Raw genomic sequence first — 183,835 nt, forward strand, 5'->3', positions numbered from 1 at the left:
CCGCTCCGCCGACGCCCCCCCGGCCGACGCCGCGCAGGAGCTCGACAGCGAGCTCCACGGCGCCTCCGCCGGCTGAGGCGGCGGATCGCGACGACAGGCCCGGTCTTGGCGACTCGCGACATATTCGGCGGCGACGGCGCGCAGAAGGGCGCTCGCCCAGTGCTCGGGCGGCAGGCGGCGGGCCTTGCCTTTCGAGCCTCACGCCCCAGATGTCTCGAGAGAGCGGCGCCCCCCGCGCCTGCGCAGCGGAGCCTATCGGCGCTTTGCCCATGACGAGCGACACGCGCGACATCGCCCTCGTCACAGGCGCGAGCGGTTTCATCGGAGGGGCCGTCGCGGGCCTGCTGCATGAGCAGGGGTTTTGCGTGCGCGCTTTCGTGCGGCCGACGAGCCCGCGCGCCAATCTCCGCCCTCACTTTGAGATTTTCGAAGGCGATGTCACCGACCGTGAGAGCCTGCGCGCTGCGCTCTCCGGCGCGCGCTATCTCTTCCATGTCGCCGCCGACTATCGTCTCTGGGCACCCGATCCCCGCATCGTGATGCGCACCAATCTGGAGGGGACCCGCATCGTCATGGAGGAGGCGTTGCGCGCCGGCGTCGAGCGCATCGTCCATACGAGCAGCGTCGCGACGCTCGCGCCCGACGCCTCCGGTCTCTGCGACGAGACGCGGCGGCTCGAGGTCTGCGACCGGCTCGGCGCCTATAAGCGCAGCAAGCTTCTCTCCGAGCGTCTGGTCGAGGAGATGATCGAGCGCCATGCTCTGCCGGCGGTCATCGTCAATCCTTCCGCGCCGCTCGGCCCCGGCGACGTGCGGCCGACGCCGACCGGACGCATCATTCTCGAGGCGATGCGCGGCAATATGCCGGCCTATGTGGACACCGGCCTCGCCGTCGTCCATGTGGCCGACGTCGCCGCCGGCCATCTCGCCGCTCTGCGCCAAGGGCGCATCGGCGAACGCTATATTCTCGGCGGCGAGAATGTCGAGCTCTCGCAATTGCTCGCCGAGGTCGCGCGCCTCAGCGGCCGCCGTCCGCCGCTCGTGAAGCTGCCGCGCTGGCCGCTCTGGCCGATGGCCCATGTCAACGAGGCCTTGGCGCGCGTCACCGGCCGCGAGCCTTTCCTCAATGTCGAGAGCCTTCGCCTGTCGGCGACGACCATGTTCTTCGACGACTCCAAGGCGCGTCGCGAGCTCGGCTATCGCTCGCGCCCCTATCGTCACGCGCTCGTCGACGCGATCGAATGGTTCGGCGCGCGCGCCGTCGACAAGCATCGCGCGCCGCGGGACGCGCGCCGCGCGCCGAGCGGCGCGCCCGGCGAGTAGCGCCGCGCTCCCGCTCTTGCGCGCCGGCCCGCAACAAGGCAATCCTTCGCGCAGCTTCTTCTCTCGACGAGCGTCGGATGATCATCGATCGGCGTCCGCGCGGGGCTCGTGGGCGCGCGCTGTTTCGTCTCGGCATTCTCGCCGCGACGGCGGCGGCGGGCGCCGCTTTTCCCGCGCCGGCTTTCTCGCAGGCCTCCGCGGGCTTCACGCTCTGCGTGCAGCCGGGACAGCCGGCTTGCGTCTTCACGCCGGGCCGGCCGACCGAGGCCTGCGGACGCGACGTCGAGGCCTATATCGCCTCGGTGTTCCGCTATCGCGAATGTCTCGCCAAGGAGGGCGAGCGGGCGATTCGCGAATCGAACGACGTCATCGACCATTGGCGATGCCGCGAGCGAGGCGAGCGGTGTCGCAAATGACCGCCGGCGCCGGGGGCCTGTCGCGGCCGATCGTCTATGACGTCACGCGTCTCGTGACGCGCGCGCTCAATCCGACGCCCAATGGCATCGATCGCGTCGATTTCGCCCTGGCGCGCCATTTTCTCACCATGGGCGGAGAGGGGAGCGTCGCGCTCGCCTGCGCGGCGCTCGGGCCGCGGCTGGCCTCGGCGCAAGAGGCGCTGCGCACGCTCGCCGATATAGAGACCTATTGGAACGAATTCCTCGACCCGCGCGAGGACGCCGTGTTCGAGACTCTCGTCGCCGCGCTCGCGGAGGCGCCCGCGCGCGGCGGCGCGGCGCGGGTGCGCAGGAGGGGATGGGGCGCGATTCCCGAGAATTGGCGCGCCATGCGGCGTTGGGCCTTTCGCATCGGAAGGCCGACCTCGACGGCGCCGAAGGGCGCGATCTATGTCAACGCCAGCCAGTTTCCCCTCGACAAGGATTGGCATTCGCGCTGGCTCGACGCGCGGCCCGATGTGAAGCCCGTCTTCTTCGTCCATGATCTGCTGCCGCTCGAGGCGCCGGAGTTCTTTCGCCCGGCCGAACGGGACAAGCATCGCGCCGCCATGCGCAATATCACGCGCCGCGCCGCGGGAGTCGTCGTGGGCTCACGCGCGGTCGCGCGCCGCGTCGCGGATTTTTCTCGGGAGCAGGGCAGGGCCGATCTGCCCCTCCGCCTCGCCGGCCTGCCGGTCGCGCCCGTCTTCGAGACGGCCGCCGCCATCGATCCGCGCCTCGCCGACAAAACCTATTTCGTGCTCTGCGGGACCATCGAGCCGCGCAAGAATCATCTGCTGCTGCTCAATGTCTGGCGCGAGCTCGCCGAGCGGGAGGGGCGGGCGACGCCCAAGCTCGTCCTCGTCGGCAAGCGCGGCTGGCACAATGAGAATGTGCTCGACATGCTGGAGCGCTGCGAGGCGCTGCGGCCGCATGTCGTCGAAGTCTCCGGCCTGTCGACGCCGGCGCTGCGCGCGTTGCTCGCCGGCGCGCGGGCCGCGCTCGCGCCTTCCTTCGCGGAAGGATTCGGCCTGCCGGTCGCCGAGGCGGCGGCCTGCGGCGCGCCGGTCATCGCCTCCGACATAGAGACTTTTCGCGAGATCGCCGGCGAGGCGCTCGATTATGTCGATCCGCTCGACGGGCCGGGCTGGCGCGACGCCGTTCTCGCCTATCGCGACGCCGATTCGCCGCGCCGTCTCGCGGCCTTGCGTCGTCTCGCGCAGTTTCCGCGCCGCGACGCGCCGTCCTTCTTTCGCGCGATCGACGAATTCGTCGGCGGCCTCTGACCGCTCGCGCGAGCGGCGCGCGCTCGAGCCTCGGAGCCTGTAGTCGGAGCCTGTAGTCTTGCCCAGGCGGCGGCGGTTTCCTATTAAGGTCGAACCAAGGTCGACCAGCCAGAGAAAGGCGCCGATGACGGATCCGTCGAACCCGCCGAAATGGAAGAGGGTCGTCGTCAAGCTCTCGGGCGAGGCGCTGATGGGCGACGCGCCGCATGGCCTGCACGCGCCGACATTGGAGCGGATCGCCAAAGATCTCGCTTCCTCGGCCGAGCTCGGCGCGCAGATCGCCGTCGTCGTCGGCGGCGGCAATTTCTTTCGCGGCATTCAGGGCGCCGACAAAGGCATAGAGCGCGCGCGCGCCGATTCGATCGGCATGCTCGCGACCGTGATGAACGGCCTCGCGCTCGAGCAGGCGATCGAGGCGCAGGGCCGTCAGGCGCGGGCGCTGTCGGCGGTCCCCATGCCCTCGCTCTGCGAATCCTATTCGCGCCGCGCGGCGCTGCATCATCTCGCCAAGGGCCGCGTCGTCATCGCGGCCGGCGGCACGGGCCTGCCCTTCTTCACCACCGACACCCCCGCCGTCGTGCGCGCCGCCGAGCTCTCGGCCGATGCGGTGCTGAAGGCGACCCAGGTGGACGGCGTCTATACGGCCGACCCCAAGCGCGATCCTTCCGCGCGGCGCTACGAGCAGCTCACCCATGACGAGGCGATCGCCAGGAGCCTCGCCGTGATGGACACCGCCGCCTTTGCTCTTGCTCGCGAGAACAAGATTCCCATAATCGTCTTTTCCATCGCCGAGGAGGGCGCGATCCGCGCAGTGCTGGAAGGACGAGGACGGGCCACCCATGTCGTTCCCTGAAGAGGGGCGACGTTTCGCATCGTTCCCTGAAAAGGACGACGCCTCGATGGCGCGCGGATTTCCGCCTCGGCCGATTATGTTCTATGAGACTTGGACCCCGAGCCGGCGCGGCCCGCTCGCTCGAACCGACAGACTTCACGAATAGGCAAAGTTTCCTATGGCCCAGACTTTCGATCTGCCCGAACTGAAGCGCCGCATGCAGGGCGCGCTGGCGACGCTCAAGCACGAGCTCGGCGGGCTTCGCACCGGGCGCGCCTCGGCGAGCCTGCTGGAGCCGATTCACGTCGAGGCCTATGGACAGGCGACGCCGCTCAACCAGGTCGCGACGATCAGCGTGCCGGAGCCGCGCATGCTCGCGGTGCAAGTATGGGACAAGGGCCTCGTCTCCGCCGTCGACAAGGCGATTCGCGATTCGAATCTCGGCCTCTCGCCGACGGTCGAGGGCCAGGTGCTGCGCATTCGCACGCCGGAGCTCAATGAGCAGCGCCGCAAGGAGCTGGTGAAGGTCGCGCATAAATACGCCGAGGACGCGCGCGTCTCCGTGCGCCATGTGCGGCGCGACGGGCTCGACACATTGAAGAAGCTGCTCAAGGATCACGCTCTGCCGGAGGACGACGCCAAGCGGCACGAGAGCGAGGTCCAGAAGGCCACCGACGAGGCGGTGCGCGAGGTCGACGCCGCGCTCACGCAAAAAGAAAAAGAGATCATGCAGGTTTGATTTTTCAATCGATTTGTCGCGAAGAGCCGGTTGGTCCGGTTCGAGCCTCGAGGATCGCGGAAAAAAAACATGGGAGATGGTGGAATATTGGAGTTGGGAGCGCCGGCCCTGGCGCCGCGATCTTCCGCGCCGCGTCATGTCGCTTTGATCATGGACGGCAATGGCCGCTGGGCGGCGGCGCGGGGGTTGCCGCGGTTCGAGGGCCACAGACGCGGCGTCGACGCCTTGCGCAAGACGGTGCGCGCGGCGATCGAATTCGGGATCGATTATCTGACCGTCTATTCCTTTTCCGTGGAGAACTGGTCGCGTCCGCCCGAGGAGGTGCAGAGCCTGCTCGCGCTGCTGCATCGCTTCATCCGCAACGATTTGGCGGAGCTGCAGGCCAATAATGTGCGCGTGAAGGTGATCGGCGAGCGCGAGGGTCTCGCCCCCGAGATCTCCGCGCTGCTGCTGGAGGCCGAGCAGACGACCGAGGCCAACACCGGCCTCACGCTCGTCGTCGCCTTCAATTACGGCGCGCGTCAGGAGATAACGGCGGCGGCCCGCGCTCTCGCCGAGGAGGTCGCGGCCGGCCGGCTGCGTCCGCAGGACATAGACACGGAGGCGATTGCCCGGCGGCTCGACACGGCGGATATCCCGGACCCGGACCTCATCATCCGCACGAGCGGCGAACAGAGGCTGTCCAATTTCATGCTGTGGCAGGCCGCCTATGCGGAATTGCTGTTCGTGCCGGTTCATTGGCCGGATTTCAGCCGGGCCGACTTCGAGGCGGCGATCGACGACTACGCGCAGCGGGATCGGCGCTTCGGCGGCTTGGCGCCCGGCGACTGCAGGGCGAAGACCGCCTCATGAGAGAACCTTCACGGCCGGGCGGCGCCATCGCCGGCGACAAGGGCGCGCGATTCGGGGATCTCGGTCCGCGCATCGGCTCGGCGGCGACGCTGATCGCCACCGCCCTCGTCGCGCTCTATGTCGGCGGCGACGCTTTCGCGCTGTTCTGGCTGCTCGCCGGCTTCGCCGTGTCCTGGGAATGGCAGAGCATCGTCGGCGGCGAATTGGCGCTCGCCCGATTCGCCCTGGGCGGCGCCTCGCTGGCCGCGGCGACAGCCTTCGCCGCCCATGGCGGCGGCCCGCTCGCGCTGGCGTCGCTCGGCTTCTTCTCGATCATTCTCGCGATCCTGGCGGGGCCCGGACGCAGGCTCTGGGCGCCGGCCGGGCTGCTCTACGCCGGCTCGCTGATCGTCTCCACCAACATGCTGCGCCATTCGCCCGGCTATGGCGCGATCTCCATCGCCTGGCTGTTCGCCGTCGTCTGGGGAACCGATGTGATGGCCTATTTCGGCGGGCGGCTCATCGGCGGACCGAAGCTCTGGCCGCGCGTCTCGCCGGGCAAGACCTGGTCGGGAACGCTCGTCGGGGTCGCCAGCGGCGCGCTCGCGGGCGTCGCCGTGGTCCATTTCAGTCGCTGGAGCGCCGCGGCCACCCTGTCGCTGTTCGGCGTCGGACTGGTCGCGGCGGCGCTGGCGCAGGCGGGCGATCTCTTCGAATCCTGGATCAAGCGGCGTTTCGGCGTCAAGGATTCGAGCCATTTGATTCCCGGCCACGGCGGCGTGATGGATCGCGTCGACGGCTTCATCTTTGCGAGCGCCTTTGCGGCGATGCTCGGCGGATTGCGCGGTCAGGAGTCCCTGGCCGCCGGAATTTTCATCTGGTAGGCGGCATATGGCGACAGGGGCGGGATCGGAGCAGTTTGTCACTCGGGCGCGCGGCGCGCGGCCGAAGCGCATCGTTCTGCTCGGGGCGACGGGATCGATCGGCCGCTCGACGGTCGATCTTTTGACGCGCGACCCGGAAGGGTTTTCCGTCGCGGCGATCGCGGGCGGGCGCGACCATGCGGCTCTCGCCCGCACGGCGATCGCGGTGAAGGCGGAATTCGTCGCCATCCGTGACGAAGAGGGCTATGCGGCGCTGAAGGAGGCGCTATCCGGCACGAACATCCAGGTCGCGGCCGGGCGCGAGGCGGTGATCGAGGCTGCGACTCGCGAGGCCGATCTCGTGGTTTCGGCCATTGTCGGCGCCGCCGGCGTCGAGCCGACCCACGCCGCTCTTGCGCTCGGGCGCGACGTCGCTCTCGCCAATAAGGAGTGTCTCGTCTGCGCCGGCGCGCCGTTCATGCGCACGGCGCATGAGAGGAGCGCCCGTCTGCTGCCGATCGACAGCGAGCATAATGCGATCTTCCAGGCGCTCGGCGGCGAGGACGTCTCGAAAATCGAGAAAATGACCATCACCGCCTCGGGCGGGCCGTTCCGCACCTGGACCAGAGAGGCGATCGAGGCGGCGACGGTGGAGCAGGCGCTCAACCATCCCAATTGGGCGATGGGCCCGAAGAACACGATCGACTCGGCCACATTGATGAACAAAGGGCTCGAGCTCATCGAGGCGCATCATATTTTCGGCGTGCCGGCGGAAAAGCTCGACGTGATCGTGCATCCGCAATCCATCGTCCACGGGCTCGTGAGCTTTTCCGACGGCTCGGTCACGGCGGGGCTCGCCCGTCCCGACATGCGCGTGCCGATCGCCCATTGCCTCGCCTATCCCGAGCGGGTCGAGACCCCGGCGCCGCGGCTCGATCTCGTCGCCATCGGCGCGCTCACTTTCGAGAAGCCGGATCTCGAGCGCTTTCCGGCGCTCGGCCTCGCGCTCGAGGCGATGCGGGCGGGCGGGGGGCTTCCGACCGTCCTCAACGCCGCCAATGAGATCGCGGTCGAGGCTTTCCTCGCCGGCCGCATCGGTTTCAGCGGCATCGCCCGCCATGTCGCGGATGCGCTGGAAGCCGCGCTCGAGGATGGCACGGCGCGCGAGCCGGGGAGCGTTGAGGACGCCCTCGACATTGACCATATTGTCAGAGAAAGATCGCGCGGCGCCTTGGCGATGAACCGGGCTTCGGGCATGTTAACGCTTCAGTAACCAAGAGAGCAGGGCCGAAAGGCGGACTCTCGGGGAGCAGCGTTTGCCGGGAGTATCGCTTTGCTGGACTTGCTCATGACGATCCTCATCTACGTCGTCCCATTCGTCTTCGTGCTGACGATGGTGGTGTTCTTCCACGAGCTCGGCCATTTCCTCGTCGGCCGTTGGTGCGGCGTGAAGATCGACGCTTTTTCCATCGGTTTCGGCCCGGAGCTCTGGGGCTTTGACGACCGCTACGGCACGCGCTGGCGCCTCGCGGCCATTCCGCTCGGCGGCTATGTGAAATTCCATGGCGACGCCAATGGCGCGAGCGTGCCCGATCCCGAGCGCATAGAGGCGATGCCGGAGGAGGAGCGCAAGCTCACCTTCTTCGGCCAGTCGGTGTGGAAGCGGGCGGCGATCGTGGTGGCGGGGCCGCTCGCCAATTTCGTGCTGGCGATCGTCATTTTCACCATTCTCTACGCCTCCTTGGGGCGCAATATTCTTTTGCCGAAGGTCGCCTCGGTCCAGCCGGGCGGCGCGGCCGAACTGGCGGGCTTCAAGCCCGGCGATCTTGTCCTCACCATAGACGGCGAGCCGATCGACAGTTTCGGCAAGATGCAGGAGATCGTCTCCTCCTCCACCGGCAGGGCGCTCGCCATAGTGGTGCGCCGCGGCGGCGAGGATGTGAGCCTGCTGGCCACCCCCCAGTTGCGGGAGATCGAGACGGCGCTCGGCAAGGCCAAGATCGGCATGATCGGCCTGCAGGCGAGCTCCGATCCGGCCGACCAGCGCGAGGAGCGCTATAATGTCGGCCAGTCCTTCGTCCTCGCCGTCGACGAGACATGGACGATCGTCGAGCGGACCGCCTCCTATCTCGGCGGCCTCGTCGTCGGCCGCGAGGCGTCGGACCAATTGTCCGGTCCGATCGGCATCGCGCAAGTCTCGGGCCAGATGGCGAAGGCGATCGACAAGGTGGGCGTCGGCCCGCTCTTCAATCTCATCGCCATATTGTCGATCTCGATCGGCCTGCTCAATCTCGCGCCGGTGCCGCTGCTCGATGGCGGCCATCTGCTCTTCTACGTGATCGAGGCGGCGCGCGGCCGCGCGCTCGCCGAACGTACGCAAGAATACGCGTTCCGCGTCGGGCTCGCCATGGTGTGCACGCTGATGGTGTTTTCCACATACAATGATCTCGCGCGGCTCTTGCGTCGGCTGACGGGCGCGGGCGTCGACTGAACGCTCATCCGTGTCTCTTCCCACGGAAATCCGAAGGGAATTCGTTCGGCCTGGCGTTTTGGACCGCTTTTCGCCATCATTCTGGGGAGGATCGCTCATCGGCGACTCGCGGCTTTCCGTCGCGGGTTTTCATCGTTAACGCGACGCTGACCATAAAACGTGGCTTCGCGGCAACGAGCCGGGCAAAACGAGGAAACTCGTCGCCTTCGGCATTTGCAGTAAACCGTAAACCTTGTAGAAGGTGAACATCGGATCGGACGGCGTACGGTAGCGTGCGTGCGTTGTCCCAGTTCGTGAGCCCAGCCGCCTTCGGGCGGGCGACGGCGCGACGAGGACGTAGGATTGACAATGCGGTCCATCGAGGCTTTTCGGAATCGTTCCTATCTCATGGCAGCCGTCGTATCGGCGGTCCTCGGTTTCTCTCTTCCATCTCTCGCGCAGGACATCGTCGTCGTCGGCAACGCCCGCGGCGACACCGACGTGATCCGCTCCTATTTCTCCGGCACGAGCCCGGAGGAGGTCGAGAAGGGCGTGGAAGCGCTGCGCAACAGCGGCCGATTCGCCAGTGTGAGCGCCAGCCGCGAGAAGGGGCGTGTGGTCATTCGCGTCTCCGAGAGCAATCTCATCAATCGCGTCGTCTTCGAGGGCAACAGCAAGGTCAAGACGGAGACGCTGACCTCCGAGGTGCGCACGCGCGCGCACGGCTCGTTCAATCAGACGGTGATCCAGCAGGATATCGCTCGCCTGCTCGAGATCTACAAGCGCTCCGGCCGCGCCGCGGCCAAGGTCGCCTATCGCACGGTCGAGCTGCCCAATGGGCGCATCGACGTCGTCTTCACCGTGGAGGAGGGCGACAAGACCGGCGTCAAGGAGATCAAATTCGTCGGCAACAACGTTTTTTCGACGGGGCGTCTCGTCGATCTGATGGAGACGACGGAGATGAATCTCCTGTCCTTCATCAAGACGAGCGACGTCTATGATCCGGACCGCATCGCCTCCGACCTCGAATTGGTGCGGCGATTCTATCTGAAGAACGGTTACGCGGATTTCCACGTCGTCAGCTCCGACGCGGTGTTCGACCCGGCCAAGGGCGGTTATGTCGTCACCGTCGTCGTGGAGGAGGGGCCGCAATATCGCGTCTCCGCCGTGGATGTGGAATCGCATCTGCCCGACATCGATCCCGCTTCTCTGCAGCCCTATCTGCGTCTTGCCCCCGGCGACGTCTATAATGGCGACGCGGTGGAGAAGACGGTCGAGTCGCTGACGCGCGAGATCGCCAGGAAGGGATACGCCTTCTCCCAAGCGCGCCCGCGCGGCGAGCGCAATCCCGCCGCTCAGACGGTGGCGATCCGCTTCGTCGTGGACGAGGGGCCGCGCGTCTATGTCGAGCGCATCAACATCCGCGGCAACACGCGCACGCGCGACTATGTGATCCGCCGCGAGTTCGACATCGGCGAGGGCGACGCCTACAATCGCGTGCTGGTCGACCGCGCAGAGCGTCGCCTCAACGGCCTCGGCTTCTTCAAGAAGGTCCGCGTCACCAACGAGCCGGGCTCGGCGCCCGATCGCGTCGTCATCAATGTCGACGTCGAGGATCAGGCGACCGGCAATTTCGGCGTGTCGGGCGGCTATTCGACGACGGAGGGCTTCATCGGCGAAGTCTCCGTGTCGGAGAGCAACTTCCTCGGCCGCGGCCAGGCGACGCGCCTGTCGGTGCAGGCCGGCCAGCGCGCCCGCGGCGTGTCCTTCAGCTTCACCGAGCCTTATTTCCTCGACCAGCGCTTCTCGGCGGGCTTCGATCTTTTCGCGAAAAAGTCGGACGCCTATTATTACTCGTACTACTCGACCACCTCGATCGGCGGCACGCTGCGCTTCGGCGTGCCGATCACCGAGGAAATCAGCTTCTCGCCGCGCTATTCGCTCTACAACACGACGATCTCCATCCCCAACGACAGCAGGCGGCCCTACAACGACTGTCAGACGCCGCTGCCGGGATATACGCCGGGCTTCGGCTATGTCTTCGCGCCGACGCCGGCTGATCTCAACGTTCTCTACAATTGCCAGTCGAATGGCGAAGCGTCGCTGGCCATCAAGGAATCGCAGGGTTCGCGCCTCACCTCGCTCATCGGCTATTCGCTGGCGTATAATTCGCTCGACAATTTCCGTAATCCGAAGAACGGCATCCATGCGCAGCTGTCGCAGGACATCGCCGGTCTCGGCGGAAACAGCCGCTATGTGCGCACGACCGGCGACCTGCGCTACTTCCACGAGATTCCCTTCGTGGACGATGTCGTCGGCATCGCCCGCGTGCAGGGCGGCAATATGTTCGCGCTCGGCGACTATCAGTTCCGGGTGATGGACAATTTCAACCTCGGTCCGACCTTGGTGCGCGGCTTCGCGCCGGGCGGCCTCGGCCCGCGCGACATTTCCAATTGGACCAGCTGGCGCGGCAACTCGCTCGGCGGCACCAACTACATCGGCGGCTCGCTCGAGGTGCAGTTCCCGATCTGGGGCCTGCCGAAGGATATCGGCCTGCGCGGCGCGCTCTTTGCCGACGCCGGCACCCTGTGGGGCTACAAGGGACAGACCAACTTCAGCAAGTCGCTGTTCGGCATACCGAACCTGCCTTGCGTCTATCCCTATGCGGCCCCGACCTTCGGCCAGGGCACCTGTATCGTCGTCTCGGGCGATGCGGCGCAGCTCCGCTCCTCGGTCGGCGCTTCGGCGCTGTGGCAATCGCCGCTCGGGCCGATCCGCTTCGACTATGCGGTGGTGCTGTCCAAGGCCTATGGCGACGTGACGCAGCGCTTCCGCTTCTCCGGCGGAACGAATTTCTGACCGCGCGCCGCTGGCGCGCCGACGACGCAGCGACTAGAATCTTTCCATGCTTCATTGAAACATGGAAAGATTCTCGGCTTTCGTTTTGACGCGTTTCCATCGCCGAACCGGCGTCCACTTCGGCTGGAAACGCTCTGGAATTTGCGATCCCCGAGCGGCGAGACCCGCTGCTCGGGGATTGTTTTGTCGAGAGCGCCCCGATGTTCCCAGGCGGGCGGCGGCCGTTCTCTTCCGCCTGTTTCGCGCCCGCGGCGACGGAGCGCGACGATTGGGGAGGTGCGCGGCATGAGCGCCGCTGGTTTTTTCCGGCTCGACCGGCCGCTGACGCCGCGCGAGGCCGCCGAGATCGCGGGCGCGCGCATTCACGCCACCGGCTCGGGCGAGGCGGAGGTCATCATCGGCGTGGCCCCGCTCGATCTGGCGCGGCCGGGCGAGCTCGCCTTCTATGACAAGAGACGCTACGCTGCGGCGCTGAGGCTCTGCCGCGCGACCGCCTGTCTCCTGCGCGAGCGCGATCTCGACGCTCTGCCGAGCGGCGTCATTGGTCTCGTGACCTCCGAGCCGCACAGAGCGATGGCCAAAGTGATGGCGCGGCTCTTTCCCGACTCCCTCAGACCGCAGTCGCTGTTCGCGGCGAGCGGCGTCTCGCCGGGCGCGATTATTCATCCGACGGCGCGGCTCGAGCCGGGCGTGACCGTCGACCCGGGCGCCGTCGTCGGTCCAGGCGCGGAAATCGGCTCGGGCAGCGTCATCGGCTCGCACGCCGTGATCGGCCCGGACGTGCGCATCGGCCGCGACTGCTCGGTGGGCGCCAATGCGAGCATTCTCTGCGCGCTCGTCGGCGACCGGGTGATCATCCATCCCGGCGCGCGGCTCGGGCAGGACGGCTTCGGCTTCGCCCTGTCTCGGCAAGGCCATGTGAAAGCGCCGCAGCTCGGCCGCGTCATCGTGCAGGATGACGTCGAGATCGGCGCCAATACGACGATCGACCGTGGCGCGACGCGCGACACCATCGTCGGCGAGGGGACAAAGATCGACAATCTGGTCCAGATCGGCCACAACGTCGTCATCGGGCGCGGCTGCGTCATCGTCGCGCAATCGGGTCTCGCCGGCTCCTGCGAGCTCGGCGATTTCGTGGCGCTGGGCGGCCAGTCCGCCATCGGCGGCCATCTCGGCATCGGCGAAGGCGCGCAGATCGCCGCCAAATCCGGAGTGACGCGCGATGTGCCGGCCGGCGCCCGCTGGAGCGGCGCTCCGGCGCGTCCGGCGCGTCGCCATTTGCGCGGCGAGCTGTGGCTCGACCGCAAGGCGCGACGCGAGAAAAACGAAAGCGGCGCGTGACGCCGCGACCAATGAGAGACGGCCCGGCGAAAGAGACGAACGGGCCCGCAGGGGAGGAAAGAAGATGAACGAAGAAACCTCGGCGCAAGCGCCGGAATCCCTTGGCGTTCACCAGATTTTGGAGCTGCTGCCGCACCGCTATCCGTTGCTTCTCGTCGATCGCGTCGTCGATATTCGCGGCGACGAGAGCGGCGTCGGAATCAAGAACGTCACTTTCAACGAGCCGCAGTTTCAGGGCCATTTTCCGGAGAATCCGGTGTTTCCGGGCGTGCTGCTGGTGGAGGCGATGGCGCAGACGGCAGGCGTCATCGCCGCGCGTTCGCAGCCCCGCGGCTCGACGCGCAAAGTGTTCTTCACCACGATCGACAAAGCGAAGTTCCGCCGCCCGGTGACGCCCGGAGACCGCGTCGAGCTGCACATGACCAAAAAGGCGCGCAAGCGCGACATTTATTGGTATGCCGGCCGGGCGCTGGTCGACGGGACGCTCGTCTGCGAGGCGGAGCTCAGCGTGATGATCGGCGGCTGAGAGCCGCCGCCACGCCCGGACGGGCCTCATGACCTCGAGCGCGCGCATCCATCCATCGGCCGTCGTCGAGGACGGCGCGCGCCTCGGCGAGGGCGTCGTCGTCGGCCCCTTCTGCCACATAGGGATGGAGGTCGAGCTCGGCGATCGGGCGCGCCTCGTCTCGCATGTCGTCCTTTCGGGGCGCACGCGCATCGGCGCGGATGCGGAAATCCATCCTTTCGCCTCGCTGGGCGCGCCGGCGCAGGATCTGAAGTCGAGGGAGCAGACGGGCGCGCTCGTCATCGGCTGCCGCTGTCTGGTGCGCGAGGGCGTCACCATCAACGCCGGGACTTTGGCCGACGGCGGCGAGACGCGCATCGGCGACGATTGCGCCTTCCTCGCCTATTCCCATGTCGGCCATGACTGCCGCATCGGCGATGGCGTGGTGCTTTCCAACAATGTGCTGCTCGGCGGCCATGTGCGCATCGGCGATCACGCGGCGATCGGCGGCGCGACAGTGGCGCATCAGCGCGTCCGCATCGGCGCGCAGGCTTTCGTCGCCGGGCTCTCGGGGCTCGAGGGCGATCTCGTTCCCTTCGGCCTCGCGGGCGGCAATCGCGCGCATCTGTTCGGGCTCAATCTCGTCGGCCTGCGCCGGCGCGGCTTCGCCGATACGCGCCTCGCCGTGCTGCGCGAGGCGTTCCGGAGGCTGTTTCCGCCGCAGGCCGGCTCGCAAGTGCTGGCGCAGCGGATCGAGGCGGTCGCGCGGGATTTCGCTGGCGTCGAGGATGTCGAGGCCGTGCTCGACTTTCTGCGCGCCGAGCGGGCGCGTCCGCTCTGCGCGCCACGTCCAGGGCGGGGGTAGGCCGGTGGAGAAGCCGCCCCATGTCTTTCTCGTCGCCGGGGAAGCCTCGGGCGATCTGCTGGGCGTGCTGCTGATGCGCGCGCTGCGCGCCGAGCGGCCCGACATGCGCTTTTCCGGCGTCGGCGGCGAGGCGATGGCGCGCGAAGGGCTGGCGAGCCTGTTTCCGCTCGCCGATATCGCCGTCATGGGTCTCGTCCCGGTGCTGCGCCGTCTGCCGCTCTTGCTGGAGCGCATCGAGCGAACGGCGCGGGCGGCGCTCGCGGCGGAGGCCGATTGCCTCGTGCTGATCGACGCGCCGGATTTCACCCATCGCGTCGCGCGTCGGGTGCGTCGCGCGCGGCCGGCTCTGCCGATCGTCGATTATGTGAGCCCGACCGTCTGGGCCTGGCGGCCCGGCCGGGCGCGGGCGATGCGCCGCTATGTCGACGAGGTGCTGGCGCTGCTGCCCTTCGAGCCGGCGGCGCATGAGCGGCTCGGCGGCCCCGCCTGTTCCTATGTCGGCCATCCGCTGCTCGACTGTCTCGACAGTCTCACGCCGTCCTCCGCCGATCTGGCGGCGCGCGAGGCGGAGCCGCCGCTCGTCCTCGTCCTCCCCGGCTCGCGCCGCGCCGAGGTCGCGCGGCTGACGCCGGTCTTCGGCGAGGCGCTCGCGCTTCTGCGCGAACGATGCCCTCCTTTCGATCTCGCTTTGCCGGTCGTGCCGCATGTCGCCGAGGAGATCGAGCGAAATCTGGGGGCATGGGCGGCTCCTCCGCGACTGCTGACGCAAGAGGAGAAGCCGGCCGCGTTTCGCCGGGCGCGCGCGGCGCTCGTCGCATCGGGCGCGGCGACGCTGGAGCTGGCGCTCGCCGGCGTTCCCATGGCGGTCGCCTATAAGGTCGCGGCCGTCGAATGGCCGCTGCGCGCGCTGGTGAGCGTGGACAGCATCGTGCTGCCCAATCTCGTCCTCGGCGAAAGGCTGGTTCCCGAGTTCCTGCAAGGGCGGGCGACGCCGCAGGGGCTGGCTCTGGCGCTGGAGCCGCTCATCCGTGGCGGCGCGGCGCGCGCGGCGCAGACGGCCGGCCTCGCCCGCGTCCGCGCGCTCATGCTGGCGGAAGGCCGCAGCCCGAGCGCCCGCGCCGCCGAACGCGTGCTCGCCCGTATGGCGGCGAGACGCGCGGATCGCGGGTTGTAGCGCAATTCTTGCAATCTATGCGGCGACGCGAGTTTTAGAGTTTCGGGAGGCCGGATGGCGCAGGGCGATGACGGAGGCGACGCATTCCTCGCGGCTGTGGAAGCGATCTACGGCGCCGCGGTCGAATTTTCGAATTGGCCGCAAGCTCTCCAAGCCGTGGCGGAGGTGTTCGGAGACGTCGGCGCCAATCTGCTGTGGGTGCGCGACGACGGCGGCTTCGGCACGGTTCTCTCCCCCGGGCTCGCGCCTATGGCCCAAGACTACGAGAAGTGGCAGCACCTCGACATTCGTGCGCGCTGTGCCGCCGAAAACAGCATGCTGGCGCAATTGGACGTCGTGACGGATCGGCACCTCGTTTCGCCTCGCGAGATCGAGGAGCATCCCTTCTACACGCAATTTCTCGCCTCCAACGGCCTTCGCTGGCTCGCTTCCGCCAAGCTCTCGCCAGATCCGCAAATACTGGTCTGGGTCAGCATTCAACGCGCGCGAACGAAAGACCCCTTCGCCGATGCGGAGCTCGAGACGCTCGCGCGCCTCGCCCGACACGTCGAGCAGGCGCTGCGTCTCAGCGTGAAATTATTCGACGCGGAGCTTTCCAAGCTCGGCCTCGTCGATGCGCTCGCTCGTGTCGGCGTCGGCGTGTTCGCGCTCGATTCCGTCGGCCGCATCGTCTTCACCAATCCCGCGGCCTCCTTGCTGCTGGGCGATGGGCTCGTGCTGGCGAACGGCCGTCTCTCGGCCAGCGCGGCGGAAGACCGGCGCGCGCTCGACAGCGCCATTCGACGGATGGTCCGCGGAGCGCCGGAGGATGTGGGCTCCGCGCCGAAACCATTGATGATCGGCCGTGAGCGTTCGGCGCGTCCGCTCGCCGTCTATCTGCTGCCGATCGCCGAGAACGGCGCCGAACTGAGGAATTTGGCCCCTTTCCTCATGCGAACGCGCGCCATCGCGCTCGTCATCGATCCGCATTCGGGGGCGATGGCCGATCCGGCGCTCTTGCGAGACATGCTGGGATTGACGCTGGGCGAAGCGCGCCTGGCCGCGCTCATCGGGACGGGCCTCCCACCGAAAGGCGCGGCCGAAAAGCTGGGCATAGCCGAAAGCACGGCGCGCGCCGTGTTGAAGAGCGTTTTCGCCAAGACCGGCGTGTCCCGCCAGAGCGAGCTCACGGCATTGCTGGCGAGGCTGGTCCTGCGCTGAGAAGGCGGCTCGGGCTTCGGCAATAAAAAAGAGGGGAGGCCGAAGCTCGACGCCGCGACCTCCCCTCGCTAAGAACAAATCGAGCAACACTTGGTGAATAACCGAGCTCTGACCTACAGGCATCCCCCAAATGGGGGATGTGGTTGCGGCGAATCGCGATAGACGAGTAGAGCGGCGAGGTCGCTCTTGAAACATGGTTGACAGTATTTTCCCGATCGTTGGAATAATTTCATATTTCATCGAGATATGAAAAAAACTCCGGGCTAGTCCTGGCGCTTGCCGCCGCTGTCGGCGAGCTCATTCGAGAAATATTCTCCCGTCGTCTTGAACATATGGCAGGCGCCTTCGTCGAGACGGAAGGTGAAGGCGACGCAGGCCTCCTCCTCGCGGCAGGCGGTCTCGCAGGCTTCGGGCCCCTCCGCCGTCGTCGTCTTGTAGCCAGAGCCCGGAAAGGCCTTGGACGGGTAGCGCTCCATGGAGAGCGCGCCGGAGGGCGCGCGCGGAATGCGTGTGACGTCGCGCAATCCGCTCGTCATGCGCGGATTGAGCCTGAAGGCGCCGATATTCGTCTTCAAGCGGCAGATGCGATTCCATCGGTCGAAGGAATAGCCGGCGCAATCGGCGCGGCTGCGGCAGGCGGCGACGCAGGCGGGCTGATCGAGCTTGCGCAGAGTGGCGAGGGCGGCCCCTGTGATGTCGCGATTGTCGAAGCTTCGAAAGGCCGCGGGCTTCGCGCCGATGATGGCGGGGGGAAGCCGCTCGGCTTCCTCTTGCGGCGCGGGCGTCGGCGGCGTTTCGAGCGCCGCGGCCTCGGGTAGGGCGGAGATCGTCGGCGCCGGTGGCTCCGGCGGCGGCGTCGTTACGGGCTCATTTTGCCTCGGCGCGATCGCCTCGATCTTGGCGCGGGCGAGTTGCGGATCGGCGGCGACCGCTCGCGCGATCACATGCTCCTTATTCTCGGCGAGAAGCGTTTCGAGCGCGTCCTCGCGGGCGTGGCTCGCCGCGAGCCGGCCGAGCGCCGCGCGCGCGCGCGTTTCCGCCTCGGCCGCGAAACCGTCGAGCCGCGCCAGCGCCGCGCGCAATTCTGGAGGCGTCGCCTCCGAATGTCGCGCCCATTGCGCCGCTCCGAACAGCGCTGCGAGAATGACGAGCGTCGCGAAAAGGCCCGCGCCGCGGCGCGGGCGTCGCGCCGCCGGCGCCGCCGCAGCGAGCGCGGGCGATGCGGCGGCGAGCGGGGTCGTTGTCTCCGTCGCGCGGCGTCCTTCGCGGCTCTCGGCGTCGGCGAGGCGGCGCTCCAATTCCTGAATGCGCCGGCTCTCCTCGTCGAGCCGCTGCTGCAGCGCGAGCGCCTGCGCTTCGGCCGCAGCCTCCTGCCGCAGGCTCGTTTCCGGCGACGCGCCCTGGGAGTCGAAACGGCGCGCGCCACGCTCCAGCCAGATCTCGAACAACGTGGCGAGGCTCGGCTTGGGGGAGGAGATACCGCGGCTCTCGCGATCGAGCCAGGCGTCGAAATCGCGCTCGAAGACGGCGAGCACATTTTCGATCGTCGTCTGCTCGCGCGCCGCGCGCTGCGCGAAGTGACGACGCGCGTCGCGCAGCATCGTCGCGCATTCCTCGCGATATCGCGCTTCGACCTCGTCCCATGAATGCCGAGCGTCGGGGGCGCTCGCCTCGTTCCGGGGCGAATCGTTCCGCAGCAAGTCGTTCACTGCCCCCATCGTTTTCCCCCGCTTCGTCTCGTCTGCCGCTTCGTGATCTTGTGATCGCGTTCGGCTTCTAATACGAATTTGCGGCGCTCGTCCAAATCGCGCGCCGTCACCGCGGCGGCGATGACGGAGTTCACAGGCGGCGCCTGGGGGCGCGGGGGATTGGGCCGCTGGCGGGGCGGAGGCGTCTCGCTCATGACGATGATCCGATCAAACGCGAATCGCCAGAGACGCGACGCTGCGATTCGCTCGGGGCTAAAAAAATCGGCGAATGAAACGCGGGCGACGAAAACGCTCGGGGTCGATGAAAAAGCAGCTCGAATCGAGAAGCGAACGTCGGCATTGGCGGCGACGAACATGTCTTTTTCGAGTCGGGCTCGCTCGCGCTTCCGACGTTCGGAGCCCTGGCGTTCAGTCGCGCAGGACCGAGCGGCCGGCGCGAATCGCCGTGAGAATGCGGACGACGACCTTTGGCCCGGCGCCGCGTCGCGCGTCGAGCAACTCCGCCGCCGCCTCGGGCGTCAGAATGTCCAGATAAGAGTTCACCGGGCGTAGCTTCTCGCTCATCGTCGGATCGACATAGCCGAGCGCGAAGGAATGCGTGGGCGCGCGTCCGGCGACGACGGTCGCATGATCGTCCGTCACCAAATGGCTGGCGTAGAGCGAGCCGCCGATCTCGCAGCGGCCGGCGCTCGAATTATTGAAGACGGGGCCTTCCGCGCGCATATCGCCGCGCACGACGACCTCCGCGCCGCCGAGCGTCACGGCGCGCGCGCGAAGATTGCCGCGCGCGAGCACGAAAGCGGCCGCGCCGTCGAAGGAATCGTCCATGAGATCGCCGTGGATCGACATGTCGCCGTCGACGACGAGGCCGGCGATTTTGTCGCGCCACATCCATTGGTGGAGCTCCATGTCGCCGATATGGACGAAATCGCGCGCGCAATAGGCGATGCGGAAAGAGGAGAGATCGACGAGGCCGAGGCTGATCTCGCGATCGAAGCGCAGCCTGCCGAGCGCCTCCTCGAATGAGAGCAATTCATAGGACCCCGTCTCGATCATCTCCGCCTCCCTGCCGTTCATGCGCGGAGAATGACGGGAGCGGGGCTGGAACGCTGTGCGTTCGCGCACAATGATTTTCGGCCGTCGCTTCGACGCGACGGCCGCTGAGGATAGGATCATACGATTTCCGCATGAATGCTTCGCATTCCGCAAGGTCGTCATTGCGAGGAGCGGAGCGACGAAGCAATCTAGAGCCGCCCCATGGCTCTCGATTGCTTCGCTTCGCTCGCAATGACGGCCGGGGCGTCAAGCGAAGCCGATCATACGGAAACGGTTGTCAGCGCTTCGACATGGGCAGGTAGTCGCGCTGCTTCTCGCCCGTGTAGAGCTGGCGCGGACGGCCGATCTTGGAGCCCGGATCCTCGATCATCTCCTTCCATTGCGCGATCCAGCCGACCGTGCGCGCCACCGCGAAGAGCACGGTGAACATGGTCGTCGGCAGGCCCATCGCCTTCAGCGTGATGCCGGAATAGAAGTCGATATTGGGATAGAGCTTCTTCTCGATGAAATATTCGTCGTGCAGCGCGATGCGCTCGAGCTCGATCGCCACATCGAGCAGATCGTCCTTGACGCCGAGCTCGGCCAAGACCTCGCGCGTCGTGCGCTGCATGATCTTCGCGCGCGGATCGTAGTTCTTGTAGACGCGATGGCCGAAGCCCATGAGGCGGAACGGATCGTTCTTGTCCTTGGCCTTGGCGACATAGATCGGAATGCGCTCCGGCGTCCCGATCTCGGCGAGCATCTTCAGCACCGCCTCATTGGCGCCGCCATGCGCCGGGCCCCACAGCGAGGCGATGCCCGCCGCGACGCAGGCGAAGGGATTGGCGCCCGAGGAGCCGGCGAGACGCACGGTGGAGGTGGAGGCGTTCTGCTCGTGGTCGGCGTGCAGGATGAAGAAGCGGTCGAGCGCGCGCGACATCACCGGATTGACCTTATATTCCTCGCAAGGCACGGCGAAGCACATGCGCAGGAAATTCGACGTATAGTCGAGGTCGTTCTTCGGATAGACGAAGGGCTGGCCGATCGAATATTTATAGGCCATGGCCGCGAGCGTCGGAATCTTCGCGATCATGCGCGTCGAGGCGACCATGCGCTCGACCGGATCGGCGATATTGGTCGAGTCGTGATAGAAGGCCGAGAGCGCGCCGACCGACGCCACCATCACCGCCATCGGATGCGCGTCGCGGCGGAAGCCCTGGAAGAAGCGCGCCATCTGCTCATGCACCATGGTGTGGCGCGTGATGCGATAGTCGAAATCGGCCTTTTGTGTCGCCGTCGGCAATTCGCCATAGAGCAGCAGATAGCAGGTCTCGAGAAAGTCGCCGTGCTCGGCGAGCTGGTCGATCGGATAGCCGCGATAGAGCAGCACGCCCTCGTCGCCGTCGATATAGGTGATCTTCGACTCGCAGCTCGCCGTCGAGGTGAAGCCCGGGTCATAGGTGAACATGCCCGTGTCGTTGTAGAGCTTGCGAATGTCGGCGACGCTGGGGCCGATCGTGCCCTCCATGATCGGAAGGCTCACGGATTTGTCGCCGGCCTGAAAGGACGCTTCGTTTTTCGTCATGGCCCCACCTTCTCGCGTTATCCGCGCAATTCGCGGCTTCCGGCGAAACGCCGCAGCATATTTTGCGCCGCGCCCGAGCCGCGTTTCGATTAGCCCGGATGCGGAAACGACTTTCGTTCGAACGCTCGGCGCTCACGCGCCGACGGACCGAGGGGCCTCTCGATCGAACGAAACCCGCTCGAGAAATTCAAAATCTTCCTGCGCTGGCCGGCGGAAAGGCGCCGGTCGACGCGCCGCGTCGGGGTTCGCGCGAGACGACGCGCGGGTGGTGCGGCGCAAATGGTCGAGCAGAAGACCCGTTTGTGCATTGCACAAACTATAGCATCCCACGCAGGCCGTTCAAGCGGGTCGCGCCTGATCGCGCAGACGGGCGAGGCTCTCGTCGCGGCCGAGGATCGCCAGCACGTCGAAAATGCCGGGCGAGGTCGTGCGCCCGGTGAGCGCGGCGCGCAGAGGCTGCGCGAGATCGCCGAGCTTCACGCCCAGCGCGGCCGCGGTCTCGCGCACGACATTCTCCGTCGCCGCGGCGCTCCACTCCTCGAGCGCGGCGAGCTTTTCGGTCAGCGAGGAAAGATGCGCGCGCGCGGCCGGCGACAACAGCGCCGCGGCCTTGGCGTCGAGCGCGAGCGGCCGCTCGGAGAAGAGAAAGCCCGCGCCGTCGACGAGCTCGTTGAGCGTCTTGGCGCGCGCCTTGAGGCCGGGCATGGCGGCGGCGAGCTGCGCCTTGCGCGTCTCGTCGAGCTTGGCGGCGAGCGCCGCGCCGCCCTCGAGATAGGGCAGCGTCGCGACGAGCCCGTCGAGCAATTCGGCGTCGTCGCTGCTGCGCAGATAATGACCGTTCATATTCTCGAGCTTCACGAAGTCGAAGCGCGCCGGCGAGCGATGAATGCTCTCGAGATCGAAAGCCTCGATCATCTCTCGCGTGGAAAAGAACTCGCGGTCGCCCTGGCTCCAGCCCAGTCGCAGCAGATAATTGCGCAGCGCCGCCGGCAGATAGCCCATGGCGCGATAGGCGTCGACGCCGAGCGCGCCATGGCGCTTGGAAAGCTTGGCGCCGTCCGGCCCGTGAATGAGCGGAATATGGGCGAGCTTGGGCGGCTCCCAGCCGAGCGCGTCATAAATGTGCTTTTGCCGCGCCGCGTTGGTGAGGTGGTCGTCGCCGCGGATGATCTGCGTCACGCCCATATCGTGATCGTCGACGACGACGGCGAGCATATAGGTGGGCGCGCCATCCGAGCGCAGCAGCACGAAATCGTCGATATCCTTATTCGGAAAGACGACGCGGCCCTGCACCGCGTCCTCGATAACCGTCTCGCCTTCTTGCGGGGTCTTCAGCCGAATGACCGGCGCGACGCCCGCCGGCGCCTCGGACGGATCGCGGTCGCGCCAGCGCCCGTCATAGCGGGGCGGGCGGCCCGCGGCGCGCGCGGTCTCGCGCATCTCCTCCAGCTCCTGCGCGCTGGCGTAGCAGCGATAGGCCTTGCCTCTGGCGAGCAGCTCCTCGGCGATCTCGCGATGGCGCGGCGCGCGCGCGAATTGATAGGTGACGTCGCCGTCCCAATCGAGGCCGAGCCAGCGCATTCCGTCGAGAATGGCGTCGATCGCCGCCTCGGTGGATCGCTCGCGGTCGGTGTCTTCTATGCGCAACAGGAAGCGCCCGCCGTGGCGCTTGGCGTAGAGCCAGTTGAACAGCGCCGTGCGCGCGCCGCCGATATGGAGGAAGCCGGTGGGAGAGGGGGCGAAGCGCGTGACGACTTGAGACATGAGCGCGGCGGATGGTCCTGGGGAATCTTAAGAGGAGGCCCGTCTAGCACGCTGCGGGCCAGGGGGGAACTGCGGGGGAGGGGCCGGGACTCGGCAGGCGCTTTTCTCATTCTGCGGAGCCGTCGCAGCGTGAGGGCGTGGCGAGCGGCCGTTACGATTGCTTTGCGCTCTCGCGCTTCAGCGATCGATCGCCGCCCGTAACATAGGGCGGCTCGCGCGCGTAGAGGTGAACGACGGCGGGCGATTTCCGTTCCGCCGCCGCTTGCTCCCCGTGGAGCCGATCGAAGAGGATTTCACCCATGTCGCTACGCTTCGCCGCCGCGCTTTTTTCCGCCGCGCTCATCGCAACGCCCCTTTTCGCCGCCGAGAAACACGCTTTCACGCCACAGGCCTTCGCGGCGGCGCAGGCCGCCGGAAAGCCGATCCTCGTCGAGATTCACGCGCCCTGGTGCCCCACCTGCAAGGCGCAGCAGCCGATCCTCGAGAAGCTCGAGAGCGACGGCAAGTTCGGGGCGCTGCAGGTGTTCCATGTCGATTTCGACAGCCAGAAGGACGCCGTGCGCAATTTCCACGCGACCACGCAGAGCACGCTCATCGTCTTCAAGGGCAAGAACGAGACCGGCCGTTCGACCGGCGACACCAATGCGGCCTCGATCGCCGCTCTGCTCGACAAGGCGTTGTGATGGCGGCGGATTTCGCCGGAGCGGGGCTCGCCTTTCTGGCGGGCCTCTTCTCCATTCTCTCGCCCTGCGTGCTGCCGCTGCTGCCGATCATCCTCGGCGCCGCGGCCTCCGAGCACAAAATGGGGCCGGCGGCGCTCGCCGTCGGCGTCGCCTCCTCCTTCGTCGCCATCGGCCTGTTCCTGGCGTTGATCGGCTTCGGAGCGGGGATCGACGGCGACGCGCTGCGCTTTGGCGCGGCGCTGCTGATGATCGCGCTCGGCGTGCTGCTCGCGACGCCGGCGCTGCAAGTGCGGCTCGCCGCCGCGGGCGGCCCCGTGGCCGATTGGATCGAGCGGCGCTTTTCCGGCTTCTCGACGCATGGGCTGCGCGGCCAGTTCGGCCTCGGCCTGCTGCTCGGCGCGGTGTGGAGCCCCTGCGCCGGCCCGACGCTGGGCGCCGCCTCGCTGCTCGCCGCGCAGGGGCGGAATTTCGGAGAGGTCGGGTTGGTGATGGCGTTCTTCGGTCTCGGCGCCGGCCTGCCGCTCGTCGCGCTCGGCGCGGCCTCGCGCAGCCTTTCGATGCGGCTGCGTCATTCGCTGCTCGTCGGCGGCAAATGGGGCAAGGGCGCGCTCGGCGCGGCGCTCGCCTCCATCGGGCTGCTGATCGCGACCGGGCTCGACAAGCCGCTCGAGGCGGCGCTCGTCGCCGCTTCGCCGCAATGGCTGACCGAGCTGACGACGCGTTTTTGACGTTGCGGCGCTCGCGCGGGCGCCGGTTTCGGATATAGCATGGGCTCGACTTCATTCGAGCTGTTCGATCCGAGGCCCTTTTGAGTTGGAGCGCGAAAGCCGTCGTCGGCGCGGCCGATCGGGCGAGGGGCGTCTTCCGCCCCGCCTTTTCGGCCCTATTCGCGTCTCTCGCCGCAGCCGCCCGCGCGGCGCTCGAAGAAGAGATCGCGCTCCGGCGTCCCTTTCTGTGGCTGCCGGTCGCGGCGGGCGCGGGCGTCCTTCTCTATTTCGCCGCCGATCGCGAACCGTCCTTCGCCTTTTCGGCCGGCGGCTTCGCCATTTTCGCGGCTCTCGCTTTCGCCGCGCGATCGCATCGCCGCGCGCAGGCGCTGTTTCTCGTGCTCGCCTGCGTCGCCGGCGGGTTTTTCTCCGCCGTCTGGCGCGCCGCGCGCGTCGACGCGCCGATCGTCTCGCGCGCGGGCGTCGGATTTTTGACCGGCTTCGTGGAGGAGGTCGATCCGCGCCCCAATGGCGCGCGCTTCATCCTGCGCGTCGCGAGCGCCGAAGGATTGCCCGCGGATGTCGTTCCGCGCCGCGTCCGGCTGACGACGCGCGGCGACGCGAAATTCGCGGCCGGCGATTTCATCGGCCTCAAGGCGCGCGTGCTGCCGCCGGCGCACGCCGCTCTGCCGGGCGGCTATGATTTTTCGCGCGACGCTTTTTTCGCCGGGCTCGGCGGGGTGGGCAATGCGCTCGGCCGCATCGAGATCATGCCGCCGCCCGATCCCGCGCCCTGGTCGCTGCGCTTCTTCGCCGCCGTCGATCGGCTGCGCAACGATCTCGCCGCGCGGGTCTATCGCGCGCTCGGCGGCGACACGGGCGCCATCGCCGCCGCAATGGTGACGGGAAAACGCGATTTTCTGAGCGAGGAGGCCAAAGAGCTCATCCGCCGCGCCGGCATATTCCATATCATCACCATATCGGGCGTGCAGATGACGCTCGTCGCCGGCATTTTCTTCGTCGGATTGCGGCGGCTGCTCGCGCTCTCGCGCACGCTGGCGCTGAATTATCCGATCAAGAAATGGGCGGCGGCGCTCGCCATTGTCGGCGCCGTCCTCTACGACATCGGCGCCGGCTCGCGCGTCGGCACGGAGCGCGCGCTGGTCATGACGACGATCATGCTCGTCGCCGTCCTGTTCGACCGGCCGTCGCTGTCGATGCGCAATCTCGCGCTCGCCGCCGTCTTCATCGTCGCCTTCCAGCCGGAGGCGCTGCTGGGCGCGAGCTTCCAGCTCTCCTTCGCCGCGGTGGCGGCGCTCGTCGCCGTCTATGAGGCGCGCGGCGCATCGATCGAGCGGCGCCGCGAGCCGCAGGCTTTCGGCAGGACGCCCTCCCGTTTCGACAGATGGCGCGAGAGCGCCGCCGAGCTGCTGCTGCGCGGGCCGGCGGCGCCGATTTTCGCGACGCTCTGCGCCACTTCCGCGACGGCCTCCTTCATGGCCGGCGATTTCCACGAATTGAGCCCCTATGTGCTGATCGGCAATCCGCTGACGCTCGCCATCATCGAATTCTTCGCCGTGCCGGGCGCGCTCGTCGGCGCCTTCCTCTATCCTTTCGGCCTCGACGGCCCGGTCTGGCGCTATGTCGGCTTCGGCATCGACCTCGTGACGGCGATCGCGCGGCTGATCGCCGCCGCGCCGGGAGCGAGCCTGCCGGTCAAGAGCTTCGCGCCTCTCGCGATCGTCTTTCTGGCGCTCGCGGTCCTGTCGCTCGTTCTGTGGCGGACCTGGCTCTTTCGGGCGATGGCCGTTCCCTTTGCGGCGCTCGGCCTCTTTGGCGCGGCCAATGGCGAGGGATTCGATCTCGCCGTCGCCCCCGGCGGCGACGCCGCGGCGCTGCGGCTCGCTTCGGGCGAGCTCGCTCTGCTCGGCCGCGGGCGGCTCTCCTTCGTCGGCGAGCAATGGCTGCGCGCCGACGCCGATGCGCGCGCGCCGGCCGACGCGCGCGGCGGCGTCGCCTGCGACGAGCTCGGCTGCGTGGCGAGAGCGGTCGACGGCCGCGCCGTCGCATTGGTGACGGATCGCCAGGCGCTGATCGAGGATTGCGCCCGCGCGGCCATCGTCATCGCGCCCTTCTATGCGCCCGAGGGCTGCGGCGCCCCGATCCTCATCGACCGCCGCAAGCTCGCCGAAACCGGCGCGGTGACCTTGCGCTTTACCGGCGAGACGGTGGAATGGCGCATGGCGCGCGGCCCGAACGAGGACCGCCCGTGGTCGCGGCAGCCCAAACGGCGGAGCAAGCGAGCGGCGGCCGGCGTGGAGAAGGAGGCGGAGGAGGAGCGGCCAGACTGACCGAGAGTCTTTCCGTGTTTCCGACGCCGAACCGGCGTCCACTTCGGCTGGAAACGCTCTCGCGCCTCACTCGCGCCCGCGAGTCTGGCTGCGATGCTCGTCGAGCGGCCGCGCGGCGCGACGTTCCGCGGCCCCGCGTCCATGCTTGCTGGCGCGCTCCAATGCGGCGAGGCGGCGACGGATCGGCTCGTCGAGGTCCGGGGAGCGGGCGAGCGGACGGAAGTCGCTCTTCGCATAGGGATAGCGGCTGGCGCCGTGGAAGATTTCGACGCCGTGGGCCGTCATCACGGCGTCGCCGCGTCTCAGAGTCGGATCGAGAAAGATGGCCTCGATCGCGCTCTCATGGACCCGGCCCGAATGGCACGAGCAGTCCTTGTCCTTCTCTCCATCGCCCTTGCGCTGGAGCGAGGCCATGAGCCGCGCATAGGCGCCGCCGCCGCGCGCCGCCACCGCATCCTCGATCTTGTCGGAGCCGCCGCGCATCACATAGAGCGTCGTCCGCGCGCCGGGGCAGAGGCGCCCGCAGGCGCGCTGATGGCTCGCCGTGTCGCTCGAGCTGGAATAGAGGCCGACAGGGAAGAAATAGCCGTCGCATTCGCGCACGCAGTAGGAGCGTCCGCCGCTCCCGGTCTCGGCGTAGACCGAGCGTTCCGGCTCGCCGCCGGTTCCGCCGGCTCTGTGGCGCGAGCTCGGTTGCGGCTCCGCTCGCCGCTCCCGCGCGGTGTAGGAATGGCCCGGCGAACGAGCGCGCGCATGGCGGCGATGGCTCGGGTAATAGCCGCCGCCGTAGTCGGAATAGCCGCCGCCGCCTCCGCCGAACAATTGCTGAAAAAAATCCTGGGCCGAGGCTGAAGAGATGTCGAAAGCGGAGGAGAGAGCGGCGGCCAGAACCATGCCGCCGAGGGCGGCCTGGCGACGTCGGGGCGGTTTTCCCCGAACGCCGCTTTTACGCGAGGACATGACGCGGCACCCGTTTTTGACGCAACTCCCCCTTACATGGAGCGTGATCGCGAGAGACAAGCCGCCCCTGCTTCAGGCCTCTCGAGCGGCGCGGCGGGCGGCGGCGGCGAGCGCGTCGATCAGCGCCTCGGCGTGGAACGGCTTTTCGACGATCGGCCTCGCCGAATGCGCCCGCGGCAGGGCGGCGCGGCCGTAGCCGGTCGCGAAGACGAAAGGAAGGCCGATGGCGTCGAGGCGATCGGCGACCGGCTCCACGCTCTCGGCGCCGATGCGAAGGTCGAGCAGCGCGACGTCGAACCGCGTATCGGCGATGTGTCGCAATGCGGCGGCGACGGTCTGGGCCCAGGCGACGACGGCGAAGCCATGCTCGGCGAGCGTCTCCTCGAGCGCGAGCGCGATCAGCGGCTCGTCCTCGACGACGAGCACACGCCGACCGGCCGGCGCCTCCGCGCGCCAATGTTTCTTCGCCTTCGACATGAAACGCGATGGTGGGAGCGATTCCAGCGCCTGTCGAGACCGGGATAGTCTCCTCTCTCGCCGGGGCGGCGAAGCTGCTATCGGCCGCGCAGGGCCGCGAGCGCCCAGACGCCCAAGGCGAGCCAGCTCGCGATGGTCAGCGAGCCGCCGATCGGCGCCGCATAGGGAAACAGCCGGACGCCGGCAAAGGTCCGAAAGGCGAGGTCGGCGGAAAACAGCGCGACGCCGGCGACGAGCGCAAAGCTCACGCCCGCGAGCCAGCGCGACAGCGGCGGCTCGGCCGCGAGCAGAGCGGCGAGCCCGAGCGCGGCCGCGGCGTGAATCATGAGGAAGCGGCTCGCCGTGTCGAGATCGGCGGCGCTCGAAATATGCGCCGCCGCGGCGGCGAGCGCGACGCCGGCGGCGCCTTGGAGCGCGCCGAGAGCGACGATGAGAAGAGTCGAGCGTTTCATTAGAAACTCTATGCAAACATAAGCAGAATATGATTAATTCTGTTCATGTTGATGTTCTGGACGAAGTCGCGAGCGGCAGCGTTCCGGAGCCGAATCCGAGCTCGTTGGCGTAAGCCAGGATAGGCCTGGGCGCGGGATGGATCAAACGAGACGATTTCCGGTCGATCTGTTCGCGCGTCGCGAGGAGCGGAGCGACGAAGCGATCCAGGAGCCGCCCCATGGCTCTGGATTGCTTCGCCTTCGGCTCGCGATGACGCCCCTGTTTGTGAAGTAACCAGCCGAAAATCGTATGATCGGGCTCGCGGTGGGCAGGCGAGCCTGAAGGCTCGCGGTCCGACGCGCGCCCTGGACCGCGAGCCTTCGGGCTCGCATAGCGAGGAGCGGCGGCCAAGGAGGGCGGAAGCCTCGCCGTCGCGAGGCGCCCCCGCGTCAATAGGCGTTCTCGGTCTTCAGCAGAGCGATCGGCGTGAGCGCGAGAATGTAGATGTCGAGCATGATCGACCAATTCTCGATGTAGTAGAGGTCGCATTCGACGCGCTTCTGGATCTTCTCCGGCGTGTCGGTCTCGCCGCGCCAACCATTGACCTGCGCCCAGCCGGTGAGGCCAGGCTTCACGCGATGGCGGGCGAAATAGCCGTCGACGACCTCGTCGTAGAGATGCTCGGCCGCTCTGGCGTGCATGGCGTGCGGGCGGGGGCCGACCAGCGACAGATTGCCCTTGAACACGACATTGAAGAGCTGCGGCAGCTCGTCGAGCGAGGTCTTGCGGATGAAACGACCGAAGCGGGTCACGCGCGGATCGCCCTTGGTGACGAGCTTGGCCGCGGCCGGATCGAGCTTGTCCGCATACATGGAGCGGAACTTGTAGACCTCGATCCGCTCATTGTTGAAGCCGTAGCGCGTCTGGCGGAACAGCACCGGGCCGCGCGAGTCGAGCTTGATCGCGAGCGCCACCGCCGCCATTACCGGCGCGAAGAGGAGGAGGCAGATCGCGCCGACGATTCTGTCGAAGGCGGCTTTGATCAGCACGTCCCAATCGGCGATGGGCTTGTCGAAGACGTCCAGCACCGGAACATTGCCGATGTAGGAATAGGAGCGCGGGCGGAAACGCAGCTTATTGGTGTGAGCGGCGAGGCGGATATCGATCGGCAACACCCAGAGCTTGCGCAGCATCTGCAAAAGGCGCGTCTCCGCCGAGATCGGCAGGGTGAAAATGACGAGATCGAGGCGCGTGTGGCGCGCGAATTCGACGAGGTCGTCGATCGTGCCGAGCTTGGGATAGCCGGCGACGACGTCCGGCGAGCGGTCGTCGCGGCGATCGTCGAATATTCCCAGAATGCGCAGATCGCTGTCCTGCTGGGCGGCGGCGAGATCGCGCAGCACCGGCTCGGCCGCGGGGCCGCCGCCGACGATCACGGTGCGGCGATCGAGCTTGCCCTGCTGCGTCAGCGCGCGCACGATCGCGGCGACGGCGAAGCGCTCCGCCGCCAATACGCCGAGCCCGCCCGCGTACCAGCCGAGCAGCCAGACGCGCGACAGGGCGTTGTCGAGCTTCAAAAAGAAGATCGCCGCGAGGGCGCCGAGAAAGACCAGCGTCCATCCGCCGGCGAGCTTCAGCCCATGGCCGACCGGCGAGCGGAAGGCTGCGGGCGTGTAGAGGTCGAGCGCCTGCCAGGCGAGGATGGCGAGCAGCGCCATGCCGGGGATGACGATGAAATATTCGATCGCATAGCCATAGGCGGGCGCGACATGCAGCCGATGCACGGCGAAGCCCGACGCCGCGATCAGCAGAAATTCGAGAATGCGGACGAGGCCGGCGAGGACGATCGGCGAATAGGCGGGCGTCGGCCGCGCGTCGGTGGACACTTCCGCGAGCCTCGAGGCGGCGCCACTGTCGTCATCGGCGGGGGCGGCCGCTTTGATGTCGCGTAGGGCGAATGCACACATGACGTCACTCCACTCGTCAGGCTCGCTGCGGCAGCACGGTCTCCGCGGCGCGGCGACGTCCGGCGACCTCCAGCGCCTCGCGATATCCGCGCAGCACCGCCTCCTCCATCGCCGCCAAAGAGAAATTTTCTGCTACGCGTTCGGCGAGCGCGTCGCTGGCGCGGCGGCGCGAGGCCGCGTCCATGCGGCCGGCGGCGATCATCGCGCGGGCGAGCGCGGCGGCATCGTCGCTCGCGATGAGCCGATCCGCATATTCGCCGAAGATTTCGGGGATGCCGCCGACATTGGTGGCGATGAGCGGCGTGCGCGCGGCGATCGCCTCGAGCACGATATAGGGCAGCGACTCGGCGCGACTCGGCACGACCAATATGCGCCCCAGTCGCAGCGCCTCGCGCGCCGGCATGGGTGGAGCGAAAGAGAGCCTGTCGCTGACGCCGCGCCGCTCGGCGAGCGCGCGCAAGGCCGCTTCGTCCGGCCCGGAGCCGACGAGCGCCAGTCGCGGCGCCTCGCCTTTCTCCTCGCGGATCAGCGCCAGCGCCTCGATCAGCGTGTCGACGCCTTTGAAGCGGCGCCACTCGCCGACATAGAGGAAATCGGCGGCGTCAGTGATCGGCGCGACGGGCTCGAACTCCCCGGGCCGTAGCCCGTTGGGCACGACGCGCGACGCCGAGCTCGAAAAGCCGATCGACTTGGCGAAACGCGCTTGGGCATAGGCGCTCTCGAAAGGGATGAAGTCGGTCACGCGCTCGAGCGCCCTCTCGACCGTCAGATACACACGGTTGACGAGGGCGTCCGGGTCGAAATGGAGGCTGCCGCCATGCGGCGTGTAGACGCGAATATGCGGATGCGGCGGCGACGGGAGGAAGGGGAGCAGCGCCGGCAGGCGCGCATAGAGCCCGCCTTTCGCGCCATGTCCATGCACGACGTCGGGCGCAAGACGCTTCAGCGCCGCCGCGATGCGAAAGGCGACGATCGGATCGCTCCAGCTCGGCAGGCGGCGCATGCGAAGACGCGTGACGCCGAGCTCCAGCGAAGGCTCGAGCATTCGCAGCGCGGCCTCCGCGCGCTCGCCGCCGGTCGAGGAATCGGCGATGAGTCCGACCGCATGTCCGCGCTCGGCCTGCGCGCCGGCGAGATCGACGACATGGCGAAAGAGGCCGCCGATCGGGGCGCGCATGACATGCACGATGCGCAGCCGTCCGGGGGCTTTCTCGTCACTCGCCTCGCTCTGCCGCTCGTCTCGCATCTCGATTCTTAAAAAATCCGCTCGCGAACCGTGATCGTGTCTCCCGGCCGGACCGCCTGCAGCAGCGGCACCCGGCCGATGACCTGGACGCCGCCGAAGTCGCGCGTCAGATCGACCTCTCCCTGATAGCCGCGCGGGCTGAATCCGCCGGCGATGGCGATCGCCTTCTGTACGGTGAGACCCTCGACGAACGGAAATTGTCCGGCGTTGACCACTTCGCCGAGCACGAAGAAGGGCCGATACGCCTCGACTTCCACCGAGACGCGAGGATCGCGGATGAATCCGTTGCGCAAACGTGCGGCGATTTCATGTTGCAGCGCCTGGGTGGTGAGCCCGGCCGCCGGAACGAGGCCGATGAGCGGCATGGAGATATGGCCGGAGCCGTCGACCGTATAGCTGTTGGAGATCGCGTCCTGCCCGAACACGATGACGCGCAGCCGATCGCCGGCGGCGAGCGTGTAGGGCTCCTCCGTCGAGGTCGCCAGCAGTTCCGGTCTATAGGCGCCGGGCAGGGCGCAGCCCGACAAAGTCGCGCACATAATCAGCCAGAAAAGGAGAAAGCCATATCTCGGCATTTAGAATCTCGAGCTCTAGGAACAGCTAACGAACGGCGTTCCGGGGGAATTTTTTAAGCACTCATGGTTAACAAAAGCCTCATGCTCCGATTAGCCATGGTCGACCGGAAAAGGGCGGCCGCCCGCGGTTAACCCCGCGGAAACCATAATCTCGGTACCATAATCTCGGTACATGGTCTGCGCGCCAGACGGAGTTCGAAAGATGAGTTTCGGCCATACGCACGATGACGCGAGCGCACAGGGGGAGATGGACCTGGGGCAGATCGCCGGCGCTCTGTCGCGCCGTCGCCGCATCGTGATCGGCGCGACGCTTTCGGCCTTTCTCGGCGCGCTGGTTTTCGTCAATGTCGTCAAGCCGCGCTACACGGCCGAGGCGCGCGTGCTGCTCGAGAATCAGGAGAGCTATCTGACGCGCGCCGATAAGGAGCGCGATCCCGCCGCCGCGCCCGACGCCGAGGCGGTGCAGAGTCAGATTCAGATGCTCACCTCGCGCGATCTCGCGCGCCGCGTGTTGAAATCGCTCGATCTCCAGGGAAATGCGGAATTCGATCCGCTCGCCGACGGCATGGGGCTCGGCGCGAAGATCGGCGTGATGCTGGGCCTCGCGCGCGATCCTACCAAGCTCGCGCCCGAAGAGCGCATGTTGGAGGCCTATTTCGACAAGCTGCTCGTGCTCTCGCCGACCAAGACGCGCGTGCTCCAGATCGAGTTCTCCGCCCGCGATCCCGATCTCGCGGCGCGGGCGGCCAACGCCATCGCCGCTTTCTATATCGACATACAGCGCGAGGCGAAGCGCGAGAATGCGCGCGACGCGGCCCAGTCGCTGAGCCCGCTGCTCGCCGATCTGCGCGAGCGGCTGGCCAAGGCCGAGGCCAAGGTCGAGGCGTTCCGCTCGCGCTCGGGCCTCTTCTCCGGAGCCAATAATGTTTCGATCGCCACGCAGCAGCTCGGCGATCTCTCCAATCAGCTCTCCATTTCGCGCACCGCGCAGGCGGACGCCGAGGCCAAGGCCAAGCTGGTGCGCGACATGCTCCGGCAAAATCGCGTCGGCGAGATTCCCGACGTCGCCAATAATGAGATGATCCGCCGCATCGGCGAGCAGCGCGTGTCGCTGCGCGCTCAGCTCGCGCTCGAATCGCGCACGCTGCTGCCCGGCCATCCCCGCATAAAGGAGCTGCAGGCGCAGCTCGCCGATCTCGAAGCGGATTGGCGCCGCGCGGCCGAGCGCACCGCGCGCACGCTGGAGAACGAGGCCCGTATCGCCTCGGCGCGCGTCGAGAATCTGACAAGCGCGATGGAGGAGCAGAAGCGCGTCGCCGGAGTGGCGGGCGCCGACGAGGTGCAGCTGCGCGAGCTCGAGCGCGCCGCCCGCGTGCTCAAGGACCAGCTCGAGGCGGATTCGGCCAAATATCAGGAGGCGCTCGCGCGCGAGGGGCCGAAGTCCTCGCCCGCCGACGCGCGCGTGATTCAGCGCGCCGTGGCGCCGCCGACGCCCTCCTTCCCCAAGAAGGTCCCGATCACCGCCTTCGCGACGATCGCCGCTTTCGTTCTCACGACCGGCTCGATCGTCGCCATGGAGCTCCTCTCCGGCCGCGCCCGCGTCGCCGGCCCTTCGCCGCTCGCGGCGCCGCCCGAGGAGGAGGCGCTCGAAGCGCCGCCGCAGGTTCGCCTCGCGGCGGAGCGGCGCGAGCTTGCTTTCGCCGAGCTCGAGGAAGAGCCGCGGACGACGGCAATCGCCGCTTCGTCCGATCGGCGCACGCCCGAGCTCGAGGATCGGTCGGCGCGCGCGCCGCATTCGAGCGTCGTCGGCAGGATCGACGCCGCCCGCATGGCCGCGCTCTCGGTAAAGGTGCTGATGGTCGGCTGCGCCGACGCCGAGCATAGCTTCGAAAGCGCCGTGACTCTGTCGCGCTCTCTGGCGCGGCGGGGCCTCGCCATTCTGGTCGCGGCCGACGCCGAGGCGGAAGGCGAGCTCTATGACCGGCTCGTGCCGGACGTCGATCGCGCCCGACCGCTCGGACTCGCCGATCTTACGAGCGGCGCCGCCACCTTCGCCGAGGCCATTCACCGCGATCTCGACTCGCGCCTGCATGTAATGCCGGGCGGACGCGCCGCGGCGGAATATGATCAGGAGGCCGAGCCCGTGCTCGAGGCGCTGGCGCAGACCTATGATTTCATCGTCTTCGTCACGCGCGATTATGACCGCGCGATGTTCCTCGCGCCGTCCTTCGACATCGTGCTGGTGAGCGGCGGCGAAGGCGCGGCGGAGGCGATCATCGACGAACTGGCTCGGGCCGGAGTCAGCGACGCCTTCCTGCTCGAGGAGGAGGCTTCGGCCGGCGCATCCGCCGCCTAGAGAGTCTTTCCGTGTTTCATTGAAACACGGAAAGACTCTCGGCTTTTGTTTCGACGCGTTTCCGACGCAACCGGCGTCCACTTCGGCTGGAAACGCTCTAGAGACTCAACGCGCGAGGCGGCGCAGGCGCGCGAGCGCGGCGAAGAGGCGCGGGTTCTGCTTGATGGCGCGCTTGGCGCGCGTGAGCGCGGCGAGAATGGGCGCGGCGAGCGCGCCGAGGGCCGTCGCCGGAACGACGACGTCGACGAGCGCGATCGTCTCGTCGCAGACGGCGTTCTTATAGCGCGCTTCGCCGACGCCGAGATCGAAGCGGGCGACGCCGCGCGCGACGAGATCGCGCAGCAGCGAATGCAGCAGAAGATCGCCGGGCGAGGAGCGCGCGATCTCTTCGTCCGCCACGAAGGAGTTGAGCATTGCGGAAAAACGTCCGCGATGGACGAAGCCGGCGTAGGCGGCGATGATGCGTCCGTCGAGCGTCAGCGCATGGGCCTCGAGCGCGCCGCCGCAGCGTCCGAGGACGAAGTCGCGCATGGCGCCGCGCGCGAAACTGGGATCCCGCAATCGCTCGGCCTTTTGCGCGAGCAGCGCCTCGAGGATTTCGCGCGCGCGCTCGCCCGTCGCGCGATGCTCGAAGGCGAGCGCGCCCATTTTCTCGAGCCGCGCCTGCTTCTTGCGCAGCTTTTTCCGGGCGTCGCTCGAAAGCCGCGCGTCGAGCTCGCCCGCCGTCTCCGGCAGGCTCGTTCCATAGGCGAAGCTGGGGCTCGGCGCAGCGCCTGGCAGAGCGAGCGGATTGACGAAGCCATCGAAAACCAGCGGCTGATTGCCGAGACGATAAAGATCGACGCCCGCAGCGCGCGCCGCGCGGCGCAGCAGCAAGCGCATGGCCGCGGCGTCGAGGCGCGCGTCCGTGGCGACGAGGCCGAGATTGAAATTGCTCTCCTTGCCGCCGAGGAATTGCGCGATGCCGAGTGGGCCGAGGCGGGACGTCGCGAGCGCGAGGAGAGCGAGCGGACGCGCGCCTTTCGTATGGCGCGCGACGACGATCATCGGGCGCATGCCGCGGCCGCGGCCGAAAGTCTCGAACCAATCCCGCGCGAAGCCGAAGGATTGATAGGCGCTCGCCGGCGCGCCGGCGAACAGCCGCTCCCAATCTTCGCGCGCCGCCTCGAGTGAGGCGAAGACGTCGAGCTCGAGATCGTCGGCGGCCGCTTCGAACCGCGAAAGCTCCATGAGGTCTTCTGCTCTTGCGTTAACCATATCGTGGCCGCATTGCGGATGTTTGCGCTTTCGGCGACACTAGCAAGGAAAGGTCAACGAGACCTCGAGATTGTGTCGTGAGAGCGTTTCCAGCCGAAGTGGAGGCCGGTTCGGCGTCGGAAACGCGTCGAAACAAAGGCCTCGAGTCTTTCGATACATGAAAGACTCGAGGACACGAATTGCGCGAGGAGGCGCGGCCGTGACGAAATGGCGTCGATTGGCGATCGAGGCGGGGATGGAGTTCTTCCGCGCGAGCGGCGCCCATCGTCTGGCCGAGCCCTATACGCGCGGGCTCGGCGCGATATTGATGTTCCATCGCGTGCGGCCGCGGCTCGAGCAGGCCTTCGAGCCCAATCAGCCGCTGGAGATCACGCCGGAGTTCCTGAATGCGCTGATCCTGCGGCTGCGCCAGCGCGGCGTCGAGATTTTGCCGCTCGAGGCGGCGCTCTCGCGGCTGCGGGAAGGGGCGCCCGGCGCGCCTTTCGCCGTGCTCACCTTCGACGACGGCTATCGCGATTTCGTCGAGCACGCGCTTCCCGTGCTGGAGCGCCATCACGCGCCTTTCTCCCTCTATCTCACCGCCGGATACGCCGACGCCTCCGCGCGGCTGTGGTGGGTCGAGCTCGAGGAGGCGATCCGGCGTCTCGATCGCCTCGATGTGATCGCCGGCGGCCGGCGCATTCTCTGCGAAGCCGCGACGGCGGCTCAAAAGCAAAGCGCCTTCGCGGAGGTCTATGCGCAATTGCGGGCGGGCGATGAGGCGGAGCTGTTGCGCGTCGTCACCGCTCTCTCCGCCGAGGCGCGGCTCGAGCCTTACGCGCTGACGCGGCGACTGTGTCTCGGATGGAGCGAGCTGCGCGCGCTCGCGCGTCACGAGCTCGCGACGATCGGCGCGCATTCGATGACCCATGCGCGCTTGGCCAAAGTGAATTGCGAGAGCGCGATCTTCGAAATGACCGAATGCCGGTTGCGGCTCGAGGCCGAGCTCGCGCGGCCGGTCCCGCATTTTTGCTATCCGGTCGGCGATCCGACATCGGCCGGACGCAGAGAATTCGAGCTCGCGGCGCGGCTCGGCTTCGCGAGCGCCGTGACGACGCGTCCGGGAACGATCTTTCCCGAGCACCGCGATCATCTCCTGGCGTTGCCTCGGCTCTCGGTGAACGGGCGGCACCAATCGCTCGCCGCGCTGGACATTCTTTTGTCCGGCGCGCCCTTCGCGTTGATGAACGCCGGACGCCGCGTGATGGCGGCGTAGCACAGCGCGCTCAGAGCGCGTTCGGACACGTCACGCCCGACTGCGCTCTAGAGAGGTTCGAATTTGCATGTTCTCTTCCGAAAACCGCTTCGCGCTTTTCGGGAACATGATCTATGCGCCGCGCTCCGATCAAATCACGCGAGGCCGAAGCGCCGTGTGAAGCTACGCCAGAGCTCGCCGAATGTCTTCTTCGCGGCGACCGAGCGCGTGCGCGCGGCGACGGCGGCGGGCGTGATCGCGCCGGAATAGTTGCAATCGCAGAAAATGTGATGCGCCTCGCGCATGGACAGCTGGAAGAAGTCGACCGCGTCGCCGAGGCGGTCGCCGGCGAGACCCTGCTCGCGGAAGAGAGCGTCGCGATGAGCGATCGACAGCGGCGACTCGTCCTGCCGCAGTTTCACGCGCTCCTTGAGCGGGACATATTCCATCATCGAGAAGAGGCGAATGCGTCCGACATGCGCTTCGATCAATGTGGCGAGCCGCTCGAGACGCTGACGACGCAGCGAGATCTCGTCTCGTCGCGCTTCGACGGGCTCGACTCCTGCAAGTTTAGTGATTTCTTCGAGAGTTCTGTATTTCATCACGCCCTCCGTCGCCAATGGGGCCATCCGCCCGGCAAAACAAATCCTCGATTCCACTGAACACGTTCGGCGGTGATTGGTTCCTGCGGTTTCGACGCGAGGGGGATCGGCGACGCTCCGCTCGAGCTGTGGTCTCTTGCCGGCTCGGACCGCGCAACTAGATGGAGCGCGGGGTTGCAGGACGGGCTGCAGGAATGGAGAGTCCTCATGTCCATGACCTTCCGAGAGGCGACAGCGCAAGAAAACGCCGCAGTCTATGGCGGCCTCGTCGATGCGGTGGGAGGCATCGCAACGATTGTTCTCGCCGTTTGCGGGCTCGCCGGCGTCAATCCGCCGCTCATGGCCGGCATCGCGACGGTCGTGTTCGGCGTCGCGCTGCTCATTCAAGGCGGCGCCATGCTGTCAGAATATGCGCAGATCATTTTCCCCGCAGGCGGCAAAGCCGCGAATTTCGAGCATTTCGGAGGCGGCAGCCTCTCAGCCGTCTTCCTCGTCGGAGCGGCGGGAATTGTGCTCGGCGTTCTCTCGCTGCTCGGCATCAACTCCGGGGTTTTGACGCCGATCGCGACGATCGCTTTCGGAACGGCGCTCGTGCTGAGCAGCAATGCGGTGTGGCATCTCTACACGCTGCGTCACGCGCAGGCGAGAAGCGAAGCCGCGCAGTCGCAGAGCGTCGCCGGCGAGTTTCTGGCGAGCGAGATGGCGTCCGGCTCCGCGGGCATTCAGGCGCTCGCCGGATTGGCGGCGATCGTGCTCGGCGTGCTCGCCGTCGCGGGAAGCACCAATGATCTCGTCCTCAATCTCGTCGCTCTGCTCGCGCTCGGCGCCACGGTCGTCCTGACCGGCAGCACGCTGAGCGCCACGGTGTTGAGCTTCATGCGTCCCTGGCCGTCGTCGCAGTCTTGACTCGACTCTTGCCGGCCGCCCGTCTCTCGGAGCCGTCGCGAAAGACGACTCCGGGGGTCGTCCTCTAGAGTCTTTTCATGTTTCATTGAAACATGAAAAGACTCTCGGCTTTCGTTTCGAGACGTTTCCAACGCCGAACCGGCGTCCACGTCGGATGGAAACGAGGCTGCGTCGCGCCCGAAGAGATGCGCAGGGCGCGAAGCGGCCTCCCCGCGGCGCGCAAAGACGACGACAGCAACGTGAGCGAAGCGGCGAGCGTGGCTTGCCACATCGACGCGGCGCCGCCTCGCCCGGCGCATCACTCGTTGTGGGATTCGGTCTCGAAGAGACGCAGAAAGGCGCTTTTTTCGGCGCGCAGCTTGCGCAGATGCACGAAAGCGAGATGCGCCAATCGGCGGTCGCCGAGCGTCGTCAAGACGACGAGCGAGCGGCGCCGATCGAGAGGATCGTTCTTGCGTTTGACGAGCTTGGCGTGCTCGAGGCGCGATACGAGCTCGGCCGCGCTGTGATCGCGGATCAGCAATTGCTCGGCGAGCTCGCCGACGCTTATATGCGCCCCTGCGCGAAACGTCTTGATGGCGAGCAGCGCCTGATAGCGCTGCATGGTGAGGCCGACATCGGCCGCCGCCTGCTCGCTGAAGGCGAGGAATTGCCGCAGCGCATAGCGGAAATTCGCCAGCGCGCGTAGCTCCTCCTCCGAGGGGCGGCTTTCTTCCTCGGCCTCCCGAGGGCGGCTCTCGAGCGCCGTCGTCATTTTTTTTTGCTCCCCTCGGATTCGCTGCGGCGATCTTGGGCCAGACGCCAATGATGGCCTCGGCCCTGCGCCCGGTCAAGGCCGGCGCGGCACGGCGCGCAGGCGGGCGGCCTCTTTGCGGGAAGCCGCGGCTTGCACGTATATCGGCATACGATATATAATTATCGTATACCGATATATATGGTTCGAATGGCGGCGGCGCTCGGAAAAATGCGCGCGAAACCGGGAGGAGTTGAATGACCGTCCGATTTCTCGTCGCCGCGATTTTCGCCAGCATCGGCTCGGGGTCGCAAGCGCAGGCGCATGGCGGCGTCGGCATCGAGGGCCAGCGCGAGATGAAGGCCGGGTCCGATCAGATGAGTTTCATGGGCTATCAACGACGCCGTGCGGGACGAGCCGCGCGACATGAATCTGGAAATCCACATTCTGCGTGACGTCGGCCAGTCCAGCGATGACGAAAATCTCGAGCGCGACACCGAGACCTATGCGCCGCCGAAGAGATATCGCGCCAGCGCGCTCGTCTTCGAATATGACTTCGAGAGCAAAGGCGCGTTCATCGGACTGGCGAAGGCGCGAAGCGACGACGGGACGAAGGAATATGTCTCGCGCTACCGAGAGCCGCGACATCACGGTCATGACATTTTTTGCGGCGCTGGGGCTGGTCGGATTCGGACTCTGGCACAAGAATTCGTTCAAAGCGAAAACGCCGCGAGCGTGATCGGGGCGGCGCTTTCGTTCGTCACGAGCGGCGCCGCGACCCATGCGGCCCGTCGGAGAGGAGGCGGGCATGTCTATCGATCGACGACGCGTGCTGTTGCTGAGCGGAGGCGCCGCGCTCGCGGCGAGCGGTTTCGGCCTCGCGAGCGAGCATGAATATGAAAAAGGCGGAATCAAGGTCGAGCATCCTTGGCTGCGCACGCCGCGCGACGGCGAGAGCGACGCCAATTTCTTCATGGTCGTCTATAATCGCGCCGACGCGCCCGATCGTCTGATCGCGGTGAAATCGCCCGACATCGGCGGCTTCGAGCTGCATGTCGCGCCTCATTTCGCCGTCACCGAGGATGCGATCTTCTTTCCTGTCGGCTCGAAAGTGACTCTCGCGCCCGGCGGCTCCTACATCCGTCTCTCCGGCATCGAGAAGATCAATCCGGTCGGTCGGGGCTTCGAGCTCACGCTCGTGTTCGAAAAGGCCGGGGAATTGCGGATCGAGGCGGCGATCGACGCGCCGGACGCCGCTCATGCGCATGACGCGGAGGCCATGGAGCGATGGGAGAAGGCGCATCGTCGCGGCGCCGACGCTCAGGGCGAAGAGCATCGCTCCGGTCATGAGGAAATGAAGGGCAAAGGCGAGGCGCAGCCGGGCGCGGGCGAGCCGCAGCGAGCGCAGTGACGCGTTTTTCCCGTCGCCTCCCGAAAATTTAACTTGCGCGCGACGAAATATGTCGCCATTCGATAGATCAAGCTGCGACGTCTCGACGCCTCTGCACGCAGCCAAGCCAAAAAAACGAGCGGCGGCGTCTAAAGGAGAAGAGTATGGCTCTGCAGACTTCCGGGAAGGACATCGTCAAGTCCGTGGCGTGGTTCGTCGGCGCGATCGCGCTGATCCTCACCCTCATCCACTATGCGCCGATCATTTCTCACGGGGCGTTCTGAGAAGAACGTTTTCGTTTCGGCGACGCCGGCCATGATCGCTGGATCATGGCCGGCGTTTTGCATTCGATGCTCGCTTCGTCGCTCGACGGTTTGGATTTGCGCGCGCGCGCCGCTATTGTTCGCGACAATCGGAGAGAGGTCGCGAACATATGGTCGAAACGACGACGGGCGGAGGCCGGATCGAGGCCTTTCTGCTGAAGGAGATGAAAGCGGAGATCGACGAGCTCGCGCGCGAGGAGGTCGACGACTACACGAAATTCCTCTATGCGAGGGCCCGCGAATTCTATTGGACGGTGACGCGCCTGCTCGGGCTCGGCCGTCTGCATGACGGCTTGTGGCGCAAGCCGAGCGCCGAGAAAGCGAGCGCCTGGCGCATCGCACTCACGGGCGATATTGCGTCGCCAGCGACGAGCGGACGGCTGCTCGTCGATATGACGTCGACGCATCGGACCATCGGCCGTACCGGCATTCAGCGCGTCGTGCGCGAGATCGCGCGCGCGATGGTCGAGAGCGGCGCCGGAATCCCCGTCTTCATGGAGGAGGGACGCCTCTTCTCCCATTTCACGCATGAGAAGCTGCCGGACGAGGTGACGCCTGCGGCCGGCGACAAATTTCTTCTGCTCGACGCCGGCTGGCATCTCACCGCGGAATATTCGCATATGATCGACGCCGTGGCGGATGCCGGCGGCGAGACGATCGGCTGCCTGTACGATCTCATTCCGATCCTCTATCCGTCGGTGGTGACGGATTCTGCGCAGAGCGCCTTTGTGGAATGGTTCGATCTGCTCGTTCGAAAGAGCGACGCGATCGTCGGCATCTCCAAGGCCGTCATCGATGATTTCGATGCCTATGCGCGGGCGCGTCGCCTGCCGTGCAAGCCGGGCCTGCGTCTCGGCTGGTGGCCGCTCGGCGCCGATTTTCAGGCGCCGAGCGATGCGGCTCCATCGGCGCGCGCGATGCAGGCCGCCGCGGGGCCCGCGCCGCTCTTCCTCAGCGTCGGCACGCTCGAGCCGCGCAAAGGCCATGCGATCGCGCTCGACGCCTTCGATCGCTGGTGGCGGGAAGGCGCCGACGTCCGCTATGTCATCGTCGGCTCGAAAGGCTGGAATGTGCGCGCATTGCAGCGGCGCATCCTCACGCATCCTGAATTCGGACGGCGCCTGTTCTGGCTGCAGGGCGTGAGCGACGCCGATCTTCGCCATCTCTACCAGAGCACGCGGGCGCTGGTGTTTCCGTCCATCGCGGAAGGCTTCGGCCTGCCGCTCGTCGAGGCGGCGCATTTCGGCGCGCGGGCGATCGCGAGCGACATTCGCGTGTTTCGGGAGGTCGGCGGCGATTGGGCGTCCTATTTCGATCCGGCCGACAGCGACGCGCTGCTCGCGCGCATGAAGGAGGCGATGGCCGCGCCGGTCTCGGCGCCGCCGCGCGAGATCATCTCCTGGCGCCGATCGGCGGAGGAACTGGCGCGCATCCTGCGCGAGGGCGCCTATCCCTCGCGGCTCGAAGACGCGCGCTGAAGAGGGCGCGTCACAACGGGTGATATTGAAAGAGCCAGTTTTCCGACAGCACTTCGTCCTTGTGCTTGAGGAAGAGGCGCATTTCCACCGGCTCGCGTCCGTCGACGGCGAGGTCGAATTGCGCCCGCCAATGGCCCGGCACGCCGTCGAACACGGCCTCGGTGTAGATGTAGGAGAAGGTCCCGCGCGAGGACCACAGCACCGGCTCGGGCTTCACGCCGAAGGGCAGGCGCTCGAGCGGCCCGCCCAGGAACTCCACCATGAATTTGCGCACGCCCTTCGGCCGCGGCTTGCCGGGCTGGCCGCCATTGCCGAGCCGCGTCGCCACGCAGCGCGCGAGCGGAGTGGGGGCGGGCTCGTCGGCGAGCCAATGGAGGCGATAGGAGAAATCGAAGGAGGAGCCGGGAACGGCCGGCTTCTCCGGAACCCACATGGCGACGATATTGTCGTGGATCTCGTCGTCGGTCGGAATTTCGATGAGCTGAACCGCTCCCTTGCCCCAGTCGCCCTTGGGCTCGATCCACACGCTCGGGCGGCGGTCGTAGAACACGCCGTCGAGATAATGATCGAAATTGCGGTCGCGCTGCAGCAGGCCGAAACCCTTCGGATTCTCGTCCGAGAAGGCCGAGGCCATCACGCGCTCGGGATTATTGAGCGGCCGCCACAGCCGCTCGCCGCGGCCGGTCCACATTGCGAGCCCGTCGGAATCGTGCACCTCCGGCCGCCAGTCGACGGCGGTCGGCTTCTTGGTCTCCGAGAACCAATACATGGAGGTGAGCGGCGCTATGCCGAAGCGCTCGAAGTTGCCGCGCAGATGCAGCGAGCAGTCGATGTCCATCGTCACGCCCTTGTCGCGCTTTGCGAGAATGCGAAAGGCGCCGACGATGGAGGGGCCTTCGAGCAGGAGGTGCAGCGTCAGCCCGTCCGCTGTCTCCGGGCCGATATAGACATTGGTGAAGTCCGGAAACTCCTCCGGCTTTCCGGAGACCCAGGTGTCGAGCGCGACGCCGCGGGCGGAGAGCCCATATTGGCGCAATTCGCCTATGGCGCGGAAATAGGAGGCGCCGAGAAAGGCGACCCAGTCGTTCTTGCGCCAGTCGAGCGGGCCATCCTTCGGCTCCTGAATGCGCAAGCCCGCGAAACCCGCGCCCGGCGGCAGAAGGCGGGCGATCGAATCCTCCGGCATGTCGAAATATTTCGGGCTGTAGAGCACCTCGCGCGCCTGGCCGCCATCGACCGCATACATGCGGACGGCCTTTTTGAAGAACATGCCGAGGTGGAAGAATTCGACCGGGAAGCGGCCGGCGCCGGTCGTCAGAGCGTAATCCGTGTCGTAGCTGATCTTGCCCCAGGCCTCATAGTCGATCTTCGAGGTGATCTCGGGATCGGGCTGGCTCGGCGGCCGATAGGGCTCTTTGACGCGGCGACGCGCCGTCTCCTTCAGCCGCTCGAAGGTGAAGGGCTCCGGCGGTCCGAGATCGAGGCGGCCGGAGCCGGCCTCGGCCTCGGCGGGGTGAACCGCGACGAGCGCGCTCGTCGCCGCCGCGGCCTTGAGAAAGGAGCGGCGATCCGTGTCGTCGTTCATGCAGGGAACCTCGCGGCGCGGGGAAGCGCCCGTCGTCGGCCGAAGGCGCGTGAAATCAGCGGATCGGCTCGTTGCGGACGGCGGTGCGCATGAAGAAATAAAGGCCGACGAAACCCGCCAGCGCGAAGATGATTTCGAAAATGCGGCTCACGGCCGGATCGAGCTGAAACAGGCCGCCGAGCGCCCAGCCGGCCGCCCAGGAGGCGCCGACGAGCTCCGTGCCGACCAGGATCGCCACTGCGGCCAAAGTCGACAAATGCACCAGGTTCAAGGGCTTCTTGCTCATTGGGCGAAGGACTCCAGGCTCATCGTCCAGCGCGACCGTGCTATACGATCGGCCCGCCCGGCGCAAGTCGAACGCCGCCTTGGCCGGCGAACTCCTCTTGCGAGGCGGCTCTCGCCCTTGGTATTGTGTAAATCATGGCGGCAAAAGGCGCATTTTTTCTTTTTTTCCGGCGCCGAAACCAAGTCGCGGATTTTTCAGGGGCGGGGTCATGGGCGGAGTCGTCGAGCGCGTCGTCATTCGGCATTTGTCGGGGTCGAAGGCAAATCAGATCGAGCAGATTCCGATCGGCGATCTCCAGGAGATCACCATCGGCCGCGATCCGACCTCGAAAATCGCATTCGACCCCACCATCGATGGGGTGGTCAGCCGCCAACATGCGGCGATCCGCATCGAGGGCGAAGGCGACGATCTGAAATTCAAGCTCTTCGACCTGAACAGCAGCAACGGCACTTTCCTCAACGGGCAGCGCATTTCTCAGGAGGCCGAGCTGCTTCCCGAGGACAAGATCGAGCTCGGCGGCGCCAAGGGGCCGAAATTCACCTTCGATCTGCAGCCGCGGCCGGCGAGCTTCGCCGCCCGCACGCGCGTCATCGGCGTCGACGATTCGGCCGCGACGCGGCTGATCGAGACGGCGCAGACGGCGGCCTCGACCGCCGTCGCCGAGGTGACGGCGTCGGCGCCGCCGCCGCCGCAAAAGGTCGGCGTCGGCCAGGAGACGGTGCAGCGGCTGATCGTCGAGGAGCGCCGCTCCACGAGCCGCATCTGGGGCGCGGTGGCGGCCGGACTGCTCGCTTTCATCGCGCTCGGCGGCGGGGCCGTCTATTGGAAGCAACTCAAGGACGACGAGCGCCACCAGGCCGAGCTCGCCGACGTGAAGGCCGACGCCAAGCACGCCGATCAGCGCAGCGCTTCCCTGCAGAGCGAGGTGAAGACCAATCTCATCGGCATGACGCCGCTCGACATCTACAACAAATACGCCAACGCCACGGCGCGCATCGATCTTCGCTGGCGTCTGTTCGACACGCAGACCGGCAAGCCGATCTTCCACCAGACCTTCAAGATCGGCAAGGACACGCTGCCGGCCTATGTGCGCCTGCCCAATGGCAAGGTGGTGCGCTGGCTGACGCTCGAGGACGACCTTCGCTCCAATCAGCAGATCGCCGGCTCGGGGCGCGGTTCCGGCTTCGTCATCAGCGAGCAGGGCTATCTGCTCACCAACAAGCATGTCGCCGCCGGCTGGAAAGTGACCTATGAGTCGCCGCGCTTCGGCTATCTCTTCGATCTCGGCGGCGGCCCGGGCGCGAAGAACGCCAAATTGCGCAAATACGGGATCATCGATCTCGAGTCCGACGACTACGCCGATTTGAACATGTGGGTTCCGGAGGCCGGCGGCGTCATTTTCCCGTCGACTGTCGCGATCCCGATCGGCCGCAACAATATTCCGGACATGACGCGCAATGAGCAGCGCACTTTCGAAGGCCGCAACGAGCAGCTCGAAGTGCGCTTCCCCGGCGCGCGGCTCGGCGTCAACGCCGCTCTGGTGCGCGCTTCGGCGGATTCCGACGCCGCGCTCATCAAGATCGACTCGCCGCAGCTCCTGGACAAGGTCGAGCTCGCCGACGACGATCAGGTGACGATCGGCGAGAAGGTCGTCGTGCTCGGCTATCCGGGCGTCTCGGTGGAGAATGTGCAGCGGCAGGTCACGGTGGAGAACGGCCTGACGCGCGTTCAGAACGAGGTCATTCCGGAGGCGACGGTGACGGACGGCATCGTCTCGAAGCTCTCCACCGGCTATAAGGAAAAGGACGGCGTGACGCTGACCAGCGCCGGCGAGCGCATTCAGCTCTCGGTGCTGGCGACCGGCGCCGGCAATAGCGGCGGGCCGGTGTTCAACGCCAATGGCAAGGTCATCGGCCTGTTCACCTACAGCCGCAGCCGCGGCGACGCGCGGGTGACGCTGGCCGTGCCGATCAAATTCGGGCGGGATTTGCTGCGCGCGCAGCGCAACTGATCTAAAGGTTGCGAGACATGGCCACGGAGCTCGGGGCCGCTGGCGGCGCTTTCCGCGTCGTCGGCGCGATGCAGACCGATGTCGGCCGCGTGCGCTCCTCCAATGAGGACAGCGTCGCCTTCGTCGCGCCGGCGCCGGGCGCGCCCGAGGCGAAGCATGGCTATCTCGCCATTGTCGCCGACGGCATGGGCGGCCACGCCGCCGGCGAAGTGGCGAGCGCGCTCGCCACCGAAGTGGTGCGCCGCGTGTTCTATTCGCTGGAGGTGGAGCCGCCGCGCGCGCTGAAGGCGGCCTTCGAGGCCGCCAATCGCGCCATCTTCGAGCAGAGCGCGCGCGAGCCCGACTGCAAGGGCATGGGCACGACCTGCACCGCCATCGTCATTCGCGACGGAAGCCTGTGGCTCGCCCATGTCGGCGACAGCCGCGCTTATCTTATCCGGAGCGGGGAGGTCTCGCAGCTCTCCGACGATCAGACTCTCCATGCGCAACTGGTGCGCGAGGGCGTGATGACGAAGGAGGAAGCCGAGCGCAGCCCCGGCGGCAATGTCATTCTGCAGGCGGTGGGGACACGCAACGAGATCGCGCCGACGATCTGGTCCGAGGGTCTGCCGCTGCGCGTCGGCGACGCGATCGTGCTGTGTTCCGACGGCCTCTCCAATCTCGTCGGCGAGGCGGAGCTCGCCGCGATCATTCCCGATCGCGCGCCGCAGGAGTCCTGCCGGCTGCTGGTGGACGCCGCCCTCGCGGCGGGCGGGCACGACAATATTTCCGTCGGCGTGTTTCGGATCGTCGCCCCGCCGCAGAGCGGGCGGGCCGATCAGGCGGCGACGCAGAAAATTGCGGTCGTCGCGGACGATGGGCGAGCCGGCGGTCCGCCGACGCGCGTCGTCGCCATTCGATAGAGGCAGAGAGTCATGAGCGACCAACGAATGATCGGGCATTACCGGATCGTCGAGCTGCTCGGCTCCGGCGCAATGGGCAAGGTGTACGCCGCCGCCGACACTTTTATCGACGGACGCGAGGTGGCGATCAAATCCCTGCGCGCGGAGCTGACGCAGGATCCGGAATTCGTCGGGCGGTTCAAGGCGGAGGCGCAGAGCCTCGCGCGTTTGAATCATCCCAACATCACCATGCTCCACTCGCTCCTGCGGGAAGGCGGCGAGTTCTTCATGGTGATGGAGCTGGTGCGCGGCCGCGCGCTGGACGATGTGCTGCGCGAGCGTGGCGGACCGCTCGGCGTCAAGGAGAGCCTCGCCATCGTTGCGCAGGCCGCCGACGGCGTCGCCTATGCGCATCAGATGGGCGTGATCCATCGCGACATAAAGCCGTCGAATCTGATGATCGGCAATGACGGGCGCGTGAAGATCATGGATTTCGGCATCGCCCGCGTGCAAGGCGGCGTGCGCATGACGCGCGCCGGCACGGCGATCGGCACGCCGCTCTATATGGCGCCGGAGCAGCGTCGCGGCAGCGAGGGCGACGAGCGCAGCGACCTCTATTCGCTCGCCGTCGTGCTCTATGAGATCCTCTCCGGCGCGCCGCCCTTCGCCGGGCTGGACGAGGTGGAGCTGCTGCAGGCGCAGATCGGCAAAAATCCGCCGCCGCTGGCGCCGCGCGTCGCCGGCGTGACGCCGGAGCTCGAGGCGGCGATCATGAAAGCGCTCGCCAAGCGGCCGGAGCAGCGTTATCCGTCGATCCGCGCTTTCAGCGACGCGATCGGCGCGACGGCGTTGCGCGTCGACGCGACGGCGATCGTCGAGAGCCCCGCCCATCTGCTCGACAGAACGACGCAGACCGCGAGCGCCGGCTCCGCCGGCTCCGCCTCCGCCGCCTTCTCCTCCTTGCCCTCGGCGGCTCTGGCGGTCGCCAAGAGCCGCTCGACCTCGCTGGTTCGGCGCTTCAAATCGCTTCACCCGGCGCTGCAGGGCGTGTCGGTGGCGATCCTCGCCTTCGCGGCCGTCGCGCCCTTGCTGTTCGGCGGCGGCGATTCCGACGGCGGGACGAAGAAGCGGGAGATCGACCGTATCGAGCGAGACCGCCGCGCGACGACGGAGCTCGACGGCGACCGTCGCCAGACGACGAAGACGCTGGATTACGGCCAGATCGCCGAGATCAAGCCGGCGCGGGGCGAGATCGACCGCCCGGCTCTGTCGGCGAACGATACGCCGGCGGCCAAGCCCAAATGCAATGACGGATTCAGCATTGCGGATTGCCAGCCATCCACCGTGCCCGGCCAGAAGACCGCCGCCGTCGAAAAGGCTGCGCTCGGGTCGTCGCCGACGATCGCGGATTTGCGCCGAGCGGTGAAGGACAAGGAGTTCGATCGCGCTTCGTCGATCGGCGAGCCTCTCGCCGAGGCGGGCGACCGAGAGGCGCAATACATCATCGGCATGATTTCGTTGAAAGGGCAGGGACGTCCCCAGCATCTTCCCACGGCCTTCAAATGGATCAGGAAGGCGGCGGAGAAGGAATTTCCCGAAGCGCAGGCCTTGCTCGGCAATATGTTTCAGAACGGCGACGCCGACGGGGGCGAGAATGTCACGGAGGCGGTGCGCTGGTATATGAAAGCGGCCGAGCAGAACAATCCGCGCGGCCAGTTCTGGCTGGGCAGGGCCTATGAGAAGGGTGTGCCCAATGTGCTGAAGAGGGACGCGAAGAAGGCGGGCGATCTCTACCGCCTCGCCAAGGCGCAGGATTTTCCCGGCGCCGCTGAGGCTCTGGAGGCGCTCCGCAAATCCGGCAAATATTGACGGGGCCGCAGGCGGATCAGTAATCCGCCTTGCCGAGCCCGGTCGCGCTGCTGGCGGCGCCGCCGCCATTGTCGCCGCCCCCACCGCCATGACGGCCGCGCCCCGAGGCGTGGCGCGAGCCGCCGCCGCTATGGCGGCGGACGACCGGACGCGGGCGACGGGCGCGATAGCCGCCGCCATATCCGCCGTTCGGGCCGAGATGCAGCCGGAAGGGGCCGAAGCCGATATATTGCGCCTCGGCGGGGCCGGCGCCGAGCGCGGCGATCGGCAGCGCGAAAAGTCCCGTCAGCACCGAGCGGCGAGAGAGTTTCGGCGAAGTCTCGGAATTGGGTTCGCCATGAAATTCACTGTCGAGCTCATCGATCATCTTCGCCAGCCTGAAAAATTCCCCGCTTGAACTATCAGGCGCGGCCTCGACATTGTCAAATGGGCCTTGCGTTCGCGCGGCGCTCGAAACCTTCGCGCCGCGCTCGCCTGACGCCGGCTTACCAGCCCCAGCCCCAGCCGCCGAAGCTCGCTCCGATGAGGCCTGCGCCATAGCCGTATGGGTAGGCGTACCCATATGAATAGGCGGGGTAGGCGACCACCGGCGTCGCAACGATCGCAGGCCGGGAGACATAGACGGTCCTGCGCTCGACGATGCGGCGCACATAGCTCGTCCTGTGCTCGCATGTCGGCGGCTCGTACGCGCTTCTCTCTTCGCACACTTGCCGACATATTTGTTTCGCGACGGCGGCGTCGACGCTGAACAGGCCGATAACGAGCGCCGAGACGCCGATCGCCGACAATCTCACGACTGTGCTCATGGGTGCGATCCTCCTTCATCTTCGCTGCGAACCAATCTGCGCGGTCGCTGCGACTCCTACCAACGAGGGAGAAAACTATGTCGGCAATTCGAATCGACGAGTGGAGGGTTCATTCAGTTTTTTTGCGGCGCATTCGTCGCCGTGACGCGTTCCTATTCGACGAAAATCGACATGGTTCGCGCCGCCGCTGCGGTCGTTTGACGCTGCGGCTATGCGCCCGCTCGTCGCGCATCGAGCCGAAGGCTTAATCTTTCACGCAAGCCTGGCGTCGCCAATTTACGCGCAGGCGACTGGAGGAACCGGCAATGTCGAATTACGGCGCCAATGATCCGATCGTCTTCACCCTGCTCGCGGAGGCCGTCGTGATCGCCGTCGTCTCCGTGTCGATCGTCGGCTATCTGCTTTGCAAGGCCGGCTTTCGCGCATTGAGCAAGCCGCAGGGGCATTAGAGCGCATTCGGATAAATCATGTCCGAAAGCGCGCTCGAGCTATTCGAACGCGCATGTGCTTTTCGAAGAGCCGCTCCGCGCTTTTCGGAAACGCGCTTCGAGCGCGCGGCGACGGATCGTCCGAGAAATTCATGCGAATGAATGACGCCGACCCCGCGCTTTCGACGGGGTCGGCGCATGTGCTCAGAAATGATAATTGACGCCACCGCGGATCGTCGACGTATCGATGTTCGTCTGCAGCGCATTGGTCGAGAAATCGAAATAGCGGTCGCCGCCGACAGAGGTGAAGAGATATTCCGCCTTGACGGAGAGATTGGGCGCGACGCCGAATTCTATGCCGGCGCCGAGCGCCCAGCCGGCGAGGAATTTCGACTGCTGTCCGTAGAAGCCTTGGAAAGCGTTGTTCACGCTCGCGGTGGTGTTGCTGCCGGCGAAGCCGCCGGTGACGAACAATAGGGCGCGATCGATGGTGACGCCGCCGCGCGCGCGGATGGTCAGTGTATTGTCGACGGAGCCGCTGCCCGAGAGACCGGCGATGGGCGAGCGGCCGTCCTTCGAGCTGTTGAAATCGAAATCCGCTTCGACGCCGACGAGGAAGTTCGGGGCGAAAGTGTAGTTGTAGCCGGCCGTGCCGCCGATGACCCAGCCGTTCGGCTCGCCGAGCAGACGATTGCTGCCGTTCTGGAACGCGCTCAACGCATAGCCGCCGTTTATGCCGATGTAGAGGCCCTGCCAGCTGAAGGCGGGCGGCGGGCTGTAATAGTCGGCGACGGGCGCGCCGCGTCGCGGCAGATCGGCGGCGAGGGCGGAGGCGCCGGCGCAGAGCAGGGCGGGCGCCAGCAGCGCGGGAAACAGCATAGGTCTCATCGAACTCGACTCCACATTCGCGCGCCTTCGAGGCCCTCGGGCTCGCGGTCACAAAACTGAGGCGCAGGCGAGGGGCGAGGCCCAGCCAGAGCTCGGTCGAATTAAAAACGTTCACGTTAATGGATTCTTGCCGCGCCCGAGCCCGCGCTCGTCTCGAAGCAAAACCTGCGGGCTCCACAATGTATTGATTGTGTCGAAACCATGATATATTTAGAATTAACCGAGTTTATCCCGACACGATTGGCGCGATCTGAGATTATCATGGCGCATCCGTGTCGTCAGATTGCTTAATAATGCGTAAAAATGCCTGCGGTTACGTCCGGGTCGCGCATTGACCTCGGCGCCGTGGCGTGAGAATTGCCTTGCTCGCGAGCAAGATGGGGAAGCGGGCGATGAGCGCGGGCGGCGCAGGCAGGTCGGGGCCGGTTCTGGTGACGGGCGCGGCGCGGCGGATCGGATTGGCGATCGCCGCGCGTCTGGCGCAATCGGGCCGCCCCGTGGTGCTGCACGCCTCGCGCCGCTCCATGGAGGAGGCGGAGCTCGCCGCCGCGGCGATTTGCGCCAAGGGCGGCCGCGCCGCCGTGGTCGGCGCCGATCTCTCCGACGCGCGCGAGACCGAGGCTCTGATGGGCTTCGCCGCGCGCCAATTCGGGCCCGTGACGCTGCTCGTCAACAACGCCTCGGTGTTCGAGCTCGACGCCGCCCATGACTTCTCGGTCGAGGTGTTCGACCGGCAATTCGCCGTCGATCTGCGCGCGCCGCTGCTGCTCGCGCGCGACATGGCCGCGCAATTGCCGCAAGACGCGGAAGGGGCGATCGTCAATATCGTCGATCAGCGCGTGTTCCGGCTGACGCCGCGCTATTTCACCTATACGCTGGCCAAATCGGCGCTATGGACGGCGACGCGCACCATGGCGCAGGCCTTCGCGCCGCGCATCCGCGTCAACGCCGTGGGGCCGGGGCCGGTGTTTCCCAACGCCGTGCATGGGCAGAAGGGTTTCGAGACGGAGGCACGCGGCGTGCCGCTGCGTCGTGCGGCGGATGTCTCGGGGGTGGTCGACGCCGTCGTCTATCTCGCGGAAGCGCGTAGCGTCACCGGCCAGATGATCGCCGTCGACGGCGGCCAGCATCTCGCCTGGGAGACGCCGGACGTGCTGCCCGATTAGCGCGCCGCCGAACATGACAAAGCGCCGCCGATAGGAGAAAAGGCGCGGCATGCGTCCTTCGATCCTCGATCCGCTGTTCGGCCGCGCCGCCTCGCTTCCGGGGATCGGCCCGAAGACCGCCAAGCACTTCGACCGGCTGCTTGCCAGGCCGGGCAAGGAGACGCGCCTTATCGACGTGCTGTTTCATCTGCCGATCAATCTCGTCGACCGCAGCCTGCGCCCGACCATCGCCGAGGCGCCTCACGATCGCGTCGTCGTGCTGAAGGTGCGCGTCGCCGAGCATCGCAAGCCGCAGGGGCGCTATTCCAAGGCGCCGTTCAAGGTGCTCGTCGAGGACGACACCGGCGATGCGGAGCTGGTCTTTTTCCTCTCCAACGCCGATTGGATCGAGCGCAGCCTGCCCATAGGCGCGACGCGCTGGGTGTCGGGCAAGATCGAGCTCTATGACGGGCGCCGGCAGATCGTGCATCCCGATCGCGTGCTCGACGAGGAGGGGCTCGCCCGCCTGCCGCCGGCCGAGGCGGTGCATGGCCTCACGGAAGGGCTGCAGGAGCGTTTTGTTCAGCGCGCGGTCGCGGGGGCGCTGGAGCGGTTGCCGAAGCTGCCGGAATGGCAGGACGCCTCCGTGCTGGCGGCCAATGGACTCCCGGATTTCGTGACGGCGCTCGCCGAGGCGCATCACCCGAGGTCGCCGGCCGACATAGAGCCCATGAGCAAGGCGCGCCAGCGCCTCGCGCTCGACGAGCTCTTGTCGCAGCAGCTCGCGCTGCGGCTCATCCGTTCGAAGATGCGCCGCGAGCCGGGCCGCGAGAACGCCGGCGACGGACGCATCGCGCGCGCCATAGAGGCGGCGCTGCCTTATGCGCTCACCGGCGCGCAGCAGCGCGCGCTCGCCGAGATACGCGACGATCTCGCCTCCTCGCGGCGCATGTTGCGGCTGCTGCAGGGCGACGTCGGCGCCGGCAAGACGATCGTCGCGCTGCTCGCCATGGCGAGCGTCGTCGAATGCGGGCGACAGGCGGCGCTGATGGCGCCGACGGAAATCCTCGCGCGCCAGCATTACGAGCGCCTGCTGCCGCTCGCCGAAGGCGCCGGGCTGCGCCTCGCTCTGCTCACCGGCCGCGCCAAGCCGTCCGAGCGCGCGCGCCTCTACGAGACGATCGCGGCGGGCGGCGTCGACATCGTCATCGGCACCCACGCGCTGGTGCAGAGCGATCTCGCTTTCGCCGATCTCGGCCTCGCCGTCGTCGACGAACAGCATCGTTTCGGCGTGCAGCAGCGTCTGGCGCTCGGCGCCAAGGGCGCGAACGCCGATGTTCTGGTGATGACGGCGACGCCCATTCCGCGCTCGCTGGCGCTCACTTATTTCGGCGATATGGACAGCTCCATCCTCGACGAGAAGCCGCCCGGCCGCTCGCCCATCGACACGCGCGCGCTGCCCGTCTCGCGCATCGGCGATGTCGTGGAGGGCGTGCGCCGCGCATTGGCCGCGGGCGCGCGCGTCTATTGGGTCTGCCCGCTCGTCGAGGAGAATGAGGATCTCGACCTCGCCGCCGCGCAGGATCGCCATGAGGATCTGACGCGCATATTCGGCGAGATCGTCGGCCTCGTCCACGGCCGCATGAAGGCCGCCGAGCGCGACGCCGCCATGGAGGCGTTCAAGGAGGGCGCGACGCGCATTCTCGTCGCGACGACGGTGATCGAGGTCGGCGTGGACGTGCCCGAGGCGACGGTCATGGTGATCGAGCACGCCGAGCGCTTCGGCCTCGCGCAATTGCATCAGCTGCGCGGGCGCGTCGGCCGCGGCGCGGGCAAATCCTCCTGCCTGCTGCTCTACAAGGGCCCGCTCGGGGAGACGGCCAAGGCGCGGCTCGTCATGCTGCGCCAGACCGAGGACGGCTTCCGCATAGCGGAGGAGGATTTGCGCCTGCGCGGGGAGGGGGAGATCCTCGGCGCGCGGCAATCGGGCCTGCCGGGCTTCCGCCTCGCCGATCTCTCGGCCCATGCGCGGCTGCTGGCGACGGCGCGCGACGACGCCGAGCTGATCCTGCGCCGCGATCCCGAGCTTGCGAGCCCGCGCGGCGAGGCGCTGAGGGCGCTGCTCTATCTCTTCGAGCGCGACGAGGCGGTGAAGCTTCTGCGGGCGGGATGAGCGCGCCGGGCCTTTATCGAAAGCGCCGTTGCGCGTAAATTCCGGATCGACGCCGCTGCGGCGGCGACAAACGAGAAAAAGCGGGCGGCGAGCGCCCGCAAAGGGAGAGCGAAGTGTCCTTTGTGCAGACGATCTGGACGCATTTGTCGTGGAGCGACAAATGGGTCCTCGCCATCAATGTCTTTCTCGCCGTCATCTTCTTCGTGTCTTGGCGCAACAAGAAGCGGCGCCTCGCGCAAGAGGCCAAAAAACGGGGCGAGTGAGCGCGCTCAGCCGGCGCCGCCGACGCTCGCCGCCGTCTGGCCGAAGAGGATTTTTCGTTCCTCCTCCGTGAATCCGTCGCGCGGGCGGGAGACGGCCTCGCCCTTCGCATAGGCGCGCTCGACCGCCGGCCGCGCGCGGATCGCCTCGAACCAACGCTTCAGATTGGGAAAATCATCGAGGTTCTGCCCCTGTCGCTCATAAGGAACGACCCAGGGATAAGAGGCCATGTCGGCGATGGAGTAATCGTCCGCGAGGAAGTCGCGCCCCGCGAGCCGCCGATCCAGCACGCCATAGAGGCGATTGGTCTCGTTCACATAGCGATCGATCGCGTAAGGGATTTTCTCCGGCGCGTAATTGCGGAAATGATGGTTCTGCCCGGCCATGGGCCCGAGCCCGCCGACCTGCCAGAACAGCCATTCCAGAACGCGCGCGCGGCCGCGCAGATCGGATGGCAGGAAGCGCCCCGTCTTCTCGGCGAGATAGACGAGGATCGCGCCGGATTCGAACACCGAGACCGCCGCGCCGCCGTCGGCCGGCGCATGGTCGACGATCGCCGGCATACGATTATTCGGCGAGATGGCGAGAAAAGACGGAGAGAATTGCTCGCCTTTCGAAATGTCCACCGGGACGATCCGATAGGCGAGCCCCGCCTCCTCGAGAAAGATCGTGATCTTGTGGCCATTGGGCGTCGGCCAATAATGGAGGTCGATCATCATCGTGTTCTCCGTGCGAATGGGCAGTCGGCGTTAGGCGTTAGGCAGGAGGAGGGCGATCGTCTACCGCCTACTCCCTACTGCCCACTCCCCATGGCCTGATCCAGCGGAATCGCGACATAGAAAGTCGAGCCCTGTCCCGGCTGCGACGTCACCGAGAGCCGCCAACCATGGCGATCGGCGATGGATTTGCAGATCGCGAGCCCGATGCCGGTGCCGGGATATTTGCCTTTTGAATGCAGGCGCTTGAACGGCTCGAAGACGACCCGATCATATTTGCTCTCGAAGCCGATGCCATTGTCGGCGAAAGCGATGACGATCTCGCGCCCGTTCTGCGTCGCCCTGATGACGATCTCCGGCGCGTGATCGGGCTTGCGATATTTCAGCGCGTTGGAGACGATATTATGCGCGAGCCGCGCGAATTGCGAGCGGTCCGCGCGAATTGTGACATGCGGCGCGTCTATGTGCAGCCGTGCGCCGGTCTCTGCGATCGTCTCGGAGAGATCGTCGACCGCGAGCTCTATCTCCTCGCGCAGATCGAGCTCCTGGAGATGCTGAGCGTCATTGATGGCGCGCGAATAGGTCAAGAGATCGTCGACGAGCTCGCGCGCGCGCAGCGCGGAGGAGCGCATCACGCTGTTGGCGTAGACCATGTCGGTCTGATTGGCCGAGGAGATCGCCTGCTCGAGAATATCGGAGAAGGCGGCGATCTTGCGCAGCGGCTCCTGCAGATCATGCGAGGCGACATAGGCGAATTGGGCGAGCCGCTCATTGGCGCGCTCGAGCTCCGCCGCGCGCTGCGACAGCGCGTTCTCGGCCTCGCGCCGCGCGGTGATGTCGAGCACGGTCGCGAGCACGATAGGGCCGCTCTCGCTCTCGATCGGCGTGAGCCCGATCTCGACCGCGAATTCGCTGCCGTCGCGGCGCGTCGCCTTCAAATCTCGGCCGACGCCCATCGGCCGCTTGCTCGGGCGGGCGAAGAAGCTCTGGCGCAAGGAGGAGTGCGTCGCCCGCAATCGCGCCGGCACGAGAATATCGATGGACTTGCCGACCAGTTCGTCGCTACGATAACCGAACATATGCTCGGTCTCCGCGTTGACGAATTGGATGAGGCCATCGGCGCCGCTGACGATCATGGCGGCCGGCGCCGATTCCACCGCCAGGCGAAACTGGTCCTCGCCTATGCTGTCGAAGCTCATCCTCGCATCCCTCGTCGCGCGCGCCGGACGCGCTCGTTAGCTGCGCGCGGGGCGGCCGCATCCTATCTTAGAGGAAACAGCGTCGGAGAAACGAGCGCGATCGAGAAGATGGGGATTCCCATGTCGGCTGTCGAGACGAAGAACCGGGCTTGCCGCGTATTAATCATCGAAGACGATCAAGACGACGTCTTCTTGTTCAAGCGGGCCCTCGATTCCGTGCGCTCCATGCTGGAGCGCGACATAGAATGCGAGCAGGTGGACAATGGGCTGGACGCGATTTTCCTCGTCTCGCGCGAGGAGATCACGGACAAGCTTCCGGATGTGCTGGTGCTCGACCTCAATATGCCGCGCCTCGACGGCGTGAAGTTCCTGAAGTCGCTGCGCCGTTCGCTGCTGCTGAAGGATCTGCCGGTATTCGTGCTGACGACCTCCACCGCGCCCTCGATCCATGAGGAGGCGATGCGCGCCGGCGCCGACAAGGTCTTCGTGAAGCCGAACGACGCTGAGGCTCTGCTCGCCATCGCGCTCGAGATCGTGAATTCGGCGCTCGAGCGCCGGCGCGACGGGGAAGCAGCTCCGCCGACGCTTCAGTAATACCAGAGGCCGTTGTGCAGCCCGCGCGGAGATGGCGGGGGCGCGGGACGAGGCGGCGCATCGTAATCGCCGAAATAGTCGCCACCGTAATTGTAACCGCCATAGCCGCCATAGCCGCCATAACCGCCGTAATTATAGCCGTTCGCGGCGCCATACGCGTCGTAACCGTAAGGCGCTTGGTCCGGGTAGCCGGGCGAGGGAGCCTGTGTCGTGGGCGCGTGGCGCCGGCGATGGCGTCGCTCGGCGTGGCGGTCGTCGCCTCCTTCCCGGAGGTCGTGGCGCGGCTCCGCCTCGGCGCGCGGCGAAGGTTCGAGGCTCCCCTCGCGGGAGCGCCCGGCGCCGAAGGGCTCGGCGAGCGCCGAGGTCGCGAGGGAGAGGCCTGCGACGGCCGTCGCGACGAGCAGGGCTTTCGACATGGAGGCCTCCTTTCCGAATCGAGGCCTAGGGAAGACCCTAGGCTTTTGTTTTGACGCGTTTCCGATGCCGAACCGGTGTCCACTTCGGCTGGAAACGCTCTAGTCTAGACCATGGCGCGCAGAATGCTCGGCGCTCGGACGGATGTGGTTAAGCTTCCCTGTAGCGCCTTTGCGCGACGCAAGACTTTTTTCAGTCTTTGCTGAAAGTCTTCGGCGATCTCCGTCCCCAGAGGCGGGCCCTTTTCGCAATGTGGTGCGGAAATCTTCTTAGGGAGCGGCGCCATGACGACGCTTGGTCCGACCGGCGACAAAGCCGGCGTCGAGAGCCGATTCGAATTTGCGAGCCTGCCGCCGGCGACGACGCGCTGGGTGGTGCGCCGAAAAGCCGAGGTGGTCGCGGCGGTGCGCAGCGGCGCGATCTCGCTCGACGAGGTCTGCCGGCGCTATAGCCTCACGAGAGACGAATTCGAGGCCTGGCAGACCTTCATCGACCGCCATGGCGTCGACGGCCTGCGCGCCACGCGCCTGCAATATTATCGTCGCCGCGCGGCGCCGCTCGCCGTCGGGAAGGGCTGACCGTTTCAGCCTTTCGGCTTGTGCTCGATCTGCAGCGTCTCGCCGGCGCGTTGCGCCAGAGCGGCTTGGATCGGACCCGCCAGCGCGGCGAAAATCCATGGCAGCCAGACCTCTATGCGCAGCGCATCGGCCAACACGTCGATACGCGCCTGCATCGCGTGGCCGAAGGCGACGATCTTCAATGCGGCGGTGTTGTCGGTCCAGGCGACCTCGGAATGGGCGAGCCTGTCCACATAGTCCCGCCGCAGTTGCTCGAGGCCGGCGGCGACGCGGGCCCGGGCGGTCTCGACCCCGAGATCGTGCGAGACGGTGACGACGATGGATTTCTGCATGGGCGGGCCTCCGGCTCCCGCAATCTAGGCGCTATCGGAGGATTTGCACAGGTCGGGCGCCGCGCCCTGCCTCATGCCGCGTCGAGCGGCTCGATCGCCGCCAGCTCGTCTTTCATTTCTCGCGACAGCCGCCAGACGTCATGCGCCTGCTGCATGCGCAACCAGGGCCCCGGCCCGTCGCCGAAGAGCTTGCCGAGACGCAGCGCGAGCGCCGGCGTCACGGCCTGCTTGCCGGACAGCACGTCATAGAGCGTCTGGCGCGAGACGCCGAGCGCCTCGGCGACGGCCGTCTTCGAGAGGCCGGTCGCGGGAATGACGATCTCGCGCAAGAGCTCGCCCGGCGTCGCCGGCTCGAGGTCCTCATGGACGTCGATCGCATCCTCGCCGTCCCATGCGAAAGTGATTCGGCGTCTTGTTCCGCCATTCGGGCTTGATCCCCTTCGCCTCGCCGCGCTCCCAATATTTCGCGAGAGCCTTACTGCGAAAGGATCGGATCATGGCTGTAAGGTATTGCCTTACATGGCGGTCGTCGATATCGGCGCGGCTCCGCTTCCGCGTCCAGCGCGGCGTCGATCCGACCTTCGCCGCTATCCCGACTGTCTGATTTTGCTGGCTCCCCGAGCAGGACTCGAACCTGCGACCCAGCGATTAACAGTCGCTTGCTCTACCGGCTGAGCTATCGGGGAACGGTGGCGGGCATATAGCAAGCTCTACGCACTCTTGCCAAGCCCCGTTCGCCGCCTTTCTCGATTTCCTTCGCGGCTTCCCACAAGCCTTTCAATCGGCAGGGGGAAAAAGCGCGAGTGTCGCTACGATGTCATTCTGCGAGGGCAGGCCGGCCTCATTGCCGAGATGCTGAATCTTGTAGGCCGAGGCCGCCCGCGCGAAGCGGAAATGCTCGCGCCAGGGCGCTTCCGGCCGCTCGAGATAGGAGGCCATATAGGCGCCGTGGAACACGTCGCCGGCTCCCGAAGTGTCCAAAATCCGCTCCGCCGGCACGGGAAGCGAGGCGAGGCGCTGCACCTCGCCGCTCTCGTCGTACCACAACATGCCCCTCTCGCCATTGGTGACGCCGCCGATGCGGCACCCTTTGCTCTTGAGAAAGGCCAGCATGTCGGCTTCGGGCAGCGCCATTTGCTCGCAGAGCCGCTCGGCGACGATGGCGACGTCGATGAACTCCAGCAGATCGGTGATTCCCGGGCGCAGCGCGCCGCCGTCGAGCGAGGTCAGCGCGCCGATCTCGCGGCAGGCGCGGGCGTAATGGAGCGCCGCGTCGGCGATATGCCCGTCGCAATGCAGGGCGCGCAGGCCAATCGTGTCGAGACGCGGGAAGTCCTCGAGGAAATCGCCGTCGCGGGCGCGCAATATCGCCCGCTTGCCGTCCTGCGGCAGGACGAAGGAGAGCGAGGAGCGGCGCACGCGGCGCGGATGCACGCGAATGCCATAGGTCGCCGCCATATCCATGAACATATGGCCGAGCCAGTCGGGCGCGAGCTGCGTCAACAGATCGACGCCTTCCCCGACGAGCTTGGCGCAGGCGAAGGCGGCGGTCACCGCATTGCCGCCGAAGGAGACGGCGTAATCTTCCGCCACATCCTTCTCGTCGCCCTTGGGCATGACATGCGTGCGCATGGTCACGTCGACATAAGAATGGCCGATGAACAGAGTTTGCAAGCGAGGACTCCGATGGGAGAGCGCGACGAGCGGGAGGCGCTCAGACCGAGAAGCTCGAGCCGCAGCCGCAGGAGGCGGTCGCGTTGGGATTCTCGACGCGGAACGACTGGCCCATCAGATCCTCGACATAATCGATGCGGGCGCCGGCGATATAGGCCGAGGAGACGGGATCGACGACGAGCTTCGCGCCGTCGCGCTCGACGACGATGTCGTCCGCCTTGGGCTCGGCCTCGACCGTATAGGCGTATTGCAGGCCGGAGCAGCCGCCGCCGTCGACCGCGAGGCGCAGCGCCGCGCCCGCGGCCTCGCCGGCGAGAATGGCGAGGATGCGCTTGGCGGCCCGCTCGCTCATCTCCATCTTCGCAATCGTCCCGGTGTCGCTCATTTCGGCTCGCCTTCCTCTTTCCCGCCTCGCGCCGCGCCGGCCGCGCCCTTGCGCGGCGCCGCGCGGCCGGGCTATGCGAAGCGAAAATATGGCCGCCCGCGTGACCTTGCAATGACAGGAGCTGCCGATTGGCGATCCCCGATTCCGGCGCCCGCGGCCGCGCCCCTTACGCCAGCGATCCCGCCGCCTCGCGCGGCCGGCTGTTCCCGGAGTCGGCCTCGCCGACCCGCAGCGAGTTTCAGCGCGATCGCGACCGCATCATCCATTCGACGGCCTTTCGCCGCCTCGCGCATAAGACGCAGGTCTTCGTGCCGCTCGACGGCGACCACTTCCGCACGCGTCTCACCCATACGATCGAGGTGGGGCAGATCGCGCGGGCGCTCGCCCGGGCGCTCGCTCTCGACGAGGATCTCGCCGAGGCGGTGGCGCTCGCCCACGATCTCGGCCACACGCCCTTCGGCCATGCCGGCGAACATGCGCTGCAGCGCTGCATGGAGGCCTATGGCGGCTTCGACCACAACGCCCAGGCGCTACGCGTCGTCACGCTGCTCGAGCGCCGCTACGCCCGTTACGACGGGCTGGACCTCACCTTCGAGACGCTGGAGGGCCTCGTCAAGCATAATGGCCCCTTGCGGGGGCCGCGCGCCGAACGCGCGCTCGCGCCTTATGTGGCGGAATTCGACGCGCTGTTTCCGCTGGAGCTCGACACATTCGCCGCCGCCGAGGCGCAGGCGGCGGCGCTCGCCGACGACATCGCCTATGACGCCCATGACATAGACGACGGGTTGCGCGCCGGCCTGTTCTCGCTCGACGACATCGCCGCCGTGCCCTTCATCGGCGTGCTGCTGGACGAGATCAAAGCCGTTTATGGCGATCTCGAGCGGACGCGGGTCATTCACGAGCTCGGCCGGCGCGTCATCACCCGTTTCGTCGAGGACGCCATCATCCAGTCCGAGAAGCGGCTGCGGCTGGTCGGGGCGAAGAGCGTCGAGGATGTGCGCCGCGCCGGCGTGGCGACCATCGCCTTTTCGCCGCCCATGGCCGAGGCCGACCGCTCGATCAAGGCCTTTCTCTTCCCGAGAATGTATCGGCACGAGAAAGTGGTGGGCGTCTGGGACCGCGCCGAGCAGGTGATCTCGCGGCTGTTTCCGGTCTATTTCGTCGATCCGGCGCAAATGCCGCCCGAATGGGCCGAGCTCGCCCGCGCCGAGCAGGGCGCCGCGCGGGCGCGCCATGTCGCCGACTATATCGCCGGCATGACCGACCGCTATGCGCTCGGCGAATATCGAAAGCTGTTCGGGGAGAAGATGTCCTTGGGCTGAGGGCGGACCGCAACCGCCTTGACGGCGGCCCTTGCGCGCCCGACCTCCTGTTTCTGACCGGGAGGCTCCCATGCTCGTCATCGAATTCGTCGGCGCCGCTCCAGAAGGAGCGAGCGCGCAGGTCATCGACCGGATGAAGACGGACATCAGCGACGTGCGCAAGGCTATTGCGCACGCCAAGTCGCTGTTTTCGAATGTGATCGTTCAGCGCACCCATAAGCCGCTGCCGCATGGCTTCCGCATATTGGACAGCGACGGCAGGGAGGTCGCGAGCTGGAGCATAGACGAGTGATCGGCGATAAAACGCCAGGCCGGCGCTTCAATTTCCAGGCGGAAGATAGCGGATCGCGGCGAGAATGACGCCGACGGCGACAACCATGACCGAGCCGAACCATATCTGCAGGTCACGCTTGGCGATCTCTATGTCGGATCGAACCGAAGCAATATCCGTTTTCGTCGAGAGTTCCTGACTCGTCGCCTCCGCGAAGGCCTCGGCCGCGGCCTTCGCCTGCGCATGAGTGAACCCGCCCGATTCGAGCTTCTCGACGAACTTCAGTGTGTCGAACGGAACGGAATTGCTCATTCGGTATCCCTGGCGGTCGAATAAATGTTAGAGAACGGTTCACGGTCAAGATAGCAGGAAACGCGTCGGGCCACGAGGGCCGCTCGGCGCGACGAGGGGGCGTCAAAGGCAGGTCGCCGTGGCGGAAATGCGAAAAGATGCGTTCCGCCCCCCATTCTGCTAAACCGCCGGCCGCAATCGCTTCGGCCCGGACCTTCGATGAACATTTTCTCCGCCTTCCACGCCGCCATCGCCGCCATCCTCGATTCCATCGCGGCCTCCGGCCGCCTGCCGGAGACGCTGGATTATTCGCGCTTCGTCGTGGAGCCGCCCAAGGACGCCGCCCATGGCGATCTCGCCACCAATGCGGCCATGGTCTTCGCCAAGGAGGCCAAGGCCAATTTCGCCAATCCGCGCCAGCTCGCGGTCGAGATCGCGGCGGCGCTGGCCGATCTTCCCGATGTGGCCGAGGCCGAGGTGGCGGGGCCGGGCTTCATCAACATCCGCCTGAAACCGTCCGTCTATGCGGATGTCCTGCGCGCCGTGCTGAACGACTGCGAAGCCTATGGAAGGCCGCAGGGCAGGGGGGCGCTCGCGGGCAGGATCAATGTCGAATATGTCTCGGCCAATCCGACCGGGCCCATGCATGTCGGCCATGGCCGTGGCGCGGTCTTCGGCGACGCGCTCGCCAATCTGCTGGCCTTCGCGGGCGCCGAGGTCACGCGTGAATATTACATCAATGACGCCGGCGCGCAGGTCGATGTTCTCGCCCGCTCGGCCTTCCTGCGCTATCGCGAGGCGCTCGGCGAGACGATCGCCATTCCAGAGGGCCTCTATCCGGGCGACTATCTGAAGGCCGCCGGCGAAGCCATCGCGAAACAATACGGCCGCGGCCTTTTGGACAAGAGCGAGAGCGAATGGCTGGAGCCGGTCAAGCGCGCCGCCATCGACGCCATGATGGCGATGATCCGCGACGATCTCGCCGCGCTCGACATCGCCCATGAGGTGTTCTTCTCCGAGCGCACGCTGCATGAGAAGATCAACGGCCTCTCGCAGATCGACAAGGAGATCAACGAGCTGCGCGCGCGCGGCCTCGTCTATGACGGCCGCCTGCCGCCGCCCAAGGGGCAATTGCCGGATGATTGGGAGGATCGCGAGCAGACCTTGTTCCGCTCCACCGATTTCGGCGACGACGTCGACCGGCCGCTGAAGAAATCCGACGGCTCCAATACCTACTTTGCCGCCGATATCGCCTATCACAAATCGAAGATCGACCGCGGCTACACGACCTTGGTCGATATCTGGGGAGCCGATCACGGCGGCTATGTGAAGCGCATGTCCGCGGCCGTCGCCGCGCTCTCCGACAATAAGGTCGCGCTCGATGTGAAGCTCTGCCAGCTCGTCAAGCTGATGCGGGGTGGCGAGCCGGTGAAAATGTCGAAGCGCGCCGGCGATTTTGTCACTCTGCGCGAAGTGGTCGACGAGGTCGGCGTCGACGCGGTGCGTTTCATGATGCTCTATCGCAAGAATGACGCGCCGCTCGAATTCGATCTCGCCAAGGTCATCGAGCAGTCGAAGGACAACGCCGTCTTCTATGTGCAATACGCCCATGCGCGGGCGAAATCGGCGGTGCGGCAGGCGCTCGCCGCCTTTCCGGATCTCGATCTGACGCCGCAAGCGCTCGCCGGCGCGCCGCTCGAGCTCTTGCAGGACGAAGGCGAGATCGCGCTCGCCAAGGCCATCGCCCAATATCCGCGGCTCATCGAATCGGCGGCGGCGGCGCATGAGCCGCATCGAATCGCCTTCTATCTCTACGACCTCGCCAGCGTCTTCCACTCCCATTGGAACAAAGGCAAAGATCGGCCACAATTACGCTTTGTTAATTCCGATGATAGAAATTCGACCTCGGCGCGAATGGCGTTGGTCGTATCTTTGACTTGCGTCCTGGCGTCGGGTTCGAGACTCCTCGGCGTGAGCGCCCCCGACGAGATGCGGTGATCGCGGCCGGCGCCTATGCGCGGCGCGCGCTCGCATTCGGGAACGACGAGCAGCGTCCGTCGGGTAGTGAGCAGGAAGGTGCATCATGCGCGAGGCGACGGCCCGAGGGCCTTCCATCGACATCAGCGAGTTCGAGCGACGCCTGCGCGGCGGCGAGCAGGAGGAGACGCCTGCCAAGAACAATTCGGCGAAGAGCGATCCGCTGGCCGAGCTGGCGCGGCTGCTGCACGGCGACGAGGCTGCGGCGGCGGCCGACCCTTATGGGAAAGTTTTCGCCGAACCGCAGAGCCGGGAGTCGTCCGTGGGGCATAGAGACAAAGACGTCTTCGACACGGCCGAGCTGCGCGGGGCGCTGCCGCCGGCGTCGCCGGCCGCGCAGCGGCAATCGCAGGCGGACGATTATTACGCCGTGCGCGCGCCCGAGACGGATTGGGCGCATCATGAGCATCAGGACTATCTCGATTATGGAGTCGAGATGGACGAGGCCTATGACGAGCCGCCCGCGCGCAAGGGCTTTTTCGCCTCGCTGCGCGATCGGCTGCGGCCATGGCACGCCGTCGTCGCTCTGGCTTCCATCGGCGCGGTGAGCGTCGGCCTGGCCCTGGGCCATCGCGGCGGCGTCGTCGCGCCGCGTGAGCTCGCCACCATCAAGGCGCCGGAGGGGCCGGCCAAGGTGCAGCCTTCCACGATCGCCGAGGCGACGGCTCCCCAGCGCGGCGCCGCCGTGCTCGACCGCAATCAGAACGCGCCGGTCAAGAAGGTCGTCTCCAAGCAGGAGCAGCCGGTCGATCCGGCGGCGGCCATGCGCGTCGTCAAGCTCGGCGACGGGCCGGTGGACGCGCCGCACGAGCCGGCTCCGGCGGCGGCCAATAATCCCTACGGTTCGGAGCCGCGGCGGGTGAAGACCGTGTCGGTGCGGCCGGATGGCACCGTCATCGACAATGACGCGCCGACGCCGGCGATCGCCCGTCCCGCGCCGGCCAATGTCGCGCCCCCGGCGCGGCCGCTGTCGCTCGCCGCCAAGCCGGGCGCGGTCGACCCCGACGCCGAGCCTCCGACTGTGACGCCCAAGAGCCCGGCCAAGGCCGTGACGACGCCCAAACCCGCCCAGCCGCCACGCCCCGCGCCGGCTGCCGCCCCGACGGCGGCCGCTCCCGAGCAGACAGCGGCGATCGAGCCCGCCGCGCAGGAGGCCGTTCCGGCCGGCAATGGCGGTTTCGCGGTGCAGTTCGGCGCCGCCGGCTCGGAGGACGAGGCGCGCCGGCTGATTCAGACGGTGAACTCGAAATATGGTTCGCAGCTCGGCGGCCGGCGGCTCGGCTTCCGCCTCGCCAAGGTCGGCGAGAAATCCGTCTATCGCGTGCGCGCGGCCGGCATGAGCCGCGAGGCGGCGGTCGGCGTCTGCGAGAAGGTCAAGGCGTCCGGCGGCTCCTGCTTCGTCGCCGCCAATTGAGGATCGGCGCAGCGTGACAGGAGCCTTCATCTGCGGCTGCTCGGGCCTCGCCCTCACGGCGGAGGAGAAATCCTTCCTGCGCGAGGCGCGGCCCTGGGGCGCGATCCTGTTCAAGCGCAATGTCGCCTCGCGCGAGCAGCTCGTCGTCCTCGCCGCGGAAATCCGCGAGGCGCTCGGCGATGACGCCCCCATCCTCGTCGATCAGGAGGGCGGGCGCGTCCAGCGGCTCGGCCCGCCGGTCTGGCGCGCCTATCCGGCCGCCGCCGCCTTCGAGAAGCTGCGCCTTCTCCCCGAGGAAACCGCCCGTCTGGCGCGTCTCGGCGCCCGGCTCATCGCTCATGATCTGCGCGAGGTCGGCATTACCGTCGACTGCCTGCCGGTTCTCGACGTTCCGGTCGAAGGCTCGCACAATGTCATCGGCGACCGCGCCTATAGCCGCGACCCGGCCGAAATCGCCCGCCTCGGCCGGGCGGCGGCGGAGGGCCTCATGGACGGCGGCGTGCTGCCGGTCATCAAACATATTCCCGGCCATGGCCGGGCGCGGGCGGACAGCCACCTCGAGCTTCCGATCGTCGACGCGCCGCGCGCGGCGCTGGAGGCGCAGGATTTCATTCCCTTCCGCGCCGACGCCGATCTGCCGCTCGGCATGACCGCCCATGTCGTCTATACGGCGATCGATCCCGAGCGGCCGGGAACGCTGTCCAGAGCCGTGATCGACGGAATCGTGCGCGGCGTCATCGGCTTCGACGGCCTGCTGATGACCGACGATATCTCCATGAAGGCGCTTTCGGGGAGTTTGCGGGAGCGCAGCGAGGCGGCCATCGCCGCCGGCTGCGACCTGGCGCTCCACTGCAACGGCGATCTCGCCGAGGCCCGCGCGGTCGCCGAAGGGGCGGGGGCTCTCGCCGGCAGGGCCGGGGAGCGCGCCCGCGCCGCGCTCGCGCGAATCGTCCAGCCGAAGGATTTCGATCCTGTGGACGGCGCCCGGCGGCTCGACGCGGCTCTTGCGGCCGGCGTCTGATCGGCCCAATCTCTCCTCACCCCCGCGGGGCGTGGAGGCGTGAGAGGACGCCGTGAGGCGAGATGGCGCAGGATTTGGCTTTCGACATCGCCGGCGAACATGAGCGCGCCGAGGCGGAGCCCGCCTTTCTCGTCGATGTGGACGGTTTCGAGGGCCCGCTCGACCTGCTGCTGGAGCTCGCTCGCCGCCAGAAGGTCGATCTGGCGCGTATTTCCATTCTGGCGCTGGCCGAGCAATATCTCGCTTTCGTCGAGGAGGCGCGGCGCGTTCGCCTCGAGCTCGCCGCCGATTATCTGGTGATGGCCGCCTGGCTCGCCTATCTGAAGTCGCGCCTGCTGCTGCCGGAGCAGCCCAAGACCGGCGAGGAGCCGTCCGCCGCCGATCTCGCCGCCGCTCTGGCCGAGCGTCTGCGCCGGCTCGAGGCGATCCGCGCCGCCTCCGACAGGCTGCAGGAGCGGGCGCGGCTCGGCCGCGACATGTTCCTGCGCGGCGGTCCCGAGGGCGTCGAGACGACGACGGCCGCGACCTATACGGCGAGCCTCTATGATCTGCTTTCGGCCTACGCCCGCCAGCGGCAGAAGCAGGCGGCGTCCAGAGTGACTTTGCGCCAGCGCAATGTCTGGTCGCTGGCGGAGGCGCGCGAGGCCTTGGAGCGGCTCGCCGGAATCGCCGCCCAATGGACCGCGCTCGACGATTATCTCCTGGCTTTTTGTGTGGATATTCAAACGGCGCGCACCGTCCGCGCCTCGTCTTTCTCGGCCTCGCTCGAAATGGTGAGGGAAGGGCGTTTCGACATTCGGCAGGACCGCGCCTTCGCGCCGATCTGGCTGCGGCGGCGCGAGGGGCGAGAGCAATTGGACCGCGAGCCTTCAGGCTCGCCGGGCGAAAGCTGAAAGCGAGGCGAGCCCGAAGGCTCGCGGACCGTAGGGCAAGGAGGGATCATTTGGCGCAGGCCTTGCGACCCATCGAACTATTCGACGACGAGGCGGCGCTCGCCCGCGAGGAGGCGGCGCTGCGCGAGGCGGCTCGCGTCGCCGAGGCGCTGCTCTTTGCGGCGGCCGAGCCGCTGGAAGAGAGCGAAATCGCCCGCCGGCTGCCCGACGGAACCAATGTCGCGGCCGTGCTGGCCCGGCTGAAGGACGATTACGCCGGCCGCGGCGTGCATCTGACGCGCGCCGGCCGCAAATGGTTCTTCCGCACGGCGGCCGATCTCGGCTGGGTGCTGGCCCGCGAGCAGGTGGAGCAGAAGAAGCTCTCCCGCGCGGCGCTGGAGACGCTCGCCATCGTCGCCTATCACCAGCCCGTCACCCGCGCGGAGATCGAGGAGATCAGGGGCGTCGCCGTCGCCAAGGGCACGCTGGACGTGCTGCTGGAGACGGGCTGGATACGCCTGCGCGGGCGCCGCCGCGCCCCGGGCCGGCCGCTCACCTATGGCACGACCGACAGTTTCCTCATGCAATTCGGCCTCGAGCAGATCGGCGATCTGCCGGGCCTCGAGGAGCTGAAGGGCGCGGGCCTCTTCGACGGCCGCCTGCCCAAGGGCTTCGACGTGCCGCAGCCGACCGACGACGCGACGCTCAAGGAGGACGAGGATCCTCTGGACGGCGACGCCGAGGCGGCGCTCGATCTGGATTTTCTGGAGGCGCCCGAGGCGCCGGAGGAGCCCGACGCGCCGGAGGAATAAGGCTGAGGCGCCGACCGCTTCCTTCTCCCCGCCTGCGACCGCCGGCGGGGAGGGCGAAATCCTATCGGCGCACTGGGAGAATTCGACGCGGGGCCCGCGATCCGCCTTGTTTTTGCGCGTCCGGCGTCCTAGGTTCCGGACAGTTTCGGCCGGCCGCGCCGGCCCACGAAAGACGAGTGGAGGTTCGCGCCATGGGCGGTCTGTCGATCTGGCATTGGATTATCGTCGGCGCGGTGGCTTTCATCCTGTTCGGCGGACGATTCAAGATTTCCGATGTCATGGGCGACGTCGCCAAGGGCATCAAGGCCTTCAAGAAAGGCCTCGCCGAGGACGACAGCGAGGCCAAGGCCGAGGAGCCGGCGAAGACGCTCGAGCATCAGCCGGTCGCGAGCCAGTCTCACGATCTTCATCACGCCGACAAGCCGGTCGACGCGAAAAAGGCCTGACGCCCAACCTTCACCTTCTGCCGCAGGCAGGCTCTCGAGAAGACCATGTTCGATCTCGATCCCGGAAAGCTGATCGTCATCGGCATAGTCGCGCTCATCGCGATTCCCTCCAAGGATCTGCCGCGCGTGCTGCGGCAGATCGGCCAAATGACCGGCCGTATGCGGCGCATGGCGGCCGAGTTCCAAGGCCAGTTCATGGATGCGATGCGCGAGGCCGAGCTCGCCGATCTCAATAAGAATTTGAAGAGCGAGGTCGATTCGGCCTTCTCCGGCGTCGGCCGCGACGTCGCCTTCGATCCGCTCAAAGAGGCGCGCGAGCAGATCGTCGGCGCGATCGAGGGCCCGCCCGCCGCGCCGCCGGCCGGCGCGCATGAGAGCAAGATCGAGCTTCCGAGCGAGACGGAGCAGGGGACGGCCGCAGAATCCGCGCCTGCGCCGGCGAGCGCGGCCGGGACGCCCTCGGAGAGTCAGGCGCGATGACCGACGCCGACATCGACGCCACCAAGGCGCCGCTCATCGAGCATCTGATGGAGCTGCGCGAGCGGCTCATTCGCGCGCTGCTGGCGTTCTTGGGGGCCTTCGTCCTCTCCTTCTTCTTCGCCAAGGATATCTATAATCTCCTGGTCGTGCCCTATACGATCGCGGCGGGGCCGGAGGCCAAGCTCATCTATACGGCGCCGCAGGAATATTTCTTCACCCAGATCAAAGTGGCGATGTTCATGGCGGCCTTCGTCTCCTGTCCGATCGTCATCGGGCAGATCTACGCCTTCGTCGCGCCGGGCCTCTATCGCCACGAGCGCGCGGCGTTCCGGCCCTATCTCATTGCGACGCCGGTCTTCTTCGCGTTCGGCGCGATCGTGGTCTATTTTCTGGTGATGCCCAATCTGCTGCATTTCTTCATCTCCATGCAGCAGGCCAATGAGCCGGGGAAAGCGCAGATCGAGCTTTTGCCGCGCGTGTCGGAATATCTCTCGCTCATCATGACTTTGGTGCTCGCCTTCGGCGTCGTCTTCCAGCTGCCGGTGGCGCTGACGCTGCTCGGACAGATCGGCGTCGTCTCATCGAAATTTCTGGCCGAGAAGCGCCGTTATGCGATCGTGCTCGTCTTCATCGTGGCGGCGATACTGACGCCGCCCGACGTGTTCAGCCAGCTCGCGCTCGCCGTGCCGGGGCTGCTGCTCTACGAGGCGTCGATCATTTCCGTGCGCTGGATCGAGAAGAAGCGGGAACACGAGCAGTCGACGACGACGGCTTGACCGCTTCTCGCGCCTGCGGGAGAAGGACCCTCATCCGACCCCGCTTCGCGGGGCCACCTTCTCCCGCAGGCGGGAGAAGGGAGCGGCCGACGTTTCGCGTAAACGTGGTGAGCGAATCCTTCTCCCACTCGTGGGAGAAGGTGGCCCGGCGAAGCCGGGTCGGATGAGGGCGCGCACGAGCGGCGGATAGTTTCTCATGTATGACATCAAATGGATTCGCGATAACGCCGACCTCTTCGACGAAGGCCGCCGCCGTCGTAACCTCGAGCCGAAAGCGCAGGAACTGCTCGCCCTCGACGACGAGCGACGCACGGCGATCGCGGCGCTGCAGGCCGCTCAGGAGCGGCGCAACGCGGCGTCGAAAGAGATCGGCCTCGCCATGCGCGACAAGGACGCCGCCCGCGCCGAGGCGCTGAAGGCGGAAGTCGCGAAGCTGAAAGAGGATTTCCCGCAGCTCGAGCAGAAGGAGCGCGAGGCGAGCGCGGCGCTCGACAAGGCGCTGTCGGAAATTCCCAATACGCCGCTGGAGCAAGTGCCCGAAGGCAAGGACGAGCACGACAATGTCGAGGTTCTGCTCTGGGGCGAGCCGCGCAAATTCGACTTTCCGCCCAAAGAGCATTTCGACATAGGCGAGGGCCTGAAGCTCATGGATTTCGAGAGCGCGGCGAAGATTTCCGGCGCGCGTTTCGTCGTGAACAAGGGCGCCATCGCGCGATTGGAGCGCGCGATCGCGCAATTCATGCTCGATCTGCATACCGATCAGCACGGCTATACGGAGGTGGCGCCGCCGCTCTTGGTGCGCGACGACGCCATGTTCGGCACGGCGCAATTGCCGAAGTTCAGGGACGATCAGTTTTCGGTGACGGCAGGTCGGCAGATCGGCAATGGGCAGTCGGATTCGAACACTGCCGACTATTGGCTCATCCCCACCGCCGAAGTTCCGCTCACGAACCTCGTCCGCGAATCCATCCTCGACGAATCACAGCTTCCGCTGCGCTTCACCGCCGGCACCTATTGCTTCCGCGCCGAGGCAGGCGCGGCGGGGCGCGACACGCGCGGCATGATCCGCCAGCATCAGTTCTACAAGGTCGAGCTCGTTTCCATCGTGACGCCCGAGCAGTCGCTCGAGGAGCATGAGCGCATGACCGGCTGCGCCGAGAAAGTGCTGCAAATGCTCGAGCTGCCCTATCGCAAGGTGACGCTCTGCACCGGCGACATGGGCTTCGCCTCGCAGAAGACTTACGACCTCGAGGTGTGGCTGCCGGGGCAGGGGAAATATCGCGAGATTTCCTCCTGCTCGGTCTGCGGCGATTTCCAGGCGCGGCGCATGAATGCGCGCTTCCGTCCCGCCGAGGGCAAGGCGACGCGCTTCGTGCATACGCTCAACGGCTCTGGCGTCGCCGTCGGCCGTGCGCTCGTCGCCGTGCTGGAGAATTATCAGGAGGCCGACGGCTCCGTCACAGTGCCGAAGGTCCTGCGCCCCTATATGGGCGGGCTGGAGCGAATCGCCGCGGCGAGGTAGCCCTTACCGCAATCTACGTGCGCGCTTCCTTCTCCCGCCCGCGGGAGAAGGTGGCCCCGCGAAGCGGGGTCGGATGAGGGCGTTCGTGTTCTTTGTGTCTTCGTGGTGAGTTCAACCACAAAGACACAAAGGACACGAAGAGGACGCGAGCTCGACGAGCCCTCATCCGACCCTCGCTGACGCGAGGGCCACCTTCTCCCACGAGTGGGAGAAGGAGCGCCAACGATCAGCCTTTGTGAGACGATGCGCATCCTCATCACCAATGACGACGGCATTCACGCCGCGGGCCTCGCGCTCGCCGAGCGCGTCGCGCGCGCGATCAGCGACGATGTCTTCGTCGTCGCGCCGGAGAGCGAGCAGTCGGGCGTCGCCCATTCGCTCTCCATCAACGATCCGCTTCGCTTACGCGAAATCTCCTCGCGCCATTTCGCGGTGAAGGGCACGCCGACCGATTGCGTCATCATGGCCGTGCGCAAGCTGCTCGCCGACAAGCCGCCGGATCTCATCCTCTCCGGCGTCAACTCCGGCCAGAATCTCGCCGAGGACGTCAGCTATTCCGGCACCATCGCCGGCGCCATAGAGGGCACGCTGCTCGGCATTCCCTCCATCGCCCTCTCGCAGGTCTATGATTTCTTCGCCGGCCGCCAACACATCCACTGGGCCTGCGCCGAGACTCACGCGGCCGATGTGATTCGCAGGCTGGTCGCGGCGGGCGTTCCGCCGGGCGTGCTGATGAATGTCAATTTCCCCAATTGCCGGCCGGAGGAGGTGAAGGGCGTCGCCGTTACCATGCAGGGCCAGCGCAGCAACGATCTGATGCACATAGAGGACCGCAAGGACGGTCGCGGCATTCCCTATTATTGGATATCCTTCCGCCGCGGCAATTTCACGCCGGGGCCGGGCACCGACCTCGAGGCGGTGGAGGCCAATAAGATTTCGGTGACGCCCCTGCGCCTCGACTTCACCGACCATCCGACGCTGACGCGGCTCTCGGCCGTTTTCGAATAGGGATGAAATGGAGGAGCGCGCCGTCGAAGAACAGTCGATCGAGGCTCGCGCGGCGCTTCTCCTGCAATTGCGGCGGGCCGGCGTGCGCGACCTCGCCGTCATGCGCGCCTTCGAGACGACGCCGCGCGAGCTGTTCGCGCCGCATCGCTTCCGCGATCTCGCCGCCCGCGACATGGCGCTGCCGATCGGCTGCGGCCAGACCATGCCGGCGGCGGCCGATCTCGCGCGCCGGCTCGAGGCGCTCGGCGTCGAGCCGCATCACCGCGTGTTGGAAGTGGGAACGGGCTCGGGCTTCGGCGCGGCGGTGCTGTCGCGCCTCGCCCGCGAGGTGGTGTCGATCGAGCGTTACGAGACTTTGGCGATCGAGGCGCGGCGGCGTCTCGCCGAGCTCGAGATCGCCAATGTCGAAACGCTGTTCGGCGATGGCCTCGCGGCGGAGGAGACGCAGGGCTGTTTCGACCGCATCGTGCTGCATATGTCTTTCCACGAGCCGCCGCAGGCGGCGCTGGCCGCGCTCGCGCCGGGCGGCGTGGCGGTGTTCGGCCGTTTCGAGCCCCCTTCCGAGCCGGACGCTCGTCAGGCGGAGCGGCTGCGTCTCGCCCGGCGTCAGTCGGACGCTCTGTGGAGCGAGGCCGACCTCGGCTCCTGCCGGCTCGGCGCGGCGCTCGTCGGGCGCGCCAAAGCTCTGTGAATGCGCGCATTTACCTAAAATCATCGAGCCGCGCGTGAACCCGCATTCATCTTAAACGCTCCCTTAACCGGCCTGTGGCTAGATGAGCGCAACGGGGTCGCGTTTCGAGTGTGGGTCGCGTCATGGCAATTGAGCGTCGTGTTATTCTGTCGCGGGTCGCTAAGCGGCTCATGTTCGCAGCCGGCGCCGCCGGTCTGCTCGCCGGCTGTTCGGACGCGTCTCGCTTCGCCGATCCTTTCACCAATCCGTTCCACGATTCCGCGCCGGCGAGCCGCGTCGATCACGCGCCGACGGGCACGACTCCCGCGCGCCGCAGCGTCGTCGAGCAGCGCCCGCTCGCTCCGCCGCAGCCGGCGAGCCAGAGCGCGCCCGTAGCCGCTGCGCCTGCTCCCGCCCCGACGGCGGGCGCCTATAATCACTGGAGCGCGGAGGGCGGCACGCCCATCGTCATCGCCGAGGGCGAATCGGCCGGCGTGATCGCGACCCGCTATGGCGTGCCAGTCGACGCGCTGGTGCGCGTCAATGGCTATGGCAAGGCCGCGGAGGTGCGTCCCGGCTCCCGGCTGGTGATTCCGATCTATCGCGCCTCCGCCGCCGCTCCCGCGGCGGCGGCTCCCGCCCCCGCGAGGGTTGCGGCTCAGCCCGGGCCGCAGCCGCAGCCCGCCGCGACGACGGCGGATGTGCGCGACCGCAAGACCGAGAAGAAAGCCGCCGAGGCCCGGAAAAAGACCTCGGCTGTCGAGCCGGAGCCCGCGCCGGCCAAGCCGGTCGTGGCCGAGCGCCCGCATCCCGCGCCCGTGAAGCAGGCGGAGGCGAAGCCTGCGCCGCGCCAGGCCGAGGCGCAGCCGGTGAAGTCCGCGCCCAAGCAGATCGCGCAGGCGCAGCCCGCCAAGGCCGCTCCGGCGCTCAAGGCCGCTCCGGCGCTCAAGCCCGCTCCGGCGCAAATCCAGGCCGAGAGCCGTCCGGCCCGCGCGCAGCTCGCGCAGCGGACGAAGGAGGCGGAGCCGGTCAAGGCGAAGCCGGCCGAGCCGCAGCGCAAGCTCGCCCAGGCGGAGCTCCGCAAGCCGGAGCCCGAGAAGACGGCCAAGAAGAAGCCCGAGCCGGTTCCGGCGAAGGAAATCGCCCGCGCCGCGCCGCAGGTCGAGAAGCCGCAGCGCGTCGCAGAAGCCGCTCCGGCTCCGCAGCGCAATGTCGACAAGACCCCGACCGCCTCGATCCCGCCGCAGCAGGCGGAGGAGAAGCTCGCGGCGGCAGCCTCCGCGCCGGCCGCCGCCGACGCGCGTCCGGAGTTCCGCTGGCCGGCGCGCGGCCGCATCATCCAGGGCTTCGCCTCGGGCGGCAATGACGGCATCAACATCGCCGTGCCGGAGGGCACGCAGGTGAAGGCGGCGGAGGGCGGCGTCGTCGCCTATGCCGGCAGCGAGCTCAAGGGCTATGGCAATCTGGTGCTGATCCGCCACCCCAACGGCTTCGTCTCCGCCTACGCCCATAATGGCGAGCTCGACGTGAAGCGCGGCGACCAGGTCAAGCGCGGCCAGACCATCGCCAAATCCGGCCAGTCGGGCAATGTCGGCTCGCCGCAGCTGCATTTCGAGCTGCGCAAGGGCTCGACGCCGGTCGATCCCACCAGTTACCTCGCGGGGCTCTGACCGCGCTCCGCGAGAGGAATCTCGGGCGTTCGCGAGACACTTGCGCCAGAGTGGGGCGACGGGCCGCGCGATGCGCCCGTCGCCCGTTTTCTTTTCGCGCCGGAGCCTCTATAGGGACGGCCTGGTTGGGCGATCCTCGAGGAAAATTCGGCAGTGAAACGACTCGTGACTCTCGTGGCGGCTCTCTTCCTGGCGACGCCGGCGCTCGCCGTCGATCCGACCGGCATTCCGGTCTGCGACAGACTGCTCGAGCGCTATGAGAAATGCACGATCGAGCTGCCGCCGGCGCGCGTCCACGCCGCGCAGAAAGAGCTGCTCGAAGGCGCGATGAGCCTGCGCGCCAACGCCGCCAATCCCGAGCTGCGCCCGAGCCTCGAAAGTTTCTGCGCCGACACTTTCGAGGCGATGAAGGCCTCGAGCGATATCAAGGCCTGCATGTCGAGATGAACGAGTCGGCCGGTCCGCGCCCGCTCGATCTTTCGCGGGTTCCGGATCGCCGGTAGAGTCGCCGACGCTTTCGCGGGCTCGTTTTGAAGCGTTTCCAACGCCGAAAGTCCGCTTCGGCTGGAACGCTCTAGCGCCGAGCCCCCGACGCGCCACATATGATGCTCATGCGCTCCCTCTGTCTGCGATGGCTGCCGAATTTCATCACCATCGGGCGTCTCGTGCTGACGCCCGCGGCGATCGACATGATCGTCGCGGAGAATTGGCGCGCCGCATTCGCGATTTTCGTCATAGCCGGGGCGTCGGACGCGCTGGACGGCTGGCTGGCCAAGACTTTCGATCTGCGAACCGAGCTCGGCGCCGTGCTCGATCCCGTCGCCGACAAGGCGCTCATCGTCTCGATCTATGCGACGCTGGCGATCAAAGGCGTCTTGCCCGCCTGGCTCGCGCTGCTGGTGATCTCGCGGGACGTGATGATCGTCGGGGCGGTGTTCGTCACCTGGCTGCTGCGGCGACCCATGGACCTTCGCCCATTGCCGGTCTCCAAGGCGACGACGGCGACGCAGCTCCTGCTCGCCGCGATCACGCTGGCCGGCGAGGCCTTCGCCACTCCGCTCGCCGGAGTGACGACGCTGGTCGTGGGCGTCGTCGCGGCATTGACCGTCGCTTCGGCCGCCGTCTATCTCTTGCGCTGGGTCAAGCTCATGGGGCCGGACGATGTCGGAGGATGAGATCGCGGGGGCGCAGGCGCGCGACGGGCTCGGGCTCGAGCGGCTGCTGGCGCTATGGGCCGCGGCGATCCTTCTCCTCTTCGCGCTCTTCTACTTTCTGAGCTCGGTCCTCGCGCCTTTCCTCGCCGGAATCGCTCTCGGCTATCTGCTCGATCCGGTGGCCGACCGGCTGCAAAATCTGGGGCTCTCGCGCCTCGGCGCCTCTTTCGCGATATTGACGGTGTTCGTCCTGCTGGCGGCGGCGGTCGTGCTGCTCCTCGCGCCTGTGCTCACCCGGCAATTGACGGATTTCATCGAGAGCCTGCCGGGCTATCTCACCACTCTGCAGGGGCTGCTCGCGCGCGTGAGCCGCGAGACGACCGGCGATTTCGTGCGCAGCGTCTATGAGAAGCTCGGGCTGCCGATCTCGGACGCCTCGCTCGACACGCAGAAATATGTGAACGATCTGGCGAGCGAAGCGGCGCATATGGGCGGCGCGTTCTTGAAGTCGCTGGTCTCGGGCGGCGCTGCGCTCGTCAACATGGCCTCGCTCGTGGTGATCACGCCGGTCGTCGCCTTCTACATTCTGCTCGACTGGGACGCTATGGTCGCGACGCTCGACTCGCTGGTGCCGCCGCGCCGCCGCGAGGATGTGCGCGCCATCGCCCGCGACATCGACCGGGCGCTCGCCGGCTTCCTGCGCGGGCAGGCGCTGGTCTGCCTGTTCCTGGGGCTCTGGTACAGCATCGGCCTGTCGCTCATCGGCTTGAATTTCGGCTTCCTGATCGGCGTCAGCGCGGGCGTGCTGAGCTTCGTGCCCTATGTCGGCTCGATCACCGCCTTCGTGCTGTCGATCATCGTCGCCACGGTTCAGGGCTGGCCGGACTGGCGACTGCCGGCCATGGCGGTGGCGGTCGTCTCCACGGGCCTGTTCCTCGACGGCAATGTTCTGTCGCCGCGGCTCGTCGGCGGCTCCATCGGCGTGCATCCGGTCTGGCTGATGTTCGCTCTGCTCGCCGCCGGATCGCTGTTCGGCTTCACCGGCCTGCTGCTGGCGGCGCCGGTCGCGGCGGCGCTCGGCGTGATCCTGCGTTTCGCGGTGCGGCGCTATCGCGAGAGCGCGCTGTTTCTCGGACCCGCCGCGCCGGGGGAGAGCTGAGCTCATGCCCGGCGCAGGCGACGCTCGCAGCGGCCCCGCCCAGCTCGTCCTCGATCTGGCGGGCGAGCCGCGCTATGGCGAAGCGGATTTCCTGATTTCGGACGCCAATCGCGCCGCCTTCGAGATGATCGGGCGCTGGCCAAACTGGCCGGACAGCGCTTTGCTGCTCGTCGGCCCTCCGGGATCGGGCAAGACCCATCTCGGCGCGATCTTCGCGCGCCGCAATGGCGCCATCGTCGCGCCGGCGACCGAGCTTCCCGAGCCCGGCCGTCTCGCCGGCGCCGCCGTCCTGCTCGACGGGCTGGAGGCGGTAACGGATGAGACCGGCTTGTTTCATTTGATGAATTATATTCGCGAGAGCGGCGGATCGCTGCTGATCTCTTCGCAGCGGCCGCCTTCGGCGCTGCAAATCGCGCTTCCCGACTTATTGTCGCGGTTACGTCGCGCGCCGGTCGTAGAAATCGGCGCGCCGGACGATGCGCTGATTCGCGCCGTTCTGGAGAAGCTCTTCCGCGACCGCCAATTGGCGGTCGAGACGACGCTCGTCGATTTTGTCGCGCTTCGCCTCGAGCGTTCGCTCGAGGCGGCCCGCGCCTTTGTGCGCCTGCTCGACGAGGAGGCGCTCTCGCGCGGACGTCCGGTCACGCGCGCGCTCGCCGGCGAGCTGCTGCAGCTTCTCGACGCCTAGAGGGCCGTTTGAGGGGCTTACGCGCGGCGTGAAATCTGTCAGAATCGCGCCGGCGCGCGAGAGGTGGAAGAAGCATGACGAAGCATATTCAGGACAATCTCGACGCCGAACGCACCGGCGCGGACATTCCCGTCATGGAGGCGCCCGGCGATCTGCTGGAGCGTCCGGACGAGCTCGCCGCTCTGCCGCAGCGTTTCATCAATCGCGAATTGTCCTGGCTCGAGTTCAATCGCCGCGTGCTCGAGGAAGCCTCCAATCGCAATCATCCGCTGCTCGAGCAGCTGCGCTTCCTCTCCATCTCCGCCAACAACCTCGATGAATTCTTCATGGTGCGCGTCGCGGGCCTGCGCGGCCAGGTGCGCACCGGCGTCGCGACGCTGTCGCAGGACGGGCTGACGCCGGCTGAGCAGCTCGTCAAGATCAACGAGCGCGTCAACCTGCTCACCACGGCGCAGACGCGGCGCTGGCGCGAGTTGCGCCGCGAGATTGAGGATGTCGGCATCGTCATCGTCGAGCCCGGCAATCTCTCCAAGGCCGATCGCGAGTGGCTCGAAGACCATTTCATGTCGCGCGTCTTCCCGGTTCTGACGCCGCTCGCCATCGATCCGGCGCATCCTTTCCCCTTCATTCCAAATCTTGGCTTCACTCTGGCGCTGGAGCTGGTGCGCCCGGGCGACCGCAAGACTCTCCACGCTCTGGTGCGCCTGCCGTCCAAGATCGAACGCTTCGTGCGCCTGCCGAGCGCGCAAGGGGCGGGGCAGGGGCGCGAGCGCTTCATGCTGCTGGAGACGCTGATCGCCATCAACGCGCTGAAGCTCTTCCCCGGCTATCAGCTGAGAGGTCAGGGCATTTTCCGCCTCATTCGCGACAGCGACCTCGAAGTGGAGGAGGAGGCGGAAGATCTCGTGCGTCTGTTCGAGACGGCGCTGAAGCGCCGCCGCCGCGGTTCGGTCATCCGTCTCGAGGTCGCCTCCGACATGCCGGAATCGCTGCGCGCGCTCGTCGCCGAGGAGCTCGACGTCGGCGAGGACGAGATTTTCGTGCTCGACGGAATGCTGGCGCTGAACGACCTCTCCGAGCTCGTCGCGCTCGATCGGCCCGATCTCAAATTCAAGCCCTATACGCCGCGCTTCCCCGAGCGCGTGCGCGACAATGGCGGCGATTGCTTCCTCGCCATCAAGCAGAAGGACCTCGCGGTCCATCACCCTTACGAATCCTTCGACGTCGTCGTGCAGTTCCTGCAGCAGGCGGCGCGCGACCCCAATGTGGTCGCGATCAAGCAGACGCTCTATCGCACCTCCTCCAACAGCCCCATCGTGCGCGCGCTGGTCGAGGCGGCGGAGGCCGGCAAATCGGTGACGGCGCTCGTCGAGCTCAAGGCGCGATTCGACGAGGAGGCCAATATCCGCTGGGCGCGCGACCTCGAGCGCGCCGGCGCGCAGGTCGTGTTCGGCTTCATCGAGCTCAAGACGCATGGCAAGCTGTCGATGGTGGTGCGGCGCGAGGGCGGCGGCATCGTCACCTACTGCCATGTCGGCACCGGCAACTATCATCCGGTGACGGCGCGCATCTATACGGACATCTCGCTCTTCACCGCCGATCCGGCCATCGGCCGCGACGTGTCGCGCATCTTCAATTTCATCACCGGCTATGCCGAGCCGGCCGGGCTCGAGCGCATGGCGGTCTCGCCCATCTCGCTCAAGACGCGGCTGCTCGAGCATATCGAGCAGGAGATCGCCTTCGCCAAGGCCGGCAAGCCGGCGACGATCTGGGGCAAATGCAACGCTCTCGTCGATCCGGAGATCATCGACGCGCTCTATCACGCCTCGCAAGCGGGCGTGTCGATCGAATTCGTCGTGCGCGGCATCTGCTGCCTGCGACCCGGCGTTCCCGGCCTCTCGGACAATATTCGCGTGAAATCGATCGTCGGGCGCTTCCTCGAGCACGCCCGCGTCTATTGCTTCGGCGGCGGCCACACGCTGCCGCACGCCAAAGCTCACGTCTATATTTCCTCGGCCGATCTGATGCCGCGCAACCTCGACCGCCGCGTCGAGGTGCTGATGCCGATCACCAATCCCACCGTCCATCAGCAGATATTGGACCAGATCATGCTGGCCAATCTCATCGACAACGAGCAGAGCTATCGAGTCTTGCCGGACGGCTCGTCCTTACGCATAACACCTCCCGAGGGCGAAGAGCGGTTCAACGCCCACAAATACTTCATGACCAACCCGAGTCTCTCCGGCCGTGGCAAGTCTCTCAAGGAATGGCGTCCGCGTTCTCTCCTCAAGCCGCGCGAAGACGGCTGACGGGCCCGTGGCGGAGACGGCCGCCGCGCAGCGGCCGGTAGCCATCGTCGACATCGGCTCCAACTCCGTCCGCCTCGTCGCCTATTCCGGGCTCGAGCGGGCGCTGACGCCGATCTTCAACGAAAAGGCCATGTGCGGGCTCGGGCGCGGCGTCGTCACCACCGGCCGTCTGCCGGAGGATGCGATCCGCAAGGCGCTCGCCGCGCTGCGCCGCTTTCGCGCGCTCTGCGAGATCATGGAGATCGCCGACATCGAGGTGATCGCGACCGCGGCCGCGCGCGACGCGGTCAACGGCGCCGCCTTCCTCGCCGCGGCGCGCGAGGCGATCGGGCGCGAGATTTCGCTGCTCTCCGGCCGCCGCGAGGCGGAGCTCTCGGCGCTCGGCGTGATCTCCGCTATACACGAGCCCGATGGCGTCGTCGGCGATCTCGGCGGCGGCTCGCTCGAGCTCATCGATCTCCATGCCGGCAAAATGGGGGAGGGGGTGACGCTGCCGCTCGGCGGCCTCGCGCTCATGGACGCCGCGAGCCGTTCGACGCGCCAGGCGGCGCGCATCGCCCGCAAGGCGATCGATGACGCCGCCCCGCTGCACCGGCTCAAGGGCCGCGCCTTCTACGCCGTGGGCGGCACCTGGCGCGCGCTGGCGCGGCTGCATATGCGCCAGCGCAACTATCCGCTCGACATGATGCACAATTACCGCATTCCGACGAGCGACGCCGCCGAATTCGCGAGCCTGCTCGAACGCGTCGACAGCGAGGCGCTCGCCGACATCGCCGCCGTCTCGGCGGCGCGCCGCCCGCTGCTCGCCTATGGGGCGATCGTGCTCGACGAGGTGATTCGCAAGGCGCGGCCGAAGGAGATCGTCATCTCCGCCGCGGGCGTGCGCGAGGGGCTGCTCTACGAGCGCCTGTCGCCGGCCGAGCGCGCGGCCGATCCGCTCGTCGCCGCGGCGCGCGAGCTCGAGCGCGCCATGGCGCGCGCGCCGGGCTATGGCGACGATCTCATCGCCTGGACCGACGCGCTCGTCGCCTCATCCGGCTTCCAGGAGAGCGAGGAGGAGGCGCGGCTGCGTCATACCGCCTGTTTTCTCTCGGATGTGAGCTGGCGCGCCCATCCGGACTATCGCGCCAATCAGGCGATGAACGTCATCGCCAATTCCGCCTTCGTGGCGGTCGATCACCCCGGCCGCGCCTTTCTCGCGCTGGTCGCGGTGCTGCGCCACGCAGGTCCCGACAGCGAAGGCGCGCTGCCGGTGCGCGGGCTCATGTCGCCGCGCCTGCTGGAGCGCGCCCGCGTGCTCTCGGCGGCGCTTCGCGTCGCCTATCTGCTGACCGCGGCCATGCCTGGACTTCTGCCGCGCACGCCGCTCGTCGTGAAGGAGGGCTGTCTCGTCCTCTCGCTGCCGGAGGAGCTCGCCGATCTCGCGAGCGAGCGGCTGGCGAGCCGTTCGAAGGCGCTCGGCCGGCTCATCGGCGCCGAGGCCGTCATAGAGACCGCCGCCCCCGTCGGCTGACGGAGGCGGCGCTTTCATCAGTAAGCGGCGCCGGAAGGGACGCGCTCGCTCGCGGTCACCGTCATCGCGGTTGCGTCGGGCGCGCAGGCGAAATGCAGCGTCCTGGCCACGGCCGTATCGAGATTGGCGGATTTGCCGCTCGAGATCGGCACGATGAACCGCGTCGTCGCCGTCGCCGGGCTCGTCTCCACGGGCGAGGCGGCGTCGAAGACGATCACCGTCAGCCGGCAAGCGCCGTCGGCGCCGACGAAATAGCTCAGCACATGTTTCCGCCCCACCTCGAAGCTGGCCGCGGCGAGCGGCTTCAGCGTCACCGGCGCAGTCACCCGCCCATGGGGCTCGGCGCGCAGGGCCACGCCCGCCGAGAGGCTCAGCGCGGCGGCGAGGGCCAGAGCGAAGATGCGTTTTCCTGCTGTCGTCATGATGCTCGTCCTCTCTTCAGCGGGCGCCGGGAAGCGCCCCCGCGACCGCAACGCTTCGACGCGCCGAAGCTGCCGAGGTCACGTTGCGTCGCAACATGAGCGTATGTTGCATCGCAATAGCAGGATTGCAAGGCGCGCTTTGTCGCAGGGTAGGCCCTATCAAACAATATGTATTTCCAATGAATTGAGATCGAATTATGAGTTGTGCGCTGCAAGAATGGATAGGCGCGCACGCGCGGCCGGGTCGGCGCGCAGCCGCCCTCGCCTACCCTAGAGGATAGTATCAGGCATAGCAAAAGGGGTGAGGAACGGGCCTATCTGGAGGTCAGGGTCAGGCTCAGCGCGACGCGGACTCGTCGGTCTCCTGCCAGTCGAGCGTGACGACCTTGCCCTTTTCGACCGCCAGCGCCAGCCGGCCGGCTTTGAGCTGCAGCGCCTTATCGCCGAAGATCGCCCGCCGCCAGCCGGAGAGGGCGGGGACATCCGCCTCATCGTCGGCGGCGATCGCCTCGAGGTCCTCTACGGTGGCGATCATCTTGGTGGCGACGCCCGTCTCTTCGGCGACCTGCCGCAGCAGAACCTTGAGCAATTCGACCGTGGCGCCGCTGGAGCCGCCGCGCTTCTCGCGCTCTATTCGCGGCAAAGTGGCGGGGTCGCGGGCGAGCGCGCGCTCTACCGCCGCGACGATATCGGCGCCCGAGCGCGAGCGTTCGAGGCCGCGCGGAAAGGCGCGCAGATTGCCGAGCGCCTCCTGCGTGCGGGGAGCGGCGAGCGCGATCTCGATCAGCATATCGTCCTTGAGCACGCGCGAGCGCGGCACGTCGCGGCCCTGCGCCTCCGCCTCGCGCCAGGCGGCGAGCTCCATCAGCACGGCGAGGTCGCGCGGCTTGCGAACGCGATGGCGCAGCCGCTCCCAGGCGTTCTCCGGGCTCTGCTCATAGGTTTCGGGCGAGGTGAGCGTGCGCATCTCGTCGGCGAGCCAGTCGAGCCGGTTGGAGCGCTCGAGCCTTGCGCGCAGATGAATGTAGATCTGGCGCAGATGGGTGACGTCGGCGATCGCGTAGTCGATCTGCGCCGCCGACAGCGGGCGCTTCGACCAATCGGTGAAGCGCGAGGATTTGTCGAGGCTCTGCTTGGCGATGGCCTTCGCCAGCTCGACATAGGATGCCTGATCGCCGAAGCCGCAGACCATTGCGGCGACCTGCGTGTCGAACAGCGGCGCGGGGATGAGGCGGGCGAGCCGCCAGATGATCTCGAGGTCCTGGCGCGCCGCGTGGAAGACTTTGACGACCCGCTCGTCGGCCATCAGCTCGAAGAAGGGGGAGAGATCGAGACCTTCGGCCAGAGTGTCGACGGCGAAGGCCTCCTCGGGCGAGGCCAGCTGAATGACGCAGACCTTGGGCCAGAAAGTCGTTTCCCTCAAAAATTCCGTATCGACGGTGACGAAGGGATGACTGGCGAGGCGGCCGCAGGCGGCGGCGAGATCGTCGGTAGAGGTCAAGAGGCTCATCGACATGCAGTCTTAGAGTACTTTTTTCTGGTCCTGAAGTGTCTTCGCGCATCTTTTGGGAGTCTTGGCATATGTTTTCGACCGATTTTCCGGCTCGCAGACGTCTAACCGCGCTCGAAGCTCCGGCGTCGCGGCGTCCCGACGCCGAAGCCGTCGCCAAAGCGCGCGCCGCGGACGGGGCGAATCAGCCTCGGCGGCGGGAAATCGCCTCGGCCGCGGCCGCGACCATTTGCGCGAGTCGGAGCATGGCGCAGGCTGCGCAGTTTTTCCGATTGCCCTCGAAGCGGCGAAATGAAATCATAGTGAAATAGTCGACTAGAGCGTTTCCAGCCGAAGCGGACGCCGGTTCGGCGTTCGGAAACGCGACAAAACTTAGGGTCTTTCCGTGTTTCAATGAAACACGGAAAGACCCCTAAAGGAGCCCTCGGCCACATGGCGCGCCTTGCTTTCTTCTCCCGGTTTCATTCGCCGCTCCGCCTCGCGCTGGCGACGGCTTTTTCCCTCGGTTGCGCCGCGGCAGACGCCAAGGGCGACGAGGCCTGGGTCGGCTGCCGCGCCGCCGATCCCGATAAGCGCATCGTGAGCTGCGGCGAGGTGATCGCCCGCGGCGACAAGGAGACGAAGCAAAATCGCGTCGCGGCCCATGTCAATCGCGGCGGCGCCTATCACGCCAAGGGCGATTTCGACCGCGCGCTCGCCGATTTCGACAAGGCGCTGGAGATCGATCCGAATTCGGCGGCCGCGCTCGCCGACCGCGCCGCGGCCTATCGCGCCAAGGGCGACCTCGACCGCGCCATCGCCGATTACGACCGCGCGATAGCCGCTCAGCCGAAATCGGCCGCCGCCTATCTCGGCCGCGGCGGCGTCTTCCAGGGCAAGGGCGATCTCGACAAGGCCGTCGCCGACTATGACAAGGCGCTGGAGCTCGACAAGAAATCCGTCGCCGCGCTGACCAATCGCGGCCGCGCCTTCCGCGCCAAGGGCGATCTCGATCGCGCGCTCGCCGATTTCAACAAGGCGCTCGCGCTCGAGCCCAAATCCGCGCAGGCCTATCTCAATCGCGCCGCGCTCTATCAGGCGAAGGGCGATCTCGATCATGCGCTCGCCGATTACGACAAGGCGATCGCGCAGGACGGCAGGCTCGCCATCGCCTACAACAACCGCGGCCTGACGCTGCACGCCAAAAGCGATTTCGACCGCGCCGTGGCGGACTTCGACAAGGCGGTCGCGATCGATCCGAGATATGCGCGCGCCTTCCTCAACCGCGCCAACGCTTATCGCGGCAAGCGCGAGCTCGACCATGCGAAGCCAGATCTCGAACAGGCGCTGACGCTCGATCCCAATCTCGCCGCGGCGAGGAAGGCCCTCGACGAGGTGACGAAGCAGCTCGCCGCCCGCGCCGCGGCGCCGGCGCAATAGAGTTTTTCCGTGTTTCATTGAAACACGGAAAGACCCTAAGCTTTTGTTTTGACGCGTTTCCAACGCCGAACCGGCGTCCACTTCGGCTGGAAACGCTCTAGCGGCGCATCGACGCGCGCGCCGACCAGGGGAAGAGGCTGAAAACGCTACTTCCCCTTCGCGGCGGCCAGAACCTCGGCCGCGTGGCCCGGGACCTTCACCTTGCGCCAGACTTTCTCGATCCGCCCGTCGGGGCCGATCAGAAATGTCGATCGCTCCACGCCCATATATTTGCGGCCGTACATGCTCTTTTCGACCCATACGCCAAAGGCGCAGAGCATGTTCTTCGTTTCGTCCGAGGCGAGCGGGAATTTCAGCTCGTATTTGTCGCGGAACTTGTCATGCTTGGCCGGCGAATCCGGCGAGACGCCGACCACCGCGGTCCCCGCCTTCGCGAAATCGGCGCGCAAGGCGTTGAACTCGATGGCTTCCTTGGTGCAGCCCGAGGTGTCGTCCTTGGGATAGAAGTAGAGCGCGAGCTTCTTGCCGGCGAAGCCCGAAAGAGAGATGGTCTCGCCGCCGGCGCCGGGAAGCTCGAAAGAGGGGGCCGCGTCGCCTTCGCGCAAGCCTGTGGATTTCTTCGCCTCGGTCACTGCGCCTTCCTTTCGTCTCATCCGCCGTTACAATCGGCAGCTTGCAGAGGACGGCGCGCTTCGCAAGGGTTTGCAGTGACAATCCCCAGTTGCGCGCCGTGCGGGATATGATCTTCTCGACGCCGTGCAGATTCGGCGCCGGCGCGCCCGGCTGACGGGCGCGGTCGAACCGAAGGGCGGGCGTTTGACGCGAAGGACAGACGAAGGCCCGGCGGTCGAAGCGCGGGTCCCGCGCTTTTTTTTAGGATTTGCGCGACGCGGCTCCACCTCGCGCCGGCTACGCGGCTTTTGCGTCGCGCGTTGCGTTTCGGTCGTGGCCGTGTCGGCGCTGCTCGTGGTCGTGCTGGCGATCGGCGCATTTTTCGCGGCGCTCGCCCGCGGCCCCATCGCCTCCGACTGGCTCGCCCCCAAGATCGTCGAAGCGCTCGACGATCTCTACATTCATCGTTACCAATTCGCGCTGAGCTCGGCGGCGATCGCCAGCACGGATCACGGCCTCACGCTCACGGTGAACGGCCTTTCCGTGAAGAGCGGCGAGCGCACCATTCTCGCCGCGCCGCGCGCGCAATTGTCGGTGGACCCGCGCGCGTTGCTCATCGGCCGATTGACGCCTCGGCGGCTCGACGTGCTCGACCTCGAGCTCAGGCTCGAAGTGCTGCCGGACGGCGTGCTCGCGATCTCCGCGCCGGGCGCCGATCCGGTCGCCATTCCCCTCGAGGCGCCGCCGCCCGCGGAGCCCGCCGCCGCCGTCCCCGCGGGACCGCCGGTCCCGTCGTTGCGGCAGGCGGCCGGCGCCTTGCGCGCGGTGATGGATTTCATCGTCGATCCCGAAAGCCCGATCGCCGCGATCGACAAGATCGGCGTCTCCAACGCCCGGCTCGTCATCGACGACCGCACGCTGGACAGGACGATCGTCTATGACGATCTGGCGCTGAGCTTCGACAAGGCCGCCGGCGCGCGGCGGCTTCGCCTCGGCGCGACAGGCTCCTCCGGCCATGTCGGGGCGGAGGTGGAGGCCAAGGGCGCAATGGGCGAGCGGCGCACGCTCGACGCCCGTTTGCGCAGCCTCTCCATGGAGGAGATCGCGCTCGCCGCCAGCGCGCGCACGCTGCCCTTCGACACGGACGCGCCCTTGTCGCTCGATCTGCACTTCGCCCTCGCCGGCGACGGCCGCGTCACCGAGGCGAGCGGGAAATTCGCCGCCGGCGAGGGCTTCTTCCGCCTCGAGGAGCCCGACGCCGAACCGTTTTTGCTCCAGGAGCTCTCCGTTTCCGGCCGCTGGGACATGGAGCGCCGTCTCCTCGTCATCGAGCCGGTGGAAATCCGCACCAGCGTCGCCCGGCTGAGCTTTACGGGCGTGCTGACGCCGCCAGCGGAGGCGACGGGGGCTTTCGCGCTCTCTTTCGATCTCGCGCGGCCGGGCGCTTTTCTGCCGGAGCGTCATGGAGAGGCGGCGCTCGTCGTCGAAAACGCCGGCCTTTCGGCGAGGCTCGATCTCGCGGCGAAGAAATATACGGTCGAGCGGATCTTCCTCGAGGGGCCGGAGTTGCACGCCACGGCTTCGATGGCCGTCGACGGCGCGCAGCCGGACGGGACGCATGTCAAATATGCGATCGGCGCGACGCAGACGCCGCTCCGCTCGGTGCTGCGCATCTGGCCGACTCATGTCGCCGCGCCGACGCGCGCCTGGATGGATCAGCATATTCCGTCGGGGATGTTGCGCGCCGGCGCGCTCTCCGCCGATCTCGATCAGCAGGCGATCATCGCCGGCCGCTATGAGCGACCGCCGCCGGACGCCGCGCTGCGCGGCGATTTCGAGCTCGAGAATGCGACGCTCGTCGACGCCGTCCCGGGCCTATGGCCGATCAATGGGATGAATGGCCATATCGCGCTCACCGGGCGCACTGCTTCTTTCGTCGCCTCGTCCGGCGTCATGGAGAGCGCGCCGGGCCGCAAGCTCGCGATCACGGAGGGCGTCTTCCGCGCGCCCGCGCTCGGCCTCGACCCGGCGCCCGCCTGGATCGAGCTGAAGCTCGCCGGCGGCGTGGAGGCGGTCGCCGATATTCTCTCGCTCGAGAGCGTCGCCCCGGCGGCGAGCCTGCCCATGGACGCCAATGCGCTGAAAGGGCAGATCGACGGCAAGCTGCGCATCGATTTCGAGCTCGGCCTCGCGGCGAAGGAGGAGCACACGCGAATCGCCGTCGACGCGGAGGCGACCAATCTCTCCATGGAGCGCTTCATCGGCAAGGAGCGGCTGGAGGGGGCCGCTCTGCGGCTCGTCTCGGATCGCGAGGGGCTGCGCGTCGCGGGAACGGGCCATGTGTTCGGCGCGCCGATCTCGCTCGATCTGCGCCGCGCCGCCGGCGAGAAGGGGCAGGCGCAGGCGCAACTGGCGCTTTCGCTCGACGACGCCGCGCGCGTCCGCGCCGGCTACGGATTTGCCGGCGTCTCCGGCGTCGTCGGCGTGCAGGTGCAGACGAAGCTCCCGATCGAGGATTCCGAATCGCTGATCGAGATCGATCTCTCGAAAGCCGCGCTCGACCATCCTTTGCCCGGCGTCACCAAGGCGATGGGCAAACCGGGACGCGCGAGCTTCACTCTGGTGAGGCGGCCGGAGGGGTCGGCGCTCGAGCAATTGCAGGCCGAGGCGGGCCCGCAGCAATTTTCCGGCGTCGTCGAGCTCGGACGCGACGGCGCCCTGCGCTCGGCGAAACTGACGCAGCTGAAGCTCTCGCCCGGCGACGACATGCGGCTCGAGGCGACGCGCGGCGGCGACGCGCTGAAGCTCGTCGTCCGCGGCGCGAATATCGACGCGCGTCCGCTGCTGCGCTATCTCTCGCAGCAGTCTGCGGAGCAGGGCGTCGCCGCCCCGGCTGCGGGCAAGCCGCCGGCGACCGACGATTTCGATCTCGACCTCAAATCGCCGATCGTCACCGGCCACGGCAAGCAGATCCTCTCCAATGTCGATTTGAGATTCGAACGTCGCGCGGGCAAGCCGCGGCAATTGTCGCTGACCGGCAATTTCGGGCGCGAGCCTTTCGCCGCAATGCTGACGCGCCATCCGAGCGGCGCGCCGCAGATCGACCTTTCGACCAGCGACGGCGGCGCGCTGCTGTCCTTCCTCGATCTCTATCATCGCATGGAGAGCGGCGCGCTTACCGCGACCATATTGCTCAATCAGGGCCGCTCCGACGGCACGATGCGCATCAGTGATTTCTATTTGCAGAACGAGCCGGCCATTCGCCAGCTCGTGCTGCAGGGCGCGGCGCGCATAGACGACAAGGGCGCGTCGCGTTTCGATCCGGATTCGGTGAAATTCGCGCGCGTCCAATCCGCCTTCACCTGGGCGAACGGCCGCCTCGCCATGCGCGACGCGGTCATGTCGGGCACGGAAATCGGCCTCACCGTGGACGGCTACATCGATCTGGCGCGCGACCGCATCGACGTGTCCGGCTCGTTCATTCCCGCCTATGGGCTCAATAGTCTCGTATCGAATATTCCAGTCATCGGACTGATGCTCGCCGGCGGCCAGCACGAGGGCGTCTTCGCGGTGAGCTTTCGCGTGAGCGGCGCCTTCAGCGCGCCCGTGCTGACCGTCAATCCTCTGTCGGTCATCGCGCCGGGCCTGCTGCGCAAAGTGTTCGGCGTCATAGACGGGACCGGCACGGGCCGCCTGCCGGAGAGCGCCGCGCCATCGCGTTAGACCCGACTTTGATCCTTCGGAGCGAATTCGGAGCGCCGCGTTCCGTCGCGAGAGGCGCAGGCGCGTCCTCGCGCTCAGTGATGATGTCCGCCGCTTCCGCCGCCCGAGACCTCGACTTCGTCGTCTGTCGACAATTGTCCGACGCGCCTCAGAAACGCCGCGTGCTGTTCCGGCGTATGGTGAGCGTGGACGCCGCCGAGCTTTTTATAATCCTCGTTGGCGGCGACGGCGGACTTGGGCGAATTCGTCGAATTGCAGGCGGCGAGCGCGAGCGCGCCGCCGATAACGACGATCGAGAGTGACGCCTTCATCGTTTCCTTGCTCCGGTAATCGTTTCGAGGTCTCGCATGTTTTCCTGCCGATCGCTTCGCGCGGCATTCGCCGCTCCTTCTCCCCGCGAGCGGGGAGAAGGAGAACGCGCCGAACCGATCAGCCGGAAACCGCATCAGAATGTGATCGAGGAGGTGACGCCGAACGTCCGCGGCCCCTGCGTCGATATGCCGACATTGGTCGGCGCGGTCGCCGACCCGAATGAGATGCTCCTCCAGGGACGGTTGTCGAAGAGATTCTTGCTCCAGAGCGTCAGGCTGTATTTGCTGTCGCTCGTCTTGAGGCCGAGCCCGGCGTCGAGCATCACATAGTCCGGCTGCCAATATTGTCTGATCGAACGGGGATGGGTGAGCTGCGACTTGTCGAACCAGGCGGCGTTCAGATAGGTGAAGGCCGTTATCGGCTGGTTCCCGAGATCCCCCAGGCCCGCGAAGACATTTCCGATCGATCGCTCATAGCTATAGCCGCCGTTGATCTGCCATTTCGGCAGCTGGGTGATGCGCGTGTTGCTGAGCGACATTGTCGCGGGGCCTCCCGAGAAGGCCCAATCCTCGGGCGTGGGCGCCTGCGCATAGTTCACGAAGCGGGCTTCCGTGTAGGCGCCCGAGAGGTTGAGCGTCAGCCCGTCGAACGGGCGCCATTGCTCGACGAATTCGACTCCGCGCAGCCGGACGTGCGGCGCATTGCCGAGATAGGCGATGGTGACCGTGGCGCCGTCCGCGAGCGTCTGAACCTGCTGCTGGCCGATCTGGAAATCATAAAGATCGTTCCAATAGAGATTGACGTTGGAGATGAGCGCGCCGTCGAACCAGTTGGTCTTCGCGCCGATCTCATAGTCCCAGGACGTCTCCGCCTTGTTGAAGGCCGGCTTCCATCCGAGAGGCGTCACCGAGAGCGTCGCCGAATTGCGCCGGTAATTGGGCGTGTTCTGCGTGTTCACCGCCGGCTGCTTGTCGCCCCGGCCGATCAAGGCGTAGACCTGCACATTCTCGGTGATCTGATATTTCGGATTGATGATGCCGATGACCGCATTGTGGCCCTTGGTCGCGCCGCCCGTGTCGGACCAGCCGTAGTTCAGATGATAGGCGAGGGCGCGGTCCTGCTCGGCGATGGAGACGGGAACCCAATAATTGTAGGTCGGGCGAAACTTGTTCGACGAATATCTCAGATCCCAGCTGTCGCGCAGGCCGAAGGTGAGATCGAATTGCTCGGTCGCATGCCATGTCGCCTGCCCGAAGGCGGCCTGCTGAATATCCCCCGCCTTGTTCAGCCACCAGGAAATATTGCCGGGTATCGCCGCCGGGTCTTTGAACCATTTCGGCGCGTCATAGCCGAATGTCGCATGATGCATGCGGTCCTGGAGGAACTCCCAATAAGTGAATGTGCCGACCGTCCATTCGAGCTCCTGCTCCTTGGGCGACGACAGCCTGAACTCCTGAGAAACCTGCCACCCCATGGTGTCCATGTCGTTGCTGCCGATATCGAGCAGCTGATCGTCCTGAGACGCGTAGTTCTTGAACGAGCCGAAGCCGCCGGCGGTGATCAACGTCAATATATAGTCGCCGACGGCGACGTTGAGCTCGTTGGAGACCATGCCGACATGGGTCGGATTGCGGCCCATGGCCACTCTATAGGGCGTATTGGGGTCGATCGTCCAAATCGGCTTGCCGAGCCGCTGCTGGACTCGCTGAAAATAGGTCTGGGCGGGACGGGTCCCATTCGCATAGGCGAGGGAGGTGTCGCCGATCGCCGCGGTGAGATAGCCGTTCTGCTCGTTGGAGCCGTTGTAGATCGCGCTCAGCCGATCGCTCCAGCCGTCGCCGACGCCGAAGAGCTGGAAGTGAAGGCCGAGGCGGTTGGTGTCGAGATAGGTCGCGCCCGACCTCGCGTCCCGAATCCAGCCGTCGCCCTTGTCGAGGTAGAAGGCCAGCCGATAGGCGAGCGCGTCGTCGATCAGCGGCCCGGTCGTATTGATGGTCTGCCTGATGTGGTTGTAATTGCCGTAGCTCGTTCGAAGCGTGGTCTTCGGGACGAATGACGGCAATTGCGTGTGCATGATGATGGAGCCGACATTGGTGTTCTTCGTTCCCGCCGTCCCCGTCGGCCCGTAGAGCACTTCGACGGAGGAGAGATCGACGAACTCGCCCCATTGAAAGCCGGCGAAGCTCCAATAGACATTGTCGACGACATATCCCGTGTCCGAGGGCGAGCCCGTTCCCGCCGAGGCCGCCGCTATGCCGGCGCCGCGGATCGTCATGCGCGACTGTCGCGGCTGGACGAGGTTCGGACGATAGCCCGGAACCCTTCGGGAAATGTCCGTCACCGTCTCGATCTGCTGCTCCTCGATCACCTTGTCGGTGACGATGGTTCCCGATCGCGGCGTTTTCGTCAGCACCTGCTCCTGAAGCTTCTGGGCGGCGGCCTCGGCTCCCGTGACCTTGACGTCCTGAATTTGGGCGGACAGGCTCGCTCCATCTCCTTGGCCGGGCGCAGCCGCCTGCTGCACAGCCGCCGCGGGCTCTTGCGCGAGCGCTTCCCGGACCGGGACGCTCGCGGAAATCCCCACCAGAATGGACGCCAGCGACACGCTCGACGTCAGGCGTCCGCGCACAAACGCTCCCCGAAAACACATTGCCATTGGGCTCATCCCCCTAGCGTTTCGACGAGGATCGAGCTTTCCCGAGCGCGATCCGCCTTCGCGCGCTGCGTTCGAGGGCCTTTTCTCAGGGCCATCGGGCGCTTCGTACGATATCTTACCTAGTAAGGGGATATGCAGATTATGTCTATAAAGTTTATATAATTATGTGACGAAATCCGGAACGCGCGACATCGGCGCTCCGCTTATTTTCAACTATTACAGCATGTTATGGAATTGCACCGCGTGCCCGGCCGCGGACAGTTATCTATCTTATAGATAGATTTATCCGAAGGGCGGGCGGGAAGGGACGATCTACTCCGATACCTGCTCCAAGAGCACATGCTTCTTCTTGCCGAGCGACAATTTCGCGACGCCCTCGGCGAAATCCGTCTCGCCGAGGATCGCCTTCTCGTCGGTCACGGCGGCGTCGTTGACGCGCAATCCGCCGGCCTTGATCTGCCGCCGCGCTTCTCCGGTGGAGGCGACGAGCCCCGCTTTCACAAAGGCGGTGAGCACGCCGATCCCCGCCACGACCTCGCTCGCCGGCACGGCCACCTTGGGCAGAGTGAGGGAGAGCGCGCCTTCCTCGAAGGTGCGGCGCGCCGTCTCGGCGGCGCGCTCGGCCGCCTCGCGCCCATGGAGCAGCGCGGTGGCTTCGGTGGCGAGAATCTTCTTCGCCTCGTTGATCTCCGCGCCGCCGAGCGCGGCGAGCTTCGCGATCTCGCCGAGCGGCAGGAAGGTGAACAGCTTCAGGAAGCGGACGACGTCGGCGTCCTCGCTGTTGCGCCAATATTGCCAATACTCGTAAGGCGCGAGCATCGACCCGTCGAGCCAGATGGCGCCGGCCGCGGTCTTGCCCATCTTGGCGCCAGACGATGTGGTGAGCAGCGGCGAGGTCAGCGCATAGAGCTGCGGCGTCCCGAGGCGGCGGCCGAGATCGACGCCCATGACGATATTGCCCCATTGATCGGAGCCGCCCATCTGCAGGCTCGCGCCATAACGCTTGGCGATCTCGACGAAATCATAGGACTGCAGGCACATATAGTTGAATTCGATGAAGGAGAGCTCCTGCTCGCGCTCGAGGCGGAGCTTCACCGAATCCATGGACAACATGCGATTGACCGAGAAATGCCGGCCGACGTCGCGCAAGAAGTCGATGTAGTTGAGCTTGGTCAGCCATTCGGCGTTGTCGAGCATGACCGCGTCGGTCTTGCCATCGCCGAAGGAGAGGAACTTCTCGAAGACGGTCTTGATGGAGGCTTTATTGGCCTCGATCGTCTCGATCGACAGGAGCTTGCGGCTCTCGTCCTTGCCGGAAGGATCGCCGACGCGCGTGGTGCCGCCGCCGAGCAGGGGCAAAGGCTTGCCGCCGGTGCGCTGGAGCCAGGCGAGGAGGGTGATCGGCAGCAGCGAGCCGATATGGAGCGAGGGCGCGGTGCAGTCGAAGCCGACATAGGCGACGAGCTCGCCGGAGCGGGCCTTTTCGTCGAGCCCCTCGAAATCGGAGCATTGATGCACGAAGCCGCGCTCGATGAGCGTCGCGAGAAAGTCGGATTTGGGGCGGAATGCGTCGGACATGGGGCCAGCGTGTTACGGGGAATGGGGGCGGGGCGCAAGGGCGAGGCGGGACAGGGCGAGGCGGGACGCCATTTCGGCGGGAGCGGTCGATGAAGTCGAGCGACATTATTTTCGTCCACGGGCTCATGGGTTGGGGGCCGAACGATCTCGGCGGGCTTCCCTATTGGGGCGACGCGCCGGCGCAATTCTCGCCGCGCTTTCGCACCCATCTCGCCAAATGCGGTCCGCTCAACTCGGTCCATGATTGCGCCTGCGAGCTTTTCGCGCAGATCATCGGCGCGCGCATCGACTATGGCGAGAGCCATAGCGCGCAAGCCGGTCACGCCCGCTTCTCCCGCGATTATTCCGGCCGCGGCTTCGTCGAGGGCTGGTCGGCCGAAAACCCGGTCGTTCTGATCGGCCACAGCGCCGGCGCTCAGACCTGCCGGATGCTGCAAAATCTTCTGGCGCAGGATTTCTGGGGCCTCGGCTCCAACGCCGATTGGGTGGAGGCGATCGTCGCCATCTCCGGCCCGCTCAACGGCTCGACTCTCGCCTACCGGTTTTGCGATGAAGAGCAGGGCAAGCCCAAGATGCTGCCGAGCGCGCTGGTCGCTGGCGCGCTCGCCGTCGTTTCGGCGCTGTCGCGGGTCGGCGCCGCGCGCCTTTACGATCTGCATCTCGAGCATTGGGCGCGGGAGGAGGGGAGCGGCGAGGCTTTCGCGCCGCGGCTCGACGCCACCCGCTTCATCGAGAGCTGCGACAATCTCGGCTTCGACGTCACTCTGCAAGGCGCCGCGCGCCTCAACCAGTCGATGGAGACTTTCGAGAACTGTCTCTATCTCTCGCTGGTCGCCAGCGCGACGCGCGAGGCAAGCTTTCTGGGGCTTCCATTTTTGCGCAAGACGCATCGGCCGGATCGATCCATGGATCTGACGATACGGGACTCCGCCTCCTATATCGCGACCCGGCCCGAATTCTCTGTCGCCCCGACGCCGGATTGGGGAAGCGGCGAGCTGAGGATGGAGCTCTGGCGCGAGAATGACGGCGTGGTGAACACGATTTCGCAGCGCTATCCTTTCATCGGCCGCGCGCACCCCCTCGGCGGCGAGGGAATTTTCGGCTTCGAGGATCGTCTCGAAACCGGAAAATGGCGCTATCAGCGCCTCGAAGAAATTTTCGGCAGAGCCTTCGACCATAATGACGCGACGCATGGCGCGCGCATGAAGCGTTTCGAAAAAGGCCGACGCGAAGTTCAGCGGGAGATATATCGCAAGCTCGCGCATCTCCTCGAGACATTCGATGCGGGTCGCGATCGGCCCGCGACGATGAACGCGATCGAAGCACGCTCGAGCCTTCGCCTCGAAGACCGATCGCGAACGAGCGACGCCCTCGTCACTTGACCGAGACGAGCGCCTGCTACAGCCTCCTTGCTTTCAACCATAGGGAGGGCCGCTCACATGGCGATGACCCGAACCGATCCGCTCGTCTTTTTCGAAGCGCCGCGGGCCTTTGTCGAGCCTGCGCTCCGCGTCTTGCGGATGGGCAATACGGCGCTCGACAGCCTCTTCTACGATGTGAATGTGTTCTGGACGGAATTGTTCTGGCGCGGGACCGCCGTGGTGACGTCGGACGCGGGCGCATCGCATTCGACGCAGGCCTTCGCCATGCTGAATCTCGGCGCCCTCACCAATCCCGAGGGCTCCATTCTCGTCGTCGACGCCGGCCGCGCGCCTTATGTGCGCCGTTTCGACGATGTGCCCGGGTTCTTGCAATACGCCAATGGCGAGGGCGCCGAGCTGAGGACCATCTCGGTGACGGGCGTCGGCAGCTCGGCGCTCGGATCGGCCTCCTTCGCCTGGAACCTCTCGGTCGCGCTGGCCGAGCCGGTCGCCGCCATCGTGCCCGGCTACGGCGTCGCCGACGTCGTCCAGCAGGCGCTCGGCGGGTGGTTCGGCTTTGGTCTCACCAATTGGATCAAGAAGGCGACGCAGGAGGCCCTCGCCGATGTGGCGCCCGAAACCTCCAAGATCGGCCGCGGACTGATGATGACGGCTCCCGGCCATGTCTCCGCCGAGACGACCGGCGCCCCGGTGTTCCGGCGCGGCAGCGGCTCCTCGGACGTGCTGCACGCCGTCCTTGTGGAATCGCGCTTCATCGAGCGCGTGTTCGGCCACAGCAAGGGGGCGCTCGTCATCGACAACGCCATTCGCGATCTGCCCGCGCCGACGAGCGATCGGCTGAAGATCGTCACCTTCGGCTGCCCGGTGGCCAAGGATGTGGACGACGCCGATTATCGGCAGTTCCTCGGCCTGCTCGATGGGCTCGGCCTCCTCAACTCCTGGGGCAACCATCCGGATTCGCGGCCGCTCGCGCATCACAGCACCAATACGGCAATCCCCTTCTGCATGCCCGTTTCGCTGCTGGCGCGATTGGCGGAAGCGGACATCTCGGCATGGCGGCCAGTCGCGCCGGCGCTATTGGCGGGACCGGAGCGGATTGCTGCGCCCGTCGGCGAGAAGGAGGCGGAACTCCAACCGCACGCGCGCTGATTCGCGCGGCCGGAGTCACGCAGGTCGCGATATCGCGTAACAGGACCACCCTTCTAGAAAGGGCCAGAAAGCAGCTCTCGTCCTTGCCGGAAGGGTCAACAACGCGCGCAGCGCCGTGCCCCGCCGAGGAGGGGCAGGGGCTTGCCGCCCGTGCACTGGAACCAGGCAGCGTGTTACGGGGAAGGGGGCTGGGCGCAAGGGCGAGGCGGGCGAGCGAACTTCCTCGCGGCACACGGGAGACGAAGTTCGACCGTCGGCTCAGAAGCGATTCCGATGTCGATTACATTATCAAGACGTCCTCGGGTATCGAGCATATACCGCGTATTTGAAATTTTCTGTGACCAGACCTAGGATTACCGCCATTGGACAAGCAGCTCGGGGGCCATCTTGCTGACGATCATTGCATTCGGTGATTTCCTATCTGCGATAATTACACAATGGATAGTGATACTGGGTGGAGGGACTTTGATCGTCCTGTTCGGGCTGTATGAACGATTCTATCTGAAGGGACAGGCTCATATCAAATTGTATTCTGGCGTTGTTGCAATAGCCTTGTTTTTAGCGTGTTTTAATGCGTGGAGGGAGCTGAACGATAAGGTAATCGATTTGCTAAAATCTCAGGTTCCTTTTAGTCTGCTTACCCGCAAAATGGCCGACGACTTAAGTGTCAGAATCAAGGTCGAGGGCAACGAATTCCGAGAACTCGTAAACAGCGGACACATTACGCTGGCCTTCACGTGCGACAGCGTTGCAAGATCGTTTGTTGATGATTTATTGCAGTTATTGCAGTCTGCAAAGCTATATGCAGATCGCCTTGTTGCTTGCTCAGATAGAATAGCAGAGAGACGTAGCGGTTTATATATGGTCGTTCCGGACGTAGGCCATCTAAAAGAGGAGCAGAAGAAGCTTCTAAAACTCATGTTGGATAGCTCAATCCCGATTTATCCTACGCCAATTTATGAGCAATCTCTTGAGTATGAACATACAGCGACTTGGCTGCTGTATGTCGGAAAATAATCTCATGTTGCCTCTGTCTGAAAAACTGCTGGTCTTAACACAGTAAGGATGTGTCGGCGCGCCAGAGGCGCGCCGCTCGTGAACTCTACCCGGCAGCCGTAGCCGATCACACGTCGAAGCCGCCGTCGCCGCCGCTGTCGTCGAAGCCGCCGGCATCGGTGTCGTAATCGGCGCTCTGCACATCGGGGCCGGCAGGGCCGTCATAGCCGGCGGCCGGATAGGACGGGTCATGGCCGCCCTGGTCGCCGTAATAATTGTTGATGATCGTATCGCCGCCGCCGCTCGCATGATCAAAGCCCGAGCCGATGCCGAGATTGTTGCCCGCGCCGCCGGCGCCGCCATGGAACAGGCCGCGGATCGAATCGGCCAGCAGCACGCCGCCGGCGACGCCCGCCGCCGTGCCCAGCGCGCCCTTCAGAAAGCCGCCGCCGGCGGCCGCCTGCTGCGGCGGAGCATAGCCCGGAGGAGGAGCGTAGCCGGGAGGCGGCGCATAGCCGGGAGCGCCGCCAGGGGCCGCGCCCCAAGGACCGCCCTGCTGCTGCGGATAGGCCGGCTGCTGGCCATAGCCCGGAGGCGGGGCAGGACGCGGCGGGGGCGGGGCCTGGCGCTGGGCGCCGCCGAACAACCCGCCCAGAAATCCGCCGGACTGCTGCGGGCGGCTCTCGAGCTCCCTCACGCGGCTCTCGAGCTCCTGCAGGCGTTGATTGGCCGCCTGCAGCGCCTGATCCTGCACCAGAACCGTCTGCGCCAGCAGATAGGGCGCGGCGGGCTGCGACTTCAGCTGCTCGGCGATGAAACTCTCCGCCTCCTGATCGCGCTGGGCGCCGGCGGCGCTGCGCGTACGCTCGAACAGACCGGCGAGCAGTTGGCGTTCTTCGGGTGACATAGGTCTCTCCCAGTTGGAACCAGCCCTCTTCGCGGGCGTGGCGCCCGAAATATGGGAGCGCTTTTTGGCTCTGCCAAGAGCCGCGGCTGCGGTCGAGCCCAGTTTCGAGGCGTCAGTCGCCGGCGAGCGCCATATCGTCGCGGTGGATGATCTCGTCCGGTCCTTTGAAGCCCAGAAACCCTTCGATGTCGCGCGAGGAGCGGCCGATGATGCGGGCGGCGTCCAATGCGTCATAGGTCACGAGCCCGCGACCGATTTCGCCGCCCGAAGGATTGCGGATGACGACGCAATCGCCGCGCGCGAAGCCCCCCTCGAGCGCGGTGACGCCGGCCGGCAGCAGGCTCTTGCCGGAAAACAGCGCGCGCGCCGCGCCTTCGTCCACATGCACGACTCCCTTGGGCTCGAGCGAGCCCGCGATCCATTTTTTTCGCGCGGTGACCGGGGTCGAGGGCGTCAAGAACCAGGTGCAGGGCCCGCCTTCGGCGATGCGGCTGAGCGGAGCCTCCACGCGGCCGTCGGCGATGACCATATGGGCGCCGCCGGTGGTCGCGATCTTGGCCGCCTCGATCTTGGTGCGCATTCCCCCGCGCGAGAATTGCGAGGCCGCGCCGCCCGCCATGGCCTCGACCTCCGCCGTCACGCGGGGAACGATATCTATGCGCCGCGCATCTGGGTCGCTCGCCGGCGGGGCGGTGTAGAGGCCGTCGACGTCCGAGAGCAGCACCAGGAGGTCGGCGCTGGCCATTGTCGCGACGCGGGCGGCGAGCCGGTCATTATCGCCATAGCGAATCTCGGAGGTCGCGACAGTGTCGTTCTCATTGATGACCGGCACGGCTCGGAGCGCCAGGAGCCGAGTCAGGCATTCGCGGGCGTAGAGATAGCGGCGGCGCTCCTCCGTATCGCCGAAGGTGACGAGAATCTGCCCCGCCGTCATGCCGAGGTCGCCCAAGGTCTCGGCCCAGATGCGGGCGAGGGCGATCTGGCCGACGGCGGCCGCGGCCTGGCTGTCCTCGAGCGGCAGCGCTCCCGAGGGCAGGCCCAGCACGCTGCGGCCGAGCGCCACCGCGCCCGAGGAGACGACGAGCACATCCGCGCCCCGCCTGTGCGCCGCCGCGAGATCGCCGGCGAGAAGCGCCAGCCAGTCGCGCTTCACCTTCGCCTCGCGCGGATCGACGAGCAGCGAGGAGCCGACCTTGACGACGATGCGGCGGAAGGAGTCGAGCTTGGGGCGTTTCACGGGAGAGCGGTTCTTTCGGAGAGAGGCCGAGCAGGCGACTTATAGCCCTTCCGCCACGAAAGCCCACCCCACGTCGGGCCGGAGGCCGCCGACGAAACGCGACGCGGCCTCATGGCGCGTCATCGGGCCGTCGGCGCGCCGCGATTGCGCAAAAACACGACATAGCCGAGAAAATTCGGCCGCTTCGCCAGAGCGGCCGGCGGCGACCATTGCGCCCCTTCGGCGAGGCCGAGGCGGAAGGGAGTGCGCAGCCGCCCGAGCCGCGCCAGATAGGCGTCGATGTTCTCGACCGTCTCGGCGCCGCGATAGGTCTGAAAGACGAGCTCGTCGACGCTGCCCCAAAGCGCGTCCATATCCTCCGGCGCGGCTTGCGACGCCCAATCCATGAGGCCCGTCGCGCCGAGCGCGCAATCCTTCGGCAGCGCGTTGCGCAATCCGCGCAGGAAGGCGGCGTAATTCTGCAAGCCGCGCGTCGAAGCGTCGAAATCGATCTGCACGCCGGCGACGCGGCCCGGATGCGCCCGCCAGGCGTCCAGCCGGCGGATGATGTGCGCGATGATCTCGGGCGGCCAATCGAGGCTGCGCACGCGATAGACGAGCCAGAGCGTCGCCCGATGCGGGCCGGGCTCGGCGCCGCCTTGCGCCTTCATGCGGACGAAGCCGTTGCGATCCGGCCCGATCTCGCCCGAGTGCAGATAGATCGTCTTCGCTTCGGCGAGCTCCGGGCGGCCTTTGACGCCCGCCCACAGCCAGAAGGCGTCGTAATCCGCCGCCCGCACGGTTGGCCCGGCTGCGGCGCCAAAGGCGCAGAGCAGGGCGCAGAGCGCGAGGAGGAGGCGCCGCGATCTCACCAGTAATATTGCAGGTTGCGCGCCCATTGCGTCGCGCCGTAGCGCGACTTCAACATTTGAAACCAGGCTTTCCGCTGCGCCTTTTCGACATCCTTGCCGCCGCAGGCGTTGCCGCCCGCGGGCGCATAGCAACTGATCGCGCGATAGAGCGCATAGACCCTGTCGTCGTCCTTCGTCTTCGGATCGGCGATCAGCCGTTGATAGACTTCGCCTCGCGCGAATGGCTCGCCGGGGAAGATCGCTTTGGCGCCGCCCAATTCGTCCGCTGCGGGACGCCAGGCGTCGAAACGGGCGAAGTCGGAGCGGCGGACGAAATCGCCGAGGCAGAGCAGCCCATGCGCGGAGCGCGGATCGGCGGCGAGCTCGGCGACCACAGCCCTCAGCGCCGGGCATTTATAGGGCTCGTTCACAGCCGGCGACAGAAAGATCGCCGATTCGGGGAGATCGGAGATTTGCGGCGCCTCGGCGTCGTCCTTCGCGAGGCCTTCGGGCGAGAAATCGCGCAGGAAATTCGCATATTGGCCGCGCGTCGCCTCCTTGTAGAGCAGCAGGAAGCGCGCGAGCCGCCGCTCGGCCGGGCTCCCTCGAGGATCGGCGACGGCCATGCGCAGCAGGATCGGCCCCGCGGTGTGGCGCAGGAGGATCGCGCGAATGCGGGGCGAGGACAGGCGCGTTTCGGCCAAGAAGACCTTATTCGCCATGCCGGCGCGCTCATAGCTCATGGCGAGGCCGAGCTCGACCGCCTCTTTCCACAAGGGATTGGAGACGGTCCCGCGCAGCTTCGTCCAATGCTCGATCGCCGCCGGAAGCTCGCCCGAGGCCATCAGCGCTTGGCCGCGCAAAGTCTCGCGGCTGAAGGCGAGATAGTTGCTCGGCCCAGGGACGGGAGGTCCGAGCCATTGCAGCGTCGCCGCGAAATCGGCGTCGGCGTAATAGGCGCGCGCGGCTTTCAGAAAGCCGAAGAGCTCCTCGCGGCCGGCGAAGGCCGGCGCCTGAGCGTCGAGCTCGGCTGCGGAAAAGCGCGTCTCGGCTCCGTCGGAGCGCAATCTCATCAGAATCTGCGTCGCCAGCAGGATCGGCTCCCGGCTCTTGTGGTCTTTGGCGGCGGTCAGATATTTGGAGTCGATCTCCTGCGCCAGATCGACGCTGTCGAGACTCGTCTTCGCGCCGCTCCCTTGCGCGATCCGCCGCCCATATTCGGCGGCGAGACTATCCTCATCCGCCGCGAGCCAATAGACGCGCCGCAATAGGCCCTGCGCCGAGGCCGCGTAGCGCCCCGTCGGATAGGCGTTCAGATAGGTTTGAAAGGCGGTTTGCGCCGCGGTCAGCGTGGCGCGATCGGTCACATTGGGTTCGGCGGTCCCGTCGAAATTGGCGAAGGCGCCGATCTGCGCCTTGTTGAGCAGGGCGCGGGCGATCATGTAGCGCGCCGCTTCGCGCAGCCATGCGTTGCGCACGGTCGCGAGCTTATCGAAGCGCTCCAGCGCGCGGTCGAGATCGCCCTCATAGAAGGCGTCGGCGCCGGAGAGATAGGACGCGAATTCCTGCGCCGCGGCCGCGGAAGGCGCAATTCCCGTGAGCGAAGCGGGCAAGGCCGCGGCGTCGGCCTTGTCGCCGCGGCAGGAGGGCGCGATCTTGTCCCGCGCCGCCGTCAGCAGCCGCCGCTCCTCGGCGGAAAGGGCGGGCTCGGCCTCGACCGCGGCCGCGAAAGCGCGGCGCCCGGAGTCCATCGAGACGCAGCGCGTTCCCTCGCCGTCGGCGAAGGCGCCGACGGTCTCGTCCTTCCCGTCGCGCGCCGTCGCGGCGGATCGGCAAGCGTCGGTGAAATCGGGCCTGGAAAACAGCACGGAAGAATAGAAGTCGATCTTCTCGTCGCCCTTCGACACGGCGTCGTCCTTCGGCCGCAGCTTCGGATCGGCGTCCATCATCAGGAAGAGGAGATTGAGACGTGTGTCATTGCCGGGGCTGAGGAAGGGCATGCCGCTCTGTTCGGCATAGCTCTTCTGATCGAGCGCCCAGCGTCCGGGAGTGGGATAGCCGCCGCCGCATGCGCGAGCAGTCCCGGCGGAAAGCAGAAGGAGGAGAGAAACGACGCCTGCGAGAGAGAAGCGCATGGAGACGATCCGAATTGAGATAGGCGCGCGCCGCGACAGTCTCGGAAATATGGCGCAATTCATTGATATTTATATGGAGATTTCGCAGGCTGGCAGGAGTGGAGGGACTCGAACCCCCAACCCCCGGTTTTGGAGACCGGTGCTCTAGCCGATTGAGCTACACTCCTGCGGTGACGGCGCGCCGTCGGGCCTCTCCATGCCGCATCATGGGCGCGGATGCAAGCGCCGGGTCGGCTCCCGGCGCATTTCGGCGTCAGGAATTGCCGCCCGAGAGAACTGTGACGGCGCGGCGGTTCTGCGACCAGCAGGAAATATCGTCGCAGACGGCGACCGGCCGCTCCTTGCCATAGCTGATCGTGCGGATGCGGGCCGCCGAGAGGCCGCGCGAGGCGAGATAATTCTTCACCACCTCGGCGCGGCGGGCGCCCAGAGCGAAATTATATTCGCGCGTGCCGCGCTCGTCGGCGTGGCCTTCCACGGTGAAGGAATAGCGGCCGTAGCGCTGCAGCCAATCGGACTGCTTGTCGAGCGTCGCCTGCGCGGTGGACGTCAGCTCGCTCGAATCGGTCTCGAAATAAACACGGTCGCCGACATTGATGACGAAATCCTGCGGGCTTCCGGGCGCCGCATAGCCGCCGCGGCCATTGGCGCCGGCGAGCGCGGCGTTTTCGTCCTCGGCGTTCTTCGCGCAGGCGGCGAGAGAGGCCGCCGCCAGCAAAGCGGCGGCGAAGCGCAGGGCGCGCGCGGCGGAAACGAATCCCATATCCTCGAAACTCCTCTGACGACGGCTCGACCGTCGCCAGTCCTAGCTGCGCAGGGGTTAAGCGAAGGTTCCATCAACCTTGACGAAAGCTTGTCGCGCCCTGCCGCCGCGCGTTCGATGTCGGTAAGGTTAACGTGAGCTTGATCGTCGATGCGGTCGATGGCGCGAGTGAGGCGAAAAAGCGGCGCGAAAAGCGTCGCTTCCGTCGCCGAGGCGAGCGCGGACGGGAAGCTCGGGGGGCTGGACCGCCGCGCCGATCATTGTTAGCAATTCGTTCATCATAAGGCGGAGGGAATCGGGACGACGATGCGCGATCTGAAACGCTTCGCCGGCAAATTTGCCGCGCCATTCTGCGCGCTTTTCTCCGCTGTGACGCTCGCCGGCTGCGTCGACACGGCGGTCGAGATCGGCCATCCGCGTCCCGAGCAGCTCGCCCAGCGGCAACGTTCGACGCCGCGCTCCGGCGTCAGTCCGCGCGGCGCGCCGGTCGCGCTCACCAGCCTCGAAGGCGCGCCGGAGGATGCGCTGGCGCGGTTTCGCCCCGCGTTCGCGCGCGCCGCCGAGAGCCGCGATATCGTCTCGGCCGGCGAGCCCGAGGCGGCCTATCGTTTGCGCTTCTATCTCACCGCCTATGCGAGCGCCGAAGGGGCGACGCGCTTCGCCTATGTCTTCGATGTGTTCGATCGCAATGGAAGACGGGCCCGCCGTCTGACCGACGAAATCGCGGTGAAGGGCGCAGGCGATCCCTGGACGCTGCTCGACGACAGAACGCTCGCCGAGGTCGCGGCGCGCGGCGCCGAGGAGCTCGCGGCCTTTCTCTCCGATACGCCCGAGGCGATCGCGGCGGCGGCGGGCGGCGAGTCGGGCGTGACGATCGCCGCCGCCGCGCGAACCGAGCCGGCGCAGAGCGCCGTCAAGCCATTGGGTTTCGCCGAAGCGAAGTGAGGGCTCGGCCCAAGGAGTGATCGCGGCCGCGCCCGAGGCGCCCCGCGGCCCGGCCTGCTGGAAGCTAATCGGTCCGAGACGCCCTCGACGGCGCGACCGGCCGGCGGGCGCATTGACGTCGCAGGCGCCTTTCGGTATCGAATTAGCTACAAAAGGCCGCGATGGCAAAGCCGTCGCGCCAGGGGATGGGGTGCCCCCTATAACCGCCGTAGAGGCTGATGACTCCTGCATGAATCGGCGGTCCTCCCGGTCGCAGACCGGGGGCGCTCGCGCGCAAAACGCAGGAGGAAACAAGATGAATCAGGATCTCTCGGTTTTCATTACCCCCTTCGCTCTCATCATCGGCTGCGCGCTGATCGCGGCGGGCGGTCTCTATTTCATCGACATCAAATTTCTGAAGTCGCGCTTCCAGGCGGTCGCGGCGCTTGCCGCGGGGTTTATCGTCCTTGGCGCGTTGGAGGTCGTGCTCGCCGGCAGCAGCGTCTCCTTCTTCAAGGCGCAACAGGTGCAGACCTCCGCATGCGAGCTCAAGGGCGAATCGGCGCATCCGGAGGCGCGTCTCGGCGGCGACGCCGGCATCATTCACAAGCATATCCTCGCCTGCATGGAAATGGCCGGCTATGAATGGTCGCCCGAGCACCGCAACTGCAAGGACGCGCCGCTCGCCACCAATCCCTATTGCTATCTGCCGCTCGGCGGCTTCGACCGCACGATCACCGCGTTTCAACTGAGATTCGAATAGCCGGAGCGCAATGGCGCGGCTAAGCTCGCTCTCCGCCCGCGCGGGGCGCTTGCCGTCCGGAGGACTTGCTCCATTTGAACGTGAGACTCCGGGGATGGCGGCGCCCTGTCGGGAACTGACGGGAGACGTGCCGATGAACGAGGATATCGCCGCCTTCGTGGCACCGCTGACGCTGATGCTCGGCGGCGGCCTTTTGGCCTTGGGCGCGCTGTCCTTTATCGGGATCGATTATTTCGGCACCAAGTTCAAGGCGCGCGTCGCATTCGCGATCGGCCTCGCCTTCATCGTCGCCACCGAGCTCGTCTTCGTGACGGGCAGCAGCAGCGGGCGCTATTTCTCAGGGTTGAAGACCGACGTCACCGACTGCGAGCTGGACGGAGAGACCAGGCTGCCCGAGGAGCGGCACAAGAACAGCAGAGTGCTCCACGACTATATCGTCGGCTGCATGGAGCGGCTCGGCTACGATTGGAACGCCGAGCACGAGCACTGCAAAGAAGCGCGGATCGCCACCAATTCCTTCTGCTATCTGCCGAAGCGGGCGGTGGCGCGGGCGATCGTGCGCTTCCAGACCGCCTTCGAATAGCGCCGTCTCCCGCTCCAGACCTATTTGAATTCGCATGTTTTTTTTCCGAAAACTGCTTCGCGCTTTTCGGGAACATGCTCTAAAGCGCCGCGCTCACGCGCTCTCCACCGCCTCGCCTGGGACGAAAGCGTCGAAAGCCGCCCAGAACTGCTCGCGCAATTCGTCGCGCTCCATCAGCAATTCATGGCGGGCGCCGGGAACCTCGACGAGGCTCGCGACCGCTAGACGCTGCGCGAATCGCTCGATCGCGCGCGACGACACGATACGATCGCGCCCGCAGAGAAAGGCCATCACCGGCGTGCGCACGGCGCGGGCGTATTCGGGCGCGGCGAATTGCTTCATCAAGCGGAAGGCCGCGTTGGCCCAGCCGACCGTCGGATCGCCGACCGCCAGTTGCGGCGCGGCGTGCAGAACGTCGGCGTTGCGCGCGAAGCGGGCGGCGTCGGAGGTCAGCCGATTGCCCTCGAAGGGCAGCTCATTGAGCGCTTGCGGACCGCCGCCCGGCACATACATCGCGCCGAGCCCGAACATGTCGAGCGTGTCCGCGAGGGCGCGCGCGCCGATCGGAAAGCGCAAGCCCTCGAAATCGATCATCGGCGCCGCGACGATGACGCGATCGAAGGGCGAGCGCGCCGAATGGGCGCGGTCGAGCAGAATGGCGCCGCCCATGGAATGGGCCAGCGCATACCAGGGAGAAGGGCAGGCGAGCGCCAGCACATCGGTGATGAAGGCGTCGAGATCGCGCTGATAGAGCGCGAAATCGTCGACATGGCCCTTGCGCGGATCGGCGAGATCGCGCTCCGAGCCGCCCTGTCCGCGCCAATCCAGCGTCACCACATGGAAGTCGCGCGCCAGCAGCTCGTTGATCGTCTCGAAATATTTTTCGATGAATTCCGCACGGCCCTGGAACAGCGCGACCGTGCCGATCGCCCCGCGCGCGGGCGAAAAGCTCGCGGCGCGCAACATGCGTCCGTCCGCCGTGCGAATGGCGAAGACCGACGCATTGGGCGGCGTGGGATTGTTAGGCGTCGCGATGAGCTGCGGTTCGGTGAGCGGCATGTCGGGCGTCCAGCTGCGGCCGGGAGAAAGTCGCTGATCGCTACTCTCTCCCGATCTATCGCATGGCTCGCGCGACGGCGCAAAAATTCCGAGGTCGGAACTTCGCCGGATCGATATGCGAGCCGGATCGATATGCGAAAATGTCAGAGCGTCACATTCGTCGCGACGTAGAAAGTGCGGCCCATTCCGGGGACTGCGACGCCCCAGCGCGGCGCGACAGGCAGAGGGCCGGACATGGTCGCGGCCTGGCCGAGATAAGCCCCGCCCAACGGCAAGTAGTACAACGTGTCGAAGATATTCTCGACGCCGAAGTCGAGGCGAATATTCCGCCACTCATAGCTGCCGCGCAGGTTGAACAAGGCGTATGCGCTCGTCTTCACCTCGTTTCTGACTTGCGACACCTTGTCCTTGGCGCCGACGAATTGCCCCTCGACGGAGGCGCGCCAACCGCCGAGTCTCTGCTCCAGCGACAAGCGTCCATTGACCGGCATGATATTGTAGAGATTGTCTTCGGTCGTCGTGTTCTGGCCGTTGACGTAGCTGAGGACGCCTTTCAGCGTGAAATCGCCCAAGGCCGTGTCCTTCGCCAGGAGCGCGCGCCCAGAAGCGTCGACGCCGAAGAGGCGCGCGTCCTGATTGACGAACTGGAGGGAGGCAAATCCCGCCCTTCCGAACTGATTGTGCATCCACGACGCGCCGCAGACGTACGTCGGACAACGTTGAACGTCGATGTAGTTGGAGATGTAGGTGAAGTACGGCGTCACCCGCAGGCCGATTTCGCCGGAAGGGTCACGCCAGTCGGCGGTCAGGCTGATCGTGTGAGAGACTTCGGGTTTCAGGCTCAGATTGCCGATATAGAAGTTCCCGTCGCCAAACCAGCCGATCATTTCCATGGGCATGATCGCGTTCGACCAGGCATAGCGCTCATAGAGATTTGGAGAACGGGTCTTCAGCGAATAGCCGAACGAATAGGTCTGCGTGGCGCTCGGCGTGTAGGTCGTCTGCGCGGTCACATTCCAATTCTGATCGGTGCGGGCGCGATCCGCGAGGTTGAATTTCGTGGCCGGATAGAGCAGCGCCGCATCGTACATAATAGCGTTGTAGCCCTTCACCGGACCCGTGCTCATCGCCACCGTATCGCTGCGGACGCCGAGCTGGGTCGTCCATTCGGAGTTCCAGCGCGACTCCAATTCGGCGAAGACGTCGTAGCGGTCTCTCTGGCCGCCATTGACGTTGAGGAACGTGTCGGGCGCCATTCCGCCCATGGTCTTGCCGGCGGGGAGAATGGCGGGAGACGGCGGCCACCATTCGAAGTAACGGTATTGCTGGTATTCGCCTCCGACCCTGAGAAGGCGCCCATCCGTCAGCTTGATGTCGGCGTTGATCTTCGCTCCGGTATTGTGCGCCTTGGTGTCCATGGGCATGCCCGGCGCGAGAATGGTCGCGAAGCTTCCATAGTAGTATTGCTTGTCTTCGCCGAAATCCATGATGTGCCGAACGGTCTGATGATAGACCTGAGCTTCGAGCGTTCCCCAATCATACCGTCCCGTATAATGGAGCTTGCCCTGAATGGCCCGGTTCTCCGTCATGTCCATGCGTTGATTGGGATATAACTGATAAGGAATGTGCTGGAAGCCGAGATTGAACTCGAGCAGATGATTTTCGCGCCGCAGCGCGATGGCGATGTCATGGTTCTGCGCCTGATAGGCGGTCGAGCCGACCACGTCGCCCCTCAGCCATGGCGTCAGAGAGCCGAACCTCGTGAATGGGATCGTGTTGCCGGTCCAGAGATAGGCTGGGCCGGGGAGCTTGAAATTCCCGCCGGCCTTGTAGTCTTCGGAGCGCGAATAGGACCCCCTGTAGGTGATGCTGAAGTCTTCCGTCGCCGCGGTCGCCGACAGGTTGCCGCCATAGGCGCTCCCGTTGCTGCGGAAGAAGGAGCCGACCTCGCCTTTCGCGAGAACGCCCTGTCCGGGTTGCGCGAACAAAGGCGCGGGCGATTTCACCAGGATCGCGCCGCCGACGCTGTCCCCGCCGACGCTCACCGGGACGACGCCGGAATAGACGTGGATGCTCCCGACCTGAGAGGGAGCGACATAGGACAGCGGCGGGTTCATGTGATTCGCGCAAGCGGACACGAAGGGGACGCCGCCCACCTCTATGTGCAGACGGTCGTCCGCCAAGCCGTCCAGCACCGGAAGGCCGGAGACGCCCCCCGCGGTCTGAAGGGAGACGCCGGGCGCGTCGCGCAGAAGGCCGGCCGTGTCGCTGGTCGTCGCCCGCTCGGCGACGGGATTGTCGACGACGGCCGAGACGCCGGCGGGCTGGGCGAGGCTCCCTTCGGGCCGCGCGGCCGGCGAGCGGCCGGCGGCGTTGATCTCGATAGGCGGCAGCTTCTCTTGCGCGAGAGCGGCGTAGGGCGAAGACAATGCGAAAGTGAGCGCGCAGGCGGAAGCGCCGCGCAGCAAGGCGTTGCGGAACATTATGAATCTCCTGGAAGCCGCGAGGCGCGGCGTGCGTCGAAGCGGCCGTCGGGCCGCGAGCGTTCGGCGACGTCAGGAGAAAGAAGGCGGTCCTCTGGCGAATGTTGCGCGTTCGCGCGCTAGCCGCGGCGGAGGCGCGTCGTCGGGCCGAGGTTCGGCGACGGAGACGAGCGTCGGCGCCTCGATGGCGATCGCGCGATATTCGATAGCTACGAAGCCATGACACCATGGCAGGCACGAGGAACAGCCATGGGCATGGCTGGTCTGGACGGGCGTATTCCCGGCGACGCCGGAGTTTTGGCTCGGACAGGTCGAAACGCCCGAAGCGGCGGCGCCGTCCGTCTCGACATGCGCGGGGCGGGGCAAAACCGTCGCGAGGGCGAACCAAGCCAGCGCGAGGACGAGAAGCCTCCTCGTCCAGCCTGTCCTTCGTCCCATTCCATGCGCTTCGGTGGCCATCCGTGAATGGTTAAGAATACGGCGCTTGCTGCTCAAGCGCCAAAATGTCGCAGCATGAGCTTCGCGTGCAACACCGCCGCGACGCGTGAGCCGGCCGATTCGGACTCGCAGGCCTTGCGCGCCGCAAAACGCGTTCCCACATGGATTTCAGCGCGGGCCATAGCGGACGCGCTTCATCCCCGGCGCGAGCGGGGACGAGATCCCGATCGCGCTTCCACTGTCGCTTCTTGGAGGACAATGTCATGCGTCACTTCGATCTTTCGCCCCTGTATCGCTCCACCGTCGGCTTCGATCGCCTGTTCTCCCTGCTCGATCAGGGCGTGGGCGCCGATGCGGCGCCGACCTATCCGCCCTACAACATCGAGCGCACGGGCGAGAACGACTATCGCGTGACCCTGGCGGTGGCCGGCTTCGCGCGCGAGGACCTCTCCATCGAGACGCGCGAGAACACGCTGACCATCAAGGGCGCGAAAGAGGCGCAGCCCGAGACCGGCGTCAAACGCGAGATCCTGCATCAAGGCATTGCGGCGCGCGCCTTCGAGCGACGCTTCCAGCTCGCCGATCATGTCGTCGTGACCGGGGCGAGCCTCGCCAACGGCCTGTTGCATGTCGATTTGGTTCGCCAGATTCCCGAGGCGCAGAAGCCGCGCCGCATCGAGATCGGCGGCGGCGCTCCGGCGCAGACGATCGACGCCAAGGCTGCGTGAGCGGGCCGCCTGATCGGCCTTCCGAGGCGCAAAAAACCGAGGCGTCCCCGCGGGGGCGCCTCTTTTTTTCGGTCAGCCCCCTGGCGCAGGCTTCGGCGGCTCGCCCGACGGCGGCGCCTTCGACTGTTCCGCCGAGACGGGATTGGCCGACGCGGCCGCTGGGGGAGGCGAGGGCGCCGGCGGCGTAGCCGGGACGATCGTCTGAGGCGCCGGGGCCGCTTGCTGATGGCCGACGGCGGCGGGTTCGGGGACGGGCGTCGCGTGCGGCGCCTTCGACTCGGTCGGCGGAGCCGGGGCGGGCGCGGCGGCCGGGGACGGAGTCGCGCCGGACTGCTGCGGGGCGGGGGCCTCGCGATCGGCGGGCGTCACGGCCGCGGGTTTCGGCGCCGCCGGCCTTTCGGATCCGTGCGGAGCGGCCGATCGCGTCGGCGTCGGCCGCGCCGGCGGCTTCGTCGCCTGGGAGGGCGGGACGTGAGGAGTGCGCTGCGTCTCGGCGCCCTGGGGCCTGGCGGCGGCGTGGGGCCGGCGCGGCTCGTCGACCCGACGGTTCGGGTCGGCGGATCGTGGGGCGGGACGGCGCGGCTCGGCGCCGAGGCCCGGCACGACCAGCGGGTCCTCCGCCGCGCCCGTCCGCGAGGCGTCATAGGGCTCGGGTCCCGGCGGAGCGCCATAGGCGGTTGGCGGCGCGTCGAAAGCGCCGGGCGCCTCGCGGATGATTTCCGGCCCGATGCGCCACGACCGCAAAATCTCGCGCTCATAGGGATCGATGAGGAAACGCCTGTAGCGCCCCCGGTAGTCGACGCCGGTCGCCACCAGCTGATCGCCGCGGCGGCCGAGCGCCCCGACGAGGCGAAATCCCTCTTCCTCCAGAATTCCGGCGATCACTCGCGGCGAGACATGCGGCGCCGGCTCCGGGATCGGCTGATGAAAGGCATAGCCGAACGGACGAAAGAAGAAATCGGCCGCGGCCGGCGTCGCATAGGTCGCCGCGAAAGGCGCCAAGCTCGCGACAGCGAGCAATATCCTCGGCCGCAGCCTCGATAGCGTCATGAACCGCTCCACATCTTCATTGGCCCTGTTCATTGGCCCTGTCTCGACGGCGGAGCTTCTGCGACCATTGCGGCGAGCTTTGGACGCGAAAAGCGGGCGGGCCAGCTGGAATGCGCCGGGATTTCGGTTTTATGACGGCAGATTGCTTGTGCGCCGAGCCCAAATCTGGCAACAATATTCCCCGCTGATATGTCAGCCTTGCTGACCATTCTCCTCCGACGGCCCATCAGCGGGGCTTCGGAGCAAATCGATGAATTCGACGACAGGGGACGGGGACCCAAGGCGCGGCGATCGGGCCGGGCGGCCTCCGCACTCGCCCGGGAGACGCCGCTATGACCGCGATCGACGCCAGAGACCCCCTCCTGCCGAAGGCTCAGGGCCTCTACGATCCGTCCAAGGAGCACGATTCCTGCGGCGTCGGCTTCGTCGCCGATCTGCGCGATCGCAAGACCCATGAGATCGTCGAGATGGGTCTGCAGATCCTGCTCAATCTCGATCATCGCGGCGCCGTGGGCGCGGATCCGAAGCTCGGCGACGGCTGCGGCATTCTCGTGCAGATTCCGCATGAGTTCTTCGAGGAGGAATGCGCGAAGCTCGGCTTCGCGCTGCCGGAGCCCGGCCATTACGCCATCGGCCAGTTCTTCCTCTCCCGCGACGAGAGCGAGCGCGCCAATGCGAAGGCGTGCATAGAGGCGGCCACGGCCGGCCAGGGGCTCGTCGTGCTCGGCTGGCGCGACACGCCGGTCGATTCGAGCGATCTCGGCGAGGCGGTGAAGGCAGTCGAGCCGGTTCATGGGCAGGTGTTCATCGGCCGTGGGCCGACCGTCGCCGACGAGGTCGATTTCGAGCGGCGCCTCTATCTCGCGCGCAAGACGGCCTCCAACGAAATCTACGCTCGGGGGCCCGCCGCCCGCGAGCATTACTCGGTCTCGGTCTCCTCGCGCACCATCGTCTATAAGGGCATGGTGCTGGTCTCGCAGCTCGGCGACTATTTCCTCGATCTCAAGGACGAGCGTTTCGTCAGCGCCATCGCGCTGGTGCATCAGCGCTTCGCGACCAACACTTTCCCGTCCTGGCGCCTCGCGCATCCCTATCGCTTCGTCGCGCATAATGGCGAGATCAACACGCTGCGCGGCAATCTGAATTGGATGGCGGCGCGGCAGGCGTCCGTCGCCTCGCCGCTGTTCGGTAATGACATCGAAAAGCTCTGGCCGATCTCCTATGAGGGGCAGTCGGACACGGCTTGTTTCGACAATGCGCTCGAATTTCTCGTGCAGGGCGGCTATTCGCTCGCCCATGCGGTGATGATGCTGATCCCCGAGGCCTGGTCCGGCAATCCGCTGATGGATGGCGACCGCAAGGCTTTCTACGAATATCACGCCGCGCTGATGGAGCCCTGGGACGGCCCCGCCGCCATGGCCTTCACCGACGGCCGCCAGATCGGCGCGACGCTCGACCGCAACGGCCTGCGTCCGGCGCGCTATCTCGTGACCGAGGACGGGCTCGTCGTCATGGCCTCGGAGATGGGCGTGCTGCCGATCCCGCAGGACAAGATCGTGCAGAAATGGCGCCTGCAGCCGGGCAAGATGCTGCTCGTCGATCTCGAGCAGGGGCGCATCGTCTCCGACGACGAGATCAAGAAGGAGCTCGCCTCCTCGCATCCTTACAAGCAATGGCTCGAGCGCACGCAGATCGTGCTCGAGGATCTGAAGCCCGTCGAGCCGCGCGCGTCCCGCGCCGACGTTTCGCTGCTCGATCGGCAGCAGGCCTTCGGCTATTCGCAGGAGGAGCTCGATCTCCTGCTCTTCCCCATGGCCGTCACCGGCCAGGAGGCGGTCGGCTCCATGGGCACGGACACGCCGATCTCGGCGCTCTCCGACAAGCCGAAGCTTCTCTACACCTACTTCAAGCAGAATTTCGCGCAGGTCACCAATCCGCCGATCGATCCGATCCGCGAAGAATTGGTGATGAGCCTCGTCTCCTTCATCGGTCCGCGCCCCAATATTCTCGATCACGAGGGCTCGTCGAAGAAGAAGCGCCTCGAAGTGCGCCAGCCGATCCTCACCAATGAGGATCTCGAGAAAATCCGCTGCATCGGCCATGTCGAGGACAGCTTCGACACCAAGACGCTCGACATCACCTATGACGCCGCGACCGGCGCCGCGGGTCTGCGCGAGGCGCTGAACCGGCTCGGCGAGCGCGCCGAAAAGGCGGTGAACGGCGGCTATAACATCATCATCCTCTCCGACCGCATGGTCGGGCCGGATCGCATTCCGATCCCGGCGCTGCTCGCCACGGCGGCGGTGCATCATCATCTCATTCGCCGTGGCCTGCGCACCTCGGTCGGCCTCGTCGTCGAGACCGGCGAAGCGCGCGAGGTGCATCATTTCGCGCTGCTCGCCGGCTTCGGCGCGGAGGCGATCAATCCCTATCTCGCCTTCGAGACGCTCGAGGCCTCGACCGAGGAATTCCCCTCCGACGTCGATGGCCATACAGCGATCAAGCGCTTCATCAAGGCGGTCGACAAGGGCCTTTTGAAGGTCATGTCGAAGATGGGCATCTCGACCTATCAGTCCTATTGCGGCGCGCAGATTTTCGACGCTGTCGGCCTCGCGCAGAGCTTCGTCGATGAATTCTTTCGCGGCACGACGACGCGCGTCGAGGGCGTCGGCTTGGGCGAGATCGCGGTGGAGACGGTGCGCCGTCACAAGGACGCTTTCGGCGATGCGGCGATCTATCGCGACGCGCTGGACGTCGGCGGCGATTACGCTTTCCGTATCCGCGGCGAGGCGCATAGCTGGACTCCGCATACGGTGTCGCTGCTGCAGCACGCCGTGCGCGCCAATGCGCAGGACAAATATCGCGCCTTCGCCAAGCATTTGAACGAGCAGGATGAGAAGCTGCTCAATCTGCGCGGCCTGTTCCGTGTCAAGACGGCGGAGGAGGATGGGCGCGCGAGCGTTCCGCTCGATGAGGTCGAGCCGGCGAGCGAGATCGTCAAGCGCTTCTCGACCGGGGCGATGTCCTTCGGCTCCATCTCGCGCGAGGCGCATACGACCCTCGCCGTGGCGATGAACCGCATCGGCGGCAAGTCGAACACGGGCGAGGGCGGCGAGGAGCCGGATCGCTTCAAGTCCAAGCCCAATGGCGACAGCGAGCGCAGCGCGATCAAGCAGGTGGCCTCGGGCCGCTTCGGCGTGACGACGGAATATCTCGTCAACGCCGACATGATCCAGATCAAGATGGCGCAGGGCGCGAAGCCCGGCGAAGGCGGCCAATTGCCCGGCGACAAGGTCGATGCGGTCATCGCCAAGGTTCGCCATTCGACGCCGGGCGTCGGCCTCATCTCGCCGCCGCCGCATCACGACATCTATTCGATCGAGGATTTGGCGCAGCTGATCTTCGATCTCAAAAACGCCAATCCGCGCGCGGCGGTGTCGGTGAAGCTCGTCTCCGAGGTCGGCGTCGGCACGGTCGCGGCCGGCGTCTCCAAGGGCCGCGCCGATCATGTGACCATCTCGGGCTATGACGGCGGCACGGGCGCTTCGCCTTTGACCTCCATCAAGCATGCCGGCAGCCCGTGGGAGATCGGCCTCGCCGAGACGCATCAGACGCTGGTGCTGAACAATCTGCGCTCGCGCATCGCCGTGCAGGTGGACGGCGGATTGCGCACCGGCCGCGACGTCATCGTCGGCGCGCTGCTCGGCGCCGATGAATTCGGCTTCGCGACGGCGCCGCTCATCGCTGCGGGCTGCGTGATGATGCGCAAATGCCATCTCAACACCTGCCCCGTCGGCGTCGCCACGCAGGACCCCGTGCTGCGCAAGCGCTTCGTCGGCCAGCCCGAGCATGTCATCAATTTCTTCTTCTTCGTCGCCGGAGAGGTGCGCGAGCTGATGGCGCAAATGGGCTATCGCCGCTTCGACGAGCTCATCGGCCAGATGCAGATGCTCGACAAGGAGAAGGCGCTCGCCCATTGGAAGGCGAAGGGTCTCGACTTCTCGAAGCTCTTCCACAAGCCCGCGGGCGAGGGCGGCGCGATCCGCCATAGCCTCACGCAGGATCACGGGCTCGACAAGGTCCTCGACAATCGACTCATCGAGGCGGCGCGCGCCTCGATCGACCGCGGCGCGAAGAGCTCGATCGAGACGGCGATCCGCAATGTCGATCGCTCGACCGGCGCGATGCTGTCGGGCGAGGTCGCGCGCCTCTATGGCCACGCCGGCCTGCCCGAGGACACGATCGACATTCGCGCGACGGGCACGGCGGGACAGAGCTTCGGCGCCTTTCTCGCGCGCGGCGTGACGCTGCGGCTCGAGGGCGAGGCGAACGACTATGTCGGCAAGGGCCTCTCGGGCGGCAAGGTGATCGTCTATCCCTCGCGCGAGGCCAAGCAGATCGTTCCGGAGAAGTCGATCATCGTCGGCAATACGGTGCTCTATGGCGCCATTGCGGGCGAGGCCTATTTCCGCGGCGTGGCCGGCGAGCGCTTCGCCGTGCGCAATTCGGGCGCCTTCGCCGTCGTCGAAGGCGTCGGCGATCATGGCTGCGAATATATGACGGGCGGCGTCGTCGTCGTGCTCGGGCCGACGGGCCGCAATTTCGCGGCCGGCATGTCGGGCGGCGTCGCCTATGTGCTCGATGAAGACGGCGGCTTCTCCGAACGCTGCAATCTCGCCATGGTCGATCTCGAGCCGGTGCGCGACGAGGAGACCGCGATGACGCAGGCCTATCATCAGAGCGGCGATCTCGAGCAGCATGGCCGCGTCGATGTGATGAAGGATATGACGCGCTTCGACGCCGAGCGTTTGAAGCAGCTCGTCTCCAATCATCTGCGCTACACGGGCTCGACGCGCGCGCGCGCGATCCTCGACGATTGGGAGAATTACAAGCCGAAGTTCCGCAAGGTGATGCCGGTCGAATATCGCCGCGCCCTCAGCGAGATGCTGGCGCGCAGCCAGTCCGGCGAGAAGCTGAAGGCGGCCGGCGAGTGATACGTCGTCGCGAGCGCAGCGAAGCAACCCCGGGGCCGCGCCACGGCTCTGGATTTGCTTCGTCGCGACGCTCCTCGCAATGACAGTGGGCTTCCGGCGCCGCGCCGAAGCGTATCGGCAGCGACGTGCATCCCAATCCTCGGAGACGACGAGATGCTTCTCGTCGTCGACGCTATGCGCCTCATCGCGCCACGGGGAAGGGGCCTTCGTCGAGATAATAGCCGTAGACCGGCGCCGGCTTCGACGGAATCGGATCGGCGGCCGTATAGGCCCCCGGCCGATAGCTGCGGTCGTAAGGATTGCTCTCATACGGATGAGAGGAAGGCTGCGGCCAGAGCGACGCCTGCTCCGTCGGCGCATGGAATCGCCGCGGCTCGACGAAGGCGGCGCGGACATAGGTCGGCTCCGGCTCGCGCCAACGGCGCGCCGGATCGACGGGGCGAATCGGGCGGAAGCGCGCAAAAGCCCGCGGCGTGAAATCATCGGGGCCGAGCCCGCGAATGACGACGGGTCCTAGCGCGCCGGCGAAGGATGGAGCGGGAAGGCCGGCGAGCGCGGCCAAAAGGGCCGCGAACAGAAACGCACGGATACGCATGATCGACGCCTTTCGTCTCGAAGCGGAGCGCGGCAGGACGAAAACGCGCGCCGATGTGTCAAATCGGCGCGGCTTTCCGCCGCACGCTTGCCCCGAGCAAGGCGTGTTCCGAATGCGTCGACCAAGAGTCTTCCGTGTTTCCTAGGCTTTTGTTTTGACGCGCTTCCAACGCCGAACCGGCGTCCACTTCGGCTGGAAGCGCTCCGAGCTGTTTCGTCAGCCCAGCTTGGCCTTCAAGGCGTGGCCCGCGAGCGTCTTGCCGAGCGACCAGACCGCGCCCGGCGCGTGATGCGCGTCGGCGATGACCTTGTCGAAAGCGCGCTCGATCCAGTCGCAATCGAAATCATCGAGGGTGAGCGGCGGCAGCAGCTTGATCGTATGATTGCCGTGTCCGGCGACTTGCGTCAGCACCTTGTGCTGCTCGAACAGCGGAATGCTGATGAGCTGGCAGAACAGGCCCGAATTGACCGTCTCGAGCAGGTTCCATGCGGCTTTGAGCTTCAGCGAGCGCGGCTCGCCGAATTCGATTCCGATCATCAACCCTTTGCCGCGAATGTCGGCGACGAGCTCGTAGCGCTCGGCCATGGCGCGGAACGAGGCGAGAAGACGCTCGCCCCTGGCGGCGGAATTCTCGACGAGTCTCTCGCTCGCGATGACTTCGAGAGTCGCGAGGCCCGCGGCCATTGCGAGATCATTCTTGCCGAATGTGGAGCCATGCACGACCGCGCGATCCATGCGGTCGAACATTTTGTCGAAGATCCATTTGCGCGTGAGCACGGCGCCGACGGGGACATGGCCGCCCGATAGCGCCTTGGCGACGAGCACGAGATCTGGCTCGACGCCATAATGCTCGACGGCGAAGAATTTGCCGGTGCGGCCGAGGCCGGTCTGAATCTCGTCGGCGACAAACAGCGTCCCATATTTGCGGCACAGCGCCGCGGCCTGCGCGAGATAGTCCTGCGCGGGCATGTTCACGCCCTTGCCTTGAATGGGCTCGACGAAGAAGGCGGCGACATCGCGATGGCGCAGCGCCTCCTCGAGCGCCGCGAGATCATCGAAGGGAATCTCGCGCGTCGCGGGGAGCAGCGGGCCGAAGCCCTTCTTGAAGATGTCGTCGCCATTGAGCGACAGCGCGCCATAGGTGAGGCCGTGGAAGGAATGCGCGCAATGGACGATTCCGGCGCGGCCCGTCGCGGCGCGCGCGAATTTGATCGCGGCTTCGACGGCTTCCGTTCCCGAATTGGCGAAGAAGACTTTGTCGAGCCAGGGCGCGAAGCCGAGCAGCCGCTCGGCCAGCAATCCCGCCGGAACCGACACGTCGAGCTGAACCAGATTGGGGAGCTCGGCGCCGAGCACGCTCATCAGCGCCGCGCGCAGCGCCGGATGATTGCGTCCGACGGCGAACACGCCCCAGCCGCTCAAGAGATCGAGATAGCGCGCGCCCTTGCGGTCATAGAGATATTGGCCCGAGCCGCGCACGAAGCCGACGTCATAGCCGATCGTTTTCAGAACGCGCACCCACATCTCGTTGAGATGCTGCGAGTGCAGCGCGAAGCGTTCGCTCTCGCGCTCCGAATAGAGGGAAGCGAGATCGTAGATCGGGGCGGCCCCGTCCTGCGCCGACTCGTCCTGCGCCAAATCGCGATCGTCCCGGGGCGTGATGAAGGTCATGCGTTCGGCGTCCGTGTCCTTTATGGGGCGGCGCGCGATCTTCTCGCGGGAATTGCGGCCGGTCAACCGCGCCGCCATCTGCGTCGGGCGGCGCAATATGTCGCAGCTTCGCATCGACCGCAACGCTCGGGCGAGCATATTGCTTCGCGCGGCTCTGTCCAGCGCGATCGCCGATCCATGCGGGATAAAAAGGCGCGCGCCGCCTCGTCGAACGCTGCTCTGGCGCCGAAAGGCGCCGCTTTCATGGCGAGGATTCGAACGACGAGAGCGCGCGCGACGCGGCGATTCGTCTCTGAAAGGCGCTCGTACGGTATTTCGCGTAACTCGCGCCGAGTCCCTGGAACGCCAAGCATTTTCGGGCTTTGTATCCACAGCGAAAGCGCGCGGGACAAAAAAGTCGGTTGGAGGAAAGCGCGTCGATGATATCTTAACCACAGTGATTCACGGGCGAGCGTCGCGATTCGAGTCTTCGAGGGCGAGCGGAGCGCAATCGTTCCGGATCGGCAGGGGGAGTTGGTCTGTTGGGCGCAAAAATTTCATTCCAGAATGAGTTGAGCGCGTCGACCATCAATGTCGAAAATGGCGAAGCCGGGCTCGATCTCGTCGAAGTGTCTGGAACCATCAAGTGGTTCGACGTTTCGAAGGGATATGGTTTCGTCGTTCCGGACGATGGCGGCGCGGATATTCTACTGCACGTCACCATTCTGCGGCGTTCTGGATTCCAATCGGCTTACGAAGGCGCGCGCGTCGTCTGTGAGGCGCAGAAGCGCGTCAAAGGAATGCAGGTGTTCCGCGTCATCGGAATGGACGAGTCGACGGCCGTTCATCCCTCGCAGAACGGCGCGCCGCGCACCCATGTCCAAGTGACGCCGTCGAGCGGCTATGAGATCGCCATCGTCAAATGGTTCAACCGGGTGAAAGGCTTCGGCTTCCTGACCCGCGGCGAGGGCACCGACGATATTTTTCTGCATATGGAGACGGTGCGGCGCTACGGGCTCGCCGAGCTGAAGCCCGGCGACAGCGTGCTGGTGCGCTATGGCGATGGCCCCAAGGGACTCATGGCCACCGAAGTGCGGCCGCTCGAATCCGCTCTGCCGGCCTCTCATTAGAGCCGCGCGAGAGGCCGCTTCCGGGCCGCTTTGTATTTCCCGATCGCAATGGCAGAATGGCCGTCGAATGCGAGCGCTTCGACGATATCGCGATGCGCGCGCGAATCGGGTGCGGCGAGGGTGAGCATGTCGGGTGGTTCGTCTCGGACAGCTTCGCGCGTCTTCATGGCGCTTCTCGTCCTGTGCGCGTGCGCGTCGGCCCTCCTCGTCCGCGCGCAGGCCGCGGGCGCCTCGCCATCGGCGGTCAAAATGGCCGTGGAGCCGCTCGAGATCGTCACCACGACAGGCGCGCATCGGCTGCGCGTCGAGGTGGCGCGAACGCCGGACCAGCGCGAGAGAGGCTTGATGTTCCGCACGTCGCTCGCCGCGGACGGCGGCATGTTGTTCGATTTTCACGACGAGCGGCCGGTCTCCATGTGGATGAAGAACACGCCGCTCTCGCTCGACATGATCTTCGTGTCGCGCGCCGGCCGCGTCGTCTCCATCGCGCTCGGCGCGGAGCCCTATTCGGAGCGTGTCATCTCGTCCGGCGGCCCGGCGCTCGCCGTCATCGAGCTTGCCGCCGGCTCGGCGCGGCGCCTGTCGATCGCCGTCGGCGACGTCGTCAGACATCCGATTTTCGAGAGATAGCCGGTCCATTCTCGCGCTTGTGAGCGGCGCGGCCTCGTGCTAGCGAGGCGATCGGCGGAATTGGCTCCGCGGCCTATTCGCGAGACGGGGTATGGCGCAGCCTGGTAGCGCGGAAGTTTTGGGTACTTCAGGTCGCAGGTTCGAATCCTGCTGCCCCGACCACGGGCGCGGCGCCCCCGCCACAGCGCCGCTGATCAGTTTCGAATGGCGTTGAGCCAAGTTCTTGCCGAGGCCGATATGACCGCACGCATTCACCGACCGTCTCCCAGCGCCACGCAATCCGGTCCTGGACCGGCCAAGCCCTGGGTGCTCGAATTCGAGAACGAAACACCACGCGAGCTCGATCCGCTGATGGGATGGACGGGCACGTCCGACGCCAAGGCGCAGATCAGGCTGCGCTTCGCCACCAAGGAGGAGGCGATCGCCTATGCCGAGCGCGCCGCCCTCGTCTATCGCGTGGAGGAGCCCAAGCCCGGCTCGCCGTCGCGCCGCATCATCTCCTACGCCGATAATTTCAAGACGCAGCGCGTCGGTCAGTGGACGCATTAGGGTCTTTCCGTGTTTCATTGAAACATGGAATGACCCTAAGCTTTTGTTTCGACGCGTTTCCGTACGCCGAACCGGCGTCCGCTTCGGCTGGAAACGCAGTAGCGCATGTTCCCGAAAAGTGCGAAGCGGTTTTCGGGAACATGCGAATTCAAAGACGCGACGCCGCCGTCACGGCCCCGTAGCTCAGCCGGATAGAGCAACCGCCTTCTAAGCGGTAGGTCGCAGGTTCGAATCCTGCCGGGGTCGCCACGCGAAACAAGCGCGCGACGCGCGTGCGCGCCCCGCTGAATATGCTAGATTGCCGAGCGCCGACTCCGTAGCTCAGCTGGATAGAGCAACTGCCTTCGAAGCAGTAGGTCGTAGGTTCGAATCCTACCGGGGTCGCCATAAAATCAGCAACTTAGAACGAGCTTGAGGGTAATGGCGCCGCCCGCTTCGGCTTGGGGTAGCTCTGAGGGTAACGGCACAAGGGAAAATTTTCGGAAAAGCGGTTCCTGATTCCGGGGTGGCGCGGTTCCGGCCAGGGGATTCGCACTTGCCGCATAGCGCGGCGAGCAGGGCTCTACAAATCTGTGGATAATTGGAATACAAAAACGCCCCGCCTGTTCATCCGAGGTCGGGGCGTTTCGCTGTTGCGTCCGGTTCCGGGAAACCTTCGGCTTGCTCATAGATTAGGCGGGGCTGGTCTGTGATGCAAGAGCGGGCGCCGCAGCTCGTAAACGCCATCGTCCCGCCGACAGAACTCTATCGCTCCAATAGTCGGCCGCGGGCCGGCGAATGCGAGCGACGATCTTCGCCTCGATTGGCGTCATGAGGTCATTCTCCCGAGCGCGAGACGCCAGCGGGCGACTTTCAGCCTGACGAGCGCGGCGGCAAGCGTCCAGGTCGAGGGCCTGCGCTCGGGTGGCTCCACGTAGTCCTGCCGAATCCACGGCGCGATCCACTCGGCGAGCCCGGCGAAGAGACGAGCGCCCCGCAGGGCGAGGCGGGCCAGCGCCGTGCGCAGGATGGTCGGCTCGGCCAGGGCGACCTTCGCTCGCCAGGACGGGCGAGCCATAGCAGGGCGCGGGCAGCGAGGATGCGGGGGAGAGAGGGGCGCGAGGTCATGAGCGCGGCTCCTTGTCCGGGACATTGGCCAACGCCTCGGCGATCTCCACGCGATCGGCCTCGGCTTGCGCCAACTCGCCGAGAACGTTCGATATCGCGCGAATCTCCTCCGCCGCGTCGGAGAGCAGCACATAAAAGCCGAGTCTCGGAGCGTCGCCGAGTTCGTCCTCGCTCGACGCCACAAAGGCCGCGAGGCTTATTTTTGCGGCGATGGCGTCGAGGCGTTCCGGGAGGGTTTGCGATTTCATGCCCGTCCCTCCCGCTCGAGGACAGCGACGGCCGCGCGGATCGCGTCGGGGGCGAGTTCGCGAGCATCGTCGATCAGTTCCTCGAAGCAGTCGGCGATGAACCGCAGCAAGGCGGCGGCTCCGGCTTGCGTCGTCGGCTCGGCCGTCATGATGGCGACCTCGGCCGCGTTCACCGCGTCGAGCCATTTTTCGTCCGCCGCTTCGGCTTCTCTCTCTTCGCGCAAGGCAGCTTCGAGGGGCTGGCCACGCTCGACGAGAGCGGCGCGTGCAGCTTCATATTCGTGATCCGGCTCGGCCAGCGCGGCGCGCTTGGCGGCATTGTTCCTGCGAAGATCGGCGATCGTCCGCTCGAGGTCTTCATCGCTGAACCCCCTCGGCTCCATGCTGCGAAGCCTTTCGAGTTGGCGCAGATTGAGAACTTCCTCTCCCTTGTAGGTGATGTGGCCGAGCGCTTCCTGCGCCGCTTCGACCTTGTCGGACAAGGCCGAAGTCCGGGCGTATGCGGCGTCGAGAACCGCACGGGCGCGGCCATGGTCGCCGAGGGCGACGAGAACCGGATCGGCGCCCGGAAGCGCCTGGGCGAGGGCAGGAAGCCCGGCGACGGGCGCGGCGGCGAGGCCGGCGAGGATCGCGCGGCGGGTGGTGGTGGTCATGGTCTTTCCCTTCATCAAGCGATCGTCAAATGACCGAAAATCATCACGCGGATTTCGGCGCTCGGGCCCGCTTCTCGGAAGCGCTGCGCATGATGTTCAAGCTCCTCTTCGGTCGGGAAGGTGCGCGGAATCTTCACATCGATGTCGGGAAAGAGATCGTGGAGCGCCGCTCCCACGCCGTCGAGATGGCGCTTCAGCCGATCTGCGGCGTCGCGGCGCGCGCGGGCGGCCATTTCGCGGGCTTCGGCCGCGGCCGCGATGGCGTCGCGCTGTTCCTGCGTCAAAGAGGCGAGCGCGGCGTCCTGCGTCCTCTTGATGATGTCGTCGTCGATCATTCTCTTTCTCTCCTTCAGGCAAGCCGGGAGCGTTCGCCGAGACGGGGATGTCCGGCGTGGTTGCGCTCAAAGCTGTCGAAAAACGACGGATTAGATGCTAATCGACGATTTAGGATACATCAAGCACTTTTCAACGGTTCTGGCGTTTTTCGATGCTTCATGATAAAGAGTCAGCATGAATCCTGCTCAGTGCCGGGCCGCACGCGCCCTTCTCGATTGGTCACAGCAACAGCTCGCCGAAGCCGCGAGGGTCGGCGTCGTGACCGTGAGGCAATTCGAAGCGAGCGCGTCTCAGCCGAGAAATGCGACGTTGGACGTGCTTCAGCGCGCCCTCGAGGCGGCTGGCGTGATCTTCGTCGAGGAGAATGGCGAGGGGCCGGGCGTGAGGCTGCGGAAGGGGCGAGCTACCGGATAGCTTGCTCGGCCACGGCGCGAGAGAGTATACCGATGCGACGAGGAATTTCTCATGATCGCGCGGGTTTTGTTCGTCTCTCTCATCGCTCTATTTGCGTTCTACGCGCACGCCGAAGAGACAAAAACTGTCCGGTGTTACCCAACCGTCGCAGGGGCGATAAAAGAGGTCGATGTAATCGTTTCTGACCACATTGTCGAAGTTGCGCACACGGGAGCAAACGGGAAAATTTACGAGCGAACGTCGCAATATCATTTCTACGAAACCACTTCAGACGAAGGCTATTCATGGGAAGGTATTCATTTTAAAAAGAACAATATCAAAATGGTTGGCCGTCTGGAGGTTGCCGGCGCCGATGGAAGCGCAGTCTACACAGAACTATTGTATGACGCGAGCAAAGGTTTTGTTGGAAAGACAGAAGCACTCTGTCCGGCTCCTCCAGTTTATGATGCGAAGGAGGCCCGTGCACCAAGCACGCCGACATCATCCCAAGAATACCAGCTCGCGCAGGAAACTACGGCTACCGTCGACAAGCTAGCGGGCAGCGTGAGTCACCCGGCGGAGGCGTCATCCGAAGAGCATGCGAAAGAGCAGACCGGAATTCAACAAAATGAGGATGGCCGCCCCGTTTCTTCTGCTCAGCAAAACAAGGACGAAGCGTCATTTGGAGTGATCATTCTTTTCGTCGCGCTAATTGCGCTGTCAATATATTTTCTACCGACAACAATTGCATCATCACGACAGCATCGGGCCATAGGCTCTATATTTGTTATCAATCTATTTCTCGGCTGGACTTTTCTGTTTTGGGTGCTGTGCCTCGCGTGGGCTTTCGGCCCGAATGTCAAAGGCGTTTCGCCGCCAACATCAATTTGAGGCGGCACGCGTCACCGTTTGCGAATGACATAGGTGATGCTCTTCAAATACCCACCGGTGTCGAGCAAGGGCTGCTCGCCATCGCGCGGCGCTTCCTTGCGATGCTTCCTGTGGTAGAGCGTCGACGGCGCCAGGGGCGGCGACAGCGTGTCGACGATCATCTTGCGAACAGAATTGACGGCGATCAGCCCGACCGCGTTCTGCGCCTTGTCGATTTGCGCGAGGTCGCCCCGAAAGGCGTGCTGCACGGCCGTCTTCAGCCGCTTGGCGATTTCTTTCTCAACGGCTCGCACGCCCGGCACGAGGTGCGGACGCGGCGGGATATTGCGCTCGGGCAATCCCCTCTCATTGATGTAGCCGATGGCGGCATTGGAAATCGGCTGTTTCTCTCCCGGCTCTTCGCGCGCTGCGTTCTCCGCCGGCACGCCGACATAGACGTCGTTCTTCGTGAGGGCGCGCATCGCCCGCATGATTTCCGCTCGGCGATCCTTCACGATGGTTGTGGACACAGCCTCTCGTCTCCTACTGCGCCGCCCCCTGAAGGTTTCTCAACAAGTTCGCACTCATCCGAGACCCGGCGAGCGCGAGATGACGGGACGCCTCTTGCGCGTCAAAAGCGCCAGTGACATTGAGCGTCTGGGGCGCATTGATGGTCAAGGCCCGGCTGTTGTCATTCGAGACGTTCGGCGTCGCGCCGGGTGGTGGCGTCGGCGGCAGATAGGAGCCGTTCGGCGAGATGCCGGTCCCGGGAAGCCAGGGCGCCGGGATGACGTTCGAACCGGGCGCGCTGCTCGGCCTGCCGCCGCCGCGAAGAGCCTCCAGGGCGCGCCGGCGCTGCTCGGGATGCGCTTTGAAGCCTTCCCATGCGGATAGGCCTTGCGTCCGAAGTATCCACAGCGCTATGCGGCGCTGAACCTCCGGCGAGAAGGTGTCGCTCCCCTTCAAGCCGAGCGCCTTCATCGCCGCGCGTAGCGTGCTGCCCACGATCTGGAAAGCGCCGAGCGCCGAGGAATTCGTTCGCTGCCCGATCGCCGTATTCTTGCGAATGTGATTACCCCAGGCGAGCGCCTCGTCGAGCGTCATCGATGTGAGCGGCTTCGGCGACTTCAGATAGCCGAGGGAGGCGTTGTAGGGGTCGCCATATTTCCCCGTGCCCTCGGCCGCAATCACCGCATCGAAGAACGCATCGGCGCCGCGCAAGCGATTGAAGACGCCCTTCGCGGAATTGTCGGGCGCTCCTTCTCCCCCGAGCCATTTCGGCCGTCGCCGCCACGCGCGCTTTCCCCATTCGAGCAAATTCTTCGGCTCGTCGGTCGTCAGGCCATGGTCTCCCATATGACCGCGCTTGAAATCCTCGAGCGTCGCGCCCCTATTGGCCGCTGCGATTCCGCCAACGCCGAGCAGGGCGAGCGCCCAGGGCGCGCTCAATAGCGCCGTAAGGGCCGCAAACGCCGCGCTCGTGGTCAGCGCCACCATGCGCGCCAGCAAGAGCGGAAGGCTCGTCACCGCGAGTGCCGTCACGACGGCGGCGAGTTTGGCGAAGGCGTTTTCGACTCCGGTGATCTTCGACAACCATTTGTCGGAACTGTCCGCCCACTCGGCTAAGCGAAGAACGATCTCGCCGAGCCACTTCGCGGCCTTTATGAGCCATTCCGCGAGGCTCGCCAGCGCATCGGCGAGCTTCGGCCCGTTCGCGTCCAGCCATCGGCCGAAGTCGCGCAACACGCCGTCGGCGCCGAAGAGGCGATCGAGGATGCGCGCCTTCATCGCCTCGAGGCGCAGTCCTATCGCATTGAAGACACGTTCGAATTCGCGCCCGCGCTCGCTTGTCGCTTTGAGGTCGACGCCGAATTTCGAATAGACGCCCTCGGCCTCTCGCAATCTCGTCGCGAATTCGCCGGAGATCAAGGCCCTTGTGAAATCCTCCGACAGGCCGAGTTCGGCGCCGAACATCAAGCGGCGCGCTTCCGGCATGGCGCGCAGCGCATTGCCCAGGTCGACGAAGTTCCGCGCCGTGAGCTGTCCATTTTGCAAATGAACGCCGAAATTCTTCAGCCATGCGCCATAGCCGGGATTCTGACGCATCTTGCGGGTCAGCGCGTCGACCGAGGCTGTCGCATCATCGACCGACGAGCCGAGCTGTGTCGCAGCATACTGAAGCTCTTTGAGCGTCTTCGTCGCGACGCCCGTCTTCTCAGCTGCATATGCGAGCTTTTCGAATCCTCTCGCGGCATGCTCCACACCCACGAGAATAGTCGCCGCAGCGGCTTCCACGGCCGCGCCGAGCGCTACGGCTTTCTTCGTGGCCGATTCGAGCGCGTCGCTGAATCTGCGGTAGCTGCTCTCGTCGACCTTGAAGCCAATTTTCGTCAAGAACTCGGATATTGTCTCTTGCTGACTCACGCGTTCGGCGCTCCTTCGAATTCCAGCATTTCCTCAGCGACAGTTGCGCCGAGAAACATCGCCACCAGCGCCATTTGCCGCCTCATGTCGCAGTCTATCGGCTTCCAATCGACGCCATCACGCCACCAGATGCGTTTCGCGAGCCGGCCGATCGTCACGAATTCTCCGGCCGTGATGTCGCAGATTGCCGAATGCAGCTCGTCGGCCGCGTCGCCGCCTTCTTCCATTGTCGCGCTCGCCTCGAGCCATCGCCCGAGTTTGCGCAGCAATTGTGCATTCTCGACGCCCGAAATATCGGCCTGATAGGTGGAGCCGTCGAAAACGAATTGTCGCATCGCCATCGTCGAACCTCTCGATAAATCCCCGCCGCGGCGACTTCCGCAGCGCCGCGGCGAGGAATGACGAAGCACTGGTGGGCAGCCCCTCGTCGTCGTGGGAATGGAGATTCCCGCTTCCGATGTTTTGCGCCACCTTCGGCTGGGCGTCCGCTCGTAAAACCGAAAACCGGGCGGAAATCACAAACGCGCGTCGTCCTCGTGCAGCATCGCCGCGCTGATAGGCGCGGGCCGGCTCGGATGCGTCGCGCCAGCGTCGTGTTGCAGCTCGCGGAAATGCTGCGTCCACGAGAATATCTGCGCATCGTGCGCGCCCGGCCGCTCCCGCATGTAGCTCGACCCGGCGATGTTCTCGCCCGTCGCCCCAAGGACGCGAGCCGAGACCTGCGGCCGCGTCACAGTCGACGAATAAGCGCCGCGCGCGCGCGTCGCGTCGGGATTCGGTATAACCAGCGGCACATTCGCAATCGCGTGGAGGTCGCGTTGCAGCGACCGGGCGCGCGCGATCGTCGTCTCGAATTCCTCGGCCATCGCCTCGGCTTCATCGGCGATGATCGCCGCGGCATTCTGTTGCACTGTGTAGGCCATGCGCTTCATCGTCGCGTCCCAATTCGCGGCGTCGCCGGCGAACGAAGCGACGACGCCCTGGAGCGCCTTCACCTTCTCGGCGAGAGCGTCACGCTCGGCCTTGCGCGTTGCCAGCTCCGGCGGGATTTCGCCGAGGTCGGGGAGATCGTAGCCGGCGGCAATCGCGTATTTCATCGCGCCCGCGCGCGCCTCGGCGATCTCGGAGTCGATGCTCGCATAGCCGGCGAGATGTTCGGCCGCCTCCGCGAGATGCTGCCGCGCCGCAGTGAGCGCCGACAGCGCATCCGCCTTGTTGCGTTCGGCTTCGTCACGCTCATGAATAGCGACCCGCAGCTCTTCGCGACGGATGCTGACTTCGGTTTTTGTCGTCTCCATCTGGTGTTCTCCTTGTTCACCGCGGAAATGAGATTGACGAGAGGCCGGGCGGAACCGGCGCAGCGGGGTTGTAGGCGATTACCGTCGCGTGCTTGAGCAGATACCAATGAGCCGCGACCGCGTCGGGAACGTTCCATGTGCCGGCCGGGAAGGCGATAGTGTGAATCGGCCCGACCACATTGTCGTAACCTCCGCCCTCGACCGCCGCGCGCGACGTATCGAGGCCGGCAAAGTCGCCGTCGTCGCGAAGGTTCAAGGTGAACGGCGCCGCGACGCTTATTGTCGTCGTCATTTGCGCCCCCGCAACGCCTCATTCCGCGCCTGAATGCGCTCGATGCGCTCGCGCTGCTCGTGGCCGAACGCCTTGCCATCGAAGGAGGGCTTGCTCGCCGTCCTCGCCGCCGGCCTCTTCGGCAGAACATCGCGCGTCGGGCGAACATCGATGATGATCTTCGTCGTCGTCGGCTTCGTCTTCGCACGAGGGCGAGGTTCTATCATCGCGTCATTCGTATAGGCCATGTTCGGTTCTCCTCAGGAGTAGGCTTTGATCCATTGGTCGAGATTGAAGTTGTTACCGTTCACGTTCGCGGCGATGATGATCGCGCCGCAGACCGCGTTCGCGACGTCGTCATGCGAGCCGGGCGGATGGTCGATACTGTCACGCCCGCCGCGCGCCGTCCGGCGTTCGAGCGAAGTCAACTGCGCAGCGAGCTTCGGATGGTCGAGCAGTTCGACGCGCCGTGAATTGAAAAGGGACAACGCCGATTTGTAGATGTCGCTCTTCGGCTTTTCGGCGGCCTCATACGTCACACCATGCGCGCGGAACCGCTCGGCGGGCCACTCGCCGCCATAGCGGTCGCCTGTCACCTTCGTCAGGCCGTAGGAGAGCAGCACGCCCGCGAACTCCTTCACCACTTCGTCGGGGCTGAAAGGCGGGCGGATCGCGCGGACGCAGTCCAGGACGGCCGTCTCGCCCTCGGCGTGCGCTATGGCGAGCGTCATGTCGTCGGCGCTGCCGCCCGATGGATCGCAGAAAGCGACGTATTCAGGCCGGTGCCGCGTCTCGTCGTAGCCGATCGGCGGGAGTTCGAACCGATCCGGCACAATGGCCGCCTCGACGATCTCGTGAGACAAGAACGCCTCGACGTCGGAGCGGAACTCGCCGCCATACTCCGCCGAAGCGGCGGCAGGGTCGCGCTCATAGGCGCGGGCGACCGTGCGCTCGGGAAGCGAGGGATTCATCGCGCGCGACGCGGCCTTGGCGATGATGACGAGAGGATCGCCGGCCGGGCCGTAGTCGCGCTTCCAGGCGCGATAGAGTTCGCCTCGGCGGGCGTAGGGGCTGCTGATTGCGATCAACGGGCCGCCCGTCGTCGCGAGACCAGGACGCGCGGCGTCGAGGATTTCGCGGTCCGGGTTGGCGCTGTTCTCAGAGCGCCAGAATGCGACCTCGTCGGCGATGATCGCCGCAAATGTGCCGCTGCGGATCGTGCGGAAGTTCGCCGGCCGGCATTCGATATCGACGCGCGTGGAAAGCGAGATCGTGTCTGCGGTCACATTGGTGACGAGTTCGTGAAAGGCTGCGACGTTGTCGAAAATGCCGTCCAAATACTGTTTGCACTTCGTCGCTTGCCAGACGCTCGCCGACATGATCGGCAGCGACGCCCTCTCGCCGGGCGCCAGCACATCGCTGTAGTCGACGAGGGCCGCGAGATAGGCGGCCAGCACGGCCACAGCGCGCGTTTTCCCGCCGCGACGCCCGATGATACACCAAAGCTCGTCGACGCGCTCCCCAGGCTCGGCAGGGCGGCCCGTGAGGCTTTCGAAGGTGACGCGCTCGTCGGCCGTCAGTTCCTCGCCCATGGCGGCAATGAGCAGCACGCGCCAGGCAGCCCACGACTCGCCGGACAGGACCGAGCCGAAGATGTTCGGGTCCTCGATGGCGCGGCGCATGCTGACGAGGGGCTTCACTTCGCGGCGTTCCCGTTGTGGCTGGCGATGATCTTCTCGAGGAGGCTCGGCTCCTTCTTCGGCCGGCGGCGGGCGCGAAGGGCGGACAGCGTTCGGCTGAGGCCGTTGGCGACGCGCGTGAGGTCGTCGTGGTTGACCTGCTCGCCCTTCACGATGGCGGCCTGTAGGCGCTCGCTCTGCATGGTGAGGCCGGCGGCCGTGCGGACGAGGGCGATGGTCTCCTCGGGGAGATCGTCGATATTGCCGAGCGGGGAGGCGAGGGCGACTACGAGGTCACGAAAGCGGCGCGCCTCGGCCGAGCGGCCGTCGAGGCCCGGCAAAGCGGCGATGCAATTGGCCGCCCGCGAGCGATTGGTTTTCGACGGCACGATGAGGCGCATGCGGCCGGAAGGAGAGGGCGGCGCGGCAGAGCGGGCGGCGGGCGATCTCACTCGATTTTCTCCCCGATTGTTACCCGCAAGAGAATAGCGCGAAATGTTCGCGCTTACTACATTGACATAACAAGACATTTTAAGACAGAGCGCCTGTTGTAAGAACAGGTGTCGATGTTTCCTCGCCGCGAGTCGGCGCATGTTCTCGCGCCGCCGATCGTGGCGCGCTCGTCGAAATCGATGGGTTGCGGCTGTCTCGGGCCGCTCTTTTCACCCCTTAAATCTGTCGGGTGACGCTTGTGACGGGAAACTGGTATTAGGGCGTATGCGCGCGCGCGTGTAACGGGGATAATGCAATTTGGCGTCACAAGCGTCACCAGCTCCCCCCACTGTCCGATTGCAGGAGGCGCAGGCCATAGAAGCCTCGGCCATATTTGCGGCGTTCAAAGGCGAATCCGCGGGCTTCGAGCACTTGAGAGAACCGGCGAGCAGTTCCGACTATTTCCCCCGATTTTTCGGCCCATGCACTCCAACTCGCGAACAGAACGCTCGATTGCTCCCACGCTTTGGGGTCGCGGTCGCATTTGTCGTCGATCCATGCGGCTATAGCGTCCTCGGCCTCGAGGTATGCCGCCGTGGCGTCGAGGACGGCTTGGGGCGGGCGCAGGCCGTCGCGCTGCCATTCGAGACAGCCGTCGACGAGCCATTGCAGGATACCGGGCCACTCGGCTTTGAGTTTATCGGCGAGTTCCGGGTCCGCCTTGTCGGCGGGGATCGTGACTGCGAACGGGATCAGGTGGAAGCGGCGGCGGATGGCCTCGTCGACAGAGCGCAGGGACGGTTTGTGATTGCCCGCGATGACGAGCTTGAACTGAGGCCGATATTCAAAGAAGTCCTGTCGCATGAAGCGCGCGGAGACAGTGTCGCCGCCCGTGAGGGACTTGATCCGGCTTTCCGCCCAGCGGCGCCCTTCTTCCGTCTCGACGGCGGTGACGAGGCGTGCGCCACGTAGGCCGGCGAGGTCGGTCGGATGGCGATCGGAATTGCTCGCCGTGAAAGTCTCGATTCCTGCGGTCTTGTGATAGGCGCCGAGAATGTCCGCGACGGTCTTGAGCAGCACGCTCTTGCCGTTGCGGCCTGTGCCGTAGCCGAAGAAGAGCGCGTGCTCGCGCGTGTCGCCCGTGAGCCCATAGCCGAAGACGCGGCGGATGTAGGCCACAAGCTCCGCGTCGCCCGCCGATATCTCGTCGAGGAATGACAGAAACCTCGGACAACTGCCGCCCGGCGCAACTGAGGTGATCTTCGTCAGATAGTCGTCGGGCCGAGCGTGGCGACGCGCTCCCGTGCGCAGGTCTATGACGCCCTCGGGAGTATTGAGCAACCAAGGGTCCGCGTCCCATTGGTCGATTGTCGCGGCGAGCCGGCGATCGGCTTTCGCCAATCGCTCGATTGCCGCAACCGTTTTCGCGCTGGCGATTACGTTGGCGATCTTCGACTTGTTACACTCCGCCGCCGCTTCGCGACACACAGCGCGGGCGAGGTCGAAGGCGTGAAGCGTCTCGTCGAATTGCCAGTGCGTTCCGGTCCAGGACAACCATTTTCCCCAGGCGGCGACATAGCGCAAATCGCCAGCATGCAGTTCGGCGAAGCGCAGCGCGAGCGCTTCGTCGGAGAAAGCCGGCGGCCGAGGGTCGAAAATCTCGACATTGTCGTCGATCTTGCGCGCGTGCTCATTCATGCGACGCGCTCCTTCTTCATGAGCGCGCCGAGCGCGTCATTCCAATCCTTGGACGGCGGTGCCGGATGATGGACGATAACGCGGCGGTGATAGTGTGTTGCGACAACGCGCTCGACTGCGGCGCGGCCCGCGTCGTCATTGTCGGCGAAGACGTGCAGCTCCCGAACCGCGTCGGGGATGAAGACTTGATGCAGGCGCCCGGCGCCGAGCGCGCACCAGACGGGAACTCCGAAGAGCTGCATTGCGCTCAGGCCAGTTTCTATTCCCTCAGCGAGGCCGAGAACGTCGCCGGCCGCGCCGAGCCTCACGGCGGCGTCGCCCATGCGTCCGAACGTCCGGCGCGGCATGAAGACTTGCGCCTTCCGATCGCCGCGCGGATCAATCATTGTGACCTGAACGGCGATGATGCGCCGGTCGCCGGCTTGTAGGGCTGCGACAAGCGCGGGTAGATAGATGCGTCCCGCCATGTGCTCATAGGTGGGCAGGAAGCCGAGGGACGGCGGCGGATCGATCGTAATTCCGCGCGCCCGCAAGTAGCGATGGCCGAGCGAACCGAGCATCGGCTCCCGCCCGCGCCATAGAGCAAGAGCGCCCGAATCCGGTTCGATGCGTTCCGGCTTGGGCACGCGGCGACGCTCGGGCCGAGGCTCGTCGTCACGACGATCGTCGAGCAACCCACGACGACGCAACTCGTCGAGAACGTCCCGGCTATCACAGCCGGAGAAGCATTTGACGCGCAAGCCGCGCTCGCCGTCCGACAGAAGAAGCGAGGGGTTGCGGTCGCCGCGGCCCTTGCCGTGAGTCGACACGGGACAGCGGCACAGATAGCCGCCACCCGAATGAATGCCGTGTAGCTGTTTGGCGATATCCTGTGCGAGGCTCATGCTGCGGGAGCCTCCACCATGTAGAAGCTCGCGGGCGGGAGATCGCGCCCGCCGAGGGCAGCGACGATAGCCGGGTCGAGCCGCACATACGCCTCGAGACGGTCGACGGGATCGGCGCCGTTGACGATCTCGCGTAGCAGTTCATAGACCGCACGCTCGCCGAGCGCATGCAGCCGGCGGGCGAGGTAGCGCATTCTGGCGTCGCTGATAGGAGCGTGTCGTATCATGCGGCGCCCCCATTCTTCTGTCCCCACAACGCCAGCAGCGCAGCCTCGGCGCGGTTGTGATCTTTCTTGCGGGAGAAGATCGCCGCATTGCTCGGCCAAGTCTCGATTGCCCGAGCGCGCGAGGTTTCGGCGCTCGAATCGAGCCCGAGCGCTTTTTTCCATTTGGACGCGGGAACGAGCCGGACAGGAACGGCAAGAGCGCCGAGAACGCCGAGGATCGTTCCGTAAGATTGACCGAACCGGAACATTCCCGCGGCGCCGTTGCCGGGCATAGCCGAGACCTGCTCGACGATCGCGAGTCGATACGGCCCATGCTCGCGGATGGCGTCGGCGAGGTTTGCAGCGTCGATACGGCGCTGCGTTCCTTCGCCGATAATCGGGAGGTCGGCCGCGCGGATTTCGCCGTCGCGACGGAGGATAGCGAATCCGCCAGAGAGGCCGGGGTCAAAAGCTATGATGCTCATGCGCGCGCCTCCCCGAACAATGCATCGCGCCATTGGGGAATCGCGCTGAGAAGTTCCGTCGCCCACACGAGCGCCGAGTCATGAGACATTGTCGCCAGCACATCGGCGTAGAACATGTCCGGCCGCGTCACGTTCCAGAAACGCACCTCGGCGCCAAAGATCGCCACGCTGTCAGCGGTCGGATGGGCGCAGTTCTCGGCGAGGAGGCCGGCGACGGCGATCATGAGCTGTTCGCGCTCGGCCCGCGCCGCCGCGAAATCGATGATGGTGGTCATCCGCGCGCCTCACCATAGCAGAGGCCGGCGACGAAGCTCGCGGCGAGAGGCGACAGACGGAACCGACGCGCGAGATGCGCGACGCGGAAGGCTTGAAGGTTAGGCGCAGAGAAGATATTCTCGGAGACGTTCGCTGCCGTGAACAATTCCCGAGCCCGGTCGGCGCCTGCCCGCGCCACCGGGTTCAGCTTTGAAGAGACCATCGTTATGCGGCTTCCGTCTGCTTGCCGGCAATGCGACGGCCGATCGTGCGGCGACCGAAGCCGAGTTCCTTCGCAGCGTCGCCGGCATTCACCAGCTCTTCGCGACCGAGGTCCGGCATTGGCTCGTCTGGCTTCACGAGGCCATGTGCGACGAGCAGTGCTCGCTTGTAGCGTTCGAGGTCGTGGCGGCGGAAAAAGAGCCGACCCCGAAGACGGATCGGAGTGGGAAATTCGGGAAGTGTAGACATTGGTTCCCTCGTCTCGAATTGACGAGGGGCAGAATGGCGAGCGTCCGCGAGTTAGTCGCCTTTCCCGCTATGACGATATGGGTCGAATTTTTTCTGCGCCTCTCTCGCGCAGCGCAGGGCGTCGGTCTTTACACCGATGAAGCCAAACACGTCCGTGACGAGTTCGAGGTAGTCCCCCTGCGGATAACCCGCGACGGCTGGCCGCGTGTGCTGCGGAGCCCCTGCATAAGGCACAAGGTGCGGCGCGGGGCGCGCTGGCGGAACGATGATCGTCGGGCGCTTCCCCGTCATTTCGAAAAAATCGAGAGCGAGTCGCCGTGCCACCGCATGGGCGCGATGGTCGGCTTGGCGGCCTTCGTCTTGTGTCTCTCGCGGACAGGCCCGGCGCGCCAATTCCGCCACAAGCCTGAGGTCGGCGGCCAACGATGCGCGATCGGATGTCTCGTCTCGCAACCACGTCGGAAGAAGCTTCCGCATCACACCCATGTCGACCACAAAATCTGGATTCCATGGAGGGACGTTCGCCAAAGCTTCGATTGATGTTCCATGCAGCGTCTCGATTATCTCCGCGAGTTTTTGGCGGGCTTTGTTCTTCTGTAATTTCGGATCAAGCAAAGCGCCGGCGAGCGAAGCCGCGCGGGTCGCGAGTTCCGACAGCTCCTTTTTTGTCGTTTTCGTTAATGCGACGCGAAACGCGCGACTCGGCGAACCAGGGTAAACGGAGAAAAGGATAAGGCGATCGACAGCGAGCGAAATATCATGCGGCGATGCGGTGCATCCAGGAAGCCGCTCAAAGACTTCGGTCAGCTTCTTTCGTAATTCGCTACAGCAAGCGATCATACGCCGGCCCTCGCCTTCGCCAACTCGACGACGTTTCCGGCTGGCTTGCCCGCGACGATCGCCTCGACACGGCGCGCCCACGCGTCGAGCGCTTGGCGCTTCTCTGCGCTGTAGGAGTAGCGGTTGTAGGTCCGTGCAACGCCTTTGATTATGCCGGATCGATGGTTCAATACGGCTTCGACGACGTGAGGCGGAATGCCGAGCCCGGCCATGCCGGTGTCCGCCGTGCGACGCAGATCGTGCAGTGTCCAGCGCTCTGGCGGCGTAACCTTCTCCGAGTTGGCCGCGACCTTTTGCATCGCCTCGAGGATGGCGGCGTCGAATTGATTCTTCGCCCGGCTGTAACCAGAGACGGGCGTCGTTCCTGTCGTTGTGAAGATGTAGCCCGGCGTTCCCTTCCCGCCTTCGATCTTGGGAAGGCTCTTCAGGATCGCGACGGCAGCGTCGGATAGCGGGATTTCATGGGCGGCACCGTTCTTCGCGCGCTCTTTCGGAAGAGTCCACAACTTGCCGGCGAGGTCGACCTCTCCCCAGGTCATGGCGCCGACCTCGTCGCGCCGCGCGCCCGTGAGGAGGAGAAGCTTCCCGATCTGGCCGAAGGGCCATCCCGCGGATTCGAATGCGCCCCAGGCGAGCCGCAGTTCATCGTCCGTCAGCACGCGGTCGCGGCTAATCTCGACGACCGGCGCCTTTACACGGTCGCAAGGAGAGGTCTCGATTATGCCGCGGCCGATCGCCCAATTGCAGACGCGGCGGAAGGCCGCGAGCGTCCGGTTCGCCAGGATCGGGGCAGGGCGGTCGACAATCTCGTCGAGCAGCGCATTAATGTCTGCCCGCGTGATATCGCCAAGGCGACGGCCGAGCCATGGGCCGCTCTTTTCGACCGTGCCGTCTTCCTTCTCTTCGACGTAGGCAATCTCACGCTTAAGGATGCGCTCGACCTCGCGCCAAGATGCTTCCCGCGTGTTCGGCTTGGCCTGCCGCTTGATGTAGGCGGCGCAGACATTCTCGAGCAGGTCGTGAGCGGGCCGAGCCGCGGCGGCCTGCCGCTTCGCTTCCTTCTTCTGTCCGGCCGGGTCTTCGCCACGCGCCGCGGTGACGAGCGCGGCGCTCGCCAGTTCGCGAGCCGCTTTGAGGTCGATTGCCGGATAGGTGCCGAGGGTCAGCTTTCTGGACTGTCCGAGAAAGCGATAGCGCACGGCCCAAGAGCGCGCGCCCGACGGCTGCATGACGAGATAGAGACCGCGGACCAAGCCGTCCGGGATTTCCCGGCGAACGGCTTCCGGCTTGGTCTTTTCGATCGCCGCTATCGTGAGCGCCTTGGCCATCTGTCGCCCCTTGGGGTATCAGCCGGGTAACGAAATGAGGCTGTCTCGCGTCGTTACCCCATGTCCTAGACACTACCGGACAAGGCCATAAATCACAAGTGATAATTCGGAAATGTCGTAGCATAGCGTCTGCTTTTGTCTCGCTCTGTCGGGGGTAATTAACTGCCTTCGAAGCAGTAGGTCGTAGGTTCGAATCCTACCGGGGTCGCCAGCGCGCCGTTCGTCCGCGGAGCGCCGCGCGCAGAATCATTCCAAGATCATTGCGAGATGTTTCCCGCCCCTTCCGGTCGACGCGGATCGGCTCCCGACCCCATCCGTCCGGCCGAGCCGGAATGGTCATATTTGCGATTCTGGCACTCGGCCGTGAGGCAGCGGCCGACGCTTCGTCCCTCGTAAAGCGGGGGAGAATGGGAATGGTCGGCGGCGCTTTCGGCCTTTGCGACGACGCTCGAGCAGACGAGCAATGTCGCCGTTGCGGGGATGAGTTTCGAAGCGAGCATTTTTCGAAGCCTCCTCGTTTTTTCGAAGCCGAGAACGAGGACAGACTTGTCCTCGGCCCTCCGAGGCATGGCCGATCGGCGACGCCCCGACCTCGGGACGTCGTAAATCGGTCGCTTCCTCAGTTTTTGGAGGCCCGCAGCTTCATTGAGATGCGGGACCGAGCGCGAGCTCGGCGGCGGCGGAGCGAGGCTCAGCCGGTCCTGGCCGTTTCCGGAAATTTGGCGAGAAAGGCGCGCAGCACGACGAGCTGATCCGCGGCGCGGCGCTTCAGCCCGAGATCCAGGAATCCGTCGAGATCGGAGACGATGAGATCGCGCACCACGGCCGGCCCATGGCGGAGTCCGAGCAGATAGGAGTCGAGAAGCGCGTCATGCCGCGCATCGGGCTTCACGCCCGACATGATTTCATTCGAAGTCGGCGATCGATCGAGAATCGCCATTGCGCCAATCATGGACCGTTCCCTTCGAAACCGCCGCCCGCGACATTACGTCGCGCCACCGCTCGTCATTAAGCGGTTTTTCGAGCCAGCGGAATCGGGAGGACTACGTATCCGAAATCGTTCGAATTTTATGCTTTCTCAGCGGCTTGCGGCCAAACGCAGGCGCGCGAAGCCGGCGTCGAGATCGTCCTTCAGATCATTCGTGTCCTCGAGCCCGATCGAGAGCCTGAGCGCGGGGCCGCCCGGCGCCCATTGCGTCGCCGTGCGATAGGAGGCGCAGTCGAAGGGCAGCGCCAGGCTCTCGAAACCGCCCCAGGAATAGCCGAGGCCGAACAGCTCGAGCCCGTCGAGCATAGCGGCGACGGCGGCGGGAGGAACGGGCTTCAGAACGAGCGAGAACAATCCGGTCGAGCCGAGAAAGTCCCGTTTCCACAGCGCATGGTCCGGATGGCTCTCCAAGGCGGGATGGATCACATGCGCGACCTCGTCGCGCGAGGCGAGCCAGCGCGCCATCTCGAGCCCGGCGCGTTCCGCCTCGCGCAGCCGCAGCTCCATCGTGCGCATCCCGCGCAGCGCGAGAAAGACATCCTCGGGCCCCGGACACATGGCGAAGGCGTCATAGGTCGCCCGCAGCCGCCGCGCCCATTTGTCATTGGCCGAGACGAGGCCGAGCAGCAGATCCGAATGGCCGGAGAGATATTTGGTGCCGGCTTCGATGGCGAGATCGACGCCGCGCTCATGCGGCGGAAAGAAGAGCGGCGTCGCCCACGTATTGTCGAGGATCACGCAGACGCCTCTAGCATGGGCGATCTCGGCGATCGCCGGCACATCCTGCACTTCGAGCGTCTGCGAGCCCGGCGACTCGGTCAATATGGCCGTCGTGTTCGGACGCATCAGCCGGGCGACGTCGGGACCAACGCGCGGATCGTAATAGGTCGTCTCGACGCCGAGCCGTTTCAACACGGTGTCGCAGAACATGCGCGCCGGCAGATAGCAGGAATCGGTCGCGAGCAGATGGTCTCCCGCCTTCACCGCCGTCAGCAGAGCGAGGGTGATCGCCGCGAGGCCGGACGGGACGGCGACCGCATCCGCCGCGTTGGAGACGTCGGCCCAGGCTTCCTCCAATGCGCGCGTCGTCGGCGTGCCCTTGGTCGCATAGGTATAGGCGCCGCGATTGGCGAGCAGCGACGCCGTGTCGGGAAAGAGCACGGTGGAGCCGCGGTAGATCGGCGTGTTCACGAAGCCGAATTGCTGCGACGGCGCGCGTCCGGCGTGGGCGAGGCGCGTGCGGCTTCGCTTTTTTCGCCCAGATTGTCCTTTAATCTCGCTCATGTCTCGCCTGTCGCGCGTTTCGTCGAAAAGGATTTGCGGCGCCTGTTCCGCGCCGCATCATAGACTGTTTCGTCGCGCCGCGGCGCCGGCAGGTGGAAGACTCTAGCTGTAACCCGAGTAGGAAATGATCTCTCGCCTGTCTCGCCGCATCATCGTCGCCGTCGGCTTTCTCCTTCTCTGCGCCGCGGCCGAAGCCTCCACGCTCGATCAGGCGCAAAAGCGCGGATTTCTGATCTGCGGCGCGAGCAATGGGCTGCCGGGCTTCGCGCATCAGGACGAGGCCGGCCGCTGGAGCGGCTTCGACGCCGATTTCTGCCGCGCGCTCGCCGCCGCCATCTTCGACGATCCGGACAAGATGCGTTTCGTGACGCTTTCGGCCAAGGACCGGGTGAAGGCGCTGCAGTCGGGCGCGGTCGATCTTCTCGCGCGCGGCGCCGCCTGGACGCTGTCGCGCGACGCCGGGCAGGGGCTCTCCTATGCGGCGATCACCTTCTTCGACGGGCAGGGATTTCTCGCCCGGAAAAAAACCGTCTCCTCGCTGCGCGATCTCGGCGGCCTCGCGGTCTGCGTGCAGCAGGGCACGCCCTTCGAGCTCGACCTCGCCGATTTTCGCCGCGACGGCGTCAAGCCGATCGAGCCGCGCCCCTTCCCCACATTCGAGGAGGCGGCCAAGGCCTATTCCGAGGGCAAATGCGAGGCGCTGACCGCCGACCTCTCGACGCTCGCCGCAAAGCGGCAGGAGCTCGCCGCGCCGGCCGATCATGCGATCCTGCCCGAGCTCATCGACAAGGAGCCGCTCGGCCCCATCGTGCGGCAGGGCGACGACCGATGGTTCGACATCGTCCGCTGGACGCATTTCGCCATGGTGGACGCGGAAGAGCTCGGCGTGACCTCCGCCAATGTCGACGAGGAGCTGAAATCCGCTGATCCGCGCGTGCGCCGCCTGCTCGGCGTCGACGGCGGCCGCGTGGAGGGTCTGGGGCTCGAGGCCGATTGGGTCTATCGCATCGTCAAGCATGTCGGCAATTACGGCGAGGCCTTCGACCGCAATCTCGGCCCCGGCTCGCCCATCGGCCTCGACCGACGGCTCAACGCGCTCTGGACCAAGGGCGGGTTGATGTATGCGCCGCAGGTGCGGTGAGCGGCGGCGCGAGCGTCATCGCCGCCGTCCGGCGGATTCACCCCGCGCCTGCGAGCCGAACCTTTCGCGCGCGCTCCCACCAGGCGGAGAGCGCGTCGAGATCATGCGCGAGGGATTCCGCCAGCGGGCCGGCGAACGCGCGCCATTCCTCGAGATAATGCGGCGAAACCGCCGTCACCACCGGGACCTTGGCGATCATGGCGGCGCGGAAAGCGTCGGCGAGGCCGCCGCTCGAGGCCTCCTGCTTGCTGAATTTGCTGATGACCACGAGATCGACGCCCTCGGCGACGCGCCGCTCGATCGCGGCGCAGGCGAGCGCCAATTCGCTCGAATCGAGATTGCAGGCGACCGAGCCCGCCCCCAGATCCTGCGAGATGGAATAGAGCGCGCCATCGGTCACGTCGCGCAGGACGATGCGGCTGCGGCCCGTCGCCTCGTCGACGAGGCGCGCCTGCGTGACGCCGGCGACGCGCGTCCCCTTTTGCGCGAGCAGCCGCGCGAAATCGGCGATGAGCGCCTGCGCCTGCGCGCTCGGCTCGCCGGGCAGGGCGGCGATCGGCGCCGTAGATGGCAAGGAAGGGTAAAGGGTCATGTCGCTTTTCCAAAGGCGCGGCATGTCCGCGATTTCTGTCGCGGCGCGCGGCGGACTTGGCCTATCCTCTCGAAATCGGCGGGGCGGTCGCCTCTTTCGGCGAGGCTCGCGCCTCTTGTCATTCCGGGGCTCCGCCCGATCTGATATAGACGGTCAGGGACGCGACGTGAACAGCCGTGAGCGATGAACGAGGCAATGCGCCGCTTTCCCCCTCCGCGCGCGCGGAGGCGGTGGAGGCGTTCATTCGGGAGGCGCGGCGCGTCGGCGCGGCGGCCGAGCGCGGCCGGCTGATCTTCGCGCTCGACGCCACGATGAGCCGCCAGCCGACATGGGATCTCGCGCAATCGTTGCAGGGACGCATGTTCGAGGCGGCGTCGGCGCTCGGCGGCCTCGAGGTCCAGCTCGTCTACTTTCGCGGCTTCGGCGAATGCCGCGCGTCGAATTTCGTCGGCGGCGGGCAGGGGCTCGCCGCTCTGATGTCGAAAATCTCCTGCCGCGGCGGCCGCACGCAGATCGCCAAGGTGTTCCGCCATGCGCTCGACGAGACGAGCGCGCGCCGTGTGGGCGCGCTGGTCTTCGTCGGCGACGCGATGGAGGAGGATGTCGACGAGCTCTGCGAGCTCGCCGGCCGGCTCGGCCTGAATGGAGTCAAGGCTTTCATGTTCCATGAGGGCGGCGATGCGGCGGCGGGCGCGGGTTTTCGCGAGATCGCGCGGCTGACGGGCGGGGCCTATGCGGCTTTCGACGCCTCGGCGCCGCGCCGCCTCGCCGAGCTGCTGGCGGCGGCGGCGGCCTATGCCGCGGGAGGTCTGGCCGAGCTCGAGCGGCGCGCCGGCAAAGGCGAGGACGCCGCCCGTCTTCTTCTCTCACAGATGGGGTGAGGAGCCGCTTCATGCCCGTTCTGCTCGGATTTCTCGCTCTGATCCTCACGCTCTACGGCTTGCGCATGTTCACGCGCGCTTCGCCGGCGGCGATGGCCCGCGCCCTTCGCAAGGGCGGCGGCGCGGCGACCATCGCCCTCGGCCTGTTCTTCATCCTGCGCGGGCGCATCGACGTCGGCCTGTTGCTGGCTTCGGCCGGCATGTGGCTCTACGGCGCCTTCTCGCGCGGGGTGAAGCGCTTCGGCCATGGGAGCGCGGGCGGCGGCGTGTCGCGCGTGCGCTCGGCCATGATCGAGATGGAGCTCGATCATGCGAGCGGCGCCATCCGCGGCACGATCCTCGCCGGAAAGGACGAGGGCAAGAGGCTGGACGCGCTCACGCGATCGGCGGTGATGGAGCTCTACCGCCACTGCCGCAGCGTCGATCCCGAGGGAGCGCGTCTCCTAGAGGTGTATCTCGACCGCCGATTTGCCGGTTGGCGTCAGACAGGAGACGGTCGAGGCGACGCGGGGCGCGCCGATGCGGGCGGCGTCGGACCAGGCCGCCGGGGCGGCACGATTTCGGAAGATGAGGCCTATGAAATTCTGGGCCTCAAGAAGGGAGCGGCGCGCGAGGACATTGCGCGGGCGCATCGCGATCTGATGAAGAAGCTTCATCCGGACCATGGCGGGACGACCGACCTCGCGGCCCGGGTGAACGAAGCCAAAGATGTCCTCATGCGTCGTCATCATCATTGAAGCTCGGCTGTGCTCGTTCGGCGCTCGTGTTCTCGAAAATGGAATTTCAGGATCAATTCTTGGTCGCGAAACAGGAGAAGCCGGAGCGCTTGAGGGCGCGACAGGCGGTTTCCGCGGCTTTCTCCTCGAGCCCGGCGAAGCGGGCGCGGTAGAGCGTCTCCCTTCCTTTCTGCACCTTCTCGGTAAAGGCTTTGGCGGTGGCCGGCACGCCCTTGGCGCGCGCGCGAGAGAGGAGCTGCTGGGCCTTCTCGGCGTCGTCGGTGGCGCCGATCTGAATCATCCAGCCCGAATGGATCGGGCGCGCCTGCTCGGCCTTGGGCAGCTCGGCGCGGTCGTTGCGGGCGACGAGCGTGCGATCGGTCTCCGCGCGCGGCAGGGCGGCGGGCGTCGTCGCCGCGGCGGATTTCGCCCCATGTCCGGCCTTGGCGGCCGTCGAGCCGTCGGCGGTCGCCCGAACCCCGTCGTGGCGCGACGCGGGCTCGGCTTGGCGCCGCGCGCCGCGCTCGGGCGCGGGCTCCGCGGCCTTGTGGCCGCCGGCGACGAAGGCCGGCCGGATCTTCTCGTGCTCTGGCGTCGGGACCGAAAGCATGGGCGCGGCGGAGGCGAGCGCGAGCGGCGCGGCGGCGCGCGGCGCCGGGCCCGCGGGAGCCGAAATCGCGGCGGCGACGGCCGGCGTCTCGTCTTTGTCCTCCTCGGCCGGCTCCTTGCGGGCGGCCGGGACGGGAGCGGGCTCGGCCTCGGTGATGGCGCGGGCGGTGCGGACCTGCGCGCCATCGTCGATATGCCGGGCGAGGAGACCGGCCATGACGCGATCGCGGGCGGCGGCGGTGCGTCCGCCCATCACGACGGCGACGATGTGACGGCCGTCGCGCCGCACCGAGGTCAGCAGATTGAAGCCGGACGCATGGGTGTAGCCGGTCTTGATGCCGTCGACGCCGCGGATCTGGCCGAGCAGATGATTGTGATTGCGGTGCGACTGGCCGCGCCAGACGAAGGCGTGGGTCGAGAAATAGCGATAGAAGCGCGGGAAGCGGTCCTGGATCGCGCGGCCGAGCACGGCGAGATCATGCGCCGTGGTGATCTGCTCGTCATTGGGCAGGCCGGAGGCGTTGGCGTAATGCGTCCGCGTCATGCCGAGCTGACGGGCCTTGCGGGTCATCATCTCGGCAAAGGTCTCCTCGTCGCCGGCGATGTTCTCGGCGATCGCCGCGGCGATGTCATTGGCCGATTTGGTGACGACGGCCTTGATGGCGCTGTCGACGTCGATCGTCTGGCCGGGCGCGAGGCCGAGCTTGGTCGGCGCCTGCGCCGCCGCATGGGCGGAGATGACGAGCGGCGAATCGAGCCGCAGCCGGCCCTTCTCGAGCTGCTCGAACAGAAGATAGAGCGTCATCACCTTGGTGACGGAGGCCGGGTGGCGCAGCTCATGCTCGTTGCGGGCATAGAGCGTGCGGCCGCTATTGGCGTCGACGACGATCGCGGCGAAGGCCGGACCGCCGCCCTCGGAATGTCCGCGCCGCGCCGCATGGGCGAGATGAGCGCCGCCGCGGCGATGATGCGCCGCATGGTGGATGAAGGCGTGGCGCGCGTGATAGCCGCGTCCGGAATGATGGCGTCTGGCCTCGGCGGGAGCGGAGAAGAACGCCAATGAGACCGATAGTATCGCGGCCAGCGCTGCCACCCACTTCCAACTTTCGAGCCCGCCGGCGACGCCACGCTTCGTCATCTGTCCCGATCCCGTTCGACTTGTCCGCTTCATGCGCGTTCGGCGGCCCGTCGAGCGGGAGCGTTGCCGAAAAGTCACATGATTACAATGTTAGCTATCCGAGGTTACCCCCTGGTTAAGGCAAAAGCGGCTCGGGAATGTGGTTTTGCGCCGCAACATTCTTATTGACTTCGATTGTGCAACGCATATAAGTTTGTTTCCGTCAACTGAGCGCATGGCGTCCGCCAAGGGGCGAGGTCCGAAACGCGCTCGATACGAGGACGAGACCGATGGTTGCCACTTTCGAAAGCGTTCAGCAGCTGGGCAAGGAGCAATTCGAAGCGGTGTCCGCGGCGGCGGCGGCCCTCACCAAGGGCTGGCAGACGATAGCGGCGGAGACGACCGACTATTCGAAGAAGTCCTTCGAAAAGAGCCGCCTCCTCGCCGAAAAGCTGATCGGCGTCAAGAAGATCGACGAGGCGATCCAGCTGCAGTCGGATTTCGCCAAGGGCGCGTATGAAGACTTCGTCGCCGAGGCGACCAAGCTCGGAGAGCTCTATTCCAGCCTCGCGAAGGAAGCGTTCAAGCCGGTCGAAGTGGCCGCGACCAAAGTCTATTCCGCGGGCGAGTGAGCCGCCGGCTCCACGCGTCCTCGACACGAGTTCAGCAAAAGTCGGGCGGAGCGTGATCCGCCCGGCTTTTTGCGTCTTTAGAGCGCTTCCAGCCGAAGTGGACGCCGGTTCGGCGTTGGAAGCGCGTCAAAACAAAAGCTTAGAATCTTTCTATGTTTCAATGAAACATGGAAAGACTCTAAGCCTTTGGCGCCGCGGTAGAGTCGCGAAGCCTGTGCGTAAACGGCGCAGGCCGCGACGAGCGCGTTGCTAATCTCGACGCTGCGGCGCGATATGGCCTCCGCAAGACGAAAGGGCGTTCGAGGAGGCGGCCGAAATGAGCGCGATCGACGAGGTCGGCTTCGTTCATCTTCACGTCCACACGGCATTTTCGCTGCGCGAAGGCGCGTTGACGCTGTCCCGGCTCATCGATCTGGCCCAGAAGGACCAGATGCCGGCGCTCGCTGTGACCGACACGGATAATTTGTTCGGCGCGCTGGAGTTTTCCGAGAAGGCGGCGAAGGCCGGCGTCCAGCCGATCCCCGGCGTTCAGCTCACCGTGGATTTCGGCGACGGCGCGCAGAACGCCGCTGGTCCTTCGGACGGGCGCGGCCATATCGTTCTGCTCGCCCAGTCGGAGCGAGGCTACGCCAATCTGATGCGGCTCGCCTCGCGCGCCTATCTCGGTCCGCAGCTCGGCGACGCCGCCCATGTCTCGCTCGCAGGTCTCGCCGAGAGCAGCGAAGGGTTGATCGCGCTGACCGGCGGCTCGGAGGGCGCGATCGATGCGCTTTTCGCCAAAGGCCGGCCGGAGCAGGCGCGCGCGCGGCTCGAGGCGCTGGCGCCGCTCTTCGACGGCCGTCTCTATGTCGAGATCCAGCGCCACGGCCTGGAGCCTCAGCGGCGGGCCGAGCCGCAATTGCTCGATCTCGCCTATCGGCGCGGTCTGCCGCTCGTCGCCGCCAACGAGCCTTTCTTCGCGACGGCGCATGATTTCGAGGCGCATGACGCGCTGCTCTGCATCGCCGAGGGAACGGTGACCAGCGTCGCCGAGCGCCGGCGGCTCTCGCCGCAGCATTATTTCAAGACTCGCCAGGAGATGCGCGAGCTCTTCGCCGATCTGCGCGAGGCGACGGATTCGACCGTCGAGATCGCGCGGCGCATCGCCTTCCGGCCGCTGACGCGCAAGCCGATCATGCCGCGCTTCATGCTGGAAGGAGAGGGGGGAGGGGAGTCCCTCGAGGCGATCGAGGCGCGCGAGCTGCGTCGCCAAGCGAGAAAAGGACTGGAGGAGCGTCTCGTCGCTCAGCCGCCGGCGCAGGGCCAGACGCGCGACGCTTATGACGCAAGGCTCGAATTCGAGCTCGACGTCATCGAGAAGATGCGCTTTCCGGGCTACTTCCTGATCGTCTCGGACTTCATCAAATATGCGAAATCGCAGGGAATTCCTGTCGGGCCGGGGCGCGGCTCGGGCGCCGGCTCGCTGGTCGCCTATGCGCTGACCATCACCGATCTCGATCCTTTGCGTTTCGGCCTCTTCTTCGAGCGATTCCTCAATCCCGAGCGCATGTCCATGCCGGATTTCGACGTGGACTTCTGCCAGACCCGCCGCGGCGAGGTCATCGATTATGTCCGCGAGCGCTATGGCGCGGAGAAGGTGGCGCAGATCATCACCTTCGGCTCCTTTCTCGCCCGCGGCGTGCTGCGCAGCGTCGGCCGCGTGCTGGAAATGCCGCTCGGCCAAGTGGATAAGCTCGCCAAGCTGGTGCCCCAAAACCCGGCCAAGCCGGTGACGCTGGCCGAGGCCGTCGCCGGCGAGCAGAAATTGCGCGAGGCCATCGCCGAGGACGAGAAGGTCGCCCGCCTCTTCAAAATCGCCGGCGCGCTCGAGGGGCTCTATTCCAACGCCTCGACTCACGCCGCCGGCGTCGTCATCGGCGACCGGCCGCTCGATCAGCTGGTGCCGCTCTATCGCGACCCCAAATCCGACATGCCGGCGACCCAGTTCAATATGAAATGGGTGGAGCCCGCCGGCCTCATCAAATTCGACTTCCTCGGCCTCAAGACGCTGACGGTGCTGGCGACCGCCGTCGATCTGGTGCGCCGGCGCGCGCCCGATTTCGATCTTTCCGCCATTCCGCTCGACGATAAAGAGACTTACGCGATGCTCGGGCGCGGCGAGACGGTCGGCGTGTTCCAGCTGGAAAGCGCCGGCATGCGCAAGGCGCTGGTCGAGATGCACGCCGACCATTTCGAGGACATCATCGCCCTCGTCGCGCTCTACCGGCCGGGGCCGATGGCCAATATCCCGACCTATTGCGCCGTGAAGCTCGGCGACGAGGAGCCGGACTATATCCATCCCAAGATCGAGCACATCTTAAAGGAGACGTTCGGCGTCATCATCTACCAAGAGCAGGTGATGCAGATCGCCCAGGCGCTGTCCGGCTATTCGCTGGGCGAGGCCGATCTGCTCCGCCGCGCCATGGGCAAGAAGATCAAGGCGGAGATGGACGCTCAGCGCGAGCGCTTCGTCAGCGGCGCGGTGGAGAGGGGGCTCGCCGCGGCCAAGGCCAGCGAAATATTCGATCTGCTCGCGAAATTCGCCGATTACGGCTTCAACAAGAGCCATGCGGCGGCCTACGCCCTCATCGCCTATCAGACGGCCTGGTTCAAAGCGCATTATCCGGTCGAGTTCCTCGCCGCCTCCATGACGCTGGACAAGGGCAACACCGACAAGCTGGCCGAATTCCGCAATGAGGCGCGGCGCCTCGGCATAGCGGTCGAGCCGCCCTCCATCCGCCGCTCGGGCGTCGATTTCGACGTCGCTCCGGGAGCGGACGGCGAGCTCGCCATTCGCTATGCGCTCTCCGCGGTGAAGGGCGTCGGCGAGGGCCAGGCGGAAGCGATCGTGCGCGTGCGGGGAGCCGAGCCTTTCCGCAGCCTGTCGGACTTCGCCCGCAGGATCAATCCGCGCGAGGTCAACAAGAAGGTTCTGGAGAATCTCGCCTGCTGCGGCGCCTTCGACGAGCTGGACCAGGACCGCGCCCGCGTGGTCGGCGCGATCGAGACGATCCTCGCCTGCGCCAATCGCTGCGCCGAGGATCGGCAGGCGGGACAGAACGCGCTCTTCGGCGGGGCCGAGGCCGAGGAGGAGCTGGTCCTGCCCAAGACACAGCCCTGGACCGCGTCGGAGAAGCTGAAACGCGAATTCGACGCGGCCGGCTTTTTCCTCTCCGGCCATCCGCTCGACGCCTATGCGGGCGTGCTCGGCCGGCTGCGCTTGACGCGCTGGGCCGAGTTCACCGCCGCGGTGAAGCGTGGCGCGAGCGCCGGGCGGCTCGCCGCCGTCGTGCTCGACCGCGCCGAGCGGCGGACCAAATCGGGCTCCAAAATGGGCGTGGTCCAGCTCTCCGACGACAGCGGGCAATATGAAGCGATCCTGTTCCAGGAGGGGCTCAACCAATATCGCGACCTCCTGGAGAAGGGCGCGACCGTGCTGGTGACGCTGACGGCCGCGCTCGAGGGCGAGGATGTGCGGGCGCGCATCACCGAGGCGCAGCCGCTCGCAGCCGCGGCGGCGAAGGCCCAGAAGGGGCTGCGGATATTCCTGCGGGACGCCTTGCCGCTCGACGCGCTGAAGTCGCGGCTGGCGGCGCGGGGCGAAGGCGAGGTGTCGATCGTCGTGGCGCTGGAGCATATGGCGAGCGAGGTGGAGATCAAGCTGCCGGGCGGCTATTCGGTCTCCGCCGATGTCGCCGGCGCGCTGAAAACGATCCCTGGCGTGATCGCCGTGGAGCATGTCTAGAGACTCTAGACTTTTGACGCGTTTCCAACGCCGAACCGGCATCCACGGCTGGAACGCGCTAGCGCCCGAGGCGGCCGAGAAGAAGGCTCGTGTCTCACATTAGGTAATTCTATCTAATTATTGGAGTTATGAGATAAATTCATTCACCTGAGACTTTACTTGTAAATTCCCTTCGCAGCCTGCGACGCTGCGCCTCTTCTGGCGCGCGGGCGGCGCGCTTATCTTATCTGACGGTCGCCGCGAAAGGCGGCGCCGCTTCGATCGAGGATGCGGGAATGGACGAGGCGATCGGCTTTCTCGGCAGGTTCGACGGCGGCTTCCTGGCCCTCGCTGTCATCGGCGCTCTCGCCGGCTGGCTCGTCGGATCGTTCCTGCGGGCGTCCGACGCGCTCTTCTCCGATATGGCGATCGGCGTCGTGGGGGCGTGGTTCGGCGCGCAATTCGCCGACTTCTGCGGGCTCGCCGCCGCCGGCTCGATCGGCCGTTTCCTCGCCGGCCTCCTCGGGTCCATAATCATCATCCCGCTCTGGCGCCGAGTCGACGGCGAGGCCCGTCGGCAGGGCTTCGGATCGCGGCCTCGCGCGCCCTTCTCGCCGGGCGATAAATCGAGGCGTTAGGCATCGCCGAGGCGTAAGGCATCGCTATGACCGTCCTGCTCGATCTCCTCCACGACGACCCGCGCAAGCGCGGCGCGGCCGCCGCCCGCCATCCGGAAAAGGCGCATCGGCCGGACACGCCGGTCGCGCGCAAGCCGGAATGGATTCGCGTCAAGGCGCCGGGCTCGGCCGCCTGGCGCGAGACCAGCGCGATCCTGCGCGGCGGCGGCCTCTCGACCGTCTGTCAGGAGGCCTCCTGTCCCAATATCGGCGAGTGCTGGGAGCAGAAGCACGCGACCTTCCTCGTCATGGGCTCGGTCTGCACGCGCGCCTGCGCCTTCTGCAATGTGGCGACCGGCCTTCCGGCGCCGCTCGATCCGGCCGAGCCCGAGAAGGTGGCGGAGGCGACGGCCAAGCTCGGCCTCTCGCATGTCGTCGTCACCTCGGTCGACCGCGACGATCTCGAGGACGGCGGGGCCGGGCACATCGCCGAGACGATACGGGCGATTCGCCTCGCCTGTCCGACGACGACGATCGAGGTGCTGACCCCCGACTTCCTGCGCAAGGACGGCGCGCTGGAAAAAATCGTCGCCGCGCGGCCGGATGTGTTCAACCATAATCTCGAGACCGTGCCGTCGCTCTATGTGACGGTGCGGCCGGGCGCCCGCTATTTCCATTCGCTGCGGCTCTTGCAGCGGGCGAAGGAGCTCGACGCCTCGATCTTCACCAAATCCGGCCTGATGGTCGGGCTCGGCGAAGAGAGGAACGAAATTCTCCAAGTGATGGATGATCTGCGCGTGGCAGAGGTGGATTTCCTCACCATCGGCCAATATCTGCAGCCGACCCGCAAGCATCACGAGGTCGTGCGCTTCTTGACGCCGCAGGAGTTCGCGTCCCTCGCGACCATCGCCTACGCCAAGGGCTTTGCGATGGTCTCCGCTTCGCCGCTCACCCGCTCCTCGCACCATGCGGGCGCCGATTTCGAGCGGCTGCGGGCGAAACGGCTCGGCGCGTCTCGATGATCTCCGCGAGCGCGGCGGCGTTGTTCATCGCCGGCTCGCGCGAGGCGAAGAGCAGCGTCACCACTTTGTCGCGGCCGAGCGCGCGCAGACGCTTCAGCTCCTCGGGGCAGGTCTCGCGCAGCTCACGCGCGTAACGCTCCTTGAACTCCAGCCAGCGCTGCGGCGAATGGCCGTACCAGCGGCGCAGCGCATCGCTCGGCGCGACGCGGCGATCCCATTCGTCCAGCGCGGCTTTCTCTTTCGTGAGGCCGCGCGGCCACAGTCGGTCGACCAATATGCGCAGGCCGTCCTCATTGCTCGCCGGCTCGAAGGCGCGCTTGATCTTGAACATCTCTTTCCTCTGTGTCGCGCGTTCCCGGCCGAACGCTCCCTGGGCGCGACATAGGGCGGGAGCGGCTCTCGTCCTGCGGGCGAAAAGGCCGTTTTCCGGACTTCCGCAATAGTGGTAATAGCTTCGCCCATGAAGAGCTTTCGCAACCGCCGCCGCGTGAATTTCCGCGCCGACGACATGTTCGCCCTGGTCAAGGACGTCGAATCCTATCCGAAATTCGTGCCCCTCTGCGAGGCGCTGCGCGTGCGCCGCCGCAGCACGACGGAGGAGGGCGTCGAGGTCATCGTCGCGGAGATGCAGGTGGGATTCAAGGCGATCTGCGAGCGCTTCGCCAGCCGCGTCACCTGCGATCCGGGCAAGCGCGAGATTCTCGTCGAATATATCGACGGCCCGTTCAAAAAGCTCGAGAACCGCTGGACTTTCGCCGACGAGCCGCCGGGGCCGGACGGCGCGCCGCGCTCCGTCGTCGACTTCTACATCAATTACGAGTTCAAGAGCCGCACGCTCGGCCTCGTGATGGGGGCGATGTTCGATTCCGCCTTCCACAAATATGCGGACGCTTTCGTCAAGCGCGCCGGCGAGGTCTATGGCCGCCGCTGAGCCGCGGCGATCAGGAGCTCCAGAGCCTGGCGGACGGAGGCTTCGCGGATCGCCTCGCGCGCCTGTGGCCCGAAGCGGCGTTCCACATGCTCGACGCCGCCCCCCTTGCGCAGGCAGGCGAAATGGACGAGCCCGACGGGCTTTTCGGCGCTGCCGCCGCCGGGACCGGCGATCCCGGTGACGGCGACCGCTATATCGGCGAAGGAGCGCTCCACCGCGCCATTGGCCATGGCCCGCGCCGTCTCGGCGCTGACGGCGCCGTATAAATCGACAGTCTCGCGGGGAACGCCGAGCATCTCCACCTTGGCCGCGTTGGAATAGGTGACGAAGCCGCGGTCGAAGGCGTCCGACGAGCCGGGAATTTCGGTGATCGCCCCGGCGACGAGTCCGCCGGTGCAGGATTCCGCCGTCGCGAGGCGCAGCTTTTGCGCGCGGCAGAGGTCGAGGAGCCGCTCGGCGAGGCGGGGCAGGTCGGGGGAGGGCATGGCCGTCGCGCTCCGGGATGGCTGGCGGCCGAGCATAGTCCTGCTCTCGGCCCCCTCAAAGCGTCGCTTTCAGGCCGCCTGCGACTCGCGGCGCGCGGCGATGCGCAGTCGGCCGACCTGGGCGATGAGCTCCCGCGTGCGTTCCGCGAGGGTGGCGCTCGCGCCCGACGAGCGCGCCGCGATCGCGGCGTTCTCGCGCGTCGCCTTGTCGATCTCGCCGATCGTCAGACAGACCCGGCCGAGGCTCGCCGACTGCTCCTTCGCCGCCGCCGCGACCTCCGCCACCAGAGCGTCGGTCGCCGCCGTCAGCTCGGTCACTTCCGTCAATGCGCGGCTCGTCTCGTTCACGAGGCCGACGCCTCGCTTCACCTGCGCCTGAGCGGTCGAGACGAGCTGGCCGATCTCCTTCGCCGCCTGCAGAGAGCGCTGGGCGAGCGAGCGCACTTCCGAGGCGACCACCGCAAATCCGCGCCCCGCCTCGCCGCTGCGCGCCGCCTCGACGCCGGCGTTGAGCGCGAGCAGATTGGTCTGGAAGGCGATTTCGTCGATGATATCGACGATCTGGCCGATCTGTCCGGACGACGCCTCGATCGCGCTCATCGCCCCGATCGATTCTCGAAGGATGTCGCCGCCGCGCCGCGCGCTCCCGCTCGCGCGCAGAACCAGCTCGCGAACCTCGGCCGTCGTCTCCGCGGTCCGGCCGATCGCGGCCGTCGAATGATCCAGATCGGCGGTCGCTTTTTCGAGATCGACGGCCTGCCGCTCGCTGCGATCGGCGAGACGGCCGGCGACATCGGCGGCCTCCGCCGTTCCGTCGAGAACAGATCGCGAATTCGTCGCGACCGCCGCGATGGCGTGGCGCAGCTTTTCGACCGCCTGATTGAAATCGTGACGTAGCGCTTCGTATTCGGGCGCGAACGCCTCGTCGATCCGGTAAGTGAGCTCGCCGTGGGAGAGCTGCTCGAGCCCTCGCGCCAGCGCGGCGACGACCGCCGCCTGCTTCTCGGCCGCGCGGCGGCGTTCCCCCTCGGCCGTCTCGCGCAGCTCGGCGGTGGCATATCGTTGCGCCTCGGTCTCCTGCTCGAGCCGGCGCTTCTCCCGCGCCGCGGCCTCGAAGGCGCGCAACGCCCGCGCCATGTCCCCGATCTCGTCTCGCCGCTCGATGTAAGGGACGCTCTCGCCCAAATCTTCTTCCGCGGCGCGCTTCATCGCGCCCGCGATCGTGGCGAGCGGGCGGCGGATCTGCGTCGCGACGATCCAGACGGCGGCGAGCAGCGCGAGGGTCGTCGCGATCGCCGGGACGGCGAGCGTCAGCATCTCGTCCCGGCCGCGCCGGGCTTCCTGCGCGCGCCTGTCGGCCGCGAGGAGATCGAGCGTCGCGCGCGCGAAGCTCTCCATTTCCGCGACCATTCGTTCGCGATTGGCGACCGTCGCCTCGTCATTGGCCTGCACCAGCGCCGCCTTGGGCGAGATCGTGAGACCGAGCTCCACAGTGTCGTTCTGATAGGCGATGAATTCTTGGACGGCGAGCGCAATGCGCGTCTTGCGGTCGTCCGGAATCCGATCGCCGGCGCGGGCGAAGAACGCGTCGCTCGCGAGTCGAAGCTCGTCGAGCGTCCGACGCAGCGTCCCGAGCTTTCGCTCGACCTCCTCCTTGCTCTCGGAAGAAAAGACCGAATTGGCGACGATCGCCGAATGCTGGACGGATTGGGCGAGGCTGCGGGCCCGGAGCGCGAAGTCGTAGGCCGCTTCGACCTCGTCGCTCTGGCGCGCATGAAGGCGCGATTGCCAGAAGGAGAAGACGGACAGGCCGAGGGCGAGGACGCCGAGCAGCGCGATGACGCCGCCGAGCTTGCTTGCGATGCTCGATTTCATTTCGTGGAACGCCGGATAGGGAAACGACGCGGCATCATCTGGCCGGCGCCCTTTCCAAATGGCTAATTTTGAACGACTAAGCGTTTATTTTCGCGTGACGAATTTGTGACGCCTGCGGCGGCGCGCGTAATTTCGAGACCCTCGTCAACGAAAAGGCAGCCTCACCGTCGCGAGCGCCAGCGCCGCCATGCCCTCCTGGCGGCCGGTAAACCCCAGGCGCTCCGAGGTCGTCGCCTTCACCGCCACGCGGTCGATGTCGATCTCCATGATCTTGGCGAGGCTCTCGCGTATCGCGTCGCGATGTGGGCCGACCTTCGGCGCTTCGCAGACGATGGTCGCATCGACATGGGCGATGAGTCCGCCGCGCTCGCGCACGCGCTTCGCCGCGAAGGCGAGGAAGATGGAGGAAGGCGCGCCCTTCCATTGCTGGTCCGAGGGCGGAAAATGCTTGCCGATGTCGCCGTCGGCGAGCGCGCCGAGCAGCGCGTCGGTGATGGCGTGGGAGAGCACGTCGGCGTCCGAATGGCCGGCGAGCCCATGGCTGTGCGGCACCGGGACGCCGCCGAGCCAGACCTCGGCGCCGGGGCCGAAGGCGTGAACGTCATAGCCCTGGCCGGTGCGAATATCGGAGAGGTCGCCCAGCAGCCTGTCTCGAGCGCGCAAGAAATCCTCCGGCGTGGTGAGCTTGAAATTGGCGGGATCGCCCGCGAACACATGAACCTCGTGTCCGGCCGCCTCGGCGACCATGCCGTCGTCGGTGAGCTCGGCCCCGCCGCGTCCGGCGACGAGCCGATGCGCCGCGAGGATCAGCGGAAAAACGAAAGCCTGCGGCGTCTGCACGAAACGCAGGCTCGCGCGGTCGGGCGTCGCCGTCACCACGCCGCGCGTGTCGATCTGCTTGACCGTATCGGCGAGCGGCAGGCCCGGCACGGCGGCGCCATGGGCGCGCGCCGCCTCGATCGCCCGCCCGACGAGAGCGGCGTCGGCGAAGGGCCTGGCCGCATCCTGGATCAGGACGATGTCGGGGGCGGGCGAGAGGGCGGCGAGCGCCTCGAGGCCATTGCGAACGCTCTGCTGGCGGGTCGCTCCTCCGATCGCAGGCGCGAGGAGGCGCGACCGCGCGCTTTCCGAGAGCTCGGCCGAGCTCGCGCCATAAAGCGCGGCGTCGTCGGCGTGGATCGCGACGAGAAGGGCGGCCTGCGGCGCGGCGGCGTGCATGGACTCGAGCGTATGGGCGAGCACAGACTTGCCGAGAAGCGGACGATATTGTTTTGGAAGGCCGTCGCCCGCCCGCACGCCGCGGCCCGCGGCGACGGTGAGGATCGCTATGGTCGAGGAAGAGCTCATATTCGGTTCCTCTCCCGCTTTTTCGCTTTCGCGTCAAATTCGACGAATCTCGGGGATGTACGCATTGCGTACGTATGTTCGGCTGCATATAGTGTAGGCACGATGACAACTGATGAAATTATAGGCGAGACCATAGGAGCCGCGCCTTTGCGCATCGGTTCGCTTCATCTCGAGGGACGCGCGCTGCTCGCCCCCATGGCCGGCGTGACCGATCTCGCCATGCGGCGGATCGCAATGCGCTTCGGCGCGTCCGCGGCGGTCGGCGAAATGGTCGGCGCGAGCGCCCTCGCGCGCGGGGATGTGGAAGCCCGCCAGAGGCTGGACGGCGGCGGCCTCGATGCGCATATCGTGCAGATCGCGGCGCGCGATCCGGCCGGCATGGCGGAGACGGCGCGCCGCGCCGAAGCCGCCGGAGCCAAGCTCATCGACATCAACATGGGGTGTCCCTGCAAGCGCGTGACCGGCGGCCTCGCCGGCGCGGCGCTGATGCGCGAGCCCGTCCTCGCGGCCGAGTTGGCGCGCGCCGCCGTCGGCGCGGTTTCGGTTCCGGTCAGCGTCAAAATGCGGCTCGGCTGGGATGATTCTTGCCGCAACGCCGCCGAGCTGGCGCGGCTGGTCGAGGCCGAGGGCGCGGCCATGGTCACGGTGCACGGCCGCACGCGCGCGCAATTCTACGAGGGCAGGGCGGATTGGCGGGCGATCGCCGAGGTCAAGGCCGCCGTCAAAATTCCCGTCGTCGCCAATGGCGATTGCGCCTCGCCGCGGGACGCCGCCGCAATGCTCGCCTCGTCCGGCGCCGATGCGGTAATGGTCGGACGGGCGGCGCTGGGGCGGCCCTGGCTCGTCGGCGATATCGCCTATTTTCTGGCGACCGGCCGGCGTCGCGCCGCGCCTTCCGCCGCGGCGCGGCTCGAGGCGGCGCTCGACCATCTGGACGGCCTGCTCGCCGCCATGGGCTCCGGCGCCGGCCTTCGCCACGCGCGCAAGCATCTTTCCGCCTATGCCGAGCGGGCGGAGGGAGACGCGAAGACGCGCGCCCGTCTCAGGGCGGCGCTCGTCGCCTCGTCCTCGGCGGAGGAAGTCCGCGGACTTCTGAGCCGATTGTTCTCGCTCGAGCCGGCGACGCCGGCTCCGGCTCGTTCCTGACGGTCAAGTCCCAGCGGATCGGCGCGCGCCGCGCCGGATGAGAGTTCGAGGTGTCGAAATGCCGGCAGAGTCCAATTCGCAACGCCGCAAGAGCGCGCCGCCCCCCGTCGGCGCGCGGCTGCGCGTCATCGCCGATAACAATCGCGCCTGCATATTGGAGGCGCTGCCCAATGTGATACTGGCGATCCGCCCGGACGGGGTGATCGTCGACGCCAACGCCGCCGCCGAGGCGTTTTTCGAGATCGGCAAACCCATCCTCATCGGACAGGAGCTCGGCCGTCTCGTGCCTTTCGGCTCGCCGCTGCTGGCGCTCATCGAGCAGGTGCGCGAGCGCGGCGCGGCGATCAACGAATATCGCATCGACCTCGGCCGCCCCGGAATGGAGGGCGAGAGGCGCGTCGATGTGCATTGCGCGCCGCTGCCCGAAAGCGACGGCGGCGTGCTGGTCGTGCTGCAAGAGCGAACAATTGCCGATAAAATAGACAGGCAGCTGACCCATAGGGGGGCGGCGCGCACTGTTTCTGGGCTCGCCTCCATGCTGGCGCATGAGATCAAGAATCCGCTGTCGGGCATACGCGGAGCGGCGCAATTGCTGGAGAGCTCGGTCGGCGACGCCGATCGTGCGCTGACGCGGCTCATCTGCGAGGAGACGGACCGCATCGTCCGCCTCGTCGACCGGATGGAGGTGTTCTCCGACTCGCGCCCGCCGGAGCGCGAGAAGGTCAATATTCACGTCGTTCTCGACCATGTGAAGCGCGTCGCCCGCAGCGGCTTCGCCCGCCACATTCGCTTCATCGAGAATTACGACCCCTCGCTGCCGCCGGTCGCCGCCAATCGCGATCAGCTCGTCCAGGTGTTCCTCAATCTGGTGAAGAACGCCGCCGAGGCGATCGGCGACGCGATCGACGGCGAGATCGAGCTCTCCACCGCCTTTCGGCCGGGGGTGAGCCTGCGCGCGATCGGCGAGAAGCGCCCGGTCGGCCTGCCGCTCGAATTCTGCGTGCGCGACAATGGCCGCGGCGTGCCCGAGGACATAGCCGCGCATTTGTTCGATCCTTTCGTCACCACCAAGACTTCCGGAACTGGCCTCGGACTTGCACTAGTGGCCAAGATCGTCAATGACCACGGCGGCATCGTCGAATGCGAATCCCACCCGAGGCGAACCACATTCCGTATCCTCATGCCGATGTATCGCAACAAGGACGAGGAGAAGCGAGCGGACGAACGACGAGCCAGAAAGCAACCCGCCGCCGAGTGAGCGGAGACGACGCGAAGAGAGCGCCGCTCGCAAGAACGATCTGCTGGAGAAAAATCCGATGACCCACGGCGAGATTCTGGTCGCCGACGACGACGCCGCGATCAGGACTGTGGTGGCGCAGGCGCTGTCGCGCGCCGGCTATGAGGTGCGCACCACCGGAACCGCCGCGACCTTGTGGCGCTGGGTGCAATCGGGCGAGGGCGATCTCGTCGTCACCGATGTGGTGATGCCGGACGAGAACGCCTTCGAGCTGCTGCCGCGCATCAAGAAGCTGCGTCCCGATCTGCCCATCATCGTGATGAGCGCGCAGAACACTTTCATGACCGCGATCCGCGCCTCCGAGCGCGGCGCCTATGACTATCTGCCCAAGCCCTTCGATCTCAAGGAGCTCGTCGGCATCGTCGGCCGCGCCATGGCGGAGCCGCGCAAGAAGAGCGAGGCCGACGGGCCGGACGAGATGGAGGGCATGCCCCTCGTCGGCCGCTCGCAGGCGATGCAGGAGATCTATCGTTCGCTCGCGCGGCTGATGCAGACCGACCTGACCGTGATGATCAACGGCGAATCAGGCACCGGCAAGGAGCTCGTCGCCCGCGCGCTGCACGACTATGGCAAGCGCAAGAAGGGCCCCTTCGTCGCCATCAACATGGCCGCCATTCCGCGCGATCTCATCGAGAGCGAGCTGTTCGGCCATGAGAAGGGCTCTTTCACCGGCGCCAATCAGCGCTCCATCGGCCGTTTCGAGCAGGCCGAGGGCGGCACGCTTTTCCTCGACGAGATCGGCGACATGCCGATGGAGGCGCAGACGCGCCTTCTGCGCGTGCTGCAGCAGGGCGAATATACGACCGTCGGCGGCCGCACGCCGATCAAGACCAATGTCCGCATCATCGCCGCGACCAATAAGGACCTGCGCGCGCTGATCCAGCAGGGCCTCTTCCGCGAGGACCTCTATTTCCGCCTGAACGTCGTGCCGCTGCGGCTGCCGCCGCTGCGCGAGCGCTCGGAGGACATCCCCGACCTCGTGCATCATTTCTTCAAGGTCGCCGCGAGCGAGGGCCTGCCGCAGAAATATATCGAGCAGGCGGCGCTCGACCGCATGAAGCGCTACCGCTGGCCGGGCAATATCCGCGAGCTGGAGAATCTCATCCGCCGCCTCGCGGCGCTGCATCCGCAGGAGGTCATCACCGAGCAGGTGGTGGAGCTCGAGCTCGAGCACGAGATGCGGCAAGCGTCCCCCGGCGATCGCGGCGCTCAGCCGACGACGATCATGGCGGACCTTCCGTCCGACAAGGATTTGACGCTCTCCACCTCGGTCGAGCAGCATCTCGCCAAGCTCTTCCGCGACCATGGCGACCGCCTGCCGCCGCCCGGCCTCTATCATCGCGTCATCCGCGAGATCGAGGTGCCGCTGATCTCCGCCGCGCTCGCCGCGACACGGGGCAATCAGATCAAGGCCGCGGAGCTGCTCGGCCTCAACCGCAACACGCTGCGCAAGAAGGTCAATGATCTCGACATCCGCCTGATGCGCTCGCCGCGGTGAGGAGCGGGGTCACCTGAACCGAAAGGGCGTCGTCCGGTAGGCCGACGGCCCGGGAATCGAGTGTCACGATACGAAATTCGGGCTGTTGCTCTGGCCCCTCCATTTCGGCGGCCTTCGAGGCTCGCACGGCCGCGCGAAGCCCTATTATTGGAGTCGCGCGCCACGTCCCGCTATGATGCGCGTCGCTGCGCAGCAGGAGTTCGACTCGTGACCCGTCTGCTCGACCAGGCTTTCGCGTCCATCCAGAAACTGCCCGACCCCGTGCAGGACGATCTCGCGCGCCTCCTCCTCGAGATCGCGGACAGCGAGACGCAACGCATAGAATTGACTCCGGACGAAGAGAGCGCCTTGGCGGAAGCTCTGGGGGAGGTCGAGCGGGGCGAACTCGCCTCCGACGAGGCGATGCGCGCTCTCTGGGCCAAATATGAGTGATGCGGCTTCGCTTTACCGCTCGGGCGGCGGCGCAGATCGACGCCGCGCTCTCCTATGTGGCAGAGCGCTCCCCTCGCGGGCGAGGAATGTCCGCATTAGGCTCCAGACCATTCTGACGCTGCTGAGCGTCGTGGCGTGGATGGCCGCGACAAGCGCAGCCATGACGCTGGAAACATGTCTGCTCGTTAACCTGAATTCGGAACCCTGAGACGCCCGAGGGGCCGCATTGCCTCTCCGCGCACCACGACCTATACAGGCGCATGTCCATGGCGGGAGAGATTCCGGCGCCTGCGCCGCCGGCCGCGCCCGGTAAAAGGTCCTGGCGCCTGTGGTTCGGGCCGATCGCGGTCGTCGCCGCCGTCGCCTGCGCGCTCGCCACTTTCTTCGTCATGGCCGAGCTCGCGCCGGTGGCGCCGACCAGCGACGTCGTTTACCCTCTGTTCTTCGCCGACGCGGTCGCGCTGGTCCTGCTCGCCACTCTGGTGCTCGTCAAGGCCGGCTCGCTCATCAGCTCCTGGCGGCGCGGCGAGGCGGCGGCGGGCCTCCACATCCGCATCGTCGGCTTCTTCTCCGTGCTGGCGCTGACGCCGGCGATCATTCTCGCCATCGTCGGCTCGGTGACGCTGGAGCGCGCGCTGAACCCGCAATTCCTCGCCATGGTGAAGACCTCGGTCCACAGCACGGCGGAGGCGGCGCGCGTGTTTCGCGAGACGCAATGCCGCTCGCTGCTGCAGGAGGCGCAGCTCTCGGCCTCCGACCTCGATCGCGCCCGCGCCATGTTCAACGCCGATCGCGGCCTGTTCCACGAATTCTTCGTCTCGCGCGCGCGTTTCCTCGGCTTTTCCGTGGCGGCGATCGTCAAGACGGACGGCCAGATATTGGAGCGCGTCGATGTGACGGCCGACGGCTCGGCGATCGTCGTCGCGCCGCCGGCCGCGGATTTCGAGGATGCGCGCAAGGGCGAGCCGCTCTGCCTCGTCATCGACGACGGGCGCACTTTCGTCGCGCTGCGGCCGCTGTCGACCTTCCCGGACACATTCCTCTATGTGACGCGTCCGGTCGATCCCTTCGGCGTGCAGTTCCCGGAGCAGGCGGCGAGCCTCATCGCCACCTATGACACTTTCGAGGCCTATCGCGGCGCGGTGAAGAAGGCCTTCACCGTGATGTATGCGCTGCTCGCCACCATCATGCTGCTCTCGGCCGTGTGGGTCGGCCTCGATTTCGTCGACCGTCTCGTCGCGCCGATCCGCGCGCTGATCGCCGCGACCGACCAGGTGTCGGCCGGCAATCTCGACGTGCGCGTCGAGGTCGAGCGCTCGCATGGCGATCTCGCCCGCCTCGGCTCCGTCTTCAACAATATGACCAGCGAGATCGAGCAGCAGCAGAGCCGCCTCGTCGCCGCCAATCGCCAGAACGAGGAGCGGCGCTTGTTCACCGAGGCGGTGCTCTCGGGCGTTCCGGCCGCCGTCATCGGCGTGGATGCGGAGGGACGGATCAATGTGCTGAACCGCTCGGCGGAAGAGCTGCTCGTCGGCGCCGCCGGACGGGACGGCGCTGCGGCGGCGATCGGCGCGCGCGCGGCCGAGGCGCTCCCCGAGATCGCGCCCATTCTCGCCGACGCCGAGGAGGCCTTCCCGCGCGCGATCCAGACTCAGATCAACATAAGGCGCGGCGCCAAGGAGCTGACGCTCGCCGTCCGCGTCACCTCGGCGAGCACGCAGCAGGGCGGCGCGGATTTCGTCGTCACGCTCGACGACATCACCGATCTCGTCACCGCGCAGCGCACCTCCGCCTGGGCGGATGTCGCGCGGCGCATCGCCCATGAGATCAAAAATCCGCTGACGCCGATCCAGCTCTCCGCCGAGCGGCTGAAACGCAAATACGGCAAGCACATCACCGTCGAGCGCGACGTCTTCGACCAATGCACGGACACGATCGTGCGCCAAGTCGACGACATCAAGCGCATGGTCGACGAATTCGCCTCCTTCGCCCGCATGCCCAAGGCGCGGCCGGAGCGCGACGATCTCTGCGACTGCATGCGCCAGGCTTTCTTCCTGACGCGCGTCGCCCATAACGACGTCGAAATGAAGCTGACCCTGCCGGAGACGCCGGTTTTCGCCGTCTTCGATCGGCGACTTTTGTCGCAGGCGCTCACCAATATCGTGAAGAACGCCGCCGAGGGCATCGCCGCCCGCGAGGACGCCGCCACGCTCGACGTCAAGAAGATCGAGATCAGCCTCGGCGTGCGCGATCATATGGCGGAGATCGACGTCGTCGACAATGGCAAGGGCTTCCCGGTCTTCAACCGGCAGCGCCTGCTCGAGCCTTATATGACGACGCGGGCCGAGGGCACGGGGCTCGGCCTGCCTATTGTCGCCAAGATCATCGAGGACCATGGCGGGCGACTCGAATTGCTCGACGCGCCCTCCGGGACCGGCGCCTGCGTGCGCCTGTTCATTCCGCTCGGCGAGGCCGCCTCGGCGGCGGGAGAGGCGCAGGCGCGGACTTCGTGAATGGTGAGGCAGATGGTCAGCGACATACTCATCGTCGACGACGAGGAAGATATCAGAGAGCTCGTCGCGGGGATTCTCGGCGACGAGGGCCATGGGGCGCGCACCGCCAAGGACGCCGATGGCGCGCTCGCGGCCATAGAGCAACGCCGCCCGCATCTCGTCTTCCTCGACATTTGGCTGCAGGGCTCGCGCCTCGACGGGATGCAGCTGCTGGAGATCATTCAGAAGCAGCACAAAGGCCTGCCGGTGGTGATGATCTCCGGCCACGGCAATATCGAGACGGCGGTGAGCGCCATAAAGCTCGGCGCCTATGACTTCATCGAGAAGCCGTTCAAGGCCGATCGCCTGGTGCTCGTCGCCGAGCGCGCGCTCGAGGCCTCGCATCTGCGCCGCGAATTGAGCGCGCTGCGCCAGCGCGCCGGCGCCTCGGACCGCATCGTCGGCGGCTCCTTTGCGGCGCATCAGCTGCAGCAGGTCATCGCGCGCGTCGCCCCGGTCAATTCGCGCGTGCTCATCACCGGCCAGCCGGGCTCCGGCAAGGAGCTCGCCGCCCGCTGCATCCATGCGGCTTCGCAGCGCGCGAGCGGCCCCTTCGTCGTCATCAATGCGGCGACGATCACGCCGGAAAATATGGAGAGCGAGCTTTTCGGCGTGGAGGGCGCCGACGGGACCCGCAAGATCGGCGCGCTCGAAGAGGCCCATGGCGGCACGCTCTTCCTCGACGAGATCGCCGACATGCCCAAGGACACGCAGGCGAAAATCCTGCGCGTTCTCGTCGAGCAGAATTTTCAGCGCGTCGGCGGGACGACACGCGTCGAGGTCGACGTGCGCATCATCTCCTCCTCGGCGCGCGACCTCGCCTCGGCGATCGAGGAGGGGACGCTGCGCGAGGACCTCTTCCATCGCCTCTCCGTGGTGCCGATCCGCATTCCATCGCTCGCCGAGCGACGCGAGGACATCCCCGAGCTCATCGAATATTTCATGGAGCAGGTGTCGGCGACCTCCGGCATGCCGCGCCGCAAGATCAGCGGGGACGCGCTCGCCGTGATGCAATTGCACGACTGGCCGGGCAACATCCGCCAGCTGCGCAACAATGTGGAGCGGCTGATGATTCTGACCGCCGGCGACGCCGCGGCGGAAATCTCGGCCGAAATGCTGCCCTCGGAGATCGGCCAGCTCGTCCCCTCGACGCCGGCCGGCGTGCGCGGCGAGAAGCTGATGAGCCTGCCGCTGCGCGAGGCGCGCGAAGTGTTCGAGCGAGAATATCTGATCGCTCAGCTCAATCGCTTCAGCAACAACATTTCCCGCACGGCGGAATTCATCGGAATGGAGCGTTCGGCGCTCCATCGCAAGTTGAAGTCGCTCGCCATCGAATGAGGCGACAAATCTCGCCGATACAAGGCCTTGCGAAAAATTCCTATTGGCTCTGCGGCGGTTTGGCTCTAGTTGATGGGCTTCGTCTCGTCGTAAACTCGTCGAAACAACGGGCTAGAGAAACGGAATAGGAGGCCTTTCGCCGCATGAGGGAGTTGCGTCTTGCGCATTGCGCCGCCGCAGTCTCTAATGTGCGGTCGGATGGCTATGGACCGATAAGAGCGACGCAAATCGCCCCGATAACGAAAAACAGAACAGGATAGCCGATGTCCTCCGAACGCGCGCAGAATCTCCAGGATACCTTTTTGAATTACGTGAGGAAGAACAAAGTCCCGCTCACGATTTTTCTGGTCAATGGCGTGAAATTGCAGGGTATCGTGACTTGGTTCGACAACTTCTGCCTCTTGCTGCGCCGCGATGGGCATTCGCAGCTCGTCTACAAACATGCGATCTCGACGATCATGCCCGGTCATCCGATCCATATGTTCGAGCCGGGAGAAGAAGGCGCGGAGCCCGCGCCGGAGCGCCATCGCTGAGCAGGATCGAGGAGAGGCGGACAAACGAGGAGGGGCGGACTCGCTCCTTCGGCCGGAGTCCTGTAAAAAACAACTGATGCTGACGATGCGCGGCGCCTTGCCGGCGCCTCGTCCAGCGCCGAGGTCGGGTTGAGCGAAAAGAAGTCAGCCTTCGATGACCGCACGGCCGCAGCGCCGACGCGCGCGCTCGTGGTCGGCCCCTATCCGGCGCGGGCGCGGGGCGCCGAATCCACGGGGCAGGGGGCCGGGCGCGACGCCGCCTCGAGGCTCGGCGAGGCCGTCGGCCTCGCCGAGGCGATCGATCTCGACATCGTCGGCGAGATCGCCGTTTCGCTGCATGAGCTGCGGCCAGCCACCTATCTCGGCAAAGGCAAGGTCGAGGAGATCGCCGAGACGGTGAAAGCCGCCGAGGCGGAGCTCGTCACCATGGACTGCCAGCTCTCGCCCGTGCAGCAGCGCAATCTCGAAAAAGCCTGGGGCGCCAAGGTCATCGACCGCACAGGGCTGATCCTCGAGATATTCGGCCGCCGCGCCCGCACCAAGGAGGGCGCGCTGCAGGTCGAGCTCGCCCATCTCGCCTATCAGAAGTCGCGCCTCGTGCGCAGCTGGACCCATCTCGAGCGCCAGCGCGGCGGCTTCGGCTTCCTCGGCGGCCCCGGCGAGACGCAGATCGAGACCGACCGCCGCCTCATCGAGGAACGCATGGCCCGCATCGAGCGCGACCTCGAGCAGGTGAAGCGCACGCGCGGCTTGCATCGCAAGAAGCGCCGCGAGGTTCCCTATCCCGTCGTCGCGCTCGTCGGCTACACCAACGCCGGCAAATCGACCTTGTTCAACCGCCTGACCAAGGCCGGCGTGCTGGCCGAGGACATGCTGTTCGCGACGCTCGATCCGACGCTGCGGCAGATCCGCCTGCCGCATGGCTCGAAGGTTCTGCTCTCGGACACGGTCGGCTTCATCTCCGATCTGCCGACCATGCTGATCTCGGCCTTTCGCGCCACGCTCGAAGAGGTGACGCTCGCCGATGTCATCCTGCATGTGCGCGACGTCTCGCATGAGGATTGGGAGGCGCAGGCCGGCGACGTCGAGGCGATCCTCGCCGAGCTCGGGCTTTCCGGCGAGGCGGGAACGCGCATTCTCGAGGTCTGGAACAAGATCGACGCGCTCGATCCCGATCGTCTCGCGGCGATGCGCGTCGCCGCGCGCGGCAAGAAGGGAGTCGACAGGCCCTCGCTCGTCTCGGCGTTGACCGGGGAGGGGCTCGATTCCCTGCTCGACCGCATAGAGACGCGCCTCGCGGAAGGGCGCGTGCAGCTCGAGGTCGAGCTCGATCCGGCCGACGGCGCCGGCGCCGCTTGGCTGCACGCCCATGCCGAGGTGCTGGACCGGCAGACGCTGCCGGACGGAAGAGCGCGGCTCGTCGTGCGCGTCGCGCCCGAACGTTTCGACAGTGTGACGCGCCGCTATCCGCAGGCCGAAGTTCGCGCGCAAACGCCGGCGCGGCGGCGCGCGCGCTAGCGTCTTTTGTTTCGACGCGCTTCCAACGCCGAACCGGCGTCCACTTCGGCTGGAAACGCTCTGATTTCGTTTCGGCCCGTCTCGCGCCCGTGAAGCCCCGAAAGCAGCGGATCGGATCATGGATCGAATTTATCTGGTGATCGCCATTCTGTCCGAGGTCGTCGGCACCTCTGCGCTCAAGGCCAGCGAAGCCTTCTCGAAGCCTCTGCCGTCGATCGTCGTCGTCATCGGCTATTGTGTGTCCTTCTTTCTGCTGTCGCTCGCGCTGCGCAGCATTCCGGTCGCCGTGGCCTATGCGATATGGTCCGGCGTCGGCCAGGCGCTGATCGCCGTCGTCGCCTGGTTCGCGTTTCGCCAGACGCTCAACGCCGGAGAAATGGCCGGAATGGGCCTCATCATCGCCGGCGTCGTCTTGCTGAGTCTCTTTTCCCAGACGACCCATTGAGGATTTTTTGATGACTTTCTCTCTGCTCATCGGCAACAAGGCCTATTCGTCCTGGTCGCTGCGGCCCTGGCTGCTGCTGAAGCAGTTCGGCATTCCCTTCGAGGAGACCTTGGTTCCGCTCTATGGACCGGAGTCCAAGGAAAAGCTCCTCGCCTTCTCGCCGGCGGGAAAGGCGCCGGCGCTGCGCTGCGACGACAGTCTCGTCTGGGATTCGCTCGCCATCGTCGAATTCGTCGCCGAGCGCTATCCCGATCTCGCGATCTGGCCGCGCGACCCGGCGGCGCGCGCCCTGGCGCGCTCGCTCGCCGCGGAAATGCATTCGGGTTTCACGGCGATGCGCGGCGAGTTCCCCACCAATTTCCGCCGCCCGCCGCGCCCGGTCGGAGCGCCGAGCCCGGCGGCGGCGGCCGACATAGCGCGCATAGACGCCGCTTGGCGCGACGCACGCGCGCGCTTTGGTTCAGAGGGGCTGTTTCTGTTCGGCGCCTTTTCGGCGGCGGACGCCATGTTCGCGCCGGTCGTCTGCCGTTTCTCGACCTATGTCCTCGATGTCTCGACACAGGCGCAGGATTACATGCGCGCGATCGAGACGCTTCCGGCCTATCGGGAATGGGTGGAGAGCGGGCGCGCCGAGCCCTGGGTTCTCGAGAAATTCGAGCAGTGAGTCGAGGCGCCGCTCATACGACGCGGCTCATTCGCGTTCGGCGATTTTGGCCGCCTGCCACAATGCTTCCATCTCGTCGAGCGTCGATTCCCGCGGGCTCGCTCCCTTTTCCGCGAGCGCGCGCTCGATGAAACGGAAGCGCCGCTCGAATTTGGCGTTGGCGCCGCGCAGCGCCTGCTCGGGGTCGGCCCCGACGTGCCGCGCCAGATTGGCGACGGCGAAGAGAAGATCGCCGATCTCCGCGGCGAGGGCGGGCGAGGGGGCTCCGGCCTCCAGCTCCTCCTCCACTTCACGGGTCTCCTCGCGGATCTTCTCCAGCACCAGCCGGGCGTCGGCCCAGTCGAAGCCGACCTTGCCGGCCTTCTCCTGCAGCTTGACCGCGCGCGTCAGAGCGGGCAGGGCCGGGGGCACGCCGTCGAGAAGTCCCTGCGCCTCCTCGAGGCCGCGCCGCTCGGCGCGGAGCTGTTTCTCACGCGCCTTGATCTCGGCCCATTGAATCGAGACGTCTTCCGCGGTGGCGGCGCTCTTGTCGCCGAACACATGCGGATGGCGGCGGACGAGCTTGTCGGAAATGGCCTCGACGACGTCGGCGAAGGCGAAAGCCCCGGCCTCCTCGGCCAATCGGGAATGGAAGACGACCTGCAGCAACAGATCGCCGAGCTCCTCGCGCAGATCGCCGAGATCGCCGCGCTCGATAGCGTCGACGACTTCATAGGCCTCTTCGAGCGTATAGGGCGCGATGCTGCCGAAATCCTGCTCGAGGTCCCAAGGGCAGCCGCTTCCGGGCGTCCGCAGAGCCGCCATTATGCCGATGAGACGGGCGACCCGTTCCTCAGCCATCGATCAGCTCCGCTGGTTCGCGCAAGAGGGCGAAGCGTGAGCGACGCGTTGTTTTGACGCAGTGGAGCACGCGAAAAAAGGCGAGGAGTTCGAGGCGCTTTGCTCTAACATGAGTGCCGGATCTCGACTGCGCCCTCGGTCTACCGCCCTCCGCAGTCGATCCGAGGGTCCGGGGCCTTGGTGCGCCTTGCAAACGACAGCGCCTCGGACCCGACTTGCGCATCCGAGGCGTTGAAAGGATTTCTGTTCGACGACAGGCGCGTCGCCGCAAGTCGTGTCCGACTTGCGGCTTTCGATTTCCGCGCTCAGTCGAGCGAGATCGACAGAGCCTCGCGACCCTTTGCCGTGTCGACGACCTGCATCGTCACCGGCTGGCCTTCGGCGAGATGATTGACGCCGGAGGGGCCGAGGATCGAGATGTGGACGAAGACGTCCTTGCCGCCGTCGTTCGACTGCACGAAGCCGAAGCCCTTGGTCTCGTCGAACCATTTGACCTTGCCGGAGACCGGCACGGCCGTCGACGGATCGGGAGCCTGACGCCGCGGAGGCCGATCGAAGCCGCCGCCGCCGCCACCGCTGCTGCGCGGACGCTCGGCGGTCGCGGTCGAAAGATCGACCTCGAGCACGCGCGAGACCTGCTGGCCCTTGACCGAGCTCGAGACCTGCACCTTCAGCTTCGCGCCGGGAGGCAGGGCGTCATAGCCCGCCGCCTGGACGGCGCCGATATGCAGGAAGGCGTCGCCCGTGCCATTGCCGAGCTCGACGAAGCCGAAGCCTTTCTCGGGCTTGAACCATTTGACCACCGCGTCGATCGCGGGCTCGTTCGAAGGGGGCGCGGAATCGGGGAATCCGCCGCCTCCGCCGAATTGCGACCTCGGCGGCCGGCTGGGCCGCGGGCTGTCATAGCCGTATGGAGGGTCGTCGTCGAACCCACGTTTTCTGGGCCCCCGGAAGTCTCGACCTTTGCTGCTCATGTCTTAGTACTCGTCTCCGCCATCGCCAGAAGACCGCTATAGCCACATACACGGCCTCTCGCCGGGCGCTGAAGCGCCGACGACGCGCGCTCGTTCGCCGGCGTCTCGCGGAGAGCCGGTTCCGGTGCGTTCGTAAGTGTGCCAGTTGAATGCCATATAGTCCCGCGCAATCGCCTTTTTACCAGGAAACGGCCCATTCTGGCTAGATGAATTCGCCAGCCGAGTCGAAAAAACCGGAGGCCGCAGTTCGTCACGCCCGAGTCGCAGGACGTGAATTCGAGATCGAAGTCCCGAAAAGTGGCCAGAGCGCGGCAAATTGCTGGCGCGTCCGCCGCTTCGACGCGCCACAGATCGAGGGCGGAGGCGGGCGGCGCCGATAAGCTCACGGAATCAGGGCGAGTTCGGGATACGTAATTCGCATAATCGATATTATGGAACTTAAAAAAGTCCGTCCGGCGCGGCGCAAATGCGGCGGATCCGTGAGCGTTTCGGGACTGTTTCGGGCGCGGCGTTACGCCAGCTCGATCCGCATTCCGTCATAGGCCGGCGTCACATCCGGCGGCAGCGTCGCGGCGAGCGCCTCATAGTCGAGATCGACGTGGAGGTCGGTCAGGACGGCGCGGCGCGGCTTGAAATGGGCGATCCATTCCAGCGCCTCGCCGACGGAAAGATGCGTGCCATGGCGCTTGTGGCGGAGCGCGTCGATGATCCAGACGTCGAGCCCCTCGAGATGGCGGAAGCTCTCCTTCGGCACGGAATTGAGGTCCGGCGTATAAGCAAGGCCGCCGATGCGGAAGCCGAGAGCGTCCATATCGCCATGGTCGAGACGGAATGGCACGGCCTCGATCGCGCCGGCGGGCCCTTCGACCGAAACTTCGCGGCCGAGATGGATGCGATGCTCGTCGAGCAGCGGCGGGTAATAGCTGCCGGGCGGCGTCTTGAAGATGTAGTCGAAGCGATCGGTCAACATATTCGCCGTCGGCTCGTCCAGATAGGCCGGAATGCGGCGGCCGCTCTCGAGGACGAGACCGCGGACGTCGTCGACGCCATGAGTGTGATCGGCGTGCGGATGGGTGAAGAGAATTCCGTCGAGATGGTCGACCTGCGCGTCGAGCAATTGCTCGCGCAGGTCGGGCGAGGTGTCGATCAGCACATTGGTCCGCTTCTCGCCGTCCGTCCGCGTGGCCAGGATCGAGCAGCGGCGGCGGCGGTTCTTCGGATTGGCCGGATCGCAAGCGCCCCAGCCCTGCCCGACGCGCGGCACGCCGCCCGAGGAGCCGCAGCCCAATATGGTGACCGTCAGGCTCATTCGGCCGCCCGCCGCTCGTCGCTAGAAGCGCCGGCCGTTTCGATCGGCGTCATCTTGGAGAAGAGCGCGAGGGCGTTGGCCGTCGTCCGCGCCGACATTTCCTCGAAGGAGACGCCTTTCACCTCGGCGAGCGTGCGCGCCGTGTCGGCGACATAGGCCGGCTCGTTGCGCTTGCCGCGATGCGGGACCGGGGCGAGGAAGGGCGCGTCAGTCTCGACCAGGAGCCGCTCGAGCGGGACGTCGCGGGCGATCTCCCGCAAATCGCCCGAATTCTTGAACGTCACCACGCCGGAAAAGGAGATGTAGAGGCCGAGCTCGACCGCCGTCTCGGCGAGCGCGCGCGAGCTGGTGAAGCAATGGAGCAGGGCCTTGAAAGCCCCCTTCCCCATCTCCTCGCGCAGGATCGCGGCGCAATCCTCATCGGCGTCGCGCGAATGAATGACGAGCGGCAGGCCGCTCTCGCGCGCCGCGGCGATATGGGTGCGAAAAACCCGATGCGCCAGCTCGCGCGGGGCCTTGTCATAGTGATAGTCGAGCCCCGCCTCGCCTATGCCGACGCATTTGGGATGACGCGCCAGCGCCACCAGCTCGGCGGCGCTCGCCTCGCGCTCCTCATGGGCGTGGTTCGGATGCGTGCCGACAGTGCAGAACACATCCTCGTATCGCTCCGCTATGGCGCGGATCGCGTCGAATTTCTCGACATGGGTCGAGATGGTGACGAAGCGCGCGACGCCCTGCGCGCGAGCGCGCGCGACGACCTCCTCCTGTTCCGGCGCGAAATCGGGGAAGTCGAGATGGCAGTGGGTGTCGATCAGCATGGGCTCTCTATCAGGCGGCTAGTTCCATCCGGTTCTTCTCGCGATCCGACCAGAGGAGTGGTCGGATATCGTATCGTTCGAGTGCGCCGGTAACGGCTCCAGTAACCGGTCGCTCGGCGTCGTTGAGAATGGCGACCGCGAGCGAATCCGTCGGACGCTCCTCTCTGGTATCAAGCCAGGCAAAGATCAGGCTTTGGGCAGTGTCCTTATTAGGGTTGTTTATCGCTTTAAGAATGCGTTCCGGCGCAGTCTTAGAGCGCGGTATCCCGAAATCAAACTGGTGAGTATAGCCGCTTTTTCCGGTAAATTGGACATTTGGAAGAAATCGTATATCAGACAGATCAAGCCAATGCTCTACATCCTCTTTGAATAGGCTTTTAACGATCGGACGTGATGTATAAAACAAGTCATTGACAGCCAAAATCGCCTGGACGAGTGCGTGCTTGCGTGCGGAAAAATTGTCCGAATTGGCGCAGACGCTCAAAACTCCGTCGTTAAGATCGACTGCGAATCCATTGATCGCAATTTTTAGAAGGCTTTTTCGCTTTGGAATATCCAACAAGCAGCCGGAGAGTTCGAGGTCGCGTATCGTATGGCCGTCATCGGTCAGTCGATAAGCGCCATTTTCCTTGCGCACGTAAATTTGAATATAATCATTATGTCGATCTAGATAGGGAGTAGTGATTTCGACCCAGTCGGCGTGCACGTTCCGCAAGGTCGTGCGGTCACGCAGCCACATGCGGTAGCTATCCACGAGCCGCTCGATGTCCGAAACATCCGTCACGAAAACAAACTCCGATCGAATTGAGGCGGCTCCGATACACCGCAATATTTCATGAAATCCTCAAACGTTTCCCACCGCTTCGAGATATCCCGGAATTGCTCCATGGGAACCGCAAAAGCCCATTTGTCGGCGTAGCCTTCCCTATACAGGTGCAAATGCGATCCCCCGACCTCCGTGTCATCCGGATTGCGATGGGGCGGCCCATCGATGTCCAGCCGCGCCAGAATGATAACGACTCGCCCGCGAGTCTGATAAGTGATTTTCGACAGGCTGACATAGCTTCTATTTACATCGAGAAGAAATCGCTCTTTCTCGTTCCACGATTGCAACTCGACAGAAATCTTATTTCCCGGGTCCGGGAACCGTACCGGTGCATTCGACAATGCGCGCTTGGCGATCGCCAACAATGCATCGGCTTCAGCCTGCGAAAGTTCATCTGTCATGCCGCATAGTTCCTGGTTTCAGAAACGGCCGATCACGCCGCCTCTGGTCCCTCCTCCACATAGCGCGGGAAGACGGGGGCCGGCGGCGGCAGCGGCGCGCCGGGGGCGAGCGCCTGCGCCTCGCCCGCATGGGCGAAATCGCGCGCGTCGGCCGGAACGCCGAGCAGCCCAAGCAAGCTGGAGGCCGCGCCCGGAAGGAAGGGCTGCAGCGGGATCGCCAGCCGCCGCAGCGCCTCCGCCGTCACATAGAGGATCGTCTCCATGCGCTTCGGGTCGGTCTTCTTCTTGGCCCAGGGCTCCTCGCCGGCGAAATAGCGATTGGCCTCGGCGACGACGCGGAACAGCTCGGCGAGCGCCAGATGCGGCGCATAGGCGTCCATCGCCTCGCGCGCCTTGCCGAGCGCGGCCGAGGCTTCGGCGAGCAGCGCGCGGTCGGCCTCGGTCAATTCGCCGGGCGAAGGGACGGCGCCGCCGCAATTCTTGGCGATCATCGACAGCGAGCGCTGCGCCAGATTGCCGAGGTCATTGGCGAGATCGGCGTTGATGCGACTGACGATCGCCTCATGCGAATAATTGCCGTCCTGGCCGAAGGGAACTTCGCGCAGGAAGAAATAGCGCAGCTGGTCGACGCCGTAGCGCCCGGCGAGATCGATCGGATCGATGACATTGCCGACGGATTTCGACATTTTCTCGCCGCGGCTGAACAGATGGCCGTGCACGACGATGTGCTTGGGCAGCGGCAGGCCGGCCGACATCAGAAAGGCCGGCCAATAGACCGCGTGGAACCGCGTGATGTCCTTGCCGATGACATGGGCGTCGGCCGGCCAGAAGCGGGCGCGCTCCCCCTCCCCGGTCAGAAACCCCGTCGCGGTGATGTAATTGGTGAGCGCGTCGACCCACACATACATCACATGCTGCGCATTGGTCTGCGGCTTCGGCGGGACCGGAATGCCCCAGTCGAAAGTGGTGCGGCTGATCGAGAGGTCGGTCAGGCCGCGCTTCACGAAGGAGACGATCTCGTTCTTGTATTTCTCGGGCGTGATGAAATCGGAATGCGCCTCGTAATGGGCGAGCAGCTTCTCCTGATAGGACGAGAGCTTGAAGAACCAGCTCTCCTCCTCCACCCATTCGACCGGCGTGCCGGTCGGCGCGAGCTTCTTGCCCTCGACCTCGGCGATCTCGCCCTCGTCGTAATAGGCCTCGTCGCGAACCGAGTACCAGCCCGAATATTTGGCGAGATAAATGTCGCCCGCCGCCTCCATGCGCCGCCAGATCTCCAGCGCCGCCGCCGCATGGCGCGGCTGCGTCGTGCGCACGACATCGTCGGCGGGCGCGTTCAGCGTCTCGCCCATGGTCTGGAACTGGTCAGCGGTGCGGTCGGCGAGCTGCTGCGGGGTCAGCCCCTCGCGCTCGGCGGTGCGCTGCATCTTCTGGCCGTGCTCGTCCATTCCGGTCACGAACAGCACGTCGAAGCCGTCGAGCCGCTTGAAGCGCGCGAAGGCGTCGGTCGCGATGCGTTCATACGCATGACCGATATGCGGGGCGCCATTCGCGTAAGGAATGGCGGTGGTGATCATGAAGGTCGGACGTTCAGCCATAAGACTCGTCTACCGCGCTTTGCGGCCGCGGGAAAGCGGCAAGGGTGCGGCGCAGCATAATTCCGCTCGGCGCCCTCAGAGAAATTCCGTGAGCGCCGCGCGCCAATGTTCGAGCTTGCGCTCGAAGGGCATGGCCGCATGGGCGGGGCTCGTCGAAGGAAGGATCGAGCTTTGCGGCGCGAATGAGCGAAGAGTCGGCGCGACCTTGCGGCGGAACAAATCGCCGGCCTTGGCGCCGTTGAGACATATCAGGGCGATATCGGGGTGCGCGGCGAGAAAGCCGGCGAAGTCATTCGTCTCGACGCTGGCGACGTCGATTCTCTGGTCCAGGCTGCCCGGCCGGCGCCCTTGCGCGCAAACGTCCCACAGCGCGACGCCTCTCTCCATCAGTCGCGCGAGGCGCTCCTCATAGGGAAGCTCCGGCGCCGCGCCGAAGAGCCGCCCCATGATCGGCCAGAAGGCGTTGCGCGGCTGCGCGTAATATTGGACGCGCGCCAGCGAGACCTGTCCCGGCAGCGAGCCGAGGATCAGCACGCGAGCGTCCGCGCGCGCGACGGGCGGGAAGCCTTTCGAAGTGGGAACGAGGTCCAACGAAATCTCTATCGTCTCGTCGCCTCTTCGAGATCGGCGAAGACCTGCAGAATGAGCCCGCGCTTGTCGAAGTTGAAGACTTCCGTGTCTCGCGCCGCTTCGCTGATGCGCTCCCAGGCGCGCGCGTAGGGGACGAGGCTCGCCGCGCCCGCCCCCTCGCCAGCCTGCGTCCGCACCGTGCGATCCAGATAGCGATAGAGCCCGGTCATGAAGGTCTCGTAGGCGGCCTCATTGTCGCGCCCGGTCAGGCGGTCGGCGAGCGAATGCACGGCGAGCCAATCGACCTGCGGCAGGCGCGAGAACATCGCCCTGAGCGCCGCGTCGAAGGCGACGCCGTCGCCGTCCAAGAGCCGCAGCGCCTCGCGCACCGAGCCTTCCGACCCCGCAGCGGCTCCGCGCAGCGTCGCTTCCGGCAGGTCGCGCCAGGGCGCCCCGAGCGCGCGGATCGCGGCGACGACATCCGCCTCCGCGAGCGGCGCCAGCGCGAGCTTGCGGCAGCGCGAGCGGATCGTCGGCAGCACGCGGCCCGGCTGATGGGCGACGAGCAGGAACAGCGAGCGCGCCGGCGGCTCCTCGATCAGCTTCAGCAAAGCGTTGGCGCTGGAGCGGTTGAGATCGTCGACGCAATCCACAATGGCGACGCGCCAGCCGCCCTCGCCCGAGCTCTGGTGGAAGAGGTGGATGAGCTTTCGCACATCCTCGATGCGGATTTCGGTGAAATGCTTCTTCGTCTTCTCGTTCCACTCTCGGCGCAGCAGAAAGAGATCGGGCAGCGCCAGCGCGGCGACGCGCCGGCTGACCATGGCCTCCTCCGAAACGAGGAAGGACCCCGCGCTCGCCGCCTCCGGCGCGGAAGGATCGGGATGGGCGAGCAGGAAGCGCGCGAGCCGCCAGGCGAGCGTCGCCTTGCCGATCCCCTCCGGCCCGCCGATGAGAATGGCCTGGGGCATCTTGCCGCGCCGAAACGCGTCGAGGAGCTCGCTCTCGGCCGCCGCATGTCCGAACAGCGCATGGGTCTCGCGCGGATGCGGGACATCGGCGAAACGGTCGCTCTCGGGCGGCGCGTCGACGCTGTCGCGCTTCACGCGAACACGCTCTTTACGGGAATGACGATTTCGGGCCGAAAGAAGCGCGCTTCGACGATGTGCCAGATCGCTTCGGCCACTTCCTGCTCCGGCGCGAGCGCGTCGACGACGCAGCAGCGGCCGGGCTCGCTCGCGGCGATGTCGAGATAGGCCTGGCGCAGGCCGCGATGGAATTCGAGCCCTTCTCGCTCGAAACGATCGGCGGCCTCGTCCGGCGCGCGGCGGCGCTCGGCGCGCGTGAGGCCGATCTCGGGCGGCAGATCGAGGATGATGGTCAAGTCGGGCGCGGCGCCCATCAGCGCGACGCGCTCCAGCAGAGCGATCAGCCGCGGATCGACGCCGCCGCGCGCGCCCTGATAGGCGCGCGTCGAATCGGCGAAACGGTCGCAGATGACCCAGGCGCCGCGGGCGAGCGCCGGCTTGATCAGCCGGTCGAGATGGTCGATGCGCGCCGCCGAGAACAGGATCGCCTCGCCGAGCGGGCCGAGAGAGGCCGCCTTGCCGCCGAGCAGCGCCTCGCGCAGCGCCTCGGCGTGCGGCGAGCCGCCGGGCTCGCGCGTCGCGATCGCCTCCACGCCCTTCAAGGCGAGGCGTTCTTGCAGGCGGCGCATCTGCGTCGACTTGCCGGCGCCTTCGCCGCCCTCGAGCGTGACGAATTTGCCGGCGCGGCCCTTGTCCTGCCCACGCGCCGGGCCGAGCGGCGGCTCGGCGCTCATTGCTTCTTCGACAGCTTGTTGTGAATGGCGCCGGCCGCATACTCATAGGCCGCGTCGAAGGCGCGGCTCGGGAGCGAACCCTTCTCGATCGTCTCGGCGGCTTCGAGCGGCTGCTCGAGCACGACGGTCGAGCCGCGGCGGACCTCGAGCCTGGCGACCTTCGTCCCAGCCTCTACGGGAGCGATCAGCGGTCCCTCATAGACGATTTTACCGGTGAGCTTCTCGGAGCCGCCGCCGCGTTGCAGCAGCACTTTCACATCCGTCGGCGAGGTCAGCGGCACGGAGCCGGAGGCGCCGCCATAGACCTGCGCCGAGCCGATCGGCTCGCCCGCCTTGAACAGGGGCTTCTCCTCGAAATTGCGGAAGCCCCATTGCAGGAGCTTACGGGCCTCTTCGGCGCGGTCCTTGGCGGTGCGCAGCCCATAGACTGCGACGATGAGGCGGCGGTCGTCCTGCACCGCGGAGCCCACCATGCCATAGCCGGAATCGTCGATATTGCCGGTCTTCAGCCCGTCCGCGCCGATGCTCATGGTGAGCAGCGGATTGCGGTTCTGCTGGCGGATCTTGTTCCAGGTGAACTCTTTCTCGCCGAAATAGCGGTAGAGGTCCGGATAGGTCTTGATGACATGCGCCGAGAGCTGGACCATCTCGCGCGGGGTCACCTTCTGGTCGGGCGCCGCCTGCCCCCAGGGATTGCCGAAGACCGATTTGGTCAGGCCGAGCTCGGAGGCGCGCTTGTTCATGCGGCCGACGAAAGCCTCCTCGGAGCCGGCGACGCCTTCGGCGAGCGTGATCGCCGCGTCATTGCCGGAGTCGACCACGAGGCCCCGGATCAGATCCTCGACCCGCACCTTGCTGTTCACCAAGAGGAACATGGCCGAGCCGCCCGCCGGCGCGCCGCCGCTGCGCCAGGCGTGCTCCGAGACGGTGAATTCGTCGTCGAGCTTCAGCCGCCCTTCGGCGATCTCGTGGAACACGACCTCGGCGGTCATGATCTTCACCGTGGAGGCGGGCGTCACATATTCGTCGGCGCCCTTTTCGAGCAGCACCGTATGCGTTCCCGCATCCACGAGAATGGCGCGCGGCGCGGCGGTCTGGAAGCCCTCGGCGAAGCCCGCCGCCGGCGCGACGAGAGCGGCCGCCGAAACAATGCCGAGCAGGGCCATGCCGAAACGTATGAGAGATTTGGGAAGGGAGACAGGCACGCGTCTTTCGCCTTCTCGTTCGAAACGCCGTCGCAGCGCGCCGACGGCTCCACGCAATGAGTTTCGCTGAAATGTGGCGCGTCGGGCGGCAGAAAGCAACGGTCCTGCGCCGAGCCCGGTCGATCGGGGCGCGGTCGAGGTTAATTGAGCGCTTGTCTCAGCCGAACGCCGCGCGACGCCGTCCCGAGATCGAAAGGCCGCGAGGGCGGCAGCGGCGCGCTCTTGGCCATGGCCAACGCCTTGGCCGATACGGGCGTTGGAATGCTGGACACGGGCTCTTTCGCAACCGCGCGCGCTTCGGCGCGGGAGGCGACCTCTTCTTCCCGTTCCCGCGCTTCGGCCCGCGTGGCGGCCGCGCGTTCGGCGCGTTCGCTCTGCTGCGCCTCCTCCTCCGCGCTCTCGCGCCGGGCCATGCGGCTCGGCTGCTCGCGAAGATTGGCGGCGACCATGATCGGCGCGCCGCCCGGAAGCGTCGCGGGCCTGCCGTCCTCGCGCAGCGTCGCCAGCAGCTTGGCGTCGTCGGACCCCTCGAGGGCCGCGCGGCCGACATAGTCCACCTTCACCTTGGCCGTGCCGATCCGGTGGAAATCGAGCGCCTCGGCGACGCGCTGCGAGACGTCCATCACGCGTCCGCCGTGATAGGGGCCGCGGTCGTTGACGCGCACGATCATCGAGTGGTGGTTGCGCAGATTGGTGATCCGCGCATAGCTCGGCAGCGGCATCGTCGGATGGGCGGCGCTGATCGAGGCGCTGTCGAACACCTCGCCATTGGCCGTCTTGCGTCCGTGGAAGTCCGCCCCGTACCAGGAGGCGAGTCCGACGGCCGAATAGGCCTTCTCGCTCGGATAATAGGTCGTTCCGGCGATCTGATAGGGCTTGCCCACCATGTAATAGCCGCCGCCGCGCGGAACCTCCTCGCCTTCGGCGACGACGCGCGGACTCGGCGCGACGCCATAGCGCGGATCGATCTGCGCGCGCGCTGTGCGATGGCCGGAGGGCGGAGCGGAAGAGCAGCCCGCCAGCGCGCAGAGGCCGAGAAGAACGAAAGAGTTGCGAAGATCCGGCAGTGATCGCATGTCAGGCGCGCATTCGCTCGAAATGGGGGACGGCTCGCTTCGCTCACGCCGGCCGCAAAACCACGCCTGCGGCGGGCTTCGAAAACCGCGCGATGTCGGCGCGACCGCACGCCGCAATGTCTCGCGCCCGCATTACTCGAGAGTTAACGCTCCTCGCGCCCCCTCTCTCGCATCCTCGAGCTTTGCCATGAGAGCGAGCGATTGCGACCAAATTGCGACGCGAACGCCCCGCTCCACCGCGTCTTTGCCCCGGAATCGGCCGGCGCAGCACGGCGTTCACCATGTTTCGCGTTCGGCCCGGGCGAGATCGACGATGCGCGTCTCGACCCGCTCGGCGCCGCGAAACACATTCGTTCCCACTCGCGCCGCGACATGCAGCAGCCGCCCGCGGCCAGCGAGCAGCGCGTCGCCGATCGCGGTTCCCGCCGCGCGAAAGGCGATGGCGTCGAGCCGCGCGCCGTCGCCCGACTGGAGCCGCGCCCGCACATGGGATGCGCCCACGACAGCGGCGTCGAGGATGCGATGATCCGGGAAGACGAAGAGCGGCTCGGGATTTCCCGCGCCGAAGGGCCCGGCCCGCTCGAGCGCGCGCGCGAATTCGACGCTCGCGCCGCGCGCCGTCAGGGCGCCGTCGACGAGCAGCGCGTCGGCGTCGCGGGCGCGTTCGACATCTTCCTGAAGCGCGTCGTTCATGAAGGCGCGGAACGCCTCCAGCCGCCCCCTCGCCAGCGTGACGCCGGCCGCCATCGCATGTCCGCCGCCCTTCTCGAGGAGGCCCTCCTCGACGGCGAGCCGCACCGTGCGGCCGAGATCGACGCCGCTCGAGGCTCTGCCCGAGCCTGAGCAAACTTCACCTGCTTTTGCAATGACAAAGGCGGGAATCTTGAACTTGTCCTTCAAGCGCGAGGCGATGATTCCGACGATGCCCGGATGCCATCCCTCGCCGGCGACGACGAGACAGGAGAGGCGGTTGGAGCGCATCAGCTGCCTGTCCGCCTCGGCCTCGGCCTCCTCGAGCGTCGCCTTCTCCAGCGCCTGGCGCTCGCCATTCAGCCGATCGAGCTCGGCGGCGATGCGCGCCGCCTCGCCGTGGTCGCGCAGCGTCAGCAGGCGCGCGCCGAGCGCCGCGTCGCCGATGCGTCCGCCGGCGTTTATGCGCGGCCCGAGCGCGAAGCCGAGGTGATAGGCGCGCGGCGGTCCGTCTACCCGCGCCGCGTCGAGCAGCGCCGCAAGGCCGATGCGCGTCCTGCCCCGCATGACGGCGAGGCCTTTCACCACGAAAGCGCGGTTGAGGCCATGCAGCCGCGCGACATCGGCGATCGTCGCCAGCGCGACGAGGTCGAGGCCGGCGAGGAGATCGGGCTCGGCCCGCGCGCTCGCCCAATAGCCGCGCCGGCGCAGCTCGCGGGCCAGCGCCGCGAGGGTGAGGAAGGCCACCCCCGCTGCGCAGAGATGGCCGAGGCCCGAGAGGTCGTCCGCCCGATTGGGATTGACGACGATGGCGTCTGGAAGAACCTCCGGCGCCTGATGGTGATCGACGACGATCACGTCGAGGCCCGACGCGCGGGCGGCGGCGAGGGCGGCATGGCTCGTCGTCCCGCAATCGAGCGTCACCAGAAGGCCGGCGCCCCGCGCCCGCAGCTCCGCGATCGCCTCGGCGTTCGGCCCATAGCCCTCGAGGATGCGGTCAGGAATATGGAGAAAGGGTCGCGGGCAGTCCGCTGCCTCGAGAAATTCGACGAAGAGCGCGGAGGAGCAGGCTCCGTCGACGTCGTAATCGCCGAAGAGGGCGATCTGCTCGCCGGTCTCGACCGCCCGCGCCAACCGCACGACCGCGGCCTCCATGTCCTGGAGGACGAGCGGGTCGGGCATGAGCGTCCGCAATGTCGGATCGAGATAGGCGGCGGCTGTCTCCGCCGTCACGCCCCGCCCCGCAAGCGCGCGCGCCAGCAGATCGCCGCCGCCATGGAGCTGGGCGATGGCCTCGGCCTGCGCCTCCTCATGCAGCCGCAGCCGCGCGCGCCAGGGCCGGCCGGAGATCGAGCGCTCGACGCCGAGGAACGGCGGGCGGTCGGTCGCGGCGATCTTGTCTAGCATCGGGCCCGGCGGGAAAAGAGAATCGTCGCGACAGCATCGGGGTCCGGCCGCGGCCGGTCAATGCGGCGCAGGCGTCCATCCCCTGTTCTCGCGGCCCCTGTTCTCGCCGCCCCTGTCTTCGTCATCCCTGTCTTCGTCGCGCGGGGGAAGCGCGCTCAGTCGGATGATGGCGCGGTCGGCGGCAGGATCGGATCGCGGCGTTGCGCCGTAGGAAAGCCACGGAACGTCCGCGCGAGGCTCGCGAGAATGGCCCAGAGCAGCGGCGCCGCCGCGAGACCGAAGAGCACGATCCAACCGCGATTGAGATCGAACCAGCTCGGGCGGACGGGCGGCGCAAATATGCGCCGCCGCGCCTCGGCGGCGGCGATCGGTTCAACCGGCTGGGGCGTCGCCGGACCAGAAGTGGTCGGCGCCGGCGGCGCGGCAAGAGGCGTGATCTGCGCGGCGGGAGGCGGCGTCCACGGCGTGGGAGCGCGCGCCGGCGGCGTATAGGCGACCAGCGTCTCGCCGCCCCGCTCCTCGGATGCGAGCCGTGTCGAGGCGAGCTCCGCCCGGGTGAGCCAGCGTATGCTCTCGGGCGGGGCGGTCATCATCAGATCGACGACTTCCCTGGTCGCGCCCATCTCGACCAGATAGCTGCGCACGCTTCGGTAGGTCTCCGGCGAGGCCTTGGCCCGCTCGAGGCGGAGCGGCGCGCTCGTCTCGCGGACCATCACCTTCTCCTGAGAGACGATGCGGTTCCCCTCGCGCAGCGTGCGGATCTGGTAATAGCGCATCTTCTGCATGATCGTCTGCTCGGGCCTCACGATCTCGTGGACGCCGACAAAGGCTGTCGGGCCCACATAGCGACGCGCGCCCGCGGCGAGGACCAGCGTGCAGGCGGAGGCGCAGGCCGCTCGCCAGCCGCGGGCGATCCCGCGCGCTTTCGGCGGCTCGGCTTTCCCCTTCCCCTTTCGCTTCCCCTGGCCTTTCTCCTTCTCTCGCTCTCGCTCTCGCTCTTGCGCGTTCTTTTTTTCTTGCGCGTTTTCTTGCGCGGCGGGTTCGGAAGCTGCGGCCGAAGGCTGCGCCGCAAGCGGAAATTCCGTGCGGGCGACCGCGACGTCGAAGCCCCGCGAGCGGATGAGGCGACCGATCGCCATCGCCGTGAAAACCTCGCCGCCGCCGGAATGGATGAGGATCGGCGGCTTGCGCGGACGCACCGCGTCCATCGCGGCGCGGAACAGGGCGAGCGACTCGGTCCCGATCTGCCCCTCGGCGTAGATCCATTCCTCGCAATTCGGCTCGCAGCCCGGATAGGCGCCGCGCACGAGCATGACCCGCATCGGCGGGCCGGCGATCGAGGGACGCGAAGAGGGCTCGGGGACGGGAGGCGAGGCCTCGGCCGGCGCGGCGAGCCAAAGAAGCGAGGCGAGGAGAAAAAGCCGGCTGAAATTCATGCGTCTAACGATGTTTCGACAAGCAATGCGCCGACTATAGACGTTCGCGGGCGGCGGGCAAGATCACCTCCCCGGCCGCGGTCGCGCTCGCTACGATCGGCGCATGACTGACGCGATTCGTCTCGAGGCCGGCCCGTCGGACGCGGCCGAAATATCCGTTCTCGGCGCCGAGCTCGCCTCTTGGCGCTGCGACGGCGTGGAGCTCGTTTGGGAGCCGCAGCGGGAGGTCTGGCCGCAGACCGCGCCTCTGCTCTTTCCCGTGGTCGGCTGGACGCGCGACGGAATTCGGGTCGACGGCGCGCGCTATCCGCTCGGCCTGCACGGTTTCGCCCGGCGCAAACGCTTCTCCGCCGTCGAACGCTCGCAGGATCGCGTCGTCCTCGCCCTCGAGGAGGACGAGGAGAGCAGAGCGCTCTATCCCTTCGCCTTTCGCCTCGAGGCGCATTTTTGCCTGCGGCCGGGCGAGCTGCGCGTTTGCCTCACCGCCGTCAATCGCGATCGGCGGCCCCTGCCCTACGCCGTCGGGCTGCATCCGGGATTTCGCTGGCCGCTCGGCGGCTCGGCGTCTCCTCATGCGATCGATTTCGAGGCGGCCGAGCGCGGCGAGGTCCCGGTCATCGCGCCCGGCGGGCTGCTTTCCTCGCAGCGGCGCGCCATCCCTCTGGAAGGCCGACGCCTTCCGCTCTCCGCCGCGCTTCTCGAGAAGGAGGCGCTCTGCTTCCTCGACGCCGCGAGCCGCCGTCTCCTTTACGACAATGGCGACGGGCTCGCGCTTTCCGTCGAGCTCGAGGATTTTCCCCATATCGCGCTGTGGTCGCTGCCCCCCGCGCCGTTCCTCTGCATAGAGGCCTGGACCGGGCATGGGGATCCCGAGGATTTCTCCGGCGATCTTTATGAGAAGCCTTCGATGCGGAGTCTCGCTCCCGGCGAGAGCGCCGCCCATGTCGCCACTTTCCGCTTGGAGCGGCGGCGGGCGGGCGAATAGGAATATTCCTTGCTTCTCCACTTTCTATCGGCTAGCGCGGATTCTCGCGCGCAAAGGACGGGACCGACATGAAATTCGCCGCCAATGTCATCGAAGCGATCGGCAACACACCGCTCATCGAATTGAAGGCGGCCTCGCAGGCGACCGGCTGTCGAATCCTCGGCAAGGCGGAATTCCTGAATCCGGGCGGCTCGGTGAAGGACCGCGCGGCGCTCTCCATCGTGCAGGACGCCATCGCCAGCGGCGCGCTGAAGCCCGGCGGAACCATCGTCGAGGGCACGGCCGGCAATACCGGCATCGGCCTCGCGCTGGTCGCCAATGCGCTCGGCTTTCGCACCGTCATCGTGATCCCGGAGACGCAGAGCCAGGAGAAGAAGGACACGCTGCGCCTGCAGGGCGCGGAGCTCGTCGAAGTGCCGGCGGTCCCCTACGCCAACCCCAATAATTATGTGAAGCTCTCCGGCCGCCTCGCCGAGCGCCTCGCCAAAGAGACTCCCGAAGGGGCGATCTGGGCCAATCAATTCGACAATGTGGCCAATCGCGACGCCCATATTCGCGGCACCGGGCCGGAGATTTTCGCCGATACGGAGGGCGAGATCGACGGTTTTGTCTGCGCGGTCGGGACGGGCGGCACGCTGGCGGGCATCGGCATGGCGCTCAAGGAGCGCGAGCCTTCCGTGAAAATCGCCATCGCCGATCCGCTCGGCGCGGCGCTCTATTCCTATTACACGACCGGGGAATTGAAGGCCTCCGGCTCCTCTATCACGGAAGGCATCGGACAGGGGCGCATCACCGCCAATCTCGAGGGCGCGCCGATCGACCTCGCTTTTCAGATTCCCGACGATGAGGCTTTGCCGATTCTCTTCGATCTCGCCGAGAATGAGGGGCTGCTGCTCGGCGGCTCCTCGGGCGTCAATGTCGCCGGCGCGATCCGCCTCGCCAGGGAGCTCGGGCCCGGCCATACGATCGTGACGATCCTCGCCGACCTCGGCACGCGCTATGCGTCGAAGCTCTATAATCTCGACTTCCTGCGCAAGCAGAATCTGCCGACGCCGCGCTGGCTCGAGCGGACGGGCAAGATCGATCCGGGATTTGTGTGAGGCGGCTTCCGGCTGATCGCTTCGGCCCGGCAAACACAGCCCCCTCATCCTGATGGGTGGACGGCCCCCGACGGCATCATTGTGCCAAGCTGGCCGGTGATGATTCGAACCAGGCTGGG

General features: G+C 66.4%; 176 protein-coding genes, 6 tRNA genes and 1 riboswitch. Of the genes, 92 read left to right on the forward strand and 90 right to left on the reverse strand.

Going from position 1 to position 183,835, the window contains the following annotated elements; all coding sequences use genetic code 11:
• Positions 1-269 precede the first annotated feature (269 nt).
• The 15 genes from hpnA (at position 270) to Mspo_RS04820 (ending at position 16,721) form a co-directional block, all read left to right on the forward strand.
• Positions 270-1,322, forward strand: a complete 1,053-nt coding sequence (gene hpnA, locus Mspo_RS04750) for a hopanoid-associated sugar epimerase (RefSeq protein WP_159727358.1) — start codon at positions 270-272, stop codon at positions 1,320-1,322.
• Positions 1,323-1,399: 77 nt separating this feature from the next.
• Positions 1,400-1,738, forward strand: a complete 339-nt coding sequence (locus tag Mspo_RS04755; protein ID WP_159727360.1) for a hypothetical protein — start codon at positions 1,400-1,402, stop codon at positions 1,736-1,738.
• On the forward strand, positions 1,735-3,042 hold the full coding sequence (locus tag Mspo_RS04760; protein ID WP_159727681.1) for a glycosyltransferase family 1 protein: 1,308 nt from the start codon (positions 1,735-1,737) through the stop codon (positions 3,040-3,042). Before Mspo_RS04755 ends, Mspo_RS04760 begins: the two co-directional genes overlap by 4 nt.
• Before the next feature lie 124 nt (positions 3,043-3,166).
• Positions 3,167-3,895 carry a UMP kinase gene (gene pyrH, locus Mspo_RS04765; RefSeq protein WP_159727362.1) on the forward strand — a complete coding sequence of 243 codons (729 nt, stop codon included), beginning with the start codon at positions 3,167-3,169 and terminating at the stop codon, positions 3,893-3,895.
• 157 nt (positions 3,896-4,052) lie between these two features.
• The gene (frr, locus tag Mspo_RS04770; RefSeq protein WP_159727364.1) at positions 4,053-4,613 is read left to right on the forward strand and encodes a ribosome recycling factor; all 561 of its coding nucleotides are present in this window, start codon (positions 4,053-4,055) and stop codon (positions 4,611-4,613) included.
• Between the two features lie 69 nt (positions 4,614-4,682).
• On the forward strand, positions 4,683-5,465 hold the full coding sequence (locus Mspo_RS04775) for an isoprenyl transferase (RefSeq protein ID WP_159727366.1): 783 nt from the start codon (positions 4,683-4,685) through the stop codon (positions 5,463-5,465).
• Positions 5,462-6,328, forward strand: a complete 867-nt coding sequence (locus tag Mspo_RS04780) for a CDP-archaeol synthase (RefSeq protein ID WP_159727368.1) — start codon at positions 5,462-5,464, stop codon at positions 6,326-6,328. The genes Mspo_RS04775 and Mspo_RS04780 overlap by 4 nt, the downstream gene beginning before the upstream one ends.
• A gap of 7 nt (positions 6,329-6,335) precedes the next feature.
• Positions 6,336-7,580, forward strand: a complete 1,245-nt coding sequence (gene dxr, locus Mspo_RS04785) for a 1-deoxy-D-xylulose-5-phosphate reductoisomerase (protein WP_159727370.1) — start codon at positions 6,336-6,338, stop codon at positions 7,578-7,580.
• 75 nt (positions 7,581-7,655) lie between these two features.
• Positions 7,656-8,798, forward strand: coding sequence for an RIP metalloprotease RseP (gene rseP / locus Mspo_RS04790; protein ID WP_201281634.1), 1,143 nt, complete (start codon positions 7,656-7,658; stop codon positions 8,796-8,798).
• A gap of 348 nt (positions 8,799-9,146) precedes the next feature.
• On the forward strand, positions 9,147-11,636 hold the full coding sequence (gene bamA, locus Mspo_RS04795; protein ID WP_159727374.1) for an outer membrane protein assembly factor BamA: 2,490 nt from the start codon (positions 9,147-9,149) through the stop codon (positions 11,634-11,636).
• Between the two features lie 285 nt (positions 11,637-11,921).
• Positions 11,922-12,977, forward strand: coding sequence for a UDP-3-O-(3-hydroxymyristoyl)glucosamine N-acyltransferase (gene lpxD, locus Mspo_RS04800; protein ID WP_159727376.1), 1,056 nt, complete (start codon positions 11,922-11,924; stop codon positions 12,975-12,977).
• 64 nt (positions 12,978-13,041) lie between these two features.
• Positions 13,042-13,503: a 3-hydroxyacyl-ACP dehydratase FabZ gene (gene fabZ, locus Mspo_RS04805; protein ID WP_159727378.1), complete on the forward strand. Its 462-nt coding sequence runs from the start codon at positions 13,042-13,044 to the stop codon at positions 13,501-13,503.
• A gap of 28 nt (positions 13,504-13,531) precedes the next feature.
• Complete coding sequence (lpxA, locus tag Mspo_RS04810; protein WP_159727380.1) at positions 13,532-14,347, forward strand: acyl-ACP--UDP-N-acetylglucosamine O-acyltransferase; 816 nt, start codon at positions 13,532-13,534, stop codon at positions 14,345-14,347.
• Between the two features lie 4 nt (positions 14,348-14,351).
• Positions 14,352-15,521 carry a lipid-A-disaccharide synthase gene (gene lpxB, locus Mspo_RS04815; RefSeq protein ID WP_256366344.1) on the forward strand — a complete coding sequence of 390 codons (1,170 nt, stop codon included), beginning with the start codon at positions 14,352-14,354 and terminating at the stop codon, positions 15,519-15,521.
• Between the two features lie 54 nt (positions 15,522-15,575).
• Positions 15,576-16,721 (forward strand): helix-turn-helix transcriptional regulator, encoded by a 1,146-nt coding sequence (locus Mspo_RS04820; RefSeq protein WP_159727384.1) that lies wholly within the window; start codon positions 15,576-15,578, stop codon positions 16,719-16,721.
• 263 nt (positions 16,722-16,984) lie between these two features.
• Here the strand turns inward: Mspo_RS04820 and Mspo_RS04825 are convergent, their stop codons facing one another.
• From Mspo_RS04825 to Mspo_RS04850, 6 genes are all read right to left on the reverse strand, one after another.
• Positions 16,985-18,322 carry a PAN domain-containing protein gene (locus Mspo_RS04825; RefSeq protein WP_159727386.1) on the reverse strand — a complete coding sequence of 446 codons (1,338 nt, stop codon included), beginning with the start codon at positions 18,320-18,322 and terminating at the stop codon, positions 16,985-16,987.
• A gap of 104 nt (positions 18,323-18,426) precedes the next feature.
• Entirely contained in the window at positions 18,427-18,624 is a 198-nt protein-coding gene (locus Mspo_RS04830; protein WP_159727388.1) for a hypothetical protein, read from the reverse strand.
• A 214-nt stretch (positions 18,625-18,838) separates the two neighbouring features.
• Positions 18,839-19,486 (reverse strand): hypothetical protein, encoded by a 648-nt coding sequence (locus Mspo_RS04835; RefSeq protein ID WP_159727390.1) that lies wholly within the window; start codon positions 19,484-19,486, stop codon positions 18,839-18,841.
• 277 nt (positions 19,487-19,763) lie between these two features.
• Positions 19,764-21,050, reverse strand: a complete 1,287-nt coding sequence (gltA, locus tag Mspo_RS04840; protein WP_159727392.1) for a citrate synthase — start codon at positions 21,048-21,050, stop codon at positions 19,764-19,766.
• Between the two features lie 339 nt (positions 21,051-21,389).
• The gene (gene gltX / locus Mspo_RS04845; protein WP_159727394.1) at positions 21,390-22,814 is read right to left on the reverse strand and encodes a glutamate--tRNA ligase; all 1,425 of its coding nucleotides are present in this window, start codon (positions 22,812-22,814) and stop codon (positions 21,390-21,392) included.
• Positions 22,815-22,965: 151 nt separating this feature from the next.
• Positions 22,966-23,115 (reverse strand): hypothetical protein, encoded by a 150-nt coding sequence (locus tag Mspo_RS04850; RefSeq protein WP_159727396.1) that lies wholly within the window; start codon positions 23,113-23,115, stop codon positions 22,966-22,968.
• Here Mspo_RS04850 and Mspo_RS04855 point away from each other — a divergent pair.
• The 3 genes from Mspo_RS04855 (at position 23,114) to Mspo_RS04865 (ending at position 26,555) form a co-directional block, all read left to right on the forward strand.
• Positions 23,114-23,497 (forward strand): thioredoxin family protein, encoded by a 384-nt coding sequence (locus Mspo_RS04855; RefSeq protein ID WP_159727398.1) that lies wholly within the window; start codon positions 23,114-23,116, stop codon positions 23,495-23,497. The genes Mspo_RS04850 and Mspo_RS04855 overlap by 2 nt on opposite strands.
• On the forward strand, positions 23,497-24,225 hold the full coding sequence (locus tag Mspo_RS04860) for a cytochrome c biogenesis CcdA family protein (protein WP_159727400.1): 729 nt from the start codon (positions 23,497-23,499) through the stop codon (positions 24,223-24,225). The genes Mspo_RS04855 and Mspo_RS04860 overlap by 1 nt, the downstream gene beginning before the upstream one ends.
• Before the next feature lie 80 nt (positions 24,226-24,305).
• On the forward strand, positions 24,306-26,555 hold the full coding sequence (locus Mspo_RS04865; protein ID WP_159727403.1) for a ComEC/Rec2 family competence protein: 2,250 nt from the start codon (positions 24,306-24,308) through the stop codon (positions 26,553-26,555).
• A gap of 66 nt (positions 26,556-26,621) precedes the next feature.
• Here the strand turns inward: Mspo_RS04865 and Mspo_RS04870 are convergent, their stop codons facing one another.
• From Mspo_RS04870 to Mspo_RS04895, 6 genes are all read right to left on the reverse strand, one after another.
• A complete protein-coding gene (locus Mspo_RS04870; RefSeq protein WP_159727405.1) occupies positions 26,622-27,449 on the reverse strand; it encodes a DUF2865 domain-containing protein in 828 nt (275 codons plus the stop codon).
• Between the two features lie 138 nt (positions 27,450-27,587).
• Positions 27,588-27,992, reverse strand: a complete 405-nt coding sequence (locus tag Mspo_RS04875; protein WP_159727407.1) for a response regulator — start codon at positions 27,990-27,992, stop codon at positions 27,588-27,590.
• 77 nt (positions 27,993-28,069) lie between these two features.
• The gene (locus Mspo_RS04880) at positions 28,070-28,444 is read right to left on the reverse strand and encodes a DUF423 domain-containing protein (protein WP_159727409.1); all 375 of its coding nucleotides are present in this window, start codon (positions 28,442-28,444) and stop codon (positions 28,070-28,072) included.
• A gap of 429 nt (positions 28,445-28,873) precedes the next feature.
• Positions 28,874-30,391, reverse strand: coding sequence for an undecaprenyl-phosphate glucose phosphotransferase (locus Mspo_RS04885; RefSeq protein ID WP_159727411.1), 1,518 nt, complete (start codon positions 30,389-30,391; stop codon positions 28,874-28,876).
• A gap of 16 nt (positions 30,392-30,407) precedes the next feature.
• Positions 30,408-31,637, reverse strand: coding sequence for a glycosyltransferase family 4 protein (locus tag Mspo_RS04890; protein WP_159727413.1), 1,230 nt, complete (start codon positions 31,635-31,637; stop codon positions 30,408-30,410).
• An 8-nt stretch (positions 31,638-31,645) separates the two neighbouring features.
• Positions 31,646-32,212, reverse strand: coding sequence for a polysaccharide biosynthesis/export family protein (locus tag Mspo_RS04895; RefSeq protein WP_159727415.1), 567 nt, complete (start codon positions 32,210-32,212; stop codon positions 31,646-31,648).
• Between the two features lie 202 nt (positions 32,213-32,414).
• On the opposite strand from Mspo_RS04895, the gene Mspo_RS04900 reads away from it, so the two are divergent.
• Positions 32,415-34,568 carry a GumC family protein gene (locus tag Mspo_RS04900; RefSeq protein WP_201281628.1) on the forward strand — a complete coding sequence of 718 codons (2,154 nt, stop codon included), beginning with the start codon at positions 32,415-32,417 and terminating at the stop codon, positions 34,566-34,568.
• Between the two features lie 105 nt (positions 34,569-34,673).
• On the opposite strand, the gene Mspo_RS04905 is transcribed toward Mspo_RS04900, so the two are convergent.
• Complete coding sequence (locus tag Mspo_RS04905; RefSeq protein WP_159727419.1) at positions 34,674-35,798, reverse strand: GNAT family N-acetyltransferase; 1,125 nt, start codon at positions 35,796-35,798, stop codon at positions 34,674-34,676.
• Between the two features lie 262 nt (positions 35,799-36,060).
• Here Mspo_RS04905 and Mspo_RS04910 point away from each other — a divergent pair, with 262 nt between their 5' ends.
• Positions 36,061-37,080, forward strand: a complete 1,020-nt coding sequence (locus Mspo_RS04910; protein ID WP_159727683.1) for a polysaccharide deacetylase family protein — start codon at positions 36,061-36,063, stop codon at positions 37,078-37,080.
• A 134-nt stretch (positions 37,081-37,214) separates the two neighbouring features.
• Here the strand turns inward: Mspo_RS04910 and Mspo_RS04915 are convergent, their stop codons facing one another.
• The gene (locus Mspo_RS04915; RefSeq protein WP_244613141.1) at positions 37,215-37,661 is read right to left on the reverse strand and encodes a hypothetical protein; all 447 of its coding nucleotides are present in this window, start codon (positions 37,659-37,661) and stop codon (positions 37,215-37,217) included.
• A gap of 207 nt (positions 37,662-37,868) precedes the next feature.
• Here Mspo_RS04915 and Mspo_RS04920 point away from each other — a divergent pair, with 207 nt between their 5' ends.
• Positions 37,869-38,567 (forward strand): hypothetical protein, encoded by a 699-nt coding sequence (locus tag Mspo_RS04920; RefSeq protein WP_159727423.1) that lies wholly within the window; start codon positions 37,869-37,871, stop codon positions 38,565-38,567.
• Positions 38,568-38,865: 298 nt separating this feature from the next.
• Here Mspo_RS04920 and Mspo_RS04925 read toward each other — a convergent pair whose 3' ends face one another.
• On the reverse strand, positions 38,866-39,321 hold the full coding sequence (locus tag Mspo_RS04925) for a MarR family winged helix-turn-helix transcriptional regulator (protein WP_159727425.1): 456 nt from the start codon (positions 39,319-39,321) through the stop codon (positions 38,866-38,868).
• Between the two features lie 236 nt (positions 39,322-39,557).
• On the opposite strand from Mspo_RS04925, the gene Mspo_RS20185 reads away from it, so the two are divergent.
• From Mspo_RS20185 to Mspo_RS04940, 3 genes are all read left to right on the forward strand, one after another.
• Positions 39,558-39,755 carry a hypothetical protein gene (locus Mspo_RS20185; RefSeq protein WP_306344943.1) on the forward strand — a complete coding sequence of 66 codons (198 nt, stop codon included), beginning with the start codon at positions 39,558-39,560 and terminating at the stop codon, positions 39,753-39,755.
• Positions 39,756-40,108: 353 nt separating this feature from the next.
• On the forward strand, positions 40,109-40,711 hold the full coding sequence (locus Mspo_RS04935; protein WP_159727427.1) for a copper chaperone PCu(A)C: 603 nt from the start codon (positions 40,109-40,111) through the stop codon (positions 40,709-40,711).
• A gap of 412 nt (positions 40,712-41,123) precedes the next feature.
• Entirely contained in the window at positions 41,124-42,491 is a 1,368-nt protein-coding gene (locus Mspo_RS04940) for a glycosyltransferase family 1 protein (RefSeq protein WP_159727429.1), read from the forward strand.
• Positions 42,492-42,501: 10 nt separating this feature from the next.
• Here Mspo_RS04940 and Mspo_RS04945 read toward each other — a convergent pair whose 3' ends face one another.
• Both Mspo_RS04945 and Mspo_RS04950 read right to left on the reverse strand, forming a co-directional pair.
• Positions 42,502-44,076 carry a glucan biosynthesis protein gene (locus Mspo_RS04945; RefSeq protein WP_159727431.1) on the reverse strand — a complete coding sequence of 525 codons (1,575 nt, stop codon included), beginning with the start codon at positions 44,074-44,076 and terminating at the stop codon, positions 42,502-42,504.
• Between the two features lie 55 nt (positions 44,077-44,131).
• Positions 44,132-44,362: a hypothetical protein gene (locus Mspo_RS04950; RefSeq protein ID WP_159727433.1), complete on the reverse strand. Its 231-nt coding sequence runs from the start codon at positions 44,360-44,362 to the stop codon at positions 44,132-44,134.
• 208 nt (positions 44,363-44,570) lie between these two features.
• Between Mspo_RS04950 and Mspo_RS04955 the strand changes: the two genes are divergently transcribed.
• The 3 genes from Mspo_RS04955 to Mspo_RS04965 are packed head-to-tail and all read left to right on the forward strand — an operon-like array spanning position 44,571 to position 49,123.
• Complete coding sequence (locus Mspo_RS04955) at positions 44,571-46,373, forward strand: trypsin-like peptidase domain-containing protein (protein ID WP_159727435.1); 1,803 nt, start codon at positions 44,571-44,573, stop codon at positions 46,371-46,373.
• 17 nt (positions 46,374-46,390) lie between these two features.
• Positions 46,391-47,275, forward strand: coding sequence for a protein phosphatase 2C domain-containing protein (locus Mspo_RS04960; RefSeq protein ID WP_159727437.1), 885 nt, complete (start codon positions 46,391-46,393; stop codon positions 47,273-47,275).
• A gap of 12 nt (positions 47,276-47,287) precedes the next feature.
• Positions 47,288-49,123 (forward strand): serine/threonine-protein kinase, encoded by a 1,836-nt coding sequence (locus tag Mspo_RS04965; RefSeq protein WP_159727439.1) that lies wholly within the window; start codon positions 47,288-47,290, stop codon positions 49,121-49,123.
• Positions 49,124-49,139: 16 nt separating this feature from the next.
• On the opposite strand, the gene Mspo_RS04970 is transcribed toward Mspo_RS04965, so the two are convergent.
• Positions 49,140-49,490: a hypothetical protein gene (locus Mspo_RS04970; RefSeq protein WP_159727441.1), complete on the reverse strand. Its 351-nt coding sequence runs from the start codon at positions 49,488-49,490 to the stop codon at positions 49,140-49,142.
• 118 nt (positions 49,491-49,608) lie between these two features.
• Positions 49,609-49,929: a hypothetical protein gene (locus Mspo_RS04975; RefSeq protein WP_159727443.1), complete on the reverse strand. Its 321-nt coding sequence runs from the start codon at positions 49,927-49,929 to the stop codon at positions 49,609-49,611.
• A 305-nt stretch (positions 49,930-50,234) separates the two neighbouring features.
• Between Mspo_RS04975 and Mspo_RS19570 the strand changes: the two genes are divergently transcribed.
• On the forward strand, positions 50,235-50,378 hold the full coding sequence (locus tag Mspo_RS19570; RefSeq protein ID WP_201281629.1) for a hypothetical protein: 144 nt from the start codon (positions 50,235-50,237) through the stop codon (positions 50,376-50,378).
• Between the two features lie 183 nt (positions 50,379-50,561).
• On the opposite strand, the gene Mspo_RS04980 is transcribed toward Mspo_RS19570, so the two are convergent.
• The gene (locus Mspo_RS04980) at positions 50,562-51,245 is read right to left on the reverse strand and encodes an outer membrane protein (RefSeq protein WP_244613143.1); all 684 of its coding nucleotides are present in this window, start codon (positions 51,243-51,245) and stop codon (positions 50,562-50,564) included.
• A gap of 392 nt (positions 51,246-51,637) precedes the next feature.
• Here Mspo_RS04980 and Mspo_RS04985 point away from each other — a divergent pair, with 392 nt between their 5' ends.
• From Mspo_RS04985 to Mspo_RS04995, 3 genes are all read left to right on the forward strand, one after another.
• Positions 51,638-52,411, forward strand: coding sequence for an SDR family oxidoreductase (locus tag Mspo_RS04985; protein ID WP_159727445.1), 774 nt, complete (start codon positions 51,638-51,640; stop codon positions 52,409-52,411).
• Between the two features lie 49 nt (positions 52,412-52,460).
• Positions 52,461-54,563 (forward strand): ATP-dependent DNA helicase RecG, encoded by a 2,103-nt coding sequence (gene recG, locus Mspo_RS04990; RefSeq protein ID WP_159727446.1) that lies wholly within the window; start codon positions 52,461-52,463, stop codon positions 54,561-54,563.
• A gap of 113 nt (positions 54,564-54,676) precedes the next feature.
• Positions 54,677-54,826, forward strand: a complete 150-nt coding sequence (locus tag Mspo_RS04995) for a hypothetical protein (RefSeq protein ID WP_159727448.1) — start codon at positions 54,677-54,679, stop codon at positions 54,824-54,826.
• Between the two features lie 6 nt (positions 54,827-54,832).
• Here the strand turns inward: Mspo_RS04995 and Mspo_RS05000 are convergent, their stop codons facing one another.
• Both Mspo_RS05000 and Mspo_RS05005 read right to left on the reverse strand, forming a co-directional pair.
• On the reverse strand, positions 54,833-55,540 hold the full coding sequence (locus Mspo_RS05000) for a glutathione binding-like protein (RefSeq protein WP_159727687.1): 708 nt from the start codon (positions 55,538-55,540) through the stop codon (positions 54,833-54,835).
• 77 nt (positions 55,541-55,617) lie between these two features.
• Complete coding sequence (locus Mspo_RS05005) at positions 55,618-56,739, reverse strand: PAS domain S-box protein (RefSeq protein WP_159727450.1); 1,122 nt, start codon at positions 56,737-56,739, stop codon at positions 55,618-55,620.
• Between the two features lie 120 nt (positions 56,740-56,859).
• Between Mspo_RS05005 and Mspo_RS05010 the strand changes: the two genes are divergently transcribed.
• Positions 56,860-57,333 (forward strand): response regulator, encoded by a 474-nt coding sequence (locus Mspo_RS05010; protein ID WP_159727451.1) that lies wholly within the window; start codon positions 56,860-56,862, stop codon positions 57,331-57,333.
• On the opposite strand, the gene Mspo_RS19575 is transcribed toward Mspo_RS05010, so the two are convergent.
• Entirely contained in the window at positions 57,327-57,749 is a 423-nt protein-coding gene (locus tag Mspo_RS19575) for a hypothetical protein (protein WP_201281630.1), read from the reverse strand. The genes Mspo_RS05010 and Mspo_RS19575 overlap by 7 nt on opposite strands.
• A gap of 282 nt (positions 57,750-58,031) precedes the next feature.
• On the opposite strand from Mspo_RS19575, the gene Mspo_RS05020 reads away from it, so the two are divergent.
• Positions 58,032-58,325: a DUF1153 domain-containing protein gene (locus Mspo_RS05020; RefSeq protein WP_159727453.1), complete on the forward strand. Its 294-nt coding sequence runs from the start codon at positions 58,032-58,034 to the stop codon at positions 58,323-58,325.
• 5 nt (positions 58,326-58,330) lie between these two features.
• Here the strand turns inward: Mspo_RS05020 and Mspo_RS05025 are convergent, their stop codons facing one another.
• The 5 genes from Mspo_RS05025 to erpA form a co-directional block, all read right to left on the reverse strand.
• Positions 58,331-58,657, reverse strand: coding sequence for a polyhydroxyalkanoic acid system family protein (locus Mspo_RS05025; protein ID WP_159727455.1), 327 nt, complete (start codon positions 58,655-58,657; stop codon positions 58,331-58,333).
• Positions 58,658-58,728: 71 nt separating this feature from the next.
• Positions 58,729-59,061, reverse strand: a complete 333-nt coding sequence (locus tag Mspo_RS05030; protein ID WP_306344947.1) for a HigA family addiction module antitoxin — start codon at positions 59,059-59,061, stop codon at positions 58,729-58,731.
• A 206-nt stretch (positions 59,062-59,267) separates the two neighbouring features.
• Positions 59,268-59,343, reverse strand: a tRNA-Asn gene (locus Mspo_RS05035).
• A gap of 91 nt (positions 59,344-59,434) precedes the next feature.
• Positions 59,435-60,331 carry a PfkB family carbohydrate kinase gene (locus Mspo_RS05040; protein WP_159727457.1) on the reverse strand — a complete coding sequence of 299 codons (897 nt, stop codon included), beginning with the start codon at positions 60,329-60,331 and terminating at the stop codon, positions 59,435-59,437.
• A gap of 40 nt (positions 60,332-60,371) precedes the next feature.
• The gene (erpA, locus tag Mspo_RS05045; RefSeq protein WP_159727459.1) at positions 60,372-60,716 is read right to left on the reverse strand and encodes an iron-sulfur cluster insertion protein ErpA; all 345 of its coding nucleotides are present in this window, start codon (positions 60,714-60,716) and stop codon (positions 60,372-60,374) included.
• Between the two features lie 128 nt (positions 60,717-60,844).
• Between erpA and Mspo_RS05050 the strand changes: the two genes are divergently transcribed.
• A complete protein-coding gene (locus Mspo_RS05050; protein ID WP_159727461.1) occupies positions 60,845-62,038 on the forward strand; it encodes a deoxyguanosinetriphosphate triphosphohydrolase in 1,194 nt (397 codons plus the stop codon).
• A 70-nt stretch (positions 62,039-62,108) separates the two neighbouring features.
• Positions 62,109-62,330, forward strand: a complete 222-nt coding sequence (locus Mspo_RS05055) for a hypothetical protein (RefSeq protein ID WP_159727463.1) — start codon at positions 62,109-62,111, stop codon at positions 62,328-62,330.
• Positions 62,331-62,357: 27 nt separating this feature from the next.
• Here Mspo_RS05055 and Mspo_RS05060 read toward each other — a convergent pair whose 3' ends face one another.
• Positions 62,358-62,621, reverse strand: coding sequence for a DUF1640 domain-containing protein (locus tag Mspo_RS05060; RefSeq protein ID WP_159727465.1), 264 nt, complete (start codon positions 62,619-62,621; stop codon positions 62,358-62,360).
• Positions 62,622-62,819: 198 nt separating this feature from the next.
• Between Mspo_RS05060 and argS the strand changes: the two genes are divergently transcribed.
• From argS to ppx, 18 genes are all read left to right on the forward strand, one after another.
• Positions 62,820-64,598 (forward strand): arginine--tRNA ligase, encoded by a 1,779-nt coding sequence (gene argS, locus Mspo_RS05065; RefSeq protein WP_159727467.1) that lies wholly within the window; start codon positions 62,820-62,822, stop codon positions 64,596-64,598.
• Between the two features lie 85 nt (positions 64,599-64,683).
• On the forward strand, positions 64,684-66,051 hold the full coding sequence (locus Mspo_RS05070) for an SPOR domain-containing protein (RefSeq protein ID WP_159727469.1): 1,368 nt from the start codon (positions 64,684-64,686) through the stop codon (positions 66,049-66,051).
• Positions 66,052-66,064: 13 nt separating this feature from the next.
• Positions 66,065-67,072, forward strand: coding sequence for a beta-N-acetylhexosaminidase (nagZ, locus tag Mspo_RS05075; protein ID WP_159727471.1), 1,008 nt, complete (start codon positions 66,065-66,067; stop codon positions 67,070-67,072).
• A gap of 62 nt (positions 67,073-67,134) precedes the next feature.
• Positions 67,135-67,965, forward strand: a complete 831-nt coding sequence (locus tag Mspo_RS05080; protein ID WP_159727473.1) for a ScpA family protein — start codon at positions 67,135-67,137, stop codon at positions 67,963-67,965.
• Between the two features lie 50 nt (positions 67,966-68,015).
• A complete protein-coding gene (gene scpB / locus Mspo_RS05085) occupies positions 68,016-68,756 on the forward strand; it encodes an SMC-Scp complex subunit ScpB (RefSeq protein WP_159727475.1) in 741 nt (246 codons plus the stop codon).
• A gap of 191 nt (positions 68,757-68,947) precedes the next feature.
• Positions 68,948-69,202: a twin-arginine translocase TatA/TatE family subunit gene (locus tag Mspo_RS05090; protein WP_159727477.1), complete on the forward strand. Its 255-nt coding sequence runs from the start codon at positions 68,948-68,950 to the stop codon at positions 69,200-69,202.
• Positions 69,203-69,247: 45 nt separating this feature from the next.
• Complete coding sequence (locus Mspo_RS05095; RefSeq protein WP_244613146.1) at positions 69,248-69,682, forward strand: twin-arginine translocase subunit TatB; 435 nt, start codon at positions 69,248-69,250, stop codon at positions 69,680-69,682.
• Positions 69,679-70,458 carry a twin-arginine translocase subunit TatC gene (tatC, locus tag Mspo_RS05100; protein ID WP_159727479.1) on the forward strand — a complete coding sequence of 260 codons (780 nt, stop codon included), beginning with the start codon at positions 69,679-69,681 and terminating at the stop codon, positions 70,456-70,458. The genes Mspo_RS05095 and tatC overlap by 4 nt, the downstream gene beginning before the upstream one ends.
• Before the next feature lie 196 nt (positions 70,459-70,654).
• Positions 70,655-71,980 carry a serine--tRNA ligase gene (serS, locus tag Mspo_RS05105; protein WP_159727481.1) on the forward strand — a complete coding sequence of 442 codons (1,326 nt, stop codon included), beginning with the start codon at positions 70,655-70,657 and terminating at the stop codon, positions 71,978-71,980.
• Between the two features lie 243 nt (positions 71,981-72,223).
• Positions 72,224-72,988 carry a 5'/3'-nucleotidase SurE gene (gene surE / locus Mspo_RS05110; protein ID WP_159727483.1) on the forward strand — a complete coding sequence of 255 codons (765 nt, stop codon included), beginning with the start codon at positions 72,224-72,226 and terminating at the stop codon, positions 72,986-72,988.
• A gap of 7 nt (positions 72,989-72,995) precedes the next feature.
• Positions 72,996-73,679 (forward strand): protein-L-isoaspartate O-methyltransferase, encoded by a 684-nt coding sequence (locus tag Mspo_RS05115; protein WP_159727485.1) that lies wholly within the window; start codon positions 72,996-72,998, stop codon positions 73,677-73,679.
• Positions 73,680-73,849: 170 nt separating this feature from the next.
• Entirely contained in the window at positions 73,850-75,328 is a 1,479-nt protein-coding gene (locus tag Mspo_RS05120) for a LysM peptidoglycan-binding domain-containing M23 family metallopeptidase (protein WP_159727487.1), read from the forward strand.
• A 153-nt stretch (positions 75,329-75,481) separates the two neighbouring features.
• On the forward strand, positions 75,482-75,775 hold the full coding sequence (locus tag Mspo_RS05125; protein ID WP_159727489.1) for a hypothetical protein: 294 nt from the start codon (positions 75,482-75,484) through the stop codon (positions 75,773-75,775).
• 158 nt (positions 75,776-75,933) lie between these two features.
• A complete protein-coding gene (locus tag Mspo_RS05130) occupies positions 75,934-76,503 on the forward strand; it encodes a CDP-alcohol phosphatidyltransferase family protein (RefSeq protein WP_159727691.1) in 570 nt (189 codons plus the stop codon).
• Positions 76,490-77,641: an AI-2E family transporter gene (locus tag Mspo_RS05135; RefSeq protein WP_159727491.1), complete on the forward strand. Its 1,152-nt coding sequence runs from the start codon at positions 76,490-76,492 to the stop codon at positions 77,639-77,641. The genes Mspo_RS05130 and Mspo_RS05135 overlap by 14 nt, the downstream gene beginning before the upstream one ends.
• A 4-nt stretch (positions 77,642-77,645) precedes the next feature.
• Positions 77,646-78,329, forward strand: a complete 684-nt coding sequence (locus Mspo_RS05140; protein WP_159727493.1) for a DnaA/Hda family protein — start codon at positions 77,646-77,648, stop codon at positions 78,327-78,329.
• A 74-nt stretch (positions 78,330-78,403) separates the two neighbouring features.
• Positions 78,404-80,638 (forward strand): RNA degradosome polyphosphate kinase, encoded by a 2,235-nt coding sequence (locus Mspo_RS05145; RefSeq protein WP_159727495.1) that lies wholly within the window; start codon positions 78,404-78,406, stop codon positions 80,636-80,638.
• Between the two features lie 7 nt (positions 80,639-80,645).
• Positions 80,646-82,151 (forward strand): exopolyphosphatase, encoded by a 1,506-nt coding sequence (gene ppx, locus Mspo_RS05150; RefSeq protein ID WP_159727497.1) that lies wholly within the window; start codon positions 80,646-80,648, stop codon positions 82,149-82,151.
• A gap of 17 nt (positions 82,152-82,168) precedes the next feature.
• On the opposite strand, the gene Mspo_RS05155 is transcribed toward ppx, so the two are convergent.
• Together Mspo_RS05155 and rnd are read right to left on the reverse strand one after the other, a co-directional pair.
• A complete protein-coding gene (locus tag Mspo_RS05155; RefSeq protein ID WP_159727499.1) occupies positions 82,169-82,573 on the reverse strand; it encodes a hypothetical protein in 405 nt (134 codons plus the stop codon).
• Between the two features lie 337 nt (positions 82,574-82,910).
• Positions 82,911-84,083, reverse strand: a complete 1,173-nt coding sequence (gene rnd / locus Mspo_RS05160; RefSeq protein ID WP_159727501.1) for a ribonuclease D — start codon at positions 84,081-84,083, stop codon at positions 82,911-82,913.
• A 432-nt stretch (positions 84,084-84,515) separates the two neighbouring features.
• On the opposite strand from rnd, the gene Mspo_RS05165 reads away from it, so the two are divergent.
• A complete protein-coding gene (locus tag Mspo_RS05165; RefSeq protein WP_159727503.1) occupies positions 84,516-85,502 on the forward strand; it encodes a lipopolysaccharide assembly protein LapB in 987 nt (328 codons plus the stop codon).
• Between the two features lie 146 nt (positions 85,503-85,648).
• Here Mspo_RS05165 and Mspo_RS05170 read toward each other — a convergent pair whose 3' ends face one another.
• On the reverse strand, positions 85,649-86,134 hold the full coding sequence (locus Mspo_RS05170; RefSeq protein WP_244613148.1) for a peroxiredoxin: 486 nt from the start codon (positions 86,132-86,134) through the stop codon (positions 85,649-85,651).
• Positions 86,135-86,447: 313 nt separating this feature from the next.
• Between Mspo_RS05170 and Mspo_RS05175 the strand changes: the two genes are divergently transcribed.
• Positions 86,448-89,837 (forward strand): AsmA-like C-terminal region-containing protein, encoded by a 3,390-nt coding sequence (locus tag Mspo_RS05175; RefSeq protein WP_244613150.1) that lies wholly within the window; start codon positions 86,448-86,450, stop codon positions 89,835-89,837.
• A gap of 74 nt (positions 89,838-89,911) precedes the next feature.
• Here the strand turns inward: Mspo_RS05175 and Mspo_RS05180 are convergent, their stop codons facing one another.
• From Mspo_RS05180 to tyrS, 3 genes are all read right to left on the reverse strand, one after another.
• Entirely contained in the window at positions 89,912-90,148 is a 237-nt protein-coding gene (locus tag Mspo_RS05180) for a hypothetical protein (RefSeq protein ID WP_159727508.1), read from the reverse strand.
• A gap of 134 nt (positions 90,149-90,282) precedes the next feature.
• Entirely contained in the window at positions 90,283-92,778 is a 2,496-nt protein-coding gene (locus Mspo_RS05185; RefSeq protein WP_244613151.1) for a TonB-dependent receptor, read from the reverse strand.
• Positions 92,779-93,117: 339 nt separating this feature from the next.
• Positions 93,118-94,383, reverse strand: a complete 1,266-nt coding sequence (tyrS, locus tag Mspo_RS05190; protein ID WP_159727510.1) for a tyrosine--tRNA ligase — start codon at positions 94,381-94,383, stop codon at positions 93,118-93,120.
• 89 nt (positions 94,384-94,472) lie between these two features.
• On the opposite strand from tyrS, the gene Mspo_RS05195 reads away from it, so the two are divergent.
• The 3 genes from Mspo_RS05195 (at position 94,473) to Mspo_RS05205 (ending at position 97,931) form a co-directional block, all read left to right on the forward strand.
• Entirely contained in the window at positions 94,473-95,765 is a 1,293-nt protein-coding gene (locus Mspo_RS05195) for a hypothetical protein (RefSeq protein ID WP_159727512.1), read from the forward strand.
• Between the two features lie 57 nt (positions 95,766-95,822).
• A complete protein-coding gene (locus tag Mspo_RS05200; protein WP_159727514.1) occupies positions 95,823-96,914 on the forward strand; it encodes a hypothetical protein in 1,092 nt (363 codons plus the stop codon).
• A gap of 387 nt (positions 96,915-97,301) precedes the next feature.
• Positions 97,302-97,931 carry a hypothetical protein gene (locus tag Mspo_RS05205; RefSeq protein ID WP_159727516.1) on the forward strand — a complete coding sequence of 210 codons (630 nt, stop codon included), beginning with the start codon at positions 97,302-97,304 and terminating at the stop codon, positions 97,929-97,931.
• Positions 97,932-98,037: 106 nt separating this feature from the next.
• Here Mspo_RS05205 and Mspo_RS05210 read toward each other — a convergent pair whose 3' ends face one another.
• From Mspo_RS05210 to pal, 6 genes are all read right to left on the reverse strand, one after another.
• The gene (locus tag Mspo_RS05210; RefSeq protein ID WP_159727518.1) at positions 98,038-98,817 is read right to left on the reverse strand and encodes a DUF2076 domain-containing protein; all 780 of its coding nucleotides are present in this window, start codon (positions 98,815-98,817) and stop codon (positions 98,038-98,040) included.
• Between the two features lie 112 nt (positions 98,818-98,929).
• On the reverse strand, positions 98,930-100,054 hold the full coding sequence (proB, locus tag Mspo_RS05215) for a glutamate 5-kinase (RefSeq protein ID WP_159727520.1): 1,125 nt from the start codon (positions 100,052-100,054) through the stop codon (positions 98,930-98,932).
• A 119-nt stretch (positions 100,055-100,173) separates the two neighbouring features.
• Complete coding sequence (locus Mspo_RS05220) at positions 100,174-100,905, reverse strand: DUF3142 domain-containing protein (RefSeq protein ID WP_159727522.1); 732 nt, start codon at positions 100,903-100,905, stop codon at positions 100,174-100,176.
• Positions 100,902-103,019 carry a hypothetical protein gene (locus Mspo_RS05225; protein WP_159727524.1) on the reverse strand — a complete coding sequence of 706 codons (2,118 nt, stop codon included), beginning with the start codon at positions 103,017-103,019 and terminating at the stop codon, positions 100,902-100,904. Before Mspo_RS05225 ends, Mspo_RS05220 begins: the two co-directional genes overlap by 4 nt.
• 90 nt (positions 103,020-103,109) lie before the next feature.
• Positions 103,110-103,186: transfer RNA gene (locus Mspo_RS05230), tRNA-Trp, on the reverse strand.
• An 86-nt stretch (positions 103,187-103,272) separates the two neighbouring features.
• On the reverse strand, positions 103,273-103,782 hold the full coding sequence (pal, locus tag Mspo_RS05235) for a peptidoglycan-associated lipoprotein Pal (RefSeq protein ID WP_159727526.1): 510 nt from the start codon (positions 103,780-103,782) through the stop codon (positions 103,273-103,275).
• Positions 103,783-104,088: 306 nt separating this feature from the next.
• On the opposite strand from pal, the gene Mspo_RS05240 reads away from it, so the two are divergent.
• The 3 genes from Mspo_RS05240 (at position 104,089) to Mspo_RS05250 (ending at position 106,052) form a co-directional block, all read left to right on the forward strand.
• Positions 104,089-104,727, forward strand: coding sequence for a hypothetical protein (locus tag Mspo_RS05240; protein ID WP_244613153.1), 639 nt, complete (start codon positions 104,089-104,091; stop codon positions 104,725-104,727).
• Between the two features lie 172 nt (positions 104,728-104,899).
• Positions 104,900-104,962, forward strand: a riboswitch (Fluoride riboswitch).
• Positions 104,963-105,022: 60 nt separating this feature from the next.
• On the forward strand, positions 105,023-105,469 hold the full coding sequence (locus tag Mspo_RS05245; RefSeq protein WP_159727528.1) for a hypothetical protein: 447 nt from the start codon (positions 105,023-105,025) through the stop codon (positions 105,467-105,469).
• Positions 105,470-105,602: 133 nt separating this feature from the next.
• Positions 105,603-106,052 (forward strand): hypothetical protein, encoded by a 450-nt coding sequence (locus Mspo_RS05250; protein WP_159727530.1) that lies wholly within the window; start codon positions 105,603-105,605, stop codon positions 106,050-106,052.
• Positions 106,053-106,145: 93 nt separating this feature from the next.
• On the opposite strand, the gene Mspo_RS05255 is transcribed toward Mspo_RS05250, so the two are convergent.
• Positions 106,146-107,111 (reverse strand): alpha/beta fold hydrolase, encoded by a 966-nt coding sequence (locus tag Mspo_RS05255; protein WP_159727532.1) that lies wholly within the window; start codon positions 107,109-107,111, stop codon positions 106,146-106,148.
• A gap of 143 nt (positions 107,112-107,254) precedes the next feature.
• On the reverse strand, positions 107,255-109,594 hold the full coding sequence (locus tag Mspo_RS05260) for a TonB-dependent receptor (RefSeq protein ID WP_159727534.1): 2,340 nt from the start codon (positions 109,592-109,594) through the stop codon (positions 107,255-107,257).
• A gap of 701 nt (positions 109,595-110,295) precedes the next feature.
• Here Mspo_RS05260 and Mspo_RS05265 point away from each other — a divergent pair.
• Positions 110,296-110,760 carry an Hsp20 family protein gene (locus Mspo_RS05265; RefSeq protein WP_159727536.1) on the forward strand — a complete coding sequence of 155 codons (465 nt, stop codon included), beginning with the start codon at positions 110,296-110,298 and terminating at the stop codon, positions 110,758-110,760.
• Positions 110,761-110,832: 72 nt separating this feature from the next.
• Here the strand turns inward: Mspo_RS05265 and Mspo_RS05270 are convergent, their stop codons facing one another.
• A complete protein-coding gene (locus Mspo_RS05270; RefSeq protein WP_159727538.1) occupies positions 110,833-111,810 on the reverse strand; it encodes a hypothetical protein in 978 nt (325 codons plus the stop codon).
• Positions 111,811-112,142: 332 nt separating this feature from the next.
• Here Mspo_RS05270 and gltB point away from each other — a divergent pair, with 332 nt between their 5' ends.
• Positions 112,143-116,804 (forward strand): glutamate synthase large subunit, encoded by a 4,662-nt coding sequence (gltB, locus tag Mspo_RS05275; RefSeq protein WP_159727540.1) that lies wholly within the window; start codon positions 112,143-112,145, stop codon positions 116,802-116,804.
• Positions 116,805-116,985: 181 nt separating this feature from the next.
• Here the strand turns inward: gltB and Mspo_RS05280 are convergent, their stop codons facing one another.
• Together Mspo_RS05280 and Mspo_RS05285 are read right to left on the reverse strand one after the other, a co-directional pair.
• On the reverse strand, positions 116,986-117,399 hold the full coding sequence (locus tag Mspo_RS05280) for a hypothetical protein (protein ID WP_159727542.1): 414 nt from the start codon (positions 117,397-117,399) through the stop codon (positions 116,986-116,988).
• A gap of 216 nt (positions 117,400-117,615) precedes the next feature.
• Positions 117,616-119,070, reverse strand: coding sequence for an aspartate aminotransferase family protein (locus Mspo_RS05285; protein ID WP_244613166.1), 1,455 nt, complete (start codon positions 119,068-119,070; stop codon positions 117,616-117,618).
• A gap of 551 nt (positions 119,071-119,621) precedes the next feature.
• Here Mspo_RS05285 and Mspo_RS05290 point away from each other — a divergent pair.
• Positions 119,622-120,179 carry a cold-shock protein gene (locus Mspo_RS05290; protein ID WP_159727544.1) on the forward strand — a complete coding sequence of 186 codons (558 nt, stop codon included), beginning with the start codon at positions 119,622-119,624 and terminating at the stop codon, positions 120,177-120,179.
• On the opposite strand, the gene Mspo_RS05295 is transcribed toward Mspo_RS05290, so the two are convergent.
• Positions 120,176-120,346, reverse strand: a complete 171-nt coding sequence (locus tag Mspo_RS05295; protein ID WP_159727546.1) for a hypothetical protein — start codon at positions 120,344-120,346, stop codon at positions 120,176-120,178. The genes Mspo_RS05290 and Mspo_RS05295 overlap by 4 nt on opposite strands.
• 82 nt (positions 120,347-120,428) lie before the next feature.
• Between Mspo_RS05295 and Mspo_RS05300 the strand changes: the two genes are divergently transcribed.
• The 5 genes from Mspo_RS05300 to Mspo_RS05320 all read left to right on the forward strand — a co-directional run bounded on the left by Mspo_RS05300 (position 120,429) and on the right by Mspo_RS05320 (position 121,745).
• Complete coding sequence (locus tag Mspo_RS05300) at positions 120,429-120,809, forward strand: DUF192 domain-containing protein (protein WP_244613154.1); 381 nt, start codon at positions 120,429-120,431, stop codon at positions 120,807-120,809.
• Positions 120,810-120,894: 85 nt separating this feature from the next.
• A tRNA-Pro gene (locus tag Mspo_RS05305) sits at positions 120,895-120,971 on the forward strand.
• Positions 120,972-121,046: 75 nt separating this feature from the next.
• Positions 121,047-121,358, forward strand: coding sequence for an ETC complex I subunit (locus Mspo_RS05310; protein ID WP_159727550.1), 312 nt, complete (start codon positions 121,047-121,049; stop codon positions 121,356-121,358).
• A gap of 172 nt (positions 121,359-121,530) precedes the next feature.
• Positions 121,531-121,607 (forward strand) — tRNA-Arg (locus Mspo_RS05315).
• A 61-nt stretch (positions 121,608-121,668) separates the two neighbouring features.
• Positions 121,669-121,745 (forward strand) — tRNA-Arg (locus Mspo_RS05320).
• Between the two features lie 421 nt (positions 121,746-122,166).
• Here Mspo_RS05320 and Mspo_RS05325 read toward each other — a convergent pair.
• Genes Mspo_RS05325 through Mspo_RS05340 form a run of 4 tightly spaced genes read right to left on the reverse strand, consistent with a single transcriptional unit; the run spans position 122,167 to position 123,701 of the window.
• On the reverse strand, positions 122,167-122,415 hold the full coding sequence (locus tag Mspo_RS05325; protein WP_159727552.1) for a hypothetical protein: 249 nt from the start codon (positions 122,413-122,415) through the stop codon (positions 122,167-122,169).
• A 46-nt stretch (positions 122,416-122,461) separates the two neighbouring features.
• Entirely contained in the window at positions 122,462-122,713 is a 252-nt protein-coding gene (locus Mspo_RS05330; RefSeq protein ID WP_159727554.1) for a hypothetical protein, read from the reverse strand.
• The gene (locus Mspo_RS05335; protein ID WP_159727556.1) at positions 122,710-123,366 is read right to left on the reverse strand and encodes a hypothetical protein; all 657 of its coding nucleotides are present in this window, start codon (positions 123,364-123,366) and stop codon (positions 122,710-122,712) included. Before Mspo_RS05335 ends, Mspo_RS05330 begins: the two co-directional genes overlap by 4 nt.
• 14 nt (positions 123,367-123,380) lie before the next feature.
• Positions 123,381-123,701 carry a hypothetical protein gene (locus tag Mspo_RS05340; protein WP_159727558.1) on the reverse strand — a complete coding sequence of 107 codons (321 nt, stop codon included), beginning with the start codon at positions 123,699-123,701 and terminating at the stop codon, positions 123,381-123,383.
• A 175-nt stretch (positions 123,702-123,876) separates the two neighbouring features.
• On the opposite strand from Mspo_RS05340, the gene Mspo_RS05345 reads away from it, so the two are divergent.
• Both Mspo_RS05345 and Mspo_RS19815 read left to right on the forward strand, forming a co-directional pair.
• The gene (locus Mspo_RS05345; protein ID WP_159727560.1) at positions 123,877-124,116 is read left to right on the forward strand and encodes a helix-turn-helix domain-containing protein; all 240 of its coding nucleotides are present in this window, start codon (positions 123,877-123,879) and stop codon (positions 124,114-124,116) included.
• A gap of 51 nt (positions 124,117-124,167) precedes the next feature.
• Positions 124,168-124,986, forward strand: a complete 819-nt coding sequence (locus Mspo_RS19815; protein WP_244613156.1) for a superinfection immunity protein — start codon at positions 124,168-124,170, stop codon at positions 124,984-124,986.
• 11 nt (positions 124,987-124,997) lie between these two features.
• Here the strand turns inward: Mspo_RS19815 and Mspo_RS05355 are convergent, their stop codons facing one another.
• From Mspo_RS05355 to Mspo_RS05430, 16 genes are all read right to left on the reverse strand, one after another.
• Positions 124,998-125,495, reverse strand: coding sequence for a hypothetical protein (locus Mspo_RS05355; protein ID WP_159727562.1), 498 nt, complete (start codon positions 125,493-125,495; stop codon positions 124,998-125,000).
• Positions 125,496-125,508: 13 nt separating this feature from the next.
• Positions 125,509-127,359, reverse strand: a complete 1,851-nt coding sequence (locus Mspo_RS05360; RefSeq protein WP_159727564.1) for a hypothetical protein — start codon at positions 127,357-127,359, stop codon at positions 125,509-125,511.
• A gap of 26 nt (positions 127,360-127,385) precedes the next feature.
• Positions 127,386-127,730: a hypothetical protein gene (locus tag Mspo_RS05365; protein ID WP_159727566.1), complete on the reverse strand. Its 345-nt coding sequence runs from the start codon at positions 127,728-127,730 to the stop codon at positions 127,386-127,388.
• A gap of 174 nt (positions 127,731-127,904) precedes the next feature.
• Positions 127,905-128,687, reverse strand: coding sequence for a hypothetical protein (locus Mspo_RS05370; protein ID WP_159727567.1), 783 nt, complete (start codon positions 128,685-128,687; stop codon positions 127,905-127,907).
• A gap of 16 nt (positions 128,688-128,703) precedes the next feature.
• Complete coding sequence (locus tag Mspo_RS05375; protein ID WP_159727569.1) at positions 128,704-128,979, reverse strand: hypothetical protein; 276 nt, start codon at positions 128,977-128,979, stop codon at positions 128,704-128,706.
• The gene (locus Mspo_RS05380; RefSeq protein ID WP_159727571.1) at positions 128,976-129,206 is read right to left on the reverse strand and encodes a hypothetical protein; all 231 of its coding nucleotides are present in this window, start codon (positions 129,204-129,206) and stop codon (positions 128,976-128,978) included. Before Mspo_RS05380 ends, Mspo_RS05375 begins: the two co-directional genes overlap by 4 nt.
• A gap of 12 nt (positions 129,207-129,218) precedes the next feature.
• On the reverse strand, positions 129,219-130,658 hold the full coding sequence (locus tag Mspo_RS05385; protein WP_244613159.1) for a hypothetical protein: 1,440 nt from the start codon (positions 130,656-130,658) through the stop codon (positions 129,219-129,221).
• Positions 130,655-131,089: a hypothetical protein gene (locus Mspo_RS05390; protein WP_159727573.1), complete on the reverse strand. Its 435-nt coding sequence runs from the start codon at positions 131,087-131,089 to the stop codon at positions 130,655-130,657. The genes Mspo_RS05385 and Mspo_RS05390 overlap by 4 nt, the downstream gene beginning before the upstream one ends.
• A gap of 313 nt (positions 131,090-131,402) precedes the next feature.
• Complete coding sequence (locus Mspo_RS05395) at positions 131,403-132,767, reverse strand: phage/plasmid primase, P4 family (RefSeq protein ID WP_256366345.1); 1,365 nt, start codon at positions 132,765-132,767, stop codon at positions 131,403-131,405.
• Positions 132,764-133,651 carry a toprim domain-containing protein gene (locus Mspo_RS05400; protein ID WP_159727577.1) on the reverse strand — a complete coding sequence of 296 codons (888 nt, stop codon included), beginning with the start codon at positions 133,649-133,651 and terminating at the stop codon, positions 132,764-132,766. The genes Mspo_RS05395 and Mspo_RS05400 overlap by 4 nt, the downstream gene beginning before the upstream one ends.
• Complete coding sequence (locus Mspo_RS05405) at positions 133,648-133,845, reverse strand: hypothetical protein (protein WP_159727579.1); 198 nt, start codon at positions 133,843-133,845, stop codon at positions 133,648-133,650. The genes Mspo_RS05400 and Mspo_RS05405 overlap by 4 nt, the downstream gene beginning before the upstream one ends.
• A 29-nt stretch (positions 133,846-133,874) precedes the next feature.
• Positions 133,875-134,408, reverse strand: coding sequence for a hypothetical protein (locus Mspo_RS05410; protein WP_159727581.1), 534 nt, complete (start codon positions 134,406-134,408; stop codon positions 133,875-133,877).
• Entirely contained in the window at positions 134,339-134,617 is a 279-nt protein-coding gene (locus tag Mspo_RS05415; RefSeq protein WP_159727583.1) for a hypothetical protein, read from the reverse strand. The genes Mspo_RS05410 and Mspo_RS05415 overlap by 70 nt, the downstream gene beginning before the upstream one ends.
• A gap of 205 nt (positions 134,618-134,822) precedes the next feature.
• Complete coding sequence (locus tag Mspo_RS05420; protein WP_159727585.1) at positions 134,823-135,068, reverse strand: hypothetical protein; 246 nt, start codon at positions 135,066-135,068, stop codon at positions 134,823-134,825.
• Between the two features lie 51 nt (positions 135,069-135,119).
• On the reverse strand, positions 135,120-135,908 hold the full coding sequence (locus tag Mspo_RS05425; protein ID WP_159727587.1) for a hypothetical protein: 789 nt from the start codon (positions 135,906-135,908) through the stop codon (positions 135,120-135,122).
• Entirely contained in the window at positions 135,905-137,236 is a 1,332-nt protein-coding gene (locus tag Mspo_RS05430; protein ID WP_159727589.1) for a site-specific integrase, read from the reverse strand. The genes Mspo_RS05425 and Mspo_RS05430 overlap by 4 nt, the downstream gene beginning before the upstream one ends.
• Before the next feature lie 142 nt (positions 137,237-137,378).
• Here Mspo_RS05430 and Mspo_RS05435 point away from each other — a divergent pair.
• Positions 137,379-137,447, forward strand: a tRNA-Arg gene (locus Mspo_RS05435).
• A 46-nt stretch (positions 137,448-137,493) separates the two neighbouring features.
• Here Mspo_RS05435 and Mspo_RS05440 read toward each other — a convergent pair.
• From Mspo_RS05440 to metC, 3 genes are all read right to left on the reverse strand, one after another.
• Positions 137,494-137,736: a hypothetical protein gene (locus tag Mspo_RS05440; protein ID WP_159727591.1), complete on the reverse strand. Its 243-nt coding sequence runs from the start codon at positions 137,734-137,736 to the stop codon at positions 137,494-137,496.
• A 191-nt stretch (positions 137,737-137,927) separates the two neighbouring features.
• Positions 137,928-138,137, reverse strand: coding sequence for a hypothetical protein (locus Mspo_RS05445; RefSeq protein WP_244613161.1), 210 nt, complete (start codon positions 138,135-138,137; stop codon positions 137,928-137,930).
• 177 nt (positions 138,138-138,314) lie between these two features.
• Positions 138,315-139,508: a cystathionine beta-lyase gene (gene metC, locus Mspo_RS05450; protein ID WP_159727595.1), complete on the reverse strand. Its 1,194-nt coding sequence runs from the start codon at positions 139,506-139,508 to the stop codon at positions 138,315-138,317.
• Between the two features lie 124 nt (positions 139,509-139,632).
• On the opposite strand from metC, the gene Mspo_RS05455 reads away from it, so the two are divergent.
• Positions 139,633-140,649: an amino acid ABC transporter substrate-binding protein gene (locus tag Mspo_RS05455; RefSeq protein ID WP_159727597.1), complete on the forward strand. Its 1,017-nt coding sequence runs from the start codon at positions 139,633-139,635 to the stop codon at positions 140,647-140,649.
• A gap of 37 nt (positions 140,650-140,686) precedes the next feature.
• Here the strand turns inward: Mspo_RS05455 and Mspo_RS05460 are convergent, their stop codons facing one another.
• Entirely contained in the window at positions 140,687-141,241 is a 555-nt protein-coding gene (locus Mspo_RS05460) for a DUF2478 domain-containing protein (protein ID WP_159727599.1), read from the reverse strand.
• 176 nt (positions 141,242-141,417) lie between these two features.
• Here Mspo_RS05460 and Mspo_RS05465 point away from each other — a divergent pair, with 176 nt between their 5' ends.
• Together Mspo_RS05465 and Mspo_RS05470 are read left to right on the forward strand one after the other, a co-directional pair.
• Positions 141,418-142,122, forward strand: a complete 705-nt coding sequence (locus tag Mspo_RS05465; protein ID WP_159727601.1) for a VWA domain-containing protein — start codon at positions 141,418-141,420, stop codon at positions 142,120-142,122.
• Positions 142,123-142,133: 11 nt separating this feature from the next.
• Positions 142,134-142,859, forward strand: coding sequence for a DnaJ domain-containing protein (locus Mspo_RS05470; RefSeq protein WP_159727603.1), 726 nt, complete (start codon positions 142,134-142,136; stop codon positions 142,857-142,859).
• Positions 142,860-142,911: 52 nt separating this feature from the next.
• On the opposite strand, the gene Mspo_RS05475 is transcribed toward Mspo_RS05470, so the two are convergent.
• Positions 142,912-144,585, reverse strand: a complete 1,674-nt coding sequence (locus Mspo_RS05475) for a D-alanyl-D-alanine carboxypeptidase (RefSeq protein ID WP_159727605.1) — start codon at positions 144,583-144,585, stop codon at positions 142,912-142,914.
• 269 nt (positions 144,586-144,854) lie between these two features.
• Between Mspo_RS05475 and Mspo_RS05480 the strand changes: the two genes are divergently transcribed.
• The 4 genes from Mspo_RS05480 to lipA all read left to right on the forward strand — a co-directional run bounded on the left by Mspo_RS05480 (position 144,855) and on the right by lipA (position 150,598).
• The gene (locus Mspo_RS05480; RefSeq protein ID WP_159727607.1) at positions 144,855-145,196 is read left to right on the forward strand and encodes a phasin family protein; all 342 of its coding nucleotides are present in this window, start codon (positions 144,855-144,857) and stop codon (positions 145,194-145,196) included.
• 316 nt (positions 145,197-145,512) lie between these two features.
• Complete coding sequence (gene dnaE / locus Mspo_RS05485; protein ID WP_159727609.1) at positions 145,513-148,980, forward strand: DNA polymerase III subunit alpha; 3,468 nt, start codon at positions 145,513-145,515, stop codon at positions 148,978-148,980.
• Positions 148,981-149,255: 275 nt separating this feature from the next.
• On the forward strand, positions 149,256-149,597 hold the full coding sequence (locus tag Mspo_RS05490; RefSeq protein WP_159727611.1) for a GlsB/YeaQ/YmgE family stress response membrane protein: 342 nt from the start codon (positions 149,256-149,258) through the stop codon (positions 149,595-149,597).
• A gap of 26 nt (positions 149,598-149,623) precedes the next feature.
• Positions 149,624-150,598, forward strand: a complete 975-nt coding sequence (lipA, locus tag Mspo_RS05495) for a lipoyl synthase (RefSeq protein ID WP_159727613.1) — start codon at positions 149,624-149,626, stop codon at positions 150,596-150,598.
• On the opposite strand, the gene Mspo_RS05500 is transcribed toward lipA, so the two are convergent.
• Positions 150,525-150,929 carry a DUF488 domain-containing protein gene (locus tag Mspo_RS05500; protein ID WP_159727615.1) on the reverse strand — a complete coding sequence of 135 codons (405 nt, stop codon included), beginning with the start codon at positions 150,927-150,929 and terminating at the stop codon, positions 150,525-150,527. The two genes, lipA and Mspo_RS05500, sit on opposite strands and share 74 nt — an antisense overlap.
• Before the next feature lie 129 nt (positions 150,930-151,058).
• Here Mspo_RS05500 and Mspo_RS05505 point away from each other — a divergent pair, with 129 nt between their 5' ends.
• The gene (locus Mspo_RS05505) at positions 151,059-151,529 is read left to right on the forward strand and encodes a type II toxin-antitoxin system RatA family toxin (protein ID WP_159727617.1); all 471 of its coding nucleotides are present in this window, start codon (positions 151,059-151,061) and stop codon (positions 151,527-151,529) included.
• On the opposite strand, the gene Mspo_RS05510 is transcribed toward Mspo_RS05505, so the two are convergent.
• From Mspo_RS05510 to Mspo_RS05520, 3 genes are all read right to left on the reverse strand, one after another.
• Positions 151,514-152,014, reverse strand: coding sequence for a CinA family protein (locus tag Mspo_RS05510; RefSeq protein WP_159727618.1), 501 nt, complete (start codon positions 152,012-152,014; stop codon positions 151,514-151,516). The two genes, Mspo_RS05505 and Mspo_RS05510, sit on opposite strands and share 16 nt — an antisense overlap.
• Before the next feature lie 69 nt (positions 152,015-152,083).
• On the reverse strand, positions 152,084-153,889 hold the full coding sequence (locus Mspo_RS05515; RefSeq protein ID WP_159727619.1) for a methyl-accepting chemotaxis protein: 1,806 nt from the start codon (positions 153,887-153,889) through the stop codon (positions 152,084-152,086).
• A gap of 144 nt (positions 153,890-154,033) precedes the next feature.
• Positions 154,034-155,236 carry a bifunctional 2-C-methyl-D-erythritol 4-phosphate cytidylyltransferase/2-C-methyl-D-erythritol 2,4-cyclodiphosphate synthase gene (locus Mspo_RS05520; protein ID WP_159727621.1) on the reverse strand — a complete coding sequence of 401 codons (1,203 nt, stop codon included), beginning with the start codon at positions 155,234-155,236 and terminating at the stop codon, positions 154,034-154,036.
• Positions 155,237-155,383: 147 nt separating this feature from the next.
• Here Mspo_RS05520 and dusB point away from each other — a divergent pair, with 147 nt between their 5' ends.
• From dusB to Mspo_RS05570, 10 genes are all read left to right on the forward strand, one after another.
• Positions 155,384-156,382 carry a tRNA dihydrouridine synthase DusB gene (gene dusB, locus Mspo_RS05525; protein WP_159727623.1) on the forward strand — a complete coding sequence of 333 codons (999 nt, stop codon included), beginning with the start codon at positions 155,384-155,386 and terminating at the stop codon, positions 156,380-156,382.
• A gap of 58 nt (positions 156,383-156,440) precedes the next feature.
• Positions 156,441-157,640: a nitrogen regulation protein NR(II) gene (locus Mspo_RS05530; protein WP_159727625.1), complete on the forward strand. Its 1,200-nt coding sequence runs from the start codon at positions 156,441-156,443 to the stop codon at positions 157,638-157,640.
• Between the two features lie 58 nt (positions 157,641-157,698).
• On the forward strand, positions 157,699-159,177 hold the full coding sequence (gene ntrC / locus Mspo_RS05535) for a nitrogen regulation protein NR(I) (protein ID WP_159727627.1): 1,479 nt from the start codon (positions 157,699-157,701) through the stop codon (positions 159,175-159,177).
• A 207-nt stretch (positions 159,178-159,384) separates the two neighbouring features.
• The gene (locus Mspo_RS05540) at positions 159,385-159,609 is read left to right on the forward strand and encodes a hypothetical protein (RefSeq protein WP_159727629.1); all 225 of its coding nucleotides are present in this window, start codon (positions 159,385-159,387) and stop codon (positions 159,607-159,609) included.
• Positions 159,610-159,875: 266 nt separating this feature from the next.
• Positions 159,876-162,122, forward strand: a complete 2,247-nt coding sequence (locus Mspo_RS05545) for a PAS domain-containing sensor histidine kinase (protein ID WP_244613163.1) — start codon at positions 159,876-159,878, stop codon at positions 162,120-162,122.
• Positions 162,123-162,134: 12 nt separating this feature from the next.
• Complete coding sequence (locus tag Mspo_RS05550; RefSeq protein WP_159727702.1) at positions 162,135-163,499, forward strand: sigma-54 dependent transcriptional regulator; 1,365 nt, start codon at positions 162,135-162,137, stop codon at positions 163,497-163,499.
• Between the two features lie 263 nt (positions 163,500-163,762).
• Positions 163,763-164,032: an RNA chaperone Hfq gene (hfq, locus tag Mspo_RS05555; protein WP_159727633.1), complete on the forward strand. Its 270-nt coding sequence runs from the start codon at positions 163,763-163,765 to the stop codon at positions 164,030-164,032.
• Positions 164,033-164,161: 129 nt separating this feature from the next.
• Positions 164,162-165,550 (forward strand): GTPase HflX, encoded by a 1,389-nt coding sequence (gene hflX / locus Mspo_RS05560; protein WP_159727635.1) that lies wholly within the window; start codon positions 164,162-164,164, stop codon positions 165,548-165,550.
• 118 nt (positions 165,551-165,668) lie between these two features.
• Entirely contained in the window at positions 165,669-165,995 is a 327-nt protein-coding gene (locus Mspo_RS05565) for a multidrug efflux SMR transporter (protein WP_159727637.1), read from the forward strand.
• Between the two features lie 10 nt (positions 165,996-166,005).
• Entirely contained in the window at positions 166,006-166,659 is a 654-nt protein-coding gene (locus Mspo_RS05570) for a glutathione S-transferase (RefSeq protein ID WP_159727639.1), read from the forward strand.
• 27 nt (positions 166,660-166,686) lie between these two features.
• Here the strand turns inward: Mspo_RS05570 and mazG are convergent, their stop codons facing one another.
• From mazG to Mspo_RS05640, 14 genes are all read right to left on the reverse strand, one after another.
• Positions 166,687-167,499 (reverse strand): nucleoside triphosphate pyrophosphohydrolase, encoded by an 813-nt coding sequence (gene mazG / locus Mspo_RS05575; RefSeq protein WP_159727641.1) that lies wholly within the window; start codon positions 167,497-167,499, stop codon positions 166,687-166,689.
• Positions 167,500-167,804: 305 nt separating this feature from the next.
• Positions 167,805-168,473 (reverse strand): cold-shock protein, encoded by a 669-nt coding sequence (locus tag Mspo_RS05580; protein ID WP_159727643.1) that lies wholly within the window; start codon positions 168,471-168,473, stop codon positions 167,805-167,807.
• Positions 168,474-168,984: 511 nt separating this feature from the next.
• Positions 168,985-169,782: an MBL fold metallo-hydrolase gene (locus Mspo_RS05585; protein ID WP_159727645.1), complete on the reverse strand. Its 798-nt coding sequence runs from the start codon at positions 169,780-169,782 to the stop codon at positions 168,985-168,987.
• On the reverse strand, positions 169,779-170,600 hold the full coding sequence (locus tag Mspo_RS05590) for a TatD family hydrolase (RefSeq protein WP_159727647.1): 822 nt from the start codon (positions 170,598-170,600) through the stop codon (positions 169,779-169,781). The genes Mspo_RS05585 and Mspo_RS05590 overlap by 4 nt, the downstream gene beginning before the upstream one ends.
• Positions 170,601-170,610: 10 nt before the next feature.
• A complete protein-coding gene (locus Mspo_RS05595) occupies positions 170,611-171,384 on the reverse strand; it encodes a DUF1829 domain-containing protein (protein WP_201281633.1) in 774 nt (257 codons plus the stop codon).
• Positions 171,381-171,827, reverse strand: a complete 447-nt coding sequence (locus tag Mspo_RS05600; protein WP_159727649.1) for a hypothetical protein — start codon at positions 171,825-171,827, stop codon at positions 171,381-171,383. Before Mspo_RS05600 ends, Mspo_RS05595 begins: the two co-directional genes overlap by 4 nt.
• A 32-nt stretch (positions 171,828-171,859) precedes the next feature.
• Complete coding sequence (gene metG / locus Mspo_RS05605) at positions 171,860-173,425, reverse strand: methionine--tRNA ligase (RefSeq protein ID WP_256366346.1); 1,566 nt, start codon at positions 173,423-173,425, stop codon at positions 171,860-171,862.
• 75 nt (positions 173,426-173,500) lie between these two features.
• Complete coding sequence (locus tag Mspo_RS05610) at positions 173,501-174,016, reverse strand: DNA-deoxyinosine glycosylase (RefSeq protein WP_159727651.1); 516 nt, start codon at positions 174,014-174,016, stop codon at positions 173,501-173,503.
• A gap of 8 nt (positions 174,017-174,024) precedes the next feature.
• The gene (locus Mspo_RS05615; protein ID WP_159727667.1) at positions 174,025-175,101 is read right to left on the reverse strand and encodes a DNA polymerase III subunit delta'; all 1,077 of its coding nucleotides are present in this window, start codon (positions 175,099-175,101) and stop codon (positions 174,025-174,027) included.
• On the reverse strand, positions 175,098-175,817 hold the full coding sequence (tmk, locus tag Mspo_RS05620; protein WP_159727669.1) for a dTMP kinase: 720 nt from the start codon (positions 175,815-175,817) through the stop codon (positions 175,098-175,100). The genes Mspo_RS05615 and tmk overlap by 4 nt, the downstream gene beginning before the upstream one ends.
• On the reverse strand, positions 175,814-176,983 hold the full coding sequence (locus Mspo_RS05625) for a D-alanyl-D-alanine carboxypeptidase family protein (protein ID WP_159727708.1): 1,170 nt from the start codon (positions 176,981-176,983) through the stop codon (positions 175,814-175,816). The genes tmk and Mspo_RS05625 overlap by 4 nt, the downstream gene beginning before the upstream one ends.
• A 179-nt stretch (positions 176,984-177,162) precedes the next feature.
• Positions 177,163-178,098 (reverse strand): septal ring lytic transglycosylase RlpA family protein, encoded by a 936-nt coding sequence (locus Mspo_RS05630; protein ID WP_159727671.1) that lies wholly within the window; start codon positions 178,096-178,098, stop codon positions 177,163-177,165.
• 276 nt (positions 178,099-178,374) lie between these two features.
• Positions 178,375-180,195 carry a single-stranded-DNA-specific exonuclease RecJ gene (recJ, locus tag Mspo_RS05635; RefSeq protein WP_159727673.1) on the reverse strand — a complete coding sequence of 607 codons (1,821 nt, stop codon included), beginning with the start codon at positions 180,193-180,195 and terminating at the stop codon, positions 178,375-178,377.
• A 155-nt stretch (positions 180,196-180,350) separates the two neighbouring features.
• Complete coding sequence (locus Mspo_RS05640; protein ID WP_159727675.1) at positions 180,351-181,631, reverse strand: hypothetical protein; 1,281 nt, start codon at positions 181,629-181,631, stop codon at positions 180,351-180,353.
• 103 nt (positions 181,632-181,734) lie between these two features.
• On the opposite strand from Mspo_RS05640, the gene Mspo_RS05645 reads away from it, so the two are divergent.
• Both Mspo_RS05645 and Mspo_RS05650 read left to right on the forward strand, forming a co-directional pair.
• Positions 181,735-182,616 (forward strand): aldose 1-epimerase family protein, encoded by an 882-nt coding sequence (locus Mspo_RS05645; RefSeq protein WP_159727677.1) that lies wholly within the window; start codon positions 181,735-181,737, stop codon positions 182,614-182,616.
• Between the two features lie 68 nt (positions 182,617-182,684).
• Positions 182,685-183,716, forward strand: coding sequence for a cysteine synthase A (locus Mspo_RS05650; RefSeq protein ID WP_159727679.1), 1,032 nt, complete (start codon positions 182,685-182,687; stop codon positions 183,714-183,716).
• Positions 183,717-183,835 lie beyond the last annotated feature (119 nt).

Source organism: Methylosinus sp. Ce-a6, from assembly GCF_009811655.1.
GTDB lineage: Bacteria > Pseudomonadota > Alphaproteobacteria > Rhizobiales > Beijerinckiaceae > Methylosinus.

What these genes read in the sequence shown, in the direction of transcription:
- Mspo_RS05300 (WP_244613154.1), top strand. Translation starts at nt 120,429, where the DNA reads ATGGCCGTGGAGCCGCTCGAGATCGTCACCACGACAGGCGCGCATCGG.
- Mspo_RS05255 (WP_159727532.1), bottom strand. Translation starts at nt 107,111, where the DNA reads ATGCCGCTCACCGAACCGCAGCTCATCGCGACGCCTAACAATCCCACG.
- Mspo_RS05600 (WP_159727649.1), bottom strand. Translation starts at nt 171,827, where the DNA reads ATGACAGATGAACTTTCGCAGGCTGAAGCCGATGCATTGTTGGCGATC.
- Mspo_RS05510 (WP_159727618.1), bottom strand. Translation starts at nt 152,014, where the DNA reads ATGCCCTCCCCCGACCTGCCCCGCCTCGCCGAGCGGCTCCTCGACCTC.
- tatC (WP_159727479.1), top strand. Translation starts at nt 69,679, where the DNA reads ATGACCGACGCCGACATCGACGCCACCAAGGCGCCGCTCATCGAGCAT.
- Mspo_RS05380 (WP_159727571.1), bottom strand. Translation starts at nt 129,206, where the DNA reads ATGGCCTATACGAATGACGCGATGATAGAACCTCGCCCTCGTGCGAAG.
- Mspo_RS05310 (WP_159727550.1), top strand. Translation starts at nt 121,047, where the DNA reads ATGACCGCACGCATTCACCGACCGTCTCCCAGCGCCACGCAATCCGGT.
- Mspo_RS05445 (WP_244613161.1), bottom strand. Translation starts at nt 138,137, where the DNA reads ATGTCGGGCGTGAAGCCCGATGCGCGGCATGACGCGCTTCTCGACTCC.
- Mspo_RS04900 (WP_201281628.1), top strand. Translation starts at nt 32,415, where the DNA reads ATGAGTTTCGGCCATACGCACGATGACGCGAGCGCACAGGGGGAGATG.
- recJ (WP_159727673.1), bottom strand. Translation starts at nt 180,195, where the DNA reads ATGCTAGACAAGATCGCCGCGACCGACCGCCCGCCGTTCCTCGGCGTC.
- frr (WP_159727364.1), top strand. Translation starts at nt 4,053, where the DNA reads ATGGCCCAGACTTTCGATCTGCCCGAACTGAAGCGCCGCATGCAGGGC.
- Mspo_RS05365 (WP_159727566.1), bottom strand. Translation starts at nt 127,730, where the DNA reads ATGGCGATGCGACAATTCGTTTTCGACGGCTCCACCTATCAGGCCGAT.
- erpA (WP_159727459.1), bottom strand. Translation starts at nt 60,716, where the DNA reads ATGAGCGACACCGGGACGATTGCGAAGATGGAGATGAGCGAGCGGGCC.
- lpxA (WP_159727380.1), top strand. Translation starts at nt 13,532, where the DNA reads ATGACCTCGAGCGCGCGCATCCATCCATCGGCCGTCGTCGAGGACGGC.
- metG (WP_256366346.1), bottom strand. Translation starts at nt 173,425, where the DNA reads ATGGCTGAACGTCCGACCTTCATGATCACCACCGCCATTCCTTACGCG.
- Mspo_RS04760 (WP_159727681.1), top strand. Translation starts at nt 1,735, where the DNA reads ATGACCGCCGGCGCCGGGGGCCTGTCGCGGCCGATCGTCTATGACGTC.
- Mspo_RS05270 (WP_159727538.1), bottom strand. Translation starts at nt 111,810, where the DNA reads ATGACGCTATCGAGGCTGCGGCCGAGGATATTGCTCGCTGTCGCGAGC.
- ntrC (WP_159727627.1), top strand. Translation starts at nt 157,699, where the DNA reads ATGACCCACGGCGAGATTCTGGTCGCCGACGACGACGCCGCGATCAGG.
- Mspo_RS05395 (WP_256366345.1), bottom strand. Translation starts at nt 132,767, where the DNA reads ATGAATGAGCACGCGCGCAAGATCGACGACAATGTCGAGATTTTCGAC.
- Mspo_RS04965 (WP_159727439.1), top strand. Translation starts at nt 47,288, where the DNA reads ATGAGCGACCAACGAATGATCGGGCATTACCGGATCGTCGAGCTGCTC.
- lipA (WP_159727613.1), top strand. Translation starts at nt 149,624, where the DNA reads ATGACCGTCCTGCTCGATCTCCTCCACGACGACCCGCGCAAGCGCGGC.
- Mspo_RS04920 (WP_159727423.1), top strand. Translation starts at nt 37,869, where the DNA reads ATGTCCATGACCTTCCGAGAGGCGACAGCGCAAGAAAACGCCGCAGTC.
- Mspo_RS05090 (WP_159727477.1), top strand. Translation starts at nt 68,948, where the DNA reads ATGGGCGGTCTGTCGATCTGGCATTGGATTATCGTCGGCGCGGTGGCT.
- Mspo_RS04910 (WP_159727683.1), top strand. Translation starts at nt 36,061, where the DNA reads ATGGAGTTCTTCCGCGCGAGCGGCGCCCATCGTCTGGCCGAGCCCTAT.
- Mspo_RS05565 (WP_159727637.1), top strand. Translation starts at nt 165,669, where the DNA reads ATGGATCGAATTTATCTGGTGATCGCCATTCTGTCCGAGGTCGTCGGC.
- Mspo_RS04820 (WP_159727384.1), top strand. Translation starts at nt 15,576, where the DNA reads ATGGCGCAGGGCGATGACGGAGGCGACGCATTCCTCGCGGCTGTGGAA.
- Mspo_RS05530 (WP_159727625.1), top strand. Translation starts at nt 156,441, where the DNA reads ATGCCGGCAGAGTCCAATTCGCAACGCCGCAAGAGCGCGCCGCCCCCC.
- lpxD (WP_159727376.1), top strand. Translation starts at nt 11,922, where the DNA reads ATGAGCGCCGCTGGTTTTTTCCGGCTCGACCGGCCGCTGACGCCGCGC.
- Mspo_RS05475 (WP_159727605.1), bottom strand. Translation starts at nt 144,585, where the DNA reads ATGACGAAGCGTGGCGTCGCCGGCGGGCTCGAAAGTTGGAAGTGGGTG.
- Mspo_RS05135 (WP_159727491.1), top strand. Translation starts at nt 76,490, where the DNA reads ATGTCGGAGGATGAGATCGCGGGGGCGCAGGCGCGCGACGGGCTCGGG.
- Mspo_RS05200 (WP_159727514.1), top strand. Translation starts at nt 95,823, where the DNA reads ATGGCGATGACCCGAACCGATCCGCTCGTCTTTTTCGAAGCGCCGCGG.
- Mspo_RS05060 (WP_159727465.1), bottom strand. Translation starts at nt 62,621, where the DNA reads ATGAGCAATTCCGTTCCGTTCGACACACTGAAGTTCGTCGAGAAGCTC.
- Mspo_RS04925 (WP_159727425.1), bottom strand. Translation starts at nt 39,321, where the DNA reads ATGACGACGGCGCTCGAGAGCCGCCCTCGGGAGGCCGAGGAAGAAAGC.
- Mspo_RS05470 (WP_159727603.1), top strand. Translation starts at nt 142,134, where the DNA reads ATGCCCGTTCTGCTCGGATTTCTCGCTCTGATCCTCACGCTCTACGGC.
- Mspo_RS04960 (WP_159727437.1), top strand. Translation starts at nt 46,391, where the DNA reads ATGGCCACGGAGCTCGGGGCCGCTGGCGGCGCTTTCCGCGTCGTCGGC.
- bamA (WP_159727374.1), top strand. Translation starts at nt 9,147, where the DNA reads ATGCGGTCCATCGAGGCTTTTCGGAATCGTTCCTATCTCATGGCAGCC.
- Mspo_RS04885 (WP_159727411.1), bottom strand. Translation starts at nt 30,391, where the DNA reads ATGTGTGCATTCGCCCTACGCGACATCAAAGCGGCCGCCCCCGCCGAT.
- surE (WP_159727483.1), top strand. Translation starts at nt 72,224, where the DNA reads ATGCGCATCCTCATCACCAATGACGACGGCATTCACGCCGCGGGCCTC.
- Mspo_RS05545 (WP_244613163.1), top strand. Translation starts at nt 159,876, where the DNA reads ATGGCGGGAGAGATTCCGGCGCCTGCGCCGCCGGCCGCGCCCGGTAAA.
- pyrH (WP_159727362.1), top strand. Translation starts at nt 3,167, where the DNA reads ATGACGGATCCGTCGAACCCGCCGAAATGGAAGAGGGTCGTCGTCAAG.
- Mspo_RS05440 (WP_159727591.1), bottom strand. Translation starts at nt 137,736, where the DNA reads ATGCTCGCTTCGAAACTCATCCCCGCAACGGCGACATTGCTCGTCTGC.
- Mspo_RS04880 (WP_159727409.1), bottom strand. Translation starts at nt 28,444, where the DNA reads ATGAAACGCTCGACTCTTCTCATCGTCGCTCTCGGCGCGCTCCAAGGC.
- Mspo_RS04975 (WP_159727443.1), bottom strand. Translation starts at nt 49,929, where the DNA reads ATGAGCACAGTCGTGAGATTGTCGGCGATCGGCGTCTCGGCGCTCGTT.
- Mspo_RS05055 (WP_159727463.1), top strand. Translation starts at nt 62,109, where the DNA reads ATGCTCGTCATCGAATTCGTCGGCGCCGCTCCAGAAGGAGCGAGCGCG.
- Mspo_RS05005 (WP_159727450.1), bottom strand. Translation starts at nt 56,739, where the DNA reads ATGAGCTTCGACAGCATAGGCGAGGACCAGTTTCGCCTGGCGGTGGAA.
- Mspo_RS05460 (WP_159727599.1), bottom strand. Translation starts at nt 141,241, where the DNA reads ATGACCCTTTACCCTTCCTTGCCATCTACGGCGCCGATCGCCGCCCTG.
- Mspo_RS05265 (WP_159727536.1), top strand. Translation starts at nt 110,296, where the DNA reads ATGCGTCACTTCGATCTTTCGCCCCTGTATCGCTCCACCGTCGGCTTC.
- Mspo_RS05520 (WP_159727621.1), bottom strand. Translation starts at nt 155,236, where the DNA reads ATGAGCTCTTCCTCGACCATAGCGATCCTCACCGTCGCCGCGGGCCGC.
- Mspo_RS05425 (WP_159727587.1), bottom strand. Translation starts at nt 135,908, where the DNA reads ATGATCGCTTGCTGTAGCGAATTACGAAAGAAGCTGACCGAAGTCTTT.
- Mspo_RS04825 (WP_159727386.1), bottom strand. Translation starts at nt 18,322, where the DNA reads ATGCTGCGCGACGCGCGTCGTCACTTCGCGCAGCGCGCGGCGCGCGAG.
- Mspo_RS05210 (WP_159727518.1), bottom strand. Translation starts at nt 98,817, where the DNA reads ATGTCACCCGAAGAACGCCAACTGCTCGCCGGTCTGTTCGAGCGTACG.
- fabZ (WP_159727378.1), top strand. Translation starts at nt 13,042, where the DNA reads ATGAACGAAGAAACCTCGGCGCAAGCGCCGGAATCCCTTGGCGTTCAC.
- gltB (WP_159727540.1), top strand. Translation starts at nt 112,143, where the DNA reads ATGACCGCGATCGACGCCAGAGACCCCCTCCTGCCGAAGGCTCAGGGC.
- Mspo_RS05420 (WP_159727585.1), bottom strand. Translation starts at nt 135,068, where the DNA reads ATGTCTACACTTCCCGAATTTCCCACTCCGATCCGTCTTCGGGGTCGG.
- Mspo_RS05250 (WP_159727530.1), top strand. Translation starts at nt 105,603, where the DNA reads ATGAACGAGGATATCGCCGCCTTCGTGGCACCGCTGACGCTGATGCTC.
- Mspo_RS04835 (WP_159727390.1), bottom strand. Translation starts at nt 19,486, where the DNA reads ATGATCGAGACGGGGTCCTATGAATTGCTCTCATTCGAGGAGGCGCTC.
- Mspo_RS04945 (WP_159727431.1), bottom strand. Translation starts at nt 44,076, where the DNA reads ATGAACGACGACACGGATCGCCGCTCCTTTCTCAAGGCCGCGGCGGCG.
- Mspo_RS05195 (WP_159727512.1), top strand. Translation starts at nt 94,473, where the DNA reads ATGAAGTCGAGCGACATTATTTTCGTCCACGGGCTCATGGGTTGGGGG.
- Mspo_RS05515 (WP_159727619.1), bottom strand. Translation starts at nt 153,889, where the DNA reads ATGAAATCGAGCATCGCAAGCAAGCTCGGCGGCGTCATCGCGCTGCTC.
- Mspo_RS05580 (WP_159727643.1), bottom strand. Translation starts at nt 168,473, where the DNA reads ATGAGCAGCAAAGGTCGAGACTTCCGGGGGCCCAGAAAACGTGGGTTC.
- Mspo_RS05180 (WP_159727508.1), bottom strand. Translation starts at nt 90,148, where the DNA reads ATGAAGGCGTCACTCTCGATCGTCGTTATCGGCGGCGCGCTCGCGCTC.
- tmk (WP_159727669.1), bottom strand. Translation starts at nt 175,817, where the DNA reads ATGAGCGCCGAGCCGCCGCTCGGCCCGGCGCGTGGGCAGGACAAGGGC.
- rnd (WP_159727501.1), bottom strand. Translation starts at nt 84,083, where the DNA reads ATGAGCCTCTTGACCTCTACCGACGATCTCGCCGCCGCCTGCGGCCGC.
- Mspo_RS05115 (WP_159727485.1), top strand. Translation starts at nt 72,996, where the DNA reads ATGGAGGAGCGCGCCGTCGAAGAACAGTCGATCGAGGCTCGCGCGGCG.
- Mspo_RS05225 (WP_159727524.1), bottom strand. Translation starts at nt 103,019, where the DNA reads ATGCGCTTCTCTCTCGCAGGCGTCGTTTCTCTCCTCCTTCTGCTTTCC.
- Mspo_RS19815 (WP_244613156.1), top strand. Translation starts at nt 124,168, where the DNA reads ATGATCGCGCGGGTTTTGTTCGTCTCTCTCATCGCTCTATTTGCGTTC.
- Mspo_RS05430 (WP_159727589.1), bottom strand. Translation starts at nt 137,236, where the DNA reads ATGGCCAAGGCGCTCACGATAGCGGCGATCGAAAAGACCAAGCCGGAA.
- Mspo_RS05550 (WP_159727702.1), top strand. Translation starts at nt 162,135, where the DNA reads ATGGTCAGCGACATACTCATCGTCGACGACGAGGAAGATATCAGAGAG.
- Mspo_RS05650 (WP_159727679.1), top strand. Translation starts at nt 182,685, where the DNA reads ATGAAATTCGCCGCCAATGTCATCGAAGCGATCGGCAACACACCGCTC.
- Mspo_RS04950 (WP_159727433.1), bottom strand. Translation starts at nt 44,362, where the DNA reads ATGAGCAAGAAGCCCTTGAACCTGGTGCATTTGTCGACTTTGGCCGCA.
- Mspo_RS04905 (WP_159727419.1), bottom strand. Translation starts at nt 35,798, where the DNA reads ATGGAGCTTTCGCGGTTCGAAGCGGCCGCCGACGATCTCGAGCTCGAC.
- Mspo_RS04775 (WP_159727366.1), top strand. Translation starts at nt 4,683, where the DNA reads ATGGGAGATGGTGGAATATTGGAGTTGGGAGCGCCGGCCCTGGCGCCG.
- Mspo_RS04855 (WP_159727398.1), top strand. Translation starts at nt 23,114, where the DNA reads ATGTCGCTACGCTTCGCCGCCGCGCTTTTTTCCGCCGCGCTCATCGCA.
- Mspo_RS04890 (WP_159727413.1), bottom strand. Translation starts at nt 31,637, where the DNA reads ATGCGAGACGAGCGGCAGAGCGAGGCGAGTGACGAGAAAGCCCCCGGA.
- Mspo_RS04970 (WP_159727441.1), bottom strand. Translation starts at nt 49,490, where the DNA reads ATGATCGATGAGCTCGACAGTGAATTTCATGGCGAACCCAATTCCGAG.
- Mspo_RS05400 (WP_159727577.1), bottom strand. Translation starts at nt 133,651, where the DNA reads ATGAGCCTCGCACAGGATATCGCCAAACAGCTACACGGCATTCATTCG.
- Mspo_RS05145 (WP_159727495.1), top strand. Translation starts at nt 78,404, where the DNA reads ATGACGAAGCATATTCAGGACAATCTCGACGCCGAACGCACCGGCGCG.
- gltX (WP_159727394.1), bottom strand. Translation starts at nt 22,814, where the DNA reads ATGTCTCAAGTCGTCACGCGCTTCGCCCCCTCTCCCACCGGCTTCCTC.
- Mspo_RS04850 (WP_159727396.1), bottom strand. Translation starts at nt 23,115, where the DNA reads ATGGGTGAAATCCTCTTCGATCGGCTCCACGGGGAGCAAGCGGCGGCG.
- Mspo_RS04940 (WP_159727429.1), top strand. Translation starts at nt 41,124, where the DNA reads ATGGTCGAAACGACGACGGGCGGAGGCCGGATCGAGGCCTTTCTGCTG.
- Mspo_RS05490 (WP_159727611.1), top strand. Translation starts at nt 149,256, where the DNA reads ATGGACGAGGCGATCGGCTTTCTCGGCAGGTTCGACGGCGGCTTCCTG.
- Mspo_RS05340 (WP_159727558.1), bottom strand. Translation starts at nt 123,701, where the DNA reads ATGATCGACGACGACATCATCAAGAGGACGCAGGACGCCGCGCTCGCC.
- Mspo_RS05260 (WP_159727534.1), bottom strand. Translation starts at nt 109,594, where the DNA reads ATGTTCCGCAACGCCTTGCTGCGCGGCGCTTCCGCCTGCGCGCTCACT.
- Mspo_RS05505 (WP_159727617.1), top strand. Translation starts at nt 151,059, where the DNA reads ATGAAGAGCTTTCGCAACCGCCGCCGCGTGAATTTCCGCGCCGACGAC.
- Mspo_RS05590 (WP_159727647.1), bottom strand. Translation starts at nt 170,600, where the DNA reads ATGCTGATCGACACCCACTGCCATCTCGACTTCCCCGATTTCGCGCCG.
- recG (WP_159727446.1), top strand. Translation starts at nt 52,461, where the DNA reads ATGCGTCCTTCGATCCTCGATCCGCTGTTCGGCCGCGCCGCCTCGCTT.
- Mspo_RS05240 (WP_244613153.1), top strand. Translation starts at nt 104,089, where the DNA reads ATGCGCGATCTGAAACGCTTCGCCGGCAAATTTGCCGCGCCATTCTGC.
- Mspo_RS04915 (WP_244613141.1), bottom strand. Translation starts at nt 37,661, where the DNA reads ATGAAATACAGAACTCTCGAAGAAATCACTAAACTTGCAGGAGTCGAG.
- Mspo_RS05080 (WP_159727473.1), top strand. Translation starts at nt 67,135, where the DNA reads ATGGCGCAGGATTTGGCTTTCGACATCGCCGGCGAACATGAGCGCGCC.
- Mspo_RS05155 (WP_159727499.1), bottom strand. Translation starts at nt 82,573, where the DNA reads ATGACGACAGCAGGAAAACGCATCTTCGCTCTGGCCCTCGCCGCCGCG.
- Mspo_RS05645 (WP_159727677.1), top strand. Translation starts at nt 181,735, where the DNA reads ATGACTGACGCGATTCGTCTCGAGGCCGGCCCGTCGGACGCGGCCGAA.
- Mspo_RS05625 (WP_159727708.1), bottom strand. Translation starts at nt 176,983, where the DNA reads ATGGCCCTGCTCGGCATTGTTTCGGCGGCCGCTCTCGTCGCGCCGGCG.
- Mspo_RS05585 (WP_159727645.1), bottom strand. Translation starts at nt 169,782, where the DNA reads ATGAGCCTGACGGTCACCATATTGGGCTGCGGCTCCTCGGGCGGCGTG.
- Mspo_RS05295 (WP_159727546.1), bottom strand. Translation starts at nt 120,346, where the DNA reads ATGAAGACGCGCGAAGCTGTCCGAGACGAACCACCCGACATGCTCACC.
- Mspo_RS05330 (WP_159727554.1), bottom strand. Translation starts at nt 122,713, where the DNA reads ATGAAATCGCAAACCCTCCCGGAACGCCTCGACGCCATCGCCGCAAAA.
- Mspo_RS05070 (WP_159727469.1), top strand. Translation starts at nt 64,684, where the DNA reads ATGCGCGAGGCGACGGCCCGAGGGCCTTCCATCGACATCAGCGAGTTC.
- hfq (WP_159727633.1), top strand. Translation starts at nt 163,763, where the DNA reads ATGTCCTCCGAACGCGCGCAGAATCTCCAGGATACCTTTTTGAATTAC.
- Mspo_RS04830 (WP_159727388.1), bottom strand. Translation starts at nt 18,624, where the DNA reads ATGAGCGAGACGCCTCCGCCCCGCCAGCGGCCCAATCCCCCGCGCCCC.
- Mspo_RS20185 (WP_306344943.1), top strand. Translation starts at nt 39,558, where the DNA reads ATGACCGTCCGATTTCTCGTCGCCGCGATTTTCGCCAGCATCGGCTCG.
- Mspo_RS05020 (WP_159727453.1), top strand. Translation starts at nt 58,032, where the DNA reads ATGACGACGCTTGGTCCGACCGGCGACAAAGCCGGCGTCGAGAGCCGA.
- gltA (WP_159727392.1), bottom strand. Translation starts at nt 21,050, where the DNA reads ATGACGAAAAACGAAGCGTCCTTTCAGGCCGGCGACAAATCCGTGAGC.
- dnaE (WP_159727609.1), top strand. Translation starts at nt 145,513, where the DNA reads ATGAGCGCGATCGACGAGGTCGGCTTCGTTCATCTTCACGTCCACACG.
- Mspo_RS04955 (WP_159727435.1), top strand. Translation starts at nt 44,571, where the DNA reads ATGGGCGGAGTCGTCGAGCGCGTCGTCATTCGGCATTTGTCGGGGTCG.
- Mspo_RS05570 (WP_159727639.1), top strand. Translation starts at nt 166,006, where the DNA reads ATGACTTTCTCTCTGCTCATCGGCAACAAGGCCTATTCGTCCTGGTCG.
- Mspo_RS05335 (WP_159727556.1), bottom strand. Translation starts at nt 123,366, where the DNA reads ATGACCACCACCACCCGCCGCGCGATCCTCGCCGGCCTCGCCGCCGCG.
- Mspo_RS04980 (WP_244613143.1), bottom strand. Translation starts at nt 51,245, where the DNA reads ATGAGACCTATGCTGTTTCCCGCGCTGCTGGCGCCCGCCCTGCTCTGC.
- Mspo_RS05375 (WP_159727569.1), bottom strand. Translation starts at nt 128,979, where the DNA reads ATGACGACGACAATAAGCGTCGCGGCGCCGTTCACCTTGAACCTTCGC.
- Mspo_RS05010 (WP_159727451.1), top strand. Translation starts at nt 56,860, where the DNA reads ATGTCGGCTGTCGAGACGAAGAACCGGGCTTGCCGCGTATTAATCATC.
- Mspo_RS04860 (WP_159727400.1), top strand. Translation starts at nt 23,497, where the DNA reads ATGGCGGCGGATTTCGCCGGAGCGGGGCTCGCCTTTCTGGCGGGCCTC.
- dxr (WP_159727370.1), top strand. Translation starts at nt 6,336, where the DNA reads ATGGCGACAGGGGCGGGATCGGAGCAGTTTGTCACTCGGGCGCGCGGC.
- Mspo_RS04875 (WP_159727407.1), bottom strand. Translation starts at nt 27,992, where the DNA reads ATGTCGAAGGCGAAGAAACATTGGCGCGCGGAGGCGCCGGCCGGTCGG.
- Mspo_RS05500 (WP_159727615.1), bottom strand. Translation starts at nt 150,929, where the DNA reads ATGTTCAAGATCAAGCGCGCCTTCGAGCCGGCGAGCAATGAGGACGGC.
- hpnA (WP_159727358.1), top strand. Translation starts at nt 270, where the DNA reads ATGACGAGCGACACGCGCGACATCGCCCTCGTCACAGGCGCGAGCGGT.
- metC (WP_159727595.1), bottom strand. Translation starts at nt 139,508, where the DNA reads ATGAGCGAGATTAAAGGACAATCTGGGCGAAAAAAGCGAAGCCGCACG.
- mazG (WP_159727641.1), bottom strand. Translation starts at nt 167,499, where the DNA reads ATGGCTGAGGAACGGGTCGCCCGTCTCATCGGCATAATGGCGGCTCTG.
- argS (WP_159727467.1), top strand. Translation starts at nt 62,820, where the DNA reads ATGAACATTTTCTCCGCCTTCCACGCCGCCATCGCCGCCATCCTCGAT.
- Mspo_RS05455 (WP_159727597.1), top strand. Translation starts at nt 139,633, where the DNA reads ATGATCTCTCGCCTGTCTCGCCGCATCATCGTCGCCGTCGGCTTTCTC.
- pal (WP_159727526.1), bottom strand. Translation starts at nt 103,782, where the DNA reads ATGGGATTCGTTTCCGCCGCGCGCGCCCTGCGCTTCGCCGCCGCTTTG.
- Mspo_RS05480 (WP_159727607.1), top strand. Translation starts at nt 144,855, where the DNA reads ATGGTTGCCACTTTCGAAAGCGTTCAGCAGCTGGGCAAGGAGCAATTC.
- Mspo_RS05165 (WP_159727503.1), top strand. Translation starts at nt 84,516, where the DNA reads ATGGCGCGCCTTGCTTTCTTCTCCCGGTTTCATTCGCCGCTCCGCCTC.
- Mspo_RS05130 (WP_159727691.1), top strand. Translation starts at nt 75,934, where the DNA reads ATGCTCATGCGCTCCCTCTGTCTGCGATGGCTGCCGAATTTCATCACC.
- Mspo_RS04985 (WP_159727445.1), top strand. Translation starts at nt 51,638, where the DNA reads ATGAGCGCGGGCGGCGCAGGCAGGTCGGGGCCGGTTCTGGTGACGGGC.
- Mspo_RS05630 (WP_159727671.1), bottom strand. Translation starts at nt 178,098, where the DNA reads ATGCGATCACTGCCGGATCTTCGCAACTCTTTCGTTCTTCTCGGCCTC.
- tyrS (WP_159727510.1), bottom strand. Translation starts at nt 94,383, where the DNA reads ATGTCCGACGCATTCCGCCCCAAATCCGACTTTCTCGCGACGCTCATC.
- Mspo_RS04895 (WP_159727415.1), bottom strand. Translation starts at nt 32,212, where the DNA reads ATGCCGAGATATGGCTTTCTCCTTTTCTGGCTGATTATGTGCGCGACT.
- Mspo_RS05280 (WP_159727542.1), bottom strand. Translation starts at nt 117,399, where the DNA reads ATGCGTATCCGTGCGTTTCTGTTCGCGGCCCTTTTGGCCGCGCTCGCC.
- Mspo_RS05370 (WP_159727567.1), bottom strand. Translation starts at nt 128,687, where the DNA reads ATGGAGACGACAAAAACCGAAGTCAGCATCCGTCGCGAAGAGCTGCGG.
- Mspo_RS04935 (WP_159727427.1), top strand. Translation starts at nt 40,109, where the DNA reads ATGTCTATCGATCGACGACGCGTGCTGTTGCTGAGCGGAGGCGCCGCG.
- Mspo_RS05415 (WP_159727583.1), bottom strand. Translation starts at nt 134,617, where the DNA reads ATGACCACCATCATCGATTTCGCGGCGGCGCGGGCCGAGCGCGAACAG.
- Mspo_RS05285 (WP_244613166.1), bottom strand. Translation starts at nt 119,070, where the DNA reads ATGACCTTCATCACGCCCCGGGACGATCGCGATTTGGCGCAGGACGAG.
- serS (WP_159727481.1), top strand. Translation starts at nt 70,655, where the DNA reads ATGTATGACATCAAATGGATTCGCGATAACGCCGACCTCTTCGACGAA.
- Mspo_RS05095 (WP_244613146.1), top strand. Translation starts at nt 69,248, where the DNA reads ATGTTCGATCTCGATCCCGGAAAGCTGATCGTCATCGGCATAGTCGCG.
- Mspo_RS05345 (WP_159727560.1), top strand. Translation starts at nt 123,877, where the DNA reads ATGAATCCTGCTCAGTGCCGGGCCGCACGCGCCCTTCTCGATTGGTCA.
- Mspo_RS05000 (WP_159727687.1), bottom strand. Translation starts at nt 55,540, where the DNA reads ATGATCGACCTCCATTATTGGCCGACGCCCAATGGCCACAAGATCACG.
- Mspo_RS05025 (WP_159727455.1), bottom strand. Translation starts at nt 58,657, where the DNA reads ATGCAGAAATCCATCGTCGTCACCGTCTCGCACGATCTCGGGGTCGAG.
- Mspo_RS05140 (WP_159727493.1), top strand. Translation starts at nt 77,646, where the DNA reads ATGCCCGGCGCAGGCGACGCTCGCAGCGGCCCCGCCCAGCTCGTCCTC.
- rseP (WP_201281634.1), top strand. Translation starts at nt 7,656, where the DNA reads ATGACGATCCTCATCTACGTCGTCCCATTCGTCTTCGTGCTGACGATG.
- Mspo_RS05325 (WP_159727552.1), bottom strand. Translation starts at nt 122,415, where the DNA reads ATGGCTCGCCCGTCCTGGCGAGCGAAGGTCGCCCTGGCCGAGCCGACC.
- Mspo_RS04780 (WP_159727368.1), top strand. Translation starts at nt 5,462, where the DNA reads ATGAGAGAACCTTCACGGCCGGGCGGCGCCATCGCCGGCGACAAGGGC.
- Mspo_RS05120 (WP_159727487.1), top strand. Translation starts at nt 73,850, where the DNA reads ATGTTCGCAGCCGGCGCCGCCGGTCTGCTCGCCGGCTGTTCGGACGCG.
- Mspo_RS04755 (WP_159727360.1), top strand. Translation starts at nt 1,400, where the DNA reads ATGATCATCGATCGGCGTCCGCGCGGGGCTCGTGGGCGCGCGCTGTTT.
- Mspo_RS05245 (WP_159727528.1), top strand. Translation starts at nt 105,023, where the DNA reads ATGAATCAGGATCTCTCGGTTTTCATTACCCCCTTCGCTCTCATCATC.
- Mspo_RS05405 (WP_159727579.1), bottom strand. Translation starts at nt 133,845, where the DNA reads ATGCGCTACCTCGCCCGCCGGCTGCATGCGCTCGGCGAGCGTGCGGTC.
- Mspo_RS19570 (WP_201281629.1), top strand. Translation starts at nt 50,235, where the DNA reads ATGTCGAATTACGGCGCCAATGATCCGATCGTCTTCACCCTGCTCGCG.
- Mspo_RS05640 (WP_159727675.1), bottom strand. Translation starts at nt 181,631, where the DNA reads ATGAATTTCAGCCGGCTTTTTCTCCTCGCCTCGCTTCTTTGGCTCGCC.
- Mspo_RS04870 (WP_159727405.1), bottom strand. Translation starts at nt 27,449, where the DNA reads ATGGTTCTGGCCGCCGCTCTCTCCTCCGCTTTCGACATCTCTTCAGCC.
- Mspo_RS19575 (WP_201281630.1), bottom strand. Translation starts at nt 57,749, where the DNA reads ATGTCGAAAGCCCTGCTCGTCGCGACGGCCGTCGCAGGCCTCTCCCTC.